The 226,625-nt window shown below is 72.8% G+C and carries 219 protein-coding genes and 2 pseudogenes (2 of these 221 only partly in view); 93 read left to right on the top strand and 128 right to left on the bottom strand.

Features of this window, described 5'->3' with window-relative positions; all coding sequences use genetic code 11:
• Positions 1-201: the 5' portion of an AzlD domain-containing protein gene (locus FHX44_RS33830; RefSeq protein WP_147259494.1), read on the bottom strand. It extends 108 nt beyond the left edge of the window; 201 of the gene's 309 nt are visible here — the first part of the coding sequence; its start codon is at positions 199-201; the stop codon falls past the left edge of the window.
• On the bottom strand, positions 198-875 hold the full coding sequence (locus FHX44_RS33825; protein WP_147259493.1) for an AzlC family ABC transporter permease: 678 nt from the start codon (positions 873-875) through the stop codon (positions 198-200). The genes FHX44_RS33830 and FHX44_RS33825 overlap by 4 nt, the downstream gene beginning before the upstream one ends.
• A 54-nt stretch (positions 876-929) precedes the next feature.
• On the opposite strand from FHX44_RS33825, the gene FHX44_RS33820 reads away from it, so the two are divergent.
• Positions 930-1,484: a helix-turn-helix domain-containing protein gene (locus FHX44_RS33820; RefSeq protein ID WP_147259492.1), complete on the top strand. Its 555-nt coding sequence runs from the start codon at positions 930-932 to the stop codon at positions 1,482-1,484.
• Between the two features lie 62 nt (positions 1,485-1,546).
• Here FHX44_RS33820 and FHX44_RS33815 read toward each other — a convergent pair whose 3' ends face one another.
• From FHX44_RS33815 to FHX44_RS42435, 10 genes are all read right to left on the bottom strand, one after another.
• Positions 1,547-2,407 carry a glycoside hydrolase family 16 protein gene (locus FHX44_RS33815; RefSeq protein ID WP_147259491.1) on the bottom strand — a complete coding sequence of 287 codons (861 nt, stop codon included), beginning with the start codon at positions 2,405-2,407 and terminating at the stop codon, positions 1,547-1,549.
• A gap of 123 nt (positions 2,408-2,530) precedes the next feature.
• Positions 2,531-3,457: a pyridoxal 5'-phosphate synthase lyase subunit PdxS gene (gene pdxS / locus FHX44_RS33810; RefSeq protein ID WP_212612772.1), complete on the bottom strand. Its 927-nt coding sequence runs from the start codon at positions 3,455-3,457 to the stop codon at positions 2,531-2,533.
• A gap of 48 nt (positions 3,458-3,505) precedes the next feature.
• Positions 3,506-4,069 carry an NUDIX hydrolase gene (locus tag FHX44_RS33805; RefSeq protein ID WP_147259490.1) on the bottom strand — a complete coding sequence of 188 codons (564 nt, stop codon included), beginning with the start codon at positions 4,067-4,069 and terminating at the stop codon, positions 3,506-3,508.
• A gap of 133 nt (positions 4,070-4,202) precedes the next feature.
• On the bottom strand, positions 4,203-5,336 hold the full coding sequence (locus FHX44_RS33800; RefSeq protein WP_147261671.1) for a glycosyltransferase family 4 protein: 1,134 nt from the start codon (positions 5,334-5,336) through the stop codon (positions 4,203-4,205).
• A 14-nt stretch (positions 5,337-5,350) separates the two neighbouring features.
• A complete protein-coding gene (locus FHX44_RS33795) occupies positions 5,351-6,253 on the bottom strand; it encodes a phosphatidylinositol mannoside acyltransferase (protein WP_147259489.1) in 903 nt (300 codons plus the stop codon).
• Positions 6,250-6,909: a phosphatidylinositol phosphate synthase gene (pgsA, locus tag FHX44_RS33790; RefSeq protein ID WP_147259488.1), complete on the bottom strand. Its 660-nt coding sequence runs from the start codon at positions 6,907-6,909 to the stop codon at positions 6,250-6,252. The genes FHX44_RS33795 and pgsA overlap by 4 nt, the downstream gene beginning before the upstream one ends.
• A gap of 63 nt (positions 6,910-6,972) precedes the next feature.
• A complete protein-coding gene (locus FHX44_RS33785; RefSeq protein ID WP_147259487.1) occupies positions 6,973-7,548 on the bottom strand; it encodes an HIT family protein in 576 nt (191 codons plus the stop codon).
• Between the two features lie 20 nt (positions 7,549-7,568).
• Positions 7,569-9,620, bottom strand: a complete 2,052-nt coding sequence (thrS, locus tag FHX44_RS33780) for a threonine--tRNA ligase (protein ID WP_147259486.1) — start codon at positions 9,618-9,620, stop codon at positions 7,569-7,571.
• A gap of 106 nt (positions 9,621-9,726) precedes the next feature.
• Entirely contained in the window at positions 9,727-11,391 is a 1,665-nt protein-coding gene (locus FHX44_RS33775) for a hypothetical protein (RefSeq protein ID WP_147259485.1), read from the bottom strand.
• Entirely contained in the window at positions 11,388-11,555 is a 168-nt protein-coding gene (locus FHX44_RS42435) for a hypothetical protein (RefSeq protein WP_170309146.1), read from the bottom strand. The genes FHX44_RS33775 and FHX44_RS42435 overlap by 4 nt, the downstream gene beginning before the upstream one ends.
• A gap of 165 nt (positions 11,556-11,720) precedes the next feature.
• Between FHX44_RS42435 and FHX44_RS33770 the strand changes: the two genes are divergently transcribed.
• The 8 genes from FHX44_RS33770 to FHX44_RS33735 all read left to right on the top strand — a co-directional run bounded on the left by FHX44_RS33770 (position 11,721) and on the right by FHX44_RS33735 (position 19,305).
• Positions 11,721-14,045: a transglycosylase domain-containing protein gene (locus FHX44_RS33770; RefSeq protein ID WP_246170739.1), complete on the top strand. Its 2,325-nt coding sequence runs from the start codon at positions 11,721-11,723 to the stop codon at positions 14,043-14,045.
• A 35-nt stretch (positions 14,046-14,080) separates the two neighbouring features.
• The gene (locus tag FHX44_RS33765; protein WP_147259484.1) at positions 14,081-14,323 is read left to right on the top strand and encodes a hypothetical protein; all 243 of its coding nucleotides are present in this window, start codon (positions 14,081-14,083) and stop codon (positions 14,321-14,323) included.
• Positions 14,324-14,516: 193 nt separating this feature from the next.
• Positions 14,517-15,647, top strand: a complete 1,131-nt coding sequence (locus FHX44_RS33760; RefSeq protein ID WP_212612771.1) for a DUF3500 domain-containing protein — start codon at positions 14,517-14,519, stop codon at positions 15,645-15,647.
• Between the two features lie 261 nt (positions 15,648-15,908).
• Complete coding sequence (locus tag FHX44_RS33755; protein ID WP_147259483.1) at positions 15,909-16,733, top strand: helix-turn-helix domain-containing protein; 825 nt, start codon at positions 15,909-15,911, stop codon at positions 16,731-16,733.
• Between the two features lie 56 nt (positions 16,734-16,789).
• Positions 16,790-17,176 carry a VOC family protein gene (locus FHX44_RS33750; protein ID WP_147259482.1) on the top strand — a complete coding sequence of 129 codons (387 nt, stop codon included), beginning with the start codon at positions 16,790-16,792 and terminating at the stop codon, positions 17,174-17,176.
• Positions 17,173-18,174 (top strand): methyltransferase, encoded by a 1,002-nt coding sequence (locus FHX44_RS33745; protein WP_147259481.1) that lies wholly within the window; start codon positions 17,173-17,175, stop codon positions 18,172-18,174. The genes FHX44_RS33750 and FHX44_RS33745 overlap by 4 nt, the downstream gene beginning before the upstream one ends.
• Positions 18,171-18,527: an MmcQ/YjbR family DNA-binding protein gene (locus tag FHX44_RS33740; RefSeq protein WP_147259480.1), complete on the top strand. Its 357-nt coding sequence runs from the start codon at positions 18,171-18,173 to the stop codon at positions 18,525-18,527. Before FHX44_RS33745 ends, FHX44_RS33740 begins: the two co-directional genes overlap by 4 nt.
• Before the next feature lie 19 nt (positions 18,528-18,546).
• Complete coding sequence (locus tag FHX44_RS33735) at positions 18,547-19,305, top strand: alpha/beta fold hydrolase (RefSeq protein ID WP_147259479.1); 759 nt, start codon at positions 18,547-18,549, stop codon at positions 19,303-19,305.
• 160 nt (positions 19,306-19,465) lie between these two features.
• Here FHX44_RS33735 and FHX44_RS33730 read toward each other — a convergent pair whose 3' ends face one another.
• Entirely contained in the window at positions 19,466-20,362 is an 897-nt protein-coding gene (locus FHX44_RS33730) for an LLM class flavin-dependent oxidoreductase (RefSeq protein ID WP_147259478.1), read from the bottom strand.
• Positions 20,363-20,372: 10 nt separating this feature from the next.
• Complete coding sequence (locus FHX44_RS33725; RefSeq protein WP_147259477.1) at positions 20,373-21,275, bottom strand: dihydrodipicolinate synthase family protein; 903 nt, start codon at positions 21,273-21,275, stop codon at positions 20,373-20,375.
• Between the two features lie 70 nt (positions 21,276-21,345).
• Between FHX44_RS33725 and FHX44_RS33720 the strand changes: the two genes are divergently transcribed.
• A complete protein-coding gene (locus FHX44_RS33720; protein WP_147259476.1) occupies positions 21,346-22,254 on the top strand; it encodes a LysR family transcriptional regulator in 909 nt (302 codons plus the stop codon).
• Here FHX44_RS33720 and FHX44_RS33715 read toward each other — a convergent pair whose 3' ends face one another.
• From FHX44_RS33715 to FHX44_RS33695, 5 genes and pseudogenes are all read right to left on the bottom strand, one after another.
• Positions 22,255-23,421, bottom strand: coding sequence for a polysaccharide deacetylase family protein (locus tag FHX44_RS33715; protein WP_147259475.1), 1,167 nt, complete (start codon positions 23,419-23,421; stop codon positions 22,255-22,257).
• A gap of 122 nt (positions 23,422-23,543) precedes the next feature.
• A pseudogene (locus FHX44_RS33710) lies at positions 23,544-23,669 on the bottom strand (arsenate reductase/protein-tyrosine-phosphatase family protein); the annotation flags it as partial.
• Positions 23,666-24,163: pseudogene (locus FHX44_RS33705) on the bottom strand (arsenic resistance protein); the annotation flags it as partial. The pseudogenes FHX44_RS33710 and FHX44_RS33705, both read right to left, overlap by 4 nt.
• Before the next feature lie 29 nt (positions 24,164-24,192).
• A complete protein-coding gene (locus FHX44_RS33700) occupies positions 24,193-25,404 on the bottom strand; it encodes an MFS transporter (protein WP_147259474.1) in 1,212 nt (403 codons plus the stop codon).
• Between the two features lie 37 nt (positions 25,405-25,441).
• Positions 25,442-26,797 (bottom strand): NAD(P)-binding domain-containing protein, encoded by a 1,356-nt coding sequence (locus FHX44_RS33695; RefSeq protein WP_147259473.1) that lies wholly within the window; start codon positions 26,795-26,797, stop codon positions 25,442-25,444.
• Positions 26,798-26,891: 94 nt separating this feature from the next.
• Here FHX44_RS33695 and FHX44_RS33690 point away from each other — a divergent pair, with 94 nt between their 5' ends.
• Positions 26,892-27,755, top strand: coding sequence for a helix-turn-helix domain-containing GNAT family N-acetyltransferase (locus FHX44_RS33690; RefSeq protein WP_147259472.1), 864 nt, complete (start codon positions 26,892-26,894; stop codon positions 27,753-27,755).
• Positions 27,756-27,776: 21 nt separating this feature from the next.
• Here FHX44_RS33690 and FHX44_RS33685 read toward each other — a convergent pair whose 3' ends face one another.
• Complete coding sequence (locus FHX44_RS33685; protein WP_212612770.1) at positions 27,777-28,130, bottom strand: ArsR/SmtB family transcription factor; 354 nt, start codon at positions 28,128-28,130, stop codon at positions 27,777-27,779.
• Positions 28,131-28,190: 60 nt separating this feature from the next.
• On the opposite strand from FHX44_RS33685, the gene FHX44_RS33680 reads away from it, so the two are divergent.
• On the top strand, positions 28,191-29,261 hold the full coding sequence (locus FHX44_RS33680; protein ID WP_147259471.1) for a flavin-containing monooxygenase: 1,071 nt from the start codon (positions 28,191-28,193) through the stop codon (positions 29,259-29,261).
• Between the two features lie 116 nt (positions 29,262-29,377).
• Positions 29,378-29,989, top strand: a complete 612-nt coding sequence (locus FHX44_RS43540) for a CGNR zinc finger domain-containing protein (RefSeq protein WP_246170738.1) — start codon at positions 29,378-29,380, stop codon at positions 29,987-29,989.
• Between the two features lie 30 nt (positions 29,990-30,019).
• Here the strand turns inward: FHX44_RS43540 and FHX44_RS33670 are convergent, their stop codons facing one another.
• The 5 genes from FHX44_RS33670 to FHX44_RS33650 all read right to left on the bottom strand — a co-directional run bounded on the left by FHX44_RS33670 (position 30,020) and on the right by FHX44_RS33650 (position 34,913).
• Positions 30,020-30,619, bottom strand: coding sequence for a GNAT family N-acetyltransferase (locus FHX44_RS33670; protein ID WP_147259469.1), 600 nt, complete (start codon positions 30,617-30,619; stop codon positions 30,020-30,022).
• 99 nt (positions 30,620-30,718) lie between these two features.
• Positions 30,719-30,994 (bottom strand): hypothetical protein, encoded by a 276-nt coding sequence (locus FHX44_RS33665; protein WP_147259468.1) that lies wholly within the window; start codon positions 30,992-30,994, stop codon positions 30,719-30,721.
• Between the two features lie 7 nt (positions 30,995-31,001).
• Positions 31,002-31,472, bottom strand: a complete 471-nt coding sequence (locus FHX44_RS33660; protein ID WP_147259467.1) for a (2Fe-2S)-binding protein — start codon at positions 31,470-31,472, stop codon at positions 31,002-31,004.
• An 11-nt stretch (positions 31,473-31,483) separates the two neighbouring features.
• Positions 31,484-33,805, bottom strand: a complete 2,322-nt coding sequence (locus FHX44_RS33655; protein WP_147259466.1) for a molybdopterin cofactor-binding domain-containing protein — start codon at positions 33,803-33,805, stop codon at positions 31,484-31,486.
• Positions 33,806-34,073: 268 nt separating this feature from the next.
• On the bottom strand, positions 34,074-34,913 hold the full coding sequence (locus tag FHX44_RS33650; RefSeq protein ID WP_147259465.1) for an oxidoreductase: 840 nt from the start codon (positions 34,911-34,913) through the stop codon (positions 34,074-34,076).
• Between the two features lie 50 nt (positions 34,914-34,963).
• Between FHX44_RS33650 and FHX44_RS43945 the strand changes: the two genes are divergently transcribed.
• The 6 genes from FHX44_RS43945 to FHX44_RS33620 all read left to right on the top strand — a co-directional run bounded on the left by FHX44_RS43945 (position 34,964) and on the right by FHX44_RS33620 (position 41,633).
• Positions 34,964-35,545 (top strand): TetR/AcrR family transcriptional regulator, encoded by a 582-nt coding sequence (locus tag FHX44_RS43945; RefSeq protein WP_147259464.1) that lies wholly within the window; start codon positions 34,964-34,966, stop codon positions 35,543-35,545.
• Positions 35,546-35,576: 31 nt separating this feature from the next.
• Positions 35,577-36,734 (top strand): PucR family transcriptional regulator, encoded by a 1,158-nt coding sequence (locus tag FHX44_RS33640; RefSeq protein ID WP_147259463.1) that lies wholly within the window; start codon positions 35,577-35,579, stop codon positions 36,732-36,734.
• An 83-nt stretch (positions 36,735-36,817) separates the two neighbouring features.
• Positions 36,818-37,876 (top strand): pyruvate dehydrogenase (acetyl-transferring) E1 component subunit alpha, encoded by a 1,059-nt coding sequence (pdhA, locus tag FHX44_RS33635; protein ID WP_246170737.1) that lies wholly within the window; start codon positions 36,818-36,820, stop codon positions 37,874-37,876.
• A 31-nt stretch (positions 37,877-37,907) separates the two neighbouring features.
• Positions 37,908-38,891: an alpha-ketoacid dehydrogenase subunit beta gene (locus FHX44_RS33630; protein WP_425469207.1), complete on the top strand. Its 984-nt coding sequence runs from the start codon at positions 37,908-37,910 to the stop codon at positions 38,889-38,891.
• Between the two features lie 18 nt (positions 38,892-38,909).
• On the top strand, positions 38,910-40,280 hold the full coding sequence (locus tag FHX44_RS33625) for a dihydrolipoamide acetyltransferase family protein (protein ID WP_212612769.1): 1,371 nt from the start codon (positions 38,910-38,912) through the stop codon (positions 40,278-40,280).
• Positions 40,281-40,439: 159 nt separating this feature from the next.
• Positions 40,440-41,633, top strand: coding sequence for a DUF1565 domain-containing protein (locus tag FHX44_RS33620; RefSeq protein WP_170309144.1), 1,194 nt, complete (start codon positions 40,440-40,442; stop codon positions 41,631-41,633).
• Positions 41,634-41,636: 3 nt separating this feature from the next.
• Here the strand turns inward: FHX44_RS33620 and FHX44_RS33615 are convergent, their stop codons facing one another.
• Positions 41,637-42,863, bottom strand: a complete 1,227-nt coding sequence (locus FHX44_RS33615; protein WP_147259459.1) for a glycosyltransferase — start codon at positions 42,861-42,863, stop codon at positions 41,637-41,639.
• Between the two features lie 102 nt (positions 42,864-42,965).
• Here FHX44_RS33615 and FHX44_RS33610 point away from each other — a divergent pair, with 102 nt between their 5' ends.
• From FHX44_RS33610 to FHX44_RS33600, 3 genes are read left to right on the top strand one after another with little or no spacing between them, the layout of a single operon-like run.
• Positions 42,966-43,439, top strand: a complete 474-nt coding sequence (locus tag FHX44_RS33610) for a CAP domain-containing protein (protein ID WP_147259458.1) — start codon at positions 42,966-42,968, stop codon at positions 43,437-43,439.
• Between the two features lie 30 nt (positions 43,440-43,469).
• The gene (locus tag FHX44_RS33605; protein WP_147259457.1) at positions 43,470-43,928 is read left to right on the top strand and encodes a helix-turn-helix domain-containing protein; all 459 of its coding nucleotides are present in this window, start codon (positions 43,470-43,472) and stop codon (positions 43,926-43,928) included.
• Positions 43,929-43,938: 10 nt separating this feature from the next.
• Entirely contained in the window at positions 43,939-44,367 is a 429-nt protein-coding gene (locus tag FHX44_RS33600) for a VOC family protein (protein ID WP_147259456.1), read from the top strand.
• A gap of 99 nt (positions 44,368-44,466) precedes the next feature.
• On the opposite strand, the gene FHX44_RS33595 is transcribed toward FHX44_RS33600, so the two are convergent.
• Positions 44,467-46,716, bottom strand: a complete 2,250-nt coding sequence (locus FHX44_RS33595; protein ID WP_147259455.1) for a DUF222 domain-containing protein — start codon at positions 46,714-46,716, stop codon at positions 44,467-44,469.
• Between the two features lie 30 nt (positions 46,717-46,746).
• Positions 46,747-47,514, bottom strand: coding sequence for an MmyB family transcriptional regulator (locus FHX44_RS33590; RefSeq protein ID WP_170309143.1), 768 nt, complete (start codon positions 47,512-47,514; stop codon positions 46,747-46,749).
• A gap of 61 nt (positions 47,515-47,575) precedes the next feature.
• Here FHX44_RS33590 and FHX44_RS33585 point away from each other — a divergent pair, with 61 nt between their 5' ends.
• Complete coding sequence (locus FHX44_RS33585) at positions 47,576-48,511, top strand: TIGR03564 family F420-dependent LLM class oxidoreductase (RefSeq protein WP_147259453.1); 936 nt, start codon at positions 47,576-47,578, stop codon at positions 48,509-48,511.
• On the opposite strand, the gene couO is transcribed toward FHX44_RS33585, so the two are convergent.
• From couO to FHX44_RS33550, 8 genes are all read right to left on the bottom strand, one after another.
• A complete protein-coding gene (gene couO, locus FHX44_RS33580) occupies positions 48,504-49,367 on the bottom strand; it encodes a 4-hydroxyphenyl-beta-ketoacyl-CoA hydrolase (RefSeq protein WP_147259452.1) in 864 nt (287 codons plus the stop codon). The genes FHX44_RS33585 and couO overlap by 8 nt on opposite strands.
• 9 nt (positions 49,368-49,376) lie before the next feature.
• Positions 49,377-50,279, bottom strand: coding sequence for a 3-hydroxyacyl-CoA dehydrogenase NAD-binding domain-containing protein (locus FHX44_RS33575; RefSeq protein ID WP_147259451.1), 903 nt, complete (start codon positions 50,277-50,279; stop codon positions 49,377-49,379).
• Entirely contained in the window at positions 50,276-52,168 is a 1,893-nt protein-coding gene (locus FHX44_RS33570; RefSeq protein ID WP_147259450.1) for an acetoacetate--CoA ligase, read from the bottom strand. Before FHX44_RS33570 ends, FHX44_RS33575 begins: the two co-directional genes overlap by 4 nt.
• Positions 52,165-52,965: a crotonase/enoyl-CoA hydratase family protein gene (locus FHX44_RS33565; RefSeq protein ID WP_147259449.1), complete on the bottom strand. Its 801-nt coding sequence runs from the start codon at positions 52,963-52,965 to the stop codon at positions 52,165-52,167. Before FHX44_RS33565 ends, FHX44_RS33570 begins: the two co-directional genes overlap by 4 nt.
• On the bottom strand, positions 52,962-54,518 hold the full coding sequence (locus FHX44_RS33560) for an acyl-CoA synthetase (RefSeq protein ID WP_147259448.1): 1,557 nt from the start codon (positions 54,516-54,518) through the stop codon (positions 52,962-52,964). The genes FHX44_RS33565 and FHX44_RS33560 overlap by 4 nt, the downstream gene beginning before the upstream one ends.
• Before the next feature lie 174 nt (positions 54,519-54,692).
• The gene (locus tag FHX44_RS33555; RefSeq protein WP_170309142.1) at positions 54,693-55,856 is read right to left on the bottom strand and encodes an outer membrane protein assembly factor BamB family protein; all 1,164 of its coding nucleotides are present in this window, start codon (positions 55,854-55,856) and stop codon (positions 54,693-54,695) included.
• A gap of 20 nt (positions 55,857-55,876) precedes the next feature.
• On the bottom strand, positions 55,877-56,245 hold the full coding sequence (locus FHX44_RS42425) for a hypothetical protein (protein ID WP_170309141.1): 369 nt from the start codon (positions 56,243-56,245) through the stop codon (positions 55,877-55,879).
• A 43-nt stretch (positions 56,246-56,288) separates the two neighbouring features.
• Positions 56,289-56,948 carry a response regulator transcription factor gene (locus FHX44_RS33550; RefSeq protein ID WP_246170736.1) on the bottom strand — a complete coding sequence of 220 codons (660 nt, stop codon included), beginning with the start codon at positions 56,946-56,948 and terminating at the stop codon, positions 56,289-56,291.
• Positions 56,949-57,094: 146 nt separating this feature from the next.
• On the opposite strand from FHX44_RS33550, the gene ligM reads away from it, so the two are divergent.
• Both ligM and mdlC read left to right on the top strand, forming a co-directional pair.
• Complete coding sequence (ligM, locus tag FHX44_RS33545) at positions 57,095-58,495, top strand: vanillate/3-O-methylgallate O-demethylase (protein ID WP_147259445.1); 1,401 nt, start codon at positions 57,095-57,097, stop codon at positions 58,493-58,495.
• A gap of 80 nt (positions 58,496-58,575) precedes the next feature.
• Positions 58,576-60,177 carry a benzoylformate decarboxylase gene (mdlC, locus tag FHX44_RS33540; RefSeq protein WP_147259444.1) on the top strand — a complete coding sequence of 534 codons (1,602 nt, stop codon included), beginning with the start codon at positions 58,576-58,578 and terminating at the stop codon, positions 60,175-60,177.
• 921 nt (positions 60,178-61,098) lie between these two features.
• Here mdlC and FHX44_RS33535 read toward each other — a convergent pair.
• The 18 genes from FHX44_RS33535 to FHX44_RS33450 all read right to left on the bottom strand — a co-directional run bounded on the left by FHX44_RS33535 (position 61,099) and on the right by FHX44_RS33450 (position 79,073).
• Entirely contained in the window at positions 61,099-62,406 is a 1,308-nt protein-coding gene (locus tag FHX44_RS33535) for an MFS transporter (protein WP_246170735.1), read from the bottom strand.
• 101 nt (positions 62,407-62,507) lie between these two features.
• Positions 62,508-64,106: an ABC transporter substrate-binding protein gene (locus FHX44_RS33530; RefSeq protein WP_147259442.1), complete on the bottom strand. Its 1,599-nt coding sequence runs from the start codon at positions 64,104-64,106 to the stop codon at positions 62,508-62,510.
• A complete protein-coding gene (locus FHX44_RS33525) occupies positions 64,103-65,035 on the bottom strand; it encodes an SDR family NAD(P)-dependent oxidoreductase (RefSeq protein ID WP_147259441.1) in 933 nt (310 codons plus the stop codon). The genes FHX44_RS33530 and FHX44_RS33525 overlap by 4 nt, the downstream gene beginning before the upstream one ends.
• An 11-nt stretch (positions 65,036-65,046) precedes the next feature.
• Positions 65,047-65,964 (bottom strand): ABC transporter permease, encoded by a 918-nt coding sequence (locus tag FHX44_RS33520; protein WP_246170734.1) that lies wholly within the window; start codon positions 65,962-65,964, stop codon positions 65,047-65,049.
• Positions 65,961-66,920, bottom strand: coding sequence for an ABC transporter permease (locus FHX44_RS33515; RefSeq protein WP_147259440.1), 960 nt, complete (start codon positions 66,918-66,920; stop codon positions 65,961-65,963). Before FHX44_RS33515 ends, FHX44_RS33520 begins: the two co-directional genes overlap by 4 nt.
• Entirely contained in the window at positions 66,917-67,765 is an 849-nt protein-coding gene (locus FHX44_RS33510) for an ABC transporter ATP-binding protein (protein WP_246170733.1), read from the bottom strand. The genes FHX44_RS33515 and FHX44_RS33510 overlap by 4 nt, the downstream gene beginning before the upstream one ends.
• Positions 67,755-68,747 (bottom strand): ABC transporter ATP-binding protein, encoded by a 993-nt coding sequence (locus FHX44_RS33505; protein WP_147259439.1) that lies wholly within the window; start codon positions 68,745-68,747, stop codon positions 67,755-67,757. Before FHX44_RS33505 ends, FHX44_RS33510 begins: the two co-directional genes overlap by 11 nt.
• Positions 68,748-68,749: 2 nt before the next feature.
• Complete coding sequence (locus FHX44_RS33500; RefSeq protein WP_147259438.1) at positions 68,750-68,980, bottom strand: hypothetical protein; 231 nt, start codon at positions 68,978-68,980, stop codon at positions 68,750-68,752.
• A 4-nt stretch (positions 68,981-68,984) separates the two neighbouring features.
• A complete protein-coding gene (locus tag FHX44_RS33495; protein ID WP_147259437.1) occupies positions 68,985-70,031 on the bottom strand; it encodes a hypothetical protein in 1,047 nt (348 codons plus the stop codon).
• Positions 70,028-70,582: a UGSC family (seleno)protein gene (locus FHX44_RS33490; protein WP_147259436.1), complete on the bottom strand. Its 555-nt coding sequence runs from the start codon at positions 70,580-70,582 to the stop codon at positions 70,028-70,030. The genes FHX44_RS33495 and FHX44_RS33490 overlap by 4 nt, the downstream gene beginning before the upstream one ends.
• Before the next feature lie 10 nt (positions 70,583-70,592).
• Complete coding sequence (locus tag FHX44_RS33485; protein ID WP_147259435.1) at positions 70,593-71,384, bottom strand: ABC transporter permease; 792 nt, start codon at positions 71,382-71,384, stop codon at positions 70,593-70,595.
• A complete protein-coding gene (locus tag FHX44_RS33480) occupies positions 71,384-72,259 on the bottom strand; it encodes an ABC transporter ATP-binding protein (RefSeq protein WP_246170732.1) in 876 nt (291 codons plus the stop codon). Before FHX44_RS33480 ends, FHX44_RS33485 begins: the two co-directional genes overlap by 1 nt.
• Positions 72,256-73,323 (bottom strand): ABC transporter substrate-binding protein, encoded by a 1,068-nt coding sequence (locus FHX44_RS33475; RefSeq protein ID WP_170309140.1) that lies wholly within the window; start codon positions 73,321-73,323, stop codon positions 72,256-72,258. The genes FHX44_RS33480 and FHX44_RS33475 overlap by 4 nt, the downstream gene beginning before the upstream one ends.
• Positions 73,324-73,453: 130 nt before the next feature.
• The gene (locus FHX44_RS33470) at positions 73,454-74,551 is read right to left on the bottom strand and encodes an ABC transporter ATP-binding protein (RefSeq protein WP_147259433.1); all 1,098 of its coding nucleotides are present in this window, start codon (positions 74,549-74,551) and stop codon (positions 73,454-73,456) included.
• Entirely contained in the window at positions 74,548-75,570 is a 1,023-nt protein-coding gene (locus FHX44_RS33465; RefSeq protein ID WP_147259432.1) for an ABC transporter ATP-binding protein, read from the bottom strand. Before FHX44_RS33465 ends, FHX44_RS33470 begins: the two co-directional genes overlap by 4 nt.
• Before the next feature lie 8 nt (positions 75,571-75,578).
• Positions 75,579-76,448 carry an ABC transporter permease gene (locus tag FHX44_RS33460; RefSeq protein ID WP_147259431.1) on the bottom strand — a complete coding sequence of 290 codons (870 nt, stop codon included), beginning with the start codon at positions 76,446-76,448 and terminating at the stop codon, positions 75,579-75,581.
• Positions 76,435-77,379, bottom strand: coding sequence for an ABC transporter permease (locus FHX44_RS33455; protein WP_281287961.1), 945 nt, complete (start codon positions 77,377-77,379; stop codon positions 76,435-76,437). Before FHX44_RS33455 ends, FHX44_RS33460 begins: the two co-directional genes overlap by 14 nt.
• Before the next feature lie 77 nt (positions 77,380-77,456).
• On the bottom strand, positions 77,457-79,073 hold the full coding sequence (locus tag FHX44_RS33450) for an ABC transporter substrate-binding protein (protein WP_246170730.1): 1,617 nt from the start codon (positions 79,071-79,073) through the stop codon (positions 77,457-77,459).
• Between the two features lie 310 nt (positions 79,074-79,383).
• Between FHX44_RS33450 and FHX44_RS33445 the strand changes: the two genes are divergently transcribed.
• Genes FHX44_RS33445 through FHX44_RS33435 form a run of 3 tightly spaced genes read left to right on the top strand, consistent with a single transcriptional unit; the run spans position 79,384 to position 82,242 of the window.
• Positions 79,384-80,700 (top strand): GAF domain-containing sensor histidine kinase, encoded by a 1,317-nt coding sequence (locus tag FHX44_RS33445; protein WP_246170729.1) that lies wholly within the window; start codon positions 79,384-79,386, stop codon positions 80,698-80,700.
• Positions 80,697-81,386: a response regulator gene (locus tag FHX44_RS33440; protein WP_147259429.1), complete on the top strand. Its 690-nt coding sequence runs from the start codon at positions 80,697-80,699 to the stop codon at positions 81,384-81,386. Before FHX44_RS33445 ends, FHX44_RS33440 begins: the two co-directional genes overlap by 4 nt.
• 46 nt (positions 81,387-81,432) lie before the next feature.
• Positions 81,433-82,242 carry an IclR family transcriptional regulator gene (locus FHX44_RS33435; RefSeq protein WP_147259428.1) on the top strand — a complete coding sequence of 270 codons (810 nt, stop codon included), beginning with the start codon at positions 81,433-81,435 and terminating at the stop codon, positions 82,240-82,242.
• 106 nt (positions 82,243-82,348) lie between these two features.
• On the opposite strand, the gene FHX44_RS33430 is transcribed toward FHX44_RS33435, so the two are convergent.
• The 10 genes from FHX44_RS33430 to FHX44_RS33385 all read right to left on the bottom strand — a co-directional run bounded on the left by FHX44_RS33430 (position 82,349) and on the right by FHX44_RS33385 (position 93,855).
• The gene (locus FHX44_RS33430; protein ID WP_147259427.1) at positions 82,349-83,359 is read right to left on the bottom strand and encodes an amidohydrolase family protein; all 1,011 of its coding nucleotides are present in this window, start codon (positions 83,357-83,359) and stop codon (positions 82,349-82,351) included.
• A gap of 8 nt (positions 83,360-83,367) precedes the next feature.
• Positions 83,368-84,471 carry a zinc-dependent alcohol dehydrogenase gene (locus FHX44_RS33425; protein WP_147259426.1) on the bottom strand — a complete coding sequence of 368 codons (1,104 nt, stop codon included), beginning with the start codon at positions 84,469-84,471 and terminating at the stop codon, positions 83,368-83,370.
• Positions 84,464-85,519 carry a hypothetical protein gene (locus tag FHX44_RS33420; RefSeq protein ID WP_147259425.1) on the bottom strand — a complete coding sequence of 352 codons (1,056 nt, stop codon included), beginning with the start codon at positions 85,517-85,519 and terminating at the stop codon, positions 84,464-84,466. Before FHX44_RS33420 ends, FHX44_RS33425 begins: the two co-directional genes overlap by 8 nt.
• A gap of 73 nt (positions 85,520-85,592) precedes the next feature.
• The gene (locus FHX44_RS33415) at positions 85,593-86,147 is read right to left on the bottom strand and encodes a UGSC family (seleno)protein (RefSeq protein WP_246170728.1); all 555 of its coding nucleotides are present in this window, start codon (positions 86,145-86,147) and stop codon (positions 85,593-85,595) included.
• 16 nt (positions 86,148-86,163) lie between these two features.
• On the bottom strand, positions 86,164-87,498 hold the full coding sequence (locus FHX44_RS33410; RefSeq protein ID WP_246170727.1) for a phenylacetate--CoA ligase family protein: 1,335 nt from the start codon (positions 87,496-87,498) through the stop codon (positions 86,164-86,166).
• Complete coding sequence (locus tag FHX44_RS33405; RefSeq protein ID WP_147259424.1) at positions 87,458-88,576, bottom strand: NDMA-dependent alcohol dehydrogenase; 1,119 nt, start codon at positions 88,574-88,576, stop codon at positions 87,458-87,460. The genes FHX44_RS33410 and FHX44_RS33405 overlap by 41 nt, the downstream gene beginning before the upstream one ends.
• A complete protein-coding gene (locus FHX44_RS33400; protein ID WP_147261659.1) occupies positions 88,573-89,505 on the bottom strand; it encodes a TIGR03560 family F420-dependent LLM class oxidoreductase in 933 nt (310 codons plus the stop codon). The genes FHX44_RS33405 and FHX44_RS33400 overlap by 4 nt, the downstream gene beginning before the upstream one ends.
• 22 nt (positions 89,506-89,527) lie before the next feature.
• Positions 89,528-90,982 (bottom strand): aldehyde dehydrogenase family protein, encoded by a 1,455-nt coding sequence (locus FHX44_RS33395; RefSeq protein ID WP_147259423.1) that lies wholly within the window; start codon positions 90,980-90,982, stop codon positions 89,528-89,530.
• Between the two features lie 22 nt (positions 90,983-91,004).
• On the bottom strand, positions 91,005-92,114 hold the full coding sequence (locus FHX44_RS33390; RefSeq protein ID WP_147259422.1) for an NDMA-dependent alcohol dehydrogenase: 1,110 nt from the start codon (positions 92,112-92,114) through the stop codon (positions 91,005-91,007).
• A gap of 337 nt (positions 92,115-92,451) precedes the next feature.
• A complete protein-coding gene (locus tag FHX44_RS33385; protein ID WP_147259421.1) occupies positions 92,452-93,855 on the bottom strand; it encodes an MFS transporter in 1,404 nt (467 codons plus the stop codon).
• A gap of 139 nt (positions 93,856-93,994) precedes the next feature.
• Between FHX44_RS33385 and FHX44_RS33380 the strand changes: the two genes are divergently transcribed.
• Both FHX44_RS33380 and FHX44_RS33375 read left to right on the top strand, forming a co-directional pair.
• Entirely contained in the window at positions 93,995-94,210 is a 216-nt protein-coding gene (locus tag FHX44_RS33380; protein WP_147259420.1) for an antitoxin, read from the top strand.
• Between the two features lie 3 nt (positions 94,211-94,213).
• Positions 94,214-94,651, top strand: coding sequence for a TA system VapC family ribonuclease toxin (locus tag FHX44_RS33375; protein WP_147259419.1), 438 nt, complete (start codon positions 94,214-94,216; stop codon positions 94,649-94,651).
• Here the strand turns inward: FHX44_RS33375 and FHX44_RS33370 are convergent.
• From FHX44_RS33370 to FHX44_RS33345, 6 genes are all read right to left on the bottom strand, one after another.
• Positions 94,637-95,590: a LysR family transcriptional regulator gene (locus tag FHX44_RS33370; protein WP_147259418.1), complete on the bottom strand. Its 954-nt coding sequence runs from the start codon at positions 95,588-95,590 to the stop codon at positions 94,637-94,639. The two genes, FHX44_RS33375 and FHX44_RS33370, sit on opposite strands and share 15 nt — an antisense overlap.
• 4 nt (positions 95,591-95,594) lie before the next feature.
• Entirely contained in the window at positions 95,595-96,620 is a 1,026-nt protein-coding gene (locus FHX44_RS33365) for an alpha/beta fold hydrolase (RefSeq protein WP_147259417.1), read from the bottom strand.
• On the bottom strand, positions 96,620-97,660 hold the full coding sequence (locus FHX44_RS33360; RefSeq protein WP_147259416.1) for an amidohydrolase family protein: 1,041 nt from the start codon (positions 97,658-97,660) through the stop codon (positions 96,620-96,622). The genes FHX44_RS33365 and FHX44_RS33360 overlap by 1 nt, the downstream gene beginning before the upstream one ends.
• A complete protein-coding gene (locus FHX44_RS33355; protein ID WP_147259415.1) occupies positions 97,657-98,760 on the bottom strand; it encodes an amidohydrolase family protein in 1,104 nt (367 codons plus the stop codon). Before FHX44_RS33355 ends, FHX44_RS33360 begins: the two co-directional genes overlap by 4 nt.
• Positions 98,757-99,242, bottom strand: a complete 486-nt coding sequence (locus tag FHX44_RS33350) for a Rieske (2Fe-2S) protein (protein WP_147259414.1) — start codon at positions 99,240-99,242, stop codon at positions 98,757-98,759. The genes FHX44_RS33355 and FHX44_RS33350 overlap by 4 nt, the downstream gene beginning before the upstream one ends.
• A 91-nt stretch (positions 99,243-99,333) precedes the next feature.
• Entirely contained in the window at positions 99,334-99,729 is a 396-nt protein-coding gene (locus FHX44_RS33345) for a RidA family protein (protein ID WP_147261658.1), read from the bottom strand.
• Between the two features lie 99 nt (positions 99,730-99,828).
• Here FHX44_RS33345 and FHX44_RS33340 point away from each other — a divergent pair, with 99 nt between their 5' ends.
• On the top strand, positions 99,829-100,803 hold the full coding sequence (locus FHX44_RS33340) for a helix-turn-helix transcriptional regulator (RefSeq protein ID WP_147259413.1): 975 nt from the start codon (positions 99,829-99,831) through the stop codon (positions 100,801-100,803).
• 21 nt (positions 100,804-100,824) lie between these two features.
• Here the strand turns inward: FHX44_RS33340 and FHX44_RS33335 are convergent, their stop codons facing one another.
• Complete coding sequence (locus FHX44_RS33335; RefSeq protein ID WP_147259412.1) at positions 100,825-101,715, bottom strand: LysR family transcriptional regulator; 891 nt, start codon at positions 101,713-101,715, stop codon at positions 100,825-100,827.
• A gap of 68 nt (positions 101,716-101,783) precedes the next feature.
• On the opposite strand from FHX44_RS33335, the gene FHX44_RS33330 reads away from it, so the two are divergent.
• From FHX44_RS33330 to FHX44_RS33320, 3 genes are all read left to right on the top strand, one after another.
• Positions 101,784-102,644: an EamA family transporter gene (locus FHX44_RS33330; protein WP_212612768.1), complete on the top strand. Its 861-nt coding sequence runs from the start codon at positions 101,784-101,786 to the stop codon at positions 102,642-102,644.
• A gap of 15 nt (positions 102,645-102,659) precedes the next feature.
• Complete coding sequence (locus FHX44_RS42920; protein ID WP_212612767.1) at positions 102,660-103,013, top strand: hypothetical protein; 354 nt, start codon at positions 102,660-102,662, stop codon at positions 103,011-103,013.
• A 291-nt stretch (positions 103,014-103,304) separates the two neighbouring features.
• Complete coding sequence (locus FHX44_RS33320) at positions 103,305-104,294, top strand: hypothetical protein (RefSeq protein ID WP_147259410.1); 990 nt, start codon at positions 103,305-103,307, stop codon at positions 104,292-104,294.
• A gap of 33 nt (positions 104,295-104,327) precedes the next feature.
• On the opposite strand, the gene FHX44_RS33315 is transcribed toward FHX44_RS33320, so the two are convergent.
• The 4 genes from FHX44_RS33315 to FHX44_RS33300 are packed head-to-tail and all read right to left on the bottom strand — an operon-like array spanning position 104,328 to position 108,113.
• Positions 104,328-105,230: a sugar phosphate isomerase/epimerase family protein gene (locus tag FHX44_RS33315; protein ID WP_147259409.1), complete on the bottom strand. Its 903-nt coding sequence runs from the start codon at positions 105,228-105,230 to the stop codon at positions 104,328-104,330.
• A 23-nt stretch (positions 105,231-105,253) separates the two neighbouring features.
• Positions 105,254-106,333, bottom strand: coding sequence for a Gfo/Idh/MocA family protein (locus FHX44_RS33310; protein WP_212612766.1), 1,080 nt, complete (start codon positions 106,331-106,333; stop codon positions 105,254-105,256).
• On the bottom strand, positions 106,330-107,379 hold the full coding sequence (locus FHX44_RS33305) for an aldose 1-epimerase family protein (RefSeq protein ID WP_212612765.1): 1,050 nt from the start codon (positions 107,377-107,379) through the stop codon (positions 106,330-106,332). Before FHX44_RS33305 ends, FHX44_RS33310 begins: the two co-directional genes overlap by 4 nt.
• Positions 107,376-108,113 carry an SDR family NAD(P)-dependent oxidoreductase gene (locus FHX44_RS33300; RefSeq protein WP_147259407.1) on the bottom strand — a complete coding sequence of 246 codons (738 nt, stop codon included), beginning with the start codon at positions 108,111-108,113 and terminating at the stop codon, positions 107,376-107,378. Before FHX44_RS33300 ends, FHX44_RS33305 begins: the two co-directional genes overlap by 4 nt.
• Before the next feature lie 139 nt (positions 108,114-108,252).
• Between FHX44_RS33300 and FHX44_RS33295 the strand changes: the two genes are divergently transcribed.
• The 7 genes from FHX44_RS33295 to FHX44_RS33265 all read left to right on the top strand — a co-directional run bounded on the left by FHX44_RS33295 (position 108,253) and on the right by FHX44_RS33265 (position 117,018).
• The gene (locus tag FHX44_RS33295; protein ID WP_147259406.1) at positions 108,253-109,557 is read left to right on the top strand and encodes an MFS transporter; all 1,305 of its coding nucleotides are present in this window, start codon (positions 108,253-108,255) and stop codon (positions 109,555-109,557) included.
• Between the two features lie 12 nt (positions 109,558-109,569).
• Positions 109,570-110,778 (top strand): CaiB/BaiF CoA transferase family protein, encoded by a 1,209-nt coding sequence (locus FHX44_RS33290; protein ID WP_147259405.1) that lies wholly within the window; start codon positions 109,570-109,572, stop codon positions 110,776-110,778.
• On the top strand, positions 110,775-111,875 hold the full coding sequence (locus tag FHX44_RS33285; RefSeq protein ID WP_147259404.1) for a type 2 periplasmic-binding domain-containing protein: 1,101 nt from the start codon (positions 110,775-110,777) through the stop codon (positions 111,873-111,875). The genes FHX44_RS33290 and FHX44_RS33285 overlap by 4 nt, the downstream gene beginning before the upstream one ends.
• The gene (locus tag FHX44_RS33280) at positions 111,872-112,651 is read left to right on the top strand and encodes an enoyl-CoA hydratase/isomerase family protein (RefSeq protein ID WP_147259403.1); all 780 of its coding nucleotides are present in this window, start codon (positions 111,872-111,874) and stop codon (positions 112,649-112,651) included. The genes FHX44_RS33285 and FHX44_RS33280 overlap by 4 nt, the downstream gene beginning before the upstream one ends.
• Before the next feature lie 25 nt (positions 112,652-112,676).
• Positions 112,677-113,714, top strand: a complete 1,038-nt coding sequence (locus tag FHX44_RS33275; protein WP_212612764.1) for a LacI family DNA-binding transcriptional regulator — start codon at positions 112,677-112,679, stop codon at positions 113,712-113,714.
• A 62-nt stretch (positions 113,715-113,776) separates the two neighbouring features.
• On the top strand, positions 113,777-114,496 hold the full coding sequence (locus FHX44_RS33270; RefSeq protein ID WP_147259402.1) for a TetR/AcrR family transcriptional regulator: 720 nt from the start codon (positions 113,777-113,779) through the stop codon (positions 114,494-114,496).
• A complete protein-coding gene (locus FHX44_RS33265; protein WP_147259401.1) occupies positions 114,493-117,018 on the top strand; it encodes a PEP/pyruvate-binding domain-containing protein in 2,526 nt (841 codons plus the stop codon). Before FHX44_RS33270 ends, FHX44_RS33265 begins: the two co-directional genes overlap by 4 nt.
• Positions 117,019-117,023: 5 nt before the next feature.
• Here the strand turns inward: FHX44_RS33265 and FHX44_RS33260 are convergent, their stop codons facing one another.
• The gene (locus FHX44_RS33260; protein WP_212612763.1) at positions 117,024-117,965 is read right to left on the bottom strand and encodes a phosphotransferase family protein; all 942 of its coding nucleotides are present in this window, start codon (positions 117,963-117,965) and stop codon (positions 117,024-117,026) included.
• Between the two features lie 117 nt (positions 117,966-118,082).
• Complete coding sequence (locus FHX44_RS33255; RefSeq protein ID WP_212612762.1) at positions 118,083-119,480, bottom strand: M14 family zinc carboxypeptidase; 1,398 nt, start codon at positions 119,478-119,480, stop codon at positions 118,083-118,085.
• 32 nt (positions 119,481-119,512) lie between these two features.
• Here FHX44_RS33255 and FHX44_RS33250 point away from each other — a divergent pair, with 32 nt between their 5' ends.
• Positions 119,513-120,121 carry a TetR/AcrR family transcriptional regulator gene (locus tag FHX44_RS33250; protein ID WP_147259400.1) on the top strand — a complete coding sequence of 203 codons (609 nt, stop codon included), beginning with the start codon at positions 119,513-119,515 and terminating at the stop codon, positions 120,119-120,121.
• A 64-nt stretch (positions 120,122-120,185) separates the two neighbouring features.
• A complete protein-coding gene (locus tag FHX44_RS33245) occupies positions 120,186-121,154 on the top strand; it encodes an ABC transporter substrate-binding protein (RefSeq protein WP_170309139.1) in 969 nt (322 codons plus the stop codon).
• Between the two features lie 7 nt (positions 121,155-121,161).
• Here FHX44_RS33245 and FHX44_RS33240 read toward each other — a convergent pair whose 3' ends face one another.
• From FHX44_RS33240 to FHX44_RS33210, 7 genes are all read right to left on the bottom strand, one after another.
• Entirely contained in the window at positions 121,162-121,905 is a 744-nt protein-coding gene (locus FHX44_RS33240) for a class I SAM-dependent DNA methyltransferase (RefSeq protein ID WP_147261653.1), read from the bottom strand.
• A 63-nt stretch (positions 121,906-121,968) separates the two neighbouring features.
• Positions 121,969-122,508 carry a BON domain-containing protein gene (locus FHX44_RS33235; RefSeq protein WP_147259398.1) on the bottom strand — a complete coding sequence of 180 codons (540 nt, stop codon included), beginning with the start codon at positions 122,506-122,508 and terminating at the stop codon, positions 121,969-121,971.
• 54 nt (positions 122,509-122,562) lie between these two features.
• Positions 122,563-123,222: a TetR/AcrR family transcriptional regulator gene (locus FHX44_RS33230; protein WP_147259397.1), complete on the bottom strand. Its 660-nt coding sequence runs from the start codon at positions 123,220-123,222 to the stop codon at positions 122,563-122,565.
• Positions 123,223-123,229: 7 nt separating this feature from the next.
• Positions 123,230-124,492: an MFS transporter gene (locus tag FHX44_RS33225; protein ID WP_147259396.1), complete on the bottom strand. Its 1,263-nt coding sequence runs from the start codon at positions 124,490-124,492 to the stop codon at positions 123,230-123,232.
• Positions 124,492-126,261: an ABC transporter ATP-binding protein gene (locus tag FHX44_RS33220; RefSeq protein WP_147259395.1), complete on the bottom strand. Its 1,770-nt coding sequence runs from the start codon at positions 126,259-126,261 to the stop codon at positions 124,492-124,494. The genes FHX44_RS33225 and FHX44_RS33220 overlap by 1 nt, the downstream gene beginning before the upstream one ends.
• Positions 126,258-128,066, bottom strand: coding sequence for an ABC transporter ATP-binding protein (locus tag FHX44_RS33215; RefSeq protein WP_246170726.1), 1,809 nt, complete (start codon positions 128,064-128,066; stop codon positions 126,258-126,260). The genes FHX44_RS33220 and FHX44_RS33215 overlap by 4 nt, the downstream gene beginning before the upstream one ends.
• Before the next feature lie 342 nt (positions 128,067-128,408).
• Positions 128,409-132,452, bottom strand: a complete 4,044-nt coding sequence (locus tag FHX44_RS33210) for an nSTAND1 domain-containing NTPase (protein ID WP_170309138.1) — start codon at positions 132,450-132,452, stop codon at positions 128,409-128,411.
• 132 nt (positions 132,453-132,584) lie between these two features.
• Here FHX44_RS33210 and FHX44_RS33205 point away from each other — a divergent pair, with 132 nt between their 5' ends.
• Entirely contained in the window at positions 132,585-133,739 is a 1,155-nt protein-coding gene (locus tag FHX44_RS33205) for a cysteine--tRNA ligase (RefSeq protein ID WP_147259393.1), read from the top strand.
• 82 nt (positions 133,740-133,821) lie between these two features.
• Positions 133,822-134,520 (top strand): GntR family transcriptional regulator, encoded by a 699-nt coding sequence (locus tag FHX44_RS33200; RefSeq protein ID WP_212612761.1) that lies wholly within the window; start codon positions 133,822-133,824, stop codon positions 134,518-134,520.
• Positions 134,521-134,534: 14 nt separating this feature from the next.
• Here FHX44_RS33200 and FHX44_RS33195 read toward each other — a convergent pair whose 3' ends face one another.
• Positions 134,535-135,995, bottom strand: a complete 1,461-nt coding sequence (locus FHX44_RS33195; RefSeq protein WP_212612760.1) for a glutamine synthetase family protein — start codon at positions 135,993-135,995, stop codon at positions 134,535-134,537.
• A 1-nt stretch (position 135,996) separates the two neighbouring features.
• A complete protein-coding gene (locus FHX44_RS33190; RefSeq protein WP_147259392.1) occupies positions 135,997-137,307 on the bottom strand; it encodes a Rieske 2Fe-2S domain-containing protein in 1,311 nt (436 codons plus the stop codon).
• 86 nt (positions 137,308-137,393) lie between these two features.
• On the opposite strand from FHX44_RS33190, the gene FHX44_RS33185 reads away from it, so the two are divergent.
• Entirely contained in the window at positions 137,394-138,392 is a 999-nt protein-coding gene (locus FHX44_RS33185) for an aldo/keto reductase (RefSeq protein ID WP_147259391.1), read from the top strand.
• Here the strand turns inward: FHX44_RS33185 and FHX44_RS33180 are convergent.
• Positions 138,381-139,505: a zinc-dependent alcohol dehydrogenase gene (locus FHX44_RS33180; protein ID WP_147259390.1), complete on the bottom strand. Its 1,125-nt coding sequence runs from the start codon at positions 139,503-139,505 to the stop codon at positions 138,381-138,383. The two genes, FHX44_RS33185 and FHX44_RS33180, sit on opposite strands and share 12 nt — an antisense overlap.
• Before the next feature lie 23 nt (positions 139,506-139,528).
• Between FHX44_RS33180 and FHX44_RS33175 the strand changes: the two genes are divergently transcribed.
• The 3 genes from FHX44_RS33175 to FHX44_RS33165 are packed head-to-tail and all read left to right on the top strand — an operon-like array spanning position 139,529 to position 142,314.
• Positions 139,529-140,104 (top strand): TetR/AcrR family transcriptional regulator, encoded by a 576-nt coding sequence (locus FHX44_RS33175; protein WP_147259389.1) that lies wholly within the window; start codon positions 139,529-139,531, stop codon positions 140,102-140,104.
• Positions 140,105-140,142: 38 nt separating this feature from the next.
• Positions 140,143-141,921 (top strand): aminodeoxychorismate synthase component I, encoded by a 1,779-nt coding sequence (pabB, locus tag FHX44_RS33170; RefSeq protein WP_147259388.1) that lies wholly within the window; start codon positions 140,143-140,145, stop codon positions 141,919-141,921.
• 24 nt (positions 141,922-141,945) lie between these two features.
• Positions 141,946-142,314, top strand: coding sequence for a hypothetical protein (locus tag FHX44_RS33165; RefSeq protein WP_147259387.1), 369 nt, complete (start codon positions 141,946-141,948; stop codon positions 142,312-142,314).
• Positions 142,315-142,341: 27 nt separating this feature from the next.
• Here the strand turns inward: FHX44_RS33165 and FHX44_RS33160 are convergent, their stop codons facing one another.
• Positions 142,342-143,328 (bottom strand): LacI family DNA-binding transcriptional regulator, encoded by a 987-nt coding sequence (locus FHX44_RS33160; protein WP_147259386.1) that lies wholly within the window; start codon positions 143,326-143,328, stop codon positions 142,342-142,344.
• A gap of 99 nt (positions 143,329-143,427) precedes the next feature.
• Between FHX44_RS33160 and FHX44_RS33155 the strand changes: the two genes are divergently transcribed.
• Positions 143,428-144,345 carry a dihydrodipicolinate synthase family protein gene (locus tag FHX44_RS33155; RefSeq protein WP_212612759.1) on the top strand — a complete coding sequence of 306 codons (918 nt, stop codon included), beginning with the start codon at positions 143,428-143,430 and terminating at the stop codon, positions 144,343-144,345.
• A 104-nt stretch (positions 144,346-144,449) separates the two neighbouring features.
• Positions 144,450-145,688 carry an Nramp family divalent metal transporter gene (locus FHX44_RS33150; protein WP_147259384.1) on the top strand — a complete coding sequence of 413 codons (1,239 nt, stop codon included), beginning with the start codon at positions 144,450-144,452 and terminating at the stop codon, positions 145,686-145,688.
• Between the two features lie 297 nt (positions 145,689-145,985).
• Here the strand turns inward: FHX44_RS33150 and FHX44_RS43525 are convergent, their stop codons facing one another.
• On the bottom strand, positions 145,986-146,135 hold the full coding sequence (locus FHX44_RS43525) for a hypothetical protein (RefSeq protein WP_246171069.1): 150 nt from the start codon (positions 146,133-146,135) through the stop codon (positions 145,986-145,988).
• Here FHX44_RS43525 and FHX44_RS33145 point away from each other — a divergent pair.
• The 3 genes from FHX44_RS33145 (at position 146,100) to FHX44_RS33135 (ending at position 148,105) form a co-directional block, all read left to right on the top strand.
• Entirely contained in the window at positions 146,100-146,657 is a 558-nt protein-coding gene (locus FHX44_RS33145) for a Crp/Fnr family transcriptional regulator (protein WP_246171026.1), read from the top strand. The genes FHX44_RS43525 and FHX44_RS33145 overlap by 36 nt on opposite strands.
• A 31-nt stretch (positions 146,658-146,688) precedes the next feature.
• Positions 146,689-147,660, top strand: a complete 972-nt coding sequence (locus FHX44_RS33140; RefSeq protein WP_147259382.1) for an alpha/beta fold hydrolase — start codon at positions 146,689-146,691, stop codon at positions 147,658-147,660.
• A gap of 178 nt (positions 147,661-147,838) precedes the next feature.
• On the top strand, positions 147,839-148,105 hold the full coding sequence (locus FHX44_RS33135; protein WP_147259381.1) for a hypothetical protein: 267 nt from the start codon (positions 147,839-147,841) through the stop codon (positions 148,103-148,105).
• Positions 148,106-148,152: 47 nt separating this feature from the next.
• On the opposite strand, the gene FHX44_RS33130 is transcribed toward FHX44_RS33135, so the two are convergent.
• The 3 genes from FHX44_RS33130 to FHX44_RS33120 are packed head-to-tail and all read right to left on the bottom strand — an operon-like array spanning position 148,153 to position 151,137.
• Positions 148,153-149,373 carry a cytochrome P450 gene (locus FHX44_RS33130; protein WP_246170725.1) on the bottom strand — a complete coding sequence of 407 codons (1,221 nt, stop codon included), beginning with the start codon at positions 149,371-149,373 and terminating at the stop codon, positions 148,153-148,155.
• A gap of 9 nt (positions 149,374-149,382) precedes the next feature.
• The gene (locus FHX44_RS33125; RefSeq protein ID WP_147259380.1) at positions 149,383-150,342 is read right to left on the bottom strand and encodes a PDR/VanB family oxidoreductase; all 960 of its coding nucleotides are present in this window, start codon (positions 150,340-150,342) and stop codon (positions 149,383-149,385) included.
• 48 nt (positions 150,343-150,390) lie between these two features.
• Complete coding sequence (locus FHX44_RS33120) at positions 150,391-151,137, bottom strand: IclR family transcriptional regulator (RefSeq protein WP_147259379.1); 747 nt, start codon at positions 151,135-151,137, stop codon at positions 150,391-150,393.
• Between the two features lie 72 nt (positions 151,138-151,209).
• Here FHX44_RS33120 and FHX44_RS33115 point away from each other — a divergent pair, with 72 nt between their 5' ends.
• Entirely contained in the window at positions 151,210-151,833 is a 624-nt protein-coding gene (locus FHX44_RS33115) for a LysE family translocator (RefSeq protein ID WP_246170724.1), read from the top strand.
• Between the two features lie 4 nt (positions 151,834-151,837).
• Here FHX44_RS33115 and FHX44_RS33110 read toward each other — a convergent pair whose 3' ends face one another.
• A complete protein-coding gene (locus FHX44_RS33110) occupies positions 151,838-153,292 on the bottom strand; it encodes a S10 family peptidase (RefSeq protein ID WP_147259378.1) in 1,455 nt (484 codons plus the stop codon).
• 63 nt (positions 153,293-153,355) lie between these two features.
• On the opposite strand from FHX44_RS33110, the gene FHX44_RS33105 reads away from it, so the two are divergent.
• Genes FHX44_RS33105 through FHX44_RS33090 form a run of 4 tightly spaced genes read left to right on the top strand, consistent with a single transcriptional unit; the run spans position 153,356 to position 157,176 of the window.
• On the top strand, positions 153,356-154,444 hold the full coding sequence (locus FHX44_RS33105; protein WP_170309137.1) for an ABC transporter substrate-binding protein: 1,089 nt from the start codon (positions 153,356-153,358) through the stop codon (positions 154,442-154,444).
• A 10-nt stretch (positions 154,445-154,454) separates the two neighbouring features.
• On the top strand, positions 154,455-155,318 hold the full coding sequence (locus FHX44_RS33100; protein WP_147259376.1) for an ABC transporter permease: 864 nt from the start codon (positions 154,455-154,457) through the stop codon (positions 155,316-155,318).
• Entirely contained in the window at positions 155,315-156,130 is an 816-nt protein-coding gene (locus FHX44_RS33095; protein WP_170309136.1) for an ABC transporter permease, read from the top strand. The genes FHX44_RS33100 and FHX44_RS33095 overlap by 4 nt, the downstream gene beginning before the upstream one ends.
• Positions 156,127-157,176: an ABC transporter ATP-binding protein gene (locus FHX44_RS33090; protein ID WP_147259374.1), complete on the top strand. Its 1,050-nt coding sequence runs from the start codon at positions 156,127-156,129 to the stop codon at positions 157,174-157,176. The genes FHX44_RS33095 and FHX44_RS33090 overlap by 4 nt, the downstream gene beginning before the upstream one ends.
• 102 nt (positions 157,177-157,278) lie before the next feature.
• Here FHX44_RS33090 and FHX44_RS33085 read toward each other — a convergent pair whose 3' ends face one another.
• The 3 genes from FHX44_RS33085 to FHX44_RS33075 are packed head-to-tail and all read right to left on the bottom strand — an operon-like array spanning position 157,279 to position 160,137.
• Complete coding sequence (locus FHX44_RS33085) at positions 157,279-158,124, bottom strand: siderophore-interacting protein (RefSeq protein WP_425469206.1); 846 nt, start codon at positions 158,122-158,124, stop codon at positions 157,279-157,281.
• Positions 158,125-158,179: 55 nt separating this feature from the next.
• Entirely contained in the window at positions 158,180-159,172 is a 993-nt protein-coding gene (locus FHX44_RS33080) for an ABC transporter substrate-binding protein (protein WP_147259373.1), read from the bottom strand.
• A gap of 17 nt (positions 159,173-159,189) precedes the next feature.
• A complete protein-coding gene (locus FHX44_RS33075) occupies positions 159,190-160,137 on the bottom strand; it encodes a methionyl-tRNA formyltransferase (protein ID WP_147259372.1) in 948 nt (315 codons plus the stop codon).
• A 157-nt stretch (positions 160,138-160,294) separates the two neighbouring features.
• Here FHX44_RS33075 and FHX44_RS33070 point away from each other — a divergent pair, with 157 nt between their 5' ends.
• From FHX44_RS33070 to FHX44_RS33055, 4 genes are read left to right on the top strand one after another with little or no spacing between them, the layout of a single operon-like run.
• A complete protein-coding gene (locus FHX44_RS33070) occupies positions 160,295-161,656 on the top strand; it encodes an aminomethyltransferase family protein (RefSeq protein WP_147259371.1) in 1,362 nt (453 codons plus the stop codon).
• Entirely contained in the window at positions 161,653-162,561 is a 909-nt protein-coding gene (locus tag FHX44_RS33065) for a methylenetetrahydrofolate reductase (protein ID WP_246170723.1), read from the top strand. The genes FHX44_RS33070 and FHX44_RS33065 overlap by 4 nt, the downstream gene beginning before the upstream one ends.
• Before the next feature lie 41 nt (positions 162,562-162,602).
• Entirely contained in the window at positions 162,603-163,445 is an 843-nt protein-coding gene (gene purU / locus FHX44_RS33060; RefSeq protein ID WP_281287930.1) for a formyltetrahydrofolate deformylase, read from the top strand.
• A gap of 54 nt (positions 163,446-163,499) precedes the next feature.
• Positions 163,500-164,366, top strand: a complete 867-nt coding sequence (locus tag FHX44_RS33055) for an endonuclease/exonuclease/phosphatase family protein (protein WP_147259369.1) — start codon at positions 163,500-163,502, stop codon at positions 164,364-164,366.
• Between the two features lie 28 nt (positions 164,367-164,394).
• Here FHX44_RS33055 and FHX44_RS42420 read toward each other — a convergent pair whose 3' ends face one another.
• From FHX44_RS42420 to FHX44_RS33005, 11 genes are all read right to left on the bottom strand, one after another.
• On the bottom strand, positions 164,395-164,547 hold the full coding sequence (locus tag FHX44_RS42420) for a hypothetical protein (protein ID WP_170309135.1): 153 nt from the start codon (positions 164,545-164,547) through the stop codon (positions 164,395-164,397).
• Positions 164,548-164,814, bottom strand: a complete 267-nt coding sequence (locus FHX44_RS33050) for a hypothetical protein (protein ID WP_147259368.1) — start codon at positions 164,812-164,814, stop codon at positions 164,548-164,550.
• Positions 164,811-165,275 carry a hypothetical protein gene (locus FHX44_RS33045; RefSeq protein ID WP_147259367.1) on the bottom strand — a complete coding sequence of 155 codons (465 nt, stop codon included), beginning with the start codon at positions 165,273-165,275 and terminating at the stop codon, positions 164,811-164,813. The genes FHX44_RS33050 and FHX44_RS33045 overlap by 4 nt, the downstream gene beginning before the upstream one ends.
• A 64-nt stretch (positions 165,276-165,339) precedes the next feature.
• Complete coding sequence (locus FHX44_RS33040; protein ID WP_147259366.1) at positions 165,340-166,002, bottom strand: response regulator; 663 nt, start codon at positions 166,000-166,002, stop codon at positions 165,340-165,342.
• On the bottom strand, positions 165,999-166,844 hold the full coding sequence (folP, locus tag FHX44_RS33035; RefSeq protein ID WP_246170721.1) for a dihydropteroate synthase: 846 nt from the start codon (positions 166,842-166,844) through the stop codon (positions 165,999-166,001). The genes FHX44_RS33040 and folP overlap by 4 nt, the downstream gene beginning before the upstream one ends.
• Before the next feature lie 103 nt (positions 166,845-166,947).
• A complete protein-coding gene (locus tag FHX44_RS33030; RefSeq protein ID WP_147259365.1) occupies positions 166,948-167,517 on the bottom strand; it encodes a DUF3156 family protein in 570 nt (189 codons plus the stop codon).
• Positions 167,517-168,944: an APC family permease gene (locus FHX44_RS33025; RefSeq protein WP_147259364.1), complete on the bottom strand. Its 1,428-nt coding sequence runs from the start codon at positions 168,942-168,944 to the stop codon at positions 167,517-167,519. The genes FHX44_RS33030 and FHX44_RS33025 overlap by 1 nt, the downstream gene beginning before the upstream one ends.
• A gap of 18 nt (positions 168,945-168,962) precedes the next feature.
• Entirely contained in the window at positions 168,963-170,888 is a 1,926-nt protein-coding gene (locus FHX44_RS33020) for a primary-amine oxidase (RefSeq protein WP_147259363.1), read from the bottom strand.
• 143 nt (positions 170,889-171,031) lie between these two features.
• Positions 171,032-171,493, bottom strand: a complete 462-nt coding sequence (locus FHX44_RS33015; RefSeq protein ID WP_147259362.1) for a MaoC family dehydratase — start codon at positions 171,491-171,493, stop codon at positions 171,032-171,034.
• Position 171,494: 1 nt separating this feature from the next.
• Complete coding sequence (locus FHX44_RS33010) at positions 171,495-172,397, bottom strand: SDR family NAD(P)-dependent oxidoreductase (protein ID WP_147259361.1); 903 nt, start codon at positions 172,395-172,397, stop codon at positions 171,495-171,497.
• An 11-nt stretch (positions 172,398-172,408) separates the two neighbouring features.
• Positions 172,409-174,016, bottom strand: coding sequence for a GAF domain-containing sensor histidine kinase (locus FHX44_RS33005; protein ID WP_147259360.1), 1,608 nt, complete (start codon positions 174,014-174,016; stop codon positions 172,409-172,411).
• 230 nt (positions 174,017-174,246) lie between these two features.
• Here FHX44_RS33005 and FHX44_RS33000 point away from each other — a divergent pair, with 230 nt between their 5' ends.
• The gene (locus tag FHX44_RS33000; RefSeq protein WP_147259359.1) at positions 174,247-175,110 is read left to right on the top strand and encodes an amidohydrolase family protein; all 864 of its coding nucleotides are present in this window, start codon (positions 174,247-174,249) and stop codon (positions 175,108-175,110) included.
• Positions 175,107-176,720, top strand: a complete 1,614-nt coding sequence (locus FHX44_RS32995) for an AMP-binding protein (RefSeq protein ID WP_246170720.1) — start codon at positions 175,107-175,109, stop codon at positions 176,718-176,720. The genes FHX44_RS33000 and FHX44_RS32995 overlap by 4 nt, the downstream gene beginning before the upstream one ends.
• A 95-nt stretch (positions 176,721-176,815) precedes the next feature.
• Here FHX44_RS32995 and FHX44_RS32990 read toward each other — a convergent pair whose 3' ends face one another.
• The 4 genes from FHX44_RS32990 to FHX44_RS32975 form a co-directional block, all read right to left on the bottom strand.
• On the bottom strand, positions 176,816-177,223 hold the full coding sequence (locus FHX44_RS32990; protein ID WP_147259358.1) for a calcium-binding protein: 408 nt from the start codon (positions 177,221-177,223) through the stop codon (positions 176,816-176,818).
• Between the two features lie 120 nt (positions 177,224-177,343).
• Positions 177,344-178,543 (bottom strand): FAD-dependent monooxygenase, encoded by a 1,200-nt coding sequence (locus FHX44_RS32985; protein WP_147259357.1) that lies wholly within the window; start codon positions 178,541-178,543, stop codon positions 177,344-177,346.
• Positions 178,540-179,667, bottom strand: coding sequence for a cupin domain-containing protein (locus tag FHX44_RS32980; RefSeq protein WP_147259356.1), 1,128 nt, complete (start codon positions 179,665-179,667; stop codon positions 178,540-178,542). The genes FHX44_RS32985 and FHX44_RS32980 overlap by 4 nt, the downstream gene beginning before the upstream one ends.
• Before the next feature lie 24 nt (positions 179,668-179,691).
• Positions 179,692-180,462, bottom strand: coding sequence for an IclR family transcriptional regulator (locus FHX44_RS32975; RefSeq protein WP_147259355.1), 771 nt, complete (start codon positions 180,460-180,462; stop codon positions 179,692-179,694).
• Between the two features lie 134 nt (positions 180,463-180,596).
• Between FHX44_RS32975 and FHX44_RS32970 the strand changes: the two genes are divergently transcribed.
• The 9 genes from FHX44_RS32970 (at position 180,597) to ligD (ending at position 189,159) form a co-directional block, all read left to right on the top strand.
• Positions 180,597-181,010, top strand: coding sequence for an Lsr2 dimerization domain-containing protein (locus tag FHX44_RS32970; RefSeq protein WP_212612758.1), 414 nt, complete (start codon positions 180,597-180,599; stop codon positions 181,008-181,010).
• Positions 181,011-181,292: 282 nt separating this feature from the next.
• Entirely contained in the window at positions 181,293-181,550 is a 258-nt protein-coding gene (locus FHX44_RS32965; protein ID WP_147259353.1) for a WhiB family transcriptional regulator, read from the top strand.
• 88 nt (positions 181,551-181,638) lie between these two features.
• On the top strand, positions 181,639-182,520 hold the full coding sequence (locus FHX44_RS32960) for a sugar phosphate isomerase/epimerase family protein (RefSeq protein WP_147259352.1): 882 nt from the start codon (positions 181,639-181,641) through the stop codon (positions 182,518-182,520).
• A 23-nt stretch (positions 182,521-182,543) separates the two neighbouring features.
• A complete protein-coding gene (locus FHX44_RS32955; RefSeq protein WP_212612757.1) occupies positions 182,544-183,071 on the top strand; it encodes a MarR family winged helix-turn-helix transcriptional regulator in 528 nt (175 codons plus the stop codon).
• A gap of 78 nt (positions 183,072-183,149) precedes the next feature.
• Entirely contained in the window at positions 183,150-184,148 is a 999-nt protein-coding gene (locus FHX44_RS32950; protein WP_147259351.1) for an MBL fold metallo-hydrolase, read from the top strand.
• Complete coding sequence (locus tag FHX44_RS32945) at positions 184,145-185,863, top strand: FAD-dependent monooxygenase (RefSeq protein WP_147259350.1); 1,719 nt, start codon at positions 184,145-184,147, stop codon at positions 185,861-185,863. Before FHX44_RS32950 ends, FHX44_RS32945 begins: the two co-directional genes overlap by 4 nt.
• Complete coding sequence (locus FHX44_RS32940) at positions 185,773-186,969, top strand: homogentisate 1,2-dioxygenase (RefSeq protein ID WP_147259349.1); 1,197 nt, start codon at positions 185,773-185,775, stop codon at positions 186,967-186,969. Before FHX44_RS32945 ends, FHX44_RS32940 begins: the two co-directional genes overlap by 91 nt.
• On the top strand, positions 186,966-188,126 hold the full coding sequence (gene fahA / locus FHX44_RS32935; protein WP_147259348.1) for a fumarylacetoacetase: 1,161 nt from the start codon (positions 186,966-186,968) through the stop codon (positions 188,124-188,126). The genes FHX44_RS32940 and fahA overlap by 4 nt, the downstream gene beginning before the upstream one ends.
• 19 nt (positions 188,127-188,145) lie before the next feature.
• Positions 188,146-189,159, top strand: coding sequence for a non-homologous end-joining DNA ligase (ligD, locus tag FHX44_RS32930; RefSeq protein ID WP_147259347.1), 1,014 nt, complete (start codon positions 188,146-188,148; stop codon positions 189,157-189,159).
• Positions 189,160-189,169: 10 nt separating this feature from the next.
• Here the strand turns inward: ligD and FHX44_RS32925 are convergent, their stop codons facing one another.
• The 5 genes from FHX44_RS32925 to FHX44_RS32905 all read right to left on the bottom strand — a co-directional run bounded on the left by FHX44_RS32925 (position 189,170) and on the right by FHX44_RS32905 (position 193,799).
• A complete protein-coding gene (locus FHX44_RS32925; RefSeq protein ID WP_147259346.1) occupies positions 189,170-189,994 on the bottom strand; it encodes a hypothetical protein in 825 nt (274 codons plus the stop codon).
• A 38-nt stretch (positions 189,995-190,032) separates the two neighbouring features.
• A complete protein-coding gene (locus FHX44_RS32920) occupies positions 190,033-191,058 on the bottom strand; it encodes an alpha/beta fold hydrolase (RefSeq protein WP_212613086.1) in 1,026 nt (341 codons plus the stop codon).
• Between the two features lie 64 nt (positions 191,059-191,122).
• Entirely contained in the window at positions 191,123-192,370 is a 1,248-nt protein-coding gene (gene fmdA, locus FHX44_RS32915; protein ID WP_147259344.1) for a formamidase, read from the bottom strand.
• Between the two features lie 21 nt (positions 192,371-192,391).
• Positions 192,392-192,676, bottom strand: coding sequence for an FmdB family zinc ribbon protein (locus FHX44_RS32910; protein ID WP_147259343.1), 285 nt, complete (start codon positions 192,674-192,676; stop codon positions 192,392-192,394).
• A gap of 61 nt (positions 192,677-192,737) precedes the next feature.
• On the bottom strand, positions 192,738-193,799 hold the full coding sequence (locus FHX44_RS32905) for a substrate-binding domain-containing protein (RefSeq protein WP_147259342.1): 1,062 nt from the start codon (positions 193,797-193,799) through the stop codon (positions 192,738-192,740).
• 110 nt (positions 193,800-193,909) lie between these two features.
• Here FHX44_RS32905 and FHX44_RS32900 point away from each other — a divergent pair, with 110 nt between their 5' ends.
• Together FHX44_RS32900 and FHX44_RS32895 are read left to right on the top strand one after the other, a co-directional pair.
• Complete coding sequence (locus FHX44_RS32900) at positions 193,910-194,335, top strand: MarR family winged helix-turn-helix transcriptional regulator (protein WP_147259341.1); 426 nt, start codon at positions 193,910-193,912, stop codon at positions 194,333-194,335.
• Between the two features lie 92 nt (positions 194,336-194,427).
• Positions 194,428-195,630: an MFS transporter gene (locus FHX44_RS32895; protein WP_147259340.1), complete on the top strand. Its 1,203-nt coding sequence runs from the start codon at positions 194,428-194,430 to the stop codon at positions 195,628-195,630.
• Between the two features lie 26 nt (positions 195,631-195,656).
• On the opposite strand, the gene FHX44_RS32890 is transcribed toward FHX44_RS32895, so the two are convergent.
• Genes FHX44_RS32890 through FHX44_RS32880 form a run of 3 tightly spaced genes read right to left on the bottom strand, consistent with a single transcriptional unit; the run spans position 195,657 to position 199,451 of the window.
• Positions 195,657-196,841, bottom strand: a complete 1,185-nt coding sequence (locus FHX44_RS32890; protein WP_147259339.1) for an MFS transporter — start codon at positions 196,839-196,841, stop codon at positions 195,657-195,659.
• A 35-nt stretch (positions 196,842-196,876) separates the two neighbouring features.
• Positions 196,877-198,244 carry an NtaA/DmoA family FMN-dependent monooxygenase gene (locus tag FHX44_RS32885; RefSeq protein ID WP_147259338.1) on the bottom strand — a complete coding sequence of 456 codons (1,368 nt, stop codon included), beginning with the start codon at positions 198,242-198,244 and terminating at the stop codon, positions 196,877-196,879.
• 1 nt (position 198,245) lies between these two features.
• Positions 198,246-199,451 (bottom strand): LLM class flavin-dependent oxidoreductase, encoded by a 1,206-nt coding sequence (locus tag FHX44_RS32880; RefSeq protein ID WP_147259337.1) that lies wholly within the window; start codon positions 199,449-199,451, stop codon positions 198,246-198,248.
• A 349-nt stretch (positions 199,452-199,800) separates the two neighbouring features.
• Here FHX44_RS32880 and FHX44_RS32875 point away from each other — a divergent pair, with 349 nt between their 5' ends.
• The 7 genes from FHX44_RS32875 to FHX44_RS32845 all read left to right on the top strand — a co-directional run bounded on the left by FHX44_RS32875 (position 199,801) and on the right by FHX44_RS32845 (position 205,900).
• Complete coding sequence (locus FHX44_RS32875; RefSeq protein ID WP_246170717.1) at positions 199,801-200,583, top strand: ABC transporter ATP-binding protein; 783 nt, start codon at positions 199,801-199,803, stop codon at positions 200,581-200,583.
• A gap of 17 nt (positions 200,584-200,600) precedes the next feature.
• The gene (locus tag FHX44_RS32870; RefSeq protein WP_147259336.1) at positions 200,601-201,629 is read left to right on the top strand and encodes an aliphatic sulfonate ABC transporter substrate-binding protein; all 1,029 of its coding nucleotides are present in this window, start codon (positions 200,601-200,603) and stop codon (positions 201,627-201,629) included.
• Positions 201,626-202,435 carry an ABC transporter permease gene (locus tag FHX44_RS32865; RefSeq protein ID WP_147259335.1) on the top strand — a complete coding sequence of 270 codons (810 nt, stop codon included), beginning with the start codon at positions 201,626-201,628 and terminating at the stop codon, positions 202,433-202,435. Before FHX44_RS32870 ends, FHX44_RS32865 begins: the two co-directional genes overlap by 4 nt.
• Before the next feature lie 270 nt (positions 202,436-202,705).
• A complete protein-coding gene (locus FHX44_RS32860) occupies positions 202,706-203,191 on the top strand; it encodes a GNAT family N-acetyltransferase (protein WP_147259334.1) in 486 nt (161 codons plus the stop codon).
• Entirely contained in the window at positions 203,188-204,120 is a 933-nt protein-coding gene (locus tag FHX44_RS32855) for an amino acid ABC transporter permease (RefSeq protein WP_147259333.1), read from the top strand. The genes FHX44_RS32860 and FHX44_RS32855 overlap by 4 nt, the downstream gene beginning before the upstream one ends.
• On the top strand, positions 204,117-204,884 hold the full coding sequence (locus FHX44_RS32850) for an amino acid ABC transporter ATP-binding protein (protein ID WP_147259332.1): 768 nt from the start codon (positions 204,117-204,119) through the stop codon (positions 204,882-204,884). Before FHX44_RS32855 ends, FHX44_RS32850 begins: the two co-directional genes overlap by 4 nt.
• 47 nt (positions 204,885-204,931) lie before the next feature.
• Positions 204,932-205,900, top strand: coding sequence for an ABC transporter substrate-binding protein (locus tag FHX44_RS32845; RefSeq protein ID WP_147259331.1), 969 nt, complete (start codon positions 204,932-204,934; stop codon positions 205,898-205,900).
• A gap of 4 nt (positions 205,901-205,904) precedes the next feature.
• Here the strand turns inward: FHX44_RS32845 and FHX44_RS32840 are convergent, their stop codons facing one another.
• Together FHX44_RS32840 and FHX44_RS32835 are read right to left on the bottom strand one after the other, a co-directional pair.
• Positions 205,905-206,513 carry a DsbA family protein gene (locus FHX44_RS32840; protein ID WP_147259330.1) on the bottom strand — a complete coding sequence of 203 codons (609 nt, stop codon included), beginning with the start codon at positions 206,511-206,513 and terminating at the stop codon, positions 205,905-205,907.
• A gap of 29 nt (positions 206,514-206,542) precedes the next feature.
• On the bottom strand, positions 206,543-208,858 hold the full coding sequence (locus FHX44_RS32835; RefSeq protein ID WP_147259329.1) for a molybdopterin-dependent oxidoreductase: 2,316 nt from the start codon (positions 208,856-208,858) through the stop codon (positions 206,543-206,545).
• A gap of 313 nt (positions 208,859-209,171) precedes the next feature.
• Here FHX44_RS32835 and FHX44_RS32830 point away from each other — a divergent pair, with 313 nt between their 5' ends.
• The gene (locus FHX44_RS32830) at positions 209,172-209,867 is read left to right on the top strand and encodes a M50 family metallopeptidase (protein ID WP_170309134.1); all 696 of its coding nucleotides are present in this window, start codon (positions 209,172-209,174) and stop codon (positions 209,865-209,867) included.
• A gap of 148 nt (positions 209,868-210,015) precedes the next feature.
• Here FHX44_RS32830 and glnA read toward each other — a convergent pair whose 3' ends face one another.
• A complete protein-coding gene (gene glnA, locus FHX44_RS32825; protein ID WP_147259327.1) occupies positions 210,016-211,431 on the bottom strand; it encodes a type I glutamate--ammonia ligase in 1,416 nt (471 codons plus the stop codon).
• Positions 211,432-211,524: 93 nt separating this feature from the next.
• Positions 211,525-212,403 (bottom strand): LysR family transcriptional regulator, encoded by an 879-nt coding sequence (locus FHX44_RS32820; protein WP_170309133.1) that lies wholly within the window; start codon positions 212,401-212,403, stop codon positions 211,525-211,527.
• An 83-nt stretch (positions 212,404-212,486) separates the two neighbouring features.
• Between FHX44_RS32820 and FHX44_RS32815 the strand changes: the two genes are divergently transcribed.
• The 4 genes from FHX44_RS32815 (at position 212,487) to FHX44_RS32800 (ending at position 216,236) form a co-directional block, all read left to right on the top strand.
• Positions 212,487-213,305 carry an isocitrate lyase/PEP mutase family protein gene (locus tag FHX44_RS32815; protein WP_212612756.1) on the top strand — a complete coding sequence of 273 codons (819 nt, stop codon included), beginning with the start codon at positions 212,487-212,489 and terminating at the stop codon, positions 213,303-213,305.
• A gap of 343 nt (positions 213,306-213,648) precedes the next feature.
• Positions 213,649-214,542 carry a MetQ/NlpA family ABC transporter substrate-binding protein gene (locus tag FHX44_RS32810; protein WP_147259324.1) on the top strand — a complete coding sequence of 298 codons (894 nt, stop codon included), beginning with the start codon at positions 213,649-213,651 and terminating at the stop codon, positions 214,540-214,542.
• Between the two features lie 3 nt (positions 214,543-214,545).
• Positions 214,546-215,580: a methionine ABC transporter ATP-binding protein gene (locus FHX44_RS32805; RefSeq protein ID WP_147259323.1), complete on the top strand. Its 1,035-nt coding sequence runs from the start codon at positions 214,546-214,548 to the stop codon at positions 215,578-215,580.
• Positions 215,577-216,236, top strand: coding sequence for a methionine ABC transporter permease (locus FHX44_RS32800; protein ID WP_147259322.1), 660 nt, complete (start codon positions 215,577-215,579; stop codon positions 216,234-216,236). Before FHX44_RS32805 ends, FHX44_RS32800 begins: the two co-directional genes overlap by 4 nt.
• 4 nt (positions 216,237-216,240) lie before the next feature.
• On the opposite strand, the gene FHX44_RS32795 is transcribed toward FHX44_RS32800, so the two are convergent.
• The 5 genes from FHX44_RS32795 to FHX44_RS32775 all read right to left on the bottom strand — a co-directional run bounded on the left by FHX44_RS32795 (position 216,241) and on the right by FHX44_RS32775 (position 221,760).
• The gene (locus FHX44_RS32795; protein WP_147259321.1) at positions 216,241-217,050 is read right to left on the bottom strand and encodes an SDR family NAD(P)-dependent oxidoreductase; all 810 of its coding nucleotides are present in this window, start codon (positions 217,048-217,050) and stop codon (positions 216,241-216,243) included.
• 57 nt (positions 217,051-217,107) lie between these two features.
• A complete protein-coding gene (locus FHX44_RS32790) occupies positions 217,108-218,448 on the bottom strand; it encodes a M20/M25/M40 family metallo-hydrolase (RefSeq protein ID WP_342793195.1) in 1,341 nt (446 codons plus the stop codon).
• Positions 218,449-218,463: 15 nt separating this feature from the next.
• Positions 218,464-220,317: an ABC transporter ATP-binding protein gene (locus FHX44_RS32785; protein WP_147259320.1), complete on the bottom strand. Its 1,854-nt coding sequence runs from the start codon at positions 220,315-220,317 to the stop codon at positions 218,464-218,466.
• 70 nt (positions 220,318-220,387) lie between these two features.
• Complete coding sequence (locus FHX44_RS32780) at positions 220,388-221,053, bottom strand: 3-oxoacid CoA-transferase subunit B (protein ID WP_147259319.1); 666 nt, start codon at positions 221,051-221,053, stop codon at positions 220,388-220,390.
• Positions 221,050-221,760, bottom strand: a complete 711-nt coding sequence (locus FHX44_RS32775; protein WP_147259318.1) for a CoA transferase subunit A — start codon at positions 221,758-221,760, stop codon at positions 221,050-221,052. Before FHX44_RS32775 ends, FHX44_RS32780 begins: the two co-directional genes overlap by 4 nt.
• Before the next feature lie 84 nt (positions 221,761-221,844).
• On the opposite strand from FHX44_RS32775, the gene FHX44_RS32770 reads away from it, so the two are divergent.
• The 5 genes from FHX44_RS32770 to FHX44_RS32750 form a co-directional block, all read left to right on the top strand.
• Positions 221,845-222,720: a LysR family transcriptional regulator gene (locus FHX44_RS32770; protein WP_212612755.1), complete on the top strand. Its 876-nt coding sequence runs from the start codon at positions 221,845-221,847 to the stop codon at positions 222,718-222,720.
• Positions 222,721-222,964: 244 nt separating this feature from the next.
• A complete protein-coding gene (locus FHX44_RS42915; RefSeq protein WP_212612754.1) occupies positions 222,965-223,198 on the top strand; it encodes an RGCVC family protein in 234 nt (77 codons plus the stop codon).
• Positions 223,199-223,328: 130 nt separating this feature from the next.
• Positions 223,329-224,528: a glycosyltransferase gene (locus FHX44_RS32760; RefSeq protein ID WP_212612753.1), complete on the top strand. Its 1,200-nt coding sequence runs from the start codon at positions 223,329-223,331 to the stop codon at positions 224,526-224,528.
• Positions 224,525-225,547 (top strand): hypothetical protein, encoded by a 1,023-nt coding sequence (locus tag FHX44_RS32755; protein WP_246170716.1) that lies wholly within the window; start codon positions 224,525-224,527, stop codon positions 225,545-225,547. Before FHX44_RS32760 ends, FHX44_RS32755 begins: the two co-directional genes overlap by 4 nt.
• Positions 225,544-226,625: the 5' portion of a glycoside hydrolase family 130 protein gene (locus FHX44_RS32750; RefSeq protein ID WP_147259317.1), read on the top strand. 409 nt of this gene lie beyond the right edge of the window; 1,082 of the gene's 1,491 nt are visible here — the first part of the coding sequence; the start codon lies at positions 225,544-225,546; the stop codon falls past the right edge of the window. Before FHX44_RS32755 ends, FHX44_RS32750 begins: the two co-directional genes overlap by 4 nt.

The raw sequence follows: 226,625 nt of genomic DNA, 5'->3' as shown, positions 1-226,625 counted from the left end.
CGCGGGCCGCGCCCACCCGGCGAACCCGCCGCCCTCGGTGAGGGTGGCGGTGGCGACGAGGGCCACCAGGAGCGCCGTGGCCGCCAGGTCGAGGTAGCGCTCCACGCGCTCGGGCACCGTCATCCGGTCCCGCAGGACGATCCCGACCAGCCGCAGCAGGTAGGTCCCGATGCCCAGCGTGAGTACCGCCGCCCAACTCATGACGCCTCCCGCGCCGTGCGCGCCGCCAGCAGGCCGAGCAGCCCGACGATCACCGGCACACCGGCGGGCAGGAACGGGGTGGCCGCGAGCGCCACGACCGCCGCCGCGAGCCCGACCCGGCGGGCGTCGGCGCGGCGCAGCGCGGGCAGCAGCATGGCCAGCAGCGCGGCGGGGAACGCGGCGTCGACCCCGAAAGCGGCCGGATCCGGGATGGCGGAGCCGGCCAGCCTGCCCACGATCGCCCCTGCGTTCCAGAAGACGAAGAGCAGGATCCCGCAGGTCCAGTAGGCGGCGCGGCCGCGGGGCCCGCTCCCCCTGGCCCGGGAGAACGCCACCGACTCGTCGATGAGCAGGTGCGCCCCGAGCAGCCGGGCCGGCCAGCGGTCGGCGATGGTGTCGCCGATCGCCAGCCCGAACGGCACGTGCCGCGCGTTCATCAGCAGCCCGGCGGCCACGGCCGCGAACACGTTGCCGCCCGCTGCCACCACGGCCACCACCAGGAACTGCGACGCGCCGGCGAACACCACCACCGAGAGCGCGATCATCAGGACGAACGGCACCCCCGCGGTGCCGGCCAGCGCGCCGAACGAGGCACCGACGACGGCGATCGCGGCTGCCAGCGCGAGTGCATCGCGGAGGTCGTCCGCGTGCAGTGTTCGGGTGAGCGAACGCATGTCCAGTAGAGTGAACGATAACAGGCGTGTTCGTCAAGCCGAACAAGGAGTCCGATGGACCGAACGGGCCCATTGTCCGTGATCGCCGCCTCGCTGCGCAGGGAGCGCGAGCGGCACGGCATCTCCCTCACCGAGCTCGCCCGCCGCGCCGGCATCGCGAAATCGACGCTCTCCCAACTGGAGGCGGGCACCGGCAACCCCAGCGTGGAGACGCTCTGGGCGCTCGCCGTGGTGCTCGACGTCCCGTTCAGCAGGCTGGTCGACCCGCCTGCCGCCCCGGTGCAGGTGCTGCGCGCTGGCGAGGGGGTGGCGATCCCGTCCGAGCACGCCCCGTTCAGCGGCACCCTGCTCGCCGCCTGCCCGCCCGGCGCACGCCGCGACCTGCACGTCATCGCAGGTGAGCCGGGGCCCCAGCGCGAAGCCGACAGCCACATCCCCGGCACCACCGAGCACATGATCGTCACATCAGGGCGGTGGCGCGCCGGACCGGTCGGCGGCGAGGTGGAGCTCGGCGTGGGCGACTACGCCCGGTTCCCCGGCGACCGCCCGCACACCTACGAAGCCCTCACAGCGGGCTGCTCCGCCGTGCTGGTGATGGAGTACATCTGACGGGGACGCGGACAGGTGCACGAGCAGCGGGGCCGCGGCGGTCTCGTCGCGAAGGGGTGGTTCTACCGCCCCGACTGCGCCCGCTGGGACGACCGCAGCGCATCGGGACCACCTTCGGTCAGCGGGGCGGGGCCGCCCTCCGCACCCTCGGCCCCCGGGTAGGAGTACTGCTTCACCCAGTCGACCAGCATGTGCGACTCCTGCACCTCACCCTTGGCGTCACCGGGGAACCAGTCGAGCTGGACGCACAGGTGCATGGCGCGCGGCGGGAAGATCTCGGTCTTCTCGGTGCGCCACCACTCCTTCCCGTCCACGAAGGCGGCGATGTGGGTGGGCGCCCACTCGACCGCCCAGTTGTGCCACTGGGTGCCGTCGATCTGCACCTCGCCCGCGATCTGGTCGTTGTCCTTGCCGTAGTGCAGGAAGATGTTGGTGGTCTGGCGCGTGTGGTCCAGCATCTCCATGAAGTCGATCTCGCCGCCCACCGGGAAGTCCTCGGCGTCGGGCCAGAGCAGCAGCAGGGCGTTGTAGGACTCGTCGCTCGCGGGCGCCTTGACCCGGCCTTCCCACCGGCCGTAGCGCTGCCCCGGCTCCCAGCCCATGCCCGCGGTGTCACCCTCCGGGCTCCCGGTGATCGTCATGATCCCGTCGGCGAAGCTGATCGCGGAGGGGGTGCGCCGCCCCTTGCCGGCGTGCCCGGGCCCGTCGTAGACGTTCCAGCTGCCGTCGAGGGGTCCGTTGAACTCCTCGACGCGGTTCGGCTCGCCCCAGTCGTGCAGCGCGGCCGCGCTCGTCTCGTGACCGGCCGACGTACCCGGGGCCGCCGGCGGCGGCGGGGCCTGCCGGGGCGCCGCTCCTGCCGTCGAGGCGCTCCCGAGCACGACCGCCCCGACGACGGCCGCAATGGTCAGCGATCGCCTCATCCGTCTCCCCCGCACCTCGAGTCACAACTCGGACACGGCGGACACTAAGCAGTGATCACTACTCCGGCCGGGCGGATCACCGCACCGGGGGGTGAACTCGACCGAATCGAGCGACGGCCCGGGTCACCAGCCGCGCGCGGCGTAGCGCTGGTCCTCGGGGATCTCCGCGACGTTGATGCCGACCATCGCCTCGCCGAGGCCACGCGAGACCTTGGCGATCACGTCGGGGTCGTCGTGGAACGTGGTGGCCTTGACGATGGCCTCGGCGCGCTTCGCAGGGTCGCCGGACTTGAAGATGCCGGAGCCGACGAACACACCCTCCGCACCCAGCTGCATCATCATCGCGGCGTCGGCGGGGGTGGCGATGCCGCCCGCGGTGAACAGCACCACCGGCAGCTTGCCGGCCTTGGCGACCTCGGCGACCAGCTCGTACGGCGCCCGCAGCTCCTTCGCGGCGACGTACAGCTCGGCCTCGTCGAGCGCAGCGAGCTTGCGGATCTCGGAGCGGATCGACCGCATGTGCCGGGTGGCCTCGACGACGTTGCCGGTGCCGGCCTCACCCTTGGAGCGGATCATGGCAGCGCCCTCGGAGATGCGGCGCAGCGCCTCGCCCAGGTTGGTGGCGCCGCAGACGAACGGCACGGTGAAGGCCCACTTGTCGATGTGGTGGGCCTCGTCGGCCGGGGTGAGCACCTCGGATTCGTCGACGTAGTCGACGCCGAGCGACTGCAGCACCTGCGCCTCGACGAAGTGGCCGATGCGGGCCTTGGCCATCACCGGGATCGAGACGGCGCCGATGATGCCCTCGATCATGTCGGGGTCGCTCATGCGGGCCACGCCACCCTGGGCGCGGATGTCGGCGGGCACCCGCTCGAGCGCCATGACGGCCACGGCGCCTGCGTCCTCGGCGATCTTCGCCTGCTCCGGGGTGACCACGTCCATGATCACGCCGCCCTTGAGCATCTCCGCCATCCCGCGCTTGACGCGTGCGGTGCCCAACACCGACTGGTTCTGGGTGGGTCCGGTGGTGGCCTTCTCGGGGGACGACACGGCGGTCTACCTCTCGGTTCTGCTGCAGGCGATCCACCCGATCGTACGTCAGGCGGGAGGTGCCACCCGCCCGCGCACGGGGGCGGCCGTGGTCACACCGGGGTCGGGGTCGGCGATCTCGAAGTACGCCGGCATCGGCGCGGTCCCGGCCAGGTGCAGCCAGCGCACGAGCCGCCGCGAACGCAGATCGCGGGTGTCGCGGACGGCGTCGTTGTGCACCCGGCGGGCGAGCACGAGCAGCTGCTCGGCGTCCACCAGCTCCTCGAGCACGGCACCCGGCAGCGCCCCCCGGGGCACGGCGGCGAGCTCGCGGCCCAGCACGTTCTCCGCGCCCTCCCGGTCGCCGCCGCTCACGCCCGCGGCACGCGTCGCGGCGACGGCCGCCCGCAGGCCCTCCGCACGGTCCCGCTCGGCGGGTACCGCCGCGAGCACCTGCGCCGCGGCCAGGGCAGCGGTGGCCCGGCGCTCGCACGCCGACTCGAGACCGACGCGGGCGGCGTCGGTGCGCACGTGCAGCCGGTCCAGCCGCCGCACCCGGGCGGCGACGAGCGTGGCGAGCCCCACCAGCACGAGCACGACGACGGCGACGAGCAGCCAGATCAGGAGGCTCATCGACCCCGCTCCCGACCGGCGCCCGGCAGGGCCGGTGGGCGACCGCACACATCGAGTGGCGGCGGCGCACACCGTCCCCCATGTGTGCCGCCCCTAGCGGCTGTGTGCGGTGGGCAGGTCCGGGCCGCGCGCCTCATCGGGCCCCCTGCGGCGGCACCAGCCGCGGGTCGGCCGCGATCGCCGCCCGGTAGACGCGCACCACCGCCGCGGCCACCGCGGGCCACGCGAAGTCGGCCGCCCGCGCCCGCCCGGCGGCGGCGAGCGCCGCGCGCCGCCCCGGATCGTCGAGGAGGGCCGCCAGCCACTCGGCCAGCGCACCCGCGTTCCCGGCGGGGAACAGGACGCCTGCGGGCTCGGGCTCCCCGAGGACGGCTCGGAATGCGTCGAGGTCGCTCGCCAGCACCGGCGCCCCGGCCGCGAGCGCCTCGGTGAGCACGATGCCGAAGCTCTCCCCGCCCGTGTTCGGCGCGCAGAACACCTCGACCGAGCGCAACGCCGCCGCCTTCGCGGCGTCGTCGACGGGGCCCAGGACGTCCAGCCGGTCGGCCACCGGCCCGGCCTGGCGGAGCAGGGCCGCCGGGTCGCCGCGCCCGACCACCAGCACCCGCAGGTCCGGCCGGTCCGGGGCGAGCCTGCGGACGGCCTCCAGCAGCACCGGCATGCCCTTGCGCGGCTCGTCGAAGCGGCCGACGAAGCCCACCGTCCCGGGCCGCGGGTAGCCCGGCAGCAGCGGGCCGTGCGCGAACGCCTCGACGTCCACGCCGTTGGGGATCTCGACCGCGTCGCCGCCGAGGTGCTCCACCTGCACGCGGCGGGCGTGCGGAGAGACCGCGATCCGCGCCGTCACCTTCTCCATGAGCGGGCGCAGCACGCCGCCGAACGCGGCGAGCGCGCGCGAGCGCTCGGTGGCGGTGTGGAACGTCGCCACGATCGGCCCCTCGGCAGCGAGCAACGCCAGCACCGAGATGCTGACCGTCGTCGGCTCGTGCAGGTGCAGCACGTCGAAGGTGTGCTCGGCGAGCCAACGCCGGGCCCGCGCGTACGTCAGCGGGCCGAACGCCACCCGTGCCACCGAGCCGTTGTAGGGCACTCCCAGCGATCGGCCGGCCGTCGTGACGAACCCGGGCACCGGCGTGCCCACCGCGGCAGGCGCGAGCACGCTCACCGTGTGCCCGAGGCGCTCCAGCGCCGCTGCGAGCCCGACGACGTGGGCCTGCACGCCGCCGGGGACGTCCAGCGAGTACGGGCAGACGATCCCCACCCGCAACCGGGCCGGGGGATTCACGGGGTTCCCCGGTCGGCCGTCCACAACGGCTGCAGTGCGTGCCAGTCCTGCGGCGCCTGCACGATGAGGCAGGCGAACGCGTCGGCGATCGCCTGCGTGGCCTTCGCCACCGACCCCGGAGTGCGGTCCACCGGCACCGGCTCCGCGATCGGCACCACCCAGCCGCCCCCGCTGAAGTGCGGGTAGGCGGGCATCAGCACCGCGCCCGTGAGGGCCGCCAACCGCGCGGGACCGGCCGGGAACCGCGCGGGCTCACCGAAGAACGAGACCTCGATGCCCGAACCGGCGAGGTCCCGGTCGGCGACGAGGCACACCACCCCGCCCGCCCGCAGCCGCCGGGTGAGTGCCCGGTGGGCGGTGAGTCCCGCCTCCGCGGCCACCACCTCGAACCCGAGGGCCTGGCGGTAGGCCAGGAACCGGCGGTAGAGCGACTCCGGGCGCAGCCGCTGCGCCATCGTGGTGAACACGGGCTCGTGGCCGAGGCGGCGCAGCGTCTCCACCACCCAGACGCCCGCGGCGTCCCAGTTGCCGCTGTGCGGCACCGCGAACACCACCCCGCGACCCTCCTCGAGTGCCGAGTAGAACGGCGCCGTGCCGCTCATCCCGCGCTCCATCAAGGCGTGCACGGCCGGGGCGTCACCTGGCCGCAGGCGGAACATCTCGCACCAGTACCGGGCGTAGCTGCGCAGCCCTTCCCGCACCAGGGCGTCCAGCTCGGCAGGCGTGGCGTCCGGTACCACGCGCGCGAGGTTGCGCCGCAGCCCTGCGGCAGGCCCACCTCCGGAACGGGCGGCGAGATCGGCCGCGAGCCGGAACGCGCGCGCCGTGACACCGGCCGGAAGGGTCCGCGCCGCCCGCCACGCCAGCGCGTACCGGATGTCGGCCAGCCGCTCGTTCACGGGTTCGGAGCCGGGTCGGGCGGGGTCGTGTCGGATGCGTTCGTGCCGGCCGCGGCGTCACGGGCGCTGCGGTGCACCGCCGCGATCCGCTGCCCGACCGTCCACACCGAGGCCGCCGCGAGCAGCCACAGCGCGACGTGCAGCGCGTACGGCACGCCGAGCCCGTGCAGCCCCGTGCCGACGAGCGCGACGATCAGCCGCTCGGCGCGCTCGACGAGGCCGCCGTCGGCCGACAGTCCCGCGCCCTCGGCCCGCGCCTTGATGTAGGACACGAGCTGCCCCGACACGAGGCACAGCAGCGCCGCGATGCCGAGCACCCGCTCCTCGCCCGCGCCGAGGCACCACCAGGTGAGGCCGGCGAACAGGGCGCCGTCGGCGATCCGGTCACAGGTGGAGTCGAGGACGGCCCCGAACGGCGTGCTGTAGCCGCGAGCGCGGGCCATGGCCCCGTCGACGAGGTCGAGCAGCACGAACAGCGTGACCACGACGGCGCCGACGAACAGCTCGTCCCGCGGGAGGAACCACAGCGCCGCGGCCACCGAGCCGACCGTGCCGATCACCGTGACGACGTCGGGCGCGACGCCCCGCGCGACCAGCCAGCGGCCTACGGGCTCGGTCACGCGGTTGACCTGCACGCGGGCGAAGACGTTGAGCATGGACTCCTGCTTGGTCGCCGGGCCGGCGCCCGCCTCTACCTAGTGCGCCGGCCGCAATCAAGCCTACTGCCGCCCGCCCGATGGCCGGTCCGCAGCCGCGCCGGGCACCGGCCACGCTTCCGCCAGCAGTGACCGGGTCTCCGACAGCAGCTGCGGGATCACCTTCGTCTGCCCGATCACGGCGATGAAGTTCGCGTCACCGCCCCAGCGCGGCACGACGTGCTGGTGCAAGTGCTCGGCGAGCGAACCGCCCGCGACCGTGCCCAGGTTGAGACCGACATTGAACGCGTGCGGCGCCGCCACCCTCTTCATGGCCCGCACCGCGGCCTGGGTGAACGTCATGAGCTCGCTCGCCTCGGCCGGCTCGAGATCCTCCAGCTCCGCCACGTGCCGGTAGGGCAGCACCATGAGGTGCCCCGGGTTGTACGGGTGCAGGTTCAGCACCGCGTACACCGTATCGCCGCGGGCCACGACGAGCCCGTCCTCGTCGGACAGCTTCGGGATGCGGCAGAACGGGCAGCCCTCCGCACCGGCCTCCTTGATGTAGGCCAGCCGGTGCGGGGTCCAGAGCCTGCGGAACCCGTCGGGGGTGCCGACACCGTCGCGCGCCTCGTACGCCGGCTCGCCCGACTCGCTCATGCGCCGATCCTAGGTTCGCCTCAGGGAGCGGCGGCGAAGACGTCCGCGTTCGGCGAGACGTTCGTGCGGCTGCGGATCCAGTCGACGACGGTGGCGACGGCGTCCGCCGCCGGGATCCCGTTGAGCTGGCTGCCGTCGCGGAACCGGAAGCTCACCGCCCCCGCCTCGGCGTCCCGCCCGCCGACGAGCAGCAGGAACGGCACCTTCTGCAGCGTGTGGGTGCGGATCTTCTTCTGCATCCGGTCGTCGCTCGCGTCCACCTCGACGCGCACGCCGTTGCTGCGCAGCTGCGCGGCGACGTCCTCGACGTAGGGCACCTGCTCGTCGGTGACCGGGATGGCGACCACCTGCACCGGCGCGAGCCACGCCGGGAACGCGCCCGCGTAGTGCTCGGTGAGCACCCCGAAGAAGCGCTCGATGGAGCCGAACAGGGCGCGGTGGATCATGACCGGCTGCTGGCGGGAGCCGTCGGCCGCGGTGTACTCCAGGCCGAACAGGCCCGGCTCCATGAGGTCCACCTGGATGGTGGACATCTGCCAGCTGCGCCCGATCGCGTCCTTGACCTGCACGCTGATCTTCGGGGCGTAGAAGGCGGCGCCGCCCGGGTCGAGCACCAGGTCCAGCCCGCTGGCCTCGGCGGCCTCGCGCAGGGCGTCCGTGGCGCGCTCCCAGTCCTCGTCGGAACCGATCGACTTCTCCGGGTCCCTCGTCGAGAGCTCGAGGTAGAAGTCGTCGAGGCCGTAGTCGGCCAGCAGGTCGAGCACGAACTTCAGCAGCGACCGGATCTCGCCCTGCATCTGCTCCTGGGTGCAGTAGATGTGGGCGTCGTCCTGGGTCATGCCGCGGACACGGGTCAGCCCGTGCACCACACCCGACTTCTCGTACCGGTACACGCTGCCGAACTCGAACATCCGCAGCGGCAGCTCGCGGTAGGACCGTCCGCGGGACCGGAAGATCAGGTTGTGCATCGGGCAGTTCATCGGCTTCAGGTAGTAGTCCTGGCCGGGCTTGCGCACGGTGCCGTCGGCGTTCAGCTCCTCGTCGAGGTGCATCGCCGGGTACATGCCCTCGCGGTACCAGGACAGGTGCCCCGAGGTCTCGAACAGCTGCGCCTTGGTGATGTGCGGGGTGTTGACGAACTCGTAGCCCGCCTCCTCGTGGCGCTTGCGCGAATAGTCCTCCAGCTCCCTGCGGATCACCCCGCCCTTCGGGTGGAACACCGCGAGGCCCGAGCCGATCTCGTCGGGGAAGGAGAACAGGTCGAGCTCGGCGCCGAGGCGGCGGTGGTCGCGGCGCTCGGCCTCCGCGATCCGCTCGAGGTGCGCGTCGAGGGCCTCCTGGCTCTCCCACGCGGTGCCGTAGATGCGCTGCAGCTGCGGGTTCTTCTCGTCGCCCCGCCAGTACGCCGCCGCGGTGCGCATCAGCTTGAACGCCGGGATGAAGCGGGTGGTGGGCACGTGCGGGCCGCGGCACAGGTCCGACCAGACCGTCTCCCCGGTGTGCGCGTGCACGTTGTCGTAGATGGTGAGCTCGCCCGTGGCGTCGACCTCCACCACGTCCTCACCGGGAGCACCCTTGAGGTCGATCAGCTCGAGCTTGTACGGCTCGTCGGCGAGCTCCTTGCGGGCGTCGTCGCGCGAGTCGAAGCGGCGGCGGGAGAACCGCTGGCCGGCCTTGATGATCTTCTTCATGGCCGACTCGAGCTTGCCCAGGTCGTCCGGGGTGAACGGCTTCTCGACGTCGAAGTCGTAGTAGAAGCCGTCGGTGATGGGCGGGCCGATACCGAGCTTGGCCTCGGGGTGCAGCTGCTGCACGGCCTGCGCGAGCACGTGCGCGGCCGAGTGCCGGATGACGCTGCGGCCCTCGTCGGTGTCGGCGGCGACCGCCTCGACCTCCACGTCGGACTCCGGCGCCCAGGCGAGGTCGCGCAGCTGCCCACCGGCATCCCGCACGACGACGATCGCGGTGGGCCCGGTGGTGGGCAACCCCGCCTCCCGTACGGCGGCCCCGGCCGTCGTCCCGGCCGGCACCCGGACAGGGGCGGACGCGGGGCGGGATGCGGGCGCGGACACGGGGGACCTCCACGGGTTTCGGGCTCGGGCGCGGACCACCCGAGGTCCGTCGATGCTAGTGGGGCACTCGCCAGCGCCCGCGAGCGGTTTGCGGCAACAGCCGGAGCTAGCTCATCCGGTGGAGCCCGGCGAGCATCCGCCGCATCGTGCCGACGTCGGAGGCCCACGGCTGCCGGAGCACCGAGGGCACCATGATCGCGTGCCGGGAGGGAGCCGGCGCCGCGGGAGAGGCGCGCCTGCGCCGGGGCAGCGTCGCCACCGGCGGGAGCGCGAGCACGGCGAGCGCCCCCGCAGGGGTGGCCGGGTGGCCGCCGTCGACCGTGACGAGCGCGGGGTCCCTGCCGTCCGGACCGGACCGCAGCGCGTGCCGCGGCAGCGGCACCGGCGGCGGTTCCGGCAGCCGCTCCGGTCGCGGCTGCGGCGAAGGCTGCGGGTTCTGCTGCTGCGGGATCTGCCGGGGGATCTGCCGGGGGATCTGCTGCGAGGGCCGAGACACCGGCTGAGACACCGGCTGAGACACCGGCTGCGGCGCGGGCTGGGGCACGGGCTGGGACACCGGCTGCGGCGCGGGCTGGGACACCGGCTGCTGTACCTGCTGCTGCACCGGCTGGGGGCGGTCCCGCGGGGGCGTGCTCGCGAGCGGGCGCGGGGGAACCGGGCGGGGCTGGGGTACGACCGGCTGCATCGCCGGGGCCGTGGGCACCGCGGCGAGCGGCGGCCCGGCCGGACCGGACAGGCGGTGTGCGCCCGACGCGTCGGCCGGTCGGGGGCCGGCGTGACGGCGGGTCGGCGAGGGCGCGGGGGTGGACGGCGCTGCGGTCGACGGCGCGGGAGTGGACGGCGCGGGCGTCGACGGCGCTGCAGCGGACGGCGCGGGCGTCGACGGCGCTGCAGCGGACGGCGCGGGCGTCGACGGCGCTGCGGTCGACCGCTGCGGGAGGGAGTACGGCCATGCGTCGGCCGCGGGACGCGGGTGGGCGGCGCGGCGCGGCCCGGCGGGCGGCACCGCGGCGGGGCGGGGACCGGACCTCTCGCCTGCCGATCGTGCACCGCCGTCGCGGGCCGGGCCCGGACGTCCTGCCTGCACGCCCCGACCGGCGCCGGCGAAGCCTGCTGACCCCGGCCGTGCGGTGTCGGGCCCTGCTGGGCCCAGCGCTGCCACGTCGGGCCCTGCCGCCTCGGCATCTCTCGTGCTGGGCCCGCTCGTGCCGGACCCCCTCGCACCGGACGCTGCGGCACGTCCTGCCGCGGCGGCGGCACGCCGCACGCCGTCGGCGGCGAGCCCGCGCCGAACGGCGCCGAGGTCCCCCCGGGCCGGATCGAGGCGCGCGTGCAGCACCACCCCGTCGCACTCGCGGAGCACGTGCACGGTGCGGCCGAGGGTCACGACGAGGTCCTCCACCCACTCGCCGCGTCCCCGGCCGAGGGCGTTGGCGGCGCGGGCGAGCTGCACGAGCGCGGGGACGTCGTCGCCGTCGGCGAGACCGACCTCGACGAGCACGTCACCGTGCTCACCGACGACGGCGTGGACGGCCTGCGCTCCCGCGGACCGCAGGAGCCCGGTGAGCTGGGGGGCGAGCGGTGGCTCGGGTGGCGGAGCCGGAGGCGGGTCGGGGGGCACCGCCTCGGGCGCGTGGGGGTCGCGGGGAGCGGGGAGCATCCCCGCAGCATCCCGCTGCGCAGTGGAGCAATGGTGGTCCACCCGCTCGGCGGCACCGCCACTGCGCCGACCGGCCACCTCCTCGTCCTCCCGCCCTCCCACGAGCGTCACGGCACCCGAGGCCCGGGCGGCAGCGCCGCGGGAGGCGCAGGGTCGGGGACCTCCCGCACCACGTGGTGCCAGGCGCTGCCCAAGCGCACCACCACCTCCGGCTCGGCCGCACCGAGCATCCCGACGGCGACGTGCACGCGGCCGTCCGACGGACGGCCGCTCACGCAGCGTGCACGGATAGGGCCCTCGAACCCGGTCGTGATCACACTGCGCACGCCCATCGGGTGATGTCGCGTCCTTCGCCACACCGCCCGCACGGCAGCTCCCGTTGGACCCCACGTCCTCCCCGCACCCGGGGCGGGGGGTGCTGGTCAGGGAGGTGGGGACGCGTGCACGGAGCCCACCCGAGGCACTCCACCCGCTCCACGGGAGCCGGGGTGCGGGGTGCGGGGCTGCCGACCCAACGGTCGCGGCGGGATGCCCATCCGTCGGGCGTCGCCTGGTGGCAGCCGCCGAAGCCACAGCGGAACCGGGCCCAGCGGAACGGATCGGCGGGGCAGGCGCCGGCCCGGGCGGGCGAGGACACCGCCCGCCACCGCGCACCGGAGGCCACCGACGAGCTGCCTGCCGTCGGGGCTCCCGCCCGCGCCCGCCGGCAGTCCCCGCAGCAGCAGCGGCACGCCCGGCGCGTGCGGCTCCTGCGGCGCGCGCTGCTCGGCGTCGCGGCCGCGGCCGTGCTGGGGCCGGTCCTCGCCTTCACGGCCGGCTACCTGGCCTTCTCGGTCCCCAATCCGGACGAGGCGGTGAACAACCAGGTCACGGTGGTCTCGTTCGCCGACGGGAGCCCGCTCACCCGCCTCGTGCCCGAGGAGGGCAACCGGACCAAGGTCCCGATCGACCAGGTGCCGCTGCACGTGCGGCACGCGGTGCTCGCCGCGGAGGACCGCTCGTTCTACTCCAACCCCGGCTTCGACCTCACCGGCATCATGCGGGCGGCCTGGAACCAGCTGCGCGGCGGCGAGGGCGGCGGGTCCACGATCACCCAGCAGTTCGTCAAGAAGGCGCTCGTCGGCGACGAGCAGACGCTGTGGCGGAAGTACAAGGAGGTCATCCTCGCGGTCAAGATCTCCCAGGAGCGGACGAAGGACGAGATCCTCGCCGACTACCTGAACACGATCTACTTCGGCCGCGGCGCCTACGGCATCCAGTCCGCCGCCCAGTCCTACTTCGACAAGAACGTCCAGGACCTCACGGCGACCGAGGGTGCGCTGCTCGCCGGCCTGATCCAGTCGCCGTCCCGGTGGGACCCCGCGGTCAGCCCGGACCGGGCCGTCGAGCGGTGGAGCTTCGTGCTCGACGGGATGGTCTCGCAGGGCTGGCTCACCCCGGCCGACCGCGCCGCCGCGCACTTCCCGCGGACGGACGCGCGCCGCGCCCTCGCCCGCGGCGTGCCGACCGACAGCCGCGGCCACATCGTCAGCGCCGTCACCGCGGAGCTCGAGGACCTCGGGTTCACCGAGCAGGACGTCGCCCAGGAGGGCCTGCGGATCACGACGACGGTGGACCCGCGCCGGCAGCAGCAGGTGGTCGAGGCGGCCCACGACGCGCTGGACGGGCAACCGGTGAACCTGCGCAGCGCCGTGGTGGCGATCGACCCGCGGACCGGCGGCGTGCTCGCCTACTACGGCGGCGACAACGGGCTGGGCCTGGACTACGCGCAGGTGCGCAAGCTCGCCGGGTCGACGTTCAAGCCGTTCGTCGTGCTCGCGGGGCTGCTGCGCAACCCGCCGGTCGGCCTCGGCGAGGTCTTCGACGGGCGGGAGATTCCGGGCCTGCGCAACGCGGAGGGCGCCGACTGCGACGAGTGCGACCTCAAGCAGGCCATGACGGTGTCGAACAACGTCGTCTTCCACACCCTCGCCAAGGAGGTCGGACCCGACGCCGTCGCCGCCGCGGCCCGCGCCGCCGGCATCACCGCGCCGCTCGACGACCCGACCGAGGGCATCGCGCTCGGCAACAAGGAGGTGTCGACGCTCGAGCTGGCATCGGCGTACGCGACGATCGCGGCCGGCGGGGTATGGCGCCAGCCGCACCTCGTGTCGTCCGTCGTCACCGCCGACGACCGGGTGCTCTACCAGGCCGCCACCGAGGGCGAGCGCCGCTTCCCGGAGCGGGTGGCGCGCAACGTGGTCGAGGCGATGCTCGAGGTCGCCGAGCACGACCGTCTCGCCCTGCCGGGGCAGCGCCCCGTGGCGGCGAAGACCGGCACCGTCCAGTCCCGGTTCGAGGGCGAGAACAACGACGCGTGGATGGCCGGGTTCACGCCGTCGCTCGCCACCGCGGTGTGGATGGGCACCGACATGAACTCGCCGATCCGCACCGCTCGCGGCCGCCCGATCCAGGGCAGCAGCCTGCCCGGCGACGTGTGGCAGAAGGTCATGTCCGAGGCCCTGTCCGGTTCCCCGGTCGAGGACTTCCCGCCGTTGCGGCCCATCGGCGAGCCCCCGTCGCCGCTGGGCCCGAACGAGAACCCGCCACCCCCGCCCGCGCCGCCGTCCGACCCGCCCCCTGAACCACCGGGTATGGCACCGGCGCCGCCACCGGACGAGCCGGACGTCAGCCCCGACGATCCCGAGCGACCGGGGATACTCGGTGACCCCGGGGTGGACCGTCCCGGCGACGACGAGGACTGCTCCGTCACTCCTTGTGGATGACGACGGCAGCGCGTTCGCCGACTACCGTGGTCGGTGTGGCCACGCACGCCGGCGAGCGGACGTTCGAGGTGGTGGCCTGGCTCTCGGAACGGCACCTCGTGCTCTACGTGCCCGAGATCGAGGCAGCCACCACCGCCCAGGCGATGCCGGACGCCGAGGACGCGGCCCGGTCGCTGATCGTCGACCTCACCGGCCTGGACCCGGCCGCCGTGCGGTGCGAGATCCGGCTGGGCCGGGCACGGGGAGGGCTCGGCGGACCGCCCATGCCGGCGGTCTAGGCCGTGTTTCGTGGATCTTGGGCGATGGGCTTCGAGATCCAGATCGTTCCTGGCAAGGCGGAGGCCCGAGCCGTTCTATCGGAATACCCGGTCGGGCCGACAACGCAGCCAGGACGATCCGGGCTCGAAGAGCGCGGTCAAGATCCGCGAGACACGGCCTAGACGGTTCGGGCCGGGCGGTTAAGGTCATCCCATGGCACAGGCGGTGACCGACGCCGGTCGCGAAGTGGCGGATCGGATGGCCGAGGCGGCCACGGCATGGCTCGACTCCCTCGACCCGGCCCAGCGCGAGGTGGCGGTCGGCCCGGCGCCGGGGGTGGGCGGCGAGGCCGATGACGCTGCGGAGTCCGAGCGCACGCGCTGGTTCTACACCCCCACCGACCACGGCGGGCTCACCTTCCACCAGCAGCGCCCGGCGCAGCACCGGCTCGTCATGCGCCTGCTCTCCACGGGCCTGTCGGAGGCCGGGTACACCACCGTGGCCACCGTGCTCGGCCTGGAGAACGTCCTCGACCGCTACGAGGGCTTCAGCGTGGACTTCGGGTGGGAGCGGGGCCGCGACCCGGGCAGGTACTTCCTGCGGGTCTTCGGCGAACCGGGCGGTTCCCGGCCGTGGGGATGGCGGTTCGGCGGTCACCACGTGTCGCTGCACAACCTCGTCGTGGACGGGCGCGTCGTGGCCACCACGCCGTGTTTCCTCGGCGCCAACCCGGCCGGGTCGCCGCTGCTGGGCGGCGCGAGCCTGCGCCTCCTCGGGGCGCCCGAGGACCTGGCCCGCGAGCTGGTGCGCTCCCTGAACCCCGAGCTCGCCGCCCGGGCCGTGCTGCTCTCCCGCGCTCCCGACGACATCGTGGGGGGCAACAGCCCCAGGATCGACAACGGGGTGCAGCGCACCGGGCTGTGGCGCCCCGGCCCGCGCACACCGGCCGAGCCGGCGTCGCCCGTGACCGGCCTGCACGGCGCCGACCAGGAGGCCGTCGCGATCATGGCCGAGCCGAAGGGCGTGCCGGGCGCCGAGCTCGACGCCACGCAGCGCGAGGTGCTGCGCGCGCTGCTCGCCACCTACCTCGACCGCGTCCCGGCCGCGGTGTCACCGCTCCCCCGCTACGACGACCCGGACGCGCTCGGCGCCGTGCACTTCGCGTGGGCCGGCTCCACAGCTGCCGGCGAGCCGCACTACTACCGGCTGCAGGGCCCACGGCTGCTCATCGAGTGGGACAACACCCAGCAGCACGCCAACCACGCCCACGCGGTGTGGCGCGACCCGGAGTCCGACTTCGGCCGCGACGTGCTGGCCGCCCACCGGGCGGCGCATCACGCCTGACCCGCGCCGACGGAGGGGCGGCGCCCTGAGCGACGTCCTCGGCCGGCTCGCGCGGGAGCTCGTCGCGCCCGCGTTCCCGCAGCCGCTCGAGGTCGGCCTCGCGGAAGGTCGGGTCGAGGGCGACGATCCGCTCGTGCAGCGGCGGGTGCGTGGCGTCGAGCCTGCTGAAGCGGCGGCGCTCGCCGAACAGCATGTGGCTGTGGCGATCGGGCACAGCGTAGGGGCAGGCGCCGTCCCGCCCCTACGTGCCATCCTGGCGGGGTGGACGGGGAGTACTCCCTGGGGCGGCCGCACCCCGCGCTCGCCCGGTACGTCGTGCGCTACCTGGGCTACCGGGAGCACAGCAGCACGCCGGTGCGGCGCCGGCAGGCGCCCGTGGCCTCGTGCACCCTGATCATCAGCCTCGGCCCGCGGATCCGGCTGCACGGCCCGGCGGGACCCTCTGCCCCGGCCTCGTTCCTGGCCGGCATGCACGACGGTCCGGTCCTGACCGAGTACGTCGGCCACCAGCTCGGAGTGCAGGTCGACCTGGGCCCGCTCGGTGTCTTCGCGCTGCTCGGCAGGCCGATGCCGGAGCTCACCAACGTGGCGCCCCAGCTCACCGAGCTCGACGTGCCCGAGCTGGCCGACCTGCCCGCCCGCCTGGCCGATGCGCCGGACTGGCCGCGCCGCTTCGCCCTGCTCGACGACGCGCTGCTGCGCCGCCTCGACGCGTCCGCCGCCCGGCCGGACCCGGAGGTCGCGTGGGCGTGGCGGCAGCTGGTGCGCAGCGCGGGTCGGGTCGGGGTGCAGGAGCTCGCCACCGACACCGGCTGGAGCCGCCGCCACCTGCTCAACCGCTTCCGCGGCCAGGTGGGCCTCGGCCCGAAGACGGCCGCGCGGGTTCTGCGGTTCCAGCGCGCCGCCCGGCTGCTGGCCCCGACCAGCGCCTACGGCACCCAGCAGATCTCGGCGCGGCCGGTCACGGCGGCCTCGATCTCCGACGTCGCCGCCGCATGCGGGTACGCCGACCACGCCCACCTCGTGCGCGAGTTCCACGCGCTCGCCGCGTGCACGCCCAGCGAGTACCTGGCCGAGTGGAGCTGAGCACCGGTTCCCATTCGTCCAAGCCGTCGGCCGCGACGGTTCCTACGGTCTGGTGCATGAGCATCTACGTGACCCTCCGCTACGACGACGCCCGGGCGGCGATCGCGTACCTCACGGGCACGCTCGGGTTGGTCGAGCAGCACCTCTCCACCGCCGACGACGGCACCGTCGGGCACGCCGAGCTGAGCTTCGGCGACGGCGTGGTCATGGTCGGCACCCGGCGCGGCACGGCGGACCCGTTCGACACCGGCCGCGCGGTCGTCTACCTCGCCCTCGACTCCGCCGAGGCGGTCGACGCCCACCACGACCGCGCCGTCGCGGCGGGGGCCGAGGTCGTGCAGGAGCTGGTGGACCAGCCCTACGGCTCGCGCGAGTACGCCGTGCGCGACCCGGAGGGCAACATCTGGTCCGTCGGGAGCTACCGGCCGCAGGTGAAGCCGTGACCGCAGCGGCGGAACGGGAACGGGTGGCCGGGCTGGTCTTCGGGTTCTTCCCGGCCCAGGTGGTGCAGACCCTCGCCCGGCTCGGCGTGCCGGACGCGCTGGGCGACGGCGCGCTCGCCCTCGACGCACTCGCCACCCGCACCGGCGCGCACCCGGGCGCACTGCTCAGGCTGCTGCGCGCGGCCATCGGGTTGGACCTGGTGGACCGGACCGCTGAGGGGACCTACGCGCTCACCCCCGGCGGGCAGCTGCTGCGCACCGGGCTCCCCGGCTCGATCGGCAACCTGGCGCAGCTGTTCTGCGGCGACGCGGTCTGGCGGGCGTGGGGCGAGCTGGAGTGGAGCGTCCGGACGGGGGACGTGGCGTTCGAGAAGGTCACCGGCAGGCCGGCATTCGCGTACATGGCCGACGACCCGCACCTGAACGCGATCTTCACCGAGGCGATGGCCGAGGGCACGCGGATGGCCGCGCCCGGCATCGCCGCCGCATGCGACCTGACCGGCGTCACGACCCTCGCCGACATCGGCGGCGGCAACGGCACCCTGCTCGCCGCATTCCTCGACGCGCACCCCCACCTGCAGGGGATCCTGTTCGACTCGCCCTCCGGGGTGGGCGATCCGGTGGTGACCGAGCGCTGCACGGTGGTGACCGGCGACTTCTTCACCGCGGTCCCGGCCGCCGACGCGTACGTCGTGAAGAGCGTGATCCACGACTGGGACGACGAGCGCAGCGTCGCGATCCTCTCCCGCGTGCGGGAGGCGATGCCGGCTCATGGGGTGCTGTTGCTGGTGGAGCCGATCCTCCGGGAGGATCCGCAGGTGCTCGGCGACCAGCGCATGCTCCTGATGAGCGATCTCAACATGCTCGTCTGCACGGGCGGACGGGAGCGCACCGAGGCGGAGTTCGCGGACCTGCTCACCGCGGCGGGGCTGCGGCTCACCGACGTCACCCCGGCGGGCGGGTCGGGCTACTCGGTGCTGCGGGCGGTCCCGGGGTGACGCCGCTGGAGCGGCTCCGCGCCATCTGCACGGGGTTGCCCGAGGTCACGGAGAAGCTGAGCCACGGCGAGCCGACCTGGTTCGTGCGCAAGACCTTCGTGATGTTCGCCGACCACCACCACGACGACCGCCTCGCGTTCTGGTGCGCGGCCCCGCCGGGCGTGCAGGAGGAACTCGTGGCCACCGACCCGTCGCGGTTCTTCCGCCCGCCCTACGTCGGCGTCCGCGGCTGGCTCGGCGTGTACCTCGACGTGCCGGACGTGGACTGGACCGAGATCGAGGAGATCGTCACCGACGCCTACCGCCAGGTGGCGCCGAAACGCCTCGCCACCCGGCTGGACGGGCCGGCCTAGCGGCAGGCAGGCTCCGGGCGTGGACCTTCCGCTCGTCGACGTGCCCGGCGGGCGCGTCGAGTACGACGACGTGCCCGGCGATCCCGCACTCGCCCCGCTGCTCCTCCTGCACGAGGGCCTCGGATCGGTCCGGCTGTGGCGGCGGTTCCACCACCGGCTCGCCGCCGCCACCGGCCGCCGCGCGGTCGCGTTCTCCCGGCTCGGCCACGGCGGCTCCGACCTCCCGACCGGCAAGCGGACGCCGCGGTACATGCACGACGAGGCGGCCGAGGTCGTCCCGGAGGTACGCGCGGCGCTCGGCCTGGACCGGGTCGTGCTCGTCGGGCACAGCGACGGGGGCTCGATCGCCCTGCTGCACGCGGGTACGGCCGAGGTGGAGGGGGTCGTGGTCATCGCGCCGCACGTGTTCGTCGAGGAGGCAGGGCTGCGCGGCATCGAGCAGGCGCGCCGCGACTACGTCGAGGGTGACCTGCGCGCGCGGATGGCCCGCTACCACCGCGACCCCGACGTCACGTTCTGGAACTGGAACGACGGCTGGCTCGACGACGCCTTCCGGGACTGGGACATCCGCCCGGAGCTGGCGGGCATCACGTGCCCGGTGCTGGGCATGCAGGGCACCGCCGACCCGTACGGCACGGTGGTGCACGTGGAGGCCGTGCGCGACCGCGCCGCCGGCCCGGTGACGCTCCACGTGCTGGAGAGCGGGCACGCGCCGCACCTGGAGCGGCCGGCGGAGGTCGAGGCCGCCGTGGCCGACTTCGTCCGCGGGCTCGGCTAGGAGGGTCCTGATCAACTCCGGCCGTAGCGAGCGGGGTCCAGGTGGTGCCATCGCAGGCGGACGATCGGGCCGATACCGCTGTTGTATCGGTGCGATCGTCCAACGCGGCGAGGGCGCCGCCCGGGCGACGCGCAGTAGGTCGGAGTTGTTCAGGGCGCTCCTAGGGACGCAGCGCGTGGATGATCTTCAGGGCCCGGTCGACGCCCGCGGCGGGATCGGCGTCAGGGCTCCCGATCGCGCGGTCGTAGTTCAGGTCGTAGAACAGCTCCGTGACCCCCTGCTCACCGAGCCACGCCGCGTCCTCGCGGATCTTGTCGTAGGAGCCCGACAGGAGCCGGTCGGCCGGCCCGCCGACCCGCACCACGCCACGGACGATCACCCGCACCGCCCCCGCGTCCTTCCCGGCCTCCTCCGCGCCCTCGCGGACCAGCGCGATGTCTCCCGCGAGCCGGGTGAGGTCGGCGCCACTGCTGCTGATCCAGCCGTCGGCGATCCGGCCGGCTCGCTGCAGCGCCGCGGGCACGCCGCCGCCGAGGATCACGGGCGGGCCGGGCCGCTGCACGGGCTTGGGCAGCATCCGGCTGGGCGGCACCGTGTAGAACTCGCCGTCGAACCCGCTCACCTCGTCGGCCCACAGCGTGTGCAGGACCTGCACGTACTCGACGGTTCGGGGGCCGCGCCGCGCGGTCGACGCGCCCGACGCGGTGAACTCCGCGGGTGACCAACCCACACCGAGTCCGAGGTCGAGCCGCCCGTTCGACAGCACGTCGAGGGTGGCCGCCTGCTTCGCGAGGTAGGCAGGCGGCACGAACGGCAGGTTGATCACTCCGATTCCCAGCCGGATCCGGGAGGTCCGGGCTGCGGCGAACGCAAGGGCCGTGATCGGGTCCAACACGCTGTGGTAGACGGGGTGCAGGTCTTGATCGGTGCCCACGAGGAGCCGCTGCAGGGTCCACAGCGACGCGTACCCGAGCCCCTCTGCCTCCTCGGCCACCCGCGCGAGGTTCTCCGGGCCGGCCCATGCCCCGGAGATCGGGGCTCCCAGGCCAATCTGCATGCCGATCATCCTAGGCGGCCGCGGGGACGCGTTCGGCGTCCGCGAGCCGGTCGAGCGCCACCGCGAGCGCCGCCGCGTCCGGCGGGAGCAGCGGCAGCCGCACGTCCGGCGTGGCGATGCGGCCCCGTGCGTGCAGCACGGCCTTGATCACGCTCGGGTTGGGCTCGGCGAACAGGGCTCCCGCCAGCGGCGCGAGCGGGGCGCCCAATTCACGGGCGCATGGCGCGTCGCCTGTCCGCCACGCGTCGACCATCGCCGCCCAGCGCCCGGTGCACACGTGCGCCGACGCGAGGATCCCGCCGGCCGCGCCGAGCGCCAGCAGGGGCGCGGCCATGACGTCGTCGCCCGCGAGCACGGCGAACCCGGGCGGCGGGTCGGCGAGCAGCGTCACGGCGTCGGCGTCCAGCGCCGGTACGGCGTGCTTCACGCCCACGACTCCGGGCAGGGCGGCCAGCTCACGCAGGGTGGCGCCGCACAGGGGCCGGGCCGTCCGGTGCGGGACGTGGTAGACGAGCACCGGCACCGGGCTGCGCGCGGCCAGCTCCGCCATGTGTGCCACCACGCCCGCCTCGGTGGGCCGTACGAACGCAGGCACCGCAACGAGCGCTGCGTCGATCTCGGGCCATGCGGCGAGCGCGGCCAGTTCGGCGGCACCGCGCCGCGTGCCGCTCGCGCCGGCACCGACCACCAGGGTGGTGCCGGTGTCGCGGCGCACCGCGGCGCACACGTCGAGCACGGCCCGACGTTCGGCGTCCTCGAGCGCGGCGGGCTCGCCGGTCGTGCCGAGCGCGACGATCCCGGCCGCACCCGCCGCCACGACCTCGTGAGCCAGCCGGTGCAGCGCACCCAGGTCCACCTCCCCGTCGGGCGTGAACGGCGTGACCAGCGGGACGTAGACCCCCGAGAGCTCCATGGGCCGAGCGTTCACCGCCGTGAGCACCAGATCCAGTTCATGTTTCTGCTGCTGTCCGTAAGCTGTGCTGATGCTCGACGTGCGGCGCCTGCGGTTGCTCCGCGAGCTCGCCCACCGCGGCACGATCGCCGCCGTCGCCGAGGCGCTCGCCTACACGCCCTCGGCGGTGTCCCAGCAGCTCAGCGCGCTGGAACGGGAGGCGGGCACTCCCCTGCTCGCCCGCACCGGGCGACGGGTGGAGCTCACCCCGGCCGCCCACGGACTGGTGGCGCACGCCGAGGCGGTGCTCGAGCGCCTCGAACGGGCCGAGGCCGATCTGGCGGCCGGCCGGGTCGGCCCGGCGGGCCCACTGCGGATCGGCGCGTTCCCGTCGGCGGCGCGCGCCGTGGTGCCTGCCGCGCTCGCCACCCTCGCGACGGCGCACCCCGCGCTCGAGCCGCGGCTGCGCGAGCTCGACCCGGCCGCCGTCGCGGGGGCGCTGCGCGCGGGCGAGGTCGACGTCGCACTCGTGCACGACTACGACTTCGTGCCGGTGCCCGTCGAACCCGGCATCGAGACGGTCGCCCTGTTCGAGGAGGCGATGTTCCTCGCGGCGCCGCGCACGCTCGGCCCGCTGCCCGGCGAGGAGCACCCGCTGCGCCGCTGGCGGGCCGCGCCGTGGATCGTCGCACCGACCGACACGCGCTGCGGGACCATGATCGTCCGGGCCTGCGAGGCAGCCGGGTTCACGCCGGAGGCGCGCCACGTCGTCGACGACTTCCCCGCGGTACTGGCGCTGGTCGCGATCGGCGGCGGGGTCGCGCTCGTCCCTGAGCTGGGCGTCTCCGCCCCGGACCCGGACGTCGTCCTCACCCCGCTGCCCATGCACCGGCGCACCATGGCCGCCCACCGGCGCGGCGCAGGCGAAAACCCGGCCATCGCCGCGTTCGTCGACGCGATGCGCGGCGCCGTCGGACCGCATGCCGTCACATCGGGGTGATCACGGCTCGGACACGTGGGCGGGGGGCATCGACCGCCACCCGTCGAGCACCTCGGGATCCTGCAGGTCCATCCAGGCGTTCACGTCCGAGTGCGTGGCGCAGACCGTCTCGGGCCGCAGGCACACCTCCGCCATGAACCGTTCCACCGCGTCGAAGAACCCGCCGCCCGACCAGCGGTTGAAGTGGCTGCCGATCACGAGCGGGGCCCTGTTGCCGCTCGCCGCCGCCGCGTGGGCGGCGCGGTAGGCACCGAGCACCGTGTCGCTGAACTCCGCCGCCCGCTCCGGCTCGTCCCGGCCGCCGTTCACGGCCATCCACAGGTTGTAGTCCATGAGCAGCACCTGCCGGCCCAGGTCGGGCACCCGCACCGAGGGCATCCAGAACTCGCGGATCCCGTTCTCGTCGGTGGGCCAGCCGATGCCGTCGGTCGGGCGGCTCGTGTCGTAGGTGAACCCGAGCGCGCGCATCGCGGGGTAGGCCTGCGACCACCGTCCCTCCAGGCACGGGGTGCGTCCGCCCTTCACGGCACCGGGGCCGAGGTCGAGCCCCCGCCCGCGGGCGGCCTCGACGAACGCGAAGAACTGGTCGAGCTCCGCGTCCCACATCGCGGTCGTCCACCGCCCGACGCTGGGCTCGTCGCCCTCGCAGAAGTGACCGTTGTAGTGCGTGCCGATCTCGTGGCCGCGCCTGCGGGCCTCCATGAGGTCCCCGATCAGCGTGTCCACCTCGGCCTGGGAACCGCCGAACCCGACCGCGGACGTCCCCGGAGACCGCCCGGGCGGCCGGTAGCGGCGTCGCTCCCCGTCCGGAACGAGGTAGACGCCGGACAGGAAGCCGGTGATCCGGGCCTCCGACGCCCCGGCGAGGGCGAGCACCCGCTGCCAGTGCCGGTGCGACCCGGCGCCGTCGAAGGAGAACAGCACGAACTGCGGCGGCCGCTCGCCCGGCGCGAGGGGCCGCATCCAGGCGGCGAGCCGCGCGGCCGCGCGCTCCACCTGCACGTCGACGGGACCGGCCGCCTGCACCGGGACGGGTTCGGTCGCGGCGGCCTCGGCCGCAGACTCCGGGATGTCCCGGCCGGCCAGCAGCGCGAGCACCAGGCCGAGCGCCGCGGCGAGGAGGAGCAACTCGCCCGCCCGTCTCCCGCCACGCCGCCCGTCCCCCACCACAGCATCGTCACCGGCCGGCAAGGCGACTCGCGGGTCGAGTCGCCCGACCGGGGGGCCGGATGCACCCGACCGATCGACCCTCAGTGGCGGGGGACGCACCCGAACATCGCTGAAGGCGTGGGTTCGGAGCCGGCGGATCGGACCTCGACGGCGCCGTGGGCGTGGTGGGCGAGCAGAGCCGCGGCCATCTGGGAGCGCCCGGCGTTGTGGACGCAGACGAACAGGACGGATGGCTTGTCGGTCATCGGGACTCCTGGTTGGTGGCGGTCCAGCGGCGGCGGGCGGCGAGGGAGACGTAGACGAGGGCGACGAGGACGGGGACCTCGATGAGCGGGCCGACGACCCCGGCGAGAGCCTGCCCGCTGGTGACGCCGAAGGTGGCGATGGCGACGGCGATGGCGAGCTCGAAGTTGTCGCCGGCGGCGGTGAACGCCGGCGTGGTGGTGCGCTCGTAGCCCAGTCCGATGGCCTTGTCGAGGGCGTGGGAACCGGCCCACATGATCGCGAAGTGGGCGACCAGCGGCGGCGCGATGCGGACGACGTCGAGCGGCCGGCCGATGATCGCGTCGCCCTGCAGCGCGAAGAGGATCACGATCGTGAACAGCAGGCCGTAGAGGGCGAAGGGACCCACCACCGGCAGGTACCGGCTCTCGTACCACTCACAGCCCTTGTCCCGCTCGCCCAGGCGGCGCGAGAGGTAGCCGGCGACCAGCGGGATCCCGAGGAAGATCAGGAGGTTCACGGTGGCCTCGGATGACTACGCGGTTCTCACGGCGCGTCGGCCGGCTTGCCGCGGGTGGCCGGGATGGTGCCCACGGCCAGGGCGGCGGCGACCGCCGCGATGACGGCGAGGACGACGAAGACCGCGGGATAGCCGCCGAGGGCCTCGGCGAGAGCAGCGCCTGCCCAGGGCGCGAGTGCGGTGGCGAGCATCGCCGGTGCCGTGAGGATGCCGCCGAGCCTGCCGTAGTGCGTCGACCCCCACCGGTCGCTGATCGCGGTGGCCTGCAGCAGCGTGAACACGCCCCGAGCGGCGCCGGCGAGCATGGCGACGGCGATGAGCAGCACGGCCGGTCCGGGGAGCACCGCGAGCAGCGCGGTGGTGATCGCGCCGAGCGCGAGGATGAGCACCCCGCGTGCCCGGACGCTGGTGGCGCGGCTGAGGCGGCCGTAGCCGAGCCGTCCGAGCACCTGACCCAGCCCGCCGAGGCCGAGGGCCCACGCCGCCGTCGTGGCGGAGAGGCCGCGTTCGATCAGCAGTGGCACCTGGTTCACCACGACGGCGAACGCGCTGAACGTCGCGAGCGCGACCGCGATCACCAGCAGGACGAACGGGCGACTGCGCGCAATCGCCTCCGGGTTCCGGTGCACCTCGGTGGCCGGCTCGGGTGCGGGCCACCGGCCGCGCAACCCGAAGAAGTGGGCCGGGATCGTGACGACGGCGAGCACGACGGCCAGGGCCAGGTAGGTCCGTCGCCAGTCGCCGTTCTCGACGAGAGCGGCGGTGATGGGCGCGAAGATCGTGCTGGCCAGGCCGGCGAGCAGCGTGAGCGCGGTGAGCGCGGTGACCCGGCGCGGCCCCCACCACCGGGTCAATGCGGCGAAGGCCGGCTGGTACAGCACGCCGGCCATCGCGATCCCGGCCAGGATCCATGCCGCGAAGTACCAGCCCAGCGTCGGCGCCGACGCGATCCCGACCACGGCCGGGACGCCGAGCACGGAGCCGGTCGTCATGACCGGGCGCGGGCCCCACCGGTCGAGCCACCGCCCGGCCGGGATACCGGCCACCGCGGCCACGACCAGGCCCGTGGAGAACCCGGCGGTGACCGCGCTGATCGACCAGCCGGTGTCGGCCGCGATGCTCGGCGCGAGCACCGGGAAGGCGTAGTAGAGCACGCCCCAGCTGGTGATCTGGGTGACGCACAGGACGACGAGCACGCGACGGAGCCCGAACTCGGTGAGGGGCGTGGGCTCCGTCATGCCCGTTCGAGGGGGTCGCATGATCCGGGAGCGGTCGTCAGCGGCCGGCCGGCGCTCCGATCGACAGCGCCACCGGTGCAGCCGGACCGCAGCATCCACCGGCGGCCTCGACGAGGTCGTCCTCGGGCTGATCGACGAGCCCGCCGCCGCCGCAGACGCCGGTCTCGGGCAGCACGAGCTCGACCCGCTCGGCCGACTCGCGGTCCCCCGCGATCGCGGCGACGACCGATCGGACCTGCTCGTAGCCGGTCAGGGACAGGAACGTGGGGGCACGGCCGTAGCTCTTCATGCCCACGAGGTAGACGTCGGGTTCGGGCTGGGCCAGCTCGACCGCGCCGTGCGGGTACACGGTGCCGCAGGAGTGCACGTTCGGGTCGATCAGCGGCGCCAGCGCGCGTGGCGCCTGCAGGACCGGGTCGAGATCGAGCCGGACCTCGCCCAGGATGCTCAGGTCCGGGCGGAACCCGGTGAGCACGACGACCTCGTCCACCGGGCCGACGGTGGCGCCGTCGAACGACTCCAACGTCAGCCGCTCGTCCTCGGCGCGGTGCACGGCGCTGGTGCGGAACCCGGTGACGGTCGTGACGTGCCCCGCGGCCACGGCGCGTGCGGCCCGCCGGCCCAGTGCGCCGCGGGCGGGCAGCTGGTCGGCCTCCCCGCCGCCGAACGTGTTGCCGATCTCGCCGCGGCGCAACAGCCACTGCACGTGGGTGTCGGCGTGGTCCTCCGCCAGCTCGGCGAACGCCACCAGCGCGGTCAGGGCCGAGTGTCCGCTCCCGGCGACGACGATCCGCTTCCCCGCGTAGCGGGCGCGCTCGGCCGCGTCGGTCAGGTCCGGAACGCGGTACCGGATCCGGTCCGCGGCGGCGTCCTCGCCCAGCGCGGGCAGCCCGTCGCCACCCAGCGGGTTCGGCAGCGTCCACGTGCCGGAGGCGTCGATCACCGCCCGAGCGGTGACCCGCTCCTCCCCGGCGGCGGACCGCACCCGCACCGTCAACGGCTCGGTCCCGCGGGCGACGTCGACCACGCGGTCCCATCCTCGCCGGGCGACCCCGACCACGCGGGCTCCGAAGCGGACCCGGTCGCCGAGCACGTCGGCCAGCGGCTGCAGATACTGCTGCACCCACTCTTCTCCGGTCGGGTAGGCGTCCGGGTCCGGCGCCTGCCATCCGGTCGGCGCGAGCAGCTTCTCCGCCGCGACGTCGACGAGCTCTCCCCACCGGGAGAACAGCCGCACGTGGTGCCACTCGCGCACCGCCGCCCCCGCCGCCGGCCCCGCTTCCAGCACCAGCGGGGTCAGGCCGCGTCCGGCGAGATGCGCAGCGGCGGCGAGCCCGGCGGGACCGGCTCCGATGACGACGACCGGCAGCTCACCCTTGCTCGACGCACTCATCGCTCCTCCATCGATCGCGGTCGATCCATAGCGCAGCACTGTATCGACGACTCTCGATTGACGCAACCATCGACCGTCGTCGATACTTGCTGCCATGAGCGTGTCCCTACCCCTGATCGACGTGTCGCCGCGGCAGCCGGAACAGCTCAGCGCGGATGACGCGGCCACGTACGCCGAGTGGTTCGCCTGCCTCGCCGAGCCGATGCGGGTGCGGCTGCTGCACGCGGTCGCCGTCGCAGGCCGCGAGGTGACGGTGGGGATCCTCACGGAGCAGCTGGGGGTCAGCCAGTCGACCTGTTCGCACCACCTGCGCAAGCTGGCCGACGTCGGGTTCGTGCGGCTCCGCAAGGAGGGCACGTCGACCCTGGTGTCGGTGAACCCGGCGTGCTGCACCGGCCTGCCGCACGCCGCCGACGCGGTGATGGGGATGCTCGGGCCGCGGCCGTGCTGCCCGGAGGACCTGCCGGCCGACGTCACCGTGCGCATGCTCGAACCGGCCGACTGGCCGGACGTCCGGCGGATCTACGCCGAGGGCATCGCCACCGGCGACGCCACCTTCGAGACCGAGGTGCCGGACCGTCGCACACTGGACCGGGCCTGGCTGCCCGACCACCGCTGGGTGGCGGAGATCGAGGGCCGGGTCGTCGGCTGGGCCGCGTTGAAGGCGGCGTCGGACCGGCCCGCCTACGTCGGGGTCGCCGAGTCGTCCGTCTACGTGGGCGAGGGTCACCGAGGGCGCGGTGTCGGCAAGGCGTTGATCCACCGCCAGGTCACGGCCGCCGACGACTCCGGCATGTGGACCCTGCAGAGCTCGATCTTCCCCGAGAACCGGGCGAGCATCGCCCTGCACCACTCCGCCGGCTTCCGCACTCTGGGCGTGCGTGAACGGATCGCCCGCCACCACGGCGTCTGGCGCGACACCGTCTTCATGGAGCGCCGCCGCACCGACGACGCCTGACGAGTGCTACAACTCCCCGCACTAGCAGCACGTCTGCAGGTACGCCTGCAGGTCGGCGAGAACCTCGAGAGCACCGTCGCGGTCCGACCGGTACAACACGACCTTGCCCTCGCGGCGCGAGGTCACGATGCCTGCACGACGCAGGATCGACAGCTGCTCGGACGCGGTCGACTGACCGATGCCGATCTGCTCCGCGACCTCACCCACGGACAGCTCCGCGCCGCGGGCGAACAGCAGCATGATCCTTTGCCGGGTCGGACTGGTCAGCGCCTTCAGGAACTCCCGGGTCGACGTCTTCAGCTCGACCGGCAGCCGATCGGCCGCGCCGGCCTGCGGCGGGCTGGACACCTCATCCCGGCTGCCATCGATGCTCACACGTCCAGTCTCCCAGAGCAGTCGTATCGTCACCTCGCAAAATGACGATATGATTCGGTCATGGTTCAGATCTCTCACCCGTTGGTGATCATCGGTGCCGGCCAGTCGGGCCTGGCCGCGGCCCAGCAGGCACAGCTGCACGGGCTGGAGCCCCTGGTCCTGGAGGCGCGAGAGCGCCCGACCGGCTCGTGGCCCGACTACTACGACAGCCTGCGGCTGTTCTCCCCTGCCAGGTTCAGCGGCATGCCCGACGCACCGTTCCCGGGTGACCTGGACCACTACCCCACCCGCGACGAGGTCAGCGGGTACCTGACCACGTTCGCGGACCGGATCGGCGCGGAGATCCGCACATCGGTGCGGGTGACCGCCGTGCACGCCCAGGCCGGCGGTTTCCGCATCGAGACCGCCGCGGGTGACGAGATCGAGGCGACCGGCCTGGTCGCGGCGACGGGCTCGTTCAACAACCCCTACCGGCCGTCGCTGCCCGGACAGGAGCACTTCCCGGGCCGGATCCTGCACGCCGCCGAGTACCGCTCACCCGAGCCGTTCGCCGGGCAGCGCGTGGTCGTGGTGGGCGGCGGCAACTCGGCCGTCCAGATCGCCTACGACCTCGCCGAGGTCGCCACCACGACCGTCGCCTCCCGCCACCCGCTGCAGTTCGTGGATCAGCGGCCCGACGGGCGCGACATCCACCACCGGCTCACCGCGGGCTTCGACGACCTGCCCCTGGAGTGGCTCGCCCCACTGCTCACCGCCACCCTGGTGCTCGACCCCGGCAAATACGGCAAGGCCATGGCCGACGGGCTCCTGGATCGCCGACCGATGTTCACCGCCTTCGGCTCCGGAACGGTGGAATGGACGGACGGGACGCGCGAGCAGGTCGACGCGGTCATCTTCGCCACCGGCTACCGCCCCGCCCTGGACTACCTCCAGCCGCTCGGCGCACTCGAACACGGCGCCCCCAGGCACGTCGGCGGCATCTCCACCACCCGCCCCGGCCTCGCCTACACCGGACTCGAGCTGCAACGCTCCTTCTCCTCCAACACCCTGCGCGGCGTGAGCCGCGATGCGGCGCACGTCATGGGCCCGCTGGCCGCGCACGTCCGTGGCGCGTACGCGGCCGTCGCCTGAGCCCGCCGGGCATTTCGTGACGCCCGAGCATCGGGTGGATGGCACGGGTCGTGCGAGGAGGCCGACGCCTCGTAGCGCTCGACGCCCTGCCGCCCAAACCGGATACAGTGCGTTCAATGGTTAGTCGCCACGAACCACGAGCGCGGGCACCGTGGCAGGACGCGCACTTCATCGGTGGTCATCCGGTGCTGGACCTCACGAACACGGTGTTCGACCGCGCACACCCCGTCCCGGACAACGAACTGCTGAGGACGCCATCGGACGTGCTCAGCTGGTGCGAGTCGATCGGGCTCTTCCAGAGCGCGCCCGCACTGGACGATGCGGCGGCAGCGGACCTGACCGAGGAGGTCCGGTCCGTCCGCGAGCACGCTCGGGCGGTCTTCGACGCCGTCTCACGCGGACGGCCCGTCCCGACCGCCGCCGTGGGCGCGCTCCTGGAGCGGGGCGGAGCGGGCGTCCGCGCGGGCCATCTCCGAAGCATCGACACCGACATGGAGCACCTGGCCGCCGACTGGGACGCCCCGGGAGCGATCGCGACGGCGTTGGCACTGTTGGCGGTGCACGCGTTGTTCACGCTGCCCGCCGACCGGGTTCGGGCGTGTGGCCGGTGCGGCTGGCTGTTCCTGGACTCGTCCCGAGGCGGACGCCGGCGTTGGTGCAGCATGAGCACCTGCGGAAACCGGGAGAAGGCCAGCCGCCATCGTCAGGTGGCTGCGCCGACGACATGATCCCGCCGGGCGGGCTCCGGTCGGTTCGGCTCAGGTCAGCGAGCGACGCATGATCGGGCGGTCGCGGCGCGGCCGGGCCACCTCCGTGAAGCCCGCCTCGAGGAAGCCGGTGGCGATGCCGGTCATGGCGGTGTCGGCACCCGCGCGCTTCCCCGGGCGGGGTTCGACGGGATAGCCCTCGACGATCGGGTAGCCGCGGCTCGCCGCGTAGTCGCAGACCGCATCGAGGACGGCGGCGAGCAGGCCCGACCCGCGGTGCTGCCGGTGGACGAAGACGCAGGTGATGGCGCAGACCGGCGCGTCGTCGATCGGCGCCAGCATGGGAGAGCGCTCCAGCCTGGGGAACGAGGTGCGCGGACCGAGGGAACACCAGGCCACGGGCTCGTCTCCCGCGTACACGAGCACGCCGGGAGCCGGTTCGCGCGAGGCCAGCTTCCGCATCGCACGCCTGTTCCCCTGGCCCTTGCCCTCGGTCCACTCGGCGATCGACAGCCGCCAGTGCATGCACCAACAGCCGCGGGCGCCTCCGTTCGAGCCGAGCACCTGCTCGAAGTCGTCCCAGGTCTCCGCGCGCAGTTCCCGGGCCTCGAGTACGCCCGCTCGTGCCTCACTGCGACTACCCGTGCTCATCGTCGAAACCCTCCGACGGGGCGGAGCAAGCACCCGCCCGCCCCGAGTAACCGTTGATAGCCATTTTTCAGGTTACTACAGGGCTGCGCGGCGCGCCCGTCAGCCGAAGGGATCGTCGAGCAGGCCGCCGGCCGGCCCCTCCACGAACCGCGGGTCGAACTGCGGAAACTCGGTTCCCAGCCCGTCGGCCCCCTCCGGCTCCGGCCCGTCGGCGGCGTCGAGGAACGAGGCGCCCGCGTCCGCCACGGTTGCCGAGCCTGCGCTCGCGGCCTGCTCGAGGTCGCTCGGCCGTTCGCTCGCCGATGCCCCGCCCGCCCCTGCGACCGGCAGGACCGCGCCGCCCAGCAGCACGGCGCCCAGGAGTCGCTTCCTCATCGCGTCCTCACATCTCTTCCGCAGCGGCCTTGATGGCCTCGCGGATGCGGTTGTAGGTGCCGCAACGGCAGATGTTGCGGATCTCCTCGATCGCCTCGTCGTCGACGTCGCGGCCCTCGTCCCGGCACCGCCGGACCAGCGCCGCGGCGGCCATGATCTGGCCGGGCTGGCAGAAGCCGCACTGCGGCACGTCGTGCTCGATCCAGGCCTGCTGCACCGGGTGCAGGTCGTCCCCGTCGGCCAGCCCCTCGATCGTGGTGATCTCGTCGTCCGAGGAGATGTCGCGGACCGGCACCGAGCACGGGTTGAAGGCCTTGCCGTTGATGTGTGACGTGCAGGCCTTGCAGACGTTGATGCCGCAGCCGTACTTCGGGCCGGTGACGCCGAGCAGGTCGCGGATCACCCAGAGCAGGCGCACGTCGTCCTCGGCGTCCACCGAGACGCGCTCGCCGTTGAGCGTGAAGGTGTGAGTGGGCATGCGACGCTCCTTCAGAAGGTGTACTTCAGGCCGTTGGTCGGCGACTCCGGCACCGGCGGCACGGTCGGCCACGGCTCGAACGGCGACGGGTCCTTGTGGTTGATCGGGAAGTACTCCGGCACCGTGCGGGTGGCGCGCGCGTAGGCGCAGGCGATCGCCCCGCACGTCGCGGCGAGCCCGGCCTCCCCTGCCCCGCCGGGCTCGTCGGCGCCCGAGTCCACGAGGATGATCTGCATCTCGGGCGGGGTGTTCCACTGCCGCGTGTAGAAGAAGTTGTCCCAGCTCGCCTCGACGAAATGGCCGTCCTGCAGGTGGAGGCTCGAGGTGAGGATCAGCGCGAGCGCGTCGTTGATCCCACCCATCATCTGGGCCTCCAGCCCGCGCGGGTTGATCACGAGGCCGACGTCGATGGCGAAGACCACCTTGGTCACGCGTGGCCCGGTCACGCCCTGGCGGACCTTGCGACCGGTCGTCTCCGGCCTGCAGTCGATCTCCACCAGCGCCGCGGACACGCCCTTGTACTCGGTGTGCACGCCGATGCCCTGCGCGGTGCCCTCCTCCATGGAGCGGCCCCACCGGCCTTCATCGGCCACCCGGTCGAGCACCGCCCGCAGCCGGTCGCCCTTCAGGAACTCGCGCCGGAACTCGTACGGGTCCTTGCCCATCCTGTCGGCGAGCCGGTCGACCATCAGCTCGCGCGCGGTCGCCACGTTCGGCGAGTAGATGTTGCGCACCGAGCTGGTGTTGAAGCGCAGGTCGACCTCGTTCAGGAACCGGGTCGACACGCCGAAGTGGTAGGGCGTCACCTGGGTCAGCTCGAAGACGCTCTCCGAGAGCGTGAGGTTGCCCAGCGGGGCCTTGACCGCCGCGGCCGTGATCGCCTCGCCGAGGCCGGGGTTGACCTGGGTCGCGACGCTCGTGTGGCGCTGCTCGAAGCTCAGCACGGACGTCCCGCTGATCTGGGCGCGCACGCGCGAGGTGCACATCGGGTGCACCCGGCCCTGCCGGGAGTCGTCGGCACGGGTCCACATCAGGTTGACGGGCTTGCCCATCGCCTGCGAGACCTCGGCCGCCTCCAGCGCGGCGTCGAAGAACAGCTTGCGCCCGAACGAGCCGCCGCCCTCCATGACGTGCACGGTCACGCTGTTCTGCGGCAACCCGAGCAGCTTCGCGATCTCCGCCTGCGCCGCGATCGGGTTCTTGAGCGCGCCCCAGATCTCCGCCCGGTCGCGCCGCACGTCCGCGATCGCCGAGTTCGTCTCGAGCGCGCTGCCCGAGGTGAAGTAGAAGGTGAACGCGCAGTCGATCGTCTCGCCGACCCCTTCCGGCACCGCCATCGGCAGCTCGGCCGCCTTCAGCTGCGCGAGGATCGACTCGTCGTCCTCGCCTGCCACGGTGCCGGGATTCCAGTCGACGCGCAGCGCGTTCACGCCGTCGATCGCCTGCCCGAACGTCCGCGCCCGGACCGCCACGCCGGTGGAGACGACCTCCACGTCGGTCACGCCCGGCATGTCCCGCACCTCGTCGAGGTTCCGGACGCGCTTGGGCGTGCCGTTCAGGTCGGGAGCCCGGCAGATGACGGTCGGCAGCGCGTCCGGGACCTTCAGGTCCGTCGCGAACTTCTTCCGGCCCGTGACGATCGCGCGGGCGTCGGTCTTGTTCTGCGGCCGGCCGATGATCCGGAAGTCCTCCTCGGCCTTGAGGACCACCTCCACCTGCTCCGTCGTCGCGCTCGCGGCCTTCTCCGTCAGGTCGCCGAACGGGAGGCCGTTGATCAACCCCCTGCGGCTGGTGAGCGTGCGGACGTCCTGGCCGAGGACCTGGGCGGCGGCGGCGAGCAGCCGCCGCTTGGCGAGCGCGGCCGCCACCCGGATCGGCGTGTAGGTGGTGAACGTCGTGCTCGACCCGCCGGTGAGCTGGTTGAACATCAGTTCCGGACGGGCGTCGGCGAGTGTCACACGGACCTGGTCGACGTCGAGGTCCATCTCCTCGGCGATGATCATCTGCGTCGAGGTGATGATCCCCTGGCCGTTGTCGGACCGCGGGAGTGCGAACGACACGGTGCCGTCGCGGTTCACCTCGATCCGGATCAGGTTCGCGGTGGGCCGCCCCGCGTCCCGCAGCGCGTCGAGCAGGTCGTAGATCTCGGGCGTCTGGGGCGCGGACGGGACCGCCGCGGCGGCCGGTGTCCCACCGAACACGGACTGGCGGGTGAGCTCGGCCGCGACGACCAGCGTCGGGGCGGCGACGAGGTAGCCGAGGAAGCGTCGGCGACTGGTCGCCGCACCACCGGAGCCTGCTCGGGGTGGGGACGCGAAGCGGTGCTGGGCCATCCGGGCTCCTCTTCATCGGGGAACGAACCGGAGCGGCGACGGGGAGCGGGTCGCCCGGCTGCTCAGCCGACGAACGACGACGATCGCTCTACGGATACGCATCGCTGCATTGAGTAGCTGTAGAACCAGGGTCGGGGGCCCGGGCGGCAGCATCCCCTTACGCGGGCACTGACCAGGCGTTCACCGGTTCGGCGGTGTGGACCGCAAGATCCAATCGATGGCGAACCTTCACCCGGCCGAGTGGCGTGAGACGCCCGTCGTGGTCAGATCACGGTCCCGCCGGGAAATCGGCGGAACGGCTCAGCTCGGCCCACCGCCGCGCCTCGGCGCTCCGCTCCTCGGCGGAGCGCAGCGCCAGCTCGACCGCGCTCGCGCCCAGCAGCAGGCGCAGCGGCGGGTCGTCCATCGCCACCACGTCGAGGATGATCTTCGCCGCGCGCGCCGGGTCGCCGGGCCAGCCGGCCGCCGTGGCCTCGCGCATGCGGTTCACCTCCCCGACCGTGGCCTGGTAGTCCGGGCCGACCTCGGCGCGGACCATCGACGTGGTGCTCCACTCGGTGCGGAACGGGCCCGGCTCCACGATGACCACCTTGATGCCGAGCGGCCCGACCTCGGCGTTGAGGACCTCGGAGAACCCCTCCACGCCGAACTTGGCGGTCTGGTAGGCGCCCATGCCGGGCGTGCCTCCGACCCGCCCGCCGATCGAGGAGAACTGCACGATGTGCCCGCGGCGCTGCCCGCGCAGCACCGGCAGCGCGGCCCGGGTGACGTTCACGACGCCGAACAGGTTGGCCTCGATCTGCGCCCGGAAGTCGTCCTCCGCCATCTCCTCGATCGGCGCGCTGTTGGCGTAGCCGGCGTTGTTCACCACGACGTCCAGCCGGCCGAACTCGCGCACGGCCGTGTCGACGGCGGCCACCGCCGCCGCCGCGTCGGTGACGTCCAGCGCCACCGCCCGCACCCGGTCGCCGTACCGGGCCACCAGCCCGTCCAGGTCGTCCGGCCGGCGCGCGGTCGCCACCAGGTTCTCCCCGGCGTCCAGCACCGCGTCGGCCAGCTCCCGGCCGAAGCCTCGCGAGCTGCCGGTGATGAGCCACGTCTTCCCCACGTCTCGACCTCTCCTCGTCGGTGAACCGCAGCAAGTCTACGCTCGTAGACATGAGCGGTTCACCGACCCGCAGACGCGACGCAGCAGCCACCCGGGAGGCGATCCTGCGGTCCGCGCTGGTCGCCTTCACCAGCCACGGCTACGACGGGGTGGGCGTGCGGGAGATCGCGAACGCGGCCGGGGTGACCGCGATGCTGGTCAACCGCTACTTCGGCTCCAAGGAGCGGTTGTTCGCCGAGGTCGTCGAGGTGGCCTTCGCCGAGCGAACCTTGATCGCCGACGACGTCGAGTCGATGAGCCGGTTCGCCGCGGCCGCGCTGATCGCCGCCGAGCCCCGTTCCGTGGACGGCTTCCTGCTGATGCTGCGCTCGGTGGCCAACCCCCGGGCCGCCGAGATCCTGCGCGCGGCCATCGACACGCACTTCCAACGCCCGCTGCAGGCGCTGCTGCCCGGCGCGGGGGCGGAGGAGCGGGCCGCGCTGTTCCTGTCCGTGCTCGCCGGCGTCCGGCTCATGCAGCAGGTGCTGGGCAGCCCGGCGCTGGCCACCGCCGACGCGCACGCGCTGGAACGCCGGCTGCGGCCGCTGTTCGAGCTGCTCGTCCGGCCGCCCGCCGACGCCGAACCTCGCTGACCCGGCGACCCGATCGGTACCGTCTGGCCTCGTGGAAGGCCCGCTGTCGACGATCGCCACCGCGTGGCTGCCCGACGTCGACGTGCTGACCGACCGGCTCGTCACCGCCGTCTTCACCGACCACCCGGCGTGGACCGACTACCGCAGCGTGCCTCCCGAGGACCTGCGCGACGGGTGCCGCCGGTACCTGACCCGCGTGCTGCAGCTGCTCGCGGACGGCCACGTCGGGAACACCGACGACGACCCGGTCGCCGGGCCGATCGGCCGGCAGCGGGCCGAACAGGGCGTGCCCCTGGAAGTGATGCTGCGGACCTTCCGCCTGGGCGGGCGGGTCGTGTGGGAGGCCCTTCTCGAGCGCACCGACGGCGTGACGCCCGCCGACCTCGGCGCCGCCGCCACCGCGATGTGGACCGTGGTGGACGGCCTGTCCTCGGCGCTGTCCACCTCCTACCGCCGCGCGGAGGCCGAGCAGCTGCGGCGCGACGACCAGCGCCGGCACGCGCTGCTGGAGGAGGTCGTCGCCGGCGGGACCACCGGCCAGCGGGTGGCCGACCAGCTCGACCTCCCCCTCGGCGGGGCCTACCTCGTGGTGGTCGCTGACCTCGAGCCCGACGGCACCACGGCGCTCCCGAGCCCGCAGACGGCCCTCGGCGCACTCGGCGTCCGGTCGGTGTGGCACGTCCGCACCGACACCATCGTCGGGCTCGTCCCCCTGGAGAGCCACGACCCCGCCTTCGTGCTGGCCCGCCTCCGGCCGCTCGCGCGCGGCCGGGGCGCGGTCGCCTCCACCACCGACGGTCTCTCCGGCGTGGCCGTCGCCCACCGGCTCGCGGTCCTGGCCTTGGGCACCCTGCCCAGGGGCGCCGCCGAGCTCGTCCGGGTCGAGGACCGCTACCCGCAGGCGATGCTGCTGCGCTCCCCCGAGCTTCGGCGGCGCCTCGTCGACGACTGGCTCGGGCCGGTGCTGCGCCTGCCGCCACGGGAACGCGACGTCCTGCTGGAGACGCTGACCGCCTGGCTGGAGGCCGACCGCTCGGCCGGCGTCGCCGCCGAGCGGCTGTACTGCCATCGCAACACCGTGCTCAACCGGCTGCAGCGCGCCGCCGCCCTCGTCGGGCACCCGCTCACCGGACGGCGCGCCTACGTCGAGCTCTCGCTCGCCCTCTCCGCACTCGAGCTCCCCGGCTGATTGGGCGAGCTGCCCAATCAGCGGGCCCCAGTGCTGGGCACCGGATCATGGCGCCGGCCATCCGCCACGACGAGGCTGAGCGCGTGGCAGCGACGACACCCAGGCGGGCCCGCAAGCAGACGAACCCGCTCGCCGCGGAGGACCCGGGCGTACTGCGTGGCTGGTTCCGCCAGATGGTCCTCGTCCGCCGGTTCGAGGAGCGCGCGTCCCAGGGCTACACCCGCGCGGAGATCGGCGGCTACTGCCACCTCAACCTCGGCGAGGAGGCCACCGTCGTCGGCCTGCTCGCCGCGATGCGCCCCGACGACTACCTCTTCGCCAACTACCGCGAGCACGGCTACGCGATCGCGAAGGGCATCGAGCCCGGGCGCGTGATGGCCGAGCTCTACGGCCGCACGACCGGCACGTCCAAGGGCTGGGGCGGCTCGATGCACCTGTTCGACGCCGGCGCGCGCCTGCTCGGCGGCTACGGGATCGTCGGCGGCCAGGTGCCGCTCGCCACCGGCGCCGCACTCGCGATCGACTACCGCGGCGGGGACGAGGTCGTGGTCTGCCAGATGGGCGACGGCACGACGAACATCGGCGCCTTCCACGAGTCGCTCAACATCGCCGCGCTGTGGAACCTGCCGATCGTCTACGTGGTGGTCAACAACGGCCTCGGCATGGGCACCACGGTGGAGAAGTCCTCCGCCGAGCCCGAGCTGCACAAACGCGCGTCCGCGTACCGCATGCACGGGGAGCGCGTGGACGGCAACGACGTGCTCGCCGTCCGCGACGCCGCCCGGCGGCTCGTCGAGCGGGCGCGCACCGAAGGCAAGCCGGCGCTGCTGGAGTCGGTGAGCTCCCGGCTGAAGGGCCACTCGGTGGTCGACCCCGCGCGGTACCGCGCGTCGTCCGATGTCGAGGCCGCCCGTGCGGCCGACCCGATCGCCCGGTTCCGCGCCGCGCTGCTCGACGCCGGGATCGCCGACGAGGACGCGCTCACCGATCTCGAGGCACAGGCACGGGCCGAAGCCGACGAGGCCGTGGCCTTCGCCGCCGCGAGCCCGCACCCGGACGTCTCCACGCTCTTCGACCACACCTACGCCACACCCGTGGCGAACGAGTCCCGCCGGCTCCCGGCCGATGCCCTCTACCGCTGACTCTTCTTCCTGGGGAACCCCCGTGCCTGTCATGACCTACCGCGAGGCCCTGCGCAGCACCCTGCGCGAGGAGCTGCTGCGCGACGACGACGTCTTCCTGATCGGGGAGGAGATCGGCGTCTTCGAGGGCTCGTACAAGATCACCGCCGGGCTGCTGGCCGAGTTCGGCGAGAAGCGCGTGCGCGACACCCCGATCGCCGAGGAGGGATTCGTCGGCGCCGCGATCGGCGCGGCCATGCTCGGGTTGCGTCCGGTCGTCGAGATCATGACGATCAACTTCTCGCTGATCGCGCTCGACCAGATCGTCAACCACGCCGCGAAGATCTACGGGATGTTCGGCGGCCAGACGTCGGTGCCGATGGTCATCCGCACGCCGGGCGGCGGTGGCCAGCAGCTCGGGGCGACCCACTCGCAGAACATCGAGCTCTACTACGCGTTCGTGCCGGGGTTGAAGGTGGTGGCGCCCAGCACGCCCGCCGATGCGAAAGCGCTCCTGCGCGCCGCGATCCGCGACGACGACCCCGTGCTGTTCCTCGAGAACCTCGCGCTCTACAACACCAAGGGCGAGGTGCCCGACGAGCTGCCGCCCGCCGAGATCGGCCGGGCCGCGGTGACCCGCGAGGGCACCGACGTCACGATCATCGGCTACTCGCGGATGGCCGCGGTGGCAGGCGAGGTGGCGCAGCGGCTGGCGGAGGAGGGGATCTCCGCCGAGGTCGTCGACCTGCGCAGCCTGCGGCCGCTCGACCGGGACACGATCGTGGCCTCGGTGCGCAAGACCGGCTGCGCGGTGGTTGCCGAGGACGACTGGCTCACCTACGGCATCGGCGCCGAGATCGCCGCCACGATCTCCGAGGGCGCCTTCGACCACCTCGACGCGCCCGTCCGGAGGGTGGCCGCGGCCGAGGTGCCGCTGCCGTACGCCAAGACCCTCGAACAGGCCGCGCTGCCCTCGGCCGACACGCTGCTGGCCGCCGTGCGGGAGACCCTCGCCGCCGTCGGCCGCCTCCCCTGACCCGCCCCGGAGGACCCGATGCCCGAGATCACCATGCCCCGCCTCTCCGACACGATGGAGTCGGGCGTCATCGCGACCTGGCACAAGCACGTCGGGGACCCGATCAGCGCGGGCGACGTCATCGCCGACATCGAGACCGACAAGGCGATCATGGAGCTCGAGGCCTACGACGACGGCGTGCTCGAGCGGATCCTCGTCCCCGAGGGCGAGAGCGCCCCGATCGGCGCACCCATCGGCGTTCTCGGCGACGGCACCGGCAGCACCGCCGATCCCGGCCCCGACAGCGCCCCGGACGAGGGCGCCGCGGACGAGGGCGCCGCGTCGCCCGCGCCCGCGGCCCCCGCCACACCGGCGCCCGCTCCCGCGGCGGTGAGCGACCGGCGCCCGCCCGCCTCGCCGCTGGCCCGCAGGCTCGCCCGGGAACGCGGCGTGGACCTGAGCACCGTGCGCGGCAGCGGACCGCACGGCCGGATCGTCCGCGCCGACATCGAAGCCGCTGCCCCGACCGCGCCCACCACAGCAGCGCCCACCACGACAGCGCCCACCACAGCAGCGCCCATCACAGCAGCGCCCACCACCCAGGACGCACCCACATCGGCAGCGCCCACACAGGACACGACCACACCGGCGGTGACCACACCGGCAGTGACCACACCGGCAGCGCCCGCACCGGCGGCGCAGCCCGTCACGGAGCCGGACGACGTCGAGGTACTCCCCCTGCCCCGGATGCAGCAGGTCGCCGCCGACCGGCTCACGCGGAGCAAGCAGGAGGCACCGCACATCTACCTGACGCGCGCCGTCGACGTCACCGAGCTGCTCGCGTTGCGTGCCACCCTGAACGAGACCCTCGCGGCGGCGGGCGGGCCGAAGGTCAGCGTGAACGACCTCGTCGTGAAGGCCGTGGCCACCGCCCTGCGTGCGCACCCCGAGATCAACGTCAGCTACGCGGGTGACGCGGTGCGGCGGCACCGGCGGGTGCACGTCGGCGTGGCGGTGGCGGTCGCGTCGGGCCTGCTCGTGCCCGTGGTGCGCGACGCCGACCGCATGAGCGTCTCCGAGATCGCGACGGTCACCCGCGACCTGTCGCAGCGGGCCCGCGACCGCAAACTCCGCCCGGAGGAGATGACCGGCAGCACGTTCACCGTGTCCAACCTCGGGATGTACGGCATCGAGCAGTTCACCGCGGTGATCAACCCGCCCGAGGCGGCCATCCTCGCCGTCGGCGCCGCCACCGAGGAGATCCGGCCGCGCGACGGCGCCCCGGTCGTACGGTCCATCATGCGGGTGACGCTGTCGTGCGACCATCGGGTGGTCGACGGAGCCACGGGCGCGGCCTACCTGCAGACCCTTGCCTCGTCGCTGGAGGCCCCGTTGCGGATCTTGGCCTGAGCCGTCCCCCGGATGGGGCCCTCGGATGATGGGCTCGGCGCGATGCGGGCATCATCGTTGCGGAGCGCGTGCATCCGAGAGCACGCCGAAGCGAACGGGGAATCAGTGGTCCAGGTCCGCAACTCGCCTCCCGCTGCGCCCACGGGGCGACAGTCCCGCTTGTGGCGCAACCTGGCGCTGGGCGCCGCACTGGCGGCCGCGGTGCTCGTGGTCGTTCTGCTGGTGTTCGCTCCCGGGTCCACCCCACCTCCACCGGGGCCGACGCCCCCGCCGGTCGCGACGGGGCCCCAGTTCTACGTCGACCCCGCCGGGAGCGACACGAACGACGGGTCCCAGGGCAGGCCGTTCAAGACGATCCAGAAGGCACTGGACGAGGCCGAGCCCGGCACGACGATCAACCTGGCGCCCGGCGAGTACCGCGAGCAGCTCGCCACGCAGCGCGACGGCGCACCGGGGGCGCCGATCACGATCAGGGGCCCGGAGACGGGCCAGGACCAGTCCGGCCGCTACCAGGCCACGCTGTACGGCACCGACCGCATCGTCAGCGTGGACCACAGCCACTACGTCTTCGAGGGCTTCACCATCGACGGCCAGGAGAAGCTGAAGGGCCGGCAGTTCCCCACGGACGTGTCGGCGATCACGGCGTTCAAGCAGAGCGTCGCCACGGACGTCGAGGACGGCCGGCTCATCTACATCGGCGCGTCCGACGAGTCCCGCGACATCACCGGCATCGAGATCCGCAACATGTTCTTGAGCGGCGCGGGTGGTGAGTGCGTCCGGCTGCGCAACAACGCACACGACAACGTCATCGCCGACTCGGTGATCCAGTACTGCGGCATGTTCGGCAAGAAGAGCGACGACACCGACCGGTTCGAGTTCCACAACGGCGAGGGCGTCTACATCGGCACCAGCCCGAAGTCCGACAGCCAGCCGATGCACGAGAACGACGCGAGCTCCGGCAACCAGGTCACCGGCAACATCATCCGCACGTTCGGCTCGGAGTGCTTCAACGTCAAGGAGAACGCACACGACAACGTGTTCGAGAACAACCAGTGCTCCGGCAACGTCGAGTCCACCGAGTTCGACGGCAGCAACATCGAGCTGCGCGGTCACAACAACATCGTGCGCAACAACACGATCGCCGACTCCGAAGGCGTCGCCATCAAGATCAAGAGCGACAGCGCCGAGTACGACAAGGGCGGCAACGTCGTCGAGGGCAATCGGATCTCCGACGTGGCCGCCGAGGCGTTCCAGATCGAGTCGGACGTCCAGCAGGGACAGATGTGCGGCAACGAGGTCCAGGCCGCCACCCTCGGCGAGGACACCCCGCAGAGCGTCGGGCAGCCCTGCTGACCGTCAGCCGGGGAGCCGCTCGAGCGCCTCGATCACCCGGGCGGCCCCGTCCTCGGCGCGCACGCGTGCGCCGAGGGCGGCCGCTGGCGCCGCGTAGCGCCCGGTCCGGAGATCGCGGATGCGTTCGGCGAGGGTCTCCGCGGTGAGCGCGGTGAACGGCAGGGGCGGTGGTCCGGCGCCGAGCGCGCGGATCCGCTCGCCCCACAGCGGCTGGTCGGCGTAGACCGGCACCGCGACCGACGGCGTTCCGGCGAGGAAGGCTGCGCCTGCGGTCCCGGCCCCGCCGTGGTGCACCACGGCGGCCACGCGGGGGAAGAGCCACGCGTGCGGGACATCGCCGATCGTCAGCACGTCCGGGCCGGCGCCCTCCAGCCCGGCCCACCCGGCCTGCACCACCGCGCGCCCGCCGCTGCGCCGCAGCGCCTCCGCGACGGTGTCGGAGAGCCAGCCGTCCTGACCGGAGGCCATGCTGCCGAAACCGACGAACACCGGGGCAGGCCCCGCGTCGAGGAAGTCGACCAGGTCCGGCGGCGGGGCCCAGCCTGCAGGTTGGGGAGCGGGCCAATACCCGACCACCTCGAGCCCGGGCCGCCAGTCCGCGGGGCGGGGCAGCACGTGGGCGCTGTAGCCGTGCAGCACGGGCCAGTGCTGGTCGCGCTGGAGCCGCGCCCGGGCGCGGTGAGACTGCGAGGGCCGCCCGAGTTCCGCGCGTACCCGCGCCGCGGCCCGGTGGTACGGCGTGATCGAGGCGAGCGCGAGGCGGCCGGCGGCCCGGTTGCCGAGCCTGCCCAGCGAGCGTGCGGAGTGGAACAGGATCGGCGGGAAGTCGCCCGTCGGCTCCACCGGCTGGGAGTACACGCCCATGCTGGCGATGCCGAGCCCCTCGGCGATCTCGTAGCCGAACATCGCCGTCAGGTTGACGAGCAGGACGTCCGCGTGTCGCGCCGCCGCGAGCAGGTCCACTGCTGCGTCCGCGAGGTACTGCGTCATGCGCCGCGCCTGCTCGGCGAGGAACCGGGGCGAGGTGCGCCAGCCGCGCGGGAAGTCCGCGATCGACCGCGCGTCCCCCGCGAGGCACGCGAACCCGAGCCCGCCGGAGCGGACGAGGGGGTCGAACTCGGGGTGGGCGGCCACCGTCACCTCGTGCCCCGCCGCCACCAGTCGCTCCCCGAGCCCCACGAACGGAGCGACGTCACCCCGCGAACCAAGAGCAGCGATCAGAACCCGCATGCCCGCATCCTCTCCCCGGGCCGGAGGACCGTGATCGACACCCCGCGTCACGGGATGTGACATCAGGCGTATCCCGTTCGCCCGTTCGGGTGTTGTACGGGCGTGAGAGAACGTATCGGCGGGGCTGCCCGCCTACCGCTCGTCGCCGCACTGGTCGCCGTGGCGTGCACGGTGCCTGCCACCGCGGCGTACGCCGCGACGTCCGCCGACGGCACCGCCACCGTGGTCACCCTGGTCAACCAGGAGCGCAAGGAGGCCGGCTGCGATCCCGTCACCGTCGACAGCCGCCTCACCACCGCCGCCGAGAAGCACTCGCAGGACCAGGCGGACATGGGGAAGATGACCCACACCGGGTCGGACGGTTCCAGCGTGGGCCAGCGCGTCACCCGGGCGGGCTACAAGTGGAGCAAGGTCGGGGAGAACGTCGCCTCGGGCACCACCTCCGCGGAGCGGGCCATGCAGCTGTGGATGAACAGCGCCGCCCACCGCAAGAACATCCTCAACTGCGCCTTCGAGAACATCGGCGTCGGCTACGTCGACGGCTACTGGACGCAGGACTTCGCCACTCCCCGGTAGTCCACGTCGGGGCGCTCTAGACTCACGGAGGTGAGCGCCCCGACCCGCCGGGCCCCCAGCGACCTGCTGGTGCACCTGCGCCGCGCCCGCGACCACGTCGACCGCCACTACACCGAGCCGCTCGACCTGGAGTCCATCGCCGCGGTGGCCGGGATCAGCAAGTACCACTTCCAGCGGCTGTTCACCGCGACGTACGGGGTCTCCCCGGCGGCGCACCTGTCACGACGGCGCGTGGAGCGCGCGCAGGACCTCCTGCGCGCCACCAACCTCACCGTCACCGAGGTGTGCCACGCCGTCGGCTTCTCCAGCCTCGGCTCGTTCAGCAGCCGGTTCCGGGAGCTCGTCGGGGAGACGCCGAGCGAGTTCCAGCGCCGGTGGGCCGCGACCGGCGCGCCGCACATCCCCGGGTGTTTCGTGTTCATGTGGGGGCTCGCCGAGAAGCGCGGCTCCGCAAGCCAGGAGAAGCCACCGAAGGCGTCGGGCTCCTAGCCTTGACCGCATGATCACAAGCGTCTCCATCGCCAGTGTGTTCGTGAAGGACGTCGACGCCAGCAAGGCCTTCTACACCGACGTGCTCGGCTTCCAGGAGCACACCGACATCACCCTCGGCGACGGCTACCGGTGGTGCACCGTGAAGAGCCCGACCCAGCCGGAGCTGCAGATCCACCTGACGGTCCCCGGCCCACCGATCCCGGACGACATGGTCGCCTCGATCAACCGCGCACTCGACGCGGGGAACATGTTCGGCATCGGCGTGAACGTGGACGACTGCCGCAAGACCTACGAGGAGCTGACCTCCAAGGGAGTCGAGTTCATCCAGACGCCGGAGGAGCGCCCCTACGGAGTGGAGGCCGTCGCCCGCGACAACTCCGGCAACTGGATGGTGCTGGTCGAGCCGAAGGAGTACACCCCGGCCGACTTCACCTGACGATCAGAACCGGGGCTCCTCCTCGGTGTCGTCAGGTGTAGCTGGACGTCGTGGTTGCGGGTTGCGGCCGTCCCGCCACAGGATCCGCAGGTCCAGCCGCTACCCGTGTTCTGCCTCCGGGTCCTCCCGCCGGTCGGTGCCCTCCGCCGGTGGCTCCGGTTCGGGCAGGTCGGGCCGGACCGGTCCGCCACGGGTGCGGTAGGTCCGCCCCAACGGGGAGATCCACACGAAATGCCCCGGCTCGGGTTGGGTGAGGGTCCAGCCCCGGTCCTTGTCCTGATGATGGCGCCAGCAGCCCGGCCCGATGTTGCCCTCCACCGTGTCGCCGCCGTGGGCGTGGTCGCGGGTGTGGTCGAGCTGCGAACGGCGGGACGACCGATCACAGCACGGCCCGATGCAGGTCCGGTCCCGAACCTGCACATGCCGGGCCAGCGCACCGCGGGCGTAGCGGGTCCGGGGATTCATCGACAGTTCCCGCCACAGCCGGTGCCGGTCGGCCCACTGCTGGGCGATCTCGGCGATGATGCCGGCCCAGTCCCCGGTCAGGTCGGGGTCGGCGGCGAACCGGGCGAGTTCGGCCAGGGTCAGGTGCAGCTCCACCACTCCACCACGCACCCGATCCGGCGGGCCTGCCCCGGGCGGTCTGACGCGTGGTCGGCGGCGCAGCGGTCCCGCCAGCAGCAGGTATCCGCTGGTGTCGACGATGGCGTACTGCCATCCCGCGCCGCGGCGCTGCCGGGCGACCGCGAGACGAGCGATCTCCGCGTTGATCGGGCCCAGCCCGGGGATCTCCCCGGGCCGCTGGTCACAACCGAGCAGGGAGGCCAACCCGATGCGGAGTTCGATGCCGTCGCGGACGCCGATCGGCTCACCCCGCCAACGGTCCGCACCGATGCCGACTGGCCCCGACCCGGTCGGGGTTGGGCTGGCGGGGCCGGTACCGGTTGGCCTCCCGCTGGTCAGGCTCTCGTTGGTCTGACTCTCACCGGCAGGGCTCGCACTGGCCGGGTCAGGTGCCCTCCCGGCGGCGCTGGCCTCCGAGGCCGGTTCCTCGCCGGCGAGCTCCTCGCCCGCGGCCCTGGCCTCGACCGGGCCGGTCCCATCCGTGACGGCTCCGCCCGAGCCGACCCCGGTCGAGCCGAACCCGGCCGAGCCAAACCCGGCCGAGTCTGGGGTAGTCGAGATTGGGTTCGCAGAACCCGCGTCAGCGGAGTCGATCCCGAGCGAGCCAGTGCTGGTCGAGCCAGTGCCGGTTGCCTCCGTGGCGTCGCCTGTGATGTCGCCTGTGCCGATCCCGCCGCCGATCTCGTCGGTGTCGGCGGTGTCCTCGGAGGCGGTGTCCTCCGAGGCGGTGTCCTCCGAGGCGGGGTCCTCCGAGGCGGTGTCCTCCGCGGCGGTGTCGTCGGACGTGGCGGCGGTGGCGGTGGCGGTGTCTTCCGGGCGCGGGTGGGCCAGCAGACGGTCCAGGATCTGCGCCTCGGTCAACCCGTGGAAGCTGCCGTTGACCATGCCCAGATACAGATCGGCGGTGATCTGACCCAGCCGGGCCGGATGCCCCGCCCGCCGCGCCGCCTCGGCCAACCGATCCAAACGCGCCGCCGCCGCGGCCGCCTCGTCCGGCGGCAGACCCTCCCCGACCAGGGTCGCCGTGCCATTCCGGTTCAGGTGCAGGACCACGCCCCGTTCCCGCAGCCCACGGCGGTACCGACGGCGGTGGTAGTCGGGGTCGATGGCCTGGATCGCCGTCAGCAGCCGCCGGGACAACTGCCCGGCGGTCAGGCGCGGGGCGAGGGGGACAAAGCGTTCGCACAACCGGCGGATCTGGGTCGGGGTGAGCTCACCCCGACCCGGGTCCAGGTGATCGGCGATCACCGTCGCCTTCCCCCGATCGATCAGTCCTTGCTCCAGGGCGGCGAACACCAGCGGCAGCCCGCGCACCAGGACCAGGGACAGGTCCAGTTCCCGATCCGCGGTGGTCGGGGTCCAGGTCAGCGCGGCGGCGATCTCGTGGGAGGCCCACTCCACATCCTCCCGAGTTCGCACCACCGCGTCGTCGGGCAGCCCGGCCACCGGGGCGGCCCGGGCGATCTCCGCCATCCCGGCGAACAAGCGGGCCTGCGCGTGCGCCAACTGCCGCGAATGGGCCTGCAGCACCTCGACCAGGCGCGCGTTCGGGACCCGGTCCCAGGGCAGTTGGGCGAGGAGCGCGGACAGCTCCGGGCCGGGCGGTACGTGCACCGCCTGGTCGATCAGCTCCACCACTCCCGGCATGGTTCGAACATACGATCGACCCCCGACACTTCCCGTGCCCGTGGAACGACGCGGCCGGAGATCACACGAACAGCCCAAAGACGCGGAGCGCGCGGGCTACGGGAGCGATCATGCGCCACGTTCGTCGGCGGCAGCCAGGAAGAGCAGTGCGCTGCCCGGCCGCCCGGCCGGTTCCAGCAGGTGCGCGCGGAGCTCGCGCCCGGCGACGACCACAGTGGGCTCCCCGAACGCGCCGATGCCCCGGCACTCCCACAGCGGGGTGTACGCCGGGGCGTCCGCGCGCAGGAGCTCGGCGACCTCCGCGATGCGCTCGTCGCCCGCGTACAGGTTCGCCGCCATCCGGAACTGCCTGCGCAGCGCAGTCATCAGCGGGCCTGGGTCGTCGACGGGCACCGCGGGCGGCCCGGCCGCCAGCTGCCACAGCACGTTGCGTCGCGCCGGGTCGACGTCGCGGGGCTCGCCCCACACGCGCGTCCAGCGGGGGTTGGCGGCGACGATGTCGAGGCGGTGGTCCAGCACCGCGGCCGGCCCGGCGAAGTCCGCGAGCAGCGGGACGAGGTCCGCAGCCGGCGGGGTGGCGGGCGGCGGCTCCGCCGGTGCGGAGAGGAGCCGCAGGTGCCGGCGGCCCGCGCCGTCCAGGCCCAGCACCCGGCCGACGGACTCCAGTACGTGTCCGGAGGCCGTCACCCGGCCCTGTTCGAGCCACGTGTACCAGGACAGGCCCACCCCGGCGAGGGTCGCGACCTCCTCCCGCCGCAGCCCGGGCGTGCGCCGCCGCCCACCTGCGGGCAGCCCGACCTGCTCGGGCGCGACGAGGCGCCGGTAGGACCGCAGGCACGCCCCGAGCTCCCGCCGTCGCGCCGCGCATCCTGTCACCCGTACCACCACCATTCACCGGCTACTGGTTGCGGCTCCTTCGCTCGTCGATCCTCGCGACGTGATCCGCATCGGAGTGAACCTCGCCGTGGGCCTCATCCATGCCCCGGACGGCAATGTGATCGACGAGCTGGTGCAGCACGCCCGCTCCGTGGCGGCGGCCGGCGTGCGCACCGTCTGGCTCCCGCAGGGCTACGACCACGACACGCTCACCGCGTACGCCGCCATCGCCCGTGAAGTGCCCGGCGTCGAGCTCGGCGTGTCCGTGGTCGTCGTGCAGCCCCGGCACCCGCGGGTGCTCGCGGCGCAGGCGCAGACCGTGCAGGCGGCGTCGCACGGGCGACTCACGCTGGGACTCGGCGTGAGCCACCCCGGCCTGCTCGAGGTGTACGGCATCCCGTTCGTCCGGCCCGTCGACGCGCTGCGCGAGCACCTCGACGTGCTGCTCCCGATCCTCCACGGCGAACGTGCGCCCGGCGCGACGGGCCCGGGCTCCAGCCCCGAGGAGACCTCGGTGCGCGGCGCCATCCCGGCCGTCCCGGTGCTGCTCGGTGCGCTCGGGCCGAGGATGCTGCGGCTGGCCGGCGAACGCACGTCCGGCACGATCACGTTCCTCGCCGGTCCGCGGACGATCGGCGAGCACGTCGTGCCGCTCCTCACCGCCGCCGCCGAGTCGGCGGGGCGGGCGCGGCCGCGGGTCGTCGCCGGCCTGCCCGTCGCGGTGACGACCGATCCGGACCGCGTGCGGGCGGAGGTCGCCTCCGCCTACGCCGGCTACGCCGCACTCCCCACCTACCGGACCGCGCTCGACCGCGAAGGCTTCGCCGGCCTCGCCGACATCGTCATAGCCGGCGACGAGGACGAGGTGGCCGACGCGCTCCAGCGCTACGCCGACCTCGGCGCGACCGACGTACTGGTGAGCCTCGTCGGAGATGCGAAGGACCGGGACCGGACGCTGCGCCTGCTTGGGGAGCTCAGCGCACGGGAGATCAGCTGAGGCCCAGCATCCGCACCGCGTTCTCCTTGAGGATCAGCGGCCGCACGTCGTCCTTGAAGTCCAGCTCGCCGAAGTCGCGGATCCAGCGCTCGGGGGTGATCAGGGGGTAGTCGGAGCCGAAGAGCACCTTGCGCTTGAGCAGCCCGTTCGCCGCGCGCACGAGCTGGGGCGGGAAGTAGCGCGGCGACCAGCCGGACAGGTCGATGTAGACGTTCGCCTTGTGGGTGGCGATCGAGATCGCCTCGTCCTGCCACGGCACCGACGGGTGCGCGAGCACCACCGTGAGCTCCGGGAAGTCGGCCGCGACGTCGTCGAGCAGCATCGGCGCCGAGTAGCGCAGCTTGATGCCGCGACCGCCGGGGAGGCCTGCCCCGATGCCGGTCTGCCCCGTGTGGAACAGCGCGGGCACGCCGAGCTCGGCCATCGCCTCGTAGAGCGGGTAGTAGGTGCGGTCGTTCGGCTCGAACACCTGCAGGCTGGGGTGGAACTTGAAGCCGCGGGCGCCCCGCTCCACGAGCCGGCGGATCCGCGCGACCGCCGCCTTGCCGGCGTGCGGGTCCACGGAGCCGAACGGGATCAGCACGTCGGCGTGCTCGGCCGCGGCGTCGACGACCTCCTCGCTGGACAGGGCGGGGTGGCCGGTGCCTGCGGTGGCGTCCACGGTGAAGACGACCGCGGCCGTGCGACGTGCCCGGTAGTGCTCGGCGATCGACGCCACCGTCGGGGTGCGGTCCTGGTCGGCCTTGAAGTACTTCGCCGAGGCGTCCATCAGCTCCTGGTCGAGCGAGAAGCAGCCGTGCCCGTCCTGCTCGACGTGCACGTGGACATCGATGGCGTCCAGCGAGGCGAGGTCCATCGTTTCCTCCTAGGGCAGCTGGTGCTCGGCCTTGCTGGCGAGCAGGGCGCGCAATGCGGCGTCGCGGCGGGCCACCAGCTCGGCCTGGTCGGTGCCGTCCAGCTCGGCAGCGACCCCCGCGACGATCTTGGCAGCCAGTTCGGGGGTGAGCGACGGGTCGCCCATGTCGCGCCACCACGCCTCGGTGGGCGGGCCGAGGTGCTCCAGCACGTGGGCGATGCCGCCCGGTCCGCCCGACAGGTGCTGCACCGCGAACGGCCCGAGCAGCGCCCAGCGCAGGCCGGGACCGTTCGCGATCGCGGTGTCGATGTCGGCCACGGTGGCGACGCCGCGGTCGACCAGCGAGTAGGCCTCCCGCCACAGCGCGGCCTGCAGCCGGTTGGCGACGTGCCCGGGGAGCTCGTGGCGCAGCCGGATCGGCTTCTTCCCGAGCGCGGTGTAGAAGTCCATCGCCCGGCCGACCGCGTCGTCGCCGGTGCGCTCCCCCGGCACGACCTCCACGAGCGGCAGCAGGTGTGGCGGGTTGAACGGGTGCCCGACGAGCACCCGCTCCGGGTGTGCGGGGCATGACGTCGCGATCTCGGTGGGCAGCAGGCCCGACGAGCTGCTGGCCAGGACGACGTCCGGGCGCGTGGCGGCGTCCAGCACCGCGAAGAGGGTGTGCTTGACGTCGATGCGCTCCGGGCCGTTCTCCTGCACGAAGTCCGCGCCGGCCACCGCCTCGGCGAGGTCGCCGACGAACGTGAGCCGACCGCGCTCGGCCAGCCCGGTGGCGGCGACGTCCGCCCGCAGCCGGTCCTCGGCCCCCGGGGCCGGATCGGTGGCGACGACGTCCAGGCCGTGGGACAGGAACAGCGCGGCCCAGCTCGCCCCGATGACCCCGGTGCCCACGACCGCAACGGTCCTGATCATCGGGCCAGCTCCACGAACGCGTCGAGGGACGTCGGGTCGGCCAGCACGTCGCGGCTCGCGACCTCCTCCGGCGGGGCGCCGAGCAGGATCCGCTTGGCGGGCAGCTCCAGCTTCTTGCCGGTGCGGTTCCGCGGGACCGCGGGCACCGCGACGATCCGGTCCGGGACGTGCCGCGGCGACAGCGCCGCGCGCAGCTCGCGGGCGATCCGGCCACGCAGCGCGTCGTCCAGCGCGACGCCGGGCGCGGGCACGACGAAGAGCACCAGCTCGCCGGGCCCGCCTGCGGGGTCCTCCAGGTGCACGACCAGGCTGTCGGTGACCTCCGGTAGCTCCTCCACCACGCCGTAGAACTCGGCGGTGCCCAGCCGGACGCCGCCGCGGTTGAGCGTGGCGTCCGAGCGGCCCGCGACGATCACGGAGCCGGACTCGGAGAACCGCACCCAGTCGCCGTGCCGCCACACGCCGGGGTACACGTCGAAGTAGGCGTCGCGGTAGCGGGTGCCGTCGGGATCACCCCAGAACCGGACCGGCATCGACGGCATCGGCTCGGTGATCACGAGCTCACCCAGCTCCCCCACCACGGGCTTGCCGTCCGCGTCGAACGTGGCCGCCGCCACGCCGAGCGCGGGACCGGAGATCTCGCCCTCCACGACCGGCTGCCACGGCCCGCCCTGCACGATGCCGGAGCACACGTCGGTGCCGCCGCTGCCGACGTTGAGCAGCACGCCGGGGAAGTGTTCGGCCACCCACCGGTAGCCCTCCGGTGGCAGCGGGCTGCCGGCGGCGCCGATCTGGCGGATGCGGGACAGGTCGTGGTCCCGGGTCGGTTCCACCCCCGCGGCGCGGCAGGCCATCAGCCATCCCGGCGAGGCGCCCATCACCGTGGCGCCCGACTCCTCCGCCAGCCGCCACTGCCAGCCGACGTCCGGGTGCACCGGGTTGCCGTCGATCAGCACGATCCCCGCGCCGACGAGCAGGCCGCCGACGAGGGCGTTCCACATCACCCACGCCGTGGTCGAGAACCACAGCATCCGGTCGCCGGGGCGCAGGTCCCAGCTCAGGGCGTGGTTCTTGAGCTGCTCCATCAGCACGCCGCCGTGGCCGTGCACGATCGCCTTGGGCCGCCCCGTCGTGCCCGAGGAGAACAGGACGCACAGCGGGTGCGCGAACGGCACCGGGTCGAACGCGAGGTCACCCGGCTCCGCGAGCAGCTCGTCCCACGACAGCGCGTCCGGCACCTCGCCCGCGCCGTACGGGATGGCGACGACGTGGCGGACCGTCGGCAGGCCGGCCCGCACCGCGGCGACCTCCGCGGTGCGGTCGATCGGCTTCTCGCCGTAGGTGTATCCGGGCACGACGAGCAGCACCGTGGGTTCCACCTGCGCGAACCGGTCGATCACGCTCCGGGCGCCGAACTCGGGCGCGCAGCTCGCCCACACCGCGCCGAGGCTCGCGGTGGCGAGGAACGCGACGAGGGTCTCCGGGATGTTCGGGGCGTAGGCGACCACCCGGTCCCCGCGCCCGACGCCGAGCCGCTGCAGGCCCGCGCGGGCACGCGCGACCCGGTCGCGCAGCTCCTCCCAGGTGAGCTCCACCCGGTCGCGGGTCTGCGAGTACGCGCTGACGGCGGTTCCCTCGTGGCCGGCCAGTGCGTGCTCGGCGTAGTTCAGCGTGGCGCCGGGGAACCACTGCGCACCCGGCATCTCACGCCTGCCGAGCACAGCGGTGGGTCGGGTGTGGAACCGGACCGCGAAGAACTCCGCGATCGCCGACCAGAACCCGTCGAGGTCGGACGCCGACCACGCGTGCAGCTCCTGGTAGGACGCGAACTCCGACCCGCGCTCGGAGCGCAGCCAGTCGAGGAAGCGGGCCAGCTCGGTGCCGGTCACGACCGCTGCACCTTCGCGCCCCGGCCGGCGAGGAACGCCTGCATCCGCTCCTGCGCCTCCGTGCTGCTCGACGCGACGGCCGCCATCAGCGCCTCCATGAAGAATCCCTCGTCCGGGCCGGTCTCGGCGATCCGCGGGAGCGCCTGCAACACGGCGAAGTTGGTGACGGGCGAGTTCGCGGCGATCCGCTCCGCCAGGTCGAGCGCGGTGGCGAGCCCGGCACCGGGATCGACAAGGTAGGTCGACAGGCCGGCGGCGCGCCCTTCCTCGGCGTCGAGCACACGGCCGGTGAGCATCATGTCGGTCATCAGCGCCGTGCCGACCAGCCGCTGAACGCGCACCGCCGCGCCGCCGCCGACGAACAGGCCGCGCTGCCCCTCGGGCAGGGCGTAGAACGTGCTGCGCTCGGCCACGCGGACGTGCGCGGCGCTCGCCAGCTCCAGCCCGCCGCCGACGACCGCCCCCTTGAGCACCGCCACCACCGGGACGGTGCCGCGCGCGATCCGCTCGAACGCGCGGTGCCACATCCGCGAGTGCTCCACCCCGGCGAAGGCGTCCCGCCCCGCGAGCTCGCCCATGTCGAGTCCGGCCGAGAAGTGGTCACCGTCGGCGTCGATCACGACCGCGCGGACGCCCTCCGGAGGCGCGGCGAAGAACTCCTCGATACCGAGCACGGTCGCGTCGTCGAGGGCGTTTCGCTTGGCGGCGCGGCGCAGGCGGAGCACGGCCACGTCGCCGTCCCGCTCGACCTGCAAGGACGGCGCGCGAGACCCGTTGTTGCCCGCTGGACTGATCATCGGGGCCTTTCTCCGGCGAAGTCGTCGGCCGCGCGGGCGCGCAGCTCGACGCGCCGGACCTTTCCGGTGGCGTTGCGGGGCAGCGCGTCGGTCGGCACGAGGTACTTCGGGATCTTGTAGCGGGCGAGATGGGCCTGCAGGTGGGAGCGCAGGTCCTCCTCGGAGAGCTCGGCGCCCTCCCTGAGCTGGACGTACGCGGCGCCGACCTCGCCCCACCTCTCGTCGGGCACGGCCACGACGGCGGCGTCGGCCACCGCGTCCAGCTGCACGAGCACGGCCTCGACCTCGGCCGGGTAGATGTTCTCCCCGCCGGAGATGATCACGTCCTTCACCCGGTCGACGACATCGGCCCAGCCGTCGGCGGCCACCCGCAGGACGTCCCCGGTGCGGAACCACTCGCCGTCGACGAACGCCGCGGCCGACTCCTCCGGCCGGTTCCAGTAGCCGGCGAACACGTGGGGGCCGCGCACGAGGAGCTCGGCGGGCTCGGGGCCCACCGGCACGCGCTCACCGTCGCGGAACATGGCGACCTCGGTGGCGAAGTGCGGGACGCCCACCGACACCGGCCGGTTCCCCGCCCCGGACAACTGCGCAGCACCGCGCGGCACCATGTACACGCCCGGGGAGGCCTCCGTCATGCCGTAGCCCTGCTGGACCTGCACCCCCCGGTCGAGCCACGCGCGGGCCACGCGCTCCTGCACCGGCGAGCCCCCGTAGAGCACCGTGTGCAGGGTGTCGAGCGTCGAGGTCTCCCAGCTCGGATGCTCGACCATCATCTGCAGCATCGTGGGCACGGCGGAGAAGCTGGTGACGCCCACCTCGCCGATCCGGGCGAGCACGGCGCCCGCGTCGAAGCTCGCGAGCGGCTCCACGCAGCCGCCCTTGAACAGCGTCGGCAGCGTGACCTGGCCCAGCCCGACGCAGTGGAACAGCGGGGAGATGCAGAGCGCGCGGTCGGTGCTCAGCACGTCGACGTGGGCGAGCTGGTTGATGGTGTTCCAGGTGAGGTTGCCGTGGGTGAGCACCGCGGCCTTGGGGCGTCCGGTGGTGCCGGAGGTGTAGAGCAGGATCGCCGGGTCGTCGAGGGTGACGGCCGGTGGGTCGACGAGCGGCTCCGTCGCGGCAACGGCGTCCTCGTACTCGGGGCCGACCTTCAGGACGGGCACGGCGGGGCCGGTCGCGGCGACGAGGGCGTCGGTGTCGGCGCTGTGCACGAGGAGCGATGAGCCGGAGTCCTCGAGCATGTACCGGATCTCGGCGGCGGCGAGCCGGTAGTTGAGCGGCGCCACGATCGCGCCGAGCAACCACGCCGCGAAGTAGGTCTCGAACACGCTGATCGCGTTGACGCCGAGGTAGGCGACCCGGTCGCCGGGCCGGACCCCGCGCTCGGCCAGCACGTTCGCCAGCCGGGCGGTGCGGTCGGCCAGCTCGGCGTAGGTGACGGTGCGTTCCCCCGCGACCAGCGCCGGACTGCCCGGGGCGATTCGCGCACGCCGCGCCGGCCAGCTGCCCAGCGCCGGAGCGGACGTGTGCCGCAGCGCTGCGGTGTCCATGAGGCCTCCGCCGAATGACAGGGTTCCTGATACCCATCGCACAGTAGCCCGCGGCCGGAGACCACGGAAGGGCCTTCACGCCACCGTGCCCGGGCTCACTCCCGCGACGAGGTCACCGCGTCGGTTCCGGCCAGGGGCGAGCGCGACGCGCTCCGGATGATGCAGGATCCGCGGTCAGCCCAGCCCGACCACCGTGCCGTGGCTGCTCGCGACCGCGACCACCACCGCGCCGGGCGCGGGCACGACGAACGCGTCCCGCAACAGGTCGAGCCCCGCGAACGGATCGCCGGGCAGGAGGCCGAGCGGGACCGGTGCGCCGGCGTCCACCTGCAGGTCGAGGAACCGCTCGCCCCGGCACAGGCGCAGCACGGCGGTGCTGCTGACCGCGGCCGCCGCCTCGCGGGCGCACCCGGGCGGCACGGGGAGGATCGCGCCGCTCCCGTCGACCGCCGCGACCACGTGCTCGGGGTCGCCGCCCAGCAGCTGGACGCGACCGTCGGGCGCGGGGAGGGGGAAGTCCTCCGTCTCGAGCCGGGCGGCGATGCGGCCGGTGGCCGCCTCGACGACGACGTGGCTCGTGCCGGCGCCCGCGGTGACGAGCAGCGCGCCGTCGCCGGTCGCGCGCAGCGCGTAGTCCGACAGCGCCGTGGAGAACGGGCGGACCGGCAGGGACCAGGCGTCCTGACCGGTGCGCTCGTCGACCCCGTGCAGGCTCGCGCCGTCCGGGCACTCCGTCTCGACCGGCACGACGCGGACCGCGGCGAGCGACCGCACCAGGGACGAGCCACAGCCTGCGGGTGACTCCCAGGTCCAGGCCGCGGCACCGGTGTCGACGTCGTGGGCGCTCAGGTGGGCGCGCAGGGGATGCTGCCCGTCGTCGTCCGGGCGCTCGTAGCGCGCCAACGCGACGACGGTGTCGGTGACCAGCAGATCCGGACGCCTGTCCAGTGCGGTCTCCCAGCGGCGGGCCCCGGTCAGCGCGTCCAGGGCCGTGACAACGGCGACCTGCGACGCCGCTCCCTCGTGCACGACGACCACCGCTCGGCGGTCCGGGCTCACGACGAGGTCGGCCACCCGGGCGCCGGCCCGCGCGAACGCCCACCGCGGCGCACCGGTCACCCCGTCCAGCGCGGTGACGCCGTCCCGGCCCGCGACGACGACCCCGGTGCCGGCGGCGCGCACGTCACGCACCGGCCCGTCCGCGTCCCACTCCCAGCGGACCCCGTCGGCCCGCTCGGCGACGGGCACCGGAGCCGCCTCGGCCACCGTGCTCGACCGGACCGGCGCGTCGACCACCACGGCGGCCGCGGCCCACGCGGCGAGCGCGGTGCCGGCCACCGCCACGACCGCGGTCAGGGCTACATGAAGCCGGCGCGCTCCCCCGCTCCGGCCCTCCCCTCGAACGCCCGCGCGGCCGTCCCGAGGACCACGACGGCGCAGCCGACCGCGAGCACCCCGGTCGACGGGCCGGGTAGCCCCGACCCGACGGCTCCGGTGAGCGCGAGGCCGGCCGGCACGACGGCCGCTGCCCCGCAGATCGCGGCGAGGACGCGGACGTTGCGGGCCGCGGCGAGCGAGAGCAGCCCGGCGGCGGCGATGACGGCGCAGGTGCCTGCCGTGAGCCGGTCGAGGTCGGCATCGAGGTCCCACCCGCCCAGGCCGCGGCGGTCGAGGAACGCGCCGACCAGCATGCAGACGAGTCCGGCGAGCACCGCGGCCCTGCGCATGCCGCCAGTGTGGATCACCCGTCCCGGTGGCGGTAGGGCGGCCTCACACGGTGGGCGGGACCAGCCCCTCCCGGATCGCCAGCAGCGCCGCCTGCGTCCGCGAGGCGAGCCCCAGCTTGCCGAGCAGGTTGCTGACGTGGGTGCGGGCGGTGCGCTCGCTGATCACGAGCTCCGCGGCGATCTCCTTGTTGGACCGGCCCTCCGCCACCAGGCGCAGGATCTCGCGCTCCCGTGCGGTGAGGGCGCGCAGCCCGCTGCGCGGCGCCCGGATCTCCTGGGCGAGGCGGCGGGCCACCGCGGCGTCGAGGAACACCTCGCCGCGCGCGGCGGCGTGCAGCGCGGCGGCGATCTCGCCGGGTCCGGCATCCTTCAGCAGGTAGCCGGCCGCGCCCGCGCCGAGGGCGGCGTGCACCCGCTCGATCTCGCCGAAGCTGGTGAGCACCACGACCTGGACGGAGGGGAACCGGCGCCGGATCTCCCCGATCGCGGCCACCCCGTCCATGCCCGGCATCTGCAGGTCCATGAGCGCCACGTCGGGCGTTCGGCCCAGCGCGGCGAGCTCGGCGAGCACGTCCAGCGCGGCGGTCCCGTCGGCGGCCTCTCCCGCGACCTCGACGTCGTCGAGCACGTCGAGATAGGCGATCACCCCGCGCCGCACCACCGCGTGGTCGTCGACGACCAGCACCCGGAGGACCGCGTTCACGGCCCCATCATTCAGGTACGTCAAATGACGCGCCCACCGGCGTTCCGGTGGCCGTCCCGGTCGGGCCATTTCCCTGTGTCCGCGCAGGTGCGCCGTTCATAGCGTGGCCCCAGGACCGTAGGAAGCGGAAGACGAGGGTGGCACCCATGAGCGCGAAGAACCTCCAAGAAGTGTTGGACCAGGCAGGAGACACCGTCGACCTGCTCCGCAACTCACAGCTGGGGGCCTACATCTACCCGGTCGTCCCGGCCGAGTTCACGAACTTCCGCCGGGAGGTCGTCGCCTGGCGCGAGACGGCCGTGCTGTTCGACCAGAGCCACCACATGGTCAACCTCTTCATCTCCGGCCGCGACGCGCTGAAGCTGATCACCGACAACGGCATCAACAGCACCGCGAAGTTCCGCGTGGACACCGCGAAGCAGTTCGTGCCGGTGTCCCCGGAGGGTGGGGTGATCGGCGACGGCATCCTGTTCCGGCTGGCGGAGGACCAGTTCGTCTACGTCGGCCGCGCCCCGGTGGCCAACTACCTCCAGTTCCGGGCGACGCAGGGCTACGACGTCGACATCAAGGTGGACCAGCGCTCGCCGATGCGTCCCTACGGCAAGGCCGTCACGCGCGACCTGTGGCGCTTCCAGATCCAAGGCCCGCGGGCCTGGGAGGTCATCGAGAAGCTCAACGGCGGCCCCGTCGAGCAGACCCGGTTCTTCACCCTGGGCCACATGAAGATCGGCGGCGAGGACGTCCGCACGCTGCGCCACGGCATGGCGGGCGCTCCCGGCCTCGAGATCTGGGGGCCCTACGACAGCTACGACCGGGTGCGGGAGACCATCCTCGAAGCGGGTCGCGAGTTCGGGCTGGAGCCCTGCGGGTCGCGCGCGTACGCCTGCAACACGCTCGAGTCCGGCTGGATCCCCTCGCCGCTGCCGGCCGTCTACACGAGCGAGGAGCTGCGCGACTACCGCGAATGGCTGCCCGCCGACAGCTACGAGGCCACCAACGCCATCGCCGGCAGCTACGTGTCGGACAAGATCGAGGACTACTACCTCAACCCGTGGGAGATGGGCTACGGGTCGTTCGTGAAGTTCGACCACGACTTCGTCGGCCGCGACGCGCTCGCCGCGATCGAGCCGGAGAAGCAGCGTCGCAAGGTCACGCTCGCCTGGAACGCGGACGACGTCGCCAAGCTGCTGGCGTCCCCGGTGACGGACGGCCCCGACTACCAGTTCTTCGACCTGCCCAACGCCAACTACGGGCCGTCCAACTTCGACTCCGTCGTGGACTCCGACGGCACCCAGGTCGGCCTGTCGCTCTTCACCGGCTACAGCGCCAACGAGAAGAAGGTGCTCTCGCTGGCCACCGTCGCCCCCGACGTGCCGCTGGGCGCCGAGGTCCAGGTGATCTGGGGTGAGCCGGACGGCGGCAGCCGCAAGCCCACCGTGCAGCCGCACGAGCAGCTCGCGGTGCGCGCCGTCGTGAGCCCCGCCCCGTACGCGGAGATCGTCCGCGAGAGCTACCAGCCCGGCTGGCGGTCCAAGGCCACGGTGTAGCTCCCCTCAGCACCGTCGGCGGGGTCGAGCAGCAGGCCCGGCCCCGCCGACGGATTTCACCGACCTCGCGAGGGATCTTCGTGCCCACAGTCCGCGACATCGTCCACGATCTGCTGCGTTCCTGGGAACTGACCACGGTCTTCGGAAACCCGGGATCCAACGAGCTGCCGTTCCTCGACGGCTTCCCCCCGGACTTCCGCTACGTGCTGGGCCTGCACGAAGGCGCCGTGCTCGCGATGGCCGACGGGTACGCCCAGGCCACCGGCCGTCCGGCGCTCGTGAACCTGCACTCCGCCGCCGGCCTCGGGCACGCCGTCGGCAACCTCGCGAACGCCCGCGCGAGCCACACACCACTGGTGGTCACGGCCGGGCAGCAGAACCGCTCGATGGTCGGGCTGAACGCGGTGCTCGGCGAGCCCGACCTGGTACGGGTGCCAGAGCCGCAGGTGAAGTGGGCGTGCGAGCCGGCCACGGCGCAGGACGTGCCACGTGCGCTCTCCGAGGCGTTCCACCGCGCCACCCTGCCGCCCGCCGGGCCCGTGTTCGTCTCGCTCCCGATGGACGACTGGGCGCAACCGGCCGACCCGGACGCGGTGGCCCTGCTCCCGGGGCGCCGGGTGCGGTGGGTGGGCGCAGCCGACCCGGACGTGATCACCGCTCTGGCGGAGCGGATGGCGGCGGCACGGACGCCGGCGCTGGTCGTCGGCCCCGAGGTGGACGACGAGCGGGCCTTCGGCCGGGTGGTCGCGCTGGCCGAGCGGTGGCGAGCCGCGGTGTGGACCGCGCCGACACCGCCGCGCTGCCCGTTCCCCACCCGGCACCCGCAGTGGCGTGGCGTGCTGCCCCCGAGCATCGCAGGCGTGGCCGAGCACCTCGCAGGCCACGACCTCGTGCTCGTGCTCGGCGCTCCGGTGTTCCGCTACCACGCCCACCGCCCCGGCCCCTGGCTCCCCGACGGCACCGAACTGGTGGCCGTCGGGTCCGACCCCGGGTCCGCGGCCCGGGCACCGTTCGGCGATGCGCTGGTGGGCGACGTTGCCGCGATCGCAGGCCAGCTGCTCTCCGCCCTGCCCGCCGTCTCGGAGCGCAGCGCGCCGACCCCACGCACCGTCCCGCACACCCCGCTGCCGGACGAGGGCCCCTTCCCCGCCGACGCCCTGTTCACCGCGCTCACCGAGGCCCTGCCTGCGCACGCGCGCCTCGTGAACGAGTCCACCGCGAACACCGCACAGTTCTGGACGCACCTGGACCTGCGCGAACCCCGCTCGTTCCTCTTCCCCGCCGCAGGCGGGCTCGGCTTCGGGCTGCCGGCCGCCGTCGGCATGGCGCTCGCCGACCCCGAACGCCCGGTCGTGGCCGTGCTCGGCGACGGCGCGGCGCAGTACGGCATCACCGGGCTCTGGACGGCGGCGCAGCACCGCCTGCCGGTCACGTTCCTCGTGCTGCGCAACGGCGGGTACGGCGCGCTGCGCGGCTTCGTCTCCCACCTGGGAGTGCAGAACGCGCCCGGCCTCGACCTGCCCGACCTCGATGCCGTACGGATCGCCGAGGGCTACGGCGTCCCCGCCTGCCGGGTGTCGAGCGCCCGGGAGCTCAAGGCCGCCCTCGCCGCGGTGGCGACCACCGAGGGCCCACGGCTCGTCGAGATCCCGGTGCCGACGGAGCTGCGGCGGCTGGGCTGACGGCGACCGTCTTCCTCTGGATCAGGGCCTTCGGTGGCGCCAGGGCCTTCGGTGGCGCCGCGCATTCTGCGGGGCCGCCCCTCAGAGCTCAACGGCGCCTGCGGCGTCGCTTCGCGATCGCTTCGCGACCCTTGACCTCCGAGCCTCTGCGACCCCTGAGGGCAAGCCATGCGGGCAGGCCAGGGGCCTGCCCTTCGGGCGCGCGGCGCCACCGAAGGCGGCCCGACGGACATGATCGAGGCCTCGGCGCGAAAACGGGCGAAAACGACACGAGAACGCGCCGAACCGCTGATCATGCCGCCCGCGGCACCGCCAGAGCCGACTTCACACACCCAGTACGGACTTCACACAAGGCCGGCCTTGTGTGAAGTGGCCACTGGGTGTGTGAAGTGGTTGGGAGAGGGCCCGTGATCGGCCCGAGGAGTACATCAGCGTCGCCGCCGAGTCATGGTGTGCTGATCGGGGTTGATCTGCGCCGCTCACGCGCCCGTTCTCGGCTCATGCAGCCCGTTGACGGGGTGCGTGGCCCGACACGGGGAGCGCGAGCGCACACAGGGTGCGTGACGGGCGGGAGATGCCCATGACGTGTCCGTGAGACCGGCCTGCTGGCGGCGCCGCGCGCCCCATCGGGCAGGCCCCCGGCCTGCCCGCACCGCATGCCCGAGGGGCCGCAGTGGCTCGCAGGTCAAGGGGCCGCGGAGCGGCTCGCGCAGCGACGCCGCAGGCTCCCTTGAGCTGGGAGGGGCGGCCCCGCACAATGCGCGGCGCCGCCAGGAGGCCCTGGGAGGGCTCACCTGCCCATCGCCGCAGGCACAGCCACGATGGTGCGGGCGTGGCCGGGAGGCCGCCCCGGGCTCATTCGTCCGTCGCGGCTGGCACTGGCCCCGATGGTGCGGGCACGGCCATGAGGCCTACCCGGACTCACCCATCCGTCGCTGCGGGCATCGCCTCCGTGGTGCGGGTGTGACGCGGCACCCGCAGGGCGAGGATGCCCAGGAGGCTGAGCAGGCAGATGGCGGTGAGGTAGGCCGCCACGGCCGTGGACGAGCCGTACGCGGCGAACAGGGCCGTGGCCGCGATCGGGGTGACCGCGCCGCCGATCATCCCGCCGATCTGGTAGGCGATCGAGGCGCCGCTGTAGCGCACCCGCACGTCGAAGATCTCGGTGAACAGGCGGCCCTGGGCGCCGACGATCAGCCCCTGCACGATCGCGGCGACGCAGAACGCGATGAAGGCGAGCCCGGCGTTGCCGGTGTCGACCAGCGCGAACATCGGCAGCGGCCACACGACCGCGGTGATCGTGCCGATCACGTAGACGGGCTTGGCGCCGTACCGGTCGGCGAGCACGGCGGACGCGACGATCGTGGCGATCCACACGAGGGTGGACAGCAGGATGAGCGTGAGCAGCAGGGGCCGCGGGAAGCCGACGACCTGGGTGCCGTAGGTGAGCATGTAGACGATCACCGAGTAGCCGATCGCGGGCGGGGCGATGGCGGCGAGGCTCGCGAGCACCAGCTTCAGCGGCTCGCTGCGGACCAGCTCGGCCACCGGGACCTTGCTGACCGTCCGTTCCTTCTTGAGCCGCTCGAACTCGGGCGCGTCCTGCAGGCGCCTGCGTACGACGATCCCGACGACGACGAGCACGATGCTCGCGAGGAAGGGCAGGCGCCAGCCCCACGACATGAAGTCCTCGTTGGACAGCGGGGAGACGGCGAGGAAGGCGAGGTTGGACGTCAGCACGCCGACGGGAACCCCGAACTGCGCGAAGCTGCCGTAGACCGCCCGCCTCGTGGGCGGGGCGTGCTCGGTGGCGATGAGCACCGCGCCACCCCACTCGCCGCCGACGCCGAAGCCCTGCGCCAGCCGCAGCAGGACGAGCAGGATCGGGGCGGCGATGCCGATGGACTCGAACGTGGGCAGCACGCCGATCAGGAACGTGGCGCTCCCGGTCAGGACGAGGGTGAGCACCAGCATCGACTTGCGGCCGAGCCGGTCCCCGTAGTGGCCGATCACGGCGGCACCCAGCGGGCGGGCGACGAACCCGACGGCGAACGTCGCGAACGCGGCGAGGGTGCCGGCCGCAGGCGAGAACGACGGGTAGAACAGCTGGCCGAACACGAGCGCGGCCGCCGTGCCGAAGATGTAGTAGTCGTACCACTCGATCGACGTGCCGATGAAGCTCGCCACGAAGATGCTTCTGCGGGACGGGCTGGTGGCAGGTGCTGTCACGGCTGCGCACTCCTTCGGACGCCGGGTGGGGTGATCCAAGCAAAGCGCAGGCCGCATCGCACCTGCGCGGGGGCGCGAGTGGAATACGTCATCTGTCCCATTCACGCCTCGCTATCGGCGAGCCATACATCCGCGAGGCGCCGGCCCTGGTAGATCGGGCTCGGCCACAGGCCCTGCACCCGCTCGTTCGCAATCGCGTAGTCGAACTTCTGGATCGGGTAGAAGGCCTGCCGGATCTCGGTCTCCATCCGCACCTGCATCTGCCGGTAGATGTCGTCCCGCGCGGCCTCGTCGACCGTCGCACGGGACTGCTCGACCATCCGGTTGAGCTCCGGGTCGTCGATCAGGGCGTAGTTCTCGATCGAGTCCGGCGCGAAGTCGCGCCACACCTGGTCGGGCAGGTGCACGCCACGCAGGGCCTTGGTGATCGCGAAGTCGTGGTTGCGGCGCCGGTCGATGCCGGTCGCCGGGTCCACGATCTCGATTTCGGCCTGGATGCCGACCTCGGCGAGGTCGGCCTGCATCCACTGCGCCTCACGCACGTCCTCGTCGTCGACGCGCTGCACGAGCAGCGACGTGGAGAACCCGTTCGACAGGCCCGCCTCGGCGAGCAGCGCCCGCGCGTGGGCGGGGTCGAACGGGCGTAGCCGGAGAACCTCTTCGCGGGTCAGCGCGGCGGCGCTGGTGTCCGGCCGCAGCAGGGAGGTCAGGTTGAAGTGGCCACGGATGTTCTCGCCCATGCCGACCCAGTCGACCGCCTCCATCACCGCCTGCCGCACCCGGATGTCGTCGAGCGGCTTCACCCTCGGGTTGAGGTAGATGCTGATCGGGGCTCCGGGCGTCTCGGTGACCGTGAAGCCGCCGCGGGACCTGAACTCCTCGGCCACGTTCACGTCGCTGGTGACGCCGGCGTCGAGGCGGCCGCTGCGCAGAGCTGCGGTGATGGCTGCGGTGTCGGAGAGGATCGGGCGGCGGATCTCGTCGAGGTAGGGCCGGCCGGGGATGAAGTAGTCCGGGTTGCGCTTGAGCACCCATTCGACGTCGGGCGTGTGCGAGTCGAGCATGAACGGCCCGGTGCCGATCGCCTGGGTCTCCAGGTCGTACTGCCCCTCGACGCCCTCCCTCGGGAGGATCATGTTGAAGTGGTAGGCGAAGTACTCCATCAGCGGGCCGTAAGGCCGTTCGAGGCTGAACACCACGGTGTGGTCGTCGGCCGCGGTGATGCTCGTGACCGGCTCGATCATCCACGTGTGCACGCCGGTGGCCTGCTTCAGGCCCTCGAAGGTCGCGACGACGTCGTCGGCGACGAACGGGCGCCCGTTCACGGGTGCGATGTTGTGCCAGCGCACGTCGCGCCGGAGGTGGAAGGTGTAGGTCAGGCCGTCCGGCGCGATCTCCCAGGACTCTGCGAGGTCGGGCACGATCTCGAGCGATTTCACGTCCGGGCCGGTCCGGAACTCGGCGAGCTTGCTGTAGACGGTGCCCGAGACGATCCCCATCGTGGTCGGGTCGCTGGTGCTCAGGGGGTTGACGCCGCGGCTGACCTCGCTGGTCTGCTGCACCACGAGGCTGCCGCCGGGCCGCGGCTCCCCGACCGGACCGGACCGGCTGCGCCCACCGCCGCCGCACGCCGAGAGCCCCAGCGCGCCGGACGCCGCGAGGGTCGCCAGCAGGAACGTCCTGCGGTCGACGGGTCTCATGCCAGCTCCCTGTCCAGCTCGCCGGTGACGTCCAGCGGGATGAGCGGGAGCGGCCCGGCCAGGTCGGATGCGGGCGCGGGGGCGTAGGCGAAGTTCTTGGCCCTGGCGCCGCCGTCGACCACGAAGTCGCAGCCGGTGATCAGGCGGGCGTAGTCCGAGCACATCCACGCGACGCAGTGGCCGATGTCGGTCGGGGTGCCGGTGGTGCCCATCGGCACGAGCGGCGCCCGCTGGCCCGTCCAGCGGGACGGGCGGCGCCACTCCTCGTCGCCGGTCTCCCCGCCGATGCCGTGGGCACGGGGCCGGTCCAGCACGCCGCCCGCACCGCGTTCCTTGATCAGCTCGGGGTTGTCCGGTGTGGGAGCGGTGGGCGTGAAGCTGTTGACGCGGATGCCGTAGGGGGCGAGGTCCATGGCCGCCGCCCGGACGAAGTTGTTCACCCCGCCCTTGTGGAACGCGTACGCGATCACGCCTGCGGAGCCTGACCAGCCGTTGGACGAGGAGATCGCGACGATCGAGCCGCGGATGCCGCGCTCGGCCATGTGCCTGCCGACGTGCTTGGTGTTGAGGAAGTGCCCCAGCGCCGCCACCCGGACCGCTCGGTCGAAGAACTCCGTGCTCTCGTCGAGCACGCCCTTGCCGCCGAGCAGCGCGGCGTTGTTGACGAGGATGTCGATCTGCCCGAACTCCTCGAGCACGCGCGCGATGTAGCCGGTGACCTGCTCCTCGTCGGTGACGTCCCCGGGCACCGCGATGGCCGTGCCACCGTTGCGCTCGATGCGGTCCACCGCAGTCTTCGCGGCGGCCGGGTCGATGTCGTTGCACGCGACCTTCGCCCCGTAGCGGGCGAGCGCCAGCGCGATGCCGCTGCCGATGTTCGGCCCCGCCCCGGTGACCAGGGCGACCTTGCCCTCCAACGAGATCTCCACGTTGCTCCTCTTCAGTCGTCGGAACGCGCGAGGGTGGGAGCGAGCGCCGCGGGCGGGCGGCCACCCCGCCACCAGCGGCGGGCGGCCCGGTCGATCACGGGTCGCTGCAGGCGCGGGTCGAGGTGGTCGCGCAGGGCGTCGCCGAGCAGGTTGAAGCTGAAGACGGCGAGCGACAGCAGCGCCGCGGGCACGAGGATGATCCACGGGGCGCGCTCGACGTACCGGACTCCCTCCGACAGCATCGCGCCCCACGACGGAGTGGGCGGCGGCGCGCCGATGCCGAGGAACGACAGCGCCGACTCCGCGATGATCACCCCGGCGAAGATCAGGCTGCCCAGGGTGAGCACCGACGCGAACAGGTTGGGCAGCACGTGCCGGGTCAAGATCCGCGGCACGCCCGCTCCGGTCGCGCGGGCGGCCTCGACGTAGCGCTCCTCCCGGATGCGCAGCGTCTCGCCGCGGGCGATCCGGTTGAACGACGGCGTGATCACCACGGTCAGGGCGATCACGGTGTTGCGCACCGACGGGCCCAGCACCACCGCGATGAACAGCAGCAGCACGATGCCCGGCACGGCCTGGACGGCGTCCATCACGCGCTGCAGCACGACGTCGACGGCGCGGCCGAAGTAGCCCGAGACCACACCGATCGCGGTGCCGAGCACGAGGCTCGCCGCCGTGGTCGCGACGCCGACGAGAAGCGACGTGCTGGCGCCGTGGATCGCGCGGCTCAGAACGTCGCGGCCCAGGTCGTCGGTGCCCAGCGGGAACTGCGCCGATGGCTCGGACAGGATGTCCCGGCGGAACTGTTCGAGGGGGTCGTGCGGTGCGAGCCACGGGGCGAGGATCGCGGCCAGCACGAACACGGTGATCAGCACGAGCGCGATCGCGCCGAGGGGCTGGGCGCGGACGAAGATGCGGAGCTGGTTCACGAGAGGGCCCTCCCGGTCCGGATCCGCGGATCGACCAGCGCGTACATCAGGTCGATCAGGATGATCGTGACGACGAACAGGCCGGCGTAGAAGATCGTGCAGGCCACGACGACCGGGTAGTCGCGGTCGAGGACGGCCTGGTAGATGAGCTGGCCGGTGCCGGGGATGGCGAACATCTGCTCGAGGATCACCGTGCCGCCCAGCACGGTGGCGAGTTCGAGGCCGAGCAGCGTGAGCACCGCGATCGTCGAGTTGCGCAGGGCGTGCTTGAACACCACCGTGCGCTGCCGTGCGCCCTTCGCGTGCACGGTGCGGATGTAGTCCGACCCCAGCGACTCCAGCATCGACGAGCGGGTCATGCGCGCGATCGCCGCCATCCCGCCGGTGCCCAGCGCGAGCACGGGGATGGCGATCTGCTGCAGCCAGCCCGCCGGGTCCTCCCCCGGGCCCGTGTAGACGATCGGCGGCGACCAGGCGAACCACAGCGCGAGGAAGGTGAGCAGCAGCAGCGCGACCACGAAGTTGGGCACCGACAGGAACGCCACCGCGAACACGCGCACGGCGGCGTCCACCGCGGTGCCGCGGGTGACGGCCGCGACGATGCCGAACCCGATCCCGAGCAGGGCGCCGATCACGATGGCCAGCAGACCCAGCTGCAGCGTGACCGGCACGCGCGCGAGGAACAGCTCGGTGACCGGCTCGCCGCCGTAGAACGAGGTGCCGAAGTCGCCCTGCACGGCACCGGCCAGCCACGTCCCGAGCTGCACCCACACCGGCTGGTCGAGGCCGAACTGCGCCCGCAGCGCGTCGGCCTCCTCCGCGCTCACGCCGGTCTCCTGCAGCTGCAGCGACACCGCGTCGCCCGGCACGAGCCGCATCACCACGAAGACGAACACGGTGACGAGCACCATCACGACCAGGCCGTAGCCCAGCCTGCGCAACGTGTACCCGATCATGTGCCCTCCGGGGTGGGGAGGTCGCGCCCAGGAAGATTTCGCACAGCACCGACGAGCGTCTTCGTGTAGGCGTGCTGCGGGTCGGCGAACAGGGCGTCGCCGTCACCGCGCTCGACGATCTCCCCGAGGTGCATCACGCAGACCTCGTCGGCCATGTACCGCACGACGTTCAGGTCGTGGGCGATGAACAGGTAGGACAGGCCCAGCTCGGCCTGCAGCCGCTTGAGCAGGTTCAGCACCTGGGCCTGCACCGACACGTCGAGCGCCGACACGGCCTCGTCACAGACGATCAGGTCGGGGCCGGTGGCGAGCGCGCGGGCGATCCCGATCCGCTGGGCCTGCCCGCCGGAGAACTGGTGGGCGTACTTGTGCAGGTCGCGCGCGCCCAGCCCGACGCGTTCGAGGAGCTCCACGACCCGGTCGGTCCGCTCCTTCCCGCGGGCCAGCCGGTGGACGGCCAGGGGCTCCCCGACGGCCTCGACCACGCGCATCCGCGGGTTGAGCGAGCCGAACGGGTCCTGGAACACGATCTGCATCCGCCGCCGCAGCGCGCGCAGCTCGCCGCGGGAGGCGCGCAGCAGGTCGACGCCGTCGAACGAGAGCCGGCCCGCCGTCGGGTCGAGCAGGCGCAGCGCCAGCCGCGCCACGGTCGACTTCCCGGACCCGGACTCGCCGACGAGGCCGACGGTGCTCCCGCGCGGGATCGTGAGCGACACCCCGTTCACGGCCTTCACCACGGTGCGCCGCATCCGGAAGTGCTTGACGAGGTCATGCGCCTCGAACAGCGGGGCCGGGCCGGGAACCCCGGCCTCGACGGCCAACCCGCCGAGCGGATCACCCGACACGGGCGACCTCCGATGCCGGCTCGTGCTGCCAGCACCGGCTGGTGCGGCCCGATCCCAGGTCGACGAGCGGCGGTTCGTCCGTGCCGCACCGGTCCATGGCGGACCGGCAGCGCGGGTGGAAACGGCACCCGCCGGGCAGGTCCGACGGGTGCGGCACGTTGCCCGCGATCGCCGGCATCGGCAGGTCCCGGGGCGTGGACGGGGTCGGGATCGACTCGATCAGGGCCCGCGTGTACGGGTTGCGGGGGTCGCGCAGCACCTCGTCCACCGCGCCCTGCTCCACGACCTTCCCCGCGTACATCACGAGCACGCGGTCGGCCATCTCCGCGACCACGCCCATGTCGTGGGTGACGAAGAGCAGCGCGGTGCCGTGGTCGCGCTGCATCCGGCGCAGGAGCTCGAGGATCTGGGCCTCGACGGTGACGTCGAGGGCGGTGGTCGGCTCGTCGGCGATGAGCAGCGCGGGCTCGCAGGCGAGCGCCATGGCGATCATCACGCGCTGCTGCTGCCCGCCGGACAGCTCGTGCGGGTAGGACCGCACCCGCCGCGCCGGGTCCGGGAGGCCGACCTCGGTGAGCAGCTCGACGGCACGGTCGCGGGCCTCGCGGCGGGAGACCGCGCGGTGGATCCGCAGCGCCTCCGCGATCTGGTCCCCGACGGTGAAGAGCGGGTCGAGGGAGCTCATCGGGTTCTGGAAGATCATGGCGATCTCGGCGCCGCGCAGTCGACGCAGCCGCTCCGGGTCGGCGCCGACCAGTTCCTCGCCCTGGAACCGGATCGAGCCCCCGGTCGCCCGGCCGCCCCCGAGGAGCCCGAGCACCGCGAGCGAGGACACGCTCTTGCCGGAGCCGGACTCCCCGACCACGGCCAGGGTCTCGCCCGGGTACACGGTGAACGACACCCCGGACACGGCCTCGATCGGGCCGGACGGCGTCGGGAACCGCACGGAGAGGTCGCGCACGTCGAGCAGCGGCGGGGACATGATCAGCTCGCGTCCGCGGGGTAGACGAGCACGATCGAGTCCTCGGGCACGCCGAGCGCCGCGTGCAGGATGTTGCGCATGATCGGTTTGGGGACCAGGCAGTCCTCGCACGCCGCCGGCCCGGCGGTGATCGTCACCTCGACGTTGTCGCCGGTCTCGGTGACGGCCATCCGGTAGTCGTCCGCCTCCAGGGTGCTGCGCAGTCCGGAGAGGGCGTTCTCGTCGATGCTCACGTCGTCATGCCTCCTTCTGCCGGATCGGGTGCGCGGTGCGCGACCAGCCGCCGAAGCCGAACGGGCGGACGACCATCGACATCGCCGCGTTGCGCGCCCCGGCGACGACGATCGGGATCTGGTCCGGGTCGGGCACGACGTGCAGGCCGTGCTCGTCGAGGCCCGGCCCCTCCTGCCCGGCGAGGCTCTTCCCGGCGAGCTGCATCTCCTTGTGGGTGCGGAACGCGTGCTCGGAGATCCAGCGCTGCACCTCCGCCTTCGAGAAGCCGCCCGCGGCCAGCATCTGGGCGTGCTCCACGCCGAGCACGAGGCCTGCCGAGGAGTGCCGGCCGATGGCGGCGCCGGTGCGCGCCACGGTGTCGGCGATGTCCCAGAGCACCTGCTCGGGGTCCGAGGTGTGCCGGTTGTCGATGAACTCGCAGGTGCGCAGCAGCATCGCGGACACGGCATCGGTCTCGGGCTCCAACCCCAGCTCGGTCGCGAGCGGTTCCCAGGGGCTCTCCTCCTCGTTCTCGCCGATGCACAGCGTGAACCGGCCGGGGATGCCTTGGGTGGACTGCTCGAGCTCCTGCGGCCGGATCCCGAACACGTTGCGCACGACCAGCCCGACGGCGCGGGCGATCGTCGCGTTGGCCCGGAACCCGGGCCCGAGCACGCCGCCTGCGGAGTTGATACCCAGCTCGGCGCGGATCGGGCCGTTCACCACGATCAACGGCGCCGGCCCGCTGGTGCTCTGCCACCCGCCGCCGGTGACCACCCGCTGCCGCATCAGCGCGTCCCACGCGGCTAGCACCACCGGCAGGTACTCGGGCCGGCAGCCTGCCATCGCGGCGTTGATCGCCGCCTGCTCCACGGTGCACTCGCGCCCGAGGTGCGGCACCGCGGCCACGACCTCGTCGCGGGCGCGGGGCGTGGCCGCGAGGAACTCCTCGACCACCTCGGCCGTGACGGGCACGATCGGCAACCCGTCGGTCCAGCCCTGCTCGTAGGCGTGTTCGATGGCGGCGCGGGCGTGGTGCAGCCGATCGGCGTCCTCCGCGAGAGCGGTCATCGGGCCACCACGGGTACCGGCGCCTCGGTGAGCAGCCCGACCAGCTCGGGCAGTGCGCGCCGGGCCCGTTCCCGCACGCCGGCCTCGTCGAGCGGGGCCACGGGGTGGGCGGTGGTGACGTAGGTGTAGCCGGGGCTGCCCTGCAGGCGGGCCATCGCGTCGGCGCTCACCCGGAACGCGACCGTGCAGATCACCGCGGCGGGCACACCCGCGGCCTCGAACGCGATCCCGTCGGCCACGGCCGCGGCGCTGCACGAGCCGCAGTCACCCACACCGATCAGCACGACGTCGCAGCGCTGCGCCAGCTCGTCGAGGGTGGCGGGCGGGATCGGGTCGGTGATGCTGGTCTTGCGGGTGCGCACCACGTCGGCGGTGCCGTGCTCGGCGGCGAGCAGCTCGCCGACGGCGTCGAGGAACGGCTCCGCATTCTTCTTCGGGTTGGCCACCAGCCCGACGACCAGTCCGTCGAGCCGCGCGGGACGTGCGGCGAGCCGCGGTCCGGTGGCGGTGGCGGACGGCCCGCCGGTCGGGTCGAGCATCGCTTCGAACATGGGATCCCCCTCAAGGTCGGTCGGCGGCGAGCACCGACTCGTGCCACGGGATGACGAACCGCTTCGCCCCGTTGACAACCAGGTAGAGCAGGCAGCCGAGGACGGCGAGCAGGAAGATCACCGCGAACAGCTGCGGCGCGTCGAGGGCGTTCAGGCTCACCACAACGAGGTAGCCGAGGCCCTCGCTGCCGCCGAGGAACTCGCCCACGACCGCGCCGATCACGGAGAACACGATGGCGACCTCCATGCCCGCGAACACGTACGGCAAGGTGCTGGGCAGCTCCAGGTCGCGGAACGTGGGCCAGCGCCGGGCGCCGAGACCGAGCATGACGTCGCGATGGCCGCGGTCGACCGAGCGGACCCCGAGCATCACGTTCAGCATGATCGGGAAGAACGCCAGTGTGGCCGCCATGATGATCTTGCTCGTGACCCCGAACCCGAACCAGATGACGAAGAGCGGGATGAAGGCCACCTTCGGCACCACCTGCACGGCGACGAGCACCGGCCGCAGCGCCCGCTCCAGCCACTCCGCCCTGCCCAGGACCACCCCGACGACGAGCCCGAACACCAGGGCAGCCAGGAACCCGAGCGCCACCTCGGTGAGCGTGATGACCACGTGCCCCCACGTCGAGGCGTCGGCGAGCATCCGCAGCACCGCCTCGGTGACCGCGGCGGGCGTCGGCAGAATGAACTCCGACACGCCGAACACCGAGACCGCGAGGGTCCACGCCGCGAGGACCAGCAGCAGCACGATCGGCGTGCTCACCCACGGCAACCAGTTCGCCCGTTCGTCGCGATCCATCAGTCCTCCTCCCCCGCCCCGTCGCCGTCCTCGCCGCCGTCCTCGTCCAGCTCGCGGCGCAGGCGCCGCACGATCTCCTGGAACCCGGGCTCGCCCTCCACGTCGAGCGAGCGGGGCCGCGGGAAGCCGACCGGCGTCACCGACCGGATCCGCCCCGGGCGCGGCGACAGCAGCACGACCCGGTCGGAGAGGAACACCGCCTCGGTGATCGAGTGCGTCACGAACACGACGGTGGCGCCCGTGACCACGGAGATGCGCTGCAGCTCCAGGTTCATGCGGTCGCGGGTGAGCGCGTCGAGCGCGCCGAACGGCTCGTCCATGAGCAGGATCGACGGGTCGTAGGACAGGGCGCGGGCGATGGCGGCCCGCTGCCGCATCCCGCCGGACAGCTCCCGCGGGTAGGCCTTCTCGAACCCGCCGAGGCCGACCAGCTCGCACAGCTCCCCGGCCCGCGCGCGGCGGCGGCGCTTGTCCATCCCGCGCAGCTTGAGCGGGAGCGCGATGTTGTCCTCGATCGAGAACCAGGGGAACAGGTTGGCCTCCTGGAAGACCATCCCGAACTTCTCCAGGGCCGCCGGGTCCCGACCGCTGCCCTTCCAGAGATCGTTCCCGCCGATGAGGACGTGGCCGCTGGACGGGGTGACCAGGCCGGCGAGGATCCGCAGCAGCGTGGTCTTGCCGCACCCGGAGCGGCCGACCAGCGACACGAACTCACCGGCGCGCACGGCCAGCGAGATGCCCCGCAGCGCCTCGGTGGCTGCGCCGCGGCGGCCCTTGTAGATCTTGTCGACGTCGCGTAGCTCCAGCTCCGCCGTACCCGCGCCGGGCCCGGCGAGCGACTCGGCGACCCGGGCGGTGTCGGACAGCTTGCTCACGACGACGCCCCCGGCAGCAGGTCGTTGGTGAACCAGCTGCTCGCATCGAGGCCGCCGGGCACGAGCTCCTCCGCCACGGCCTCGTCGTAGACGCGCGCCCACTGGTCCGGGGCGATCCGCAGTGGCTCGCCGGTGGCCTGCCAGCTGGCCATGTACTGGCGCAGGGTCTCCTTGGCCACCTCGGGCTCGCGGAGGATCGGGATGTCGTAGGCATCCCCCAGTGTCTGAAGCGTCGCGTCGAGCGACTGGTCGGCGATCACCGAGTCCTGGGCGGCCCGCACCGCCCGCAGGAAGCGCTGGAGGACGTCGCGCTGGGCGGGGTCGGCGAGCGCCGCCTGCGAGGTCATGTAGACCTGGGTGCCGCCGGCGATCACCTGCGACGGGTCGAGCACCACGGCGTCGGGCTGCTGGCGCTGCACGGTCACGGCGGTGTCCAGCGCCACCAGGTAGGCGTCGATGCGCCCCTGCTGCACCAGCTCGAACACGCCGGGGGCGAGTCCCACCACCTGCTTCTTCACGTCGGCGTCGGTGAGTCCCGCCGTCCGGGCCAGCGTGTCGACCAGCGTCTCGCTGGTGCCGCCCTCCGAGGGGATGCCGATCGTCTTGCCGCGCAGGTCCTCCGGCGCGCGGATGGGGTCGTCGGCCGCCGAGACGACGCGGATCGTCGCCTGCTGCAACGGCTGTCCCACCGCGCTGACCGGGGCGCCCCGCCCGCCGACGGCGACCATCATCTCGGTGTCGCCGACCCGGGTGACCAGGGCACTGCCGGCGATCACGGTCTGGATCGCCTGCGCGCTGCCCCGCGTCACCTGGAACTGCACGTCCAGGCCCTCGCGCTCGAAGTGGCCGCCGGCCTGGGCGATGATCTCCGGGGTGAACGTCAGGCTCTCGATGGGCAGGACGTTGAGGAACGTGACGGGCGTGAGACCACCCCCGCCCGGTCCGCCGCCGGCGGGCGCCGCGCCGCCGCAGCCCGCGAGGAGCAGGGCGAGGCCCGCGGCGAGTGCCGAAAGGGCACGTCGGAAATGTCGCCGGGAATGCCGGGCTGGAGGAGCAGAGGTCACGCGAACCGCCCGCCCTCGCTGCGCTCGGCCAGCGCTTCGCGCAAGCGCTGTGACATTGATTCGCTCGCAAGCTCGCTCATGGGGAAACCCACTCTCTGACGGCGTCGATGCCGGATGTCCGGTTCGGATGCTATGAACGGCCGGGCAGGGGCTCGACCTGCAGATGTCCGCGCGGTCCGGCCGCGTCGTCGGGCGCGGAGCGGGTCAGATGTCGCGGTCGGGCGGCTGCTGCGTCCACCAGGGGGTCCAGCGGGAAGTGGCACGCCACGCTGTGCCCCGGAGCTCGCTCCCGCAGCGCGGGTTCCTCCGTGGCGCACCGCTCCTGGGCGCGGGGGCAGCGGGTCCGGAACCGGCACCCGCTCGGCGGGTCGAGCGGCGAGGGTGGCTCGCCGCGCAGCGGCACGGGCCGCCGGGCCCGCCCGGTGGCCGGGTCGAGGCCGGGCACGGAGTCGAGCAGCGCGGCCGTGTACGGGTGCAGCGGGCTGCGGTACAGCGCGTCGGCCGGGCCGACCTCGGCGAGCTGGCCGAGGTGCATCACGGCCACCCGGTCGCTCACCTGCTTGACGAGCGCGAGGTCGTGCGCGATGAACAGGTACGACAGCCCCAGCTCGGACCGGAGCCGCTCGAACAGGTTCAGCACCTGCGCCTGGATCAGCACGTCGAGCGACGACACGGCCTCGTCGCAGATCACCAGGGCCGGATCGAGGGCGATCGCGCGGGCGATGGCAACGCGCTGGCACTGCCCGCCGGACAGCTCGCGCGGCCTGCGCTTCCCGAACACCGACGGGTCGAGGCCGACGAGGTCGAGCAGCTCGTCCACCCGGCGCCTGCGCCGCTCGGCGCCCTTGACGCCGTAGCCCAGCAACGGCTCCTCGACCAGCTCCGACACCCGCCAGCGCGGGTTCAGCGAGCCGAAGGGGTCCTGGTAGACCATCTGCACGTGCCGCCGCGCGGCCACGAGCTGCCGTCTGCGCAGCCGCACCAGGTCGGTGCCCTGGAACAGCACCTGCCCCGACTTCGGCCGCGGCGCCTGCAGCAGTGACCGTGCCAGGGTGGACTTCCCGGAGCCGGTCTCGCCGACGATGCCGAGGGTCTCCCCGGTGTGCACGTCGAACGACACATCCGAGACGGCGTGGACCACGCCGCCGTGCAGGCCTCCGGCCCCGCGCACGGGGAACTCCTGCACGATGTTGCGGGCCCGCAGCAGCGGGTCCTTCACGGCGCTCATCGGGCCTCCTCCGGATGCCAGCAAGCCCACCAGTGCCCCGGCTCGTGCTCGTCGAACGGCGGCGCGGTCGCGCACTCGTCGGTGGCAGAGCCGCAGCGCGGCCGGAACGGGCAGCCGGACGGCAGCGCGGCCGGGTCCGGCGGCTGCCCCGACACCACGGGCAGCTGCCCGTGCGACGGGCGCTCCAGCAGCGGGATCGCGCCCAGCAGGGCGCGGGTGTAGGGCATCCGGACCGAGGCGAACAGCGTGGCGGACGGGGCCCGCTCCACGGCCCGCCCGCCGTACATCACGACGACGTCGTCCGCGTAGCTCGCGGCCAGCGCGAGGTCGTGGCTGATCAGGATGACCGCCATGCCGAGCTGCTGCTGCAGCTCGACGAGCAGCTCCATGATCTGCGCCTGCGTCGTGACGTCCAACGCCGTCGTGGCCTCGTCGGCGATGAGCAGCCGCGGCCGGCCCGCGAGCGCGATGGCGATCATCACGCGCTGCCGCATACCTCCCGAGAGCTGGTGCGGGTACTCGTGGAACCGCCGTTCCGGGGCGGGCAGCCGCACGAGCTGCAGGAGCTCGATCGCCCGCTCCTTCGCGGCCGCCTTGTCCAGCTGCGCGTGTGCCCGGACCGCCTCGGTGATCTGCGCGCCGATCCGCATCGTCGGGTTGAGCGAGCGGGCGGGGTCCTGGAACACCATGGCGATGTCGGCACCGCGGCGGCGGCGCATCTCCCGCTCCGGAAGGCCCACCAGCTCGGTGCCGTCGAACCGGGCCGAGCCGCTCGTCTGCGCGGTCGGCGGCAGCAGCCCCATCAAGGCCCGCGAGCTGACGCTCTTGCCGGACCCGGACTCGCCGATGATCGCGAGCATCCTGCCCGCCACGAGTCGGTAGGACAGCCCGTTCACCGCGTGCACCGAGCGTCCGGCGCGGGTGAAGCGCACCCGCAGGTCGGTCACCTCGAGCAGCGGCGCCGGTTCCTGCTGCTGCGGGACCGGCTCGGCGTCGGCCGCCACCCGTCCTGTGGTCATCGGCCCCGTCACCGGCCGCTCCATCGCGCGCGCAGGGTCTCGCCGAGCAGGTTGAACGCGAGGACGGTGACGAAGAGCGCCGCGCACGGCCAGACCACGAGCATCGGTGTCGCCGACAGGCTCTGCTGCCCCTGCGCGATCATGTTGCCCCAGCTGGGCGCGGGTAGCGGGATGCCGAGGCCGAGGAAGGACAGCGCGCCCTCGATGACCATGACGATGCCCATGCCCAGCATTCCGAACGTGATCAGCTGCGGGGTGATGTTCGGCGCGATGTGGCGCAACAGCACCCGTCGTCCCGGCGTCCCGCACAGCTGCGCCGCGGCCATGAACGGCAGCTCGCGCAGCCGCAGCGTCGCGGCCCGGGAGATCCGCGCGAATGCGGGGATGCTGAAGAACGCGAGCGCCAGGATGGTGTTGGTCTGGCTGGCGCCGAGGCTCTGCGCCACCGCCAGGGTGAGGACCAGCGACGGGAACGCGATCAGCACGTCCAGCACGCGCATGATCACCGTGTCGACCGCGCCGCCGACGTAGCCCGACAGGGCACCGAGCGTGCCGCCGACGGCGAGCCCGAGCACGTTCACCGCGACCGCCACCACCAGCGACGAGCGCCCGCCGTGCAGGATCCGGGACAGGATGTCGTTGCCGTTGGGGTCGGTGCCCAGGAGGTGCCCGGGCGATCCCGCGTCGAGGTAGGACTCGAGCACGCTCCCCCCGGTCGGCGGTGGCACCGGCAGCACCAGCGGCCCGAGGAAGCACGCGGCGGCGATCATCACGAGCACCCCGGCGGGCAGCACGATCTCCAGGTTCCGCGCCAGGCTCCCGGACCGCCGGGTCTCCTCGGGCCCGGCGAGCGCGGGAACGGCCTCAACGACTGCCATAGCGGATCCTCGGGTCGAGCACGGCGTAGAGCAGGTCGGCGGCCAGGTTGGCCAGCACGGCCACCACGGCGAACACCACGACGCAGCCCTGCACCACGGTGGCGTCGCGGGTGTTGATCGCCTGGAGCATCAGCTGCCCCATCCCGGGCAGGGCGAAGATCTGCTCGACGATCACGGTGCCGCCGAGCAACGTCCCCAGGTTCAGCCCGACCACGGTGATCAGGCCGAACGCCGAGTTGCGGAACGCGTGGCGCAGCAACACCTGCCAGGGGCCGATGCCCTTGGCCCGCGCCGTCGTGATGTAGTCCTCCCCCTGCAGCTGGTCGACGAGGTCGCCGCGCAGGAACCGCGTGTAGAAGCAGAACAGCGGGAACGCGATCGCGGTGGCCGGGAGCGCCAGCGAGTGCAGGTTGCCCGCCACGCCGTCGGACAGCGGCACGAACCCGATCGCGGGGAACAGCGTCAGCTCCACCGCGAAGACCAGCACCAGCAGCAGCGCGAGCACGTAGTTGGCGACCGAGAGGCCCGTGATGCTGACGACCATGCTCACGCGGTCGAAGAGTCGGCCCGGCCGGTACGCGGCCAGCAGCGCCACCGGCACGGCCAGCCCCAGCGAGACGAGGAACGCGAGCGCCACCAGCTCCGCGGTGACGGCCATCCGCTCGGCGATCAGGGCGGTGACGGACTGGCTGTTCACCATCGACGTGCCGAGGTCGCCCGTGACCGCGCCGCCGAGCCAGTCCAGGTACCGCAGCACGGCGGGCCGGTCCAGCCCGAGCTCGAGCTCGAGCGCCCGGATCTGCTCCGGGGTGGCCTCGGGCCCGAGCAGCTGCTGCGCGGCGTTGCCCGGGATCAGGTCGAGTACCCAGAACGTCAGGATGCTCACCCCGAGGATGATCGGGACGACCATCAGCAGCCGCCTGCCGACCAGCCGCAGGCTCGGCGGGGCGGACCAGCGGGGACGGACGGCGACCGCTGTCGCTGCACGACCTGTCAGTGCACGACCTGTCACTGCGGCGCCCTCCAGACCTCGTCCCAGAGGACCCCGGTGTTGACGACGATCGGCGGGATCTTCGTGGTCAGCCCCGGCCCGTACACCCCCTCGGTAGCGAGGTTGGCGGGAGCGAACGCCAGCCCGAACGGCGCGTACGCGTGCTCGCCGATGTACTTGCCCGCGTCGACGTAGAGCTTCTCCCGCTCCGCGGGGTCGAGGGTGGCCTCCGCGGTGTCGAGCATCCGGTCGAGCTCGGGGTCCTTCACGCCGGTGAAGGGCGAGTCCGACGAGAAGCGGAAGCCGACCCCGACGCCGGCCGCCGGGTCCCACGCCCCCGCGGTCTGCAGCATCGAGTCCCACTCGCCGGAGCGGAACTCCTGGATGAGCGTGGAGAGCTCGTAGCTCTCGATCTGCACGGTGATGCCGGCTTCCTGCCACTGGGTCTGCAGCGCGGTCATCACCTGCTCGGCCACGTAGCCCTTCAAGGTGCCGAGGTGGACGGTGAGCCCGCCCAGCTCGGTGACGAGCTGCTTCGCGCGCGCGGCGTCGTGGGCCGGGTAGCCCGCGACGGTCTCGTGGTGGAAGAGGCCACCGGGACCGGTGAAGCTCTGGCTCACCGGGTAGCGGCCGCGGAACAGGCCCTGGGAGATCGCGGCGAAGTCGGTGGCGTGGTAGATCGCCTCGCGCGCCCGCTGATCGTCGAACGGCGCGCGCTGCGTGTTCAGCTGCACGACGTAGGGCGACGTGGGCGGCTGCACGGTGACGGTGATCCGCCCCGCCTCCTGCGCCTGCTCCAGCAGCGGCGTGGTGTTCAGGCCCTCGTAGGCCTGTGCCTGGCCGGCCAGGAGGGCCTGGTAGGCGGGCTGGTCACCGCCGATCGACTGGAACGTGAGCCGGTCGAGGTAGGGCAGACCCGGCTTGAAGTAGTCCGGGTTGCGTTCGAGCACGAGCTGCGAGCTGAGCTGGTTGGACACGACCGTGAACGGGCCCGCGCCCACCGGCTTCAGCGCGAACTGGTCCTCCCCCATCTGCGCCAGGGCGGTCGGTGAGGCGATCCAGTTGACGTTGGTGGCCGGGAAGGCGTTGATCACCGCGGCGAACGGGCGGGTGAACGTCAGCACGACGGTGCGCGGGCCGTCGGTGGTGATGCCGTTCTCCGCGAGCGGCCACGTCGGTGAGCAGGTGCACGGCGAGTCGACGGCCCGCCGGAAGTTGAACGCCACCGCCTCGGCGTCGAACGGGGTGCCGTCGGTGAACCGCAGGCCCTCCCGGATCGTGATCCGCACCGTCGTCCCGCCGTCGAGCAGCTCGTAGCCCTCGGCCTGGTGGGGCACGACCTCTGCGCCCGAGCCGTCGTCGGCGGCCTGCAGCCGGAAGAGCCCGCCGTAGATCGCGCTCATCTGCGCGATGTTGGCGCCGCCCGTGGTGTTCGTCGCGGGGTCGAGCCCCGTCGGCCAGCCGCCGGCGAACGACGCGTTCTCGAGGACGGTGATCTCGCCCCCGCGCTGCGGCGGGCCGGTGGGCGCGGCCGGGCCTGCCGATCGACCGCCGCCCCCGCACGCGGCGAGGAGCAAGAACGCGGCGAGCATCAATGACGTCGACCGCAGCACCGCGGCTTCGCGTCGTCTCACGTAGGACTCCCGTTCCGTAGCGGGCCCGGGGGCAGGCATCAGCCGTGACCGGGCTCACCCCAGGCGCCCGCCCAGCGTCGGGGAGAGGCGACGCGGGGTGCAGGGAAGGTTTCGCGGGACGGAAGACATGTTCTCCACGCTCGCCCCGCCGCGGCGACGTCTTGGTCATATGTCGTAGGACGCATACGCCGCCGCGGACGACCTGCGCGGAAGGGCCCGAAGCTCTTGTGACCTGGCTCCCGCAGTGGTGAGACTGGACGCGATCTCCGGCCCGGCCGGAGACCGGCAGGACGCAGACGAAGGGGTCGGCGTGACGGAGGTGCTCACAACGGAAGGGCGCGTCGCGACGGGGTCATCGTGCCCGGCGTGTGGAGGCGCGATCGAGCCGGGACCGAGGCCGGGCCTGGGCCCGGAGGACGCGCGCCGCGGGCAGCGCAGGCTCGCGGCCATCGCCAGGGCGGCGTCGAGCGTCGCCGACACGGCGTCGCTCAGCGTCACCCTCGATGTCGTCGCGAACGAGGTGGTGCAGGCCGAGCACATCGCGGCCGTGCAGATCCTGCAGGTCGAGGGCGGCACCATGCGAGTGGTCGGCAAGGCCGGCTTCACCGATGCGGACGACTTCACCGACCGGCTCGAGGACTGCCGACGCCTCGGTGCACGGCTCATGTTCGTGGAGGCGTTCCAGACGTGCCGGCCGATCGTCGTGCCGCACCGGAAGGCAGCGGTGATGGCCGACCCGCACTGGGCACCGCTGCACCGGATCATGGGTGCCCCCGAGTGGGACGCCTTCGCGGCCGTCCCGCTGGTGGTGCGGGGCCGGGCGGTCGGCGTCCTCAACGCCTTCTACAAGCCCGGCGAACCTCCGGGCACCGCGGCGCTGGAGTTCCTCGAGGCGATGGCCGACCAGGCCGCCACCGCCGTCGACTCCGCCGACCTGCTCTCCCGGTCGCGGCACGACGCCCAGCTCGCCGAGCGCGCCCGGCTCGCCCGCGAGCTCCACGACTCGGTCGTCCAGCAGGTGTTCTCGATGCGGATGCAGGCCAAGGCGCTGCAGGCGCAGGTCGCCCCGGGCCGCACCATCCGCCCCGAGCGGGTGCAATCGGTGGCCGACGAACTCCTCGAGCTGGCGCAGACCGCGCTCGCCGACCTGCGTGGCCTCGTGCTGCAGCTGCACCCGGTGGAGCTGGTCGAGCGCGGGCTCGCGGGCGCGGTGCGCAGCCACGCCGAGTCGGTGCGCGGCACGTCCGGCCTGGACGTCGACGTGGAGGTCGACCTCAGCGCGGACGTCGGCGACCTGCCGGTCGAGCTGCAGGAGGACCTCTACCGGGTGGTGCAGGAGGCCCTGCACAACGTCGTCAAGCATGCGGGCGCCTCGCGGGCGTCGGTGCACATCAGCACCAGCGGGCCACCGGACCGGGTGCTGGTCGAGATCACTGACGACGGGAGCGGGCTGACCTCCCAGGTGCGGGCCGGTGCGCTCGGCCTGGTGTCGATGCGGGAGCGAGCGGAGCGATGGGGCGGATCGATAGAAGTCGCCAGTACGGACGGGCGCAGTACGGACGGTCGGGGGCGGGGATGCCGCGTGCGGGTGTGCGTCCCGGTGGGCGGACCGGGTCCGTCTCGATGAGCAGTACCGCTCCGGAGCCGGATCACCCCGGCGACATCGGCGTGCTCGTCGTCGACGACCACGCCGTCGTCCGCCGCGGGCTCGCCGCGTACCTCGAGAGCGCCGACGGCATCGAGGTCCTCGCCGAGGCCGTCGACGGCAGGGACGCACTCGACCAGCTGCAGCGCCTCGCCACCGAGGGCAGTCTCCCGCAGGTCGTGCTCATGGACGTGCTGATGCCGCGGATGGACGGGATCGCGGCCATCCGCGCGGTGCTCGCCGCGCACCCGGGCGTTCGGGTGGTCGTGCTGACCAGCTTCGGTGAGCTGGAACGCGTCCACGCCGCGCTGGAGGCCGGCGCCTCCGGCTACCTGCTCAAGGACGCCGACCCGGACGAGGTCGCCGCCGCGATCCGCTCGGCCGACCGGGGAGAGGTGCACCTCGACCCCACCGTCGCGGGCCGCCTCACCCGCCGCCTCGTCTCGCCACCCACCGGCCTCGCCGCTCTCACCGCGCGGGAGCGCTCGATCCTCGCGCTCGTGGCGCGCGGCATGTCGAACCACCAGATCGCGGCGGAGCTGTACATCAGCGAGCGCACCGCGCGCACGCACGTCAGCCACATCCTCGCGAAGCTGCAGCTGACCTCCCGCACCCAGGCCGCGCTGGTCGCGATTCGCGAAGGCCTGGTCACCCCGCCCGCGTCGTGACGCCCCGACCTGTGCCCCTCGCCGACCCGACCACCGGAGGTGCGACATGACCCTGAGCCCGGACGTCCCGACGGCGGCACCGCGAGCCGCGGTGCGGCACCGTGGCTCGGGTAATGCGCGCCCGACCGCAGCCGGGCGCGCACTGTCGGTGCTCGACGCCTTCGGACCGCGGCACCGATGTCTGTCTCTCTCCGAGATCGCGCGCCGCGCGGGGCTGACCCTGCCCACCGCGCACCGGCTCACCCGCGAGCTCGTGAACTGGGGCGCGCTGGAGCGCGACAGCGCGGGTCGCTACTCGGTGGGGCTGCGGCTCCTCGAACTGTCCGCGCTGGCCCCGCGCGGCCTGGAGTTGCGCGAGGCGGCCTTCCCCCACGTCGAGGACCTGCACCAGATCACCCGGGGCAACGTCCAGCTGGCCGTCCGCGACGGCATGCAGGTCGTGTACGTCGAGGCCATCCGCGCCCGCGTGCGCAACCCGGTCACCAGCCGGGTCGGCGACCGCTGGCCGATGCACGCCACCGGCACCGGGCTCGTGCTGCTCGCCTACTCCGAGCCGGACTTCCAGGAGGCGGTGCTGCGCTCGCCCCTGGAGCGGTTCAACCCGATGACGGTCACCGACCCCGCCGAGCTGCGCCGCACCCTCGCCCACATCCGCCAGACCGGGGTCGCCGTGGCGCGCGGGCAGATCACGATGCCCGACCTCGTGGTGGCAGTGCCCGTCCTGGACCCGGCGGGCGAGGTCACGGCCGCGATCAGCGTGGTCGTCGAGACGGAGGGCGCCCGCCCGCGCGAGCTGGCGGCGGTCCTGAAACAGGCGTCACGCGCGATCACACGAGCCCTCTCCCCCCGCCGATAGCCACTTCACACACCCAGAGGCCACTTCACACAGGGCCGGCCCTGTGTGAAGTGGCCTCTGGGTGTGTGAAGTGTGCTGTGGCAGCGGTACCAGCGGCCTGCGAGGGCTATCGCCCGGCGGGCGGATCGATCCCCAGCCAGCTCCACGCGTTGAGCCAGGTGATCAGTTCGAGGACCTCCGGGGCCAGGTCCAGGGAGCGCAGGGTGCGGCCGGCCGGCTCCTCCCGGGGCATGGCCGGGAAGTCCGAGCCGACGAGCAGCCGGTCGGCGCCGAGCAGGTCGACGAGGTACCGCAGCGCTCGGCGGTCGAAGACCATCGAGTCGTAGTAGAACCGGCGGGCGTACTCCAGCGGCGACGGGCCGTCGTCGTGCGCGATCGCGCGCTCCGGCACGGCCGGCTCCTCGTTCCAGGTGCCGCCCCAGAAGTACTGGGCCCTCGGCACCACCAGCGGGAACCCGCCGCCGGCGTGGCTGAAGGAGATCCGCAGGTCGGGGCAGGCGGCCGCGGTACCGCCGCTGATCATCGACGCCACGGCGAGCATCCCTTCCAAGCCCACCACGTAGGTGCCCATCGCCGAGGCGGGGAGCCGGGGTGTCGGGGACGGCATCGCGTGCACGAACACCGCCAGTTCGAGGCGCTGGGCCTCGGTGAAGAACGCCAGGAACCGCTCGTCCCCGATCGAGGTGCCGAGCACGTTGGAGGCGATCTCCACCCCGCGCAGGCCATGGTCCCGGATCGCCTTCAGCTCGGAGGCGGCAGCATCGGGGTCCTGCATCGGCACCATGCCGAGCCCGATCAGGCGGTCCGGGGCGGCGGCGCACAGCTGCGCCGTGCCCTCGTTGACGTGCCGGGCGAGCGAGAGCCCGTCGGCGGCGGGCAGGTCGTAGCGCAGGAGCGGCGGCATCGGGCTGAGCACCTCGACGTCGACGCCCGAGCGGTCCTGTTCCTCGATGCGGCGCTCGGCGTCGAAGAACGCGTCGCGGGCCCGGAACCGCACGGCCCCGAACAGCAGGAGCCGTGCGGTGTCGCCGTCGATCGGCTCCATCCGCGGGAAGCACTCGGGCGCGTCGGCCGGGTAGTCGCGCGGCAGCAGGTGGGCGTGGGCGTCGACGAGCACGCGACCTCCTAGAGATTCGGGTGGACCGACACGTGCACCGCGGCCTCGCCGGGCACCTCGCCTGCGAGCGTCCGGATCGCGAGGTCGGTGTCGTCCAGGCCGAACGTGTGGGTGTGCAGTTTTTCCAGGGGGAACCGGCGGGACTCGATGATCGCGATCGCCTCGGCGTAGCCGCGGGCGTCCACGCCGTAGGCCCCGCGCACGGTGAGCGCGCGGTTGATGATCAGGTCGGTCTTCAGCGGGACCTCGGCGCCGCCCTTCAGCCCGGCGAGCACCACCCGGCCGCCGTGCTTCGCCGCCTGCAGGGCGTGCGTGACGGGGGCGGCCGCCATCGGGGTCAGCTCCAGCACGACGTCGGCCATCGCCCCGTCGGTGATCTCGCGGACCCGCTCGACGGTGTCCTCGGCGTCGGGGCCGTCGACGACGATCGTGTGGTCGGCCCCGAACTCCCTGGCCAGGGCGAGCTTGTGGGCGTCGGCCTCCAGACCGGTGACGATGATCGTCCCGGCGCCGGCCGCCCGCGCGGCGATGACGGAGGCGAGGCCGCGCTGCCCCGCTCCGAGCACGAGCAGGGTGTCGCCCAGCCCGACCTCGCCGAGGTGCACCGCCCAGCGGACGCCCGCGCCGAGGGGGTTGAACATCACCGCCAGCTCGGCGGGCAAGGTCTTGTCGACCTTGTGCAGCACGGCGCCGGGAGTCAGGTAGAGGTGCTCGGCGAACCCGCCCCACAGCGACGGGGGGACGTCGATCCCGGTGACGCCGTGCCCGTACTTGCGGTTGCGGCAGGCCTGGTAGCGGCCGGTGAGGCAGTCGTGGCACGACCGGCACGGGACGATCACTTCCAGGGCGACGCGGTCCCCCGGCTGCACGCCCCAGCGCTCCGCCGCGCGGTCGCCGATCTCCTCGACGATGCCCATCGGTTCGTGTCCGGGGATGGTCGGTCCGCGGCCCATCCCGAGGTGGCCGCGGTAGGACTCGACGTCGCTGCCGCAGATGCCGTTGGCCTCCACGCGCAGCAGCCCGTCGTCGGGGCCGATCGTCGGGCGCGGGAACTCGCGCAGCTCGATCTGGCGCGGCGCCACCTGCACGGCCGCTCGAACCATGTCAGTCATCAGCAAGCTCCTTCTTCTCGACGGGCACCGCTGCCGCGGACCAGTCGCTGAACAGGCGCACCACCATCGAGATGCCGGCGTTGCGTGCCCCCGCGACCGCGATCAGCAGGTGCTTCGGGTCATCGGCCGGGAGCAACAGGTCGAACCCGTCCGGGCGCCGGCCGCTCGCGTGCCGCACGCCGTTGTCGCCCAGGCCGTCCTTGCCGACGTCCGCGAGGTCGCCGACCGTCCGCCCACACCGTTCGGCGAGCCACGCGCGGACCTTCGCCCGGTCGAACCCGGCGCCGGCGAGCAGCTGGGCGTGCTCGGGGCAGAAGACGATCCCGGCCGACGCGTGGCGGAAGATCCAGGCCCCGGTGCGGGAGATCGTGTCGGCGAAGTCGGCGAGCAGCTGCTCGGCGTCGCTCGTGTGCCGGTTGTCCACGAACTCCGACGTGCGCAGCAAGGTGGCCGACACCGCCGATGTGCCCGCCGGCAGCCCGGCCTCGACGGCGAGGGGCTCCCAGGGGCTCTCCTCCTCGTTCTCCGCGAGGCAGATCGACCAGCGCCCGGGCAGCCCCTGCGTGGCCTGCTCGAACACGTGCGGGTGGATGCCCAGCGCGTTGCGGACGATCAGCCCGATCGCGCGCGGGACGGTCGCGTTCGCCCGGAAGCCCGGCCCGAACACCCCGCCCGCCTTGTTGAACCCCAGCTCGTCGCGCACCGGCCCGTTGACGACGATCAGCGGGGCGGGCCCGCTCGTCGACTGCCAGCCCCCGCCGCCGGTGGCCCGCTCGCGCATCAGCGCGTCCCATGCGGCGAGCACCACCGGGAAGTACTCGGGCCGGCAACCGGCCATGGCGGCGTTGATCGCTGCGAGCTCGACGGTGACCTCGCGGTCGACCTGGGCGAGCCGTCCGATCACCTCCTCGGGCGGCCGCGAGGTGGTGGCGAGGAACCGGTCCACGAGCGGCCTGGACGCCGGTACCAGCGGGAGGCCGTCGGACCAGCCCTGGTCGTAGCAGTGCTCGATCGTCGCCTGCGCGACGTCCGGGTCGAGCTCGGTCACGGAACCTCCTCGCTGACGCTCGTCGACCCCGTGCCCGACGGTGCTGCGTCCGATGGCGACCTCGCAAGCTCGGTCACGTACCACCCCCGGTGAGCAGGTCGGCGACCGCACCCGCGAGCTGCGCCGCCCGCTCCCGCACCTGGTCCGGCGTCAGGATGGCCACCGGGTGCGGGGTCGTGAGGTAGCGGTAGCCGGGGGCGCCGCGCAGCGCGGCCATCGCGTCGGCGGTGGCCACGAAGGCGTCGCTGCAGATCACCGCCGCCGGTAGGCCTGCCCGCTCGAACGCCACGCCGTCGGCCGCGGCGGAGGCGCTGCACGAGCCGCAGTCGCCGACGCCGGTGACCACCACGTCGCAGTCGCGCGCGTACTCGGCGACGAGCTCGTCGGACGCGGGCAGCGCGAACGCGGTCTTGGTGCGCATGAGGGTCACGGCGGCCGCGCCGTGCTCGGCGACGAGGAGCTTGCCGACCTCGTCGAGCAGCAGCGCGGCGTTCTGCTTGGTGTTCTCCAGGAGCCCGACGCGGGCGCCCGCGAGGTCCTGCTTCCGGGGCGCGAGCGCGAACGGGGCGGCGACCGCGGACGCTCCCCCGGTCGGGTCGAGGATCGCGTTGGGCCCGTGGATCGACACGAGTGTTCCTCCGATGTCAGCTCGCGAGGCGGGTGAGGCGGGACTTCATCTCGGAGCGTTCGAGGGAGCCCGGCGGCACGAGCGTGACGGCCGCGCGCACCGACAGCCGGTTGCGGATGAGCGCCTCGACGTCGCGGACGAGCTGCTCCCGGTCGCCGGGCTGCTCGCCCCACTCGACCTCCACGGGCAGTGGCGGCTCGACCCGCGGGCCGGCAGCGGGAAGGACGATCTGCACGGCGCCGGTGGTGCGCGGGTGCAGGGTCTGCACGAGGTCCCGCACCGCGGAGGGGAAGACGTTCACGCCCAGCACGATCAGCATGTCGTCGGTGCGCCCGACGCAGCGGATCAGCGGTGCCCCGTCGGCGGTGCGTCCGGTGACGACCACCCGGTCGCGGGTGCGGAAGCGCACCAGCGGGCAGCACTCGCGGTCCACGGAGGTGTAGACGAGCTCGCCGGTCGCTCCGGGTTCGGCACCGACGGGGTCGCCGCTCTCGGGGTCGATCAGCTCGACCACGACGTGGCGGCCACCGGTGAACCGCATCCCGCCGCTGCCCGGCGCCTCGCCGAAGAGGACGGGGGCCATGTCGGCGTTGCCGAGGCCCTCGGTGACGGGAGCGCCCCATTCGCTCTCGACGTGCGCCCGGAAGGCCGGTTCGCCGCCACCGGGTTCGCCGCCCACGAAGACCTTGCGCAGGCCGAACTCCTTCGGGTCCCGGCCCAGGCCGCGGATGTACTCGGCCAGGTACCGAGCGTAGGACGGGGTGGAGTGCAGGGCGGTGACCCCGAGGGTCTCCAGCGCGAGCACGGCCTTCTCCGACGCCCCGGTCCCGATCGGCACCAGGGTGGACCCGATCCGTTCCAGTGCGTCGCGGATCGGGAGGCCGCCGACGAAGAGCGTGAGTCCCGCGCCGTGCAGCACGACGTCCTCGCGGGTCGCGCCCATGGTGCGGAACGCGCGAGCCACCATGTCGGTCCAGGCCGCCGCGTCGCGGCGGGTGACGCCCACCCAGCTCGGCCGCCCGGTGGTGCCCGTGGAGGCGTGCACGCGCACGACCTCGCTCATCGGCACGCCTGCGTGCCGGCCAAGCGGCGGGGAGGCGGCCTGCGAGTCGCGCAGCATCTGCTTGGTGGTGAAGGGGAACTTGCGCAGGTCGTCGAGCGTGGCGAACGCCTCGGGGGTGACCCCGTGCTCGGCGAAGTGCTCGGCGTAGAGCGGTGAGCGCGCGGGCAGCCCTTCCAGCTGCGCGCGCAGCAGCTCGCTGACGGCGTCGACGTCGTCGGGCCCGACGAATCCGGAGACGTGCACCGGGTCAGCCATCGTGGACGACGACGCCGCGGATGTTCTTGCCATCCGTCATGTCCTGGTAGCCCTGGTTGATCTCGTCGAGCGAGTAGCGCCGCGTGACCAGCTCGTCGAGCTTCAGGTCGCCGGATCGGTAGAGCCCGAGCAGCTTGGGCACGTCGTAGAGGGGGTTGCAGTCGCCGAAGAGCGCGCCGCGCACCTGCCGCTGGTAGCTGATCATCTGCCCGGCGTGCACGTGGACGGCGTTCTCGCCCAGCTTGCCCACCGCGGTGATCGTGACCTTGCCGCCCTTGCCGACGACCTGGACGGCGGCGTCCACGATCTCGGACGTCAGCACGCCGGGGGTGCAGATGGCGTGGTCGGCCAGCTGGCCCCACGTCGTCTCCACCACGAAGTCGTGTGCGGACCTCGCGTCGGCGAACGTGTGCGTGGCGCCGAAGACCTTCGCCATGTCCCGCTTGAACGCGACCGGGTCGACGACCACCACGTTCTTCGCACCCGCGTACCGCGAACCCTGCACGGCGTTGCTGCCCACGCCACCGGCGCCGTAGATCACCACGGTGTCCCCGGCCCGCACGCCCGCCGCGTGCACGGCGGACCCCCAGCCGGTCGGCACGCCGCAGCCCACGAGGGCGCCGATCTCGAACGGGATGTCGTCGGGCAGCGGGATGCACGCCCACTCCGACACCACCGCGTACTGCGAGAACGAGCCGACGGTGCAGAACCCGCCCAGGTCCTCCTCCCCGAGGTGGAACCGGAACGTGCCGTCGAGGAACATGCCGGTGCCCGCGTTGAGGCCCTTCACGCACATGTTCTGGTGCCCCGTCGAGCACGGCCGGCACGCCCCGCAGGCGGGGATGTAGGAGCAGACGATCCGATCGCCCGGCTTGACCCGCCGCACGTCCGGCCCGACCGACTCCACGACCCCCGCGCCCTCGTGCCCGCCGACGATCGGCAGCCGCACCGGGGCGTCGCCCTGGGTGATGTGGTCGTCGGAGTGGCACAGGCCCGCGGCGGCGAACTTCACGCGCACCTCGTGGGCCTTCGGCTCGTCGAGTTGCAGCTCGACGAGCTCCCAGCCGGTGTGCGGTGCCCGCGCGATCGCGGCGCGCGTCGTGATGGTCATGTGGTGGCTCCCGTTCTGGACAGCGCGACGTGCGGAAGCACCTCGGCACCGATCAGCGCGATGTGGTCGAGGTCGTGGATGTCGTAGATGTGCAGGTAGACGGTGTCGGCGCCGGCGTCGGTGAGCTCCCCGATCCGCTCGACCACCTGGGCGGGCGAGCCGATCGCGGCGTTGGCCCGCATCAGCTCCGACCCGATCACGGCGGCGCGCCGGGCGGTCTCGGCCTGCGTGGCGCCGCACGCGACCGGCAGCACAGCGGACAGGCGCGCGTCGGCGGGATCACGACCGATCGTCTCGCAGGCACGGGCGAACCCGGCGAACCGCTCGCGCAGGCCCGCGGCACCTCCCGCCGCCGTCAGCGCCCCGTTGAACTCCGTCGCGAACCGGGCCGCGATCGCCGGGGTCCGCTTGGGGCCGCTGCCACCGACGATGATCGGCGGGTGCGGCCGTTGCACGGGTCGCGGCGGGGTGCGGTTGTCGTCGATCCGGTGGTGGGCACCGGCGAAGGAGAATCCGGGCCCCGACCACAACCCGCTGATCACCGCGAGTTGCTCTTCGAGGCGGTCGAACCGCTCCGCCCGCGCCGGGAACGGGATCCCGAACGCGTGGTGCTCGCGCTCGTACCAACCCGTGCCGAGCCCCAGCTCGACGCGCCCGCCGCTCATGTCGTCCACCGAGGCGACGATGGCCGCGAGCAGGCCCGGTTCCCGGAAGGTCACCGGCGTCACGAGCGAGCCGAGCCGCACCCGCGAGGTGTCGCGGGCCAGCCCGCCGAGGGTCGTCCAGCAGTCGGTCGGGCGGTAGGACGGGTCGTTCGGGTCCACGCCCATCAGGTGGTCCGAGCGGAAGAACGCGTCGAACCCCGCCTCCTCGGTGGCCAGCGCGAGCGCCAGGATCTCCTCGTAGCGGGCCCCGTGGCGCGGCTCCATCAGCACGCGCAGGCGAACACCGTCACCCACGGAACGACACCGTCTTCACCTGGGTGTACTCGAGCACCGCGTCGGCTCCCATCGTGCGGCCGAAGCCGCTGCGCTTGTACCCACCGAACGGTCCACCGATCACCCCGGCACCCAGCGCCGCGTTCACCACGACCTGACCGGCCTGCAGGCCACGTGCCATCCGCACCGACCGTCCGACATCGCGGGTCCAGACCGAGGCGACGAGCCCGTAGTCGGTGCCGTTGGCGACCTCGAGGGCCTCCGCCTCGCCGTCGACCGGGATCACCGAGAGCACGGGGCCGAAGATCTCCTCGCGCGCGATCCGCATGTCCGGCGCCACCCGGTCGAAGAGGGTGGGCTCCACGAAGAAGCCGCGCTCGAAGACCGCGCCCGCCGGGCGGCCGCCGCCCGTGACGAGCTCCGCGCCCTCCTCCCGGCCGACCCGGACGTAGTCCAGCACCCGCGCGTGCTGCTTCGCGTTGATCAACGGCCCCATCTGCACCTTCTCGTGCCACGGGCCGACGCTCACCTGGGCCATGCGCTCGGCGAGCCGCTCGACGACCTCGGCGTGCACGGACCGGTCGACCACCACGCGCGAGCCTGCGGCGCAGATCTGCCCGGTGTTGAGCGTGATGCCTGCGACGATCGCCGGGATCGCGACGTCGAGGTCGGCGTCGGGGAACACCACCTGCGGCGACTTGCCGCCCAGCTCGAGGTGCAGCGGCACCAGATTCGCCGCGCACGCCGCCATCACCTGGGCGCCCGTCTGCGGCGAGCCGGTGAAGCTCATGCGCCGGATGCCCGGGTGCGAGGCGAGCGCGGCGCCCGCCTCCGGGCCGTAGCCGGTGACGACGTTCACCACGCCCGGCGGGATCCCGGCCTCGCGCGCGAGCCGGGCGAGCGCGAGCGGGGTGAGCGGAGCGTCCTCTGCGGGCTTGACGACGATCGTGTTGCCCGCGGCGATGGCAGCGCCGGTGTCGGTGACGAACATCGGGCCCGGCGCGTTCCACGGGATCACGCTGCCGACCACGCCGAACGGCTCGCGCAGGGTCAGACCCAGCACGTCCGGCGACTGGGTGGGCAGCGACAGCCCCTGCACCTTGTCGGCCTGGCCCGCGATGAACGTGAGGATGCGGGGCATCGGCGGCGGGCCCCAGTGCGGGCGGCCCACCTCCTGCGATTCGAGGCGGTCGAGCTCGGCGGCGTGTGCCTCGACGAGCGCGGCCCATCGGCCCACCAGCGCGCCGCGCGTGGTGGCGCTGGTGTCCCGCCACGCCGGGAACGCGGCCTCGGCGGCACGGACGGCAGCGTCGACATCGACGGCGGTGCCGCGCGGCACGCGCGCCAGCAGGTCACCGGTCGCCGGGTCGATCACGTCGATCCTCTCGCCGGACGTCGCCGGGACCCACTCGTCCCCGATGAGGTGGGCGTTCTCGACGAGCAACGGGGCGGGTGGAGCGGTCGTCATCGCGTCCTCTCAGTCCCGTGTCTCAGTGCTCGTGGACGATGACGCCGCGGACGTTCTTGCCGTCGAGCATGTCCTGGTAGCCCTCGTTGACCTGGTCGAGCCGGTACCGGCGGGTGATCAGCTCGTCGAGCTTGAGATCCCCGGAGCGGTAGAGGCCCAGCAGCCGCGGGACGTCGAAGAGCGGGTTGCAGGCACCGAAGATCGCGCCCTGCACGCGCCGCTGGTAGCCGATCAGCATGCCCGCCGGGGCCGACAGCGACCCGTTGCCGACGGCGGTGATCGTCACCTGCCCGGTCTTGCCCACCACCTTCAGAGCGTTCGCGATGACCTCGTCGTGCAGCACACCGACGGTGATGATCGCGTGGTCGGCGAGCTCACCCCACGTCGTGTCCACCACGAACTCGTGAGCGGCCTCCGCGTCGGCGAACGTGTGCGTGGCCCCGAAGACCTTCGCCATGTCCTGCTTGAACGGGACGGGGTCCACGACCACCACGTTCTTCGCGCCCGCGTAGCGCGCGCCCTGCACGGCGTTGCTGCCCACCCCGCCCGCGCCGTAGACCACGACGGTCTGTCCCGCGCGGACTCCGGCCGCGTACACGGCCGATCCCCATCCCGTCGGGACCCCGCAGCTCACCAGCGCGGCGACGTCGAACGGGATGTCCTCAGGGATCGGGATGCACGAGAACTCCGACACCACCGCGCGCTCGGCGAACGTGCCGAGCACGCAGAGGCCGCCGAGGTCCTCGCCGTCGAGGTGGAACCGGAAGGTGCCGTCCGGGAACTCCCCCGTCGACGCGTTCTTGCCGGCATCACACAGGTTCTGCCGACCCGTCGAGCAGTACCGGCACGCGCCGCAGGCCGGGATGAACGAGCAGACGACGTGATCGCCGACCGCGACCCGGGTGACGCCCTCGCCGACGGCCTCGACCACCCCTGCGCCCTCGTGGCCGCCCACCACCGGGAACCGCATCCGGGCGTCGCCCTTCTGGATGTGGTCGTCGGAGTGGCACAGCCCGGCCGCGTGGAAGCGGATGCGCACCTCGTTCGCGCGGGGGTCGTCGAGCTCGACGTCGGTGATCTCCCACGGCCTGCGGGGCTCCCGGCAGATCGCGGCGCGGGTGGTCATGCTCATGCCTGTCACGATGCCCGGGCGGGCCTCGCGCCTCGACGGCGCTTTCGCAACGCGGAAGGCACGCCGTTAGGGCACTGGGTGCGATCTCGCCCATAGCGCCGTGAGCGTGGCACCGGCGAACGTGAGGCCGAGCGCGCCCGTGATCAGCCAGGGGTAGCCGAACTGGCCGGCGAGCAGGAGGCGGGACCGGTGAGGACCATCCGGAGGATGCCCATCACCGACGTCTGAACGGTGAAGTCGGTGGCGGCCGCCGAGCCGCGGGAGAGCTCCATGCACACGGTGCCCGCGGCGAGGAACAACGCTCCGACCAGCGCCAGCCGTGGCTTGATCGAGATCCCTACCGCGCGACGGCGGGAGCCGGAGCGTGCAGCGAGCCGTCGGCGTCCGCCGGGAGGCCGCGCTGGATGCGGCCCAGCAGCACCAGCAGCACCACCATGGCGAGGGGGAAGAACGCGAACACGAAGAACGTGCCGCGGGCGTCGAGGCCGTGGTCCATGACGAACCCGGCCAGCCACGGACCGAGCATCGCCCCGAACTTGGCCATCGACGTCGCCCAGCCCGCTCCGTTCGCACGGATGGCGGGGCGGTAGAAGATCCCGCAGATGCTGATGATGCCGCCGTGCCCGCCGATGACGAACACGTGGGCCAGGACGATCACTACGATGTAGCCGGCGGCGCTCAGCGGGACCAGCCCGATCACCATCAGGCAGGGCACCGCGAGCAACGGCATCCACGCGATCGTGCCGGCCCCGCGGTGGTCGATGAACCGCCCGATGAGCAGCTGGCCTGCGGCCCCGGCCACGGCCGTCCACGCGGCGAGGGTCGCGGCGGCGGACACGCTGAACCCGATCCGCTCGTTGAGGATCGGACCCCAGAACGCCAGGTAGAACACGATCGCCGACGAGCACATGTAGGCCACCCAGACGATCGGGGTGATCAGTGCGAGCCGGCCCCCGCGGAACAGGTCGGCAGGGGTGAAACGGGTTCGGTCGCGGCGCGGGCCGGTGCCGACGACGAACCGCGCGCCCGCGGGGACCGTGACGTCCGGCAGCGCGCGCCGCAGTATCCCGGCGATGCGCTGGTGGTGGAGGTCCTTCTGGGCCAGGAACTTGACCGACTCCGGCAGGAACAGCACCACCGGGACGACGGCCAGGAGCGACGCCACTCCCCCGGCGATGAACACCGCCTCCCACCCGAACCGCGGGATGAGGGCGTTGGAGATCGGGCCGCCCGACGCGCTGCCGAGGCTGTAACCGATCATCGTGATCACCACCGACGTGGAGCGCAGGCGCGCCGGCGCGAACTCCGTGACCACCGCCCACACGAGCGGCAGCGCTCCCCCGAGGAACACGCCCGTCGCGAACCGCAGCACCACCAGCTGCGCGTAGTCCTGCGCCACGGCGAAGAGCAGCATGAACACGCCGAAGCCGATCGTCGAGACGACGATCGCGGGCTTGCGGCCCACCCGGTCGCCGAGGTAGCCCAACGCGATGCCGCCGAGCAGCGTGCCCACGACGCCGACGGTGCCCAGCGTGCCGAGCTGGGTGTTGCTCAGGGCGAACGACTCCTGGATGTAGCGACCGGCGAACGAGATGATCTGCAGGTCGAAGCCGTCGAGGAACGTCACGGCCCACGCGACCGCGAACAGCACGACCCAGAACCGGCCGACCTTCTGGTTCTCGATCAGCGGGACGACGTCGACGACGGGTCGGGCGTCTCGGGCATCGACCGATTCGGCCATGGCACACCCCTTCGTGCGCTTCGGGTCCGACGATCACGCTACGAAGCACGCCCCTATCCACGGAAATCATCTGTCGACATGCATCGCATCACTACGATGTATGACGCGGTGCGATGATGCGTTGATGTAGCATCACCACATGCGAACGACGCTCGACATCGACGACGGTGTTCTCGCCGCCGCGCGAGCCATCGCCGAGGCGGAGAACAGGTCGCTGGGCTCGGTGATCTCGGAGCTCGCTCGCCGTGCCCTGCTGCCGGCTCAGCGCAGCGGCGGCGAGTTTCCCACGTTCGACGTGCCAGCAGACGCCCCAGCGATCACACCTGACGTGGTCGATCGCGCTCTCGACGAGTAGTCGATGAGCGTCGCCCTGCTCGACGTCAACGTCCTGATCGCCTTGACCTGGCCGAACCATGTCCATCACACCGCCGCTCGCCGCTGGTTCGACACGGCGAGCTCCGCTGGATGGGCAACGACGCCGGTGACCGAGCTCGGGTTCGTCAGGGTCTCGTCCAACAAGAACGTGATTCCCGGTGCAGCCACGCCCGGCAACGCTCAAGGCGTTCTTCGAGCACTCTGCAGCCTGCCTGGTCACGAGTTCTGGCCCGACGACGCCCGCCTGGTCGACCCACCGTTTCCGACCGACCGGCTCGGCACCCACAAGCAGCTCACCGATGTCCATCTGGCCGCGCTGGCGGCCAAGAGGAAGGGAAAGCTGGTGACGTTCGATCGAGGCATTCCGCATGCACTGCACCCCGGCGACCGAGCGATCGTCGAGCTGCTACCGGTCACCTGACGCGCAGTCGTCCTTCGCCGCCCGCGCGACCATCGACCGGAACCAGGTGTGGGCGTCGTCCTCGTCGTTCTTCGCGTGCCACCACAGCGTCTCGACGATCGGCGGCGGGTCGCCGGGGCATTCGAGCACCCGCAGGTCGGGCCGGTCGGCGAAGCGCAGAGCGAGCCGCCGCTGCATCACCGCGACCCGCCCCGTTCCCGCGACGAAGTACGGGGTGGCCTGGTAGCTGTCGACCCGCACGGCCACCTGCGGGCGCGCCGACAGCCGGGCGAAGAGCGGCGCGAGCGGCGACGTGGCCGGGTACTCGCCGTCGGGGTGGTGGGGCACCACCCAGGGCAGGCGTTCGAGGTCGGCCAGCTCCAGGCTGTCGCCGACGGGGTTGTCGGCCGAGACGACGCAGACCCAGCGGTCGCGGAACAGTTCCAGTGCGCGGATCCCCGTGACCTGGAACCTCGGCATCGGCACGGACACGATGCCGTCGATCACGCGCAAGGTCTCCAGGAGGTCGGACGGCATCGCCTCGTGGACGACCTTGATGTGCAGCCGGGTGCCGGGCGCCTCCCCGTGCATCACCCGGGAGAGGCCCTCGCCGAGCGCCGCGAGCACGTAGTCGGGCATCAGCACCACGAACTCCCGCTCGGAGTCCTCCGGCCGGAACGCGGGATCGGTGGAGAAGAGCCGCTCGACGCCGGCGCAGACGGTCTCGATCTGCGTGGCGAGCTGCGCCCCGAGCGGCGTGAGGACGAAACCGCCGCGGGTGCGTTCGAGCAGCTCGTCGCCGAAGTGCCGGCGCAACCGGCCGAGGGCGGCGCTGGCGGCGGGTTGGGTGATCCCGACCTGGCGCGCCGCGCGGGTGACGTTCCGCTCGCGCAGCAGCTCCCGCAGGATCACCAGGAGGTTCAGGTCGAGGTTCGCCAGCGACGTCGCTCGCCTCACCACCGGCCTAGTGTCCCCGCCGGGAGTCCGCTGGGTAAGTCGGTGGATGCAGGTTCTCGCTGGGTGCGCCGGACGGAGGCTGCTCGTACCGGGCGTACTCGGGCCGCCGGCCGGTGCGGCCAGCGTGGAGCTGGGCCGCCGAATTGCTCGGCGGACTCCCGGCGGGGGGCACTGGTATGGGACTGGCGAGGATCTCCTGCACCGCGACGATCGTCTCGGCCGGGCGCTCCTCCGCGACGTGGTGCCCGCACTCCAGGGCGTGCCCGGTGGCTTCCGGTGCCCACGCCCGCCACGTGCCGAGGACGTCGGGTTCCCGGCCCAGCGGGCCGCCGGTCCCCCACAGCACGAGCGTCGGGCATGCGATCGTGCGCCGCCCGCGGTCGGCCTCGTCGTCGGCGACGTCGACGGTCGCGCCCGCCCGGTAGTCCTGGCACATCGCGTGCACCACCTCGGGGCGCGACCAGGCCGCGCGGTACTCGGCCAGCGCGTCCCGAGCGAACGGCGTGGCGCCGCGGAGGAAGAACGCGTCCGGGTCGGCGGCGATCAACCGCTCCGGCAGGTCGCCGGGCTGGGCGAGGAAGAACCAGTGCCACGCCGACCGGGCGAAGGCGGCGTCGACCCGCGCGAAGACGTCGGCCGTCGGCAGGATGTCGAGCACCGCGAGCGCCGTGACGGTGTCCGGGTGGTCCAGAGCGAGCCGGTACGCGCACCGGGCGCCGCGGTCGTGCCCGGCCACCGCGAACCGGTCGAACCCCAGCTCGGCCATGGCGGCCACGATCTCCGCGGCCATCGCGCGCTTGCCGAACGCCTCGACGCGTGCGTCCGGCGGGGCGAGGCTGTCGCCGTACCCGGGCAGGTCGGCGAGCACCACCGTGTGGTCGCGGGCCAGCTCGGGCGCGACGAGGTGCCACATCGCCGAGGTCTGCGGGTAGCCGTGCAGCAGCACCAGCGGCGGCCCGGTCCCGGCGGTGCGCACCCGGATGCGCGCACCGCCCGGCGTGGCGACGTCGGCCCTGGCGAACCCGTCCAGCATCAGGCGAGGGTGTACCAGTCGGCGGCGTTGCCGCCCAGCACCCGCTCCCGCTCCTCGTCGGTGAGCGCCGCGAGCAGCCGCTCGCCACCGGACCCGTGGTCGTGCGGGTGGTCGCTCGCGTACAGCAGCATGCTGCCGGCGTCGAGCAGGTCGAGCGCCTCCCGCACCTGCCCGGGATCGCGGGGGAGGTGGGCCGGGGCCGTGGTGAGCCGCAGGTGCCGCCGCGCGGTCTCCGACGGCTTCGCGTCCAGCCACGGGACCTCGCGCCACACGCCCTTCCAGTCCTTGTCGAAGCGCCACAGCAGCGTGGGCAGCCACGAGAAGCCGCATTCCAGGAGCGTGACCCGCAGATCGGGCAGCTGTGCGAACACGCCCTCGGTGACCAGGCTCGTCACCTGCGCCTGCACGATGATCTGCGAGTTGGCGAGGTAGTCCTCCAGGTAGGTGTGGGTCATGCCGCTCGACGTCGGGGCGTTGCCGATCCGGCCCCACGCGTGCAGGCCGACGACGAGGCCGCGCTCGGCGGCCGCCCGCAGCAGCGGGCGGTGCCGGACGTTGCCCCACGGGGCGTCCGTGCGGACGGGCAGGAGCACCTGCACGATCCGCGGGTGCTCGCCGATCCGCTCGATCTCGGCGACGGCCGCTGCGGTGTCCAGGGTCGGCACGACCATGCTCGCCCGGAGCCGGTCGTCGCGCTCCAACCACTCCGCCACCAGCCAGTCGTTGACCGCCCGGCACAGCGCCGCCTCGTAGTACGGGTTGCGGTTGCAGTGGAACGACGTGGTGCAGTTCAGCAGGGCGAGCTGCGGCCCCTGCACGTCGAGGAAGCCCTCCCGCAGCTCCTCGAGCGACGTGGCCGCGGGCGTGCCGCTCGTCGGCGCGGCAGGCGGGTAGGCCCCGCCCTGCGTCGGCGAGAGCGAAAGCCCGCCCTCGGTGATGTAGCCGCGCCAGTAGGCGTCGAGGTACGGCGAGAAGTCGGACAGCGCCTTGGGTGAGCAGTGCACGTCGGTGTCGATCACCGCCGTCTGGACGGCCGTCATGCCGCGGCCTCCCGCTCCGGCAGCCCGTACAGGCGGCAGGCGTTGGCGCCCATGATGTCGCGCCGCAGTGCCGCCGGGAACAGCTTCGGCGCCTGCTGGGGCGAGTCGAAGTCCCAGTGCGGGTAGTCCGAGGCGAACATGATCCGGTCGTTCATCCCGATGTGCCGCAACGCCGTCTCCAGGTGCTTCGGGTCGTCCGGCTCCTCGACCGGCTGGGTCGTGAACCACACGTGCTCGCGGATGTACTCCGACGGCGGCCGCGTCAGGTGCGGGACGTCCTCGCGCAGCTTCGGCCACGCCTCGTCCAGTGCCCACATCAGCGGGCCCGCCCAGGCGATCCCACCCTCCACGCAGACCACCTGCAGCGTCGGGAACTCGGTGAACACCCCCTCGCAGAGCATGCTCGTCACCAGGGAGGCCATCGTGTTGCCGTTCCACACGTGCTCTTCGAGGTAGAACGACGGCCAGCCTGCGCCGCGGTGCTGCTCCAGCCCGCCGGTGTGGGCCGCGATCGGCAGCCCCGCATCGGCGGCCGCCTTGTAGATCGGCCAGTAGCGACGCACGCCGAAGCCGGACTCGCCGCCAGTGGACAGCAGCACCTGCACGAACCGCGGGTCGGCCGCCCGGCGGGCGATCTCATCGGCGGCGAGTTCGGGCGTCTCGATCGAGATGGCGATGGAGCTGCGCAGCCGCGGCTCCCGGTCGAGCCACTCCTCGGTGATCCAGTCGTTGAGCGCCCCACACAGCGCCGCGGCGTACTCCGGCTGCTCCACGCCCCAGCTGTGGCCCTGCAGCGGGATGAGGACGCCGTGGTCGATGCCGTACTCGTCGAGCAGCTGGTCGCGCGTCATCTGCAGGTCGCTTCCGGGGAAGCCGCCCTCGGGCCACGAGTCGAGCCGGAAGCCGGAGTTGCGGACGCGCGGGTAGATCTCCGGCGGGCCGGGCACGCGGCTGCCGAACATCTCGAACCGCCTCCGGTGCTGCGCCGACAGCCGCGGGAGGATGTCGCGGGCCAGCGCGTGCGGGTGGATGTCGGAGTCGACGATCGTGTAACCGGTCCGCGGACCGGATGTCTGTTCTCGGGGCAGCGTGCTCGTCATTGCGCACCTCCAGCAGCTCGAACGCCCGGCGCCTGCGTCGCCGGGCGGGGGGTGGTCTCGACCACGACGCAGGCGTCCTCGACGTGCACCGGGTACGTGTCGGCGACGTACGGCCCGGGCATCCGCCCGGCCCGTGCCTCCGCCGCCGGCGCCTCCGACTCGACGGACACCTCGTACGTGCGGACCGGCGGCTCACCCGGCCCCAGGAAGGACTGGCCGGTGGCGAGGTCGTACTCCCACCCGTGCCACGGGCAGGCGAGCAGCGCTTCCTCCTCGTCCAGCACGAACTCGCCGGGACCGCTGGAGCTCACCCACGGTTTCGTCCGCCCGAGGCACAGCGGCCCGCCCATGTGGGGGCAGTAGTTGTTGATCGCGTAGAACCGGTCCCCCACCCGGAACACCCCGATCGAGCGACGCCCCGCCTGCACGATGCGCCGCGAACCCGGCGGGAACTCGTCGAGCCGACACACCACGATCCGCATGTAGAGCACGGTAGGAACCGGCCGCACCGGACCGGAAACAGATAGTCGGGATGGATGGCATCAACCGCGTCTATGCCGCCCAGTGCTCGCATCACGCGACGGCGGTCCCCTCGAGCTCGATCATCTGGCCGGGGATCGCCAGCCGCGTCACCCCGAGCATCGTGGTGGCCGGTGCCACCCCGGCGGCGCCCAAGCGCGACGCCAGCACGCCGTAGTGCTGGAGGAGCAGGTCCACGTCGGTGGTGTAGACGCCTAGCCGGACGAGGTTCGCGAGGGACATGCCGGCCTCGCCGAGCACGGCCTCCAGGTTGTCGATGCTCAGTGCCAACTGCGCCGCCATGTCCCCGTCGTGCCGGGGCTCGCCGTCGCCGCTCATCGCGGTCTGCCCGGAGCAGTACAGGGTCCTGGTGTGCCCTGAGACGATCTCCCCCTGGTTGAATCCCATTTCCACCGACCACGTCACGGGGTTGACCGCCGTCCGCTCCATCGCCACACCAGCTCCATTCGACTCGTCGAGGTTCCCCACACCCGTGAGCCTCCCAACGAATCACGACATCCTGTGTCGTGTATTCGGTAGGGTCTTCGCGTGCGCGCCGACCGGCTGGTCTCGCTGGTGCTGTTGCTGCGCCGGCACGGTCGCCTGACGGCCACCACGCTGGCCCGCGAGCTGGAGGTGTCCACCCGCACCGTGCTGCGCGACATCGAGGCGCTGTCCGCGGCCGGCGTCCCGGTCTACGCCGAACGCGGCCGGCACGGCGGTTTCGCGTTGTTGCCCGGCTTCCAGACCGAGCTCACCGGGCTGAACCACGACGAGGCGCTCGCTCTGCTGGTCGCCGGATCACGGCGCGGCGCGCAGGTGTTCGGCCTCGGGTCGGCGCTCGCGTCGGCCATGCTCAAGGTGATCGACGCGCTGCCCGAAAGCCATCGGGACACCGCGAGCGACGCGGCCCGGCGATTGCTCGTCGACCCGGAGACCGACCTGCTGTCGCGCCGGCTGGTCGCCGAGGAGGTTGCCGACGCCGTCGTGACCGAGGTCCGGCGCGCGGTGTTCGCCGGGCACAAGCTGCGGATCCGGTACGCGGCAGTGGACCAGGCCCCGAAGTGGCGCACGGTGGACCCGATCGGCCTGGTCACCGTGCGCGGCCATGGCTACTTGCTGGCCACGAGGTCCGGCGCGGACCGCACCTACCGGCTGTCGCGGGTGTTGGCCGCCGAGGAGCTCACCGAACCCGCACAGCGACCGGACCGGGTCGATCTGGACCTGGCCTGGCGGGAACGCAGCACGCAGTTCCGGGTCGGCGGCGACCAGGTCACCGTGCTGGTCCGGGTGAACCCGGCGCGGCGGGAGGACCTGGTGAGCACCGCACTGGCCGTCCGCACCGAGGAAGCCGACGCAGACGGCTGGCTGCGCATGGAGGTGGCCTTCCAAGATTCACGACACGCGGAATGGGCCCTGTGGCAGCTCGCCACGAACGCGGAGGCCCTGGCCCCGCACTGGTTGCGCACCTCCCTCCGCGACCGCGCCGCCGCGATCGTCACCTGCTACGGGGAGTCGGCCTGAGTTGTCGCCTCCTGTCGCTGATCACGAGCCTGCCGGCGTGCGAACCCGCCGCCGGTAGAGCTCCGCCAGCAGGCCCACCACGTCGGTCGTCGCGGGGTGCGGATCGTCGCGCCACCACACCAGCCGCACCGGCACCGGTGGGGCATCGCGCAGGCGCCGGAAGACCACGCCGTGGCGCCGGTACTGCGTGAGGGTGCTCTCCGCGGTGACGCCGACGCAGCGGCCGCCCGCGATGACGGCGAGCCAGTCGTCGACGTCGTGGATCTCCTCCGCGTCCGGGCGCGCGTCGGGCGGCCAGAGCTCCACGGTGGTGGTGCCGGTGCGCGGGTCGATGGCGACGACGCGGTCGGCCAGGTGGGCGAGGCGCAGCTGCCGGCGCCGGGCGAGGGGGTCGTCCGTGGCGAGGGCGCAGTAGCGGGCCTCGAGCCCGACCACCGCGCTGTCGAAGCGGACGCGGTCGAGGCGGGCCGGCCCCGGTGCGGACCGCACCACCGCGATGTCGCAGGCGCCCTCGGCCAGCCCGCCCGTCGGTGTGTTGGTGCGCACCAGCTGCAGCGACACATCCGGGTGCGTCGCCGCCCACCGCCGCTGCAGCTCGACGGTGTGCGCGCCGAGTGCCGCCCATGCGTGGCCGAGCCGCAGCCGCGTGTGGCCGCTGCGTGCCTCGCCGACGAGGTCCTCGACCTCGGCGAGCACCCGGCGCGCCCTCGCCAGCACCCGCTCCCCCGCCGTGGTGAGCAGGACCTCCCGACTGGTGCGGCGCAGCACCCGCACCCCGAGCGCGTCCTCCAGCGCGGCGATGGCGCGGGACACGGACGGCTGCGTGACGCCGAGCTCCGCGGCGGCACCGGTGAATCCTCCGGTGTCGACGATCGCGACGAGACAGCGGAGGTGCCGCAGCTCCACATCCATGCGTCAAGCGTATCGTTCGAGCACGGGATGCATTTTGTGAATGCTCGATCGGAGCGCATCCTGGCCACGTGGACACCGACATCCGATCACGACGGGAGGCCTCGGGGGTCGCGCTGCTCCTCGGCAGCGCCCTGTCCAACCAGACCGGCGCCGCCGTCGGCGCGCTCGCCTTCGACGTGATCGGGCCGGTCGGCGTGGTGGCGGTGCGCCAGTGGGTGGCCGGGGTCGCGTTGCTCCTCCTCGGCCGGCCGCGGCTGCGGGCGTTCACGCGGCGGCAGTGGTGGCCCGTGCTGGGACTGGCCGCCGTGTTCGGCACCATGAACGTCTCGCTGTACACCGCGATCGACCGGATCGGGCTCGGACTCGCGGTCACGCTGGAGTTCCTCGGTCCCCTCGCCGTCGCGGTGGCGGGCTCCCGTCGCCGCGCCACGCTCGGCTGCGTGGTGCTCGCCGCGGTCGGGGTCGTCGTCCTCACCCGGCCGCAGCCGTCGAGCGACTACCTCGGCATCGGCCTCGGCCTGCTCGCCGCCGCGTGCTGGTCGGCCTACATCCTGCTCAACCGCACCGTCGGGCGGCGCGTGCCCGGCGTGGAGGGGTCGGCCGCCGCAGGCGCCGTGTCCGCCCTCGCGTACCTGCCGATCGGGGTCGCGGTCCTGATCGCGCACCCGCCCACCCCGACGGCACTCGCCTGCGCCGCGACCGCGGGCGTGCTGGCCTCGACCGTCCCGTTCCTCGTGGACCTGCTGGCGCTGCGCCGGATCCCCGCCCACTACTTCGGCATCTTCATGAGCGTCCACCCGGTGTTCGCGGCCGGCATCGGCGCCCTCGTGCTCGGCGAGGCGCTCGCTCCGCTCGACTGGCTCGGCATCACGCTCGTCGTCACCGCGAACGCCGCCTCCGTGCTCATCAGGTCGCGCACAGGCCGCTGACCTAATCTCCGCGCCATGGACGCACGGGCGCAGGTCACGGCACCCGCCGGGCTGACCTCCGCGGAGGCGGCCGCCCTCCGGCGCGCGGGCGAGGCGAACACACCGGTCACCGGCACCTCGCGCAGCTACGCGACGATCCTGCGCACGAACGTCTTCTCCTTCTACAACTCGATCCTCTTCGTCATCGGCGCGGCCCTGCTCGCGATGGGCCGGTACAACGACGCGCCGACGAGCACCTGCTGGGGAACCTCGCGCGGTTCGTCATCCCCGCAGCGGTCGTCACGGCCGGGTTCGGCACGGCCGTGTACGCCTACCTCTACAAGCTCGTGTCGAACGGGTTCAGCACCGGGCGCACCCCCGACGAGGTGATCAACGAGTTCGAGAGCTACACCGGTCTGACCTACGGAACCGACGCCGACTTCGCCGAGGCCGCCGCGGTGCTGGTCGCCGTGCTCGTCGTGGCGTTCGCCGCCGTGCTCTTCGTACCGGTCCTGTCGGACTACTTCGGGCTGACCCGATTCCGACGAACGGCGCCTTCGTCGGAACCTATCCGACCAAGGCGCCGTTCGTCGGAATCGAGGTTGTCCACCTCGTGCCTCGCGCATCCACAGATCCGAGGTTCGCCTGGCTGGAGCCTCGGCGGGATCGCACCGTGGGCGAATGCCTCGCCGCCGCACGGACGTCCCCGACCTCGACGATCTCGTCGCCTACCGGGGCGGTCTCGTCGTCCTCGTCCGCGACCTCGTCGAACTCGGGATGCACCGCGACACGATCGCCTACCGCTGCCGCCCCGGCGGGCCATGGCGCCGGCTGGCGCCCGGCCTCGTGATGCTGCGCAACGGTCCTCCCACCCGGGACGATCGCCGTCGGGGTGGGCTGCTGCACGCCGGCCCGGATGCATTGATCACCGGTCTCGACGCGCTCGAGCTGCACGGGCTGGAGCGGGCACCCCGTCCCAGCGGACCCGTGCACCTGCTCGTGCCACCCGAGCGGCGGCGCAGCGGCTACGGGCTCGTGATGATCGAGCGCACCGACCGGCTCCCCGGTCCCGCGCCCGGGCGGTGGCCGATCGCTCCGCTCGAACGCGCCGTGATCGACACCGTGCGCCGGATGCGCGAGCGCGACGTCGTGCGCTCGGTCGTCGCCGAGGTCGTGCAGCGCGGCCTGCGCACTCCCGCACAGCTCGCCACCGAGCTCGAGGCGGGTGCCCAACGCGGGTCCCGGCTCCCCCGTGAGGTGCTGCGGGAGGTGAGCGCGGGGATCCGGTCCGTCGCCGAGGCGAAGGCCCGCGTGCTTTTGCAGCGCAGCAAGGCGCTGCCGCCGGCCCTGTGGAACCCGGAGGTCGTCGACGAGCACGGACGGTTCATCGCGAAGCCGGACGCCTGGTTCGACGACGTGGCGATGGCATGGGAGATCGACTCGCACGAGTTCCACCTGGGCCCCGCCGACCACGCCGCCACCCTCGCCCGCCGCTCCGCGATGACGGCGACGGGGATCATCGTGGTGGCCACCGCACCCAGCCGCATCGCACGCGAGCCCGCAACGGTCCTCGCCGAGCTGGAGCGCACGCACGCCCAGGCGGCGCTACGCCCCCGGCCCAGGCTCTACGCCCTCCCTGACGTTCCGACGAGCGGCGCGTTCGTCGGATAGGTTCCGACGAACGCGCCGTTCGTCGGAACGGGGCTACGCGCCCACCTCGATCAGCGCCCCGTAGACGAAGTCCTTCGCCGCCGGGACCTCCTCCTCCGTGACGTGCTCGATGATCACCGGCATGTTCGGGTGCTGGGCGGCGAGCAGCTTCAGGTAGAGGGGGTAGTTCAGCGCGCCCTGGCCGGGGCCGTGCAGCTCCATCGCCCCGACCCCGCGGAACGACAGGTACTCCGCGGCACCCGTGTCGGCGTGCTTCTCACCGGCATCGGACGCGCGGGCGACGTCCTTGGCGTGCGCGATCTTGATGTACGGGCCGAGCTCGGCGAACATGCGGCGCAGCACGCCGTCCATGTCGTCGATGTTGTGGTCCTCGAAGTAGTTGGTCGGGTCCATGACCAGGCCGAGGTGAGGGCTGTCGATGTCGCGGAACAGCCGCAGGGTGGCGTCGATCGTGCCGATCACGTTGTTGACGTAGGTCTCCACGCAGAACACGGCGTCGTGCTTGGCGGCCTCCTCCACCAGTTCGCCGATCACGTCGAGGCACTCGGCGTAGCCGGCCTCGGTGAGGTTGCGGGGGTCGGGCGCCCAGTCGCTGTCGACGTTGTAGGTGCCGGTCTCGCTGATGACGTAGGGAGTGCCGAGGTTGCGGCCGTTGCGGATCAGGGCCCGGAGCCGGTTGAGGCGGAGCTGCCGCTCCTCCGGGTCGGGGTGGATGATGTTGGTGTAGCCCGACACCGAGACGATCGGCAGGTCGTGGCGGCGGTAGGTGTCGCGGACCTCCTTGCACTCGGCCTCGGTCAGGCCCTGCTCTGTGGAACCCCACGAGGAGAAGTCGAGGTCGAACTGCACGCAGCCGAACCCGTGCGCGCGGGCGCGCCGGGCGGCCTCGGCGAGGTCGTGCTGGTAGATGCCGGAGAAGATGCCGACGGGAAGCACAGGCCACTCCTTCGTGGACGGGATCAGAGGAACTCGGCCGGCGACACGGCGCGTCGCTCGGCGATCGATCGGTAGGCGGCCTCGACCAGGGCCATGGTCTTCAGGTTGTCCCGCGCCGGGAGCGCGGGCGGCTCGCCGGTGGCGAGCGCGTGCTGCAGCTGCTCCATGACGCCGGCGAATGCGTCGGGGAACCAGCGGGTGTCCCAGGTGGGCTCGACCCACCCGTCCGTCGACTCGCTGGAGTAGCGCAGCGTCGACGGGCTGCCGTCGGGGTAGTCGGGCCAGCCGAGCGTGCCCGTGGCGAGCCCCCGCGTGCCCTCGACCCGCCAGCGGATGGCGACGTCGCCCTCGACGCCCTCCTGCACAGGCCCGCTCCACACGTCCTCGAACGAGAGCGCGAGGACGCCGTTCGGGAACCGCAGCGTGGAGGCGACGATCCCGTCGACGTGGTCGAACGTGGTGCGCGGGTCCTTCCGCACGGCGGTGTAGACGTCCTCCGGGTCGCCGAAGAGGAACCGCAGCGCGTCGAAGTGGTGCACGCTCATGTTCGCGATCGTCAGCCGGTCGTAGCCGCGCAGGAACTCCTGCCAGTGCGGCACCGCACGCATGTCCACGGTGGCCGTGACGATCTCCCCGAGCTCGCCGCGGTCGATCAGCTGCTTGAGCACGCGGATCGACTGGTCGTAGCGCATGTTCTGGTTGACCGACATCACCTTGCCGGCCGCCTCGACCTCCTCGACCAGCGCCGTGGCCGCGGCCAGGTCCAGGGCGAGGGGCTTCTGCGCGAGGATGCCGCGGACGTGGTCGTGACGCAGGGCCGCGCGGATGACGTCGGGCTGCAGGTGCGGCGGGAACGCCACGTCGAGGATCTGCACGGACGGGTCGGCGACCAGTTCCTCGACGCTGTCGTAGATGGCCGGGATGTCCCACCGCTTCGCCACGGCCTCGGCGTTCGCCCGGGTCCGGGACGTGATGGCGCGGACCGGGAAGCCGGCGCGGGCGTACGCGTCCAGCTGGACGTCGGCCATGATGAAACCGGCACCCACGGCGCCGATGCCGAAGTCGCGGCAGCGGACCGGCTGGTCGGGAACGAGATCGCTCACAACTCCCCCACTCGGAAGACCGTCTCGTAGCGGCGCTCCTCACCCGGCTCGAGGAACGTCATGGACCCGTCCTCGCGGGCGGCGGGCTCGCCCTGCACGTGGTGCGTGGACGGCTCGAAGCCCACGGCGTAGGCGCCCTCGCGCAGGTGCAGCCACTGGAAGAACGCCGGGAACCGCGCCGCGTCGTACTCGAGCTCGAAGAACACGCCGAGCCGCTCGTTCACCAGCCGCGGCCGCACCTTGCCGGCGGCGTCGGGCTTGAGCTCGTGCTCGTACACCTGCTCCACGAAGCCCTTCTGCGGGGCGGGCATCTCGGCGTTCGACACGCCCTGCTCGGCCACGCTGTCGCTCTGCCAGAGCGTGCGCTCGAGGGGCAGCTCGCATCGGGCGCCGTCGTCGAGGAACGGCCAGCCGACGTTGACGTGGTACAGGTACATGTGCGGTGTCGGGTCGAAGCCGGCGTTGCGCACGGTGTCGATCAGCCGGATCTCGGTGCCGCCCAGGTCGGCCTCGATGCGCCGGGTGAGCCGCAGGTGCTCGCCGAAGACCGCGGCCTGGCGCACCTCGCCCTCGGCCCAGAGCACACAGCGCTCGTCGTCGATCCAGTGCTCGCCGTACCCGTGCAGCCGGGCGGGGATGTTGGCCACGCGGCCGTGGAGGCCGTTCCAGACGGTCGGGCGGTGCGGGTAGCGGTACTGCGACGCGTCGACCTCGGCGGTGAACAGCGTGTGGTCCAGCCCCGCGGTGAGCAGCAGCCCGGAGAAGCTGCGCAGCATCGACAGCCCGCCCTCGTCGGCGTACTCGTGCAGGCCGGGGTGGCGGAAGCCGGTGGCCGAGCGCCACCCGAACCCGTTGCCGCGGAACTCGGCGGCACCGAGGTCCATCGCCCGGTCGATCAGCACGTCGAACGCCAGGCCGCCACCGGTGCGGAACTCCAGCACCCGGATGCCGCGCTCGGCGCCGTCGTCCAGCACGACCGCGCGCACCCCGCCCGCTGCGCTGACGTCCCCTGCCCGCCGCGCGAGCCCGGCTCGATCGAACGTCACGCCATCACCCACCCTCCGTTGACCTCGATGCACTGCCCGGTGACGAACGAGGAGTCCGGGCCGACGAGGAACGCCACGACCGCGGCGAGCTCCTCGGGACGGCCGCGCCGCTTCAGCGACTGCCGGTCGAGCACGAACCGCTGGTACTCCTCGGGGTTCTCGTGGATCTCCTCCGCCGCGGTGGGGAACGCGCCGGGCGAGACGCAGTTGACGCGCACTCCGTACGGGCCGAGCTCGCGCGCGAGCGCCCTGGTGAACGCGGCCGCGGCCCCCTTGGTGGAGACGTAGGCCGCGAGGTCGGACCAGCCGCCGTGCATGGTGATCGACGCGATGTTCACGATCGCCCCCCGCCCGGCCCGGACCATCCGGCGGGCCGCGGCCTGCGCCGCGATCCAGTAGGCGCGTTGGTTCACCGCGACCACCTGCTCGTACTCCTCGAGGGGCACGTCGAGGAACGGGCGGCTCGGGTAGGTCGCGGCGTTGTTGACGAGCGCCCCCAACGGACCGAGCTCAGCGGCGGTGCGGGCGACCGCGTCCTCGATCGCCTCCGCCTCGCGCAGGTCGACCCGCAACGTCAACGCACGTCCGCCGGTCTTGACGACCTCCTCGGCCGTCGCCTCCAGGCCCGCCTCGTCGACGTCGAGCAGGGCGACGTCGAACCCGTCGGCCGCGAGACGGCCCGCGGTGGCCCGGCCGAGCGCGCCCGCAGCCCCGGTGACGAGCGCGGCCGTCATGAGCGGCCGCCGTCGGACAACGAACGGTTCATCGGTGAACCCTTCTCTCGAAGATCGCAGCTCCCGTTTGACACCCCGACCGGCGGCTGCCTAGCGTGATGTTAGCGCTAGCGGTAGCGCTAACACCAGAGGAGAAAGCATGAGCGACGCGGCTCGACAACGCTGGGTGCCGGTGTCGGCCAGCGCAATGGGCACCGTGATCGAGTGGTACGACTTCTTCCTGTACTCGTCGGCCGCTGTCCTGGTGTTCAACACGCAGTTCTTCGGCGACGTCAGCCCGGTCGCCGGCACGATGATCGCCTTCGCGACCTACGCGGTCGGCTTCGTCGTGCGCCCGCTGGGCGGCATCGTGTTCGGCAACATCGGCGACCGGGTCGGGCGCAAGCCCGTGCTGCTCGCGACAGTGCTGCTGATGGGCGTGTCGACGATCGCGATCGGCCTGCTGCCGAACTTCGACGCGATCGGCTACTGGGCGCCCGCCCTGCTGGTCCTGCTGCGGGTGGTGCAGGGCTTCGGCGCGGGAGCCGAGTACGGCGGCGCCGTGGTGGTGGCCGGCGAGTCCGGGCGCACGCGCCGGGGCCTCTTCTCCAGCATCCCGGGCGCGGCCGTCGACGTCGCGATGCTGCTCGCCACCGGAATCTTCGCGCTCTTCGCGCTGCTGCCCCGCGACCAGTTCGACGCGTGGGGCTGGCGCGTGCCGTTCCTGCTCAGCGTCGTCGGGCTGGGGCTCGCCGTCTTCATCCGGGTGCGGATGCCCGAGACCGAGGAGTTCGAGAAGGAGGTCCGGGAGCAGCACACGGAGCGCTCGCCGTTCCGCGAGCTGTGGACCTCGCACAAGCGCCGCCTCTTCATCGCGGCAGGCGTCAACTTCGGCGGCAACCTCGCGTACGTCTTCCAGACGTTCGCACTGTCCTACTCGATCAACAACCTGGGCTACCCGCCGGTCGTCTCGCTGCTCGGCGTGGTCCTCTCCGGCCTCGTCGGAGCGGCCGCGACCGTGGCGTGGGGCGCGCTGTCGGACCGGGTGGGCCGCCGGCCGGTCATCATCGGGGGGGCCCTGTTCCTGATCGCGTTCATCTTCCCGTTCTTCACGCTGATCGAGCTCGGCCTCGGGATGCTCTACGTCGCCGTGGTCGTGGCGCACGTGGCCGACCGCGCGATCTTCGGCGTGCAGGCGCCGTTCTACACCGAGCTGTTCCCGGCCAGGGTCCGCTTCTCCGGTATCGCGACCGCCCGCGAGGTCACCGGCGCGCTCATCGGCGGCCCGCTCCCCCTCGTCGCCACGGCGCTCGTCGTGGCCGCAGGCGGCAGCACGTGGCTCGTCGCGCTCCTCGTGATCGGGCTCGCCGGGGTCTCGGCGCTGTCGGCGTGGCTCGCGCCGGAGACCAACCCGGACGTCGCCCGCCGCGTCACGGGCGAGCCGGCCCCGGCCACCGCCGCCTGAGGGAGTACCGACATGACAAGCCAGCAGCAGCCCGGTGTGCTCACCGGCTACCGCGTCCTCGACTGCTCCATCGCGATGGCGGGCCCGTTCGCCGCCCAGCGGCTGGGCGACCTCGGCGCCGACGTCGTCAAGGTCGAGCCCGTCACCGGCGAGTGGCAGCGCCACGCGGCCGCGGGCGGGGCGGGCGGCAACCGGATCAACGTCTCGTTCCTGTCGCTGAACCGCAACAAGCGTTCCCTCGCCGTGGACCTGAAGACCGACGCGGGACGCGAGGTGCTGCACAGGCTCGTCGCCTCGTCGGACGTCTTCCTGCAGAACTACCGGCCCGGCGTGGCGGCGCGCCTGGGCGTCGACTACGAGAGCCTGCGCGCGGTCAACCCGGCGCTGGTCTACGTGTCGATCTCCGGCTACGGCGAGGACGGACCGTACGCCCAGCGCCCTGGCCAGGACCTGCTGCTGCAGGCCATGTCGGGCGCGATGCTCTCCAGCGGCCGGGCGGGAGAGGCACCGCGGGCGGCCGGGCAGTACATCGTGGACGCCGTCACCGCGTCCACCGCGTTCGAGGGCGTGCTCGCCGCGCTGCTGCACCGCGAGCGCACCGGCGAGGGACAGCTCGTCACCGTCAACATGCTCGACGCGATCACGACGCTGCAGATGCAGGAGCTGTCGGTGCACACCGTCGGCGGGCTGCCGCAGACGCGGTCCGACGAGCCGCACGCCCACGTCTACATCCGGGCGCCCTACGGGGCGTTCCGCACCGCCGACGGCTACATCGTGCTGGCGTTCCCGCCGCTCAAGACGCTCGGCGAGGTGCTCGGCGAGGACTCCTTCCTCGACATGGTCGACGAGGAGCACGGCTGGAGCCACCGCGACGAGATCTTCGCGACGACCGCCCGCCACCTCGGGACGAAGCCGTCGCAGCACTGGCTCGACGCGTTCGCCGCCGCCGGCATCTGGGCCGGTCCCGTCTACGGCTACGCCGACCTCCTGCAGGACCCGCAGATCCGGCACAACGGCACGTTCGTCACCTACGACCACCCCAGCGAGGGCCGGGTGACCACGCCCGGCTTCCCCTACCGGTTCTCGGCCACGCCGCCGCGGATCGACCGGGGCGCCCCGCTCACCGGCGAGCACACCCGCGAGGTGCTGGGCGAGCTCGGCCTCGAGGGCGCGGAGATCGATCGGCTGCTGGCGGACGGCGTCGTGGTGGAGACGGCGTGACCTACGGTGCTGATTTCCGGGGCCTGACCTGGGACCACCCCCGCGGCTACGCGGCGCTGAAGGCCGTGGCCGGGAACCTCGTCGCCTGGGACACCCAGCCCCTCGAAGGGTTCGAGTCGCACCCGATCGACGACCTGTGCGCGCGCTACGACCTCGTCGTGCTCGACCACCCCCACCTCGGCGACGCGCTCGCGACCGGCTGCCTCACCCCGCTCGACGACCTGTTCGCCGCCGACGAGCTCGCGACGTGGGCGGCGGCGAGCATCGGGTCGACGATGCGCTCCTACGCCTGCGACGGCCGGCAGTGGGCGCTTCCGCTCGACGGCGCAACGCAGGTGTGCGCCGCGCGCGCCGACCTCGCCGACGAGCTGCCCGCCACCTGGGACGAGGTCGAGCGGATTTCCCGCACGGCCGCCGTGGCGCTCTCGCTCGCCGGCCCGCACGCCTTCCTGACGTTCGCCTCGATCGCGGTCGCGCTGGGCGAGGAGCCGGCCACCGACCCGGACCACCTCCTGTCCACCGGCACCGGGCTGGCCGTGCTCGACCTCATGGCGTCGATCGACGGGCGGGCCCCCGCGCAGACCCGCGCGCTCAACCCCATCGGGCTCCTGGAGCTGATGTCGAGCACCGACGACCTCGCGCTCTGCCCGCTCGTCTACGGGTACGTGAACTACGCCGGGCGCGTGACGTTCGGTGACGCCCCGGCCGCCGTGCCCGGCGGGCGTCCCGGCTCGACCCTGGGCGGCACCGGCATCGCCCTCAGCAGCCGCTGCACGCCCACGCCCGCGCTGCTCGACCACGTCCGGTGGCTGATGGGCACCGAGGCCCAGACCCGGTTCCTGCCCGAGCACGCAGGGCAGCCGAGCGCGTGGGCCGCATGGGCCGACGACCGGGTCAACGCCGCGGCGTGCGACTTCTACCGCCGGACCGCCCGGACCTGCGAGACCGCGTGGGTGCGCCCGCGATACGCCGGCTACATCGCGTTCCAGTCGGCGGCCTCGGCCGTCGTCCGCGACACGCTCGCCGGCGTCCTGGGCCATCGCCGCGGTCTCGACCGCCTCCAGGAGCTCCACCGCGAGAAGGAACGGATGCCATGACCGATCTCGGGACCGACGAGGTGCTCCTCGACGTCGCCGACCACGTCGCGACGCTCACGCTCAACCGGCCGGCGAAGCTGAACGCCGTGACCCCGGAGATGGCGGGCGCCATCGCGGAGGCGGTCGCGTGGTGCGACGCCTCCGACGAGGTGCGGGCGGTCGTGGTGACGGGCACCGGGCGCGCGTTCTGCGCGGGCTCGGACATCCGCGAGCTCGACCGCTACGCCACCCCGTGGGACTTCCGCAACCGCCCGGACTACTGCGACGCCATCCGCGCCGCCCGCACCCCGACGATCGCGGCCGTGAACGGCTACGCGCTCGGCGGCGGCCTGGAGACCGCGCTGTCCTGCGACATCCGGATAGCGGCGGCCACCGCCACGTTCGCTGCGCCCGAGATCAAGCTGGGCTGGATCGGCGGTGGAGGCATGACGAGCCTGCTGGCCCGGGCCATCGGCGCGAGCAACACCGCACTCATGATCATGACAGGGGACCCGATCGACGCCGACCAGGCTCTGCGGTGGCACCTCGTCAGCGAGGTGACCGCCCCGGACGACCTCCTGGCGCGAGCGCGGGCGATCGCGGCGACCATCGCGTCCCGCGCCCCGATCGCGGCCGAGACGGCGAAGGTCAACCTGCGGGCCGCCTACAGCATGCCGGAGGACAAGGCCCTCGAGTACGAGCGCGACCTGCAGACGATCTGCTTCGCCACCGAGGACGCCGCGGAGGGCAGGCGGGCGTTCACCGAGAAGCGGCCGCCGGTCTTCCGCAGGCGCTGATCCGAGCGCTGGATACGGTTCCACCGTGGAATCGACCCGCCGACCGCGCAGGCGCTCCGCGACCCGCTCGGTGACCCTCGCCGACGTCGCGGTGGCGGCGGGCGTCTCACCCCAGACGGTCTCCCGGGCGCTGCGCGACCCGGAGGCCGTCGCCGAGGAGACCTACGAGCGCGTGGAGAAGGCCGTGGCCGCCACCGGCTACGTCCCGAACCTGGCGGCGAGCAACCTGGCGTCCAACCGCAGCCGGGCGGTGGCGGCGATCATCCCGCTGATCAACGCCTCGATCTTCGCGGAGACCGTGCACGCGTTCTCCGGGGTGCTCAGCCCGCACGGCTACCAGATCTTCGTCGGTAGCACGGACTACCACCCCGACCAGGAGGAGGCGCTCGTCCGCAGCTTCCTCGGCAGGCGCCCGGACGGCCTGCTGGTCGTCGGCACGGAGCACTCGCAGGGCACGCGCACCCTGCTCGCGGCCGCGGGCGTGCCCGTCGTCGAGACGTGGGGGTGGACCGCTGAGCCGGTCGACATGCTCGTCGGGTTCTCCAACGCCGCCGCCACCGGTGAGCTCGTGCGCCACCTCGTCGGACGCGGCCGCAGGAGACCGGTCTTCGCGGGCGCGCTGCAGCCCGGCGACTTCCGGGCGGCCGAGCGCCGGGACGGCTTCACCGCGGCCGTGCGCGAGCTGCTCGGCACCGAGCCGCGCATCGTCGCGGCTCACGACCGCCCGGTCAGCATGGACACCGGCGTGGAGCTGCTCGACCGGGTCCTCGCCCAGCACCCGGACGCCGACGCGGTGGTCTTCGCCAGCGACGTCTTCGCAGCAGGCGCGCTGCTCGCCTGCACCCGGCGAGGCATCCCGGTGCCGGATCGGCTCGCGATCACCGGGTTCGGTGACTACGACATCGCCTCGCACCTCGTGCCGTCCCTGACCACGGTGGCCGTGCCGACCAAGGAGATCGGTGCGCTGGCCGGCACCCTGCTCCTGGACCGCATGCAACGCCGTTCCGTCACCGACAAGGTCCGCGACGTCGGGTTCCGGATCGTGCCCCGCGAGAGTTCCTGACGAACCTGTGGCACCATGATGACCAGATTCGTCCATCTGGTCATCATTCATCGGAGGGCTCGGTGTCACCACGGGGAATCCCCGTCGACCCGGCGGAGCGGGCCGACCGCATCCTCGACGCCGCGGCGCGGCTCCTGCTGCGCTACGGCCACGACCGCACGACCATCAACGACATCGCCCGTGAAGCCGGCATCGCGAAGGGCAGCGTCTACGCGCACTGGCGCAGCCGCGACCGGCTCTTCCTCGCGCTGCTGCGCCGCGAGCAGGCGGTCCTCCTCGCTCAGGTCCGCGACCGGCTCCGCGCCGCGGGACGTCCCGCCGGCCTCGAGCTGCTGCTCGCCGAGAGCGTGCGCGCGTACCAGCGCAGCCCGCTCGTCACCGCGGTCCTGACCCGCGACACGGAGATCCTCGGCAGCCTGGCGCGGGCCGCCGCCGAGGAGGGCAGGCCGAACGGCGGCGTCGCCGAGCTCGTCGCGACGCTGCGCACGAAGGGACTCGTCCGCACCGACCGCACCCTGCCCGAGCAGATCACCGTGCTGAGCGCGGTGTACCTCGGCTACTTCCTGACCGCGCCGCTCATGCCGGACGACTTCCGCGTGCCCGACGAGGCGGTGCCCGGCCTGGTGGCCGAGGCGGTGTGGCGGGCCCTCCAGCGGCCCGAACCGCTCACGCCGGACGAGGTGGCCGTGATGGATCGCGCGGTGCACGACCACCTGGACCGCACCCTGACCATCGCCGAGGAGCGGCTCCACGCCGCGCTGGCCACGGAGGAGACGGCATGACCACGGGCACGCGGAGCAGCTACGTGCTCGCGCTGGACGAGACCGGCGCGGACCTGGCCACCGTGGGCGGCAAGGGCGCCTCACTCGCGACGCTGCGGCGCGCCGGTCTCCCGGTGCCGCCCGGCTTCCACGTGACCACGGCCGCCTACCGGCGGTTCGTCGCCGACCACGACCTGCAGGACCGGATCGTCGCCGCGGCCGCCACCGGCGACAGCGACGCGATCGCGGCGCTCTTCGCGGCGCACGAGGTGCCCGACGAGCTCGCCGCCCCGATCCGGGCCGCGTACACCGCGCTCGGCGAGCCCGCGGTGGCCGTCCGCTCGTCGGCGACCGCGGAGGACCTGCCCGGCGCCTCCTTCGCCGGGCAGCAGGACACGTACCTCGACATCCGCGGCGCCGACGCCGTGGTCGACGCGGTCCGCCGCTGCTGGGCGTCTCTGTGGACCGCGCGGGCGATCGAGTACCGCAGGCGCGAGCGCATCGATCCCGGAGACGTCGCGCTTGCCGTCGTCGTCCAGGAGCTGGTGGACGCCGACGCCGCCGGCGTGCTGTTCACCGCCGATCCCGTGACGGGCGCGACCGACCGGATGGTCGTCAACGCGACGTGGGGACTGGGCGAGTCCCTCGTGGGCGGGCAGGTCACCCCGGACGAGCTCGTGCTCGACGCCGCCACCGGCGCCGTACGGGAACGGCGCACCGGCGACAAGGCGGTCATGACCGTCCGCACGCCCGACGGCACCGCCGAGCGGCCGGTGCCGGAGGAGCGGCGCCGCAGCCCCGTCCTCGACGATGCCGGCTCTTCCGAGCTCGCCGCCCTCGGCCGGCGGATCGCGGAGCACTACGGCCGGCCGATGGACGTCGAGTGGACCCTGGCCGGGGGTGGGTTCGCGATCGTGCAGGCGCGGCCGATCACCGGCCTGCGCGACCCGTGGAACGACACCCGCCTCGGCGACTACCTGTGGACCAACACCAACCTCGGCGAGGCCATCCCGGACGTCATGACGCCCTGCACCTGGTCGCTGGTGCAGCTGTTCATGTCCCGGGCGATGCCGACGCTCTCGCTGGCCGGCTTCCGCGGGTACGGCAACATCGGCGGCCGCTTCTACCTGAACCTCAGCCTGTCCGCGGCCATGTCGGGGCTCGTCGGCATCTCGGAGGCCCGCTTCCGCTCGCTCACCGAGAACACCTTCGGCCGGCTGCCGGCCGGCGTCGCGATCCCACCGGTCCCGCTGTCGCGGATGCAGGTGCTCCGACGCCTCGTCCCCACCGCTGTCCGGTTCGTCGCGAGCGTGCCCGGCACGCTGCGGCGGCTGCCGGGCTTCGTCGCCGGCAACCCGCGGCGGTGCGCCGAGCTGACCGACAGGATCGCCGCGACCACCGATCCGGTCGCGCTCGCCCGGCTCTGGGACGACGAGCTGCGCCCGCTCGTCGTCACGGCCTCCGACATGCTGGCGGCCGCCGGACGCAGCGACCCGGTCGCCCTGCTGACCGTCCAGAAGAGGCTGCGGAAGCTGGTCGGCAACGCCGACGCGGCCGCGCTCACCTCGGGGATCACCGTCGACGGCGAGATGCTCGCGAGCCTCGGCCCCGTGGTGGGACTGGCCCAGCTCGAACGCGGCGACATCGACGAGGCCACGTACGCCGAGCGGTACGGTCACCGCGGCCCGCACGAGTTCGAGGTCTCGCTCCCCCGCCCCGCCGAGCAGCCCGGTTGGGCGGAGCAGCAGCTCGGCGCGCTGCGCGAGGCCGGCGCCGACCCCCTCGAGCTGCTGCAGAAGCAGGAGGCGGCCCACCGCGCCGCGTGGGAGCGGCTCGTCACCGCGCACCCGAAGCGGGTGGCCGCCACCCGGAAGCGGCTGCAGCGGTGGGCGCGGGCCGCGAGCAAGCGGGAGCTGGCGCGCACCGAGGTGATCAGGGCGTTCGCGGTGGCCCGCGCCCACGTGCTGCGGGCCGGCGACCTGACCGGGCTCGGCGACGAGGTGTTCATGCTCGAGGCCGAGGAGGTCGCCGCGGTCCTGCGCGGAGCGCCCGTGCCCGACACGTCCGACCGGCGCGCCGCCTACGAGCGCTACGCCGCGCTCCCGCCGTACCCGTCGTTGATCCGGGGGGCGTTCGACCCGTTCACCTGGGCGGCGGATCCGAACCGCCGCTCCGACGTCCACGACGCCTCGGCAACCCCGCCGCCCGCCGGCGGGGACGTGACCGGGTTCCCGGGCGCCGGCGGTGTCGTCGAGGGCGTCGTGCGCGTTCTGCGCTCCGCCGAGCAGGGCGCGGACCTGCGTGCCGGCGAGATCCTCGTGACCACCGTGACCAACATCGGCTGGACCCCGCTCTTCCCCCGCGCCGCCGCCGTGGTCACCGACGTCGGCGCCCCGCTCTCGCACGCCGCGATCGTGGCCCGCGAGCTGGGCATCCCGGCCGTCGTCGGGACGGGCAACGCGACGAGCGTGCTGCACACGGGCGACCGGGTGCGGGTCGACGGCGGCCGCGGAAGGGTGGAGGTGCTCGCCCCGGCCACGTGACGACGTCAGGCCCGCAGCTCCTCGTGCAGGCCGCCGAGCGCGGTGCGGTCGTCGCCGCTGCGGCCGTGTGACCCGCTGAACCACGCGGCGTACGCGTCGATCTCCGACAGCCGCCAGTCGAGCCGGAAGAGCTCCAGCATCTGTTCCCGGGCGCCCACCGCGTCGGCGGTGGCCGCACCGCTGTCGACCGCGTCGACGAGGTCCCGCTCCCGCGGGGCGAGTGCGAGGGACTCCCAGTCGACCAGCCGCAGCCCGTCGGGCGTGACGACCTGGTTCGCGGAGTGCGGCTCCCCGTGCGTGGCGACCCAGTCGCCCCGGTTCCGGTGCGCCTCCTCGGCGAGCACCAGGTAGCGGCGCGTCCAGCGCTCGACATCGGGGAGCCGCTCGACGATGGCCCTCCTGGCCTCCTCGCCGAACGGGCCGCGCGTCCACGGGTCGGCGGCTCGCTCCCGCAGCCGGCGTGGGAAGTCGGCGGCGACCCGCGGGGCCCACTCCGGGATGCCACGGGGCGGCGGATGTCCGTGCAGGACCTCCAGGACCGCGAGGACCTCGTCGACGTGCCCGGGCGCGGCGGCCTCCGCCTCGGTGGGTGTCCGCCCCTCGAGCCAGCCCGTCGCGCTGAGTCGTCCGGGCCGGGGGGAGCCGTCGCCGAACGGCACCGTGTACGTCCCCGAGGAGGCCGGGATCGACGGCCAGACGGCCCGCAACCCGGCCCGGGCCAGTGCCGCCGCGCCCGCGTACGCGCCTTCGAGGGACTCCGCGGAGTGTCGCTCCCCCAGCGCGTCGAGCGTGGCGAACAGGCGGCGCCCCGCGTCGTCGGCGACCTCCCAGTGGTGGGCACCGAACCCCACCGGGAGGTGGACCGCGGTCAGCGCGCCGTCGAGCCAGTGCCAGCGCGCCGCGGCGAGGACGTCCGCGTCCGCGACCCCCTCAGGCGGGGTGAGCACGATCGGTCTCTTCCATCGGCGGCGAGTCTGCGGACGCGACCTCGGTTCGATCAACGGGTTTCTCGGCCGTTCGGGTTGACGGCGGCCACGTGCTGACTGCGCGGGCCCGCAGGTGATCTACACGCTGGTCGCCGCCGTGCTGGTGGCGGGGCTGCCCGCGCTGCTGCCCATCGACCGGCCCTCCGGGATCCTGCTCGCGTTCTGACTCCCGTCGGCGGCCCTGGTGGCGGCGAGCAGGATCGCACCGAGCTGCACCGCAACGGGCCTGCGGATCTCGGTGGCCGGGCCCGGGGTGTCGGCCTCGGCCTCCCCCACCCACCGGTCGAAGGTCTCCCCGAGCACCCGGCGCTGGGTGCGGACGGCGACGGTCGCGCTGCCCGCGGCGATCTCGGCGTCGAGCATGCGCAGGAAGGTGCCGAGCAGGCGGAGCCGCAGCAGGTGCAGCGCCTGCCGGTGATCGAACTCCTCCGCGACGGTGGCGGACCGGTCCTCGCCGGCGAGTGCTTCGCGGTGCTCGGTGACCGTGCGGAAGGTCCGCAGGCTGGCGCGCACGGAGCGCTCGAACGGCGTTCGCACGGTCAGGGTGTCCGCGACGGTCGCGAGCGCGGTGTCCAGCATGTCGAGCGCCTCCCGCCGAGCCGCCGCTCCCCTGGCCACCAACTGCCGGTAGCCGGTGCCGGTCGCGCTCCGGTCGGCCACGCGCTGATCGGCCCACAGGGGCACCTCCGGCACGATGTGCAGCGCGCCGAACCGGGCGGCGTAGTCGGCGCTGCCGGCCCCCGCGCCGAGCATCGCTCCGACCCGGGCGCCGTCCTGCGTTGCGTAGACGGCAGGGGCGATCAGCCGCGAGCCCGGCAGCTCGGGTTCTCCGTGGTGCAGCGGCAGGCCCGCGAGGCCGGGTAGCTCACCGAGCCGGCGGGCGAGCTCCGGGTCGTCGCGGTTGACGTAGAAGAAGACCCCGTGGTGCTCCCCGTTGTGCAGCGAGCACACCAGCGACGGCTCCACCTCGTCCATCAGCCGCATGAGCGCCGCGGTCTCCGGAAGGGTCCGGTCGAACCAGTAGTCCTCGCCGGACAGCGGGAACGTCCACTCGACCTGCTCCGCGGGGTCGGGGCGGTAGAAGTGCTCGGAGTAGGCGCGGCGGTTGCCCGGCCTGTCGAACCAGCCCTCGTTGAGCCGGGCACCGTCCGGGTCGACACACGGGATGAGGTGCCAGCGGAACCCCAGCTCCGCGCGCAGCGCGTCGTCCCGGCACAGCATCCCGGCCAGTACCCCGACCGTGAGGCCGCCGACCGGTTCGTTGGGATGCGGCCCGCCGATGACGACCGCGTCCGCAGGGCCGTCGCCTATCGTCAGCACCCGCAGCGGCTCACCCAGCCGGGACGTCCCGATCCGCCGCACGCGAACCAGATGGGGATGGGCACTGGCCAGGGCGTCGAGCTCGGTGTGGAGGGCGTCCACCGACGGGAACCGCGCGATGTCGGGCACCCGTCGCATGCACTCGGCGAGATTCATAATCCAGTTACCGTAATAATCCCCTTATGAGAGTGACAAGGGCGGAGGCGAAAGAGCGCAACCGTCGCGCCTTGCTCGACGCCGCGCGCCGGATCGTCGCCAGGGACGGTCACCGGGCCCGGCTGGACGAGATCACCGAGCAGGCCGGCCTGACCACCGGCGCCGTCTACTCGCTCTTCGGCAGCAAGAACGGCCTGTTGGCCGCGCTGGTCACCGACCACATCGGCCGGCACTACGACCGGATCGAGCAGGCCGTCCCCGCGGGGCTGGGCCTGCAGGACGCCGTCGAGGCCGTCGCCCGGCACTACCGCCGCATCGTCGAGGACCCCGACGCGCTGCGGCACCTGTCGTTCGAGATCAGCCTGCAGGACACGGCCCTGCGCGACCCCGACCTGCAGGCCCGGCTCGCCGCGTCGGTCCGGGAGCACCAGGAGCGCCTCACCAGGCTCTTCACCGGCCGCACGCACCACGGGACCGCCCTGACGAGGCCGCAGGCGCAACGCCTCGCCACCGCGCTCCGCGCGCTCCTGGTCGGGCTCGTCCAGGGTGTCGTCCTCGGCCTCGCGGAACAGGCCTCCGAGCAGTACGTCGCCGCCACCGCCCGCGCTCTCACCACGCCCGAGGTGCTCGGACCGCCCTGATCCCCGGGAACCGGGCGGGGCGGCGAGGCGACCTCCTCGTCGACACCGTCGACAGGAGGAGATCGTGACGGCACCGACCGCCCCACCGCCGCTCACCCGCCGGACGCTGCTCACCGGTGCGGTGGCGACCGTGCTCGCGGGCTGCGCGAGCGGCGTCCGTGGCGACGTGCCGGGCGACCGGCTCGTCACGCTCGACGGCGCCACGGCCGCACTGGCACTGCTGCTGGGCCCGCACCAGGTCGGCACCGCCTCCTTCCTGGCCGTCGACCCGCTCCTGCAGGCCATCGCGCGGATCCAGGCCGGCCCCGTGGCCGACGTGTCCGGCGCGGGCGGCGGGATCGACGTCGAACGGCTGGCCGCGCTGCAGCCGGATCGGCTGGTCGGCTTCCGCACCTCCGGCACCGACCCGGTCCTCGGCGAGCTCGCGACGGTGCACGCCGTCGAGCGCACGGGCGACCACGACGCCGACTGCCGCGCCCTCGCCGCCGGGATGGGCGTCGACGCGAACGCCCTCCTGGACGACGTGCACCGCCGGACCGCCGAGCTCGCCGCGCGGCTGCGGGCCGGCTCGCCGCCCACGGTGTCGGTGCTGTCACCCGGGCTCGACGGCCGGTCGCTGTACCTGCTCGGCGCCGGGACGCCCGCAGGCACCGTCGCCGCGGCACTCGGCCTGCCGCGACCCGCCGCCCAGCGGGGCCCGACCGACCCCGCCACGCCCTTCGTCCCGGTCTCGACCGAGCGCATCACCGAGCACGACGCCGACCTCGTCCTGCTCCTGACCGGGCCGACGGCCGACCCCACCTTCCTGCGCGACGAGCCGCTCTGGCAGCGGCTCGGGGCCGTGCGGGGCGGCCGGGTGGTGGAGGTGGACGCGATGCGCTGGGCGACGATGTCGTGCGCGCTCGGGACCTTGTGGGTGCTCGACGACCTCGCCGCGGTACTGCTCGGCGAGGGCGAGCTCGTCACCGGGGCGGCGTCACCGGCCGGGCTCGAGCGCCTGCGCGGCTACCGCGCGCGGTACGCGCCCGGATGAGGTCCGCTCAGCGGCCGTAGACCGACACGTGCCGCAGGCTGCGCGCGTCGAAGGGCTCGCCGGACCAGCCGCCCCACCGAGCCCGCAGGCGCAGACCGGCCAGCCGGGCCATGAGGTCCAGCTCGCTGGGCCAGACGTAGCGCAGCGCGAGCGGGTCGAGCCGGATCCCCGCACCGCCGAGGCCGATGTGGCACTTGTCGACGCGCTGGGTGACGCGATCGAAGCGCCCGACCTCTACGGAGACGCGCTCGGGGTCGATGTGCGACGCGTCGACGTACTGGTCGACGCCGCCGCGGTCCTGGCGCAGGCCGTACATCGGGTCCGGCACGACGTTCTCCACGACGAACACGCCGTCGTCGGTGAGGTGCCGGGCGGCGTTCGCGACGCAGTCGACCTGCCCATCCTGGGTGATCAGGTTCATCAGCGAGTTGAACACGACGTACACGAGCCGGTACCGGTCCGGCAGCTCCACGGTGGACATGTCCCCGCAGGTGACCGCTAGCGCGTCCCCTCCCGGCTTCGAGCGCAGCTGCTCGATCATCGACGCCGACAGCTCGATGCCGTCGACGCGCAGACCGGTGGCGGCGAGGGGCAGGGCGATGCGGCCGGTGCCGATCGCGAGCTCGAGGGCGGGCCCGTCCCCGGCCAGCTGTGCGAGCCGGGCGACGGCGGCCTCCTCGTCTCCCAGTGGCCTGTCGTCGTAGGAGGCCGCGACCTTCGGGCCGAAGCTCGTGCGCGGATCGAAGGACATCGCGTCGAAAGGCACCCGTCATTCGAGCGTGCCGTGCCCGTCGACGACAACCGGTTTCGCGCGTCAGCGCTCCGGCCGTTGCAGGCCCACGACGTTCGGGGCCGCGGTGTCCGGGGTGTGCAGCAGGTTCTCGACCCCGCGCACGCCCGCCACCCGCCCGACGGCGGCCTCGATGTCGCGGATGGCGTCCCGATCGTCGAGCTGCCCGCGCAGCGTGACCACGCCGTCGACCGCGTCGATGTTCACCGACCGCCGGCCGAAGTGCCTGCGGTCGAACACCTCGCTCCGCACGCGGTCCACCAACGTGCGATCGTCCGCGGGCGGGTGGGAAGCGCTGAGCCGGTGCCCCACCCGGCGGGCTCTGCCGCGCAGGTGTGCCACGTTCCGCGTCGCCGTGCGCCGCGCCCGCTTCACGGGGCGGCGGACCGCCGCTGCCGACCGCTCCCGCAGCCCGGCCCGGCGGGCGTGCCCGCGGGCCGGATCGAGCAGGTACTCCGCCACCGCTCCGACGAGGCCGCCCAGCACCGCTGCCACCACCACGAACACCGTCTGCTGCGCCGTCGGCCGCCGTGCACGGCGCCGCCGGCCGAACCGGTTCCGCATGGTCTGCTCCCCGAGGTCGAAACCTGTCCCCGGGCATACCCGGTCACCGGTGGTCTAACGCTGCGCAGGACCGCCGAGCACGCCGTCGAGCAGGCGCTGGAGATTGTCGGTGAAGTTCTCGGCGGGGTGGACGGACGCGGTGCGCACGGCGTCCGCGATCGCGGGGAAGTCCTCGGGGGGAGCCCCGCGCACCATCCGCTTGCCGTGGGAGTCGGGCTGGTCGTGATGGGTCCAGAGCAGCTCGCCGAAGAGGTACTGCCAGAGCATCTGGTGCACGGCCAGCCGCGATCGCCCGGTGAAGCCGCTGCGCGTGAGCGCCGCGAGCACGCGGTCGAGCACCGGCAGGATGCGAGGGCTGGACATCCCCTCGGCCACCAGCGGGAGAACGGCCCAGTGGTCCACGGCGAGTGCGGCGTGCACGGCGGTGAGCAGGCCGGTCAGCTCCTCGCGCGGGTCGGACGACGGCGGCGGGACGTCGATCCCGGCCGCCACGACGTCGAGCATCTCCAGCACCAGCGCGTCGCGGTCGGCGACGTGGCGGTAGAGCGACATCGGCGCGCAGCCGAGCTCGTCGGCGATCCGGCGCATCGTCACCGCGGGCAGGCCCTCGGTGCGGGCCACCGCGAGGGCCGCGGCCACGATCGCCTGCCGGTCGAGCAGGCCGCGCCCCCTGCGCAACGGGCGCCCACGCCCCGCCGGTCCTGGCACGCTCATGCGGGCATCATTCCGCCACGGTGACGCCCGCGTCGGGGACGGCCTGCCGGATCGGCCGGACGAGCAGGGCGCAGGCCGCGACGCACAGCAGGCAGCTGAGCACCACCGGGAGGGCAGGCCCGGCGGCGTAGAGCGCGGTGCCGATGAGCGGACCCGCGATGAAGGTGCTCCCGTTCGTCGCGTTGATCAGACCCGCGACGGCGCCCTGCTCGGAGCGGCCCACCGCGAGCGTCGGGCCCGCGGTGTAGCCGGGGATCGCCATCCCGAGCCCGAGCGCGACGACCATCGACCCCGCGGTCATCGACCAGAACTCGGGGCCGAGCGCGACCACTGCGAACCCGGCCGCGGCTATCGGGGCCCCCACCCGCAGCAGCCGGAGCGGGCCCCATCCCAGCCGCGGGACGACGCCGCCCTGCACGGCGACGAGCACCAGCCCCGTGGCGAACCCCGCGGCGCCCGTCGTCGCAGCGGTGGCCGTGCCGTCGAGTCCGAGACGATCCTGGAACAGGAAACCCAGCACAACCTGGATGGTGCCGAGCGAGAGGAAGAGCATGAACCCGACGGCGAGGAACCGCCGCAGCCGCGGGTCGAACGGGCTCAGCGTCCGGGCAGGAGGGGCCAGGCGCAGCGGGGCGGCACCGGACCGCGTGGGGCGGGGCAGGACCACGGCGACGACGACCGTGATCAGGCCCAGCACCACCGGCGCGAGGTAGAGCGGCCCGAGCAGCGTGCCGGCCGCGAGCAGGCCGCCGACGCCGGGGCCGAGCACCAGCGCGAGCGCCTGCACCGCCCCGACCATCGACACCGCACGGGTCCGCTCCGCCTCGCCTGCGGTGCCGGCGCCCACATAGGCGAGCGCGGCGACCGGGATCGCGCCGACGCCGAACCCGAACAGCACGCTGCGCATGAGGATCATCCCGGTGAGGACGGTCGCGGCCGACGGGTCCGCGCTGCCGAGCGCCCACGCCGAGACGGCGGCGAACCCGGCCAGCCCCGCCGTGCACAGCGTGAGCCCGGTCAGCAGGACGCGGCGCTGACCCCACCGGTCGCACACCCGCCCCCAGAACAGGCTGGCCAGGGTGAACACCACCGCCGCGCTCGTGATCACGAACCCGAGCTGCACCTCGCCGAGCCCGAGCTCGCGCGAGAGCGGGGGAAGCACCGGGCCGAGCAGCTGCTGCCCGGTGAACCCCGCGAGCACCGCGCCGAGCAGGAGCAGCAGCACGCGCCGCTCCACCGGGGAGCCGGCCCCGCCCTCCTGTTCATCCATCACTGCCCCCCTTCGACACCGGCCACCTTCGCCGTCTCCGCCTCCACACGCCAGTGCCGGGCCCTGGTCTGCGCCGCCCACATCCGCGCGTAGCGCCCACGCGCGGAGAGCAGCTCGGCGTGCCGGCCCCGTTCGGCGATCCGGCCGCCTTCCAGCACCAGGATCTGGTCGGCCCCGACCACGGTCGACAGCCGGTGCGCGATCACGACCACCGTGCGGTCGGCGACCAGCGCGTCGATCGCCTGCTGCACCGCCACCTCGCTCTCGGCGTCGAGCGCCGCCGTCGGCTCGTCGAGCAGGACGATCGGGGCGTCCTTCAGGATCGCCCTGGCGATCGAGATCCGCTGCCGCTCCCCGCCCGACAGCGCACCGCCGATCTCGCCGACCCGCGTGTCGTAACCGTGCGGGAGCCGTTCCACGAAGCCGTGCACGTTGGCCGCGCGCGCCGCGGCCTCCACCTCGGCGTCGGTGGCATCGGGACGCGCCATCGCGATGTTCGCGCGGATGGTGTCGCCGAACAGGTACACGTCCTGGAACACCACCGAGACGTGGCGGTAGATCTCGGTGGGATCGACGGTGCGCAGGTCCACACCACCGATGCGGACCGTCCCGGCGTCCGGGTCGGCGTAGCGGGTGAGCATCCTGGTCACGGTCGTCTTGCCCGACCCCGACGGGCCGACGAGCGCGGTGAAGCTGCGGGCGGGCACGGCGAACGACACGCCCCGCAGCACCGGCGCGCCGGTGTAGCCGAACGCCACCTCGTCGAACGCCACGTCGAACCGGGTGATCCGGGCGTCGGGGTCCGCATCGAGCGGCGCCACGTCGAGCACCTCCGTCACGCGCTCGATCGCGGCGTCGGTGATCTCGAACATCGCGGTCAGCGTCGTCGCGGTCGCGAGGGGCTCGGCGAAGCGCACCGCGCCGACGACGACCGCGACCAGGATCGGAGCGGTCAGGTCCGCCCCGAGCACGAGGGCGGTTCCGACGGCGGCGACGGCGATCACCCCCAGCTGCACCACCGCCGCGGCGTAGAGCGCCGGCAGCGCGGACCGGCTCTGCGACTCGGCCTGGTGGCGGGTCTGTTCCTGCAACGCCGCCCGCAGGCGGACGGACGACTCCCCGACCTGCCCGGTGGCCTTGAACACCGGCAGGCCCTGGACGTACTCGACGATCCGGGACGCCGCGGCGGCGTCCGCCTCGTCCACCCGCCGGAACCCCGACCCGGAGATGCGCTGCACCTGCCGGACGAACGGCACGGCCAGGAGGGTGACGACGGCGAGGGTGAGCCCCAACCGCCAGTCCACGACCAGGAACACCGCGATCAGCACGACCGGCACGATGACCATCTGCAGGAACACGAGCGCGACCGCGGAGACGCCGAGTGCGGCGTTCACGACGTTGCCGCCCACCACCGTGGTGAGGTCGCCGGTGGCGCGCCGTTCCAGCTCGCGCAGCGGCATGCGGCGCAGCCGGTCGCCCAGGCGCAGGCGGATCGACTCGATCACCCCGGTCCACTCGGTGTACTGGAAGCCGATCTCGCGGCACCGGTACACCGCTTCGACGGCGTAGCAGGCGGCGAACACCGCGAACCACCGCCATGCCGCTGCCGCCTCCACCTGGGGCCGCGACAGCTCGTGGAGGATCGGCAGCATGCTGGCGTAGGCGCCGGCCTGCGCGAGCGACCCGATCACGGAGTGGCGGATCGACGCGGCGAACCGGTCCCGGTACGGGCCCGCGACCCGCAGCATCATGGTCACGATCCGTCTCATGCCCGTACCCCCCATGCCCGTGCCCGCTCGTGGTGCTCCCACATCCGCGCGTAGCTCCCACCCGCAGCCAGCAGCTCGATGTGCGTGCCCCGCTCGGCCACCCGGCCGTCGCCGAGCACGACGATCTGGTCGGCGCCTGCGACGGTCGCGAGCTGGTGGGCGATCACGATCACCGTGCGCCCGCGCGTGAGCGCCGCGATCGACTCCTGGATCTGCGCCTCGGTCTCCGGATCCGCGAAGGCGGTGGCCTCGTCGAGCACGACGATCGGGGCGTCGACGAGCATCGCCCGCGCGATCGTGACCCGTTGCCGCTGACCCCCCGACAGCAGCCCACCGCGCTCGCCGACGCGGGTCGCGTAGCCGTCGGGCAGCTCGGAGACGATGAAGTCGTGGGCACCCGCCGCCCGCGCCGCGGCTTCCACCTCGGCCTCGGTGGCCTCCGGGCGGCCGAGCCGGATGTTCTCGGCCACCGTGTCGTCGATCAGGAACGGGTCCTGGAAGACGAGCGCGACGTGGCGCAGCACGCCGGGCGTGCCGATCTCGCGCACGTCGACCCCGCCGACCTCGACCGATCCGGAGACGACGTCGTGGAAGCGCGCGACGAGCCGGGCGAGCGTGGACTTGCCCGAGCCGGACGGGCCGACGAGCGCGCACACGGTGCCGGCGGGGATCTCCAGGTCGACGCCGTCGAGCGCCGGCCGTCCCCGATCGGTGCCGTAGCCGAAGGTGACGCCGCGGAGGCGCACCGAGCCGTCGCCCGGCGGGCGGGGGTGCGCGGGTTCCGCCAGCTCGGGCAGCGCGAGCACCGAGGCGATCCGGGCTGCGCCTGCCTTCGAGTCGTTCACGTAGTTGTTCAGGTACATCAGCGGCAGGATCGACTCGACCGGCAGCGTGCCGATCAGGAGCGCCACCAGCAGCCACGCCGGCTCCACCAGCCCTCCGGCCACGAGCCAGATCCCGACTGCGAGCACGACGAGCAGGGTGGGCACCGGCGTCATCGCGATCCGCGCGAGCACGCCCGGCGTGCGGCTCTTCCGCTGCCAGTTCGCGGTGGCCTCGGTGAACCCCTCCACCGCCGCGGCGAACCGGCGGAACGAGGTGCTGCCGTCGTCGAACGTGCGGACGACGGGCATGCCCTGGACGAACTCCACGACCGCCGCGTTGATGGACTCGTTCGCCCGGTCGTAGCGGGCGCGCTCGGTCGCGTGGTCGCGCATGGCGAGCTGCATCGCGACGACCACGACCGGCACGATCACGAGGACCGCGAGCAGCATCCGCCAGTCCACGACCGCGAGCGCGACGAGCGCGGCGACCGGCTGCGCCACCGCGAAGCCCACCAGCGGGGTCGCGTCGGCCACGGCGCTGTGCATCGCGCGCACGTCGTCCTGGACGATCTTCTTCAACGGCCCCGATCCGAGGCGCAGCACGTCGCCGAGCGACACCCGGCCCAGGTGCGCGGCCAGCCGGGTGCGCAGCACGGTCTCCAGGTCGAAGGCCGCCATGTGCGAGACCTGGAAGGCCCACGCCCGCAGCCCGTACCGACCGACCACGCCGACGGCCGCCGCCACCAGGGGTACCAGCAGCGCCGTCCCGTCCGGCGCGAGCCGGAACAGCTCGCGCAGCGCGTAGGCCAGCGCGACGAGGCCTGCGACGCCCAGCACCGCACCCGCCGCACCCAGTGCGACCGCGACGACGAGTCGGCGGCGTACCGGTTCGGCGAGCGCCAGCAGTGACGCGCCCTGAGGCGGTTCGGCCACCGGCTCGACGGGCGTGCCCTCCTCGGACCGGACGGCGGTGACGGTCACGGTGCCCCCCTCTCCCGCGACACCTGCGTCGAATACGCAGTACGCGTAGAACAAGGGCTACCTAAGTTCTACTGGAAATGCTTGTCAAGAGCGCGACGGAGCGCGGGGGTCGGACCGGAGCGTGCGCGCGTGCGTCTGCCCCGGTCGCGAGGGGTGGGGTGGTGGCCGGACTGGACCGCTAGTGCTTCCCGCCGGAGGTTCGTCGGGGGTATCGGTGGATCCAGCTTCTCGCTGGGCGTGGCGGCGGACAGCCCTCGTACCGGGCGTACTCGGGCTGTTCGCCGCTGCGTCCAGCGTGGAGCTGGGCCGCCGAGACCCTTGGCGAACCTCCGGCGGGGAGCACTAGCCGCAGGGCCGTTCGGCGTCGATGCTGGCGGGCAACAGGGCCCGCTCACCGTCGGTGAACGGGCGATCGAGGAGCCCGCACAGGCGGTCCGTCCACTCCTGCACGGCCAGGGGGAACGCCACCGGCCTGCCTCCGTCGGCACCCGCGACGACCAACCGGCCATCAGCGGTGAGCGCCGTGTCGGCGTCGACGCCTTTCGCGAGCGTGAAGCCGCCCCGCTGCCTGCCGGTCTCCGGCTCGATCAGGAGGATGCGGCCGCTCGTCTCCGGATCGGGTATGACGCCACCGGCGAGCAGACCGTCGGGTGTGAACCCGAGCGGGACCAATGCGGACGGGGTGACGACCGGCACCCCGATGCGCCGGCGCTCGTCGACGTTCCACACGTGCACCGACCAGCCGTTCTCGATCACCGCCAGGCGCTCGCCCGCGGCGTCGAACATCATTCCGATCGACTCGGACTCCAGCACGGCCACCTGTCGACCCGTGGCCATGTCCCAGAGCTCGACCCCGTGCGGGCCCGGCACCGCGGCCTCCCACGCGGGGCCGGGCCGCAGCCGAACCTCGAGGTCGCTGCGGAAGTGCCGGGCCCGTTCTGCGTCGGAGGCAAGATCGATCGGCGTGCCGATCGGTTGGCCCGTCCGCCGGTCCCACGCGCTGAGCACCCCGTTGTTGAGGGCGGCGACCTGGTCGGCGAGCGAGTCGACGGACGGCCGGGCGCCATCCGGCCGCGCGGGCCCTCCCGGCAGGGTCCAGTTCCCGATGCGGGTGAAGCCGGGGACGGCGTACTCGGCGTAGGAGACGTGATCCGGGGCGGACGTGATCACCCCGACGGAGTCGGCGTTCATCACGGGCCGCCGGTCGCCGCTGTCCGCGAGCGCGGACCCGGGAAGGGTCCCGGCAAGCCCGCGCGTCACCGCGTCGACGGCCATGATCGCGTCCGCGCCGATGGACACCTCGTACCGCCGGTCGGCGGTCAGGAACGCCCCGGGCCCGGCGTCCGCTGGGTCGGCGTGCAGCCGCAGCACCGAGCGCTGCCACAGGTCGTAGACCACGAGGCGGTCGCCCACGATCGCCGCCTCCATCCCTGTGTGATCGCTGCTGCGCCAGGCCTCCCCCGTGTGCGGCGGAGCGAGCAGCTCGTAGACCTGCCCGGTGTGCACGGACGTGATCCGCCAGCGCTCGATGTCGCGGTCCACGAGGGCGGGGTACGCCTCCACGAGGAACTCGCCGGTACCGGTCAGCTCGTTCTTCAGGATCTCCTGTGTGCAGTCCTCGGTGAGACGCGCCAGGCGGCGCAGTTGCTGCCCGGTCATGGCGTCCCAGACGAGCGCCGCACCAGGCGCGCACGTGACGGCGTACCGATCCCCCGAGAGACCCTCCGGCGGGAACGTGGCCCGGACCGCGCCGTCGGCGATCGAGCGGACGGTCATCCCGGTCGTCCGGTACTCGGCCACCGCCCCGGGATCGGCGGTGAGCGCCACCCGCCCGATCTGCGGGTCCGTGATCGGCCCGAGGCCGACCGGGGCCGCGGCCGCGGCACGCACGTCCCACACGACGAGCCGGCGGGTTCGATCCGGCGCCACGGTCAGCCAGTACAGCCGCGTCTGGTCCGGGGAGAAGTAGAGCGTCCCCTGCAGCGCGGCGCCCAGCCCGTCACTGATCACGACCGGGCCGCTGCGCTGCACGACGTCCCAGAGGAGCACCCGGCCGGTCAGGTCGAGCCCGGCGACCGCTCGGCCGTCGCGGCTCATGATCAGTCGGTTCTCCTCCCGCGGGCGATCCGGCAGTACCCAGTGAGCCGGTGCGGATCCGAGCGCCCCGGTGACGATCGTGGCCTGGCTCGAGTCGTTGACCAGTACCGTGTTCCCGTCTTCGGACGTGGAGAGAGCGCCCCCGGGCAGTGCGTTGACGTCGGGGTACACGGCGTCGACCGACTGCATGCCGAACGCCAGCCGGGAAAGCGTCGTCCGAGCGGCGTCGTTGTCGGGGTCCGACCGGTGTGCCGCCAGCGCCAACGCGGACGCCGTGACCGGGTCGCCCGGCAGCCGGTCCATCGCGGAGCGGGCCATGATCTGCGCATCCGCCAGCCGCAGCTGGGCCGTGACCTGTTGCCCACGGGCGACGGCGACGGCCGCGAGCGCTCCCGCGGCGAGCACCAGCACGGCGAGCACCGCGGTGACCACGCGCCAGCGCCGCACCTCGCGCCGTTGCCGGGCCCGGCTTCGCCCGACGAACTCCTGCAGCGGGAGCGGCACGTCGGGTGCGCGCCGTGGCAGCCATTCGGCGGTGGCGGCCAGCGAGACGCCCCGCAGCAGGGCACCGTCGTCGCGGCCGGCCGTCTCCCAGCGATCGCGCTGCGCTTCGGCCTCCTCGCGCCAGGCGAGGAAGTCCCGGTCCTCGGCCAGCCAACCGCGCAGCCTCGGCCAGTGCTCGATGAGCGCCTGGTGGGCGAGCTGCAGCCGCTCCTCGCCTGCAGGGGGGCGCTCCAGCACCAGCAACCGTCCGGCCACCAGCCGCTCGGCGAGCGGTCGGAGCGCCGGATCCAGGTCGGCGGTGGGCAGCGGCCTGCGCACGAAGCGGCCGTCGCGGTCGGTCCCGGCGAGGCCGGTGAAGAGCCGGCGCAGGCCCGGGTCGTCCGCCGGCACGTCGAGCGCGGCGACCACCTGCTCGGCCCGCGTGGCCACGACGCCGGCGACACCGCCGCTGCGCTCGTAGGCCTCGACCGTGAGCACCCCGCCCGCCCGCCGCTCCCACAGCTCGGTGAGCAGGGACTCGACGAGCGGCAGCCGGCCTGGTTCTGCGGCCGCGTCGTCGAGGATGCGGTCGACGAGACCCGGTTCGAACACCAGGCCGGGGGCACGTTCGGCGGGGGCGACGATGGCGTCGCGCAGCTGGCGGCGGTTCATCGGGGGTACCAGCACGGTGCCGGCACCCAGCCGCGTCGCGATCTCCGGAGCCAGGACGTCCTCGAGCGTGCTCGACCGCGCCGTCAGCACGACCTGGAGGGGCCAGTTCCCGTCGGGCCTGCGGGCGTGGGCGTCGAGCCGATCGCCGAGTACGGCCAGCAGCCGCCGCGCACCGGCCGCGTCGGCGGCAGCCAGTTCCTCGAACTGGTCGACCAACACGATCGTGCGCCCGTCGTCGGGCAGGTCGGCGAGGGTCGCGTCGATCAGCTCGTCCACCGGCTGGCCGGGCAACGGGCGCAGCTCCGCGACGCGTGCACCGGCGGAGCGGACCCTCGGCAGCAGCCCCGCCCGCAGCAACGACGACTTCCCCGCTCCGGACGGCCCCGCGACCGCGACGATCGGCTGCCGGTCCAGCACCTCCTCGACCTGGGCGACGCCGTCGTCGCGACCGAAGAAGAACTCGGCGTGCTCCTCGCCGAACGGCTCCAGTCCGCGGTACGGGCAGGGCAGGAGCTCCGGGTCGGTCCCGAGGACCTGGTCGATCGGGATCAGGTACGCGGTGGTCGTCTCCCCCGTCCGGTCGGCGGCCACCGTCATGCCGACGACGGCCCCGCTCTCGTCGTCCCAGACCGGCGAGCCGCTGAACCCACCCACGATCGGCTGGTCGCCCGGGGCGGCCTGCAGCTGGAACCAGCCCGTTGCCTGCCGGCCGCGGATGCGGCCCGTCGACCAGACCCCGTCGGCAAGGCCGTCGGGGAAGCCGAGCACGCGGAACGGGTGGTCCCAGAGCTGGTCGATCCGCCGCAGCGGCGGCATCCGCGCGCCTGCCGGTACGGGCCCGGACAAGCCCAGCACGGCGATGTCCCCCGAGCCGTCCGGCTCGATCGGGACCCACCGCACGACGCGGGCATCGCGGACCGGCGCACCGTCGGCGGCCACCATGGGGAAGTCCAGCCGGAGCGTCTCGGCCGGGCCCACTGCCGCATACGGATCGAGGGCCAGCGCCTCGGCGACGACGTGCGCGCACGTCGCCACCAGGTCCGGCCCGAGCAGGAACCCCGCGCCGACCGGCTCGCCCGCGTCACCGAGCACCCGCACGACGACGCGCGTCGCCACGGCGTGGTCGAATCCCATGATCGCCCCCCGGCCCGGGAGGATAGCTCGATGCTCGGCGGGTCCCGCCGCACCGGGCAGGACAGCCCGCGGACTTCCGGTCCCCCACCGCGCGGGGACGCGCCGAGCCCGCGTCCGTGCCACGATGGCCCGATGGCCGGACCGACGGGTCACGCGGTGTGGGAGTCGAGCAGCGGGACGAGGTCGCCCGAGACGCTGAGGCTGGCCGGCGAGCCGCTGCCGCTCACCATCCCCGCCCGGATCTACGTCTGCGGGATCACCCCCTACGACGTGACGCATCTCGGTCACGCGTCGGCGTTCGTGTGGACCGACCTGATCCGGCAGGTCATCCGGATGACCGGGGTCGACACCGTCCTCACGCGCAACGTCACCGACGTCGACGACGTCCTGACCCGCGCGGCGGCCGAGCGGGGTCGCTCCTACGAGGAGTTCGGCCTGATCCAGGAGTACTGGTTCGACCGGGACATGGCCGCGCTCCACGTCAGGCCACCGACCCATGTGCCACACGCCCGCCACCACGTCGAGCACGTCGTGCGGCTGGCGTCGGCACTGCTGGCCACCGGCGCCGCGTACGAGCGCGACGGGCACGTGTTCTTCCACGGCGCCCACCTGCCCGGCGCGGCCGGCCTGACGGCGGAGCAGGCGTGGGCACTGTCGGCGGAGTACGGCGACCGCCCGGACGACCCGCTGCGGGACGACCCGTTCGACGCGCCCGTGTGGCAGCCGTCCGGCCCGGGCGATCCGGCGTGGCCGAGCCCGTGGGGCGCGGGCCGTCCGGGCTGGCACGCCGAGTGCGCGGCCATGGCACTCGCCACGCTCGGGGGTGTGGTGGACGTGCTCGCCGGTGGCGCCGACCTGGCCTTCCCGCACCACGCCTACCAGGTGGCGATGGCCCAGGCCGCCACGGGCGTCCCGCGGTTCGCCCGGCGGCAGGTCCACGTGGGCATCGTCGGCGTCGGCGGCGCCAAGATGGCCAAGTCCACCGGCAACCTCGTGCTGGTGAACGACCTCCTGCAGAGTGCGCCGGGCGCGGCCGTGCGCCTCATGCTGCTGGACCGGCGGTGGAACCAGGCATGGGAGTACCGGCCGGGCGCGCTCCGGGATGCGACGAGACTGCTCGAGGAGCTGTACGTCGCCGGCGGCACCCGGGGCACGACCGAGGCGGCGGTGGCGGGCGTGCGGACCGCGCTCCTCGACGATCTGGACGTCTCCACGGCCGTGCGGATCGCGGTCGAGGCGGGCGGGGACGCTGCACGGCAGCTCATCCGCACCCTCGCTCTCCACTAGCGCCGGACATCTGGATCCCAACTTGTCAGGACTGGATCCCAGCGCGATTCTTGTTAGGGTCCCCGCGCGAAAGGGCCTGACCGTGGAATCCGACCCGGCTCCCCGGGAGCCGAACGCTCTCGTCGACGAGACCGCTGCCGCGATCCGTGCGCGGATCATGTCGGGCGAGATCCCGATCGGGGCCCAGCTGCGCCAGGCCGACCTGGCCGCGACGCTCGGCGTCAGCCGCACACCGATCCGGGAGGCGCTGCGCCAGCTCCAGGCCGGCGGGCTGATCGAGGTCCTGCCCCGGCGCGGGGCCGTGGTACGGGTGCCTGCGCCGTGGGAGGTCCGGGAGGCCTACGAGGTACGGGCCGAGCTGGAGGGGCTCGCCTGTGTGCGCGCCGTCGGCGAGATCACGCAGGAGCAGCTCGACGAGCTGCGCCGCACCATCGACGTGCTGCGCGAGGACCCGTCCGCGAGCGGTGAGGCCGACTCCCCGACCACCGCGGCGAACGACCGGTTCCACGCGCTCATCCACGAGATCGCCGGGAACGAGCGGCTCGCCCGCACCATCCGCGACGTCAACGACGCGTTCCCGCGCAACGTCTCCGCGCTCGTGCTCCGGGACAACCCACGGCTGCGCAGCAACAACCTCGCCCAGCACCAGCGTGTCGTCGAGGCGCTCGCTGCGAACGACGGCGAGCTCGCGCGCCAGGTGATGCGTGACCACGTGATCGCCGCCGGTGAGGCCCTCGCCCGCTGGTACGAGCGACGGTCGCAGACGGTGTTCCGCGGCTGACCGCACCGGCCCGCTCAGAGCAGACCGAAGTACTCGCGCTGCTCCCAATCGGAGACGTGGGCGAGGTAGCGCTCGAACTCGGCCCGCTTGAGCGCGGTGTACCAGCTGACGACCTCGCTCCCCCAGGCCCGCTCGAACACCGGGTCGGCGGCCAGCGCGTCGAGGGCCTCGCCGAGCGAGCGGGGCAGGGCCGCCACCGGGGCGCTGTAGGGCGCGTCGAGGGGCTCCCCCGGATCGGCGGCGGTCGCGATGCCGTCCCTCCCGGCCACCACCTGGGCCGCGACGTAGAGGTACGGGTTCGCGGCGGGCTCGCCCGCGCGGTTCTCCAGCCTCGCTCCGCCGTCGGCCCGGGCCGGCAGGACCCGGATCATGGCGGCCCGGTTGTCGACGCCCCATCCGACGCGGTCCGGCGCGAGGGAATGGGGCAGGTACCGCTTGTAGCCGTTGACCGTCGGCGTGCAGAACACCGCTCCCGCCGCGGCGTGCCCGAGGAGTCCGCCGAGCCAATGCCGGCCGGTCGAGGAGAGCAGCTCCCCCGGCGCCTCCATGGCGGCCCGCCCGGTGTCGTCCCGCAGCGACTGATGCAGGTGCCAGCCGGTGCTCGCCGACGTGCTGCCCGCCGGCCGGCACATGAACGTGGCCCGCAGCCCCGCCCGCCTGCACAGCTGCCGGATCGCGGCACGTGCCAGCACGACGTCGTCGGCCGCCAGGTGGGCGGCGCGGGCAGCCAGGGTGATCTCGAACTGGCTCGGCCCGAACTCCAGCTCGAGCGAGCGCACGGGCAGGTCGAGGTCGGTGAGCCCGCGGTGCAGGGTGCGGACGAGGTCGTCGTGGCGGTCGAGGCCCTCCTCGTGCAGGAGCTGCCCCCCACCGGTGAGCGGCACCGGGACGCCGTCGGGGCCGGGCTCGCCGAAGACGTGGAACTCCAGCTCCACGCCGACGGTCAACTCGAACCCCCTGGAAGCGAGCCGGCCCAACTCCTCGCGCAGCAGGGTGCGGGTGCAGAACGGCACCGGCCGCCCGTCGGGGAAGTGCACGTCGGACAGCAGCCACCCCGTGTCGCGCGACCACGGCAGCACACGGAAGGTCGTCGGGTCCGGCACCAGGACGACGTCGCCCACCCCGGCGAAGCCTCCGACCCCGAGGCCGGGGTCGGCCGTGAAGACCGGCACGACGGTCCGGCCCGCGGTGTCCTTGAGCAGCAACGACGACGGCACCGTGATCCCCGAGCGGAGAGCGGCCGGCAGCGCCTCCCGGGTGACGGTCTTGCCGTGCACCACCCCGTGCTGGTCGGCGAACCCGATGCGCACCCGCTCGACGCCCAGCTCGTCCACCACCCGCCGCAGCTGCGCGGCCGCGGCGTGTTTCGCGTCGTCCCACAGCTCGTGGCGGGCGACGAAGCCCTCCCGGTCGGCCGCGAGCATCGGGCGCACGGCGCTCCCGCCGCCCGCCTCGGAGACGGGGCGCTCGTCCACGCTACGCACCGGCTGCCCAGGGCGATCGGGCCCGCCGCTGCTGTTCCCGGTCACGCCACGCCTGTTCCCAGTTCTCGCTCGGGGCGATCGTGTCGACGGCCGGCGGCCCGGTGAGAGCACACGCCGCTGCGGCGTCGACGGGGTGGCCGGGTGTCGGGCGCCCGGCTTCGAACGCGTCGATCGCACGCAGGAGCAGGCGCCGGTTGGCGGTGATCGCCCGGTCGGACACGCCGAGCCGCTCCACCGTGCGGTCCTGGACCCGGCCCATGCTCTCGACGGCCCACTGGTCGTGGACGTTGATGTCCAGCCCCATCCCCGTGTAGGTCAGATCCCGCTGCTCCGCAGCGTCGAAGCCCCAGTCGTTGGACCGGTTGCGCAGGGGCCGGTAGTCCGGGAGGGAGACCTCGGCGAGCCGCTGGGCGAGCAGCGTCTCTTTGTCGGTCTCCTCCGCGAAGTCGTAGAAGATCATGTACCAGTAGTGGTTCTCGTCGTCGATCGGCACGTGCCACTGGCAGAAGACGCGATCGTTGCCGAACGGCACGACGAAAGCGTTGGGGAACACCAGGTTCGTCACCCGGACGTGCTTGAGCCGCTCGGTGAGCTGCCGGACCGCGTAGACCCGCAGCCCGTGCGGGGCCTCCTCCACCTCGATGTCGGGCCGGTGGTTCTCCGCCACCAGCTCCGAGAGCTTCTTGTCGGTGCCCTCGACGACCTCGCTGAACTGCTGGCCGTACACCTCGCGCGGGTCCTCGCCCACGAACCGGTGCAGGAACGACACGTGGCTCGGGTCGATCCCGCCCTCGACGCCCTGCAGCCAGTTGCACTCCCAGAGCCCCTTGAACGCGAACGTGTACGCGTCGGGGGCGGTGAAGCAGTCGTAGTCGGGGAACGGGGGCGGGTCGCCCTCGCCGAGGTAGGCGAAGACGATCCCGTTGCGCTCCTCGCACGGATAGCTCGGGATCCGCACCCGTGCGGCGAACGTGGAGTGCTCCGGCTCGGCCGGCTGCTCCAGGCAGCGACCGTCGGGCCCGTAGAGCCAGCCGTGGTAGAGGCACCGCAGACCGCCGTCCTCCAGCCGTCCGAAGGACAGGTCGACGCCGCGGTGCGCGCAGAACCGGCCGACGAGACCCCAGCCGCCGTCGCGGCGGAACAGCACCAGGTCCTCGCCGAGCAGCCGCACCGCCTTGACCGGGCGGTCCGCGGGCATCTCGGACACGAGCGCCGCGGGCTGCCAGTAGGCGCGCATCAGCCGCCCCAGCGGAGTGCCCGGTCCGGACCGCGTGACGCGCTCGTTGTCCGCCTGCTTCAGCATCAGCGACCCCATGCATCCTGAATCGGACGAAGTGGATCCAGAATACGGAAGTAGGGGTCCACACACCAGGGTGCAGACTGATCGACATGCCCTACATCGCCGCCGAGCAGCGCTACGAGCACGACATCTACCGCCGCGCCGGCCGGTCCGGCCTCGTCCTGCCCCGCATCTCGCTGGGCCTGTGGCACAACTTCGGCGAGGACAAGCCGCGCGAGGTGCAGAAGGCGATCCTCTTCCGGGCGTTCGACCGCGGCGTCACCCACATCGACCTCGCCAACAACTACGGCCCGCCCTACGGCGCGGCGGAGCGCACATTCGGCGAGATCCTGCGCCACGACCTGGCGCCCTACCGCGACGAGCTGATCATCTCGACGAAGGCCGGCTACGACATGTGGCCCGGTCCGTACGGCGACGGCGGCTCGCGCAAGTACCTCACCGCGAGCCTCGACCAGTCCCTGCGCCGCATGGGCCTCGACTACGTGGACGTCTTCTACAGCCACCGCCGCGACCCGGACACGCCCCTGGAAGAGACGATGGGTGCGCTCGCGAGCGCGGTGCGGGCCGGCAAGGCCCTGTACGTCGGCATCTCCTCGTACTCGCCGGAGGACACCACCCGCGCGGCCGCGATCCTGCGCGAGCTGGGCACGCCCCTCGTGCTGCACCAGCCGCGCTACTCGATGCTCGACCGCCGGATCGAGCAGGGCGAGCCGTCCCTGCTGGACGTCCTCGACGCCGAGGCCGTGGGCGCCGTCGTCTTCTCCCCGCTCGAACAGGGCGTGCTCACCGACCGCTACCTCGACGGCATCCCGGCCGGCTCGCGCGCCGCGGGCGGCCGCTACCTCACGGCGTCGGCCATCACCGAGGAGCGGATCGCGACCGTCCGCAGGCTCGCCCCGATCGCGGCGGAACGCGGGCAGAGCATCGCCCAGCTCGCGCTGGCGTGGGTGCTGCGGCACGACTCGGTGACGTCGGCGATAGTCGGGGCATCGAGCGTCGCCCAGCTCGACGCGAACCTCGACACCCTCGACCACCTCGAACTCTCCCCCACCGAGCTGGACTCCGTCGAGAAGGCACTAGCCGGCTGAGACCGGGTCGCGTCGCAGCACGAGCTTGGTCGTCCGGGTGGCGTAGGCGGTGGGGGCATCGTCCCAGTCGGCGGTGACGGTGGTGACCCGCTCGGCCGGGAACCCGGTACGACGCACGAACTCCAGCAGCTCGGGCAGCAGGGCGCGCGCGTGTGAGACACCGAGGCGCAACGTGACGTCCGTGGCGTACATGTGCATCAGGGGCACCCGCGTGCCGGTGGCGAGGTAGTAGCCCACCGCCGTGCACACGCCGCCGGGTGCGGCCGAGCGCAGAGCCTGGCGCAGCCCCGCTGCGGTGGAACCGGCCTCGACCACGACGTCGTACCCGCGGTGCGGCCGGTCCGGGCGCGCGGGCACCCGCGCCCCGAACGACTCCGCGATCTCCCGGCGGCCGGCGCTGCGGTCGACGTAGTCGACGACGCCCGCGCCATGGGCGACGGCGAGACCCGCCGCGTACAGCCCGATGCTGCGGGCACCGCCCCCGAGGATCAGCACGCTGCCGCCGGGCCGGTCGGACAACGCGGGGACGACGGCCCGCCAGGCGTCGGCCAGGTTGTCGCTCGCCGCGGCGACGCGCTCGGCAGGCACCCCGGGCGGAACCGGCACGAGCATGTGCGCGGCGTACGGAACGCGCACGGAGTCGGCGATCATGCCGCCCCACGGACCGCAGGACGAGCCGAACCCGAACGCGGCGAGCGCACCGTCGGTCCGGTCGCACGCCGAGGTCAGGCCGCGGACACACCGTGGGCAGCTCCCGCAGGACACCGCCCACGGGACGATCACCTGCTGCCCGACCCGCAGCTCCGTGACCTCGGACCCGAGCTCGACGATCTCCGCGACGCACTCGTGCCCGATCGGGAACGGGCCGCGGAACGGGACCGATCCGCAGATCCGCCCGACCACCGGGTCGACCAGCCCGAGCGCCAATCCCGCCTGCAGCGCCCGCGAGACGGGTCGGTGGATCGGCAGCGTGTCACCGTCACACCGGCCGGCCAGGAACGGGCGGACCAGCGCGTCCGTCTGGTCCTGCAGCCGCGGCGCCGCCCGCTCGTGCCAGCGCAGCCGCCCGGCGCGTTCGAACCTGAGCTCCCGCTCGGCTATAACAGTCGTCATAGCCGGATACTATGACGACTGTCATGGACACGACGAACCACCGAACGCGGCTCGTGGTCGGAGCGGCCGACATGCTGCGACGCCGCGGCCTGCACGCCACGAGCATCCGTGAAGTGGCCCGACACTCCGGCGCCCCACTGGGATCGACGTACCACTACTTCCCGGGCGGCAAGGACCAGCTGGTCACCGAGGCCGTCCGCTTCGCGGGCGACACCGTGACCCGTGTGCTCAGGGAGCGGCTGGCCGCCGGGCCGGTCGAGGGGCTGCGCAGCTTCCTCGCGCTCTGGCGTGATGTCGTGATCAGCACCGACCACCGGGCGGGCTGCCCGGTTCTGGCCGTCGCCGTCCAGGAATCGGACGCGCCGGCCGTCGAGGCGGCAGCCGACGTATTCCGCACCTGGGAGGCCCTGCTGGCCACGTCGCTACAGGAGAACGGGGTGGCGGCCACGCGGGCCCGCCGGCTCGCCGCGCTCGTCGTCGCCGCCGTCGAGGGAGCGGTGGCCGTCTGCCGGGCCGACCGCAGCACCCGCGCTCTCGACGACGTCGCGGTCGAGCTGGACGCCCTCCTCTCCGCCGCCACGGCCGGGCGCGACGGATAGCCGATCCGTCCCCGCGTGCGCGGGGGGAGGATCGGCTGATGCACGCCTCACGCCCCTGGGCGCGGTTCGACGACCTCACGGTCGGTTCCGCCCTGCAGTTCCCCGAGGTCGAGCAGGTGCTGGTCGCCTCAGAACCCGGTCAGGTGGCGGGCGTCCTCGACGAGGTGGAGCGCCGCACGGCCGCCGGGGCGTGGGCGTTCGGCTTCGTCGCCTACGAGGCCGCATCGGCACTCGACCCCGTCCTCACCACCCGGGAGCCGATCGACGGTCTGCCGCTGGCGTGGTTCGGCGTCGGGCGGCCGCAGGACGCGGCGCCGCTGCACCCACATCCCGGCGGACGGCCTGCGGGTCACTGGGCGCCGGAGTGGGACGAGCGTCGCCACCGTTCGGCCGTGCGGGAGGTCCGGTCCCGCATCGCCGCCGGGGAGACCTACCAGTGCAACCTCACCACGCGGCTGACCCGCGCGGTGGACGGTGAGCCGGAGGAGCTGTACCGGGACCTCGCGCTCGCCCAGCGCGGCGCGTACAACGCCTACCTCGACACCGGCCGCTTCGTCGTCGCCAGCGCGAGTCCGGAGCTGTTCTTCGAGCTCTCCGGCGACCGCATCCTCATGCGCCCGATGAAGGGCACCGCCGCACGCGGCCGCACCGGCGCCGAGGACGAGCGGATCGTCGCCCGGCTGCGCTCCAGCCCGAAGGAGCGCGCCGAGAACGTCATGATCGTCGACCTGGTGCGCAACGACCTGGCCCGCGTCGCCACCGCGGGCAGCGTGCGGGTGCCACGCCTGCTGCACGCCGAACGCTTCGCAACCGTGCACCAGCTGACCTCGGACGTCACCGCACAGCTGCGCCCGGACGTCGGGCTCTCGGAGATCTTCCGTGCCTTGTTCCCCTGCGGATCGGTGACCGGAGCCCCGAAGGCCCGCACGATGGAGCTGATCCGCGACGTCGAGGACTCGCCGCGCGGCGTGTACTGCGGCGCGATCGGCGTGATCGCCCCGCCGGGCGCACCGCTGCGGGCCCGGTTCTCCGTGGCGATCCGCACGGTGCTGGTCGACCGCGAGCGCGGCAGCGCCACCTACGGCACGGGCGGCGGGATCACCTGGAGCTCCCGGCCTGCCGCCGAGTACGCCGAGCTGCTCACGAAGGCCCGGGTGCTCGACACCCGCCCGCGGGAGTTCCACCTCCTCGAGACCATGAGGCTCGAAGCCGGGCGGCTGCGCTCGCTCGACGCACACCTGGCCCGGGTGTCGGCGTCGGCGGCCTACTTCGGGTTCCGCTTCGACCCCGCCGCCGTGCGGGCCGCCCTCGACGCGCGGCTGGCCGGCACCGGTGACGCGCGGGTCCGGCTGCGCTGCTACCGCGACGGCACGGTCGGCGTCGACGTCGAGGAGCTCCCCCGGCCCGCCCCGGACCGGGTCCGCCTGGCGATCGACCCGGAGCCGATCGACTCGACCGCCTGCTGGCCGCACCACAAGACCAGCCTGCGCGAGCCGTACTCGTCCCGGCTCGCGCGCCACCCGGCGGCCGACGACGTGGTGCTGGTGAACGAGCGCGGCGAGGTCACCGAGTCCTGCACGGCCAACCTCGCCGTCCGGATCGACGGGCGGTGGTGGACACCCCCGTTGGACAGCGGCTGCCTGCCCGGCATCGAACGCGCCCGGCTCGTGGCCGACGGTGCGCTCCAGGAGCGGGTCCTCCGGCCGGCGGACCTGCGCCGTGCCGAGGACCTCGCGCTGGTCAACTCGCTGCGGGGCAGCCGACCGGCAACGCTCGCCGACCGAACCGCCGCGCGGCCCACCAGGCGAGCGGGCTGATTCGACGTCTCGTAGAATTTCCGGATGGTCCGGTTCACCACCGCTCTCGGCATCGCGCTCGTCGTCCTCGGCGTCGGCGCCTACGTCCTGACGTCAGCCGTCAGCGTCACGGCGCTCATCCCCGCGTTCGTCGGCGTCCCGCTGCTCGTCTGCGCCGCCGTCGCCCGCTCGGCGTCGCGCCGGCGGGCCGCCCTGGCCGTTGCCGTGGCCATCGCCGTGCTCGGCGCGCTGGGATCGTCGATGAACGCCTTCCGGATCGGCGAGGCCATCGCCGGCACCGCGCAGCGCCCTTCTGCGGTCTGGGTCAGCGCGATCATGTTCGTGCTGCTGGTCGCCTACGTGGTCGTGGGCGTGCGAGCCCTCCTGCGATCGCGTTCGGCCCCCGCGGCGTGAGCGCCCTGGCCGACCCGAGCCGGGAGATCAGGCCGGGACCGGCGCGGTGGACCGGCGCGGGATGAGCGTCGGCGTGGCGACCAGCGTCCGGGCCGGGCCGTTGCGATCCGCATCGAGAAGGAGCTCGAGCGCCCCGGCCGCGATCTGGCGGAACGGCACCCGGACGGTCGTCAGCGGCACCGGGAGGCGGCTGACCACGGGGATGTCGTTGTAGCCGACGAGCGACACGTCGTCGGGGACGCGAAGGCCGAGCGCGTGGGCGGCCGCCATGACACCGATGGCCGTGTTGTCGTTGACGGCGAAGACGGCGGTGGGGCGGTCAGGGCGGCCCAGCAGGGCGCGTCCTGCGATCTCGCCCGCTTCCATCGAGAACGAGTCGCCTGCGACGAGTGACTCGTCGACGGGGAGACCGGCCTCGGCGAGCGCGCTCCGGTAGCCCTCCTGCCGATTTCGGGCGCTCGACGCGTACGAGGGCCCGCCGACCAGGCCGATGCGCCGGTGCCCGAGGTCGATCAGGTGGCGGGTCGCGAGGTGCGCCCCGAGCCGGTCGTCGCCGACCGACGAGGGGCTGACCCCGTCCGTTCGCAGCGCGAGCACGCGCGGGGCAGCACCTTCGCGCTCCATCGCCGTGTCGAGGCGGGCCGTGGTGAGGATCAGCCCGTCGACCCGGCGGCGGAGCAGCGTCTGGACGGCGAGGCGCTCGGTCTCGGGTTCGTCCTCCGTGGTCGCCACGATCGCGAAGAGCCCCCGCGCGCCGCTCACCGCGGCGATCTCCTCGTAGAGCATCGCCATCACGGTGTCGGTGAGCCGGGGGACGATGACGCCGACCGTGCTCGTACCCGCCCGGCGCAACCCCGATGCCAGCGGGTCGCGCACGTAGCCGAGTTCGGCGGCGACCTGGCGGACCCGTTCCGCGGTGGCACTGGTGGAGCGGGGGAGACGCTCGTCGAGCACCCGCGACACGGTCGACTTGCTCACGCCGGCCGCGCGAGCGACGTCGAGGATGGTCACCACGGGTGGAGGCTACTGAGACCGGGAGCCTTGACGCAGATGCAGATGGCCTCCATCCTATGGGAACGTTCCCGCAATCGTTCCCGAGATGAGGACCGACGAGTGTTCCCGGATCTGCGCGGCCTGGTGCCCGCCCCCGTCACCCCCTTCACCGTCGACGGCGCCGTCGACCACGCCACCTTGGCGAGCTACGGCAAGTGGCTCGCGAGCTTCGACGGGGTCGAGGGCCTCGTGTGCCTCGGACACGCTGGCGAGGGCACGTTCCTGACCCAGGACGAGCAGGTCGCGACGATCCGCACGCTCGTGGAAGCGGTCGACGGAACCGTGCCGATCATCGCCGGCATCACGGGCGAGGGCACCGCCGTCGCCGCCGCCGAGGCCGTACGCGCGGTCGACGCCGGGGCGGCCGCCGGGCTCGTCTACCCGTCCCACGGGTGGCTGCGGTTCGGCTTCCAGCCAGGTGCTCCGCAGGATCGCTACCGAGCGATCTTCGAGACCTCCGGGCTCCCGCTCATCCTGTTCCAGTACCCCGATGCCACCAAGGCCAGCTACGACCTGCCCACCCAGCTGGACATCGCGGCCCAGCCCGGCGTGTTCGCCACCAAGAACGGGGTGCGCAACATGCGCCGCTGGGACACCGAGATCCCCGTGCTGCGCGCGGAGCATCCCGACCTGCAGATCCTCACCTGCCACGACGAGTACCTGCTGCACACGATGTTCGACGTCGACGGCGCCCTCGTCGGCTACGGCGGCCTCGCCCCCGAGCCGCTGATCGAGCTGATCGCCGCGGGCAAGGCCCGGGACTACGCCGCCGCCCGAGCGGTGCACGACCGGCTCCTGCCGGTCACCAAGGCCGTGTACCACCGCGGCTCGCACATGGAGGGCACCGTCGCGCTCAAGCTGGGACTGAAGGCCCGTGGCATCCTCCCGTCCGCCACCGTCCGCTCCCCGCTGCGCGACCTCTCGGCCGAAGCGGAACGGGAGATCGTGCTCGCGCTCGAGTCCGCCGAGCTCATCTGACCGGAGGCTCCTTCCCCGGTGCGCCTCGGGTCGCGCCGGTCCGGTGACAACGCAGTCCCCGACGAACTCCGCGCCACGACGCGGAGGGCGAGGAAACGATCCACATGTCCCACCCAGCCACTCCCCCTGCCGTGCAGCCGCAGCGGCGTCACAAGATCTTCCAGCTCCTCGCGCTGATGGGCCCCGCCTTCGTGGTGGGAGCCTGGCAGTTCGGCCCGGGCAACCTCGCCTCGGCCGTGCAGGCCGGCAGCCGGTTCGGCTACTCCCTGATCTGGGTCATCGCCGTCTCGACGCTGCTGATGATCATGTTCACGGACATGAGCATCCGCATCGCCGTGTCCTCCCGCGGCTCGCTCATCGAGACGGTGAAGGACGTCCTCGGCCGGTTCACCGGCGGCGCGGCCGGCATCGGGGTCTTCGCGATCACCCTGATGTTCAGCGTCGGCAACGCCGTCGGGTCCGGCCTCGGACTCTCATTGACTCTCGGCGGCTCGCCGGTGTGGTGGACGCTCGCCTGCACCGCCGCCGTGGCCGCGATCCTGTTCGCCCGCAGGCTCTACGGGCTCGTCGAGAAGATCCTCCTGGTCATCGTCGCCACCATGGCCGTGTCCTTCGTCGTCACCGCCGTGCTCAGCGGGCCGGACTGGTCGGCGGCGGCAGGAGGCCTGGTCCCCTCCGTGCCCGCCGGCACCGGCCTTCTCCTGGTCGCGCTGGTCGGCACCAACTTCTCCATCAACGCCGCCTTCTACACCGGCTACGCGGCACGTGAACGCGGGCTGCGCCGCGACCAGTACCGCGACACCACCCTCGCCGACACCGTGCCCGGCATCGTCGCACCCGGGGTGATGACGGCGCTGGTCATCGTGGCCGCCGCCGCGGTGTTGCCCGGCTCCGACAGCAACAGCCTCGCCCAGCTCGCCGGCGTCCTCGAACCGATCGCCGGACCCGTCGGGCGGATCGTCTTCGCGCTCGGCTTCTTCGGTGCCGCCTTCTCCTCGATGATCGCCAACGCCGTCGCGGGCGGCACCCTGCTCGCCGACGGCTTCGGCTACGGCAACCGGCTGTCCTCCCTGCGCGTGCGCCTCGGGATCCTCGGCGTGCTCGCCTTCGGTGCAGCCGTGACCGTGCTCGCCGGCAGCGGGCCCGTCCAGCTGATCATCGTCGCGCAGGCGCTCACCGTCGTCGTCGCACCGCTGCTCGGAGTGCTCCTGGTCGTGCTGGCGAACAACCGGCGGCTGATGGGCGACCTGCGCAACACCTGGTGGCAGAACGTGCTGTCGACGATCGGCCTGATCGCGATCCTCGCGACGTGCTACCGGCTCGTCGCCACGCTCCTGAATTGAGCCGTAGCGACGTTGCAGGTCCAGCTGGTGCGGTAGAGCTGCCACCGGACAGAGCGACAACCCGCAAGAACCTCCCGAAGGACCTGGCCACCCGCCTGGAACGACTCGACCGCGACCGGCGCACCACCGCCCTCTGGGACGGCCGAACCGTCCCCGACGACGAAGACGAACCCCCACCCTTCTGAGCCGGCCGCCGAGCGGAGCCCGTGATCGCCGCCCAGGGCGTACCGTGCCGTCGTGCCGGTGCCACATGTTGGCCCGCCGGCGGACGATCGGATCCGGGTGGCGTTCGCCGCTTCACACCTGCGCGGTCTCCCCGCAGAGATCCTCGATGATCTGTTGGATGGCGCACGGCGGCACAGGGCGAGCGCCGGAGACACGCTTCACCGCGCCGGCGAAGGCGAGCGCCACATCGAGCTGGACGTAGCGGGTGTGGTCCGGGTGCACGTGAGCGCACCCGATGGCCGAACGCTGACCGTTCGGTACTGCCGAACGGGCGCCCTGCTCGGCGTCCTCTCGCTCTACGCCGAGCCCTTCGTCATGCCGGTGACGATCCAGGCGGTGGTCGACTCGGACCTGGTGGCGATCAGGCCCGCAGTTGTCCGGCGACTGGCGGACCGCGACCTTCGCGTCGCGAGGGCACTCCTGCTGGAGCTGAGCGAGCGCGCCGCGGCCTTCGCGGCGGAGATCGGAGGGTCGGCGTTCTCGAGCGTCCGACAGCGGGTCGCTCGGCACCTGCTCGACCTGGCCACGCATCGGCAACGGGGCAGCGAGCTGATCGCGCAGGTCAGCCAGCAAGAGCTTGCGGACGCGGTCGGCACGGTCCGCGAGGTGGTGGTCCGCGCACTGCGCGAGCTCCGCCACGGCGACGTGCTCGAAACCCGACGCGGCGGGATCAGGATCGTCGCGCCCGACCGGTTGCTCGCCGAGGCCTATCCGCAACCCCCCGACTGGAACTCAGGTCCCTGACCGGGATCGGCGCTCGCCCTAACGTCCCGGCATGGCTGCCTGCGTGGTCGTCGGGGCCGGCCAACTCATCTCGGAGGCGGACGTGAGTTCGATCGACGTCAACGGAGCCAGGCTGTACTACGAACTGCGCGGGGAGGGCCCCACGGTCCTGTTCATCTCCGGGGCAACCGGTGACGCCGGACACTGGACCGAGGTCGGCGACGCCCTGGCTGACGAGTACTCGGTGCTGTCCTACGACCGGCGCGCCAACTCACGCAGCCCTCGCCCGCCGAACTGGGTCACGGCACCGGTCGAGGAGCAGGCCGACGACGCCGCCGGCCTGCTCACAGCGCTCGACCTCGCTCCGGTCGTCGCTTACGGCAACAGCGGAGGAGCAATCATCCTGACGAGCCTCGCGCTGCGTCATCCCTCCCTGCTGCGCGGCGCGATCTTCCACGAGCCCGCCTATCTCGGTGTCACGTCAGCGGCAGAGGAGGTCGGTGCCGAGCTCCAGCGACTCATCGGCGAGGGGATGGCCACGGGTGGACCACCGGTGGCGACCGAGCTGTTCCAGCGGTGGGTCGCCGGCGACGAGGCCTTCGAGTCCCTCGACCCGGAGCTTCGTGACCGGATGCTCGGCAACGGCGAGGTCCTCTTCGGCCTGGAACTCGACAGCGTCTTGACCTACCTCCCCACGCCCGAACAGCTCGCCGAGGTCGGATTGCCGTGCGTCGTCGCGGCAGGCGCCGACAATCGCGATCCCGCTGCGACCCACCACTGGCTCTACGAGGCATCGAAGTGGCTCGCCGACCGGCTCCACGCCCCGCTCGTCGAAACACCCGGGGCACACGTGCCTCAATTCACCCACCCCCGAGAGCTCGCCGAGACGCTGCGCCCGATCCTGGGCAAGCTCGCCGCATCTTCGGCCGTACGACAACCGCACCGACCACGAGCTGCCACCGGACAGAGCGACAACCTGCAAGACCGCCGTCCACGTGGAGCGAAGTTCTCGCGACAGTTCTGACGCAATCCATCAGTTTCCGATGACCATCGGATGCACGGTCTACGAGTCACGCGACGACGGCTGGCAAGAATCAGGCACTTCTTGACTCGATCAACTCTCCCTGCGGCGTGTACGCGATCGCAATAATGTCCTCGACATTCCATTCACGAGTGCCGTCATCGAGGGAGGAACTTCGAGGATGAGATCCACGAGGGCAGCACGCCGCATCGCGGTGCGCGCAACCGCCACTGCCGCGTTCGGCCTGGTGCTGGCCGCCACCCTGGCCACGCCCGCTGTCGCCGCCGAGGCCGGCGTCATCACCAAACCGTTCGGCTACAACTACCCCACCGAGAACGCCTGTGACGACCAGGGGCAGACGCAGATGGCCCAGCAGAACGCGGACGATTACGCGTGTTACCGCCAGAGCGACAACACCTGGGACGGATACCTCATGTGGTACACGTGACCGCAATCTGGTCGCGCAGCTGATCGGCCGACGCACTCGACCGTAAGTCACGCCTCCCGCAGTCGCATCGGAAGGGACTCCCACGCCCGCAGGGTGTTGTTGTGGTGGCGCCGGGTCGGACCGGCGAGCTCGATCGTCGCAACCCGCCGGGCGAGCGCGGTGAGCAGGGCCTCCGCCTCCAGCCGCGCCACGTGCTGGCCGACGCACTGGTGGATACCCATGCCGAACCCGACGTGACCGGACGGGTCGCGGGACAGGTCGAAGGCGTCGGGGTCGGTCCAGCGCCGGGGATCGCGGTTCGCCGCCGCGAGGAACATGAGGATCTTGCGGCCGGCCGGTACCTCGACGCCGTCCGTGATCGCGACGTCCGTGGTCGCCGTCCGGAAGAACGTCTGCACCGGCGACTCCCAGCGCACGGCCTCGTCGAACGCCACCCGGGCGAGCCGTGGGTCCGAGCGCAGCCGCGCCCAATGCTCCGGGTGCGTGGCGAACGCGTAGAGCACGGCGCCCAGGCCGTGCACGGTGGTGTCGACGCCCGCGGTGAGCAGCGAGCGGACGACGAGGGGCGCCTGTTCGTAGGTGATCTCGCCGCGGTCGGCGGCCCCCCAGATCCGGGCGCCGAACCTGTCGGGGGCCAGCTCCTCGCGGGCGCAGCGGGCGTTGACCCACGCCGACAGCTCCGCCACCCGTGGCGCTCCCTTGGCGACGAGGTCGTTGCTCGGGCCGAAGGCGTTGAAGGCGTGGTCGCCGTAGGGCAGCAGGTTCTCCCGGCCCTCGGGCGGCAGGCCGACCGCGTCGGGGAACACGCGCAGCGGGAACGCCTGGGCGAGCGCGGGCACCGCGTCGAGCTCCGTGCTCCCGCCGGCGAGGACCTGGTCCACGAGGTCCTCCGCCGCGGCGGCCCATCGCTCGCGCAGCGTGCGCAGCGCCCGCGCGCCGACGATCCCGGAGAGGACCCGCCGCGGTGCGTCGTGGCGCGGCGGGTCGGCTTCGAGGAGCAGGCTCGGCGGGCGCCACGGCTTCTCGTGCCGGAAGTTCGACAGGCCGACGCCGGCGCCGGACTCGAAGCCCTGCCAGTTGGTCAGTGCGGCGTTCACCTGCTCGTAGCGGGCGAACGCGTAGACGTCGTACCTGCTCAGGTACACGACGGGGCCGGCGTCGCGCAGCCGGGCGTGCAGGGGCAGGGGGTCTTCGAGGACGTCGGGCGCGAACGGGTCGGCGTCGTCGGTCGGCACCCCGGGCGGTGCGGTGGCGGGCGCGCTGGTCACGGGAGCCTCCTAGAGGTCGAGAACGAGCCGGTCGTCGCAGGAGCGGGACACGCACGGGAACATGCAGTCGCCCGCGGCGCGCTCGTGGTCGGCGAGGATCGAGTCGCGGTGGTCGGGGCGGCCCGCGAGCACGGTGGTCTCGCAGGTGCCGCAGGTCCCTTGCCTGCAGGACGACAGCACGTCGACCCCGGCGGCGCGCACGGCGTCCAGCACGGAGAGATGCGGCGGTACGTCCACGACGACGCCGGCGCGGGCCAGCTCCACCGCGAACGGGCCGGAGCGGGCGGGCGCCCCCTGTTCCTTCGCGACGAACCGTTCGAGGTGCAGCGTGTAGGGCGGCCACGCGGCGCAGGCCCGCTCCATCGCGGCGAGCAGGGGCGGTGGGCCGCAGCAGTACACCTTGACGCCGGGGCGCGGCGCGCCGAGGAAGGCCGCGAGGTCGAGCAGCCCGCGCTCGTCCTGGGGGACGACCCGGACGCGGTCCCCGTACGCCGACAGCTCGTCGCGGAACGCCATCGACTCCCGGGCGCGGCCGCCGTAGAGCAGCCGCCAGTCGGCGCCGAGCAGGTCGGCCTGGTGGATCATCGGCAGTAGCGGCGTGATGCCGATCCCGCCCGCCACGAACAGGTAGGACGTGCTCGGGACGAGTGGGAAGTTGTTGCGCGGACCGCCCACGCCGATCACGTCTCCGGGCGCGAGCACGTCGTGCACGTACGCCGAGCCCCCGCGGCCGTCCGGTTCGCGCAGGACACCGACCCGGTAGGCGTGGGCGTCGAACCGGTCCCCGCAGAGCGAGTACTGGCGGGTGATCCCGGTCGGGAGCACGACGTCGATGTGGGCACCCGGGGTCCAGTCGGGCAGCCGGCGGCCGTCCGGGCGGGCGAGCATCAACGAGACGACGCCGTCGGCCTCGCGCGTCTTGGTCACGACCTCGAGCGAGACGACGTTCGCCGGAACGGCACCGTTCATGGGGGCAGGATCCGCGGGCGGCGGAACCGGGCGATACGGCGTTCCCATTCATTGAGAGGCGAGCGTGCGGCCGATCCCGCGGGCCGCCGCGAGCAGGGCGGGGACGTGCACGTACGCGTTGCCGTCGTTCGGCACCACCGCGCCGATCGCCGCCACCACCGCGCCGGAGCCGTCCCGCACGGGCGCCGCCACGCCGGTGGCATCGACGTGGATGAAGCCCGGGCACAGCGCGTAGCCCTGCCTGCGGATGTCGGCGAGCATCGCGCGCACCTGCGCCGGACGGGCCGGCGTGTTCGGGGTGAGGCGGCGCAGCGGCCCGGCCAGGACCCGCTCCTGCTGCTCGGCGGACGCGTGGGCGAGCAGCACCAGCCCGGACGAGGAGGCGTGCAGCGACAGCCGCCCCGCGATCCTCGTGTAGTTGATCACGGCGTTCGGCGCGGAGATCCGCTCGACGAACAGCACCTCGTCGCCGTCGAGCACCGCCAGCTGCAGGTGGTGGCCGATCACCGCGTGCAGGTCCTCGAGGAACGGCATGGCCGCCTCGCGCAACGACAGCGTGGGCGAGGCCCGTTGGGCCAGCTCCCACATCCGCACGCCCACCCGCACCTCGCCGTCGCGCCGGGCCAGCAGCCCGTGGACGGCCAGTTCGGCGATCAGCCGCGACGCGGTGGCGACGGGCAACCGGGATCGCCGGGCGATCTCGGTGACCGACAGCGCCTGCTCGTCCGGGGTGAACGCCTCCAGGAGGCGCACCACCCGGGCCACCACCGACTCACCCGTCCGCACCCGGGGCACCGGGCGAGTCTCCCCAGCGGTGCGCGGCTTGTCCACGCAGACCTGGCCGACCGTCCCAGTAGTGTCCTCGACGTGGTCGTGACCCAGTTCGTCGCACTCGGCGGCGTCGTCCTGCTCGCCGCGATGTCCCCGGGCCCCGACTTCGCGATCGTCACCCGCAACGCGATGGTCTCCGGCAGGCGTGCCGGGATGGCATGCGGTGTGGGGATCGCCGTTGGCGTGTTCGCGTGGGCCGTCGTCACCGCGCTGGGCATCGCCGGCCTGCTCGCCGCGTCCGCGGTGGCGTTCACCGCGGTCAAACTGGTCGGCGCGGCCTACCTGGTGCTGCTCGGCATCCGCGCACTGCTCGCCGCCCGGCGCGGCGAGTACGAGGACGCCCCGCAGATCCCGGGCTCCCGCGCGACCGGCACGCTCGCCGCGTTCCGCCAAGGCCTGGTGACCAACCTGCTCAACCCCAAGGTGGCGGTCTTCTTCGTCGCGCTGCTCCCCCAGTTCCTGCCCGCAACGGCCACCGCCGTCGACCACCTGCTGCTCGCCGTGGTCGCCGCGGGCGTCACGCTGACCTGGTTCACGGTGCTGGCGGGCGTGGTCAGCGCGCTGCGCAGGCTGCTCACCGCCAACCGGGTCCGCCGCACCATCGACGCGCTGATGGGCACCCTGCTGGTGGGTCTCGGCATCCGGATCGCCACCGACTGACCGGTCACGGCGTTGCGGTGACGAAGGCGGCGAGGTCGGCCGACTGCTGCACCCGGCTCGGCTCGTGCACGTACATCATGTGCCCGGCCTCGTAGTAGCGGACCTCGATCCGGTCGCGCAGCTCGTCGGGGATCGGGAGCTGGGCGAGCACCTGCTCGGCCGCGAAGTACGGGGTGGCCCCGTCGTGGTAGCCGCAGGCCACGTGCACGCGCAGGTGCGGGTTGGCGCGCATCGCCGCCGACAGGTTGCCCACCACCGAGACGGCCCTGCCCTCGAACTCCTTGTACGACCACGGCTGCACGCGGCCGGTGAGGATCTCGTAGGGCAGGTCGTTGGCGTAGCCGAGCGTGGTGCGGACGTGGGAGTTGACCGCCGCGGTGTACGGGCCCGTGATCGCCGCGATCGACGGGTCGTAGCCGGGCACCTCGCCGCCGTCGTCGGCCTCCCAGCCGGTGAACCGGCCGTCGATCCGCCCGACCGTGCGGCCCGACGTGCGCAGCACCTCCCGGAAGAAGCGCTGGTGCTCGATCCGCAGGCGCACCCGGCGGACGTAGTCCTCGTCGAGCCCGGCCAGGGCAGCGAGCCGGGCGGCGATCCGGTCGAACTCGTGGGCGGGCAGCCGGTTGCCCTGGGCCAGTGCCCACGGGTAGTCGCCCGCCGCGAAGTCCGCCGCGTCGGCCAGCACCTCGGCGAGCGTCCGGTCCGGGTGCAGGCCGTGGTGGTGGGCGATCGCGGCGTACGTCGGCAGGAAGAGCGGGTACGGCCGGTCGTTGCCCTCGGTGAAGCGGATCGTGCCCATGTCGAGCACGCTCGAGATCAGCATGAGGCCGTTGACGTACATGCCGTACCGGTCCTGCAGGTGCTCGGCCAGCGCTGCGGCGCGCAGCGTGCCGTACGACTCGCCTGCGAGGAACTTCGGCGACAACCACCGCTCGTTGCGCGTGATCCACAGCCGGATCACCTCGCCGACCGTCTGGACGTCGCCGGTGAAGCCGTGGAACTCGGACGGCTTGCCGCCCTCGACGGCGCGCGAGTAGCCGGTGCTGACCGGATCGACGAACACCAGGTCGGAGTGGGCGAGCAGCGACTCCTCGTTGTCGGTGAGCCCCCACGGTGGCGGCGTGAGCGACCCGGCATCCCCCATGACGACCCGCCGCGGACCGAACAACCCCATGTGCAGCCACACGCTGGAGGAGCCGGGCCCGCCGTTGAAGGCGATGGTGACCGGCCGGGTGCCCGGCTCGGCGCCGTCGAGCGTGTAGGCGACGAGGAACACCTCGGCGTGCGGCTCGTGGCCGTCGAACGTGCCGTCGGTGTGCTTCTCGTGCCGCACGACGATCCGGCCCGCCGTCGCGGTGTACGTGAGCTCGCCCGCCGGCGTACGCAGGGTGTGCGACGTGGTGACCAGCTCGTCCGTCGGGGGTTCGGGCTTCTCGTTCTGGGGAGCATCTTCAGCCACGACCTGACACTAAGTGATCGAGAGCACTTACGATGATCGCCATCTTCGAAGGAGGAGATCGACGTGGCGCAGCTCCCCCGCCGGCAGTTCCTGACCCTCGCGGGCGCCGCAGGCGCCACGCTCGGCCTCGCCGCCTGCGGCGGGCCACCCCCGCCGAACCCCGGGGCCGCGGGCGGTGGCGGCGGAGCGGGTGAGGTCGTCGTCGGGACGTGGGGCGGGGACTACCAGAAGTTCCAGCAGGACTTCGTCGAGCCGGTGCTGGCCGGCACCGACGGGGCACCGACCGTCGTCTACGACGTCGGTGACCACGTCGCGCGGCTGACGAAGATGCGCACGCAGGCCCAGACCGGCGGCCCGGGCACCATCGACGTCGCCGCGTTCGCCGACTCGCAGGCACAGGAGTCCGCCGACGCCGGGCTGCTCGCCCGGATCGACCCCGCACGGCTGCCCAACTCCGCGAACATCCGGGAGGACTTCCGCAACGACCTGTGGGTGCCGCACATCTACAGCGCCGGTGTGATCATCTACAACCCCGAGCACGTGAACCCGGCCCCCGACAGCTTCGAGGTGTTCTGGAACCCGGCCTACGCGGGCCGCATCGGGATCCAGTCGATCCAGTGGGCCCCCGAGTACTTCATGGCCGCCGCGCTCGAAGCGGGCGGCGACCCGGGCAACAACTGGGACGCGGGCTGGCAGCGGATGCTCGCGCGCAAGGGCACCGTCCGGGTCTACGAGTCCCAGGAGCAGCTCGGCCAGGCGATGATGTCCGGCGAGGTGTGGCTGGCATACAACTGGAAGGCACGCGCCTACCTGTGGAACAAGGCCGGCCAGGCACCACTGGCCGCGGCGATCCCGCGGGAGGGCACCATGCCGGTCGTCTTCACCGTCGGCGTCCCCGCCAACGCGCCCAACCCGGACGGCGCCTACGCGTACGTCAACGCCATGCTCGACCCCGAGGCGCAGCTGCAGTTCGCCCAGAACATGGGGTACTGGCCCACCGTCACGAACGTCGACCCGTCCCCGGAGCTCACCGCGCAGATCGGGTTCACGCCGGAGGAGGAGCAGAAGATCTACCCGGTGGACCTGTCCTACCTCGCGCAGAACAACGAACGCTGGCGCCAGCAGTACGTCGAGCAGCTCATCAACCAGTGACGTACCGACGATGACGTTCGATCGTCGCACCGGCTGGCTGCTGGTGATGCCGGCCGCGGTGCTCACCGTGGTCTTCTTCGTGGCGCCGCTGGTCTACTTCCTGCGCTTCAGCTTCGAACGGCCGTCGCGCACGGCGTTCTCGGAGCCCGTGTTCACGCTCGAGAACTTCGCGCGGTTCTTCGCCAGCCCGTTCCACGTCGGGGCGCTGACCCGCACGTTGCTGGTCGCGGCGGCGGCCACGGTGCTCGCGCTCCTCCTCGCCCTCCCGGTCGCCTACCTGATCACGAAGGCGCGGGCCCGGACGAAGGCGCTGCTGATCATCCTCACGGTGTTCCCGCTGCTCGTCGGCAACGTCGTGCGCTCCATCAGCTGGGTCGCGCTGCTGGGCTACTCGGGTGTGATCAACACCGTGCTCACCGCGGTGGGGCTCCTCGACGCGCCGGTCGAGCTGCTGCGCACCGCCACCACGGTCACCGTGGCGATCACGTCGGTCGTGCTGCCGCTGATGGTGCTCACGCTGCAGGCGTCCCTGGAGTCGGTCGACCCGAACACCGAACGGGCCGCGCTCGACCTGGGCGCCCGCCCGCTGCGGGTGTTCCGCCAGATCGTGCTGCCGCAGATCGTGCCGGGGATCGCGGCGGGCACGTCGCTGGTGTTCGTGCTGTGCATCAACGCCTACGCCACCCCGCGGCTCGTCGGCGGCGCGCAGGTGCCGATGCTCGCGCCCGTTGTCTACGACACGATCTCGTCGGACAACAACTGGCCGTTCGGCGCCAGCATGGCCGCCCTCATGCTCGTCGTGAGCCTCGCCGTGGTGCTGCTGTACGGCCGGTTGCTGAGGCGCCAGTTCGAGGGATGGCGGGTGGCGCGATGACCCTGCCCCGCTGGCTCGTCGTGGTCGGCGTGCTCGTGTTCGGCTTGATGCTGCTGCCGGTGGCGCTCGTCGTCTGGATGTCGGTGTTCGACAGCGAGTTCCTCACGTTCCCGCCGTCGGGCTACTCGCTGCGCTGGTTCGCCGGCCTCGCCCGCGAGCGGGGGCTCTTCGGTGGACTGCAGCTGTCCCTCGTGCTCGCCCTGTCGACCGCGGCGCTCTCGACGGCCCTCGGCCTGCTCGCCGCGGTCGGGCTCTCCCGTGCGCGGCTGCGGCGGCGGGGCGCCCTGGAGAACGGGTTCCTGCTCCCGCTGCTGATCCCGGCGATCGTGAGCGGCGTCGCGATCTACATCTACCTCTACCAGCTGTCGTGGATGCTGCAGGTCCGGCTCGTGCCGACGCTCGGTGCCCTGCTGCTCGCCCACACCATGATCACGCTCCCGTGGACGTTCCGGCTCGTGCACGCCGGCCTGTCGAGCCTGGGCACCGACGTCGAGCGGGCCTCGCTCGACCTCGGTCGCGGCCCGTGGCAGACGCTGTGGCGGGTGACCCTGCCGCTGCTGAGGCCGTCGCTCGTCGGGGCGTTCATCTTCGCCTTCATCTTCTCGTTCGCCGAGCTGGAGATCAGCTTGTTCCTCATCTCCCCCGGTCAGATCACGCTGCCGGTGGCGATGGTCCAGTACGCCGAGTTCCGCGTGGACCCGACGCTCGCGGCGGTGTCCACCGTGCAGATCCTGCTGGTGGGCACGCTGCTGGCGGTCACGAACAGGTTCATCCGGTTCGGCCAGGTCCTGTCCGGAGGGGTGAAGGGGTGACCGCACTCAGCATCGACGGCGTCAGCAAGTCGTTCGGCTCCACACCGGTGCTCGACGACATCCAGGTCGACGTCGAGGCGGGCGAGCTGGTGAGCCTGCTCGGCCCCAGCGGCTGCGGCAAGACCACCACGCTCAACGTCGTGGCCGGCTTCCTCCCCGCCGACGCCGGCCGGGTGCTGCTCGCGGGCGAGGACGTCACGGCGGTGCCGCCCTACCGGCGCGACACCGCGGTCGTGTTCCAGAACTACGCGCTCTTCCCGCACCTGCGTGTGCGGGACAACGTCGCCTACGGGCTGCGGGCCCGGAAGCTGCCCGCCACCGAGGTGACCGAGCGCGTGGGGGAAGCCCTCACGCTGATGGACATCGCGGGCCTCGCCGACCGCTACCCCGGCCAGCTCTCGGGCGGGCAGCAGCAGCGGGTCGCCGTCGCGCGCGCCGTCGCGGTCCGGCCGCGGGTGCTGCTCATGGACGAGCCGCTGTCCAACCTCGACGCCAAGCTCCGCCAGGAGATCCGCCTGGAACTGCGCGCCCTGCAGCAGCGGCTGGACCAGGCCGTCCTGTTCGTCACCCACGACCAGGAGGAGGCCCTGTCGATCTCCGACCGCGTCGCCGTGCTGAACGCCGGGCGGGTGGAGCAGGTCGGGAGCCCGTCGGAGGTCTTCGAGCGCCCGCGCACGGTGTTCGTCGCCGACTTCATGGGCGTGGAGAACATCTTCCCCGGCGCGGTCGTGGACGGCCGCTACCGCACCGCGGACGGGCTGGAACTGCCGGTGCCGAGCGCCGGGCCGGCTGCCCACGTCGGGATCCGCCCCTCGGCCGTCCGCCTCGCCCCGGGCGGGGCGCCCTCCCCCACGCAGTACGAGGCCCGGGTCACCGGCCGCGTCTACCTGGGCGACAGCGTCCGCTACCACCTCGAGCTCGAACCGGCCGGCATCCCGGTGGTGGCGGAGCAGCCCCGCAGCACGGGGACGTCCTGGCAGCCGGGCGATGCGGTGATGGCCTCCTTCGCCGCGGAGGATCTGCTCCCGCTCGAGAGCGCACCGTAGGAGGTCCACCCCGACTGCGCACGAGGTCCTGCCCGTGGCGATGCCGGGCATGAAGTGATCAGCCGGTAGCCGCCGTCATCCGGTCCGTGCCGTCGGTTGCCGTCAGTCTTCGTCGTCGAAGTCGGCGACGCCGCGCTTCCAGTAGCCCACGATGCGGAAGTCGCCCACCGGGATGCCCTGGTCGCGCACCCACCGGCGCAGCGGCTTGACGGCGCCCGCCTCGCCCGCGATCCAGACGAACGGCCGCTCCCCCGCCGGGAAGACCACGGAACGCACGGCCCGTTCGAGATCGTCGCCGGTGCCGGCCGGGGCGTCACCGTGATGCACCCAGCGCACGGTGAACCCGGGCGGGGCGGCCAGCTCGATCTCCTCCGCCGCGTCGCGCACCTCGACGAACGCCCATCCGGCGGCCGTGCGGGGCAGCTCCTCCAGGTAGCGGGCGATCTGCGGCAGCGCAGTGAGGTCACCGGCCAGGAGGTAGCGGTCGTAGTGGCCGGGCACCACGAACCCGCCGGGCGGGCCCGCGACGTGGATCCGCTCCCCCGGCTCGACCGCCACCGCCCAGTCCGACGCCACGCCGCCCGGGTGCACGGCGACGTCGACGTCGAGCTCGCCGGAGGCGGGATCGTGGCGGCGGACCGTGTACTCCCGCGAGATCGGCATCGGTCGGGGCCAGCGCAGCATGTTGCCGTCGCGTTCCGGCAGCCGCAGCTCGCCGCCCTCGTCCGGAAAGATCAGCCGGACGTGCTCCTCCGGTGCGTGGCTCCGAAAGCCGTCGATGCCGGGTCCACCCAGCGTCAGCCGGACGAGCGCCTGCGTGAGCCACGCGGTGCGCAGCACCACCAGTTCGCGGATCCCGATCGGGTACGGCACCCTGGCCGCGCCGGAGCCGGCCTTCGCTTCGGCGAGCAGCTCCGCGGTGTGCTCCCGCATGTCGGAAGGGCCCAGCCCGGACAGCCTGCTCACCACGACCATGATCTTCTCCCCAACTCTCGGTCCGACCTCACGGCGTGCGCAGCGGGGCGAAGGCCTGGTCGATCGCGTCGAGGGTCTTCAGCGCCACGGAGTAGGTGGCGGCCTCGGTGTAGCGGATCGGGAAGACCCGGCCCGCCTGCACGGCGGGCAGGTTCTTCCAGAGCTGCGAGTCGAGCACCCGCTGCACCGACGCCGGCACCGACCCGTCCGGGTTGACGCTGTAGGTGATCGCGTCCGCCTCGCCGAGGCTGCTGCCGATCTCCTCGATCGACGGGTACTCGCTCACCGCCCGCGACCCGGGGCCGGGGTTCTTCACCGCGCCGTAGTAGTTCGCGCCGACGTCCTGCGCCACGTTCGTGCCCCACGACCCGTTGAACTCGCGGTGGAACGTGCCGTCGGTGATCTGCCCGTACAAGCCGACGTGACCGAACCTCAACTGGGGCACCACGCCGGCGTACTTCGCCTTCAGCTCGGCTGCCTTCGCCTCGTACGCGCTACGGGCGGCGTCGAAGCCCGTCAGGGCACCTGCGGCGTCGGCGTGGCGGCGCGAGATCTCGCGCCACGCCGACGGGATCGTCGGGCCGACCGCCACCACCGGCGCGAGCGTCGCGAGCCGCTCCACGTCGACCTCTGCGAGCAGCGGCGCGGGCACCCCGATGACGATCAGGTCCGGCTTCGCCAGCGCGATCGCCTCGTAGTCCGTGTCGGCCGCCGACTCCCCCGCCACCTTGGGCAGGCCCTCGTAGGTGGCGAGCTCGTCCGGGCTCATCATCGGCACGCCGCGCGCCCACGTGGAGATCCCGACCAGCGGGGCGCCGGCCTCGATCAGCGCCGGGACGGCGTAGCCCGTGGCGACCACGCGCTGCGGGTGCGCGGGAATGGTCACCTCACCGTTGTCGCCGGTGAAGGTGCGCGTCTCGACGGCGGGTGCGGGCGCGGCGGCCTGCCCCGTGGCCCCGCAGCCTGCGGTGACGAGCGCGAGCGCCACCGCCGCGAGACAGGAGGACCAGCGCAGGTTCATGATCGATGCCCTCCGGGTCAGGGGTGCGAGGTGAGGTAGCCGCCCATGCGCGGGAAGTACTCGGCGGCGTCGAACTCCTCGCCGTCGTCGGTGCGCACCCGCTCGATCAGGAGGCCGGGGTTGCGCCCGCCCCGCGCGTTGGCGCCCGCGACGATCACGACCGCGCTCCCCCGCCGGATCACGATCCGGCCGGGCGTCCCGCCGATCGCGTCGTCGGTGACGCGCGCGCGCAGCACCCGCAGCCGCTCGCCGCGGTAGAAGCAGTAGGCGTTCGGGTACGGGTCGACCTGGGCCCGCACGAGGTTGAAGATGTCGCGCGCAGGCCAGCTCCAGTCGATGCGGTTGTCCTCGTCACCGCGGCGGTGGAAGTACGAGGCCTTCGCCCGGTCCTGCGGGACCGGGTCGCGACGGCCCGATCCCACCAGCTCGAGCGCCTCGACGGTGATCGGGCCGAACATCGAGAGCGTGCGGTCGAACAGGTCGACGATCGTGTCCTCGTCCGTGACCGGAGTGGACCACTGCAGGATGATGTCGCCTGCGTCGAAGTCGGCGCTCATCCTGTGCGCGGTGACCCCGACCTCCGGCTCGTCGTTGATCAGCGCCCAGTTCAGCGGGGCGAAGCCGGCGTAGGCGGGCAGCAGCGCGTCGTGGACGTTCACGGTGCCCAGCCGCGGGACCGCGTAGACCTCGGGCGGCAGCCACGTGCGCCAGTTGGAGACCACCATGACGTCGGCGTCCGCCCGGGCGACGGCCTCACGCACCTCCGCGTCCTCGGCGCGGTTGCGGACCAGCGCCGGGATACCGTGGTCGGCGGCGAGCTCGGCCACCGACTCGTTGAAGATCTTCTCGTAGGCGTTGTCGCTGTCGGGATGGGTGACGATCAGCGGCACGTCGTGGCCCGCGTCGAGCACGGCCTCGATCGTGCGCCGACCCCAGGTCATGTATCCGAAGGCCACCACGCGCATGCAAGATCCCCCTCTAGCCGTGGATAGGTAAGGATTACCTTAGGTCATCGGCCCGCCGGCAACGTCATCTGTCCCGGTCGGCCCCGGGACGGACCGCCACCTCGATGCCGTCATCCGCGCGATGAGCGCCGCGGTGACGTTTCCTACCGTCGATGACGTGCCCCCCGAGAGCCTCGCCGCCGCGGTCGCCCGCGTCGGGAACCCGGTCGAGCTGCTGCGCAACGCAGCGACGCCGGCCCACACGTTCCCGATCGCGCCGGAGTTCACGAACTGGCGGTCCGAGCAGCGGGCGTGGGCACGCACGTGCGCGCTGCTCGACCAGTCCCACCACATGACGGACCTGTTCATCGAGGGCCCGGACGCACTGCGCCTGCTGAGCGGCCTGGGCGTCAACACGTTCGCGAACTTCGGGGTGAACAAGGCGAAGCAGTACGTCGCCGTCAACGCGGACGGCCACCTGATCGGCGACGGCATCCTCTTCCACCTGGAGGAGGACCTCTACGACCTGGTCGGGCACCCCATGGTCATCGACTGGGTGCAGTTCCACGTGGAAACGGGCGAGTACAAGGCCACCGCGGAACGCGACCCCAACTCCGCGGTGCGCTCCGGCCCGCCCAGGCTCTACCGCTACGAGCTCCAGGGGCCGACCGCCGCCGCCGTCATCGAGCAGGCCACCGGTGCCCCGCTCCCCGCGACGAAGTTCTTCCACACGGCCGAGTTCACGATCGCCGGCCGTCGGGTCCGCGGGCTGCGCCACGGCATGGCGGGGCAGCCGGGCTTCGAGCTGTTCGGGCCATGGGCCGACGGTGCGGCCGTGCTCGCGACCCTGCTCGAGGCAGGGGCCGATCACGGGCTCGTCCGCGCGGGAGCCAAGGCCTACTCGACGGCCAACCTCGAGTCGGGCTGGGTGCCTGCTCCCCTGCCGGCGATCTTCACCGAGGACGACCCGCAACTGCGGGCCTACCGCGAGTGGCTGCCGGCCACGGCCGTCGGATCGCTCGGCGGGAGCGTCGACTCGACCGACATCGCCGACTACTACCTCACCCCCTACGACATCGGCTACGAGCGCAACGTCCGGTTCGACCACGACTTCGTCGGCCGCGCGGCGCTGGAGCGGATGGCCGAGGCGCCACCGCGCCGCAAGGTCACGCTGGTGTGGGATCCCGACGACGTCGCCGCCGCGATCGGCTCGCTGTTCGGGTCCGGCCCGGGCGCGAAGTACCTCGACCTGCCGAAGGCGCGCTACGCCCTGCACCAGCAGGACAAGGTCCTGGCCGGTGACGAGCAGGTGGGCATCTCCCTCGACTGCGGCTACATCGCGAACGAACGCGCCATGGTCTCCCTCGCCACCGTCGACGCCGCCCACAGCACACCCGGCACCGAGGTCGTCGTGCTGTGGGGCGAGGAGCCGAACTCCGCGAAGCCGCAGGTCGAGGAGCACCGGCTCCGGCCGATCCGGGCCACCGTCGCCCCGGTCCCGTACGTGCAGTTCGCCCGCGACGAATACCGGGGGACATGATGTCGACCGAAATCAACGAACCGGCGATCAACGAACCGCCCACCCGCTCCGAGCCGATCCTCCTCGGCAAGAGGGATGCGCTGGTCCGGGCGTTGCGCAACGCCAGCTACGAGATCCTCCCGTTCAAGAAGACCGAGGCGTCCGTGCTCGAGCACGTGCCCCTCGACGTCGCTCTGACGGTCACCACGACGGAGGCGAAGGGTCTCGGCCCCACGATCGACCTGGCCGTGCGCCTCTCCCGGCACGGGTACACGGCGTCGCCGCACCTCGCGGCCCGGCTCGTCCGCGACGACGCGCACCTCACCGACATCGTGGCCCAGCTGCGCGAGGCGGGCGTGCAGAGCGTCTTCGTGATCGGCGGGGACGCGGCGGAGCCGGCCGGCACGTTCCCCGACGCGCTGAGCCTCCTGCAGCGCCTCGACGAGATCGGGCACCCGTTCTCGACCGTCGGCATCGGCGGCTACCCCGAGGGGCACGGCCACATCCCGGCCGATCTGATCGAGAAGGCCCTCGAGCAGAAGGCCCCGCACGCCACGCAGGTGATCACCCAGCTCTGCTTCGACGCCGACACCACGGTGAACTGGGCCCGCACCATCCGGGCCCGCGGTGTCGCCCTTCCCGTCCGCGTGGGCATCCCCGGCGCGGTCACCCGCCAGAAGCTCGTGCGCATCACGGCCGGGATCGGCCTCGGCCAGTCCGCCCGCTTCCTCAAGAAGCAGCAGAACCTGTTCTGGCGGTTCTTCCTGCCGGGCGGCTACAGCCCCACCCGGCTCGTCCGCCGGCTCACCCCCAGCATCGGAGCGCCCGACAACAACCTGGCAGGCTTCCACGTCTTCACCTTCAACGAGCTGGAGAAGACGCAGACATGGCGCCAGGAGTGGCTCGCCCGGCTGGACGCATCGTGACGCCCGACCGCCCCGGGCAGCCCCGTGTCGGACAACATTGCGTGCTCACGCTGTCCTGCCCCGACACGCTCGGGATCGTGCACGCAGTCTCCGGGTTCCTCGTCGAGCACGGCTGCACGATCCGGGAGAGCCAGCAGTTCGAGGACCCCGACAGCGGCACCTTCTTCATGCGCGTGCAGTTCGCCCGCGCCGACGGCGGCTCGCTCGACGTCGACCGGCTCCGCGCCGACTTCACCGACGTCTCCGGCCGGTTCGCCATGACCTGGCGGATGGTCGACGCGTCGGAACGCCAGCGCGTGCTCATCATGGTCAGCAAGTTCGCCCACTGCCTCAACGACCTGCTGTTCCGCACCTCGATCGGTGAGCTCAACCTCGACGTCGTCGCCGTGGTGTCCAACCACCCCGACCTCGGCCGGCTCGCCGACAACTACGACGTGCCCTTCCGGCACATCCCCGTCACCGCGGAGACCAAGTCGGAGGCCGAGGCCGCGCTGCTCGACATCGTCCGTGACGAACGCGTCGACCTGGTCGTGCTCGCCCGCTACATGCAGATCCTGTCCGACGAGACCTGCAAGCAGCTCGAAGGGCGCGCGATCAACATCCACCACTCGATGCTGCCGAGCTTCAAGGGCGCCCGCCCGTACCACCAGGCCCACGCCCGCGGCGTCAAGGTCATCGGCGCCACCGCCCACTACGTCACCCCGGACCTGGACGAGGGCCCGATCATCGAGCAGGAGCTCATGCGCGTGGACCACACCATGAGCGCCGAGGAGTTCGCGGCCCACGGCCGCGAGGTCGAATGCCGCGCCCTGGCCCGCGCCGTCCGCTGGCACACGGAGAACCGCGTGGCGCTGAACGGGACGAAGACGGTCGTCCTGCAGTAGCGATCCGGATCAGATGAACCCCGTGGCCGCGAGCCTCGTGTCGGCAGAGTGTGGGTGAGAGCGTCGTACCGATGGCTGCGGGTCGCGATCGCCTGCTGCCTGGCCGTGGGGATCGTCGGGTGCACCGGAACGGCGACCGGGGTGAGCGCGGCCGACCCCGCCCCGGATCCGTCGACGACGGGCGCGCCGGCCACCGAGGTCCGGGTGCTCCAGCTGAACCTGTGCAACAGCGGCATCGCCGCGTGCTACTCGGCCGGCCGGTCCATCGACGAGGCCGCCAGGGTGATCAATGCCGAGGCGCCCGACCTGGTCACCCTGAACGAGATCTGTGAGGACGACCTGGGCGCGCTGGAGAGGGCGCTCGGCCGCGCGGTGCCGGGCGGCACGGCCGTGTCCGCGTTCCAGGCGGCGCGAGACCGCGACACGGGCGACGGGTACCGCTGCGCGAACGGCCAGCGGTTCGGCATCGGCATCGTGTCCCGGTGGCGCGCGGTGGCCGGGTCCGGCCCGGGCGGCGGGATCTACCCGGTCCAGGACGCGGAAGACCCGGAGGAACGGGCCTGGCTCTGCGTGGACGTCGCCGCCACCCCGGTGGTCTCCGCCTGCACCACGCACCTCGCCTACACGAAGCGGGAGGTCGCGGCCGGCCAGTGCAGGTACCTGTTCGACACGGTCATCGCCGGTATGCGCGCACGGGACGGGGCACCGCCGGTGGTGGTGGGCGGTGACCTGAACCTCGCCGGCGACGACCCGGGCCTCCGGTCCTGCGTCCCGGATGGCTCCGCGCTCGCCGACGACGGCGCGGTGCAGCACGTCGTGGCGACGCCCGAGTTCGTCGTCGCCGCGGCCCGCACGATCGAGCTGCGCGTCGACACCGAACACCCGGGCCTGCTGGTCACGCTCGCCCGGAGAACGTCATAGCGAGAGGGCTCCGGTACTCCGGCCCGTACTAACCGAACCGGGCGAGGAGCTCACCGAACTCCACGGGTCCCCGGACGATGGCCCGGTCCTCCGTGAGCTCGACGGACACCGGGCGCAGGTCGGGGCGGTGCCCGAGCTCGACGTCACGCCCTGGTTGGGCGCGTTCGAGCTCTGAGGGCACTCACCAGAACACCTGCCTGCTTATCGCCTTGGCCCCGTTGTCGACGCGGTGCCACACGAGCCCCTCCAGCGTCGCGAGAGCGAAGCCGGGGTTGACGCCGTCCAGCGGGCACACCACCACGTTCTCGGGAGTCGGGAAGCCGACCAGCGCGCCGTCGGAGAACGGGGCATCGAGGTAGCGGCCGAGGACGTGCACGTGCGCCGCCACGTACGGGTGCGTACCGTCGATGTCCAGCATGCGGACGCCGCCGAGGTCGAACCACTTCACCGTGAACTCGTCCTCGATCGCGTTGCCGACGGCCGTGCGGACAGCTCAGCAGTCTCCACGGCGTCGGGGGCGTCGGCGCCACTGCGCGGGAGCGGCTGCACCGAGTCGGGCCGGTCGATCGCGACCGTCTCCCACAGCCCGCGCGCCGGCTCCCGGGTGACGACGCCACTCCGGATCGGCTCGACGAGCATCTCCTCGGGATAGAGCCGCAGCCGGAGGTCGCTGCCGTGCTGCCCCGGTGTCGCCGACTCCTGGAGCACGTCCGCGCTCAGACGCACGAACTCCGCGGCCTTGGCCGTGATCGCCTCCGGTGCTGCGCCCTCCGCATCGGCGCGATACCGGCTGACGTCGGTGACGGCCTCGGATCGGTCGGTGAGCTGCACGCTGATGCGCTGCGGATCCACGAACGTCGCGGTGAGCCCGGCAGCGCGGAACGCGTCGAGCAGCGCATGCCCCGCCACGTCGTCGTCCGGAAGCGGGTAGTGCGTGCCGACGAGGACCCCGGTGTCCGTGTGCCGGGAGGCCCTAGCCCGGCTCGACGAGGCCCTCCCGGACGGCGACGAGCGCGGCCTGGGTGCGCGAGGTCAGGTTCAGCTTGCCCAGCACGTTGCTCACGTGCGTGCGCGCCGTGCGTTCGCTGATCACGAGCTCGGTGGCGATCTCCTTGTTGGACAGGCCTGCGGCGACGAGGGTGAGGATCTCGCGCTCCCGTGCCGTGAGGGCGCCCAGCCCGCGGCGCGGGCCGCGGATGTCCTGGGCGACGCGCCGGGCGACGGCGGCGTCGAGGAACACCTCGTCCCGTGCCGCGGCGTACAGCGCGGCCGCGACCTCGGCCGCCCCGGCGTCCTTCAGCAGGTAGCCGGAGGCGCCGTGCTGCAGGGCGGCGTGCACCCGCTCGTTCTCGCCGAAGCTCGTCAGGATCACCACCCGGACCGACGGGAACCGCCGCGCGATCTCGGCCGTGGCGGCGACCCCGTCCATGCGGGGCATCTGCAGGTCCATGAGCACCACGCGCGGTAGCGTGCCGGCCCGGTCCAGGGCGTCGAGCGTGTCGAGGGCGTCCCTGCCGTCGGCGGCCTCACCGGCCACCTCGACGTCGTCGAGCACGTCGAGGTAGGAGACGACACCCCGCCGGACGACCGAGTGGTCGTCGACGACGAGGACCCGCAGCGGGGCGGGCGCGGTCATCGCGCGCCGACCGGGACGGGAGGGACCGGGGCGCCCCGCGCGGCCCGGAGCGCGGCGACCACGCTCACTGCGTCCACCGAGGCCGCGGCGTCGTGCACCCGCACGCCCCACACCCCGGCGAGCGCAGCCATCACGGTGGTCGCGACGGTGGCCGCGTCCCGGTCCGCCGCCGCCCGGGTTTCGGGCAGCACATCGGCGAGGAAGCTCTTGCGCGACGCCCCGACCAGCAGCGGGAACCCGAGCGCCACGAGCGCGTCGAGGTGGGCGAGCAGGGTCCAGTTGTGCTCCGGCCGCTTGGCGAAGCCGATGCCCGGGTCGAGGATCAGCCGGTCGGGATGCACGCCGGCGGCGACCGCGTCGTCGACGCGCGCCCGCAGCTCCGCGGCCACGTCCTGGACGACGTCGTCGTACACGGCTGTGGCGTACATGTCGCTGCTGGCGCCGCGGGCGTGGGTCAGCACCCACGACGCCCCGCCTCCCGCCACGACCGCGGCCATCTCCGGGTCGGCCCGCCCGCCGCTGACGTCGTTGACGATCACCGCGCCGGCGTCGATCGCCGCCCCGGCGACGCTCGCCCGCATCGTGTCCACGCTCACGGGCACCCCCGCGGCCGTCAGCTCGGCCACCACGGGCAGCACCCGGCGGAGCTCGGTCTCGGGGTCCACCCGTCCCGCGCCCGGCCGGGTCGACTCCCCGCCGACGTCGACGTAGTCGGCACCCGCGGCCCGCAGCGCGAGGCCGTGCGCGACCGCGGCGTCCGTCGTCGCGTACCACCCGCCGTCGGAGAACGAGTCCGGGGTGACGTTGACGACGCCCATCACGGTGCAGCGTTCGAGCAACATGCAACGACGCTAGACGGCGCAGGGCGGGTGGCCATCCCACGCATGACCGGTCTGCCCCCGGCACTCCGTCATCCGGCCGCGTACGTCATATGACACGGCCCGGTCAGCCCGCGAGCAGGCGGGTGAGGAGCGCCAGCTGGGCGTCCGCCTCGTCGGGCCGGATCAGCACGGTGTACGGCGGGAGGGGCGGGAAGTACAGGGCGGTGATGGTCCCGGCCAGGGGCTGCAGCTGCACCGATCGTCCTTGCAGGCCCTGCGCCAGATGGATGTTCTTCAGCTCGGCCCGGGCGAGGAGCGGCCGGAGGGCGGGGTCGTCGTTGAGCGCATCCGCCAGGTCGCCGCCTCGACGGCTGCTGGTCTTCGCCACGAAGCGGCCGCCCCGGCCGAACCGGTAGGCGAGGACCGCCGGTGGCAGGGCACCCTCGCGCTTCCCCGTCCACAGGGTGTCGATGAGGGCCCCGAAGATCCGGACGGAACTGGCGAAGCCCACCTCCACGGTGGTGTCATCCCCCAGCAGGCTCCTCGCGTACCGGGAACGGGGTTCGACGGCGGGGTGGAGCCCGGCCCGGCGCATGGCGTCCACGGGTTCCGCGAGAACCGCACTGCGGCGCCCCTCGTAGAGCAGCGACACGCGGTGCCGCAGCGACAGTGGCGCCAGGCGCTCGGAACGCATCACTCCGCTCTCGACCCGTGCTCGCCGGGCACCCGCACCCGTCTCCTCGTGCCCGCCAGTGCGTAGGAGACCAGCGCGGCGACCAGGGCACCGCCGAAGACGTAGAGCGACATGAGGCCGTACGTGCCGTGCTGTCCCTGGAAGGCGTAGTAGAGCGCGAACACCGTCCCCGCGGCGCCGAGGATCGGCACCGCGAGCGGCAGCCGGAACGGACGGGCGACGTCCGGGTCCGTGAACCTGGAGATGATCACCAGCAGGTGCCAGAAGATGTAGATGATCACCCAGGCGTAGGAACCCGCGTAGATGAGGGCGACCACGTCGTTGAAGAAGATCGCGACGACGCAGTACAGGACCGCGGTGACGAGTACCGCCACCCACGGCGTGCGGAAGCGGGGGTGCAGATAGGCGAACGCGCGCGACAGCGGACCGAACAGATAGCCGTCACGGGCGATCCCGTAGAGGATCCGGGGCATCGCCGCGAGCACGATCACCATGGACGTGTAGGTGGCGGCCGCGGTGCCCAGGGCCATGAGGCCCCGACCCCACCCACCGAACATGGCCTCCCCGACCACGAGCTGCGGGCAGCTCCCGTCGCAGCCGGCCGGCCCCATGGCCGCTTCCTCCCACTCCGCACGCGGTTGCGTCCCACCCACACCGGTGCCCATGAACGCCGAGGTGGCGAGGATCGCGAGCAACCCGAGGACGATCCCGGCCGGGAGGTTGCGCCGGGGATTGCGGGTCTCCTCGGCGAGCGGGGCGACGAACTCGATGCCGACGAAGCTCCAGTACGCCAGCGCCAGCGCACCGGCGATGGCGGACCATTCGAACACCCCGATGTCGCTGACCCAGTTGCTCGCCGACCAGGCGCCGGTGTTCGAGAAGCCGGTCCATCCGGCGAGACCGAAGAACCACCGGGTGGTCAGCATGCCGACGAGGACCGCGGCCTCGATGATCGCCATCGTCCGCACGTGCACGAGGTTGGGCAGGGTGGCGAGGACCGTCATCGCGATGATCCACGGAGCCAGGCTGCCGGTGGCGCCGAACAGGGCCTGGAGCCCGAACGAGCCCGCCGAGATCTCCAGCGCCCCGACGAAGCCGAACATCCCGTAGAACGCGAAGGCCAGGAAGAGCCCCGTGACGACGGACGCGCCCCGCCACGGGATCGCGCGCGATCCGTACTCGTACAGCGCCCCGGCCCTCGGGTACGTCGTGGACAGCTCCGCGCACGACAGACCGAGGAGGAGGTTGATCAGGAACGCGATAAGGAGGGCGACGAGGAACGCCAGACCGATGGTGAAGTAGCCGACGAAGTCGCTGACCAGGGTGCTGGCCGCGACGACGAGGCCGACTCCGGCCACGAAGACCGGCCAGGTGCCCAACGTCTTCTCGAGCCCCGCCTCCGCTCGGCCTGCTGTTCGCTCGTCCATGGTGGGCCTCCCGACCCGTCAGCCGTGGTGCCCGTCCATCGGGCGCGGCACGTCCAATGCGGGGTTGCGGTCGAAGAACCCGACCGGCTGCAGCGAGAACCCGACGTACTGCACCGGCATCACCGGCCAGTCCTCCAGCCGGGCGGCGTGGTGCTCGCCGAACGTGTACCAGACCACCACGTCGGTATCGGCCACGTCGCGGTCCGCGGCGGTCCAGCGGGGCAGCCCGTCGCCGCCCTGGTGCTGGTTCGGGTAGTCGCCCGCGGCGTGCCGCTCGCCCCGCTCGTACGGGGTGACCCAGAGGTGGTGGGCCATGAAGCCGGCCCGCTTCAGCACGCTCGCCTCGGGCCGCACGAACGGCACGACGGTGCCGTGCGGCTTGAGCGCGTAGCCCGGCGACTCGCCGACGGCGTTGCGCTCGTGCGGGTTGACCACCTTCCAGTACCGGGCGGCGTCGAGACTCACGTTCCGCTGGGCGGCTCGCTCGGTCTCGAGCAGCCTGTCGACGGTGCGGTAGGCGTTGCCCAGCGGGTTCTCCGCGCCGGCCGGGTCGGTCACCGTGTCGACCTCGTGGACGGAGTTGGCGACGCCGTCGACGTCGAAGTCCAGCCGCATGTTGAACACGTGCTGGTGGATCGGCGCGTAGAGCCCGTCGGCGTTGAGGAGCTGACCGTGCGTGGGCGTGGTGCCCGGCGGAACCGCGCCGGTCGACATGATCCCCGTGAGCTTCACCTCGAACTGGACCGTGCCGTCCTGGTAGAGGTACCAGAAGAAGCCGTACTCGTAGTTGCCGACGGTCGCGACGAACGAGACGACCAGCCGCCGCGAGCGGCGGACCTCGGTCTTGTCGGTCCGGAAGTCGGTGTGCTTCCACAGTAGGCCGTAGTCCTCCTCGTGCAGGCACACGGCGTTCGGGATCGTCAGCGGGTTGCCCTCGGCGTCGGCGAGGACGGCGTCGAAGTAGTGGATCTCGCCGAGGCAGTCGCACCCGAGCTCGAGCGGGTTGGCCAGCGTCCCGATGTTGTACTCGCCCGCGTCGAAGGCGTTCTTGCGGCGGTGCGTGGGCGCCGGGTCGCCGTAGGGCACCACCATCTCCGACAGCGACGCGCGGTGGAGGATCGACCGCTCGCGGTCGCCGTCGGTGTAGCGCACGGTGTGCAGGACGAGGCCCTCGCGCGGGGTGAAGCCGACGCGGAACCGCCACTTCTGCCAGCGCACCTCGTGCCCGTCGATCGCGAACGAAGTGCCCTCGGGCTGGGTGACCCCGATCGGCTTCACGTCGGTGCGCGGTGCGACGACGTCGGGCGTGTAGTTGCCGGGCTGCCGCGGGACCGGGACGACCCCGTGGTCCTCGATCTTCACGACCCGCCCCGCGTTCATGTCCACGTAGACCACGACGTTCTCGACGGGGTGGGCGTAGCCGTTGTCGTCCGGCCCGCCCATCTTGATCCAGATCAGACCGCGCAGCAGGCGGCCCTCGTCCTCGTCGCCGTAGTGCCCGGCCGACCACGGGTCCACCATGACGCCGTCGAACTCGGTGACGCCGCGCTTGCGCAGCGCCTCCTGGACGCCGGGATCGTTCTTGACGATCTCCTCGCAGGCGAAGAACTCCTCCAGAAGCACCTGCGGCTGCACGCCGGGCACGTGCTCCCACCGGGTGACGGCGCCGTTGGCCAGCGAGACGACGGCCTCGTAGGTCCTTCCATCCGCCTTGTCGAGCACGATGCAAGCGGCTTCCCGCGGCGTCACGGTCCCGTCGGCGTCGAACGCGAGCACCGCGGACTTCTCCGGCTCGCGCACGACGATCGAGACGAAGCGGCACGCGTCGCCGAGACGGCCGGACTCGCGGAGCAGATCGACAGCGCGAGTGATCTCCTCGGCCGTCAGCGGCTCGAGCGGGTGGACGGTGGGCGCACTCGTCGGGCGGTGGTGCGTGGTGGTCACGCCCCTCGGTACCCCTGCTGAGATGCAGGTCACACCACCCAGGGTCGAGTGGCGGCGAAATCGTTAGCTCCGGACAGCGACCTCCCGGTCACGACACGTTCCGCCCTGGCGGATCCCCTCGCCCGAACGGTCGTTGCGTGCGATCAGACCAGGTGCCGTACGAGGATCGTCGCCACACAGGCCGGTTTGGCCGCCCCCTCGACCGTGATCGTCACGGTGATGGTGAGCTGCACGCCGCCCTTCACCTCGGTGACCGCGTCGAGCACGGCGGAGGCGCGGACCTTGCTGCCCACCGGCACCGGCGCGGGGAAGCGGACCCGCTCGCAGCCGTAGTTGACCACCATGCGGAAGCCGGTGAACTCGACGATCTCGGGCATCAGCCGGGGGATCAGCGACAGGGTGAGGTACCCGTGGGCGATGGTGCCTCCGAACGGGCCGTCCTTCGCCCGCTCGGGGTCCACGTGGATCCACTGGTGGTCCGCGGTGGCGTCGGCGAACTGGTTCACTGCCTGCTGAGTGATCTCGTACAGCTCGCTGCGGCCCAGCTCCTCGCCGAGCGGGAGAGCCTGGACGCCCTCGATGCCGTTGACCACGACGGCGGCCATGTCACTCTCCTCCCATGTCGAGCGGGGCCGGCAGGTGGTCCTGCAGCTCGCTCTTCAGCTCGGTGGCGAACAGGTCGCGGACAGCCTCCGGCGTCCAGCCGCCGGCCCGCAGCTGCTCGGCGACCTGACCGGGGTGGGTCCACAGGGCGATGCGGTCGCCGCCCACGGCGATGGCCTGGCCCGTGACGGCGGCCGAGTCGGCCGACGCCAGGTAGACGACGAGCGGGGCGACGTCGTCGGGCGTGCCGAGGCCCTTCCGGCGGATGTGCTCCGGCACCGGCTCGCCGCGGTCGGCCTTCTCGACGAGCTCGCCGAGGCCGGGGATGGTGGCCACCATGCGGGTCAGGGCGGTCGGGACGATCGCGTTCACCGTCACGCCGATCTTGGCGTGCTCCACGGCCCAGGTGCGCATCATGGCGACGATCGCGCCCTTCGACGCGGAGTACGCGGTCTGGCCGAAGCTCGCCCGCTGGCCCGCCGGGGACCCGACCAGGATCAGCCGGCCGCCCTCGCCCTGCTCGCGGAACCGCAGCACCGCGGCACGGCCGCACGTGAAGGTCCCGCGCAGGTGGCTGGTCACCACCAGGTCGAAGTCCTCGTCGCTGGTGTTGCGCAGCGTCCTGTCCCGCAGCGCGCCCGCGTTGGTGATCATCACGTCGAGGCGGCCGAACTCGTCGACGGCCCGCGCGACGAGCGCGTCGGCGATCTCGGAGCCGCCCACGGCGCCGACCACCGCCACCGCGCTGCCGCCCGCGTCGACGATCGACCTCACCGTCTCCTCGGCCACGTCCGCGTCGAGGTCGTTGACCACGACGGACGCTCCCGCGGCGGCGAGCGCGATCGCGTAGGAGCGGCCGAGGCCGCGCCCGGCCCCGGTGACCACGGCAACCCTGCCGTCGAGCATGGAGTTCCTCCTCAGTTGGCGACTCGCTCGTGAGGCACTGACACCGGCAGCGGGATGACGGCCCGCACGGACGTCCCGGTGCTCGATCTCCCGGCGCCGGAGCGCTGCCGGACCCGCAGCGTGCCTCCCCATCGCTCGGCACGTTCGCGCATGCTCGTCAGCCCGTACCCGTCGGCCCGGCCGGTGCCGGCGGCGCGCGCGACGCGCAGGCCCCGCCCGTCGTCGGCGACGCTCACGGTCAGCACGTGGTCGCGCACCCCGACGCGGACGGTGACGGCGCAGGCCTCGGCGTGCTTGACGACGTTGTGGATGGCCTCGGCGACGATGCGGTAGGCGTCCTCGGCGATCTCGGAACCCACGTCGGCGAGCCCGTCGCCCACGTGCAGGTCGAACCGCAGGCCGGTGCGGTTGCCGGTGCTCTCGACGAGCGCCCGGGCCGCCTCCCCCAGGCCGAGCTGCGCCGATGTCGAGGGGCGCAGCTCGTGCACCATCGCCCGCAGGTCGGTGAGCACGGTCTTCGACAGGTCCTCGATCTCGTCGGCGATCCGCTGCACGCTCGCCGCGGGCACCGGGCCGCCGCGTCCGCCCAGCACGCTCAGCGACTTCGCCTGCATCCCGACCGAGAACACCTGCTGGACGATCGAGTCGTGCAGGTCCCTGGCCAGCCGCTGGCGTTCCTCGCGGCGGGCGAGCGCGCGCTCGGTGTGCAGCAGCGCGGCGTAGTCGACGGCCACGGCGGCCTGCTCGGCCATCGCCACCAGGAACTCGATGGTCGAGCGGCCGACGACCTGGCCGGGCGCGAAGAACGCGTTCATCACGCCCTCGGCCCGGCCGCGGAGCATCAGCGGGACGCTCGCGAACGAATCCCATTCGAGCTCGCCGAGGTACTCCCGCAGCGGCTCCCACGCCGGGTCGTCCTTGATCATTCCCCAGCGGTGGGGCACCACGACCGGTTCCCGCCCGTCGAGCGCGTCGAGCATGCGCAGCGCCGCGCCGCCCGCCCGGCAGCGCATGAGGCGGTCGAAGAAGTCCGGCCACCGCCGGAAGCCGGCCGACCCCATGATCTGCAGGTTCCGGCCCGCGCCGTCGAAGGTGAAGATCTGGACGGCGGCCAGCGCGTCGGTCTGCACCACCTCGCGCGCCAGGGCGTCGAGCATCGCCGTGACCGACCGGGCCGACGTGAGCGTCGCCGAGGTCCGCGCGATCGCCGCCACCCGCCGCTGCCGGTGCCGCTCCGCGGTGACGTCCCGGAACGCCACGACGGTGGCGCCGTCCGGGCCGGGCAGCGGGCGGGCGCGGTAGGCGAACTCCCGGCGCAGACCGGCGACCGGCGCCCAGACGGACACCTGCTCGGCGGGCTCGTCCTCGAGGAGGCCCGCGGCACCCGCCTGCGCGGGACGGACGAGCTCGAAGGGCGCGGGCATGCCGATGAGGTCGTCCGCGTCCCGCTCGCCCACGCCGATCACGAGCAGCGCGACGGCCGCCGGGTTCAGCTGTGCGAAGAGCCCGCGCGCGTCGACGACCGCGAGCCCGTCGGGGGCGTACGCGGACAGCTGCGACCAGTCCACGAGCGGTGCCGTGTCGATCGGTGGAGCTGCGGTTGCAGAACCTCGGGGCATCCGACCTCCTCCCGACCCGCCCTCGTCCGGCCGCCAGCATGCCCACGCCACGGGCGCGCCGTCATCCCGCCGCGGCCTCCCGGCCCCCGATCCACGTCATGTGTCTCGGCCGCACTCGGTCGGCGGGCCGAGTCCGATCGGTCATTGCACCCTGTCGGCCCGGCAGAGGTCGTGAGTGGATACGGGTGCCACCGCCCTCGTATCCACTCACGGCTCATCGGGGAGTTCGCATGGACGTCGACCGGTTGACCGCGATCGACGTGCACACGCACGTCCTGGCATCGGTGAGCGAGGAGGAGCGCTCCGGGACCGACGCCGCGGCACTCGCCGGAACGTTCGGCGAGATCCCCGAGCTGACCGTCCCCGAGCTCGCCGCGTACTACCGGGAGCGCTCGATGGCGGCAGTCGTGTTCACGGTCGACTCCGTGACCCGAACGGGCCGGGAGCCGCGCGTGTCGAACGAGGAGATCGCCGAGCAGGCCGCGGAGCACGCGGACACGCTGATCCCCTTCGCGAGCGTCGATCCCGGGCGCGGCGCCGCGGCGGTGCGGATCGCCCGCAGGCTGATCGAGGACCACCGCGTTCAGGGCTTCAAGTTCCACCCGAGCGACCAGGAGTTCTACCCGAACGACCGCGCGGTGTACCCGCTGTACGAGGTCATCGCCGAGGCCGGGCTGCCCGCGCTCTTCCACAGCGGCCAGACCGGTGTGGGCGCGGGCCAGCGCGGCGGTGGCGGCATCCGGCTGAAGTACTCCAACCCGATCCACCTCGACGACGTCGCCGTCGACTTCCCGGACATGCCGATCGTCATCGCCCACCCGTCGGTGCCGTGGCAGGACGAGGCCCTCGCCGTGGCCGGTCACAAGCCGCAGGTCTACATCGACCTCTCCGGCTGGTCCCCCAAGTACTTCCCGCCGCAGCTGGTGGCACAGGCGAACTCGCTGCTGAAGAGGAAGGTGCTCTTCGGCTCGGACTTCCCGGCGCTCACGCCGGACCGGTGGCTCACCGACTTCGCGAAGCTCGACCTCAAGGACGAGGTCCGGCCGCTGATCCTCAAGGAGAACGCCGTCCGCCTGCTCGGCCTCGGGGCGTGACGGTGGACGTCTCGTTCGGCACGGTGTGGGAGGCGGTGGCCGCCCACCTGCCGGACGCGGTCGCGATCTCCGAGCCCGGCCGCGACCACTCGTACGCCGAGTTCGACGACCGCGCCTCCCGCCTCGCCGCCGCGTTGGAGGCAGCTGGCGTCGGGCCGGGCGACACGGTCGCCTGCCACCTCTACAACGGCGCCGCGTACCTCGAGACCGTGTTCGCCGCCTTCAAGATCGGCGCTATCCCGGTCAACGCCAACTACCGCTACACCGGCCACGAGCTCACCGAGCTGCTGACCGACGCCGACGCCGCGGCGGTGGTGTTCAGCGGATCGCTCGCCGGGAACGTCGCGCACGCCGCGGAGCACGTCCCGAGCCTGCGCCTGCTGGTCCGCGTCGGCCCCGGCGAAGGCCCGGAGGCGAGGGAGCTCGACGAGCTCATCGCCGCGACGCCCCCGCGCCCGCACACGCCGCGGCCGGGTTCCGACCAGCTGTTCATGTACACCGGCGGTACGACGGGCAAGCCGAAGGGCGTGATCTGGCGGCAGGCCGACCTGCTGCACAGCCTCACGGTCGCGGTCTTCGCCCCGGTGGGCCGCACCACGCTCCCCGCCACCCTCGACGAGGCGGTGGAGGTGGCGGTGGCCGCCCGCACGGAGGGCCGGGCGCCGACGATGATGCCGGTCGTGCCCCTGATGCACGGCACGGGGATGTTCAACACGATGGGCGCCCTGCTCGTCGGCGGCCGCGCGGTAACGACGCGCCCGGGCAGGCTCGACCCGCGCCACGTGTGGGAGACCGTCGTCGCGCAGCGGGTCAGCACGATGATCGTGGCCGGCAACGCCGTCTGCCAGCCGCTCGTCGACGAGCTCCGCGCCGCGGAGGAGGCCGGCAGGCCGCACGACCTCTCCTCGCTGCGCGACATGATCAGCTCGGGCACGGCGTTCAGCGACCGGCTCAAGCGGGCCTTCCACGAGCGCGGACAGGTGACGATCACCGACGCCATCGCCTCCAGCGAGGGCGGCCCGTTCGCGTTCGCGATCACGCGCTCGGTGGACGACCTGCCGTCCCGGTTCTTCCCGGTGCCCGCCGCCAAGGTCATCGGCCCGGGAGACCGCATCCTCGAGCCCGGCAGCGGCGAGGTCGGCGTCCTGGCCTACAGCGGGCCGATGCCGCTGGGCTACTACAAGGACAGCGCGAAGACCGCCACGACCTTCCGCACGATCGACGGCGTGCGCTACTCGATCCCCGGCGACCACGCCGAGCTCGACGCCGACGGCGCGATCCGCTTCCTCGGCCGACGCTCCGGCGTGATCAACACCGGCGGCGAGAAGGTGCACCCCCAGGAGGTCGAGGACGCGCTCCTCACCCACCCCGACGTCACCGATTGCGCGGTGGTCGGCGTGCCCGACCCGACGTGGGGCGAGATCGTGGCCGCGGTGGCCGCGACGCCCGCGGCGCCGACCGAGGGCGAACTGCAGGACTGGGTGCGGCGCACGCTCGCCGGCTACAAGGTGCCGCGCCGGATCGTGCTGGTCGAGCGGCTACCGCGAACCCCGACCGGGAAGCTCGAGGTGGCGCGCGCCAGGGCCATCGTCGAGCGCGGATCGGCGTAGGGCCCCGCGCAGCGCGTCCCGCGCTCGCCACATCGTTGACGTGCCCCCGTCCCGGAGGTGCGGGACGGGGGCACGTCGGCATGCGCGCCGGCAGCTCAGCTGACGTTCTCGCAGTCGGAGTCGATGTTGTCGAGTCCGATGTCGGCCGTGACGGTGTCGACGCCACCCGAGCAGTCGATGATGTCGCGCACGCCGTCCCGGGCATCGATGGTGTCGTTCCCGATACCGGCGGTGAACACGTCCCTCCCCGAACCGCCGATCAGGGTGTCGTTGCCCTGGTTGCCGCCGACGTCGTCGTTGCCGGCTCCACCCTCGACCCGGTCGTCGCCTGCGCCGCCGCTCAGGATGTCGGCGCCGCCGAGGCCCTTGATGACGTCGGCCTGCTGGCTGCCCTGGATCGCGTCGTTGCCGCTCGTGCCGGTGAAGCCGGCGGCGGAAGCGGTGCCCCCGCCGGCCAGCAGTGCTGCCGTCGCGAGCGTCGCGACGATCAAAATCTTGCGCATCTCCCGAGCCCCTCTCGATGGATGTCGTCGTTGCGGGATCGAGAGTGGCCGTCGATGAGCCGGCGGTCTGTGCGCGCGCACGCGCCGGCTTCGTAGGGACGGCGACAGTTCCGGGAGCGATCAGCCGGCGTAGAGCCAGTCGATGTAGCGGAAGTCGCCGGGGTCGCGGTCGCGCAGCAGGGCGTTGCGGGTGGCGCGGAACAGGCCGTCGCAGTGCCAGAGGTCGCCCCACTGCCGCGCGGTGCGCTGCACGCGAGCGGTGCGGACCGTGCGGATCTCGGCGTAGGCGGCCAGCGCCCGGTCCCAATCGGTGCCGTCGGCGGAGCGCGCCTTCGTGGCCTGCTCGGCGAGCTGGGCGGCGTCCTCCAGCGCCTGGCACGCCCCCTGGGCGAGGTACTGCAGCATCGGGTGCGCGGCGTCGCCGGTGAGGGCGAGCCGCCCGTCCACCCAGTTCGTGATGGGCTCGCGGTCGTACATGCGCCACCAGCGGTTGCGCCACAGGTTCGGCAGGGCGGCCTTGATCCGGTCGCAGGTGGCGGCGAATGCGGCGTCGAGCTCGTCGGGAGTGCCCCAGTCCTCCTCACCGGCGAGGGCCTTCGGCGACCGGAACACGGCCACCTGGTTGAACATCTCGCCGCGGCGCAGCGGGTACTGCACGAAGTGGCAGCCCGGTCCGACGTGGACGACGACGTCGTCGAGGGCGAGCCCCGAGGTGTCGGGCAGCTCGGCGAGCGGGAGCGCACCCCGGTACGCGACGTACGCCGAGCTGACCGGCTCGTCGTCGCTGAGCCGGGCGCGCAGCCGGGAGCCGAGGCCGTCGGCGGCGAGGACGACGTCACCGGTGTCGCGGCGCCGGTCCCCCACCGCTGACGCCCCGACGGCGACGGCGCAGTCCGCCGAGACCTCCACGTCGTGGACGGCGACGTCGGTGACGAGATCGACGCCGGCCTCCCGGCACCCGCGCAGCAGGGCGGCGTGCAGGTCGCTGCGGTGGATCAGCACGTAGGGCGCGCCGTAGCGGCGGGCGGTCTCGGCGAGGTCGAGGTGCGTGAGCTCGGAGCCGTCGAGGGCGTCCCGCATCACCAGGCGGCGCGGCGTCACGCCGAGGTCGATCACCTCGTCGAGGAGGTCCCACGAGCGCAGGAGGCGCGTGGCGTTCGGGGCCATCTGCAGGCCGGCGCCCACCTCACCGAACTCCCGCGCCTGCTCCAGGACGCGGACCGCGTACCCCGCGCGCGCGAGCGCGAGGGCGCTGCCCAGCCCGCCGATCCCGCCCCCGACGACGACGGCGTCGACGTGCGTGGCAGAGCGGTGCCTCACGCGGGGGCGTCGTCCACCTGCACGCGGTCGGCGTGCAGGCGCTCGAAGATCGGGGTGTCGGAGAAGCGGAAGAGGTCGAGCGCAGAATCAGCACGAGCGTCGGCGGTGATGGTGAGCGGCACCCAGGACGGCACGGCGACCAGGTCACCGCGGCCGACCTGCCACTCACGCTCACCGACCCGCACGGTGCCGGCGCCGTCGAACACCTGCCACACCGCCGAGCCGACCTCGCGGCGCGTCGCGGTCGTGGCGCCCGGCCGCAGGCGGTGCATCTCCGCGCGGATGGTCGGCATGACGTCACCGCCGGAGGTCGGGTTGGAGAACCGGACGGCCGCGTGCCCCGGCTCCACCACGCCCGGGTGTCCCTCGTCCTCGAGCGCGAGCTGCTCGGTGAGCGCGGAGTGGGTGTGCTCCCACCGGTACGCGGCGATCGGCGAGCTCGGGGTGGGACCGGGCTGCGATACCGGCCGCAGGCCGGGGTGGGCCCAGAGCCGCTCGGCGCGGGAGCGCGCCGGCGTCGAGCGGTCGGAGACCTCGTCGGGGCCCAGCTCGAAGAACGCGGAACCGACCTGGTGGACGAACGGGATGTCGAGCCCGTCGAGCCACGCCATCGGCTGGTCGGCCTGGTTGTGGTGGCCGTGGAAACGCCAGCCCGGCGTGAGCAGGAAGTCGCCGCGGCGCATGGCGACCGGATCACCGTCGACGACGGTCCACACGCCCTCGCCCTCCACGACGAACCGGAACGCGTGCTGCGTGTGCCGGTGGACGGGGGCGTCCTCGCGCGGGTTCAGGTACTGGATCGCGGCCCACAACGTGGGCGTGGCGTACGGGGCGCCGCCGAGCCCGGGGTTGGCGAGCGCGATGGCCCGGCGCTCGCCGCCGCGGCCGACCGGCACCAGGTCCCCGGACCGCTCCGCCAGCCGCAGCAGGTTCTGCCACCGCCACAGGTGCGCCCGCGCGGCCGGGCGCGGGCTCGTCGGCATCAGGTCGCCGATCTCGGTCCACAGCGGCACGAGCAGCTCCTGCTCGAACCCGCGGTAGAGATCCTCGAGCGCCGGGGTCCGTTCCGGCTGCCCCGGCCCGTCGACCGCCTTCAGCGTCACCGGCGAGAGCGTCGTGGTCATGCGGCAACGCTAGAACCGTCCCGCTCAGAGGGCGCCGTTGTTCTGCAGCACAGAACCGTCCGCGACGTCCCGCTCGATGCGCGCGACGGCCGTTGCGAGGTCCCGCGTCCACGCGGCGAGCCGGTCGCGGCGGTACCGCACCGTCGGCATCGCGATCGAGACGGCCGCGGGCACCATCCCCTCCGGGCACCGGACCGCCTGCCCGATCGCGGTCACGCCCGTCTCCGTGGCCTGGTCGTTGACGGCGAACCCCTGCTTGCGCACCCGCCGCAGGTCCCGCAGCAGCACGGCGACGTCCGCCACCGGCGAGTCCGGCCCCGAGTAAAGCTCGATCACGTCGCTCTCCGGCCGGGACGCGAGCACCGCCCGCCCGCCCGACGCGAGGTGGGCCGGCAGCATCCGCCCCTCCCGGTCGCCGACGCGCAGGATCTGCGCCGACTCCACGCTGGCGACGAACCGGGCCCGATCGCCGACCACGGTCATCAGGTTCACCGACTCGTCGGTCCGGGCCGCCAGGGCCTCGAGGTGTGGCAGCGCGATCCTGCGCAGGTCGGCGACCGGCTCCGGCGCCGGAGCCCCGCGCAGCACCGGACCGGCCACGTAGCGCCGGTCCTCGTCCTGCTCGGCGAAGTCGCGGTAGACGAGCATCGCGAGCAGCCGGTGCGCCGTGGAGCGGGCGACGCCCAGGCGCGCGGCGGCGTCGGTGACCCGCAGCGGGCCCTCGTGCAGCAGCAGCGTCGCCAAGTGCAGCGCATGGTCGACGGAGCCGATGCCGTACGCCGGCTTGTTCTTCACAGCGGAATCGTAGCGACCGTTCACCAGAACGACGGCCGGCCAGGCCCACCCACCCGAGCGGGAACGGCGACATGTCGTACTGTCGGGCGGGTCTGCCACTCAAGGGATTGGGAACGTTCTTGGCGCGGTACGTCATGACTCGGCTCGTTGATGACATCGACGGCTCCCAGGCCGTGACGACGGTGTCGTTCGCCCTGGACGGCCGCAGCTACGAGATCGACCTGTCGGAGTCGCACCTCAGCGCCCTGCAGCAGGCGCTCGCCCCGTTCGTGTCCGCCGCCCGCGCCGTTCCGGGCGGAGTTCGTCAGGCGACTCGGATCCCGGAGGCGAAGCGGACGCCCGCGCCGAAGGAACAGGTGGCCGCGCGCCAGGTGATCACGACCGAGACGCCCGCCGCACCTCCCTCCGCACCTCCGGCAGCAGCCGGCCCGCGGGCCGTCGACACGCTGCCCTTCCGGCAGCCGGTGCCCCAGAAGGAGCGCGCCGCCGCGTCGGCACGCCCCAAGCCCGCACCCCTGGTGGCCGACCCGTTCAACCCGCGGTCCTGATCCCTGCCGCGCGGCCGGCCGGCCGCGCAGGTCCCCGGGAATCGGCTCGCGCGCTGCTCGGGCAGCGGCGGGATGTCGAGCGCCCGGAAGAGCAGGCACGGTCACATCCGCGACGGGAACAACTCGGTTGAGACCGCGCGTTGAACCGGGCATCGTCGTCGCGCGGCGCATTCGCGCCCGCGGTCGATCCCCCACCTGCGTCGCCACGAGGCGGCGCGCCCACCCACCGTGCTCGCGCGGGCATCTCGCGCGCCCACACCCACGATTGGAGGCGGCACACCCATGCCTGACTTCGACGACTGGCGGCAGGGTGCCGCCTGCCGGGACCACGACCCGGAACTGTTCTTCCCGCTGACGGAGATGGGGCCCGGCGCCCACCAGGTGGACCGCGCGAAGGCCGTCTGCGCGCGCTGCCCCGTGCGCACCGCGTGCCTCGACTACGCGCTCGACAACGGCCTCGACCACGGGATCTTCGGGGGCACCACCGAGACCGAGCGCCGGGAGCTGCGCAGGGCGCGCACCTCCCGCCGGGCCGCCTAGTCGGGCGACGTCGAGACTTTGTCTTGACATACGGACTTCCGCCTGACTAGCGTCCGGGTCCTCGCGGCCGAACCACGGGAGGACAGCGGTGAAGCTCGCCCTCGACCCGCAGATGTTCCACTCGACGCACTCGGTGTGGGAGCTGCCCGACGTCGTCGCCCGCACGGGCTACTCCCACATGGAGCTCTCCCCCAAGGCCGACTTCATCCCGTTCTTCGGCCACCCCCGCGTCGACGATGCCGGCGTCGCCAAGCTGCGCAAGCGCGCCGCCGACGCCGGCATCGGCATCGCATCGGTGCTGCCGGTGCTGCGCTGGTCCGGCCCCGGCGAGGACGAACGCCGAGCCGCCGTGCGCGCCTGGAAGCGGGCGATCCAGATCACGGTCGACCTCGGCGTCGACGTCATGAACTCCGAGTTCAACGGCCGGCCCGAAGCCGCCGAACACGCCGAGAGCCAGTTCCTGCGCTCCCTCGACGAACTGACCCCGGTCTTCGAGCGCGAAGGCATCAAGCTGGTGCTCGAACCGCATCCCGACGACTTCATCGAGGACGGCCACGCCGCGGTCGGCCTCGTCCGCGGGCTGAACCGGGACTGGATCTCCTTCCTCTACTGCACCCCGCACACCTTCCACCAGGGCAACGACGCCACCGGCATCATCACCGCCGCCGCCGAGAAGCTCACCTACGTGCACCTGGCCGACACCCTCGACCACACCGCCTCGAACGGGCTGCGCTACATCGTCAACCCGCCCGCCTCGACCGCCCGCGTGCACCAGCACGCCGAGATCGGTCGCGGCGAGGTCGACTTCGACGAGGCCTTCGCCGCACTGGCCAGCATCGGCTTCGACGGCGTGCTCTCCTCCTGCGTATTCGGGTGGGAGGAACACGCCACCGAGATCAGCATCCGCCAGCGGGAGAAGGCCACCGCACTGATCGAGAAGCACTTCGGCGGCGTCGCGGCCCCGCACTGAGCCCACCCCCCTACCATCGATCAGTGGGCCAGCACCCTGACGCGTTCCTGTCCTTCGCCGACATCGCTCCCGACCGCACGGTGGAGCGCCTGCCGGGGACGGACCGGTCCGCCATGGAGATGGTGCTGCTGCTGTACCGGGTCACGAGCACCGTCGTCTACGACCTGGAGTCCACCGTGCACCGGCCGGCCGGGTGGAGCTGGTCGGCCTTCCGGTTGCTGTTCACCCTGTGGGTCTCCGGCCCGCAGGAGGCCAGCCGCGCGGCCGAGCTGTCGGGGATGAGCCGTGCGGCGGTGTCGAGCCTGTCCCGGACGCTCACCGCCGCAGGCCTGCTCGAGCGCGGCCCCGACGAGCGGGACCGCCGCGGCGTGGTGCTCTCGCTCAGCGAGGAGGGCACGAGCCGGCTGGAGGCGGCGCTGCGGGTCCACAACCAGCGGGAGGCGGAGTGGGCCGCGCTCCTCACGCCCGAGGAGCTGGAGGTGTTCAACACCGTGCTGGCCAAGCTCGCACGGGCCGCCCGCACCCAGGACTGGGTCAGCCACCGCTTCTGAGTCCGGGGTGGCGTTCATGGCCGCGAGGCTCTACGGTCCCCGGTAGTTAAACCTTTTATTTGCCGGGAGGACGTCACCGTGGCCGGTCCGAACAAGGCTCCGAACAAGGCTCCGAACAAGACGAAGCCGTTCGCCTCCTCCGCCGACACCGCCGTAAAGGCGCAGACTCTCGAGGTCCTGGCCGACGGCGTGTACGCCCTCACCGCCGAGGGCGACCCCAACATCGGGGCCGTCGAGGGTGAGGACTTCCTCGTCTGCTTCGAGGCGCTCGCCACCCCGGTGGCCGCGCGCAAGTGGCTCGACCGCCTGCGCGAGCACACCGACAAGCCGGTCCGCTACCTCGTGCTCTCGCACTACCACGCCGTCCGCGTCCTCGGCGCGTCGGCGTTCGACGCCGACGTCATCGTGGCCCACGAGATCACCCGCGCGCTCGTGGCCGAGCGGGGCAAGGAGGACTGGGAGAGCGAGTTCGCCCGCATGCCGCGCCTGGCCGAGGGCGCGGACTCGGTGCCCGGGCTCACCTGGCCGACCCTCACCTTCGCCGACCGGCTCACGATCGACCTCGGCGGCGACCGCGGCGACCTCGTGCTGCAGTACCACGGGCGCGGCCACACCGAGGGCGACATCACCGCATGGCTCCCGCGCCAGAAGATCCTCTTCGCCGGCGACCTCGTCGAGGCGCAGGCCGCGCTCTACACCGGCGACGCGTTCCACCGCGACTGGGCGGGCGGCACCCTCGACCGGGTCAAGGCGCTCGGCGCCGAGCAGCTCGTCGGCGGGCGCGGCGCGGTGAGCCGCGGCCGCGCCGAGGTCGACGCCGCCATCGAGCAGACCCGCGGCTTCCTGCAGGTGATGATCCGCGAAGTCGGCGCCGTGCAGGAGCGCGGCGGCACCCTCAAGGAGGCCTTCGAGGCCACCCACGCCGCGCTCGTCGACGACTACGGGCACTGGCCGATCTTCGAACACTGCCTGCCCTTCGACGTCTCGCGGCTGTGGGACGAGCTGTCCGGAATCGAGCGCCCGATCATCTGGACCGCGGAACGCGACCAGGAGGTCTGGGCCCAGCTCCAGTCATGAATCCGGCCGTGAACCCGGTCCTCGTCCTCGGGGCAGGCCCGGTCGGGCAGACCACCGCCCTGCTGCTCGCCCGCTGGGGCGTCCCGGCGATCGTCCTCGACCAGCGCCCCGCGCGGGACGCGGTCGGGTCGAAGGCGATCTGCCAGCAGCGCGACGTCCTCGACATCTGGGAGGCCGTCGGCGCGGGCCGCCGCATCGCCGACGAGGGCGTCACCTGGACGACCGCACGCACGTTCCACCGCGACGCGGAGCTGTTCAGCTACACGTTCGCCGAGCCGGGCCGGCCCGCGTTCCCGCCGTTCGTCAACATCTCCCAGAGCCGCACCGAGCAGATCCTCGACGAGCGCATCGCCGCCGAGCCGCTCGTCGACGTGCGCTGGGGCCACCAGGTCGTCCACATCGACCAGGACGGCGCCGGCGTCACCGTGCGGTGCGCGGACGGCACGCGGCTGCGCGGCGACCACCTCGTCGTGTGCGCCGGGTCCCGCTGCGACGAGCTGCGCCGCCTGCTCGGGGTGGACTTCGGGGGCCACTCCTTCGACGACCGGTTCCTGATCTGCGACATCCGCACGGATCTGCCCGGATGGGCCACCGAGCGGCGGTTCTACTTCGACCCGGCCTGGAACCCCGGCCGTCAGGTGCTCATCCACCCCTGCCCCGACTCCACCTTCCGGATCGACTGGCAGGTGCCCGCCGGCTACGACCTCGACGCGGAGACCGCATCAGGCGCCCTGGACGCCCGGATCCGCGCGATCATCGGGGACCGGGACTACGAGATCGTGTGGAAGTCGGTCTACCGCTTCCACTCCCGTCTGGTCGACCGCATGCGCTGCGGGCGCATCCTCATCGCGGGCGACGCGGCGCACCTGGTCTCGCCGTTCGGGGCCCGCGGGCTCAACTCCGGCGTCGCCGACGCGGAGAACGCCGCGTGGAAGATCGCGTATGTCGGGCACGGGTGGGCGCCCGATGCCCTGCTGGACACCTACCACGACGAGCGGCACGCCGCGGCGCTGGAGAACATCGCCGTCACCACGGCGACGATGGACTTCCTCGTCCCGCAGGACGAGGCCGCGGCCGCCCACCGGCGCGACGTCCTCTCCCGCGCCGCCGACGACCCCGCGGCCCGCGCGCTCGTCGACTCGGGGCGCCTCGCCGAGCCGTTCTGGTACGTCGGCTCGCCGCTCACCACCCCGTCCGCCACCCGGCCGTTCGCCGGCCGCCCTCCCCGAGGGGCCACGCCACCGCCGGGCCCGGGCATCCTCGTCCCCGATGTCCCGGTACACCAGGTCGTGAGTGGCGCCACGGGCCATGGCACTCGTATCCACCCACGACCCGCGCGGCGGTTCCGGGAGCTCGCCAGGGACGGGTTCCTGCTGCTGGTCGTGCCGGGAGCGGATGCCGACGCGGCGCGCACCGCCGCCGTGGCCACGCCCGGGCCGGTACGGGTCCTCGGCCTCGACGAGATCGATCCCGACGGCACCCTCGCCGACACCCTCGGCGTCCGGCCCGCAGAGGTCTGGATCATCCGCCCCGACGCCCACGTCGCCGCCGTCCTCGACAACCCCACGCACCAGGAGATCCGCACGGCGCTCGCCCGCGCCACCCGATCGGGAGGAGAACCACCATGGCCTACTACCGGCGAGTCGGTGACATCCCGCCCAAGCGGCACACCCAGCACCGCACCCCCGACGGGGGCCTCTACTACGAGGAGCTGATGGGCGAGGAGGGCTTCTCCTCAGACTCCGCCCTCCTCTACCACCGCGGCGTGCCCTCGGCGCTCGTCGACGCCTCACCGTGGGAGCTGCCCGACCAGGCGCTGACCGAGAACCGCCCGCTGCTGCCCCGCCACCTCAAGCTGCACGACCTGGTCGGGGAGGACTGGAAGGCCGCCGACGCGGTCACCGGACGGAGGCTGGTGCTGGGCAACGCCGACGTGCGGATCTCCTACGTCGCGGCCGGCCAGCCCTCCCCGCTGTACCGCAACGCCATCGGCGACGAGTGCGTGTACGTGGAGTCGGGAGCGGCGACCGTCGAGACCGTGTTCGGCGTGCTCACGGCGCGACAGGGCGACTACGTGCTCCTCCCCCGGGCCACGACCCACCGGTGGGTCCCCACCGGCTCGGACCCGCTGCGGCTCTACGCCATCGAGGCGAACTCCCACATCGCGCCGCCGAAGCGCTACCTCTCGCGCTACGGGCAGCTGCTGGAGCACGCGCCCTACTGCGAGCGGGACCTGCACGGGCCCGGCGAGCCGTTCCTCGTCGAGGGAACGGACGTCGAGGTGCTGGTGAAGCACCGCGGCTCCCGCGGCGTCACCGGTACCCGCCACGTCTACCCGACCCACCCCTTCGACGTGGTGGGCTGGGACGGCTGCCTCTACCCGTACACCTTCAACGTGAGCGACTTCGAACCGATCACCGGCCGGGTGCACCAGCCGCCGCCCGTGCACCAGGTGTTCGAGGCGAACAACTTCGTGATCTGCAACTTCGTGCCGCGCAAGGTGGACTACCACCCCCTGGCGGTGCCGGTGCCCTACTACCACTCCAACGTCGACTCCGACGAGGTGATGTTCTACTGCGGCGGCGACTACGAGGCCCGCAAGGGATCGGGCATCGGGCAGGGCTCGATCAGCCTGCATCCGGGCGGGCACAGCCACGGCCCGCAGCCCGGCGCGGTGGAGCGGTCGCTGGGCGCGGAGTTCTTCGACGAGCTGGCCGTCATGGTCGACACGTTCCGGCCCCTCGAGCTGGGCGAGGGCGGCATCGCAGCCGAGGATCCCGCCTACGCCTGGAGCTGGGCGGGGCGGGGGCCGGCCCGATGACCGACGCCTCCCTCTTCGGGTTGGACAACCTGCCCTACGGCGTCTTCTCCCCCGCGGGCGGCACCCCGCGGGTGGGGGTGCGCTACGGCGACAGCGTCGTGGACCTGTCCGTGCTGCTCGACGACCCGGTGTTCGCGACACCCTCGCTGGGCGCGTTCATGGCGCAGGGCCGGTCCCGGTGGACGCGGGTACGGGAGCAGCTCACGGATCTCCTGGCCGGTGACGTCCCGGACGCCGCCCTGCACCCGGTCGGCGATGTGCGGATGCACCTGCCGTTCGAGGTCGCGGACTACGTGGACTTCTACGCCTCCGAGCACCACGCCTCGAACCTGGGGCGCCTGTTCCGCCCCGACTCCGAGCCGCTGATGCCCAACTGGAAGCACCTGCCCGTGGGCTACCACGGCCGCGCCGGCACGGTCGTCGTCTCCGGCACGGACGTCGTGCGGCCGTGCGGGCAGCGCAAGGCCCCCGACGAGGCCGCACCCACGTTCGGTCCGAGCAGGCGCCTGGACATCGAGGCCGAGCTGGGCTTCGTCGTGGGCGTCGGGTCGCAGCTCGGCGACCGCATCGGCGTGGACGAGTTCGCCGAGCACGTCTTCGGCGCGGTGCTGCTCAACGACTGGTCCGCCCGCGACCTGCAGGCGTGGGAGTACGTGCCGCTCGGCCCGCACCTGGGCAAGAGCTTCGCCACGTCGATCTCCCCGTGGGTGGTGCCGCTGGCCGCGCTGGAGGCCGCACGCGTACCGTTGCCCGGGCAGGACCCGCAGCCCCTTCCGTACCTGCGCGGGCGCGAGGACTGGGGTCTCGACATCGACCTCCTCGTGGAGTGGAACGGCGAGGAGGTCTCCCGCCCGCCGTACCGGGAGATGTACTGGTCGGCTGCGCAGATGCTCGCCCACATGACCGTCAACGGGGCGTCCGCGCGCGTCGGTGACCTGTTCGCCTCCGGCACGATCTCCGGGCCGGAGAAGCACCAGCGCGGCGCGTTCATCGAGCTCACCTGGGGCGGGCGCGAGCCGGTCACCGTGAAGGGCGAGGAGCGCACGTTCCTCCAGGACGGCGACGAGGTCAGGATCTCCGCCACCGCGCCCGGTACGAGCGGCGGCCGGATCGGGTTCGGCGAGGTCACGGGCACGATCAGGGCGCCGATGCCCTGACCGGCGGTACGGTCGCCGCGTGACCGCGGACGACACCGAGGTACTCGACATCGCCGGGCGCAAGGTGCGGATCACCAGCCCGGGGAAGGTGCTGTTCCCCGCCCGCGGCGAGACGAAGCTCGACCTCGCGCGCTACTACCTGGCCGTCGCGGAGCCGCTCATGGCGGCGATGGGCGGCCGGCCGGTGCTCCTGCAGCGCTTCCCGAAGGGCGCGAGCGGGCCGTCGTTCTTCCAGAAGCGCGTCGCGCCCACGGCCGCCGACCCGTGGGTGACCACCACGGTCGTCTCGACGCCGAACGGCACCACGTCCAACGCGCTGGTCGCCGTCGACCTCGCACACGTCCTGTGGGCGGTGAACATGGGCTGCCTCGGCTTCCACGTGTGGCCCGTGACCGCCGCCGACCCGGCGCACACCGACGAGCTGCGGATCGACCTCGACCCGGGCCCCGGCGTCACGTTCACGATGATCCGGGAGGCGGCCGCGGAGACGAAGGCCCTGCTCGACGAGCTCGGCGTCGCCGGCCACCCCAAGACCACGGGGAGCCGGGGGATCCACGTCTACGTCCGCCTCCAGCCCCGCTGGGATGGCTACGCGGTGCGCGCGGCGGCGGTCGCCGTGGCCCGCGAGCTCGAGCGCCGCCGGCCCGACCTGATCACCGCGGCCTGGTGGAAGGAGGAACGCGGCACCCGCGTGTTCGTCGACTTCAACCAGAACGCCCCGCACAAGACCGTGTTCGGCGCCTGGTCCGTCCGCGCCAACCCGCACGGCCAGGTGTCCACCCCGTTCGACTGGCGGGAGCTGGAGTCGATCACACCGACCGAGCTCACCATCGCCACCGTCCCCGCCCGGATCGCCGGGCACGGTGACCCGTGGGCCGAGATGTCGTCCGAGCGCCAGTCCCTGGAACCGCTGCTGGAGCTGCACCGGCGCGACACGGCCGGCGGGCTGATGGACGCGCCCTGGCCGCCCGTCTACCCCAAGATGCCGGGGGAACCACCGCGCGTGGCACCGAGCCGGGCGCGGAAGCCCTGAACGAGTGCCTTCAGGCCCCGGGCGCCGGCAGCCAGTCGATCGTGACCGGGAACAGGTACCGGTCGGCGACCAGCGTCAGCACGCGGCGTGCCGTGCGCGGCGACTCGACGACCCCGCGCGGCACCCCGGCCCCCGCCTTCTCGTAGGCCCGTCCGGCCAGCTCCTCGAGCAGGTCGCCGACGCCGCCGTCGGCCGATGCGAGGCGCAGGCCGGTGGCGCGCTGCAACCGCGCGACCTCGACCATGCCCATGGTCCGCTCCGCGTACTCGGGGAACACCCCGGCGAGGAACAGGGCACCGTCGCCGATGCGGCGCCAGACGCCCGGCTGCTCGACCGGAGTCACGACCTCGAGCAGGCCGGCGAGGCGCGGGAGGTCGAGCTCGTTCCACCGCTGGCGTCGCCAGCCACGAGCACCGCGGCGCCAGACCGTCCCCGACATGACGCGGGAGTAGGACGCCAGCAGCTCGGCGAGGAAGAGCCGGTGCGCAGGCTCGGTGGCGAACGCCGCCAGGACCGGCGCGTCGAAGACCGGCACCCGCGAGCGCGGGCCCGCACGATCGGCCACGTAGTGACGCCCGACGAGGGAACTTCCGACGCGGTGCACCGCCGCGGCGAACACGAGGAACGGTGACAGGTACCGGAAGCGCGCCGCCTCGTCCGGCCGCGCTGCGACAATCGCGTCGGCGACCCCCGGCCGGTCCAGCAGGTCCAGCACCAGGGTCGGCTCCCGCCGCAGCGCCGCCACCTGGTCGGCGCGCCCCCCGGTGAGGACCAACAGGTCGTGATCGGTGAGGTGCTCGGCGTACCGCCTGCCGACAGACTCCCGCCCGTCCATCCCCCCATTGTGCTTCCGGGTCGGCCCGTTCGGAAGGATCACCTCGAGAGGAGCTCCCCGACCGCCTGGTCGATGAACGCCGTGTCGACCGGGTTCGCCCCACCGCCCGCGAAGTGCCCCCAGACACCGGGGATCACCCGCAGCTCGGCGGTCTTCATGTGCGAGACGGCCCACTGTTCGTCCTCGGGCGGGAAGTAGAGGTCCTTCTCCGCCGGCATGACGATCGCCCGTGCTCGGATGGAAGCGAGGGCCTCCTCGGTGGACGCGAAGCCGGGGGTGGCGCCCACGTCGCCGTTCCACCAGGTGTCGAGCATCGTGAGCAGGTTGTTCGGGTCCCTCCCGTCGAGGAAGAAGCCCTCCCAGAACCCGACCGCGAAGTCCTCCAGGGAGGTGTGGCCGAGCTCGCGCCACACCTCGTCCCAGTAGAACGCCTGCGAGAAGCCCCAGCCCGCGTAGATCCGGGCGAACGCGCGCAGGCCGCGCACGGGGAGGGCGTCGGGTTCGTACCACCCCTCGGCGAAGGCGGCGTCGGCGCGCAGGGCGTGGCGCAACGAGTCGAGGAACACCTTGTTGTGCGGCGCGGTCCGCGGCGATCCGCAGAACGGCAGGATCCGCTGGACCATCTCCGGGTGGCTGACCGCCCACTGGTAGGTCTGCCCCGCTCCCATCGACCAGCCGAGCACGAGCTGCAGCGTCTCGATGCCGAACACCTCGGTGACGATCCGGTGCTGCGCGGCGACGTTGTCCCGCACCGCGATCTGCGGGAACCGGGCGCGATCCCACGGGGGCGGTGTGTTCGACGGCGACGAGGAGAGGCCGTTGCCGAGCATGTTCGGGACGATGATGAACCAGCGGTCGGGGTTCAGCGCCTTGTCCTCGCCGATGAGCCACTCGTTGTCCCAGTGGCGGCCCGAGTACCAGGTCGGATAGACGATCGCGTTGTCCTTCGCCGCGTTGAGCGTCCCGTAGGTCTGGTAGGCGATCCGGGCGGGACGCAGCGTGGCGCCGCAGGCCAGCGTGAAGTCCGGGATCTCGTGGACGTCGTACGGGGCGTCTGGTCCAATCACGGGAACCTCCTTGACGAGGGGTTCCGACCGTGCTCCGCCGATGCCGGCCGCGCAAGGGCCGTCATGACGACACCGCGCAGCTCCCCCGGTCGGCCGAGACGGGCCCCGAGGCGGACGGCCGGATGTCGAAGTCGAAGATCGCCGTGGGCAGGTAGAGGGAGCAGCAGGCGTTCGGGATGTCGACCACCCCGCTGACCCTGCCCTCGATGGGCGCCGCGCCGAGCAGGAGGTAGGCCTGGGCGCCGGAGTAGCCGAACTTCGTCAGGTACTCCACCGCGTTGAGGCACGCGTTGCGGTAGGCCGCGGTGGCGTCGTTGTAGAGCTGCGTGTCGCTCCCGTGGTCGACGCCGATCCCGATGAACGTGAGGAACTCCGAGTAGCGCGGCTCGACGTTCCCCGGCATCAGGATCGGGTTCGTCGTCACCCCGTACGTCTGCATGCCGCCCTTGATCAGGTCGACGTGGAAGTCGATGAAGCCGCCCATCTCGATGGCGCCGCAGAAGGTGATCTCGCCATCGCCCTGGCTGAAGTGCAGGTCGCCGCCGGAGAACAGCGCGCCCGGCACGTGCACCGGGTAGAAGACGCGCGAGCCGCGGGTGAAGTTCTTGATGTCGTGGTTGCCGCCGTTCTCCCTGGCCGGCACCGTGCGGGCGCCGTCACGGGCGATGGCGGCGAGCGCGTCGCCGGACGCGGTGCCGCCGAGCGCGTTCTCCTCCAGCGGCGGCAGCGCGAGCGGGGGCACGCGGTCGGGGTCGGTGGCGATCAGCGCGCGTTCCCGCGCGTTCCACCGGCCGAGGAGCTCCGGCGAGGGCGCGGTACCGAAGAGGCCGGGGTGGGTGATCCCGGTGAACTCCACCCCGGGGATGTGCCGGGACGTGCACTTCTGCCCGGCGAAGTCCCAGATCGCCTTGTAGGCGTCGGGGAAGCGGTCGGTGAGGAAGCCGCCGCCGTTGTCCTTGGCGAAGATCCCGGTGTAGCCCCAGCCCTGGCCGGGTGCGTCGCCGGACTCCTGCGGCACCGGGCCCAGGTCGAGGATGTCGACGACGAGCAGGTCACCCGGTTCGGCGCCGTCGACGTGGATCGGTCCGGAGAGCATGTGGGCGTGCGTGAGGTCGACGTCGCGCACGTCGTTCGCCGAGTCGTTGTTGCCGATCTGGCCGTCGGTCCACTCCCGGCACTCCACGCGGATCGACTGCCCGGGCCGCACCGTGACGGCCGGCGGGATGTCGGGATGCCACCGGTTGTGGCCGGGCACCGCCTGGTCGCGCATCGAACGGGCCTGGTCGACGGAGAAGACGACATCGGGCATGCGGGCCTCCTGGGAACGGGTTCAGGGCCGGGGCAGGCGGGCGTGACGGGGATCCGTCGAGAGCGGCGTGGCGCGCCGGGAGCGCCCCGGCACCGACGTCACGACCTGCGGGGATTCGGCGCTGCGGGCACCGGCGTCGAGCGCCCGCCGCACGGTCGGGTCGAGCCCGCGCAGTGCGGGGGCGCCGAACACGCGGGTGGCCGGGAGCGCGCAGTCGGGGCAGGTCGCGTCGCACGCGGACTCGGCCATGGGGCGACGGACCTCGAACTCGCCGCAGCGCGGACAGCGGAAGGCGTAGGTCGGCACGGCAACCTCGGGACGGAGAGCAGAAACTGTCAGATGAAACTATTGCGATAGAAAGGTTCCGTCAAGGCGTCAGCTGCGCGAGCACGTCGAGGTCCAGCCCGTCGGCCCGGGCCAGGTAGACGCTCTGCACGAGGTGGTTCCCGGTCATCCGCACCGTGCCACGCGGGCTGTCGTACGCGAGCGTGTCTGCCGCCGCGGCCCACTCCCCCGGCGCCAGGGAACCGGCCCGCTCGGCGAGCCGCGCGAGCAGCGTCACGCCCTCATAGCAGGACTCGCCCAGCGAGCCGAGCACGGGCGCATCCACCCCGAACCGCTCGGCGTAGCGGCGCGAGAACTCCAGGCCCGACGCCGTCGGCAGCGCCTCGAAGAACCCCGCGGACGCGTACAGGTCGCGGGTGGCATCCGCCCCGGTGGCCAGCACCATGTTCTCCTCCATGAGCGGGCTGAACCGCACGCACGCGGCGTCGAGCCCTGCGGCGGCGAAAGCCCGGTTGAACAGCACCGCGTCCGAGCCGACCAGCAGCATCAGCACCCCTTGCGCGCCGCTGCGCTCCACCCGCCGCACGGCCGGGCCGAAGTCGGGAGTGCCCAGCGGGACGAACACCTCGTCGACGACGTCCACGTCGGCGCTGCGACGGGCGTAGTCGCGCGCCGCCCGCGCGGACGCGATCGGCCAGACGTAGTCGTCGCCGACCACGCACCAGGTGCGGACCCCGACCTCGCGCGCCATCCAGGTCAGGGCGGGCAGCAGCTGGCGATCGGGTGTCTCGCCCGCGAGGAAGACGCCGGGCGTGCGCTCGCCGCCCTCGTAGAGCGGGCTGTAGACGTACGGGACCCGCCCGGACACGACGGGCGCCACCACCTGGCGGACCGCCGAGATGTGCCAGCCGGTGACACCTTCCACGGCACCGGCCGAGACGAGCGCGTCCACCTCCCGAGCGACCGCCCTCGGCGCGCGCCCGCCGTCGACGATCCGCAGCCGCAGCTCACGGCCCAGCAGGCCGCCCGTCGCGTTGATCTCGTCGGCGGCGAGCAGCCCGCACGCCTCGCACGACGGGCCGACGATGCCCGCCGGGCCACTGCGCGGCACCACGAAGGCGATCTCGACCGCGTCCCGCCCCATCCGACCTCCCGCCTCGATCAGGTCGTTCGGTTCGAGATGACAGTGTTTACGATGACAGTGTTCGCCGGGCGCGGCGCCGTGTCACGAACTCGTATCGCGAGGAGGTGGGAATGTCCCTACCGGAACTGCTCAGCCAGGTCGAGCACCTGGTCTCGCGCCGGGTGGAGGCCGCACTCGGCCCGGACGGCCCCACCCTCGACCAGTGGCGCGTGCTCACCCACCTGGCCGACGGCGCGGGCCACCCGATGAGCGAGATCGCCGCCCGGGCCATGGTGCCCGCGCCGACGCTCACGAAGATCGTCGACCGGCTGGTCGACCGAGCGCTGGTCTACCGCAGGGTCGACGACGCCGACCGCCGCCGCGTGCTGGTGTTCCTCTCCGAACACGGGCGCGCCGAGCACGCCCGGCTCGCCCCCGCCGTGGCCACGGTGGGCGAGTCGTTGACCGCCGAGCTGGGCACCGACGCCGGCCTGCTCGCGGCGCTGCTGGAACGCGTGCGGCAGCTCACCGACGCCGGGGCAGCACGTCCGCGCTAGCCACCTCGGACGGGACAGGGCGAGGGCTGCGCGCTCCTCGTCGGTGCAGAACGCCGGATCGATCGACGACGTCCACGCGCACGCACGCCAAGATGGGCGACGTGGCAGAGCGGACGACCCCGACCCGCCGGACTCGGCCCGGGCCGGTGTTGCTCGCCGTCGCGGTGATCCTCGTGGCGTTCAACCTGCGACCCGCGATCACCAGCGTCGGCCCGGTGCTCGACCAGGTGCGGGCGGCGTTCGCGGCGACCGCGGGCTGGGTCGGGCTGCTCACCACCGTGCCGGTCCTGTGCCTCGCCGCGGCGGGCGCCGTCGCGCCGCGGCTCTCCCGCAGGGTCGGGCTGCGCGGCGCGATCGTCGTGGCGCTCGCGGCCATCACCGCCGGGCTGGTGCTGCGGGTCCTCGGCGGCCCGACCCTGATGATCGCCGCCACGGTTGTCGCGACGAGCGGCGTCGCCGTCGCGGGCGTGCTCGTGCCCGTGGTCGTGCGGGCCGGCTTCCCCACCCGCGTCGGCCTGATCACCGGCCTCTACACGGCCGCGCTCCAGGCCGGTGCGACGGTCGGGTTCGCGCTCACCCCGCTGCTCGCCGCGGCCCTCGGCGGCTGGCGGGCAGCCCTCGCGGGCTGGGCCGTCCTCGGCGCGGTCGCGCTCGCGGGATGGCTCGCGTGCGGGCGCCCCGCCATCCCGGCTGCTGGACCGGCCCGCGACGACGACCGCCCCTCCCTGCTCCGCTCGCCGCTGGCGTGGACCGTGACCGCGTTCTTCGGCCTGCAGGCGTTCGTCGCGTTCGCCGTGATGAACTGGCTGCCCCTCGCGTTGATGGACCGCGGGGTGAGCCGCACCGACGCAGGCCTGCTGCTCGGCCTGCTGTCGATCGTCGCCCTCCCGGTCAGCCTCCTGGTGCCGCCGCTGGCGGGCCGGGCCCGGGGCCAGAGCGGCTGGATCCTCGCGCTCAGCGCGTGCGGCGCGGCAGGGCTCCTCGGGTTCCTAGTGGTCCCCACCGCCGGCCCGGTGCAGGCCCTGCCCTGGGTGCTGCTGGTCGGGCTCGGGATGAGCGTCTTCTCCCTCGCCCTGACGGTCATCGCGCTGCGGGCGTCGTCCGCCGAACGCACCGCGGACCTGTCGGGCATGGCGCAGGGCATCGGCTACGTGATCGCCGGCACCGGCCCGTTCCTCATCGGGCTGCTGCACGACACCACGGGCGGCTGGACCGTCCCCTTCGCCGTGCTGCTCGCGGTGGTGGTGGCCCAGGCCGTCACCGGCACGCTGGCCGGCCGCCCGCGCGCGCTCTGACCCACCTGGCCACCGGCGACCGGTGATCAAGCGCTGACGCCAGGGGCCGAGCGCACGCGGCGGAGCGCGAGCAGCCCGGCGGCGCCGATGAGCCCGCCTGCCGCGGAGATCGCCATGACCGGCGTGTAGCTGCCTGCGACCGTGCGCAGCCACGCGGCGCCCAGCGGCACGAGGGCCTTGGTCACCGTGAGGACCGCCGCCAGCAGCCCGGCGAGGGTGGCGTAACCGGCCACGCCGTACCGCTCGGCGAGCAGCGCGGGCCGGGCGATCGTGCTCACGCCGAAGCCGAGCCCGATGGCCAGCACGCACGCGACGGCCGGCGCCAGCGCGTTCCCCACGACCGGCAGCAGCGCCAGCCCGACCGCCTGGAGGGCGAAGACGACGGCCAACACCGTCATGCCGTACCGGCGGGCCGCGAACGTCGTCACCACGCGCCCGGTCACCGACATCACGCCCAGCAGGCCCGCGACGTTCGCGGCGACCGTCGGGGCGTGGCCGAGCTCGCGCAGGTACGCCACCAGGTGGACCCCGACGACGAAGATGCCGATCCCCTGGGCGACGAAGACGCCCGCGATCAGCCAGTAGCCGGGATCGCGCACGGCGCTCGCCGTGGTCCTCCTGGCCTCGCGGCGCTGCGGTGCGAAGTGCGGCGGCCGCCGCACCAGCATGTGCAGCGGGACGGTGAGCCCGCCGTAGACCACGGCCAGGACGACCAGCGCCTGCCGCCAGCCGTACGCCTCGACCAGCACCGCGGTGAGCGGCATGAAGATCGTCGAGGCGAAGCCGCCCGCGATCGTGATCGCCAGCATCGCCGTCCCGCGCCGGGCGTCGCAGAACCAGGTGACGACCACGGCGAACGCCGCCTCGTACAGCACGCCCGCGGACGCGACCCCGAGCCCGAACAACACCGCGTACAGCGCGACGATGCTGGTCACCTGCGACCAGGCGAGCAGGAGCAGCGTCGCGAGCACCGAGCAGCCGACCATGAGCACGCGTCCGCCCCACCGGTCGAGCCAGCGACCGGCCGGCACCGCGGCGAGTGCCGCCGCCAGCAACGAGACGGTCTGGGCGCCGGTGACGACCGTGCGATCGGCACCCAGCGCCTCCTGCATCGGCACGAGCAGGACGGCGAACGCGTAGGTGAGAACCCCGTAGCCGGCCGTCGCGGTGACCGCGAGTGCGGCGACCATCCACCAGCGATAGGGCCGCATACCGAGCACCGTACGTCCGGCCGCACCGGTTCTGACTACACGGCGGCGGCCGCGCTCCCGGAGCGGCGCGGCAACGGCGGCAGGCCGAGGTTGTCGCGCAGCGTCGTGCCCGTGTACTCGGCGCGCAGGGAGCCGCGTTCCTGGAGCAGCGGCACGACCCGGTCGACGAACTCGTCGAGCCCCCGCGGCACGAGGTGCGAGCCGATGATCAGCCCGTCGGACCCGTCGTCCTGCACGAAGTCGTCGATCTGCTGTGCCACCTGCGCCGGCGTGCCGACGAACGGGCCGCGCTCGAACTGGTCGATCACCAGCTCGCGGAGGCTGAGCTTCTTCGCCTCGGCGATCTCCCGCCAGCGCGCCACGGTGGCGAACCGGTCCTGGTGGACGAACGCGCGGCCCTCGATGATCGGCGGCGCGTCCGGGTCGGGGTCGACGTCGGGCAGCGGCCCGTCGGGGTCGTAGCCGGACAGGTCGCGGTTCCAGACCTGCTCGAGCAGGATGAGCGCGGTCCGGCCCGTGATCTGCTGCTCGCGGACCTCCCGGTAGCGCTCCCCTGCCTCGGCCTCGGTGTCGCCGAGCACGAAGCTCGCCGACGGGAGGATCTTGAGGTCGTCGGGGTTCCGGCCGAACTTCGCCGCGCGGGCCTTGACGTCGCGGTAGAAGTCCGCGGCCTCCGGCAGCTTCCCGAAGGGCGAGAAGATCGCGTCGGAATGGCGGGCGGCGAAGTCCCTGCCCTCCGGCGAGACACCCGCCTGCAGGATCACCGGGCGGCCCTGCGGGCTGCGGGGCACGGTGAACCGGCCGTGGATGTCGAACTGGTTGCCCTTGATCGCGAACGTGCCGGCGTCGGGCCTGCGGAGGAAGCGGCCGGTCGCCTTGTCCGCGACCAGGTCCTCGTCGTCCCACGAGTCCCACAGCGTGCGCAGCGCCTCGATCATCTCGGCGGCCCGCTCGTAACGCCGGGACCGGTCGAGGAAGCCGCCTCGGCGGAAGTTCCGGCCGGTGAACGCGTCGAACGACGTGACGACGTTCCAGGCGGTCCGGCCGCCCGAGAGGTGGTCGAGCGTGGCGAACTGCCGGGCCAGCTCGTAGGGCTCGTTGAAGGTGGCGTTGATCGTGCCGGCGAGGCCGAGGTGGGTGGTGACGGCCGCGAGCGACGCGAGCACCGGCAGCGTGTCCGGACGCCCGACGATGTCCTGATCGAAGATCTTCCCGGCGCGCTCGCGCAGCGCGAGGCCCTCGGCGAGGAAGAAGAAGTCGAACCTGCCGCGCTCGGCGGTGCGCGCGGTGTGCTCGAACGTGGAGAAGTCGATCTGGCTACCGGCGTCGGGGTGCCACCAGGCGGTGTGGTGGTTCACGCCGCCCAGGTAGGCGCCGAGGATGATCTGCTTGCGGGTGCTCATGTCAGACGGCCTCTGCGTAGCGGTTGGGGACGGCGGTCGGCAGGCCCAGCAGCCCGCGCAGGGAGGAGACCTCCGGGTAGGACGTGCGGTGCAGGCCGCGCCGCTGCAGCTCGGGCACGAGGTCGGTGACGATCCGGTCGAGGTCGCCGGGCAGCGCCGCAGGCCGCAGCCGCACCCCGCGGTAGCCCAGCGCCTGCCAGGAGGCGACGAGATCGGCCAGCTCGGCGGCCGACCCGCCGAAGACGGTGGTGTCGCTGGTGTACGGCTCGCCCGCCACGTCGTCGAGGCGGCGCAGCCGGTCCGCGCCCGACTCCCCCGGGCCGTCGAGCGCCGCCACGACGTCGGCGTAGACGTGCAGCGGCTCCCCGTCCCGCCCGACGTCGGCGACCGCCCGGGCGACGTCACCGAGCAGCGCCTCGGCGCCACGAGCCGCGGTGGGCGTCACGAACACCAGGTCGGCGGCGCGGGCGGCCAGCTCGTACGGCTCGCGGCGGTGGGCGAGCACGCTCACCACCGGCTGCCCCTGCGGGGGCCGCGGCGTGATCGACGGGCCGCGCACGGAGAAGAAGCGGCCCTCGAAGTCGACGTGGTGCACCTTGGAACGGTCGATGAACCGGCGGGTGGCGACGTCGCGGATCTCGGCGTCGTCCTCCCAGGAGTCCCACAGCCTGCGCACGACGTCGATCACGTCCGCGGCCTCGTCGAACAGGTCGCGCAGCTCGGCCGGCAGGTCGGCGGCCGCGAGGATGCGCGGGTCGTACCCGCTGATGACGCGCCTGCCGACGAGCGCGGCCTCGGCGGCCGAGCCGGACACCCTGGCCTGCCAGCCGGCCCGCCCGAGCGAGGTGTGGTCGAGGGTCGCGAGCGCCTTCGAGACGTGGAACGGCTCGGTGTGGGTCGTGGTCACGGTCGGCACCAGTCCGATTCGCGACGTCAGCGGCGCGACGAAGGACGCGATCAGCAGCGCGTCGAGCCGGCCCCGCACCTCGTCCACGCGATCGTCCGGCACGCCGATGCGATGGGTCTGGATGCCGAACGCGTCGTCGATCGTCACGAGGTCGAGCAGGCCGCGCTCGGCGGTGCGGACGAGATCGGCCCAGTAGCGGGGCGAGAACAGGTCACGGGGCCGGGCGTTCGGCTCGCGCCACGCGGCGGGGTGCCAACCGGCACCGTCGAGCGCGACCGCGAGATGAAGGTGATCAGGCATTTCCTGCCTCTCGGGCGGAACGGATGACGGGTCGAATGAAATGTCCGGTCAGTTCCGACAACGGGCACTGTGCACCCGCATCAGATCGATGAACCGGCGACCTACCAACGGTGTTCCCACCACGCAATCGACGCTATGCGCGGCTCGCCGCACCGACAAGGGGCGATGATCCCCGTCACGGCGTTTGCCCCGGACCACCTGCGCCGAATAGCGTGCCGTCGTGGCGCACACGGACCGTGGAGCAGGCGAGGATCTCGCCGCCCGGCTGTGGCTCGACCTCGGGTACGGGGTGAGCGCCGCCTGTCGGTGGTAGCGGACCCACTCCCCTCCTCCCGACAAGGATCTCTTCGTGCAGACCACCGCCACGCGGCTGGCCGCGGCTCCCGTCACGCTCCGCGGCGTCGGTCGCGCCTTCGACGCGCACACCGTCCTCGACGGGATCGACCTCGACGTCGCGGCGGGCGAGGTGGTCGCGCTGCTCGGCGCGTCCGGGTGCGGCAAGTCGACCCTGCTGCGGCTCGTCGCCGGGCTCGATCGTCCGACGTCGGGCGAGGTGCTGATCGACGGGGCACGCGTCGAGGGGATCGATCCGCGCGCGGCCGTCGTGTTCCAGGAGCCGCGCCTGCTGCCGTGGCGCACCCTCTCCGAGAACGTCGCGTTCGGCCTGCCGGACGGCGGGTCGCGGGCCGAGCGGCGGGCCGAGGTGGAGCGCGCGCTCGACCTCGTCGGGCTGGCCGCGTTCGCCGGGTACCGGCCGCGGGCGGTCTCCGGCGGGATGGCCCAGCGCACCGCGCTCGCCAGGGCCCTCGTGCGCCGTCCCGGCGTGCTCCTGCTCGACGAGCCGTTCGCCGCCCTCGACGCCCTCACCCGCCTGCGCATGCAGGATCTCGTCGACGACCTGCAGCGCGCGGCGGGTGCCACCGTCCTGCTCGTCACCCACGACGTCGACGAGGCGCTCCAGCTCGCCGACCGCGTCGTCGTGCTCGCACCCCCGCAGCCGGGTGCCGGTTCCGGCATCGGGCACGCGCTCGACGTGCCCGGCGCCCGTCCCCGCGACCGCGCCGACCCGGTGCTCGCCGCACTGCGCGTCCAGCTGCTCGACCGCCTCGGCGTGCCCCGCCACCAGCCCTGATCCACCCGGAGACCACGATGACCCGCTCGCTCCCCCTCCTCGCCCGCATCGGTGGGCTCGTCGCCGCATTCGGCCTGCTCGCCGGGTGCGTCTCCGGCGAGAACGCCGACGGCTCCGTCGACGCGCAGGCTCCGGCCGGCGTCCAGGTGCGCCTCGACTACGCCTACTACAACCCCGAGAGCCTCGTGATCAAGGAGCAGGGGTGGCTCGAGCAGGAGCTCGGCCCCGGCTCCGTCGAGTGGGTGCTCTCGCAGGGCAGCAACAAGGCCAACGAGAACCTGCGCGCGAACGCGATCGACATCGGCTCCACCGCGGGCACGCCGGCGCTGCTGGCCAGGGCGAACGGTTCGCCGATCCGCTCGATCGACGTCTACAGCCGCCCCGAGTGGTCGGCGATCGTCGTGCCGCGGGACTCCACGATCACGGATCCGGCGCAGCTGCGCGGGCAGAAGATCGCGGCCACCCAGGGCACCGACCCGTACTTCTTCCTCCTGCAGACACTCGCCCAGGCCGGTCTCTCGGCGTCGGACGTGGAGATCGTCAACCTCCAGCACTCCGACGGCAAGATCGCGCTCGAGCGCGGCGACGTCGCCGCATGGGCCGGGCTCGACCCGTTCATGGCGCAGACCGAGCTGGAGGTGGGGTCCCGGCTGATCTACCGCAACCTCGACTTCAACTCCTACGGACTGCTGAACGCCGACGAGGAGTTCCTGGTGCAGAAGCCGGACGTCGCCCAGACGGTCGTGCGTGCCTACGAGCGGGCCCGTGCCTGGATCCAGGAGAACCCGGACGCGGCCGTGCAGACCCTCGCGACGGCGGCGAGCATCAAGCCGGAGATCGCCCGCCAGCAGCTGCTCACACGCACCCAGCTCGACATCGACCCGGTGCCGGGCGAGCCGCAGCGCGCCGTGCTCTCCCGGCTGCTGCCCCTGCTGGTGAGCGACGGTCTGGTGCGCTCGGAACAGGAGGCGAGGACCGCGTTGGACACGCTGTTCGAGCCGAGGTTCGCCGAAGCGGCGCGAGGCGCCACCTCGGCCGGATCATGACGCTCACCGAGCGCCGACCCGCGCCGGCCCCGCCCGTCGCGCCACACCGCGCCCGCGGTCTCGCCGGGTCCGCGCTGCTCGGGCTCGTCGTCCCGGTGCTGTTCGTGCTGGCATGGCAGGTACTGGCGACGTCGGGCGAGTTCTCGCCGTCGCAGCTGCCCACGCCGGGTGCGGTGCTCGCCGCGCTCGCGGAGCTCCTGCGCCGCGGCGAGCTGTGGCTGCACATCGCGATCAGCACCCAGCGCGTGCTCGCCGGGTTCGCCTTCGGCGCGGGGGCCGGCCTGGTGCTGGGCGGCATCGTCGGGCTCTCCCGCCCGGCGCGGGCGCTCCTTGCGCCGTCCATCCAAGCCGTACGGGCGGTGCCGTCACTGGCGTGGGTGCCGCTGCTGCTGCTCTGGCTGGGCATCGGCGAGACACCGAAGATCACGCTCGTGGCGATCGGCGCGTTCTTCCCCGTCTACACCACGGTGTCGGCGGCACTCGCCCACGTCGACCGGCACCTCGTCGAGGTCGGCCACGCGTACGGCCGCACCGGCGTGCGGCTGTTCCTGCAGATCCAGCTGCCCGCGATCGCGCCCGGCGCGCTGGCGGGGCTGCGGCTGGGCCTCGCCCAGGGCTGGCTCTTCCTGGTGGCCGCCGAACTGATCGCCTCGTCGATCGGGCTCGGTTTCCTGCTCATCGACAGCCAGAACACCGGCCGCACCGACATCCTGCTGCTCGCGATCGTGCTGCTCGCGGTGCTCGGCAAGGTGACCGACGGCCTGCTCGGTCTCGCCGAGCGCCGGCTGCTGCGCCGCTGGACATGAGTGCACGAAAGCCCTCGGACATTTCCCCCGAACATTTCACGCCGAACATTTCACGCCGAACATGTCCGGCCAATTGTGTGCGGCATTTCGCGTGACTTGACAACCCGCACGAGTGCCGACATAAAGTTTGCGCATGCGCTTTTCCGGGTCGCGGCGGCGGCACGTCGACCTGTGCCGCACGCAGACCGCGCTCTGTCGCTGATCCTTCCGCGCATTCCCCTGAACACCGCTGTCGCGGGCGTTCACCCCTGCCTTCTTCCGGAGGATCCGATGAGTGCACCGGCACTCGACGCACGCCTGGTCGCCTACACCGACCCGCTCGTCCTGCCGTTGCTCGCCGAGCTGGACCGGGAGTACTCCACCCGCTACGGCCACACCTTGGGCGACCTGCGCCAGGAGGCGCTGCGCGGCGCCGCCGAGTTCGGGCCGCCCGACGGTGGCCTGCTCCTCCTGCTCGAAGGGGGCGAGCCGGTGGCCGGGGGCGCGTTCCGCCGCTTCGACGGGCGCACGGCCGAGCTGAAGCGGATCTGGACGCACTCGGCGCACCGGCGCCGGGGCCTCGCCCGGCGGGTGCTCGCCGAGCTGGAGAGGGAGATCGCCGCGCGCGGCTATCAACGGATCCACCTGACGACCGGACCCCGCCAGCCGGAGGCGAAGGGGCTCTACCTCGCCACCGGCTACACCCCGCTCTACGACCCGGACCTGCCGCCGGAGCGGATCGGCCCGCACCCGTTCGAGAAGGTGATCAGGCCATGACGCTCTCCAGGGACGTCGCGCCGGCCCCCGTGCTGCACGGCCCGGCCGAGGAGCTGCGGATCGTCCCGGCCCGGCACCCGTGGCGGTGGGTGGCAACGGCCGTGGTGGCCGTGCTGCTCGCGATGTCGATCAACGCGCTGGTCACGAACCCGGCGTGGGACTGGCCGACGGTCGGGCAGTTCCTGTTCGCGCCGTCGATCCTGCGGTCGGTCGCGCTCACGTTGCAGCTCACCGTGCTGGGGATCGTCCTCGGGTTCGCGCTGGGCACGGTCCTCGCGGTGATGCGCATGTCGCCCAACCCGCTCCTGCGCTCGGTGAGCTGGACCTACATCTGGGTCTTCCGCTCGGTGCCGCTGATCCTGCAGCTGCTCTTCTGGTACAACCTCGCGCTGCTCTACCGGACGATCGGGTTCGGCGTCCCGTTCGGCCCGACGTTCGTCGAGATCGGGACGATGGACCTGGTCAGCCCCGTGACGGCGGCGGTGCTGGGGCTCGCGCTGCACCAGGCCGCCTACGCCGCCGAGGTGGTGCGCGCCGGGTTCCTCGCGGTGGACTCAGGCCAGCTCGAGGCGGCCGCGGCGCTGGGCATCCCGAAGCTGCGGCAGTTCCGCCGGATCCAGCTGCCGCAGGCCATGCGCACGATCGTCCCGACGGCGGGGAACGAACTTATCGGCCTGGTCAAGGGCACGTCGGTGGTCTACATCATGGCGCTGTCCGAGCTCTTCTACCAGGTGCAGGTGATCTACACGCGCAACGGCCGGGTGATCCCGCTGCTGCTCGTCGCGGCCATCTGGTACCTCGCGCTCACCACGGTCATGTCCATCGCGCAGTTCTACGTCGAGCGCCACTACGCCCGCGGCGCGCAGCGGGCACTGCCCCCCACCCCGCTCCAGCGGCTGCGGGCCACCCTGCGGCGGGGCGCGTCATGAGTACGCCCATGGTGGAGCTGCGGGGCGTCCACAAGAGCTTCGGCGCGCTGGAAGTCCTGCGCGGGATCGATCTCACCGTGCGCAGGGGCGAGGCCACCGTGCTGCTCGGGCCGTCGGGCTCGGGCAAGTCCACGCTGCTGCGCGCGATCAACCACCTGGAGAAGGTCGACAAGGGGTCCGTCCTCGTCGACGGCGAGCTGATGGGCTACCGCCGATCCGGCAACCGGCTGCACGAGCTGTCGGAGCGGCACATCCTGCGCCAGCGCACGCACATCGGGTTCGTCTTCCAGAGCTTCAACCTCTTCCCGCACATCACGGTGCTGGAGAACGTCGTGGAGGCGCCGGTGTCGGCGCAGGGCCGCGACCGCGCCGCTGCCACCGCGCACGCACGGGAGCTGCTGGACCGGGTCGGGCTCGCCGACAAGACCGACGAGTACCCGCGGCGGCTGTCCGGCGGCCAGCAGCAGCGGGTCGCGATCGCGCGGGCGCTCGCGCTGCGCCCGAAGCTCGTGCTTTTCGACGAACCGACGTCGGCCCTCGACCCGGAGTTGGTCGGCGAGGTGCTCGACGTGATGCGCGACCTCGCAGGCACCGGCACGACCATGATCGTCGTCACCCACGAGATCGGCTTCGCCCGCGAGGCGGCCGACACCGTGGTGTTCCTCGACGCCGGCCGCGTGGTCGAGCAGGGTCCGCCGGCCCAGGTGCTCGACGCACCACGAGAGGAACGCACTCGCGCGTTCCTCGGCGCAGTCCGCCACTGAGTTCATCCCTGACGCGTTCATCGCTGAAGCCCATCGGAGGAAATCACGTGTCGAGGTTCTGGAGCCCTCTCCTGGCCGCCGTCCTGCTGACGCTCGCCTCCGTCGCGTGCGCCGGCCCCGATCCGGACCAGGTCGCCCAGCGGGCCGCGCCGCCGGGCGCCACGGTGAACACGAGCCCAGAGCAGAACCGGGTGCGCGCCGAGAAAGTGGACGCGATCGCGGCGCTCGTGCCGCAGGAGATCCGCGACCGCGGCCGGCTCGTGGTCGGCACCACCGGCTCCGGCAACCCCCCGCTGTCCTTCCGCGCCGACGACGACACCACCGTGATCGGTGTCGAGCCGGACATCGCCCATCTCGTCGCCGACGTCCTCGGGCTGGAGCTGCACCTGGAGCCGACGTCGTGGGAGAACCTCTTCCTCGCCGTCGAGTCCGGCCAGTACGACGCCGGCTTCTCGAACGTCACGGTGACCGAGGAGCGCAAGGACAAGTACGACTTCGCCACCTACCGCGTCGACACCGTGTCGTTCGAGGTGCGCGAGGACTCCCCGATCCAGCGGATCGCGGAGCCGAAGGACGTCGCCGGGCTCACGATCTCGGTGGGTTCGGGCACCAACCAGGAGGAGATCCTGCTGCGCTGGGACGAGCAGAACCGCGCGGCCGGGCTCGCCCCCGTGGACTTCCGGTACTACCAGAGCCCTGGCGACTACTACCTCGCCCTGGACTCCGGGCGCATCGACGCCTACCTGGGCCCGAACCCGACGCTCGCCTACCACGTCGCCGTCGGCGGCACGACCAGGATCGTCGGGTCGGTGTCGGGCGGGGGCGATGTCAAGGCCGACATCGCGGCCATGACCCGCAAGGACAACGGGCTCGTGCGCGCGCTCAACGAGGCGCTGAACACGGTGATCCGGAACGGGTCGTACGCCGAGGTGCTGGACCGCTGGAACCTCGGCAGCGAGGCCGTCGCCACCTCGGAGATCAACCCGCCCGGTCTGCCCCGCAAGCCCCTGTCGTGACGGTTCAGCGCCGGACGACGGTGTGCTTGAACTCGTTGAGCTCCGGCCAGCCGGTGAGCAGGTCCACGACCCGGTCGATGGTCCTGATCGACGGCGCGGCCTCGCTCCCGATCGGGGAGCGGTCCATGAGCCGGACGAACACGGCCTCGTCGCCTGCGATGAACGTGGGCACACCCCACACCGTGTGCGAGGCGACGTAGCGCTCGTGCTCGGCGCGGACATTCGCGAGCGCGGCGCCGGAGTCGACCTGCTCGAACACGGCCGCTGCCGGCACGCCGTGCTCGGTGAGCACCTTCTCGACGACCGCCCGGTCCTCCAGGTGCAGCCCGTCGTCGTGCCGGGCCGCGAAGAGGCCGCGGTGCACGGCCGGGAAGAGGTCGGGGTAGGAGTCCCGCACCACGACCCCGGCCTGCAGGGCGAGGATCCCGGAGTCCTGCGAGGGGTCGTCCCAGACGCTCACCCCACCTTCCTCCACGTGCGCCTGGCCGAGCGAGAACGGGAGGAACTGCACATTCCAGTCGGCGCCGGCTGCAAGGCCCGTGAGGATGTGCTCGTGGGCATTGCGGGCGAACGGGCAGCGGTAGTCCCAGGTCACGGAGAAAGAGGTCGCCATGGACCACTCAGCGCCTGCGAGGCCGGTTCCTATTCCGGTTTCGCACGCAGTGCGTCATCTCCCGGAATGCGGACCGGTGGCACGAATGCCCGTACGGATGGCAGCGGCGCGGGCGCCTTGCGCACCTCGACCCGCGAGAGCTGGCCCGTGCACCCCTGCGCGAGCCGGGAGGTGCCGATGTCGGTGGTGACGGCGTTCGGGTTGCCGTGCACGCACGTCGCGACATCGGGTGCGCTCGGGTCGAACCAGGCCCCGGTCGACAGCTGCACCACGCCCGGCGCGACGTCGTCGGACGGCACCAGCCCGGCGAGGACGCTCCCGACCCGGCTCTCCACGAGGACGACGTCGCCTGCCGCGAGCCCGCGCGCGGCGGCGTCGGCCGGGTGCATCCGCACCGGCTCGCGTCCGGCGACCTTCGCGTCCGCGCTGCCTGCGCCGTGGTCGAGCTGGCTGTGCAGCCGGGTGGCCGGGTTGTTCGCGACCAGGAACAGCGGGAACGGGCCCGTGCCCGGGGGTTCGGCCAGGAACTCCGGCTCGAGCCACGTGGGGTGGCCGGGGCAGTCGTCGTAGCCGAAGGACGCGATCGTCGCCGAGGCGATCTCGATGCGTCCGCTCGGCGTCGGCAGCGGGTGGGCGACGGGGTCGGCGCGGAAGTCGGCGTAGAGCACGCGGTCGCGGCTGACCCGCGGGAGGTCGATCCGGCCCTTCGCCCAGAACCCGGCGAAGTCGAGCCCCGGGTCGCCGCCCTCGGCAAGTGCGGCCCGCCAGCTCTCGTACAGGTGCTCGAGCCACTCCCACTCGTCGCGGCCCTCGTCGAACTCCTTGCCGACGCCCAGCTCCTCGGCCAGCGCACGGAAGATCGCGAAGTCGGACCGCGCCTCGCCCCGCGGCTCGGTGACCCGTGGCATGGCGATCAGGGCGTCGCTCTCGCGGGCACAACCGAGGTCGTCGCGCTCGAGGGTGGTGGACGCCGGGAACACGATGTCGGCGTGGCGCGCGGTCGCGGTCCAGAACTGCTCGTGGACGATCACCGTCTCCGGGCGGGCGAACGCGCGCCGCAGCCGGGCGAGGTCCTGGTGGTGGTGGAACGGGTTGCCGCCCGCCCAGTAGACGAGCCGGATGTCGGGGTACCGCAGGCGCGCGCCGTCGAAGTCGAACCCGTCGCCCGGGTGCAGCAGCATGTCGGCGATCCGCGCCACGGGGATGAAGTCCGTGACGGTGTTGAACCCCTGGGGCAGCGTGGGCAGCGGCCCCTCGGCCCGCGGCCCGCCGATCCCGGCCATCGCGCCGTAGCCGTGCCCCACCCCACCGCCGGGGAGCCCGATCTGGCCGAGCACGCAGGCCAGCGCGACGCCCGTCCACAGCGGCTGCTCCCCGTACCGCGCCCGCTGCAACGACCAGCTCAGCGTGATCATCGTGCGGTGCGCGGCCATCTCCCGCGCCAGCGCGACGATCCGCTCCTCGGGGACGGCGCAGATCCGGGACGCCCACGCGGCATCGCGGACGACGCCGTCGGTCCGCCCGTCCAGGTACGACCACCACTCGTCGAACCCGGCGCAGTGGGTGCGCAGGAAATCTCCGTCGTGCAGGCCGTTCCGGACGAGCGTGTGCGCCAGCCCGAACATCAGCGCCGTGTCGGTGCCGGGGACTGGCGTGATCCACTCCGCGTCGAGGTCGGCGACCAGGTCGTCGCGCAGGGGCGAGACCAGCACGAACCGGGCGCCCCGCTCCCGCGCCCGCCGCAAGTGCCCGACCGTGGCGTGCCGGGTGACTCCGCCCGCGTTGACCTGTGCGTTCTTGGCCGGGATGCCGCCGAAGCAGACGAAGAGCTCCGTGTGCTCGGCCAGCACCGACAGCGAGGTCGATCGCATGATCGGGTCGTCGTTGCCGACGATGCGGCGCAGCAGCGGGCGCGCGGCGCCCAGGCTGTAGGTCTCGACGGAACGGGTGTAGCCGCCCAGCACGTTGAGGAACCGGTGCACCTGGCTCTGCGCGTGGTGGAACCGCCCCGCGCTCCCCCAGCCGTAGGAGCCGCCGAAGATCGACGCATTGCCGAACGCGGTGCGGACCCGGTCGAGCTCACGCGCGGCCAGTGACAGCGCCTGCTCCCAGCCGACCGGGACGAAGTCGTCGTGCCCCCGCCGCTCGTCCGGACCAGCGCCCCGCTCCAGGAACCCTCGGCGCACGTGCGGCACCAGCACCCTGACCCGCTCGTCCAGCATCGCCGGCACGTTGCGCAGCAGCGCGTCTGCCGGATTCGGGTCGGTCGGATCGGGCCGGACCTCGAGCCCGGCGGCCGTCTCGACGGCCTCGAAGGCTCCCCAATGCGAACTGTGCAGCGTCACGAGTCGTCCCCCACCTCGACGATCCTGCCGTTCCGCATCGATCCTGCGGTTCGCCGTCCGCTCATCGGGCACCGTGTGATCCACGGCACGCTACTTCCGTCAGCCGAGCAACTCCACCGGCATGTCGACCCCGGCGCTCCCCGATCACAGCGTCGTCGACGTCAGTCGATAACGCAGCGGATGCAACCCGCTACCTGTCGATAACGCAGCGGGCATCGTCGGCGACGCCATGTACGACCATGCTCGCCCGTCCGGTGTGTCACGAACTCCCGCAAGAGTCCTCCGACCCCGCGCACAGGAGGGGACGTACAACGTGATCGGCGTCGTGCAAATCACCGATCCGACCCTGGATGCAGTGAACGCGATCCCTGTGGTCGGCGAGCCGCTGGCCTGGGGGTTGGGATTCGCGATGCTGCTGCTCGTCGTGTTCACCGACTCCTGGGCACGGTCGCTCGTCACGGTGGCGCACGAAGGCGGACACATGGCCATGGCGGTGCTCACGTTCCGCGGACACAGGGGCTTCACGCTCAAGGACGGCGGGGGCGGTGCGACTGAACTCATCCGATACCACTGGAGCGTCAGCGACCTCCTCACCACCTTCGCCGGCTATCCCACACCATGTCTCCTCGGGCTCGGGGGTGCGGCAGCCATTGGACACGGCAACGCATGGGCGGTCGTCTGGGCCTCGCTGTTCCTTCTGATCTGGAGCTTCTTCCAGGCCGCGAACGCGCTCGCAAACGTGGTCACACTACTGGCGGTGATCGGCGTTGGATGGGCGGCTCTTGCGGGCACGGCCTATGTTCACGCCGCGGTGGCGGTCGGAATGGTGTGGTGGATGCTGATCGGCGGCGTCTACTACTCGACGATCGCGTTGAGTCGGGGGGACAGGAGCGACGCACACCTCCTTGCGTCACGCACGTTGATCCCGCGCATCGTGTGGCATGCCGCGTGGGCGGCAATCGGGATCGCCTGTCTTGTGGCCGGTGCGCGGCACATGCTTGTTCGTTGACCACCACCATGCGGCGAGGGTCCCGGCGGGGAGGTCTCGGTCGGCGCATCCCGTCGTGCCTGACGCATCCCGTTCGATGGGTGGCGCCGACGGAAGCCGGTGCGTGAGCGGACAACGGGTGCGAGAGCTGAGCCCACACCGTCCGTCGTCAGAGGTCGTAATAGAGCATGAACTCCCACGGGTGCGGGCGCAGGCGGATCTGGTCGAGCTCCTTGGTCCGCTTGTAGTCGAGCCAGGTCTCGATGAGGTCCTCGGTGAAGACGCCGCCTTCGAGCAGGAACTCGTGGTCGGCCTCCAGCGCGTCCAGTACCGCTTCGAGTGACCCCGGCACCTGCTTGAGGTCGGTGGCCTCCTCGGGCGTGAGCTCGTAGAGGTCCCGGTCGACCGGGTCCGGCGGCTCGATCTTGTTCCGGATCCCGTCGAGGCCGGCCTGCAGCATCGCGGTGAACGCCAGGTAGGGGTTCGCCGTGGGGTCGGGGCAGCGGTACTCGAGGCGCTTGGCCTTGGCGCTCTGGGTGTACATCGGGATGCGGACGCACGCCGAGCGGTTGCGCTGCGAGTAGACGAGGTTGATCGGCGCCTCGAAGCCGGGGACGAGGCGGCGGTAGGAGTTCGTGGTCGGTGCGCAGAACGCCAGCAGCGCGGGCGAGTGCGCGAGGATCCCGCCGATGTAGTGGCGGCCCATGTCGCTGAACCCGGCGTAGCCCGACTCGTCGTAGAAGAGGTTCTGGCCGTTCTTCCACAGCGACTGGTGGACGTGCATTCCCGAGCCGTTGTCGTCGAAGACCGGTTTCGGCATGAAAGTGGCCGTCTTCCCCGCCTTCCAGGCCGTGTTCTTGACCACGTACTTGTAGTTCATGACATTGTCGGCCATGGCCAGCAGCGACGAGAAGCGCATGTCCATCTCGGCCTGGCCCGCGGTGCCGACCTCGTGGTGCTGGACCTCGATGGGAATGCCCAGGTCCATGAGCGTCAGGACCATCAGGCTGCGCAGGTCCTGGTGCTGGTCCATCGGGGGCACCGGGAAGTAGCCCTCCTTGTAGCGGGGACGGTAGCCGCGGCTCCCCGGCTGCCCCGACGCCCAGACGCCCTCGACCGACTCGATGTGGTAGTAGCCCTCGTGCTGGTTCTGGTCGAACCGCGCCCCGTCGAAGATGTAGAACTCCAGCTCAGGACCCCAGTAGGAGACGTCGGCGAGCCCGGTCTCGCGCAGGTGGTCCTCCGCCTTCTTGGCGATGTAGCGCGGGTCGCGCGAGTAGCTCGCCTGCGTCACGGGGTCGGCGACGAAGCAGTGGATCTGCAGCGTCGGCACGTCCCGGAACGGGTCCATCACGGCCGTCGCCGGGTCCGGCATGAGCAGCATGTCCGACTCGTGGATCTCCTGGAACCCGCGGATCGAGGAGCCGTCGAAGCCGTAGCCGGTCTCGAACCCCTCCTCGGTGAGCTCCTCGACCGGGATGGAGAAGTGCTGCATCAGCCCCGGGAGGTCGCAGAACCGGAGATCCACGATCCGCGCACCATTCTCCTGCGCCAACGCGAGGACGTCTTGCGGCGTGTCAGGCATGTCCAGCTCCTCGTCGAGTCTGGCCTGCGTGGTGGACGTGTCAGTCCTACGCCGCGGCCGCGCCTGGCGCTACGTCCAGTCGGCGAGCGCGGGTCACGCCCGCCGCAGTTCCGCCAGCAAGGTCCGGGTGGCGGCCGAGAGGTAGCCGCCGCACCTCGTCACGAGCGTGACCGGCACGCTGACTTCGAGATCGCCGACGTCGAGCGCGACGAGCGAACCCGCGGAAAGCTCCTCCTGGATGCTGCTTTCGGGCACGAGCGCGATCCCGAACCCCGCTTCGACGAGCCGCTTCTGGGCGGTCAGGCTGTCGATGCGCAGGATCTGGCTCTCCGCCACGCCTGCCGCATCCATGACCCGGCGCACGGAGGCGCCGGATGCCTCACCGGGACGTTCCGGGAAGGCGAGCCACCGCTCCCCCGCGAGCGCGCTCAACGCGGCGATCGGCGTGCCCGCGCGCTCAGGGGAAGCGGCGATCACCATTCGCTCGGTGTACAGCGTCTCGCACTCCAGTTCGGGAGCCGGATCCGCGGAGTACCGGAGACCGACGGTGACGTCGGCGCGGCGCACGAGGTCGCTCACCTCCTTGCTCGTGGCCGTGCGCAGGGTCAGCTCGACGTCCGGGTGCCGCTGTGCGAACCGTCGCAGCACCGAGGTGAGGTTCGTGCTGGCCAGCGTCCCGACCAGTGCGACCGTCACGGGGCCGCTGTCCTCCGACCGCACGGCACGCACGGCCGCCTCCGCGTCCTGCACGCTCGCCAGCACGGCCTCGGCGAACGGCAGCAGCGCGCGTCCGGCCTCGCTCAGCACGACCCCGCCGGGCACGCGCTCGAACAGCGGAACGTCCAGTTCCTTCTCGAGCAGCGCGAGCCGCCTGCTCACGGCCGGCTGGGAGCGGAACAGGGCGGCCGACGCCCCGGTGACCGTCCCGGATCGGTGGATCGCGATGAAGGTGCGCAGCGCTTCGATCTCCATGGCGCCCCCCATGCAAGTTGCTGATGGCATTGGTCAGCAGTATGCATTGGGCAAATGCCGCCCGCAGACCTACCGTCGACGGCATGGGACGTTCAGCCGCCTTCCGAGACCTCCACGACCGCACCTTCGTGATGCCGAACGCCTGGGATGCCGGGAGCGCGATCGTGCTGGCGGAGGCGGGGTTCGCGGCGATCGCGACGACCAGCGCCGGGATCGCGTTCTCACTCGGGAAGGCGGACCACGGGATCCCGCAGCACGCGACGGCCGTCTCCCGAGGCGAGATGTTCGACCGGATCCGGCAGATCACCGCGGCGGTCGACGTCCCGGTCAACGGCGATCTCGAAGCCGGCTACGGCGACGCTCCCGAGGCCGTCGCCGAGACCATCCGGCTCGCGCTCGACGCCGGCCTCGCCGGCGGCAACATCGAGGACTTCGCGGGCGGTTCGCTGTACGACGAGGAGCTCGCCGTGGAGCGCATCGCCGCGGCGCGAGAGGCAATCGGCCGGCACGACTTCGTCCTCACCGCTCGCACGGACGGGCTCCTGCTCCGGCCGCCGGGCGAGCTCGCCGACTCGATCCGCCGCGCCAACCGCTACCGCGAGGCGGGAGCGGACTGCCTGTACGTCCCGGGTGTGAACGAGCTCGACGCGGTCGCCACGCTCGCGCGCGAGATCGACGGCCCGCTCAACGTCGTGATGGGGCTGGGCGCCACCAGCCTCACGGTCGCGGCGCTGCGGTCGGTCGGCGTCGCGCGCATCAGCCTCGGCGGCAGCATCGCCCGCGCCGCCCTCGGCTTCGTCCGCGAGAGCGCCCGTGAGCTGCGGGACAGCGGCACGATCACCTTCGCCCACCAGCAGATCCCGCAGACCGAGCTCAACGAGCTGTTCGCCCGCCGGGCGTGACCACCGCAGCGTCCGTGCCCGCCGTCGCCGCGCTCCTCCCCGGCCGGAGGGACGGCTAGCCCGAACGGGTGGTGTATCGTGGCTGATCGTGACGGGCAAGGGCGGTCCGACGGCCGCGCCCGTCGGGAACGGCGTGGGATCAGGTTTCCCCCGTTCCCCGTACCCGATCAGGTGCCCTGGCGGCCTGCCCCGTCCGCCCGTCGATGGCTGCTGTCGTCCGTGCTGTATATGGGGCTTTCGCCTCCGCTGAGCCTGCGCGCCTGATCAGATCGCCGGCCTCGGGGCGTGAGCCCCGCCCGCGACCCAGCGCAGATGACCGTGCCCCCGAAAGGACCACCACCCCATGTCGCGCTTCTCGCGCCTGACCCGCGCCGTCCTGCTGGCGCTACCGCTCGCCGTGCTCGCGGCCTCGTGCGCGGCACCGGGCTCCGCACCGTCGAGCGGTGATTCCGGCCAGGTCGTCTCCATCGGCGTCACCGACGCCGGTGAGAACTACTGGAACGTCTACAAGGAGAAGGCCGCTGCCAAGGGCATCACGGTCAACCTCGTCAACTTCACCGACTACAACCAGCCCAACCCGGCCCTGTCGCAGGGCCAGCTGCAGCTCAACCAGTTCCAGCACCTGCTGTACCTGGCGAACTACAACGTCAAGAACAACGACGACCTCGTGCCGATCGGGGCGACGGCGGTATACCCGCTGCCGCTGTACTCGACGAAGCACACGTCGGTCGACCAGATCCCCCAGGGCGGTCAGATCGTCATCCCGAACGACCCGACCAACCAGGCACGCGCGCTGCTGGTCCTGCAGGCCGCCGGGCTGATCACGTTGCGCGGCGGCGGCAACTCGCTGTCGACGCCGAACGAGATCGAGTCCGCCAAGGTGGAGGTCGTGCCGGTCGACGCCGCCCAGACGGCGGCCAACCTGCCGAGCGTCGACGCCGCGATCGTGAACAACAACTACGCCACGGCGGCGAACCTCACCGTCCAGCAGCGGATCTTCGCCGACGACCCGAACAGCGAGTCGTCCAAGCCCTACATCAACGCCTTCGTCGCCCGGGCCGAGGACAAGGACAACCCGGCCTACCTGGAGCTGGCGGCGCTGTACCACGACCCCGAGGTCGAGGCCGCGATCCGCGCCGACCTCGGCGACACCGGCGTCTTCAAGACGAACGACGTCGCCGACCTGCAGGCCACGACCGACCAGATCGAGAACGACATCCGCGCGGCGGGTTCCTGAGCCGTGGCACCGCTGATCTCCTTCCGCGGAGTGAGCAAGGTCTTCCCGTCCGGACGCGGCCAGGAGGTGCGTGCCGTCGACGGCGTCGATCTCGACGTCGAGGACGGGGAGATCACCGGCGTCATCGGCCACTCCGGGGCCGGGAAGAGCACGCTCGTCCGCATGATCAACGCACTCGAGCTGCCGACGGAGGGCACGGTGACCGTCGGCAGCCGGGTGACCGGGGAGCTCGGCGAGCGCGGGCTGCGCGAGCTGCGCGGGGAGGTCGGGATGATCTTCCAGCAGTTCAACCTGTTCTCCTCGCGCACCGTCGCAGGCAACGTCGGCTACCCGTTGCGGATCGCGGGCTGGTCGCGCGAGCGGCGCCGCGAACGGGTGGCCGAGCTGCTGGAGTTCGTCGGGATCGCCGAGAAGGCCCGCCAGTTCCCGAGCCAGCTGTCGGGCGGGCAGAAGCAGCGGGTGGGCATCGCCCGCGCGCTGGCCACGTCGCCGCGGATCCTGCTCGCCGACGAGGCCACCAGCGCGCTCGACCCGGAGACCACCAAGGACGTCCTCGCGCTGCTCAAGCGGATCAACCGGGAGCTGGGCACCACGATCGTCGTCATCACCCACGAGATGGACGTCGTGAGCTCGATCTGCGACACCGTCGCGGTGATGGAGCAGGGCCGGGTGATCGAGCGCGGCCCCGTCTTGTTCAGCGACCCGCGCGAGCCGGCCACCCGCCGCTTCGTGCACAGCGTGCTGCACGACCGGCCGTCCGAGGAGACCCTCGTCCGGCTGCGCGAGCACTTCCCGGGCCGGATCGTCACCGTCGGGATCCGCGACGACCCGGCCGTCCGTACCGCGGTGTCCGAGGTGATCGCCGGCCACGACGTGCGCAGCACGATCATCTACGGCGGGATCCGCGAGCTCGCCGACAAGCCGTTCGGCAGCATCACACTCGAGCTCGCCGGCGCCGACCCCGCGATCGACGCGCTGATCGCCGAGCTGCGCACGCACACCCACGTCGAGGAGCTCGCGCAGGTGGTGCGCTCATGACCGACTGGGCGACCCTGTCCCCCGTCCTGTGGCTGTCGTTCCAGCAGACCGTCTACATGGTCTTCTGGACGATGCTCATCGCCGGGGCACTCGGCCTCGTGCTCGGCGTGGCCCTCTACGCGACGCGTCGCGGCGGCCTGTTGCAGAACGGCCCGCTGTTCGGGCTGCTCAACGTGCTCGTGAACATCATCCGCCCGATCCCGTTCATCATCTTCATCACCGCGATCGGGCCGCTCACGCTGCTCGTGATGGGCACGACGATCGGCACCCAGTCCGTGCTGTTCCCGATGTCGGCGATGGCGACGTTCGTGATCGGCCGGATCGTCGAGCAGAACCTCATCTCGGTCGACCCCGGCGTGATCGAGGCCGCCCGCGCGATGGGCGCGAGCCGTTTCCGGATCATCTGGAGCGTCCTGATCCCGGAGGCACTGGGGCCGCTGATCCTGGGCTACACGTTCATCTTCATCGGCGTCGTGGACATGTCGGCCATGGCGGGATACGTCGGCGGCGGCGGGCTCGGCGACTTCGCCATCAGCTACGGCTACCAGCAGTTCAACTGGACGGTCACGCTGGTCACCGTGGTGATCATCGTCCTGATCGTGCAGCTGGCCCAGCTGGTGGGGAACTGGCTGGCCCGCAAGGCCCTCCGCAGGTGAGTCCCTACAGATCGGTGCTGCGGGTGACGTGCTCCCAGGCACGGAGCTCCGCTGCGTTCGACTCCATGGACGCCGCGATCGCGTCGGCGGCGTCGTTGCCGAGGGCCAGGCGCAGCGGGGGTTCCTCGGCGTCCAGCGCGTCGAGGATGGCGGCCGCGGCCTTGGCGGGGTCGCCCGGCTGCGTGCCGTCGAAGTCCCGCTGCATCTTCCGCACCGGCCCGACGATGTCCTCGTAGGCGGCGATGGGCTCGCTCATCCGCATGCCACCCCCGTGCAGACCGGTCCGGAATGCGCCGGGCTCGACGATCAGCACGCGGATGCCGAGCGGGCCGACCTCGGCCGCCAACGCCTCGGACCAGCCTTCCAGCGCGAACTTCGTGGCGCTGTAGGCGCCGACCCCGGGGAACGACAGACGCCCGCCGAGGCTGCTGAACTGCACGATCGCGCCGCCGCCCTGGACACGCAGGTGGGGCAGCGCGGCGCGGGTGAGCGCGACGGGCCCGAAGAAGTGCACGTCCATGAGATCGCGCAGCTCGGCCTCGGTGGTCTCCTCGGCCGCACCGATCAAGGCGAGGCCCGCGGCGTTGACCAGCACGTCGAGCCGGCCGTGCCGATCCACGACGCCGTCGACGACGGCCTTGCCCGCGGCCGCGTCGGCGACGTCGAGCTCGACCGCCTCGACGCCGTCCGGGAGGCGGTTCGTGCGCCGCGCCGCGCCGACCACCGTGTCGCCCGCGGCCACCGCCGCCGTCGCGAGCGCTTGCCCGAAGCCGGAAGAGGCGCCGGTGATCAGCCAGACCCTGGCTCGTGTCATGGCCGGGACGCTACCGACGCCCTGTCCGGTGGGAAGGTCCGATCTTGCTGTGCTCGATCACGCCGTCGCGAGGATCCGCGCGGTCACCCGTGCGCCGAACCGCAGCGCCGACAGCGGCACCCGTTCGTCGACCGCGTGGAACATGCCGAAGACGTCGAAGTCGTCCGGCACGCGCAGCGGCGTGAACCCGTACCCGGCGATCCCGAGCCGCGAGAGGTTCTTGTTGTCGGTGGATGCGGGCAGGAGGTACGGCACCACGACCCCGTCGGGGTCCTCCGCGGCCACCGCGGCGCGCAGGGCCCGGACCAGCGCCCCGTCGGCGGGTGCCGCGATCGGCGGCATCGACCTCCACTCGACCGAGACGCCGTCCCCGACGAGCCGCTCCACCTCGCGTTCGACGGCGCCCTCGCTGCCGGGCAGGATCCGCGTGTCGATCTCGGCGACCGCCTCGCCGGGGATCACGTTGGCCTTGTCGCCCGCCGAGAGGACCGTCGGGGTGGCGGTGTTACGCAGGCCGGCCCTGACGATGTCGCCGACGAACCCGAGCCCGGCGAGCTCGCGCTCGAGGTCGGAGCCGTCACCGGTGAGGTCACGCCCGGTCAGCTCACCGAACGCGGCGAGGAACGCCGCCGTCGCCTCGGTGCTCCGCACCGGGAACTCGTGGTCGTGCACCGCTGCGACCGCCCGCGCGATCCGCGCCACCGCGTTGTCGCGCGTCGGGCGGGAGGCGTGCCCGGCCACCCCGCGCGCCCGCAGGATCCCCCAGCCGACGCCCTTCTCCGCGGTGGCGAGCAGGTAGGCCCGCTGCGCCGTGCCGGGCACCGGTACCGAGAAGCCGCCGACCTCGCCGACCGCCTCCGTGGCGCCCGAGAACAGGTCCGGCCGGTTCTCCACCAGCCACTTCGCCCCCCACTCGCCGCCCGCCTCCTCGTCGGCGAAGAACGCCAGGACGAGATCCCGGCGCGGCACCACCCGGGCACGGCGCAGTGCCCGCGCCACCGCGACGACGGTGCCCGCGAACCCCTTCATGTCGACGGCACCGCGGCCGTACAGGACCTCGCCGTGCCGGCCGTCGTCGAGCACCTCGGCGGCGAAGGGCGGCACGGACCAGTCGGCGGCGTTCGCCGGCACCACGTCCAGGTGTGCGTGCACGACCAGGGCGTCTGCCGACGGGTCGCCGCCCGCGATCCGGGCGACGACGTTGCCGCGTCCGGGGGACGGCTCCACGTACTCGGACTCGATCCCGTCCTCGGCCAGCCGCTCGGCCACGTACCGCGCGGCGCACGCCTCGCCGTCGCCGATCGTGGTGGGGTCGCCGGTGTTGACGCTCTCGATGCGGATCAGGTCCCGCACCAGGTCGATCGTCTCCTCCTCGAGGAGAGCCTGGTCGATGGGCACGGTCGACCTCCTGTCTCAGGGCCGGTCGGCGCCGACCGCGTCGAGGTCGTCGACGTCGTCGAGGTCGTCGACGTCGTCGAGGTCGTCGACCGCATCGACGTCGTCGAGGAAGCCTCCGGACTGGTGCTCCCACAGTGCCGCGTAGGCGCCCTGCGCCGCGAGCAGCTCCGCGTGGCTGCCCTGTTCGACGATCCGGCCGCCGTCGAGCACCACGAGCCGGTCCATCCGCGCCACGGTGCTGAGCCGGTGGGCCACGACGAGCGCGGTGCGGTCCTCCATGAGCCGCCACAGCGCGTGCTGGACGAGGACCTCGCTCTCCGAGTCCAGGGCGCTGGTGGCCTCGTCGAGCAGCAGGATCGGCGCGTCCCGCAGGATGGCGCGGGCGAGGGCCACCCGCTGGCGCTGGCCGCCCGACAGCTTGATCCCGCGCTCCCCCACGACCGTGTCGAACCCGTCGGGCAGCCCGTCGACGAACTCGGTGACGTGCGCGGCCTCGGCGGCGCGGCGGATCTCCGCCTCGCTCGCCCCCGGCCGCCCGAACGCGATGTTCTCGCGCAGGGTCCGGTGGAACATGGCAGGGTCCTGCGGTACGTAGGAGATCAGGCTCCGCAGGTCGGCCTGGCTGATCCGGGAGATGTCCTGCCCGCCGACCAGGATGCGCCCGCCGTGGACGTCCATCAGCCGCAACAGCAGCTTGGTGAGGGTGCTCTTCCCGCCGCCGGAACGCCCGACGAGCCCGATCTTCGTGCCGCTGGGGACCACCAGATCGAGGCCGGTGAAGAGCGGCGCACCGCCGTCGTGGGCGAACGTCACCTGCTCGAACCGCACGTCTGCCGCGGTGGCGCGCAGCGGCTCCGGGGACACCGGGTCGCACACCGTCGGCGGGGTGAGCAGCAGCTCGGTGAACTGGGCGGCCTCGGTCATCGAGCTCTCCAGCCGCCGGTAGATCTGGTTGAACTCGAACATCACCCGCGTGGCGCTCCAGTAGTAGGTGAACGTCACGATGATGGCCTCCACGCCGAGTTGGCCGCCGCCGAGGCCGATGGCGACGAACAGACCGAGCGCATTGGTGAGCACGTACATCGGCGCGACGACCGTGTCGATGCGCAGGTTGGCGTAGTCCCACGACCTGATGGAGAGCCTGCGCTGCTCGGCGACGCGGGTCTTGTGCTCGGCAGCCTCGCGCTCCTCGGCGGCGAAGGCACGCACCGTCTCCATGTTCATCAAGCTGTCGGCGACGTGGCCGGACACCCGAGCGATGGCGGCCTCCCGCTGGTCGACCAGCGCCTGACGCCGCCGCACGAGCGGGGCGATGACCAGCGCGGTCACCACGATGAGGCTCACCAGGACGACGACCAGCATCGGGTCGTACTGCCAGAGGACCACCGACGCGAACACCAGCGGCACGAAACTGGCGATGACGGAGAACGCGAGCGTGTCGACGAACTCCTCGAACCGCGCGGCGAAGCTGAGCACCCGTTTCGTCAACGAACCCGCGAAGTTGTCGTGGAAGAACGCCGCGTCCTTCGCGAGCAGCTCGTTCATGCCGATCACGTACAGGTTCTCGATCCCGCGGCCGTCGGTCCGGTTCAGGCAGTGCACGCCGACGCGCCACAACCCCTCGGCCAGCAGCAGCACGGCGGCGAACCCGAGCACGTGGAGCAGCACGGTGGCCGGGCCGACCTCCTCTCCCCCGGCGATGCGGCCGGCGAGCGCGGCGACGATCAGCGGGCCGATGTAGGCCTGGCAGGTGTTTCCCAACGCCGGCAGCAGCAGCGCCGGAGCGGCGACCCGTCGGTTGCGGGCGAGCTCACGCCCGTAGTAGCGCAGCGCGAGCAGCACCGCCGTTTTGCGCCGCGGCGCAGCCATTCGATTTCCCCCTCACGCGAGGGGTTTCATGCTGGCCAGGCCGATGGCGAAATGCGACCGAATTAGGCGTTCAGTGGCCTGCCTGCGGCAGCAGGCCGTCCTCCAGCTCGACCCGGAACGGCGCTGCGGTGTGGGCGCGGACCCAGTCGACGCCGGTCCCGGCGGCCAGGTCGACGAGCACCAGGCCCGCGGCATCCGTGCGGAACGTCGCCGCCTCCGTCACGACGACGTCCACCGGCCGCTGGGCGGTGAGCGGGAACGTGCACTCCGGCACGATCTTCGGCGAGCCGTCCTTCGCGGTGTGCGTGGTGGCCACCACCACGGTCCGGGCGCCGACGAGCAGGTCCATCGCGCCGCCGACGCCGAGCACCGGCTTGCCGGGGATGGCCCAGTTCGCGATCCGGCCGGCCGCGTCGATCTGCAGGGCCCCGAGCACCGCGACCTCGACGTGCCCGCCGCGGATCATGCCGAACGACGCCGAGCTGGCGAAGTAGGAGGCGCCGGGCCGCGCGGTGACCGGCTGCTTGCCTGCGTGCACGAGATCGGGGTCCACCTGGTCCGGTGCCGGGGTCGGACCGACACCGAGCAGGCCGTTCTCGGTCTGCAGGTGGGCGGCGTGGCCGGATGGCAGGTGGTCGGCGACGAGGGTGGGGATGCCGATGCCGAGGTTGACAACCGCGCCGGGCCGGATGTGCGGGACGACGCGGGCGGCGATCCGGTTCTGGATGTCGGTCATCGCGCGGCTCCGCTCAGCACGACCGTGTCGCTGAGAACCACAGCGTCGACGAACAGGTGCGGGGTCACGATGGCCTCCGGGTCGAGGGCCCCGACGGGCACCACCTCGTCGACCTCGGCGATCACCAGGTCGGCGGCGGTCGCCATGTCCGGGTTGAAGTTGCGGGCGGTCTTCGAGTAGACGAGGTTGCCCAGCTCGTCGGCCGCCCGCGCCCGCACGAGCGCGACGTCGGCCCGCAGGCTCTCCTGGTAGATGTGCGGCTCGCCGCGGATCGTCCGCTCCTCGCGGCCCTCGCCGAGCGAGGTGCCCCACCCGGTGCGGGTGTAGAAACCGCCGATGCCCGCGCCGCCGGCCCGGATCGCCTCGGCGAGGGTGCCCTGCGGCAGCAGGTCGATCTCCAGCTTCCCGGCCTGGTACGCCGCCACGACGTCGGGGTTGCTGGTGAAGTAGGAACCGACGGCCTTGCGGACCCGGCCTTCGAGGAGCAGCCTGCCCAGGCCGCGGCCCGGCTCGCCGAGGTTGTTGCTGATGATCGTCAGGTTCCCGGCGGTCGTGTGCGCGAGCAGGCCCTCGATCAGCGTGAGCGGGGCGCCGACGAGGCCGAAGCCGCCGACCATGAGCGTGGCGCCGTCCTCGATCCGTGAGACCGCCTCGGCGACATCGAGAACGGCTGAGTCGACGGTGACCCGGTCGGCGAGTGTGGACATGCGCCGAGCTGACCACGGCCTCCACTCATATGTCCAACATCTACTTGCTCTGGAACAAAACGATCCGGATATAGGATCTGCTCCGTGCGCTACCGGCGGCTCGGCTACTTCGTGGCGGTCGCGGAGGAGCTGAGCTTCACCCGCGCCGCCCAGCGTCTGCACATGGCCCAACCCCCGCTCAGCCAGCAGATCGCCCTCCTGGAGAAGGAGATCGGCACGCCGCTCTTCGACCGCTCGCGCCGCACCATCCGGCTCACCGCCGCGGGCGCAGCCCTGCTGCCGGAGGCCCGCCGGCTGCTCACCGACCTCGACGAGACCGTGCGGATGGTGCGCAGCGTCGGGGACGGGACCGTCGGCAGGCTCGCCGTCGGGTTCGTCCCCTCGGCGATCAACGGCGTGCTCGCCGACCTGCTGCGTGAGTTCCGCGCCACGCACCCGGCCGTCGAGCTGACCCTGCGCGAGATGGCCCCCGACGCGCTGCTGCGGGCCGTGCACGACCGCCGCCTCGACCTGGCCGTGCTCTACCTGCCCGTCTCCGACCCGGACCTCGACCAGCGCCGGCTCGCCTCCGAGGAACTCCTCCTCGCCCTCCCCGAGGCACACCCCGCCGCGGCGGCGCGCGCGATCTCCCTCGCCGACGTCGCGGACGAACCTTTCGTCCTGCCGGAACGGCACGACGTGCCCGGGCTGCACGCCGCAGTCACCGCCCTGTTCACCGACGCCGGCGTCACACCCCGGATCGCCCAACGCGGCGTGTGGCTCATCCAGACCGTGCTGGGCCTGGTGGCCGCCGGAACCGGCCTCGCGGTGGTCCCGTCCTCGGCAACCGCGCTACGCAGGCACGGCGTGCTCCTCCGCCCCCTGACCGACGCGGCACCCCGGCTGGAACTGGCGGCGATCTGGCGCCGGGACAACGCGTCGTCGCCCTTGAAAGGCCTGTTGGACGTGATGGAGCCGTAGTGCGGTTCCGGGCGCCTCACCGCACAACTCCTCGCCCGGCGACGGCGCGCGGCGACGTGAGCTGCCCGGATCCGCACGCAGGCGTTGCCGTAGGGTCGAGGACAGGGGGTGGCTCCGATGAGCGGCCGGCGCATCACGCTCGGAGTGCCTCGCCGCGCCCGCCGGCCCGAGCAGTAGCCGCACCGCAGTGGCCGCACTCCCACTCGCCTGACCTGCACACCCGGGGATCCGGGTCCGCCACCACATGAGTCAGGAACAGCGCATTTCTCCGACCGATGCCCCACGGGCACTGTCCACGTCGTCCACCACGTCTGCTCCCGAGGGCGGCACGGATCTCCGCTGTGCCGCATGTCCGCACGACCGGGATGCGCACGACCCGATCGGCACCAGGTTCTGCACGGCGACGATCGCCGGCGCGCTGAGCCGGGGATGCGTCTGCGTCGGTGACGCGCCGGCGTCCGCGCACAGGGCTCGTTGAGCCGGCCCGCCTCGCAGCCGTCCTCGCAGCCGTCCCGAGCGAACGACGTTCGACCCGCCGGTGCCACCGCCGTCCCGACGGCGTGGCACACCCGCGGCGCCCGCACCTTCCGTCGACGTCAGGAGCACCTGTGCCCACCACGATCCAGCGACCCCCGGTACCGGCTCCCCGCCTGCCCGGCGACGCGTCGCGACCGGCGACGATCGGGATCCTCAGCACCTATCCCCCGACTCAGTGCGGGCTCGCGACGTTCAGCTCCGCCCTCGCCGAGCAGCTGAACCGCCGGCCGGGGACCGCCGGGATCGTCCGGGTCGTCGACCGGGCCGAGTCGCATCCCGGGGCCGAGGTCGCGGCGCACGTGGTGAACGGATCCGCCGGCAGCGCCGCCGAGGCGGCGCTGCACCTGAACGGGTTCGGGGCCGTCGTGGTCCAGCACGAGTACGGGATCTACGGCGGCGCCGACGGCTGCGACGTGATCGACATCGTGGCGGGCCTGACGGTGCCGACGATCATCGTGCTGCACACCGTGCTCAAGGAGCCCACCCCGCGGCAGCGGCGCATCCTGCGCTGGCTCGTCGAGTCGGCCGACGTCGTCGTGACCATGACCGAGACCGCGCGGCAGCGGCTGGTGGCGAGCTACGGCGCCGACCCCGACGCCGTCGTCGTCATCCCGCACGGCGCGATCGACCACGGTCCGGTCGACACCGAGGCGGCCCGGGCCGAACGGCTCGCGACCGATCGCCCCCTCGTCCTGACCTGGGGTCTGTTGGGACCGGGAAAGGGCATCGAGTGGGCGATCGACTCGCTGCCGGGCCTGCGCGACCTGCGACCCCGTTACCTCGTCATCGGCAAGACGCATCCCAAGGTGCTCGAGCGCGACGGCGAGGAGTACCGGCAGAGCCTGGTGCTGCGGGCGCACAACCGGGGCGTGGCCGACGTCGTGGAGCTGGACGACCGGTACCTCGAGGTCGGCGAGCTCGCCGCGCTCGTGCAGCTGGCCGATGTCGTCCTCCTGCCCTACGACTCGCACGAGCAGGTGACCTCCGGCGTGCTCATCGAAGCGGTGGCTGCGGGCCGTCCCGTCGTCTCCACCGCGTTCCCGCACGCCGTCGAGCTGTTGGGCGACGGGACCGGGCTCGTGGTGCCGCAACGCGACCCCGTCGCGTTGGAGGCCGCACTGCGCCGGGCGCTCGGCGAGCCGGAGCTGGCCGACGGAATGGCGGAACGAGCGGCCTCGAAGGCCCCGGGCCTGCTGTGGGGCGCTGTCGCTTCCCGCTACCGGCAGATCGCGGAGTCGCTCGTCACCGCACCGGTGCGGGTCACGTCGTGAGCGTGTCGATCGGTGCGCCCACCCGGTACGACCACATCCCTTCGCCACCCTTCACCCACCTGAGGCGCCTCACCGACGCCGGCGGTGTCTACGAGCACGCCCGCGGCACCACGCCGCGGCGCGAGCACGGCTACTGCCTCGACGACGTGGCCAGGGCCTTGGTGGTCGTCTCGCGCGAGAGCGGGCCCGCGCACGACGACCTCCGCGAGCACTACCTGTCGTTCGTGCTCGCCGCACAGGACGACGACGGCCGGTTCCGCAACCGCCGGGGCACCGACCTGCGTTTCCGGGGCGCACCCTGTGTCGAGGACTGCTGGGGTCGCGCGCTCTGGGCGCTCGGCACAGCCGCCCGGGACCCGCGCGCGCTCGCCGCGTTCGAGCGCGGTGCGCGGTGGCGTTCGCCGTCGCCCCGCACCATGGCCTTCGCAACGCTCGGCGCCGCGGAGGTGCTCTCCATCCAACCGACCCATGTCGGCGCGCTGGACCTGCTCGCCGCCGCCGCCGTCGCGATCGGGCGGCCCGCTCCCCGAGCGGACTGGCCCTGGCCGGAACCACGCCTGACCTACGCCAACGCCGTGCTGCCCGAGGCGCTGCTGGTGGCGGGTGACGCGTTGGGCGTGTCCGCGATGATCATCGACGGGTTGGGGCTGCTCGCCTGGCTGATCGAGCTGCAGACCCGCCACGGCCACCTCTCGCTGGTTCCCGCGGCCGGCCGCGGGCCACGCGACCGCGGGGCGGGTTACGACCAGCAGCCGATCGAGGCGGCCGCGCTCGCCGATGCCTGCGCGCGGGCTCACCGCATCACCGGTGAGCAGCGCTGGCTCGACGGGATATCCCGTTCCGCCGACTGGTTCCTCGGCGCCAACGACACGGCGAAGTCCCTGTACGACCCCGTCAGCGGAGGCGGCTGCGACGGCCTTGAGCGCTACGGGCGCAACGAGAACCAGGGCGCGGAGTCCACCCTGGCCCTGATGTCGACCCTGCAGCAGGCCCGGGCGCTCCTGGGGGCGCAGGCATGACGGCCGGCATGGTGACGCGCCTCGACGCCGCGCTGACGGCGGACCCGGCGCGCGTGCTGGCCCGGCTGTTCGTCCCCGGCCACGAGCTCGTGGGAGCGACCGAGTCCCGGGCCACCGGCGTGTTGGCGCGGATCCGCGCGCTCCCCGAAGCAGAGGTCCGCTCCACGCTGCGGGGCGTTCTCGCCCGCTACGCGGGCCGGCACCGGGATCTGCAGGGCGTGCTGGCGGCCCACTACGAGGAGATCGCCCACCGGGTGCCCGACCGCGACGCGTCGAGCGAGGAACGGCGGATGCTGATCGGGGCGTGGTTCACCCACGAGTACTCGATCGAAGCAGCCGCGCTGTTCAACCCGTCGGTCGTGGCGCATCCCGACCAGTCCGGTCTGCCCGAGGGCCACGTCCGGTTCGTCATGTCCTTGCGCGCGGTCGGCGAGGGTCACCTGTCGTCGATCGAGTTCCGCACCGGTGTCCTCGGTCGCGGACGCGAACTGTCCCTGGACGCCCCCGGTCCACACATCGAGACCGGCCGCACCGGGCCGGCCGTCCACGACAGGGTGCTGTTCGCGGCGGCGCTCGCCGAGGACGGCTCCGATGCGGAGAGCGCGTCGTTCCTCGTCGGAAGCCTCCCCGACCGGTTCGGTGAGCAGGAGTTGGACCGGGCCGTCGAGGCCTTGACGAGGCAGCGGGTCACCAGGCACGGCGGCGCCCGCACCGCGGACCGCGCGCGACGCATCGCCCGCTGCAGCTACGAGATCGCGTTCTCGTCGCGGTCGACGATCGCCGAGCGGGTGCTGTGGCCGCGCGGCCCCTCGGAGGCGCGGGGCATGGAGGACGCCCGCTTCGTCCGCGTCGTCCCCGACAACGGCGGCCCGACCTACCGGGCCACCTACACCGCGTTCGACGGCGACCACGTCGCGCCCCAGCTCATCGAGACCTCCGACTTCCGGCGTTTCCGGATATCCCAGCTCGCCGGGCCGGCCGCGAAGAACAAGGGGATGGCGCTGTTCCCCCGCACGGTCGCGGGGCGGCATGTCGCCCTCTCCCGGTGGGACCGGGAGACCAACGCGATCGCGACGTC

The organism is Pseudonocardia hierapolitana (assembly GCF_007994075.1).
GTDB lineage: Bacteria > Actinomycetota > Actinomycetes > Mycobacteriales > Pseudonocardiaceae > Pseudonocardia > Pseudonocardia hierapolitana.
The sequence above is the reverse complement of the archived record's forward strand: the minus strand, read 5'-3'. Positions and strand labels throughout refer to the sequence as shown.

What these genes read in the sequence shown, in the direction of transcription:
- FHX44_RS33700 (WP_147259474.1), bottom strand. Translation starts at nt 25,404, where the DNA reads ATGACGGAGCCCACGCCCCTCACCGAGTTCGGGCTCCGTCGCGTGCTC.
- FHX44_RS33355 (WP_147259415.1), bottom strand. Translation starts at nt 98,760, where the DNA reads ATGACGAGCACGCTGCCCCGAGAACAGACATCCGGTCCGCGGACCGGT.
- FHX44_RS33690 (WP_147259472.1), top strand. Translation starts at nt 26,892, where the DNA reads ATGAGCGTGTCCCTACCCCTGATCGACGTGTCGCCGCGGCAGCCGGAA.
- FHX44_RS33065 (WP_246170723.1), top strand. Translation starts at nt 161,653, where the DNA reads ATGATGTCGACCGAAATCAACGAACCGGCGATCAACGAACCGCCCACC.
- FHX44_RS33025 (WP_147259364.1), bottom strand. Translation starts at nt 168,944, where the DNA reads ATGGACGAGCGAACAGCAGGCCGAGCGGAGGCGGGGCTCGAGAAGACG.
- ligM (WP_147259445.1), top strand. Translation starts at nt 57,095, where the DNA reads ATGAGCGCGAAGAACCTCCAAGAAGTGTTGGACCAGGCAGGAGACACC.
- FHX44_RS32810 (WP_147259324.1), top strand. Translation starts at nt 213,649, where the DNA reads ATGTCGCGCTTCTCGCGCCTGACCCGCGCCGTCCTGCTGGCGCTACCG.
- FHX44_RS32980 (WP_147259356.1), bottom strand. Translation starts at nt 179,667, where the DNA reads ATGACCACGACGCTCTCGCCGGTGACGCTGAAGGCGGTCGACGGGCCG.
- FHX44_RS32860 (WP_147259334.1), top strand. Translation starts at nt 202,706, where the DNA reads ATGAGTGCACCGGCACTCGACGCACGCCTGGTCGCCTACACCGACCCG.
- FHX44_RS33515 (WP_147259440.1), bottom strand. Translation starts at nt 66,920, where the DNA reads ATGATCGGGTACACGTTGCGCAGGCTGGGCTACGGCCTGGTCGTGATG.
- FHX44_RS32890 (WP_147259339.1), bottom strand. Translation starts at nt 196,841, where the DNA reads ATGCGGCCCTATCGCTGGTGGATGGTCGCCGCACTCGCGGTCACCGCG.
- FHX44_RS33820 (WP_147259492.1), top strand. Translation starts at nt 930, where the DNA reads ATGGACCGAACGGGCCCATTGTCCGTGATCGCCGCCTCGCTGCGCAGG.
- FHX44_RS43540 (WP_246170738.1), top strand. Translation starts at nt 29,378, where the DNA reads ATGGTTAGTCGCCACGAACCACGAGCGCGGGCACCGTGGCAGGACGCG.
- FHX44_RS32820 (WP_170309133.1), bottom strand. Translation starts at nt 212,403, where the DNA reads ATGGAGATCGAAGCGCTGCGCACCTTCATCGCGATCCACCGATCCGGG.
- FHX44_RS32965 (WP_147259353.1), top strand. Translation starts at nt 181,293, where the DNA reads ATGCCTGACTTCGACGACTGGCGGCAGGGTGCCGCCTGCCGGGACCAC.
- FHX44_RS33125 (WP_147259380.1), bottom strand. Translation starts at nt 150,342, where the DNA reads ATGAACGGTGCCGTTCCGGCGAACGTCGTCTCGCTCGAGGTCGTGACC.
- FHX44_RS32815 (WP_212612756.1), top strand. Translation starts at nt 212,487, where the DNA reads ATGGGACGTTCAGCCGCCTTCCGAGACCTCCACGACCGCACCTTCGTG.
- FHX44_RS33135 (WP_147259381.1), top strand. Translation starts at nt 147,839, where the DNA reads ATGAGATCCACGAGGGCAGCACGCCGCATCGCGGTGCGCGCAACCGCC.
- FHX44_RS33165 (WP_147259387.1), top strand. Translation starts at nt 141,946, where the DNA reads ATGGTCCGGTTCACCACCGCTCTCGGCATCGCGCTCGTCGTCCTCGGC.
- FHX44_RS32990 (WP_147259358.1), bottom strand. Translation starts at nt 177,223, where the DNA reads ATGCGCAAGATTTTGATCGTCGCGACGCTCGCGACGGCAGCACTGCTG.
- FHX44_RS33665 (WP_147259468.1), bottom strand. Translation starts at nt 30,994, where the DNA reads ATGAGGAAGCGACTCCTGGGCGCCGTGCTGCTGGGCGGCGCGGTCCTG.
- FHX44_RS32865 (WP_147259335.1), top strand. Translation starts at nt 201,626, where the DNA reads ATGACGCTCACCGAGCGCCGACCCGCGCCGGCCCCGCCCGTCGCGCCA.
- FHX44_RS33290 (WP_147259405.1), top strand. Translation starts at nt 109,570, where the DNA reads ATGACAAGCCAGCAGCAGCCCGGTGTGCTCACCGGCTACCGCGTCCTC.
- FHX44_RS33095 (WP_170309136.1), top strand. Translation starts at nt 155,315, where the DNA reads ATGACCCTGCCCCGCTGGCTCGTCGTGGTCGGCGTGCTCGTGTTCGGC.
- FHX44_RS33615 (WP_147259459.1), bottom strand. Translation starts at nt 42,863, where the DNA reads ATGCGGGTTCTGATCGCTGCTCTTGGTTCGCGGGGTGACGTCGCTCCG.
- FHX44_RS33405 (WP_147259424.1), bottom strand. Translation starts at nt 88,576, where the DNA reads ATGACCATCACGACGCGCGCCGCGATCGCGCGGGCACCGCACACCGGC.
- FHX44_RS33465 (WP_147259432.1), bottom strand. Translation starts at nt 75,570, where the DNA reads ATGACCACAGGACGGGTGGCGGCCGACGCCGAGCCGGTCCCGCAGCAG.
- FHX44_RS33505 (WP_147259439.1), bottom strand. Translation starts at nt 68,747, where the DNA reads ATGTCCCCGCCGCTGCTCGACGTGCGCGACCTCTCCGTGCGGTTCCCG.
- FHX44_RS42915 (WP_212612754.1), top strand. Translation starts at nt 222,965, where the DNA reads ATGAGTCAGGAACAGCGCATTTCTCCGACCGATGCCCCACGGGCACTG.
- FHX44_RS33185 (WP_147259391.1), top strand. Translation starts at nt 137,394, where the DNA reads ATGCCCTACATCGCCGCCGAGCAGCGCTACGAGCACGACATCTACCGC.
- FHX44_RS33385 (WP_147259421.1), bottom strand. Translation starts at nt 93,855, where the DNA reads ATGGCCGAATCGGTCGATGCCCGAGACGCCCGACCCGTCGTCGACGTC.
- FHX44_RS33660 (WP_147259467.1), bottom strand. Translation starts at nt 31,472, where the DNA reads ATGCCCACTCACACCTTCACGCTCAACGGCGAGCGCGTCTCGGTGGAC.
- FHX44_RS33460 (WP_147259431.1), bottom strand. Translation starts at nt 76,448, where the DNA reads ATGGCAGTCGTTGAGGCCGTTCCCGCGCTCGCCGGGCCCGAGGAGACC.
- FHX44_RS33530 (WP_147259442.1), bottom strand. Translation starts at nt 64,106, where the DNA reads ATGAGACCCGTCGACCGCAGGACGTTCCTGCTGGCGACCCTCGCGGCG.
- FHX44_RS33625 (WP_212612769.1), top strand. Translation starts at nt 38,910, where the DNA reads ATGCCCGAGATCACCATGCCCCGCCTCTCCGACACGATGGAGTCGGGC.
- FHX44_RS32795 (WP_147259321.1), bottom strand. Translation starts at nt 217,050, where the DNA reads ATGACACGAGCCAGGGTCTGGCTGATCACCGGCGCCTCTTCCGGCTTC.
- FHX44_RS33140 (WP_147259382.1), top strand. Translation starts at nt 146,689, where the DNA reads ATGGCTGCCTGCGTGGTCGTCGGGGCCGGCCAACTCATCTCGGAGGCG.
- FHX44_RS33180 (WP_147259390.1), bottom strand. Translation starts at nt 139,505, where the DNA reads ATGACGACTGTTATAGCCGAGCGGGAGCTCAGGTTCGAACGCGCCGGG.
- FHX44_RS33565 (WP_147259449.1), bottom strand. Translation starts at nt 52,965, where the DNA reads ATGATCAGTCCAGCGGGCAACAACGGGTCTCGCGCGCCGTCCTTGCAG.
- FHX44_RS33390 (WP_147259422.1), bottom strand. Translation starts at nt 92,114, where the DNA reads ATGAGCATGACCACCCGCGCCGCGATCTGCCGGGAGCCCCGCAGGCCG.
- FHX44_RS43945 (WP_147259464.1), top strand. Translation starts at nt 34,964, where the DNA reads ATGAGCGGTTCACCGACCCGCAGACGCGACGCAGCAGCCACCCGGGAG.
- FHX44_RS33670 (WP_147259469.1), bottom strand. Translation starts at nt 30,619, where the DNA reads ATGAGCACGGGTAGTCGCAGTGAGGCACGAGCGGGCGTACTCGAGGCC.
- FHX44_RS33295 (WP_147259406.1), top strand. Translation starts at nt 108,253, where the DNA reads ATGAGCGACGCGGCTCGACAACGCTGGGTGCCGGTGTCGGCCAGCGCA.
- FHX44_RS33280 (WP_147259403.1), top strand. Translation starts at nt 111,872, where the DNA reads ATGACCGATCTCGGGACCGACGAGGTGCTCCTCGACGTCGCCGACCAC.
- FHX44_RS32850 (WP_147259332.1), top strand. Translation starts at nt 204,117, where the DNA reads ATGAGTACGCCCATGGTGGAGCTGCGGGGCGTCCACAAGAGCTTCGGC.
- FHX44_RS32885 (WP_147259338.1), bottom strand. Translation starts at nt 198,244, where the DNA reads ATGAGCACCCGCAAGCAGATCATCCTCGGCGCCTACCTGGGCGGCGTG.
- FHX44_RS33680 (WP_147259471.1), top strand. Translation starts at nt 28,191, where the DNA reads ATGGTTCAGATCTCTCACCCGTTGGTGATCATCGGTGCCGGCCAGTCG.
- fahA (WP_147259348.1), top strand. Translation starts at nt 186,966, where the DNA reads ATGACCGACGCCTCCCTCTTCGGGTTGGACAACCTGCCCTACGGCGTC.
- FHX44_RS33490 (WP_147259436.1), bottom strand. Translation starts at nt 70,582, where the DNA reads ATGTTCGAAGCGATGCTCGACCCGACCGGCGGGCCGTCCGCCACCGCC.
- FHX44_RS33375 (WP_147259419.1), top strand. Translation starts at nt 94,214, where the DNA reads ATGAGCGTCGCCCTGCTCGACGTCAACGTCCTGATCGCCTTGACCTGG.
- FHX44_RS32785 (WP_147259320.1), bottom strand. Translation starts at nt 220,317, where the DNA reads ATGGCTGCGCCGCGGCGCAAAACGGCGGTGCTGCTCGCGCTGCGCTAC.
- FHX44_RS33730 (WP_147259478.1), bottom strand. Translation starts at nt 20,362, where the DNA reads ATGCAGATTGGCCTGGGAGCCCCGATCTCCGGGGCATGGGCCGGCCCG.
- FHX44_RS33005 (WP_147259360.1), bottom strand. Translation starts at nt 174,016, where the DNA reads ATGCCCCGAGGTTCTGCAACCGCAGCTCCACCGATCGACACGGCACCG.
- folP (WP_246170721.1), bottom strand. Translation starts at nt 166,844, where the DNA reads ATGTTGCTCGAACGCTGCACCGTGATGGGCGTCGTCAACGTCACCCCG.
- FHX44_RS33425 (WP_147259426.1), bottom strand. Translation starts at nt 84,471, where the DNA reads ATGACTGACATGGTTCGAGCGGCCGTGCAGGTGGCGCCGCGCCAGATC.
- FHX44_RS42425 (WP_170309141.1), bottom strand. Translation starts at nt 56,245, where the DNA reads ATGCGCAGGGCCGCGGTGCTCGCCGGACTCGTCTGCATGCTGGTCGGC.
- FHX44_RS33040 (WP_147259366.1), bottom strand. Translation starts at nt 166,002, where the DNA reads ATGACCGCGCCCGCCCCGCTGCGGGTCCTCGTCGTCGACGACCACTCG.
- FHX44_RS33100 (WP_147259376.1), top strand. Translation starts at nt 154,455, where the DNA reads ATGACGTTCGATCGTCGCACCGGCTGGCTGCTGGTGATGCCGGCCGCG.
- FHX44_RS33410 (WP_246170727.1), bottom strand. Translation starts at nt 87,498, where the DNA reads ATGGCAAGAACATCCGCGGCGTCGTCGTCCACGATGGCTGACCCGGTG.
- FHX44_RS33075 (WP_147259372.1), bottom strand. Translation starts at nt 160,137, where the DNA reads ATGCGCGTGGTGGCCTTCGGATACATGACCTGGGGTCGGCGCACGATC.
- FHX44_RS33720 (WP_147259476.1), top strand. Translation starts at nt 21,346, where the DNA reads ATGCTCGACGTGCGGCGCCTGCGGTTGCTCCGCGAGCTCGCCCACCGC.
- pgsA (WP_147259488.1), bottom strand. Translation starts at nt 6,909, where the DNA reads ATGCTCAACGTCTTCGCCCGCGTGCAGGTCAACCGCGTGACCGAGCCC.
- FHX44_RS32970 (WP_212612758.1), top strand. Translation starts at nt 180,597, where the DNA reads ATGACTCGGCTCGTTGATGACATCGACGGCTCCCAGGCCGTGACGACG.
- FHX44_RS33350 (WP_147259414.1), bottom strand. Translation starts at nt 99,242, where the DNA reads ATGCGGATCGTGGTGTGTCGGCTCGACGAGTTCCCGCCGGGTTCGCGG.
- FHX44_RS33395 (WP_147259423.1), bottom strand. Translation starts at nt 90,982, where the DNA reads ATGACGACCGCTCCACCCGCCCCGTTGCTCGTCGAGAACGCCCACCTC.
- FHX44_RS33575 (WP_147259451.1), bottom strand. Translation starts at nt 50,279, where the DNA reads ATGATCAGGACCGTTGCGGTCGTGGGCACCGGGGTCATCGGGGCGAGC.
- FHX44_RS32855 (WP_147259333.1), top strand. Translation starts at nt 203,188, where the DNA reads ATGACGCTCTCCAGGGACGTCGCGCCGGCCCCCGTGCTGCACGGCCCG.
- FHX44_RS33190 (WP_147259392.1), bottom strand. Translation starts at nt 137,307, where the DNA reads ATGCTGAAGCAGGCGGACAACGAGCGCGTCACGCGGTCCGGACCGGGC.
- FHX44_RS33320 (WP_147259410.1), top strand. Translation starts at nt 103,305, where the DNA reads ATGCCTCGCCGCCGCACGGACGTCCCCGACCTCGACGATCTCGTCGCC.
- FHX44_RS33725 (WP_147259477.1), bottom strand. Translation starts at nt 21,275, where the DNA reads ATGGAGCTCTCGGGGGTCTACGTCCCGCTGGTCACGCCGTTCACGCCC.
- FHX44_RS33210 (WP_170309138.1), bottom strand. Translation starts at nt 132,452, where the DNA reads ATGGGATTCGACCACGCCGTGGCGACGCGCGTCGTCGTGCGGGTGCTC.
- FHX44_RS32895 (WP_147259340.1), top strand. Translation starts at nt 194,428, where the DNA reads ATGGGCGACGTGGCAGAGCGGACGACCCCGACCCGCCGGACTCGGCCC.
- FHX44_RS33300 (WP_147259407.1), bottom strand. Translation starts at nt 108,113, where the DNA reads ATGACGGCCGCGCTCGTCACCGGGGCTGCGGGCGCGCTCGGCCGGGCC.
- FHX44_RS33470 (WP_147259433.1), bottom strand. Translation starts at nt 74,551, where the DNA reads ATGAGCGCCGTGAAGGACCCGCTGCTGCGGGCCCGCAACATCGTGCAG.
- FHX44_RS33235 (WP_147259398.1), bottom strand. Translation starts at nt 122,508, where the DNA reads ATGCGGAACCGGTTCGGCCGGCGGCGCCGTGCACGGCGGCCGACGGCG.
- pabB (WP_147259388.1), top strand. Translation starts at nt 140,143, where the DNA reads ATGCACGCCTCACGCCCCTGGGCGCGGTTCGACGACCTCACGGTCGGT.
- FHX44_RS33695 (WP_147259473.1), bottom strand. Translation starts at nt 26,797, where the DNA reads ATGAGTGCGTCGAGCAAGGGTGAGCTGCCGGTCGTCGTCATCGGAGCC.
- FHX44_RS33440 (WP_147259429.1), top strand. Translation starts at nt 80,697, where the DNA reads ATGAGCAGTACCGCTCCGGAGCCGGATCACCCCGGCGACATCGGCGTG.
- glnA (WP_147259327.1), bottom strand. Translation starts at nt 211,431, where the DNA reads ATGCCTGACACGCCGCAAGACGTCCTCGCGTTGGCGCAGGAGAATGGT.
- FHX44_RS33240 (WP_147261653.1), bottom strand. Translation starts at nt 121,905, where the DNA reads ATGTCCTTCGATCCGCGCACGAGCTTCGGCCCGAAGGTCGCGGCCTCC.
- FHX44_RS33365 (WP_147259417.1), bottom strand. Translation starts at nt 96,620, where the DNA reads ATGCTGGACGGGTTCGCCAGGGCCGACGTCGCCACGCCGGGCGGTGCG.
- FHX44_RS32925 (WP_147259346.1), bottom strand. Translation starts at nt 189,994, where the DNA reads ATGGACGGGCGGGAGTCTGTCGGCAGGCGGTACGCCGAGCACCTCACC.
- FHX44_RS32800 (WP_147259322.1), top strand. Translation starts at nt 215,577, where the DNA reads ATGACCGACTGGGCGACCCTGTCCCCCGTCCTGTGGCTGTCGTTCCAG.
- FHX44_RS33750 (WP_147259482.1), top strand. Translation starts at nt 16,790, where the DNA reads ATGAGCATCTACGTGACCCTCCGCTACGACGACGCCCGGGCGGCGATC.
- FHX44_RS33010 (WP_147259361.1), bottom strand. Translation starts at nt 172,397, where the DNA reads ATGCTCGACGGCAGGGTTGCCGTGGTCACCGGGGCCGGGCGCGGCCTC.
- FHX44_RS32780 (WP_147259319.1), bottom strand. Translation starts at nt 221,053, where the DNA reads ATGACCGACATCCAGAACCGGATCGCCGCCCGCGTCGTCCCGCACATC.
- FHX44_RS32900 (WP_147259341.1), top strand. Translation starts at nt 193,910, where the DNA reads ATGTCCCTACCGGAACTGCTCAGCCAGGTCGAGCACCTGGTCTCGCGC.
- FHX44_RS32840 (WP_147259330.1), bottom strand. Translation starts at nt 206,513, where the DNA reads ATGGCGACCTCTTTCTCCGTGACCTGGGACTACCGCTGCCCGTTCGCC.
- FHX44_RS32775 (WP_147259318.1), bottom strand. Translation starts at nt 221,760, where the DNA reads ATGTCCACACTCGCCGACCGGGTCACCGTCGACTCAGCCGTTCTCGAT.
- FHX44_RS33080 (WP_147259373.1), bottom strand. Translation starts at nt 159,172, where the DNA reads ATGAACCTGCGCTGGTCCTCCTGTCTCGCGGCGGTGGCGCTCGCGCTC.
- FHX44_RS33230 (WP_147259397.1), bottom strand. Translation starts at nt 123,222, where the DNA reads ATGAGCGTGCCAGGACCGGCGGGGCGTGGGCGCCCGTTGCGCAGGGGG.
- FHX44_RS32870 (WP_147259336.1), top strand. Translation starts at nt 200,601, where the DNA reads ATGACCCGCTCGCTCCCCCTCCTCGCCCGCATCGGTGGGCTCGTCGCC.
- FHX44_RS33825 (WP_147259493.1), bottom strand. Translation starts at nt 875, where the DNA reads ATGCGTTCGCTCACCCGAACACTGCACGCGGACGACCTCCGCGATGCA.
- FHX44_RS33400 (WP_147261659.1), bottom strand. Translation starts at nt 89,505, where the DNA reads ATGGAGCCGCGCCACGGGGCCCGCTACGAGGAGATCCTGGCGCTCGCG.
- FHX44_RS33175 (WP_147259389.1), top strand. Translation starts at nt 139,529, where the DNA reads ATGGACACGACGAACCACCGAACGCGGCTCGTGGTCGGAGCGGCCGAC.
- FHX44_RS33630 (WP_425469207.1), top strand. Translation starts at nt 37,908, where the DNA reads ATGACCTACCGCGAGGCCCTGCGCAGCACCCTGCGCGAGGAGCTGCTG.
- FHX44_RS33805 (WP_147259490.1), bottom strand. Translation starts at nt 4,069, where the DNA reads ATGAGCCTCCTGATCTGGCTGCTCGTCGCCGTCGTCGTGCTCGTGCTG.
- FHX44_RS32905 (WP_147259342.1), bottom strand. Translation starts at nt 193,799, where the DNA reads ATGGGGCGGGACGCGGTCGAGATCGCCTTCGTGGTGCCGCGCAGTGGC.
- FHX44_RS42920 (WP_212612767.1), top strand. Translation starts at nt 102,660, where the DNA reads ATGGACGCACGGGCGCAGGTCACGGCACCCGCCGGGCTGACCTCCGCG.
- FHX44_RS33360 (WP_147259416.1), bottom strand. Translation starts at nt 97,660, where the DNA reads ATGACGGCCGTCCAGACGGCGGTGATCGACACCGACGTGCACTGCTCA.
- FHX44_RS33380 (WP_147259420.1), top strand. Translation starts at nt 93,995, where the DNA reads ATGCGAACGACGCTCGACATCGACGACGGTGTTCTCGCCGCCGCGCGA.
- FHX44_RS33495 (WP_147259437.1), bottom strand. Translation starts at nt 70,031, where the DNA reads ATGACCGCTCTCGCGGAGGACGCCGATCGGCTGCACCACGCCCGCGCC.
- FHX44_RS33265 (WP_147259401.1), top strand. Translation starts at nt 114,493, where the DNA reads ATGACCACGGGCACGCGGAGCAGCTACGTGCTCGCGCTGGACGAGACC.
- FHX44_RS33345 (WP_147261658.1), bottom strand. Translation starts at nt 99,729, where the DNA reads ATGGAGCGGACGGCGGTCAACCCCGTGACGTGGTCGGTGGAAATGGGA.
- FHX44_RS32945 (WP_147259350.1), top strand. Translation starts at nt 184,145, where the DNA reads ATGAATCCGGCCGTGAACCCGGTCCTCGTCCTCGGGGCAGGCCCGGTC.
- FHX44_RS33255 (WP_212612762.1), bottom strand. Translation starts at nt 119,480, where the DNA reads ATGAATCTCGCCGAGTGCATGCGACGGGTGCCCGACATCGCGCGGTTC.
- FHX44_RS33435 (WP_147259428.1), top strand. Translation starts at nt 81,433, where the DNA reads ATGACCCTGAGCCCGGACGTCCCGACGGCGGCACCGCGAGCCGCGGTG.
- FHX44_RS33225 (WP_147259396.1), bottom strand. Translation starts at nt 124,492, where the DNA reads ATGGATGAACAGGAGGGCGGGGCCGGCTCCCCGGTGGAGCGGCGCGTG.
- FHX44_RS33485 (WP_147259435.1), bottom strand. Translation starts at nt 71,384, where the DNA reads ATGGATCGCGACGAACGGGCGAACTGGTTGCCGTGGGTGAGCACGCCG.
- FHX44_RS33760 (WP_212612771.1), top strand. Translation starts at nt 14,517, where the DNA reads ATGGCACAGGCGGTGACCGACGCCGGTCGCGAAGTGGCGGATCGGATG.
- FHX44_RS33000 (WP_147259359.1), top strand. Translation starts at nt 174,247, where the DNA reads ATGGACGTCGACCGGTTGACCGCGATCGACGTGCACACGCACGTCCTG.
- fmdA (WP_147259344.1), bottom strand. Translation starts at nt 192,370, where the DNA reads ATGCCCGATGTCGTCTTCTCCGTCGACCAGGCCCGTTCGATGCGCGAC.
- FHX44_RS33600 (WP_147259456.1), top strand. Translation starts at nt 43,939, where the DNA reads ATGATCACAAGCGTCTCCATCGCCAGTGTGTTCGTGAAGGACGTCGAC.
- couO (WP_147259452.1), bottom strand. Translation starts at nt 49,367, where the DNA reads ATGGACCTCGCCTCGCTGGACGCCATCGATGTCCACGTGCACGTCGAG.
- FHX44_RS32880 (WP_147259337.1), bottom strand. Translation starts at nt 199,451, where the DNA reads ATGCCTGATCACCTTCATCTCGCGGTCGCGCTCGACGGTGCCGGTTGG.
- FHX44_RS33335 (WP_147259412.1), bottom strand. Translation starts at nt 101,715, where the DNA reads ATGGATGTGGAGCTGCGGCACCTCCGCTGTCTCGTCGCGATCGTCGAC.
- FHX44_RS33150 (WP_147259384.1), top strand. Translation starts at nt 144,450, where the DNA reads ATGTCCCACCCAGCCACTCCCCCTGCCGTGCAGCCGCAGCGGCGTCAC.
- FHX44_RS32940 (WP_147259349.1), top strand. Translation starts at nt 185,773, where the DNA reads ATGGCCTACTACCGGCGAGTCGGTGACATCCCGCCCAAGCGGCACACC.
- FHX44_RS33815 (WP_147259491.1), bottom strand. Translation starts at nt 2,407, where the DNA reads ATGAGGCGATCGCTGACCATTGCGGCCGTCGTCGGGGCGGTCGTGCTC.
- FHX44_RS33655 (WP_147259466.1), bottom strand. Translation starts at nt 33,805, where the DNA reads ATGGCCCAGCACCGCTTCGCGTCCCCACCCCGAGCAGGCTCCGGTGGT.
- FHX44_RS33785 (WP_147259487.1), bottom strand. Translation starts at nt 7,548, where the DNA reads ATGAGCGAGTCGGGCGAGCCGGCGTACGAGGCGCGCGACGGTGTCGGC.
- FHX44_RS33220 (WP_147259395.1), bottom strand. Translation starts at nt 126,261, where the DNA reads ATGAGACGGATCGTGACCATGATGCTGCGGGTCGCGGGCCCGTACCGG.
- FHX44_RS33560 (WP_147259448.1), bottom strand. Translation starts at nt 54,518, where the DNA reads ATGGACACCGCAGCGCTGCGGCACACGTCCGCTCCGGCGCTGGGCAGC.
- FHX44_RS33030 (WP_147259365.1), bottom strand. Translation starts at nt 167,517, where the DNA reads ATGCGTTCCGAGCGCCTGGCGCCACTGTCGCTGCGGCACCGCGTGTCG.
- FHX44_RS33205 (WP_147259393.1), top strand. Translation starts at nt 132,585, where the DNA reads ATGGCCGGACCGACGGGTCACGCGGTGTGGGAGTCGAGCAGCGGGACG.
- FHX44_RS33015 (WP_147259362.1), bottom strand. Translation starts at nt 171,493, where the DNA reads ATGGCCGCCGTCGTGGTCAACGGCATCGAGGGCGTCCAGGCTCTCCCG.